This is a genomic window from Xenophilus sp. Marseille-Q4582, from assembly GCF_916700565.1.
Classification (GTDB): domain Bacteria; phylum Pseudomonadota; class Gammaproteobacteria; order Burkholderiales; family Burkholderiaceae_C; genus Xenophilus.
On sequence record NZ_CAKAKO010000004.1, the window covers coordinates 109,809 to 334,830 of the forward strand.

At 69.7% G+C, this 225,022-nt stretch carries 204 protein-coding genes, 1 tRNA gene and 2 pseudogenes (2 of these 207 only partly in view); 112 read left to right on the top strand and 95 right to left on the bottom strand.

Annotated elements, in window-relative coordinates; translation table 11 throughout:
- The 3 genes in view from LG388_RS15885 to LG388_RS15895 are tightly spaced (each overlapping or abutting the next) and all read right to left on the bottom strand, a layout consistent with a single transcriptional unit that may run on beyond the window.
- On the bottom strand, window positions 1–84 hold the 5' portion of the coding sequence (locus LG388_RS15885) for a DUF2474 family protein (RefSeq protein ID WP_225783717.1). Its footprint begins 66 nt before the window's first position; the window shows 84 of its 150 coding nt (coding positions 1–84); it begins with the start codon at window positions 82–84; the stop codon falls past the left edge of the window.
- Window positions 65–1,072: a cytochrome d ubiquinol oxidase subunit II gene (cydB, locus tag LG388_RS15890; protein ID WP_225783718.1), complete on the bottom strand. Its 1,008-nt coding sequence runs from the start codon at window positions 1,070–1,072 to the stop codon at window positions 65–67. Before cydB ends, LG388_RS15885 begins: the two co-directional genes overlap by 20 nt.
- Window positions 1,062–2,507, bottom strand: coding sequence for a cytochrome ubiquinol oxidase subunit I (locus LG388_RS15895; RefSeq protein ID WP_225783719.1), 1,446 nt, complete (start codon window positions 2,505–2,507; stop codon window positions 1,062–1,064). Before LG388_RS15895 ends, cydB begins: the two co-directional genes overlap by 11 nt.
- A 522-nt stretch (window positions 2,508–3,029) precedes the next feature.
- On the opposite strand from LG388_RS15895, the gene LG388_RS15900 reads away from it, so the two are divergent.
- A complete protein-coding gene (locus LG388_RS15900; RefSeq protein WP_225783720.1) occupies window positions 3,030–4,664 on the top strand; it encodes a histidine kinase famiy protein in 1,635 nt (544 codons plus the stop codon).
- A 79-nt stretch (window positions 4,665–4,743) separates the two neighbouring features.
- Here LG388_RS15900 and LG388_RS15905 read toward each other — a convergent pair whose 3' ends face one another.
- Window positions 4,744–5,067 carry a DUF2917 domain-containing protein gene (locus tag LG388_RS15905; RefSeq protein WP_225783721.1) on the bottom strand — a complete coding sequence of 108 codons (324 nt, stop codon included), beginning with the start codon at window positions 5,065–5,067 and terminating at the stop codon, window positions 4,744–4,746.
- Window positions 5,068–5,150: 83 nt separating this feature from the next.
- On the opposite strand from LG388_RS15905, the gene LG388_RS15910 reads away from it, so the two are divergent.
- On the top strand, window positions 5,151–6,080 hold the full coding sequence (locus LG388_RS15910; protein ID WP_225783722.1) for a LysR substrate-binding domain-containing protein: 930 nt from the start codon (window positions 5,151–5,153) through the stop codon (window positions 6,078–6,080).
- Window positions 6,081–6,417: 337 nt separating this feature from the next.
- On the top strand, window positions 6,418–6,645 hold the full coding sequence (locus LG388_RS15915) for a hypothetical protein (protein WP_225783723.1): 228 nt from the start codon (window positions 6,418–6,420) through the stop codon (window positions 6,643–6,645).
- 68 nt (window positions 6,646–6,713) lie between these two features.
- Here the strand turns inward: LG388_RS15915 and LG388_RS15920 are convergent, their stop codons facing one another.
- From LG388_RS15920 to LG388_RS15940, 5 genes are all read right to left on the bottom strand, one after another.
- Window positions 6,714–7,124 carry an Hsp20/alpha crystallin family protein gene (locus LG388_RS15920; RefSeq protein WP_225783724.1) on the bottom strand — a complete coding sequence of 137 codons (411 nt, stop codon included), beginning with the start codon at window positions 7,122–7,124 and terminating at the stop codon, window positions 6,714–6,716.
- A 29-nt stretch (window positions 7,125–7,153) separates the two neighbouring features.
- Window positions 7,154–7,591 (bottom strand): Hsp20/alpha crystallin family protein, encoded by a 438-nt coding sequence (locus LG388_RS15925; protein WP_225784398.1) that lies wholly within the window; start codon window positions 7,589–7,591, stop codon window positions 7,154–7,156.
- Window positions 7,592–7,623: 32 nt separating this feature from the next.
- The gene (locus tag LG388_RS15930; protein ID WP_225783725.1) at window positions 7,624–7,953 is read right to left on the bottom strand and encodes a hypothetical protein; all 330 of its coding nucleotides are present in this window, start codon (window positions 7,951–7,953) and stop codon (window positions 7,624–7,626) included.
- 850 nt (window positions 7,954–8,803) lie between these two features.
- Window positions 8,804–10,000, bottom strand: a complete 1,197-nt coding sequence (locus tag LG388_RS15935) for an acyl-CoA dehydrogenase family protein (RefSeq protein WP_225783726.1) — start codon at window positions 9,998–10,000, stop codon at window positions 8,804–8,806.
- Window positions 10,001–10,043: 43 nt separating this feature from the next.
- A complete protein-coding gene (locus LG388_RS15940) occupies window positions 10,044–10,871 on the bottom strand; it encodes a VOC family protein (RefSeq protein ID WP_225783727.1) in 828 nt (275 codons plus the stop codon).
- A gap of 93 nt (window positions 10,872–10,964) precedes the next feature.
- Here LG388_RS15940 and LG388_RS15945 point away from each other — a divergent pair, with 93 nt between their 5' ends.
- The 6 genes from LG388_RS15945 (at window position 10,965) to LG388_RS15970 (ending at window position 17,297) form a co-directional block, all read left to right on the top strand.
- The gene (locus LG388_RS15945; RefSeq protein ID WP_225783728.1) at window positions 10,965–12,149 is read left to right on the top strand and encodes a CaiB/BaiF CoA-transferase family protein; all 1,185 of its coding nucleotides are present in this window, start codon (window positions 10,965–10,967) and stop codon (window positions 12,147–12,149) included.
- Between the two features lie 20 nt (window positions 12,150–12,169).
- Complete coding sequence (locus tag LG388_RS15950) at window positions 12,170–12,961, top strand: enoyl-CoA hydratase-related protein (protein WP_225783729.1); 792 nt, start codon at window positions 12,170–12,172, stop codon at window positions 12,959–12,961.
- 28 nt (window positions 12,962–12,989) lie between these two features.
- The gene (locus LG388_RS15955) at window positions 12,990–13,757 is read left to right on the top strand and encodes an SDR family NAD(P)-dependent oxidoreductase (RefSeq protein WP_225783730.1); all 768 of its coding nucleotides are present in this window, start codon (window positions 12,990–12,992) and stop codon (window positions 13,755–13,757) included.
- The gene (locus LG388_RS15960; RefSeq protein WP_225783731.1) at window positions 13,757–14,578 is read left to right on the top strand and encodes an enoyl-CoA hydratase-related protein; all 822 of its coding nucleotides are present in this window, start codon (window positions 13,757–13,759) and stop codon (window positions 14,576–14,578) included. Before LG388_RS15955 ends, LG388_RS15960 begins: the two co-directional genes overlap by 1 nt.
- Window positions 14,579–14,653: 75 nt before the next feature.
- Window positions 14,654–15,364 (top strand): GntR family transcriptional regulator, encoded by a 711-nt coding sequence (locus tag LG388_RS15965; protein ID WP_225783732.1) that lies wholly within the window; start codon window positions 14,654–14,656, stop codon window positions 15,362–15,364.
- A gap of 223 nt (window positions 15,365–15,587) precedes the next feature.
- The gene (locus LG388_RS15970; protein ID WP_225783733.1) at window positions 15,588–17,297 is read left to right on the top strand and encodes an AMP-binding protein; all 1,710 of its coding nucleotides are present in this window, start codon (window positions 15,588–15,590) and stop codon (window positions 17,295–17,297) included.
- A 9-nt stretch (window positions 17,298–17,306) separates the two neighbouring features.
- On the opposite strand, the gene LG388_RS15975 is transcribed toward LG388_RS15970, so the two are convergent.
- Both LG388_RS15975 and LG388_RS15980 read right to left on the bottom strand, forming a co-directional pair.
- Entirely contained in the window at window positions 17,307–17,726 is a 420-nt protein-coding gene (locus tag LG388_RS15975) for a DUF1330 domain-containing protein (RefSeq protein ID WP_225783734.1), read from the bottom strand.
- Window positions 17,727–17,849: 123 nt separating this feature from the next.
- Window positions 17,850–18,107, bottom strand: coding sequence for a hypothetical protein (locus tag LG388_RS15980; protein ID WP_225783735.1), 258 nt, complete (start codon window positions 18,105–18,107; stop codon window positions 17,850–17,852).
- A gap of 273 nt (window positions 18,108–18,380) precedes the next feature.
- Between LG388_RS15980 and LG388_RS15985 the strand changes: the two genes are divergently transcribed.
- Window positions 18,381–18,710, top strand: coding sequence for a GlpM family protein (locus LG388_RS15985; protein WP_225783736.1), 330 nt, complete (start codon window positions 18,381–18,383; stop codon window positions 18,708–18,710).
- A 19-nt stretch (window positions 18,711–18,729) separates the two neighbouring features.
- Here LG388_RS15985 and LG388_RS15990 read toward each other — a convergent pair whose 3' ends face one another.
- Complete coding sequence (locus LG388_RS15990; RefSeq protein ID WP_225783737.1) at window positions 18,730–19,977, bottom strand: acyl-CoA dehydrogenase family protein; 1,248 nt, start codon at window positions 19,975–19,977, stop codon at window positions 18,730–18,732.
- A gap of 46 nt (window positions 19,978–20,023) precedes the next feature.
- Window positions 20,024–20,482, bottom strand: a complete 459-nt coding sequence (locus LG388_RS15995) for a MaoC family dehydratase (RefSeq protein ID WP_225783738.1) — start codon at window positions 20,480–20,482, stop codon at window positions 20,024–20,026.
- A 171-nt stretch (window positions 20,483–20,653) separates the two neighbouring features.
- Here LG388_RS15995 and LG388_RS16000 point away from each other — a divergent pair, with 171 nt between their 5' ends.
- The gene (locus tag LG388_RS16000) at window positions 20,654–22,747 is read left to right on the top strand and encodes a 3-hydroxyacyl-CoA dehydrogenase NAD-binding domain-containing protein (protein WP_225783739.1); all 2,094 of its coding nucleotides are present in this window, start codon (window positions 20,654–20,656) and stop codon (window positions 22,745–22,747) included.
- Between the two features lie 25 nt (window positions 22,748–22,772).
- On the opposite strand, the gene LG388_RS16005 is transcribed toward LG388_RS16000, so the two are convergent.
- Window positions 22,773–23,516 (bottom strand): hypothetical protein, encoded by a 744-nt coding sequence (locus tag LG388_RS16005; protein WP_225783740.1) that lies wholly within the window; start codon window positions 23,514–23,516, stop codon window positions 22,773–22,775.
- A 14-nt stretch (window positions 23,517–23,530) separates the two neighbouring features.
- Window positions 23,531–24,598 (bottom strand): phosphotransferase, encoded by a 1,068-nt coding sequence (locus LG388_RS16010; protein ID WP_225783741.1) that lies wholly within the window; start codon window positions 24,596–24,598, stop codon window positions 23,531–23,533.
- A gap of 160 nt (window positions 24,599–24,758) precedes the next feature.
- Between LG388_RS16010 and LG388_RS16015 the strand changes: the two genes are divergently transcribed.
- A complete protein-coding gene (locus tag LG388_RS16015) occupies window positions 24,759–25,661 on the top strand; it encodes a LysR family transcriptional regulator (RefSeq protein WP_225783742.1) in 903 nt (300 codons plus the stop codon).
- Window positions 25,662–25,719: 58 nt separating this feature from the next.
- On the opposite strand, the gene LG388_RS16020 is transcribed toward LG388_RS16015, so the two are convergent.
- The 4 genes from LG388_RS16020 to LG388_RS16035 form a co-directional block, all read right to left on the bottom strand.
- Window positions 25,720–26,088 carry a hypothetical protein gene (locus tag LG388_RS16020; RefSeq protein WP_225783743.1) on the bottom strand — a complete coding sequence of 123 codons (369 nt, stop codon included), beginning with the start codon at window positions 26,086–26,088 and terminating at the stop codon, window positions 25,720–25,722.
- On the bottom strand, window positions 26,075–27,745 hold the full coding sequence (ctaD, locus tag LG388_RS16025) for a cytochrome c oxidase subunit I (RefSeq protein WP_225783744.1): 1,671 nt from the start codon (window positions 27,743–27,745) through the stop codon (window positions 26,075–26,077). Before ctaD ends, LG388_RS16020 begins: the two co-directional genes overlap by 14 nt.
- Window positions 27,742–28,230: a DUF2244 domain-containing protein gene (locus tag LG388_RS16030; RefSeq protein ID WP_370630206.1), complete on the bottom strand. Its 489-nt coding sequence runs from the start codon at window positions 28,228–28,230 to the stop codon at window positions 27,742–27,744. The genes ctaD and LG388_RS16030 overlap by 4 nt, the downstream gene beginning before the upstream one ends.
- Before the next feature lie 195 nt (window positions 28,231–28,425).
- A complete protein-coding gene (locus LG388_RS16035) occupies window positions 28,426–29,040 on the bottom strand; it encodes a hemerythrin domain-containing protein (RefSeq protein ID WP_225783745.1) in 615 nt (204 codons plus the stop codon).
- Between the two features lie 210 nt (window positions 29,041–29,250).
- On the opposite strand from LG388_RS16035, the pseudogene LG388_RS16040 reads away from it, so the two are divergent.
- The 4 genes and pseudogenes from LG388_RS16040 to LG388_RS16055 all read left to right on the top strand — a co-directional run.
- Window positions 29,251–29,771: pseudogene (locus LG388_RS16040) on the top strand (iron-containing redox enzyme family protein); the annotation flags it as partial.
- Window positions 29,772–30,248: 477 nt separating this feature from the next.
- The gene (locus LG388_RS16045) at window positions 30,249–30,500 is read left to right on the top strand and encodes a GlsB/YeaQ/YmgE family stress response membrane protein (RefSeq protein ID WP_225783746.1); all 252 of its coding nucleotides are present in this window, start codon (window positions 30,249–30,251) and stop codon (window positions 30,498–30,500) included.
- A gap of 93 nt (window positions 30,501–30,593) precedes the next feature.
- Complete coding sequence (locus LG388_RS16050; protein ID WP_225783747.1) at window positions 30,594–30,818, top strand: phosphoglycerate mutase family protein; 225 nt, start codon at window positions 30,594–30,596, stop codon at window positions 30,816–30,818.
- A gap of 116 nt (window positions 30,819–30,934) precedes the next feature.
- The gene (locus LG388_RS16055; RefSeq protein WP_225783748.1) at window positions 30,935–31,432 is read left to right on the top strand and encodes a GNAT family N-acetyltransferase; all 498 of its coding nucleotides are present in this window, start codon (window positions 30,935–30,937) and stop codon (window positions 31,430–31,432) included.
- A gap of 129 nt (window positions 31,433–31,561) precedes the next feature.
- Here the strand turns inward: LG388_RS16055 and LG388_RS16060 are convergent, their stop codons facing one another.
- The gene (locus tag LG388_RS16060) at window positions 31,562–31,876 is read right to left on the bottom strand and encodes an alpha/beta hydrolase (protein ID WP_225783749.1); all 315 of its coding nucleotides are present in this window, start codon (window positions 31,874–31,876) and stop codon (window positions 31,562–31,564) included.
- Window positions 31,877–32,119: 243 nt separating this feature from the next.
- Window positions 32,120–32,968, bottom strand: coding sequence for an IclR family transcriptional regulator (locus tag LG388_RS16065; RefSeq protein WP_225783750.1), 849 nt, complete (start codon window positions 32,966–32,968; stop codon window positions 32,120–32,122).
- Between the two features lie 107 nt (window positions 32,969–33,075).
- On the opposite strand from LG388_RS16065, the gene LG388_RS16070 reads away from it, so the two are divergent.
- The 4 genes from LG388_RS16070 to LG388_RS16095 all read left to right on the top strand — a co-directional run bounded on the left by LG388_RS16070 (window position 33,076) and on the right by LG388_RS16095 (window position 38,562).
- On the top strand, window positions 33,076–34,044 hold the full coding sequence (locus tag LG388_RS16070; RefSeq protein ID WP_225783751.1) for a tripartite tricarboxylate transporter substrate binding protein: 969 nt from the start codon (window positions 33,076–33,078) through the stop codon (window positions 34,042–34,044).
- 91 nt (window positions 34,045–34,135) lie between these two features.
- Entirely contained in the window at window positions 34,136–36,514 is a 2,379-nt protein-coding gene (locus tag LG388_RS16075; protein ID WP_225783752.1) for a cytochrome P450/oxidoreductase, read from the top strand.
- A 310-nt stretch (window positions 36,515–36,824) separates the two neighbouring features.
- Window positions 36,825–38,081 (top strand): YadA-like family protein, encoded by a 1,257-nt coding sequence (locus LG388_RS26700; RefSeq protein ID WP_255632179.1) that lies wholly within the window; start codon window positions 36,825–36,827, stop codon window positions 38,079–38,081.
- 22 nt (window positions 38,082–38,103) lie between these two features.
- Window positions 38,104–38,562, top strand: a complete 459-nt coding sequence (locus tag LG388_RS16095) for an outer membrane protein assembly factor BamE (RefSeq protein ID WP_225783753.1) — start codon at window positions 38,104–38,106, stop codon at window positions 38,560–38,562.
- A 74-nt stretch (window positions 38,563–38,636) separates the two neighbouring features.
- Here LG388_RS16095 and LG388_RS16100 read toward each other — a convergent pair whose 3' ends face one another.
- Window positions 38,637–39,371: an alpha/beta fold hydrolase gene (locus tag LG388_RS16100; protein ID WP_225783754.1), complete on the bottom strand. Its 735-nt coding sequence runs from the start codon at window positions 39,369–39,371 to the stop codon at window positions 38,637–38,639.
- A 97-nt stretch (window positions 39,372–39,468) separates the two neighbouring features.
- Here LG388_RS16100 and LG388_RS16105 point away from each other — a divergent pair, with 97 nt between their 5' ends.
- Window positions 39,469–40,170, top strand: coding sequence for a histidine phosphatase family protein (locus LG388_RS16105; protein ID WP_225783755.1), 702 nt, complete (start codon window positions 39,469–39,471; stop codon window positions 40,168–40,170).
- A 28-nt stretch (window positions 40,171–40,198) separates the two neighbouring features.
- Here LG388_RS16105 and LG388_RS16110 read toward each other — a convergent pair whose 3' ends face one another.
- The 4 genes from LG388_RS16110 to LG388_RS16125 form a co-directional block, all read right to left on the bottom strand.
- Window positions 40,199–40,432 (bottom strand): oxidoreductase-like domain-containing protein, encoded by a 234-nt coding sequence (locus tag LG388_RS16110; protein WP_225783756.1) that lies wholly within the window; start codon window positions 40,430–40,432, stop codon window positions 40,199–40,201.
- The gene (locus LG388_RS16115; protein WP_225783757.1) at window positions 40,416–41,057 is read right to left on the bottom strand and encodes a GDSL-type esterase/lipase family protein; all 642 of its coding nucleotides are present in this window, start codon (window positions 41,055–41,057) and stop codon (window positions 40,416–40,418) included. Before LG388_RS16115 ends, LG388_RS16110 begins: the two co-directional genes overlap by 17 nt.
- Before the next feature lie 125 nt (window positions 41,058–41,182).
- Window positions 41,183–42,088: an alpha/beta fold hydrolase gene (locus tag LG388_RS16120; protein WP_225783758.1), complete on the bottom strand. Its 906-nt coding sequence runs from the start codon at window positions 42,086–42,088 to the stop codon at window positions 41,183–41,185.
- 67 nt (window positions 42,089–42,155) lie between these two features.
- Window positions 42,156–43,535, bottom strand: a complete 1,380-nt coding sequence (locus LG388_RS16125; protein ID WP_370630180.1) for a tetratricopeptide repeat protein — start codon at window positions 43,533–43,535, stop codon at window positions 42,156–42,158.
- A gap of 346 nt (window positions 43,536–43,881) precedes the next feature.
- On the opposite strand from LG388_RS16125, the gene LG388_RS16130 reads away from it, so the two are divergent.
- The 5 genes from LG388_RS16130 to bamE all read left to right on the top strand — a co-directional run bounded on the left by LG388_RS16130 (window position 43,882) and on the right by bamE (window position 60,783).
- Entirely contained in the window at window positions 43,882–55,158 is an 11,277-nt protein-coding gene (locus tag LG388_RS16130) for a DUF5801 repeats-in-toxin domain-containing protein (RefSeq protein WP_225783760.1), read from the top strand.
- A gap of 141 nt (window positions 55,159–55,299) precedes the next feature.
- Window positions 55,300–56,733, top strand: coding sequence for a TolC family outer membrane protein (locus LG388_RS16135; RefSeq protein WP_225783761.1), 1,434 nt, complete (start codon window positions 55,300–55,302; stop codon window positions 56,731–56,733).
- Window positions 56,730–59,042, top strand: a complete 2,313-nt coding sequence (locus tag LG388_RS16140) for a type I secretion system permease/ATPase (RefSeq protein ID WP_225783762.1) — start codon at window positions 56,730–56,732, stop codon at window positions 59,040–59,042. Before LG388_RS16135 ends, LG388_RS16140 begins: the two co-directional genes overlap by 4 nt.
- Before the next feature lie 11 nt (window positions 59,043–59,053).
- A complete protein-coding gene (locus tag LG388_RS16145) occupies window positions 59,054–60,271 on the top strand; it encodes an HlyD family efflux transporter periplasmic adaptor subunit (protein WP_370630207.1) in 1,218 nt (405 codons plus the stop codon).
- A gap of 59 nt (window positions 60,272–60,330) precedes the next feature.
- On the top strand, window positions 60,331–60,783 hold the full coding sequence (gene bamE / locus LG388_RS16150; RefSeq protein WP_225783764.1) for an outer membrane protein assembly factor BamE: 453 nt from the start codon (window positions 60,331–60,333) through the stop codon (window positions 60,781–60,783).
- A gap of 55 nt (window positions 60,784–60,838) precedes the next feature.
- On the opposite strand, the gene LG388_RS16155 is transcribed toward bamE, so the two are convergent.
- The 4 genes from LG388_RS16155 to cphA (LG388_RS16175) form a co-directional block, all read right to left on the bottom strand.
- Entirely contained in the window at window positions 60,839–61,066 is a 228-nt protein-coding gene (locus tag LG388_RS16155; RefSeq protein WP_225783765.1) for a hypothetical protein, read from the bottom strand.
- 161 nt (window positions 61,067–61,227) lie between these two features.
- Window positions 61,228–62,214, bottom strand: a complete 987-nt coding sequence (locus LG388_RS26835) for a hypothetical protein (RefSeq protein ID WP_370630181.1) — start codon at window positions 62,212–62,214, stop codon at window positions 61,228–61,230.
- Between the two features lie 235 nt (window positions 62,215–62,449).
- On the bottom strand, window positions 62,450–65,035 hold the full coding sequence (gene cphA / locus LG388_RS16170) for a cyanophycin synthetase (protein WP_225783767.1): 2,586 nt from the start codon (window positions 65,033–65,035) through the stop codon (window positions 62,450–62,452).
- 16 nt (window positions 65,036–65,051) lie between these two features.
- The gene (gene cphA, locus LG388_RS16175) at window positions 65,052–67,268 is read right to left on the bottom strand and encodes a cyanophycin synthetase (protein ID WP_225783768.1); all 2,217 of its coding nucleotides are present in this window, start codon (window positions 67,266–67,268) and stop codon (window positions 65,052–65,054) included.
- Window positions 67,269–67,439: 171 nt separating this feature from the next.
- On the opposite strand from cphA (LG388_RS16175), the gene LG388_RS16180 reads away from it, so the two are divergent.
- From LG388_RS16180 to queC, 7 genes are all read left to right on the top strand, one after another.
- Complete coding sequence (locus tag LG388_RS16180) at window positions 67,440–69,746, top strand: ABC transporter ATP-binding protein (RefSeq protein ID WP_225783769.1); 2,307 nt, start codon at window positions 67,440–67,442, stop codon at window positions 69,744–69,746.
- Window positions 69,746–70,240: a DUF1854 domain-containing protein gene (locus tag LG388_RS16185; protein WP_370630182.1), complete on the top strand. Its 495-nt coding sequence runs from the start codon at window positions 69,746–69,748 to the stop codon at window positions 70,238–70,240. Before LG388_RS16180 ends, LG388_RS16185 begins: the two co-directional genes overlap by 1 nt.
- A 225-nt stretch (window positions 70,241–70,465) precedes the next feature.
- Window positions 70,466–71,182: a hypothetical protein gene (locus tag LG388_RS16190; RefSeq protein ID WP_225783770.1), complete on the top strand. Its 717-nt coding sequence runs from the start codon at window positions 70,466–70,468 to the stop codon at window positions 71,180–71,182.
- 84 nt (window positions 71,183–71,266) lie between these two features.
- Window positions 71,267–71,815, top strand: coding sequence for an ATP/GTP-binding protein (locus LG388_RS16195; RefSeq protein ID WP_225783771.1), 549 nt, complete (start codon window positions 71,267–71,269; stop codon window positions 71,813–71,815).
- The gene (locus LG388_RS16200; protein WP_225783772.1) at window positions 71,812–72,198 is read left to right on the top strand and encodes a roadblock/LC7 domain-containing protein; all 387 of its coding nucleotides are present in this window, start codon (window positions 71,812–71,814) and stop codon (window positions 72,196–72,198) included. The genes LG388_RS16195 and LG388_RS16200 overlap by 4 nt, the downstream gene beginning before the upstream one ends.
- A gap of 253 nt (window positions 72,199–72,451) precedes the next feature.
- Window positions 72,452–72,811 carry a hypothetical protein gene (locus LG388_RS16205; RefSeq protein ID WP_225783773.1) on the top strand — a complete coding sequence of 120 codons (360 nt, stop codon included), beginning with the start codon at window positions 72,452–72,454 and terminating at the stop codon, window positions 72,809–72,811.
- A gap of 146 nt (window positions 72,812–72,957) precedes the next feature.
- Window positions 72,958–73,692 (top strand): 7-cyano-7-deazaguanine synthase QueC, encoded by a 735-nt coding sequence (gene queC / locus LG388_RS16210; protein WP_225783774.1) that lies wholly within the window; start codon window positions 72,958–72,960, stop codon window positions 73,690–73,692.
- A 24-nt stretch (window positions 73,693–73,716) separates the two neighbouring features.
- Here queC and LG388_RS16215 read toward each other — a convergent pair whose 3' ends face one another.
- The 11 genes from LG388_RS16215 to LG388_RS16265 all read right to left on the bottom strand — a co-directional run bounded on the left by LG388_RS16215 (window position 73,717) and on the right by LG388_RS16265 (window position 87,280).
- Window positions 73,717–74,067 carry an antibiotic biosynthesis monooxygenase gene (locus tag LG388_RS16215; protein WP_225783775.1) on the bottom strand — a complete coding sequence of 117 codons (351 nt, stop codon included), beginning with the start codon at window positions 74,065–74,067 and terminating at the stop codon, window positions 73,717–73,719.
- Window positions 74,064–75,878, bottom strand: a complete 1,815-nt coding sequence (locus LG388_RS16220; protein WP_225783776.1) for an ABC transporter ATP-binding protein/permease — start codon at window positions 75,876–75,878, stop codon at window positions 74,064–74,066. Before LG388_RS16220 ends, LG388_RS16215 begins: the two co-directional genes overlap by 4 nt.
- A 241-nt stretch (window positions 75,879–76,119) precedes the next feature.
- Window positions 76,120–77,208, bottom strand: coding sequence for an IS5 family transposase (locus LG388_RS16225; protein ID WP_225783777.1), 1,089 nt, complete (start codon window positions 77,206–77,208; stop codon window positions 76,120–76,122).
- Window positions 77,209–77,400: 192 nt separating this feature from the next.
- Window positions 77,401–78,303, bottom strand: a complete 903-nt coding sequence (locus LG388_RS16230) for a 5'-nucleotidase (protein ID WP_225783778.1) — start codon at window positions 78,301–78,303, stop codon at window positions 77,401–77,403.
- A 79-nt stretch (window positions 78,304–78,382) separates the two neighbouring features.
- The gene (gspF, locus tag LG388_RS16235) at window positions 78,383–79,609 is read right to left on the bottom strand and encodes a type II secretion system inner membrane protein GspF (protein ID WP_225783779.1); all 1,227 of its coding nucleotides are present in this window, start codon (window positions 79,607–79,609) and stop codon (window positions 78,383–78,385) included.
- Window positions 79,610–79,616: 7 nt separating this feature from the next.
- Window positions 79,617–81,077: a type II secretion system ATPase GspE gene (gene gspE, locus LG388_RS16240; protein WP_225783780.1), complete on the bottom strand. Its 1,461-nt coding sequence runs from the start codon at window positions 81,075–81,077 to the stop codon at window positions 79,617–79,619.
- 87 nt (window positions 81,078–81,164) lie between these two features.
- A complete protein-coding gene (gene gspD, locus LG388_RS16245) occupies window positions 81,165–83,486 on the bottom strand; it encodes a type II secretion system secretin GspD (protein ID WP_225783781.1) in 2,322 nt (773 codons plus the stop codon).
- 7 nt (window positions 83,487–83,493) lie between these two features.
- On the bottom strand, window positions 83,494–84,327 hold the full coding sequence (gspN, locus tag LG388_RS16250) for a type II secretion system protein N (protein ID WP_225783782.1): 834 nt from the start codon (window positions 84,325–84,327) through the stop codon (window positions 83,494–83,496).
- On the bottom strand, window positions 84,324–84,986 hold the full coding sequence (gene gspM, locus LG388_RS16255; RefSeq protein WP_225783783.1) for a type II secretion system protein GspM: 663 nt from the start codon (window positions 84,984–84,986) through the stop codon (window positions 84,324–84,326). Before gspM ends, gspN begins: the two co-directional genes overlap by 4 nt.
- A complete protein-coding gene (gspL, locus tag LG388_RS16260) occupies window positions 84,983–86,197 on the bottom strand; it encodes a type II secretion system protein GspL (protein ID WP_225783784.1) in 1,215 nt (404 codons plus the stop codon). Before gspL ends, gspM begins: the two co-directional genes overlap by 4 nt.
- Before the next feature lie 300 nt (window positions 86,198–86,497).
- Window positions 86,498–87,280, bottom strand: coding sequence for an IclR family transcriptional regulator (locus tag LG388_RS16265; protein ID WP_225783785.1), 783 nt, complete (start codon window positions 87,278–87,280; stop codon window positions 86,498–86,500).
- Between the two features lie 253 nt (window positions 87,281–87,533).
- Here LG388_RS16265 and LG388_RS16270 point away from each other — a divergent pair, with 253 nt between their 5' ends.
- The 5 genes from LG388_RS16270 (at window position 87,534) to LG388_RS16290 (ending at window position 92,432) form a co-directional block, all read left to right on the top strand.
- Complete coding sequence (locus LG388_RS16270) at window positions 87,534–88,535, top strand: TRAP transporter substrate-binding protein (protein WP_225783786.1); 1,002 nt, start codon at window positions 87,534–87,536, stop codon at window positions 88,533–88,535.
- A gap of 41 nt (window positions 88,536–88,576) precedes the next feature.
- Window positions 88,577–89,020, top strand: coding sequence for a type II 3-dehydroquinate dehydratase (locus LG388_RS16275; protein ID WP_225783787.1), 444 nt, complete (start codon window positions 88,577–88,579; stop codon window positions 89,018–89,020).
- 128 nt (window positions 89,021–89,148) lie between these two features.
- Window positions 89,149–89,739, top strand: a complete 591-nt coding sequence (locus LG388_RS16280) for a TRAP transporter small permease (protein WP_225783788.1) — start codon at window positions 89,149–89,151, stop codon at window positions 89,737–89,739.
- The gene (locus tag LG388_RS16285; RefSeq protein WP_225783789.1) at window positions 89,736–91,016 is read left to right on the top strand and encodes a TRAP transporter large permease subunit; all 1,281 of its coding nucleotides are present in this window, start codon (window positions 89,736–89,738) and stop codon (window positions 91,014–91,016) included. The genes LG388_RS16280 and LG388_RS16285 overlap by 4 nt, the downstream gene beginning before the upstream one ends.
- 18 nt (window positions 91,017–91,034) lie before the next feature.
- Entirely contained in the window at window positions 91,035–92,432 is a 1,398-nt protein-coding gene (locus tag LG388_RS16290) for an ELWxxDGT repeat protein (protein ID WP_225783790.1), read from the top strand.
- Between the two features lie 77 nt (window positions 92,433–92,509).
- Here LG388_RS16290 and LG388_RS16295 read toward each other — a convergent pair whose 3' ends face one another.
- The 7 genes from LG388_RS16295 to gspG form a co-directional block, all read right to left on the bottom strand.
- Window positions 92,510–94,705, bottom strand: coding sequence for a PQQ-binding-like beta-propeller repeat protein (locus tag LG388_RS16295; protein WP_225783791.1), 2,196 nt, complete (start codon window positions 94,703–94,705; stop codon window positions 92,510–92,512).
- A gap of 58 nt (window positions 94,706–94,763) precedes the next feature.
- Complete coding sequence (locus tag LG388_RS16300) at window positions 94,764–95,804, bottom strand: ThuA domain-containing protein (protein WP_225783792.1); 1,041 nt, start codon at window positions 95,802–95,804, stop codon at window positions 94,764–94,766.
- A 465-nt stretch (window positions 95,805–96,269) separates the two neighbouring features.
- A complete protein-coding gene (gene gspK, locus LG388_RS16305) occupies window positions 96,270–97,376 on the bottom strand; it encodes a type II secretion system minor pseudopilin GspK (RefSeq protein WP_225783793.1) in 1,107 nt (368 codons plus the stop codon).
- Between the two features lie 3 nt (window positions 97,377–97,379).
- Window positions 97,380–98,090, bottom strand: a complete 711-nt coding sequence (locus LG388_RS16310; protein ID WP_225783794.1) for a type II secretion system protein J — start codon at window positions 98,088–98,090, stop codon at window positions 97,380–97,382.
- A gap of 6 nt (window positions 98,091–98,096) precedes the next feature.
- Window positions 98,097–98,498, bottom strand: coding sequence for a type II secretion system minor pseudopilin GspI (gspI, locus tag LG388_RS16315; protein WP_225783795.1), 402 nt, complete (start codon window positions 98,496–98,498; stop codon window positions 98,097–98,099).
- The gene (locus LG388_RS16320) at window positions 98,495–98,986 is read right to left on the bottom strand and encodes a Tfp pilus assembly protein FimT/FimU (protein WP_225783796.1); all 492 of its coding nucleotides are present in this window, start codon (window positions 98,984–98,986) and stop codon (window positions 98,495–98,497) included. Before LG388_RS16320 ends, gspI begins: the two co-directional genes overlap by 4 nt.
- Window positions 98,961–99,401 carry a type II secretion system major pseudopilin GspG gene (gene gspG, locus LG388_RS16325; RefSeq protein ID WP_225783797.1) on the bottom strand — a complete coding sequence of 147 codons (441 nt, stop codon included), beginning with the start codon at window positions 99,399–99,401 and terminating at the stop codon, window positions 98,961–98,963. Before gspG ends, LG388_RS16320 begins: the two co-directional genes overlap by 26 nt.
- Before the next feature lie 111 nt (window positions 99,402–99,512).
- On the opposite strand from gspG, the gene LG388_RS16330 reads away from it, so the two are divergent.
- Window positions 99,513–100,010, top strand: a complete 498-nt coding sequence (locus tag LG388_RS16330) for a type II secretion system protein N (RefSeq protein WP_225783798.1) — start codon at window positions 99,513–99,515, stop codon at window positions 100,008–100,010.
- A gap of 71 nt (window positions 100,011–100,081) precedes the next feature.
- Here the strand turns inward: LG388_RS16330 and ilvA are convergent, their stop codons facing one another.
- Window positions 100,082–101,629: a threonine ammonia-lyase, biosynthetic gene (ilvA, locus tag LG388_RS16335; protein WP_225783799.1), complete on the bottom strand. Its 1,548-nt coding sequence runs from the start codon at window positions 101,627–101,629 to the stop codon at window positions 100,082–100,084.
- Between the two features lie 281 nt (window positions 101,630–101,910).
- Between ilvA and LG388_RS16340 the strand changes: the two genes are divergently transcribed.
- On the top strand, window positions 101,911–102,360 hold the full coding sequence (locus LG388_RS16340; RefSeq protein ID WP_225784402.1) for an OsmC family protein: 450 nt from the start codon (window positions 101,911–101,913) through the stop codon (window positions 102,358–102,360).
- A 27-nt stretch (window positions 102,361–102,387) separates the two neighbouring features.
- Here the strand turns inward: LG388_RS16340 and coq7 are convergent, their stop codons facing one another.
- A complete protein-coding gene (gene coq7, locus LG388_RS16345) occupies window positions 102,388–103,017 on the bottom strand; it encodes a 2-polyprenyl-3-methyl-6-methoxy-1,4-benzoquinone monooxygenase (protein ID WP_225783800.1) in 630 nt (209 codons plus the stop codon).
- Between the two features lie 265 nt (window positions 103,018–103,282).
- On the opposite strand from coq7, the gene LG388_RS16350 reads away from it, so the two are divergent.
- The 8 genes and pseudogenes from LG388_RS16350 to LG388_RS16385 all read left to right on the top strand — a co-directional run bounded on the left by LG388_RS16350 (window position 103,283) and on the right by LG388_RS16385 (window position 113,673).
- Window positions 103,283–104,518: a porin gene (locus tag LG388_RS16350; protein ID WP_225783801.1), complete on the top strand. Its 1,236-nt coding sequence runs from the start codon at window positions 103,283–103,285 to the stop codon at window positions 104,516–104,518.
- Window positions 104,519–104,810: 292 nt separating this feature from the next.
- Window positions 104,811–106,391 carry an ABC transporter substrate-binding protein gene (locus LG388_RS16355; protein WP_225783802.1) on the top strand — a complete coding sequence of 527 codons (1,581 nt, stop codon included), beginning with the start codon at window positions 104,811–104,813 and terminating at the stop codon, window positions 106,389–106,391.
- 214 nt (window positions 106,392–106,605) lie between these two features.
- A pseudogene (locus LG388_RS16360) lies at window positions 106,606–107,580 on the top strand (ABC transporter permease); the annotation flags it as partial.
- Between the two features lie 12 nt (window positions 107,581–107,592).
- Window positions 107,593–108,873: a M20 aminoacylase family protein gene (locus LG388_RS16365; protein ID WP_225784403.1), complete on the top strand. Its 1,281-nt coding sequence runs from the start codon at window positions 107,593–107,595 to the stop codon at window positions 108,871–108,873.
- A gap of 42 nt (window positions 108,874–108,915) precedes the next feature.
- On the top strand, window positions 108,916–110,511 hold the full coding sequence (locus LG388_RS16370; RefSeq protein ID WP_225783803.1) for an ABC transporter substrate-binding protein: 1,596 nt from the start codon (window positions 108,916–108,918) through the stop codon (window positions 110,509–110,511).
- A 103-nt stretch (window positions 110,512–110,614) separates the two neighbouring features.
- Window positions 110,615–111,526 (top strand): ABC transporter permease, encoded by a 912-nt coding sequence (locus LG388_RS16375; RefSeq protein ID WP_225783804.1) that lies wholly within the window; start codon window positions 110,615–110,617, stop codon window positions 111,524–111,526.
- A 15-nt stretch (window positions 111,527–111,541) separates the two neighbouring features.
- Window positions 111,542–112,627 (top strand): ABC transporter ATP-binding protein, encoded by a 1,086-nt coding sequence (locus LG388_RS16380; protein ID WP_225783805.1) that lies wholly within the window; start codon window positions 111,542–111,544, stop codon window positions 112,625–112,627.
- Window positions 112,624–113,673: an ABC transporter ATP-binding protein gene (locus LG388_RS16385; protein ID WP_225783806.1), complete on the top strand. Its 1,050-nt coding sequence runs from the start codon at window positions 112,624–112,626 to the stop codon at window positions 113,671–113,673. The genes LG388_RS16380 and LG388_RS16385 overlap by 4 nt, the downstream gene beginning before the upstream one ends.
- A 58-nt stretch (window positions 113,674–113,731) precedes the next feature.
- On the opposite strand, the gene zwf is transcribed toward LG388_RS16385, so the two are convergent.
- Window positions 113,732–115,207 (bottom strand): glucose-6-phosphate dehydrogenase, encoded by a 1,476-nt coding sequence (zwf, locus tag LG388_RS16390; protein ID WP_225783807.1) that lies wholly within the window; start codon window positions 115,205–115,207, stop codon window positions 113,732–113,734.
- Between the two features lie 178 nt (window positions 115,208–115,385).
- Between zwf and LG388_RS16395 the strand changes: the two genes are divergently transcribed.
- The 4 genes from LG388_RS16395 to LG388_RS16410 all read left to right on the top strand — a co-directional run bounded on the left by LG388_RS16395 (window position 115,386) and on the right by LG388_RS16410 (window position 120,499).
- Window positions 115,386–116,405 carry an ABC transporter substrate-binding protein gene (locus LG388_RS16395; protein WP_225784404.1) on the top strand — a complete coding sequence of 340 codons (1,020 nt, stop codon included), beginning with the start codon at window positions 115,386–115,388 and terminating at the stop codon, window positions 116,403–116,405.
- A gap of 118 nt (window positions 116,406–116,523) precedes the next feature.
- Window positions 116,524–118,725, top strand: coding sequence for an iron ABC transporter permease (locus tag LG388_RS16400; RefSeq protein ID WP_225783808.1), 2,202 nt, complete (start codon window positions 116,524–116,526; stop codon window positions 118,723–118,725).
- A 13-nt stretch (window positions 118,726–118,738) separates the two neighbouring features.
- Window positions 118,739–119,785, top strand: a complete 1,047-nt coding sequence (locus LG388_RS16405) for an ABC transporter ATP-binding protein (protein ID WP_225783809.1) — start codon at window positions 118,739–118,741, stop codon at window positions 119,783–119,785.
- A 72-nt stretch (window positions 119,786–119,857) separates the two neighbouring features.
- On the top strand, window positions 119,858–120,499 hold the full coding sequence (locus LG388_RS16410) for an HAD family phosphatase (RefSeq protein WP_225783810.1): 642 nt from the start codon (window positions 119,858–119,860) through the stop codon (window positions 120,497–120,499).
- Window positions 120,500–120,511: 12 nt separating this feature from the next.
- On the opposite strand, the gene LG388_RS16415 is transcribed toward LG388_RS16410, so the two are convergent.
- Complete coding sequence (locus LG388_RS16415; RefSeq protein ID WP_225783811.1) at window positions 120,512–121,153, bottom strand: lipocalin family protein; 642 nt, start codon at window positions 121,151–121,153, stop codon at window positions 120,512–120,514.
- Between the two features lie 258 nt (window positions 121,154–121,411).
- On the opposite strand from LG388_RS16415, the gene tal reads away from it, so the two are divergent.
- From tal to LG388_RS16430, 3 genes are all read left to right on the top strand, one after another.
- Window positions 121,412–122,362: a transaldolase gene (gene tal, locus LG388_RS16420; protein ID WP_225783812.1), complete on the top strand. Its 951-nt coding sequence runs from the start codon at window positions 121,412–121,414 to the stop codon at window positions 122,360–122,362.
- A 19-nt stretch (window positions 122,363–122,381) separates the two neighbouring features.
- On the top strand, window positions 122,382–123,941 hold the full coding sequence (gene pgi / locus LG388_RS16425) for a glucose-6-phosphate isomerase (RefSeq protein ID WP_225783813.1): 1,560 nt from the start codon (window positions 122,382–122,384) through the stop codon (window positions 123,939–123,941).
- A gap of 89 nt (window positions 123,942–124,030) precedes the next feature.
- Window positions 124,031–124,363 carry a DUF805 domain-containing protein gene (locus LG388_RS16430; RefSeq protein WP_225783814.1) on the top strand — a complete coding sequence of 111 codons (333 nt, stop codon included), beginning with the start codon at window positions 124,031–124,033 and terminating at the stop codon, window positions 124,361–124,363.
- 103 nt (window positions 124,364–124,466) lie between these two features.
- Here LG388_RS16430 and LG388_RS16435 read toward each other — a convergent pair whose 3' ends face one another.
- Window positions 124,467–125,390, bottom strand: a complete 924-nt coding sequence (locus tag LG388_RS16435) for a LysR family transcriptional regulator (protein ID WP_225783815.1) — start codon at window positions 125,388–125,390, stop codon at window positions 124,467–124,469.
- A 98-nt stretch (window positions 125,391–125,488) separates the two neighbouring features.
- On the opposite strand from LG388_RS16435, the gene LG388_RS16440 reads away from it, so the two are divergent.
- The 4 genes from LG388_RS16440 to LG388_RS16455 all read left to right on the top strand — a co-directional run bounded on the left by LG388_RS16440 (window position 125,489) and on the right by LG388_RS16455 (window position 130,191).
- Window positions 125,489–126,472 carry a tripartite tricarboxylate transporter substrate binding protein gene (locus LG388_RS16440; protein WP_225783816.1) on the top strand — a complete coding sequence of 328 codons (984 nt, stop codon included), beginning with the start codon at window positions 125,489–125,491 and terminating at the stop codon, window positions 126,470–126,472.
- 61 nt (window positions 126,473–126,533) lie between these two features.
- On the top strand, window positions 126,534–128,147 hold the full coding sequence (locus LG388_RS16445) for a gamma-glutamyltransferase family protein (protein WP_225783817.1): 1,614 nt from the start codon (window positions 126,534–126,536) through the stop codon (window positions 128,145–128,147).
- A 261-nt stretch (window positions 128,148–128,408) separates the two neighbouring features.
- Complete coding sequence (locus LG388_RS16450; RefSeq protein WP_225783818.1) at window positions 128,409–129,362, top strand: DMT family transporter; 954 nt, start codon at window positions 128,409–128,411, stop codon at window positions 129,360–129,362.
- Window positions 129,363–129,402: 40 nt separating this feature from the next.
- Window positions 129,403–130,191, top strand: coding sequence for an SDR family oxidoreductase (locus LG388_RS16455; protein WP_225783819.1), 789 nt, complete (start codon window positions 129,403–129,405; stop codon window positions 130,189–130,191).
- Window positions 130,192–130,214: 23 nt separating this feature from the next.
- Here LG388_RS16455 and LG388_RS16460 read toward each other — a convergent pair whose 3' ends face one another.
- Complete coding sequence (locus tag LG388_RS16460) at window positions 130,215–131,129, bottom strand: DMT family transporter (RefSeq protein ID WP_225783820.1); 915 nt, start codon at window positions 131,127–131,129, stop codon at window positions 130,215–130,217.
- 90 nt (window positions 131,130–131,219) lie between these two features.
- Here LG388_RS16460 and LG388_RS16465 point away from each other — a divergent pair, with 90 nt between their 5' ends.
- Window positions 131,220–132,212, top strand: a complete 993-nt coding sequence (locus LG388_RS16465; protein ID WP_225783821.1) for a quinone oxidoreductase — start codon at window positions 131,220–131,222, stop codon at window positions 132,210–132,212.
- Window positions 132,213–132,327: 115 nt separating this feature from the next.
- Here LG388_RS16465 and LG388_RS16470 read toward each other — a convergent pair whose 3' ends face one another.
- Window positions 132,328–132,639, bottom strand: a complete 312-nt coding sequence (locus tag LG388_RS16470) for a DciA family protein (RefSeq protein ID WP_225783822.1) — start codon at window positions 132,637–132,639, stop codon at window positions 132,328–132,330.
- Window positions 132,640–132,840: 201 nt separating this feature from the next.
- Between LG388_RS16470 and secA the strand changes: the two genes are divergently transcribed.
- The 4 genes from secA to LG388_RS16490 all read left to right on the top strand — a co-directional run bounded on the left by secA (window position 132,841) and on the right by LG388_RS16490 (window position 138,358).
- On the top strand, window positions 132,841–135,606 hold the full coding sequence (gene secA, locus LG388_RS16475; protein ID WP_225783823.1) for a preprotein translocase subunit SecA: 2,766 nt from the start codon (window positions 132,841–132,843) through the stop codon (window positions 135,604–135,606).
- Window positions 135,607–135,675: 69 nt separating this feature from the next.
- Complete coding sequence (gene argJ, locus LG388_RS16480; protein ID WP_225783824.1) at window positions 135,676–136,905, top strand: bifunctional glutamate N-acetyltransferase/amino-acid acetyltransferase ArgJ; 1,230 nt, start codon at window positions 135,676–135,678, stop codon at window positions 136,903–136,905.
- Between the two features lie 86 nt (window positions 136,906–136,991).
- Window positions 136,992–137,870 (top strand): ATP-binding protein, encoded by an 879-nt coding sequence (locus LG388_RS16485; protein ID WP_225783825.1) that lies wholly within the window; start codon window positions 136,992–136,994, stop codon window positions 137,868–137,870.
- Window positions 137,867–138,358 carry a (deoxy)nucleoside triphosphate pyrophosphohydrolase gene (locus tag LG388_RS16490; protein WP_225783826.1) on the top strand — a complete coding sequence of 164 codons (492 nt, stop codon included), beginning with the start codon at window positions 137,867–137,869 and terminating at the stop codon, window positions 138,356–138,358. The genes LG388_RS16485 and LG388_RS16490 overlap by 4 nt, the downstream gene beginning before the upstream one ends.
- Before the next feature lie 52 nt (window positions 138,359–138,410).
- On the opposite strand, the gene LG388_RS16495 is transcribed toward LG388_RS16490, so the two are convergent.
- The 11 genes from LG388_RS16495 to LG388_RS16545 form a co-directional block, all read right to left on the bottom strand.
- Window positions 138,411–138,638, bottom strand: a complete 228-nt coding sequence (locus LG388_RS16495) for a DNA gyrase inhibitor YacG (protein ID WP_225783827.1) — start codon at window positions 138,636–138,638, stop codon at window positions 138,411–138,413.
- On the bottom strand, window positions 138,635–139,390 hold the full coding sequence (zapD, locus tag LG388_RS16500) for a cell division protein ZapD (protein WP_225783828.1): 756 nt from the start codon (window positions 139,388–139,390) through the stop codon (window positions 138,635–138,637). Before zapD ends, LG388_RS16495 begins: the two co-directional genes overlap by 4 nt.
- A gap of 53 nt (window positions 139,391–139,443) precedes the next feature.
- Complete coding sequence (locus tag LG388_RS16505; RefSeq protein ID WP_225783829.1) at window positions 139,444–140,466, bottom strand: hypothetical protein; 1,023 nt, start codon at window positions 140,464–140,466, stop codon at window positions 139,444–139,446.
- Between the two features lie 11 nt (window positions 140,467–140,477).
- Window positions 140,478–141,500, bottom strand: a complete 1,023-nt coding sequence (locus tag LG388_RS16510; RefSeq protein WP_225783830.1) for a hypothetical protein — start codon at window positions 141,498–141,500, stop codon at window positions 140,478–140,480.
- Window position 141,501: 1 nt separating this feature from the next.
- The gene (locus LG388_RS16515; protein WP_225783831.1) at window positions 141,502–142,992 is read right to left on the bottom strand and encodes an MBOAT family protein; all 1,491 of its coding nucleotides are present in this window, start codon (window positions 142,990–142,992) and stop codon (window positions 141,502–141,504) included.
- 90 nt (window positions 142,993–143,082) lie between these two features.
- Window positions 143,083–143,685: a dephospho-CoA kinase gene (gene coaE, locus LG388_RS16520; RefSeq protein ID WP_225783832.1), complete on the bottom strand. Its 603-nt coding sequence runs from the start codon at window positions 143,683–143,685 to the stop codon at window positions 143,083–143,085.
- A gap of 1 nt (window position 143,686) precedes the next feature.
- Window positions 143,687–144,652, bottom strand: coding sequence for an A24 family peptidase (locus LG388_RS16525; protein ID WP_370630208.1), 966 nt, complete (start codon window positions 144,650–144,652; stop codon window positions 143,687–143,689).
- A complete protein-coding gene (locus tag LG388_RS16530) occupies window positions 144,649–145,899 on the bottom strand; it encodes a type II secretion system F family protein (RefSeq protein WP_225783834.1) in 1,251 nt (416 codons plus the stop codon). The genes LG388_RS16525 and LG388_RS16530 overlap by 4 nt, the downstream gene beginning before the upstream one ends.
- 23 nt (window positions 145,900–145,922) lie before the next feature.
- On the bottom strand, window positions 145,923–147,656 hold the full coding sequence (pilB, locus tag LG388_RS16535) for a type IV-A pilus assembly ATPase PilB (RefSeq protein ID WP_225783835.1): 1,734 nt from the start codon (window positions 147,654–147,656) through the stop codon (window positions 145,923–145,925).
- 135 nt (window positions 147,657–147,791) lie between these two features.
- Window positions 147,792–147,868 (bottom strand) — tRNA-Pro (locus LG388_RS16540).
- Window positions 147,869–147,916: 48 nt separating this feature from the next.
- Complete coding sequence (locus tag LG388_RS16545) at window positions 147,917–148,909, bottom strand: polyprenyl synthetase family protein (RefSeq protein ID WP_225783836.1); 993 nt, start codon at window positions 148,907–148,909, stop codon at window positions 147,917–147,919.
- 164 nt (window positions 148,910–149,073) lie between these two features.
- Here LG388_RS16545 and rplU point away from each other — a divergent pair, with 164 nt between their 5' ends.
- From rplU to proB, 4 genes are all read left to right on the top strand, one after another.
- Entirely contained in the window at window positions 149,074–149,385 is a 312-nt protein-coding gene (gene rplU, locus LG388_RS16550; RefSeq protein WP_225783837.1) for a 50S ribosomal protein L21, read from the top strand.
- 15 nt (window positions 149,386–149,400) lie between these two features.
- A complete protein-coding gene (gene rpmA, locus LG388_RS16555; RefSeq protein WP_225783838.1) occupies window positions 149,401–149,658 on the top strand; it encodes a 50S ribosomal protein L27 in 258 nt (85 codons plus the stop codon).
- 98 nt (window positions 149,659–149,756) lie between these two features.
- Window positions 149,757–150,821 carry an Obg family GTPase CgtA gene (gene obgE / locus LG388_RS16560; protein ID WP_225783839.1) on the top strand — a complete coding sequence of 355 codons (1,065 nt, stop codon included), beginning with the start codon at window positions 149,757–149,759 and terminating at the stop codon, window positions 150,819–150,821.
- A gap of 64 nt (window positions 150,822–150,885) precedes the next feature.
- Window positions 150,886–152,022: a glutamate 5-kinase gene (gene proB / locus LG388_RS16565; protein WP_225783840.1), complete on the top strand. Its 1,137-nt coding sequence runs from the start codon at window positions 150,886–150,888 to the stop codon at window positions 152,020–152,022.
- Between the two features lie 53 nt (window positions 152,023–152,075).
- Here proB and LG388_RS16570 read toward each other — a convergent pair whose 3' ends face one another.
- A complete protein-coding gene (locus tag LG388_RS16570) occupies window positions 152,076–152,660 on the bottom strand; it encodes a CNP1-like family protein (protein ID WP_225783841.1) in 585 nt (194 codons plus the stop codon).
- The gene (locus LG388_RS16575; RefSeq protein WP_225784405.1) at window positions 152,608–153,288 is read right to left on the bottom strand and encodes an RNA pyrophosphohydrolase; all 681 of its coding nucleotides are present in this window, start codon (window positions 153,286–153,288) and stop codon (window positions 152,608–152,610) included. Before LG388_RS16575 ends, LG388_RS16570 begins: the two co-directional genes overlap by 53 nt.
- Window positions 153,289–153,418: 130 nt before the next feature.
- On the opposite strand from LG388_RS16575, the gene LG388_RS16580 reads away from it, so the two are divergent.
- Together LG388_RS16580 and LG388_RS16585 are read left to right on the top strand one after the other, a co-directional pair.
- A complete protein-coding gene (locus LG388_RS16580) occupies window positions 153,419–155,164 on the top strand; it encodes a proline--tRNA ligase (protein WP_225783842.1) in 1,746 nt (581 codons plus the stop codon).
- Complete coding sequence (locus tag LG388_RS16585) at window positions 155,161–155,823, top strand: lytic transglycosylase domain-containing protein (protein ID WP_225783843.1); 663 nt, start codon at window positions 155,161–155,163, stop codon at window positions 155,821–155,823. The genes LG388_RS16580 and LG388_RS16585 overlap by 4 nt, the downstream gene beginning before the upstream one ends.
- A 29-nt stretch (window positions 155,824–155,852) precedes the next feature.
- Here the strand turns inward: LG388_RS16585 and LG388_RS16590 are convergent, their stop codons facing one another.
- The 8 genes from LG388_RS16590 to hemA form a co-directional block, all read right to left on the bottom strand.
- Window positions 155,853–157,175, bottom strand: coding sequence for a hemolysin family protein (locus LG388_RS16590; RefSeq protein ID WP_225783844.1), 1,323 nt, complete (start codon window positions 157,173–157,175; stop codon window positions 155,853–155,855).
- A 68-nt stretch (window positions 157,176–157,243) separates the two neighbouring features.
- Window positions 157,244–158,242 (bottom strand): AAA family ATPase, encoded by a 999-nt coding sequence (locus LG388_RS16595; RefSeq protein ID WP_225783845.1) that lies wholly within the window; start codon window positions 158,240–158,242, stop codon window positions 157,244–157,246.
- A 103-nt stretch (window positions 158,243–158,345) separates the two neighbouring features.
- Entirely contained in the window at window positions 158,346–158,846 is a 501-nt protein-coding gene (locus tag LG388_RS16600) for a cupin domain-containing protein (RefSeq protein ID WP_225783846.1), read from the bottom strand.
- A gap of 14 nt (window positions 158,847–158,860) precedes the next feature.
- Entirely contained in the window at window positions 158,861–159,184 is a 324-nt protein-coding gene (gene grxD, locus LG388_RS16605; protein WP_225783847.1) for a Grx4 family monothiol glutaredoxin, read from the bottom strand.
- Window positions 159,185–159,355: 171 nt separating this feature from the next.
- A complete protein-coding gene (gene prmC / locus LG388_RS16610) occupies window positions 159,356–160,213 on the bottom strand; it encodes a peptide chain release factor N(5)-glutamine methyltransferase (protein ID WP_225783848.1) in 858 nt (285 codons plus the stop codon).
- Entirely contained in the window at window positions 160,210–161,292 is a 1,083-nt protein-coding gene (gene prfA / locus LG388_RS16615) for a peptide chain release factor 1 (RefSeq protein WP_225783849.1), read from the bottom strand. The genes prmC and prfA overlap by 4 nt, the downstream gene beginning before the upstream one ends.
- A gap of 128 nt (window positions 161,293–161,420) precedes the next feature.
- The gene (locus LG388_RS16620; RefSeq protein ID WP_225783850.1) at window positions 161,421–161,807 is read right to left on the bottom strand and encodes a hypothetical protein; all 387 of its coding nucleotides are present in this window, start codon (window positions 161,805–161,807) and stop codon (window positions 161,421–161,423) included.
- Window positions 161,808–161,812: 5 nt separating this feature from the next.
- A complete protein-coding gene (hemA, locus tag LG388_RS16625) occupies window positions 161,813–163,099 on the bottom strand; it encodes a glutamyl-tRNA reductase (protein WP_225783851.1) in 1,287 nt (428 codons plus the stop codon).
- A 110-nt stretch (window positions 163,100–163,209) separates the two neighbouring features.
- Here hemA and LG388_RS16630 point away from each other — a divergent pair, with 110 nt between their 5' ends.
- Window positions 163,210–163,488 (top strand): hypothetical protein, encoded by a 279-nt coding sequence (locus tag LG388_RS16630; RefSeq protein WP_225783852.1) that lies wholly within the window; start codon window positions 163,210–163,212, stop codon window positions 163,486–163,488.
- 38 nt (window positions 163,489–163,526) lie between these two features.
- Here LG388_RS16630 and LG388_RS16635 read toward each other — a convergent pair whose 3' ends face one another.
- Genes LG388_RS16635 through LG388_RS16650 form a run of 4 tightly spaced genes read right to left on the bottom strand, consistent with a single transcriptional unit; the run spans window position 163,527 to window position 166,794 of the window.
- Complete coding sequence (locus LG388_RS16635; RefSeq protein WP_225783853.1) at window positions 163,527–164,054, bottom strand: GNAT family N-acetyltransferase; 528 nt, start codon at window positions 164,052–164,054, stop codon at window positions 163,527–163,529.
- Window positions 164,051–164,845 (bottom strand): ABC transporter ATP-binding protein, encoded by a 795-nt coding sequence (locus tag LG388_RS16640; RefSeq protein WP_225783854.1) that lies wholly within the window; start codon window positions 164,843–164,845, stop codon window positions 164,051–164,053. The genes LG388_RS16635 and LG388_RS16640 overlap by 4 nt, the downstream gene beginning before the upstream one ends.
- A complete protein-coding gene (locus tag LG388_RS16645; protein ID WP_225783855.1) occupies window positions 164,845–165,768 on the bottom strand; it encodes an ABC transporter permease in 924 nt (307 codons plus the stop codon). Before LG388_RS16645 ends, LG388_RS16640 begins: the two co-directional genes overlap by 1 nt.
- 48 nt (window positions 165,769–165,816) lie before the next feature.
- Entirely contained in the window at window positions 165,817–166,794 is a 978-nt protein-coding gene (locus LG388_RS16650; protein WP_225783856.1) for an ABC transporter substrate-binding protein, read from the bottom strand.
- 227 nt (window positions 166,795–167,021) lie between these two features.
- On the opposite strand from LG388_RS16650, the gene LG388_RS16655 reads away from it, so the two are divergent.
- Window positions 167,022–167,492 (top strand): Lrp/AsnC family transcriptional regulator, encoded by a 471-nt coding sequence (locus tag LG388_RS16655; RefSeq protein ID WP_225783857.1) that lies wholly within the window; start codon window positions 167,022–167,024, stop codon window positions 167,490–167,492.
- 20 nt (window positions 167,493–167,512) lie between these two features.
- On the opposite strand, the gene LG388_RS16660 is transcribed toward LG388_RS16655, so the two are convergent.
- The 3 genes from LG388_RS16660 to ugpC form a co-directional block, all read right to left on the bottom strand.
- A complete protein-coding gene (locus LG388_RS16660; protein ID WP_225783858.1) occupies window positions 167,513–169,945 on the bottom strand; it encodes a DUF3772 domain-containing protein in 2,433 nt (810 codons plus the stop codon).
- Window positions 169,946–170,029: 84 nt separating this feature from the next.
- Complete coding sequence (gene ugpQ / locus LG388_RS16665; protein WP_225783859.1) at window positions 170,030–170,767, bottom strand: glycerophosphodiester phosphodiesterase; 738 nt, start codon at window positions 170,765–170,767, stop codon at window positions 170,030–170,032.
- A 13-nt stretch (window positions 170,768–170,780) separates the two neighbouring features.
- Complete coding sequence (ugpC, locus tag LG388_RS16670; RefSeq protein ID WP_225783860.1) at window positions 170,781–171,788, bottom strand: sn-glycerol-3-phosphate ABC transporter ATP-binding protein UgpC; 1,008 nt, start codon at window positions 171,786–171,788, stop codon at window positions 170,781–170,783.
- 107 nt (window positions 171,789–171,895) lie between these two features.
- Between ugpC and LG388_RS16675 the strand changes: the two genes are divergently transcribed.
- Window positions 171,896–172,707 (top strand): IS5 family transposase gene (locus LG388_RS16675; RefSeq protein WP_225781274.1). Its coding sequence is split into 2 segments (ribosomal slippage): window positions 171,896–172,232 and window positions 172,232–172,707, totalling 813 coding nucleotides; the frame shifts between segments, so codons are not numbered across the junction.
- 64 nt (window positions 172,708–172,771) lie between these two features.
- Window positions 172,772–173,583, top strand: a protein-coding gene (locus tag LG388_RS16680) for an IS5 family transposase (RefSeq protein ID WP_225781274.1) whose coding sequence is annotated in 2 segments (ribosomal slippage) — window positions 172,772–173,108 and window positions 173,108–173,583 — 813 coding nt in all. Because the reading frame shifts where the segments join, the coding sequence is not laid out codon by codon here.
- 6 nt (window positions 173,584–173,589) lie between these two features.
- Here LG388_RS16680 and ugpE read toward each other — a convergent pair.
- The 3 genes from ugpE to ugpB form a co-directional block, all read right to left on the bottom strand.
- The gene (gene ugpE, locus LG388_RS16685; protein ID WP_225783861.1) at window positions 173,590–174,438 is read right to left on the bottom strand and encodes a sn-glycerol-3-phosphate ABC transporter permease UgpE; all 849 of its coding nucleotides are present in this window, start codon (window positions 174,436–174,438) and stop codon (window positions 173,590–173,592) included.
- 168 nt (window positions 174,439–174,606) lie between these two features.
- Window positions 174,607–175,488 (bottom strand): sn-glycerol-3-phosphate ABC transporter permease UgpA, encoded by an 882-nt coding sequence (ugpA, locus tag LG388_RS16690; RefSeq protein ID WP_225783862.1) that lies wholly within the window; start codon window positions 175,486–175,488, stop codon window positions 174,607–174,609.
- Between the two features lie 175 nt (window positions 175,489–175,663).
- Entirely contained in the window at window positions 175,664–176,986 is a 1,323-nt protein-coding gene (gene ugpB, locus LG388_RS16695) for a sn-glycerol-3-phosphate ABC transporter substrate-binding protein UgpB (protein WP_225783863.1), read from the bottom strand.
- A 257-nt stretch (window positions 176,987–177,243) separates the two neighbouring features.
- Between ugpB and serA the strand changes: the two genes are divergently transcribed.
- The 25 genes from serA (at window position 177,244) to LG388_RS16820 (ending at window position 204,656) form a co-directional block, all read left to right on the top strand.
- Window positions 177,244–178,473, top strand: coding sequence for a phosphoglycerate dehydrogenase (gene serA, locus LG388_RS16700; protein ID WP_225783864.1), 1,230 nt, complete (start codon window positions 177,244–177,246; stop codon window positions 178,471–178,473).
- Window positions 178,474–178,876: 403 nt separating this feature from the next.
- Window positions 178,877–179,686: a MurR/RpiR family transcriptional regulator gene (locus LG388_RS16705; protein WP_225783865.1), complete on the top strand. Its 810-nt coding sequence runs from the start codon at window positions 178,877–178,879 to the stop codon at window positions 179,684–179,686.
- A 38-nt stretch (window positions 179,687–179,724) separates the two neighbouring features.
- Window positions 179,725–181,290: an ABC transporter substrate-binding protein gene (locus tag LG388_RS16710; protein ID WP_225783866.1), complete on the top strand. Its 1,566-nt coding sequence runs from the start codon at window positions 179,725–179,727 to the stop codon at window positions 181,288–181,290.
- A gap of 27 nt (window positions 181,291–181,317) precedes the next feature.
- Window positions 181,318–182,334 carry an ABC transporter permease gene (locus LG388_RS16715; RefSeq protein ID WP_225783867.1) on the top strand — a complete coding sequence of 339 codons (1,017 nt, stop codon included), beginning with the start codon at window positions 181,318–181,320 and terminating at the stop codon, window positions 182,332–182,334.
- Window positions 182,335–182,470: 136 nt separating this feature from the next.
- Window positions 182,471–183,358 (top strand): D,D-dipeptide ABC transporter permease, encoded by an 888-nt coding sequence (ddpC, locus tag LG388_RS16720; protein ID WP_225783868.1) that lies wholly within the window; start codon window positions 182,471–182,473, stop codon window positions 183,356–183,358.
- A gap of 152 nt (window positions 183,359–183,510) precedes the next feature.
- Complete coding sequence (locus tag LG388_RS16725; RefSeq protein ID WP_225783869.1) at window positions 183,511–184,611, top strand: ABC transporter ATP-binding protein; 1,101 nt, start codon at window positions 183,511–183,513, stop codon at window positions 184,609–184,611.
- Window positions 184,608–185,609, top strand: coding sequence for an oligopeptide/dipeptide ABC transporter ATP-binding protein (locus LG388_RS16730; RefSeq protein ID WP_225783870.1), 1,002 nt, complete (start codon window positions 184,608–184,610; stop codon window positions 185,607–185,609). Before LG388_RS16725 ends, LG388_RS16730 begins: the two co-directional genes overlap by 4 nt.
- 16 nt (window positions 185,610–185,625) lie before the next feature.
- Entirely contained in the window at window positions 185,626–186,165 is a 540-nt protein-coding gene (ddpX, locus tag LG388_RS16735; protein WP_225783871.1) for a D-alanyl-D-alanine dipeptidase, read from the top strand.
- Between the two features lie 316 nt (window positions 186,166–186,481).
- Window positions 186,482–190,354 (top strand): DUF3683 domain-containing protein, encoded by a 3,873-nt coding sequence (locus LG388_RS16740; protein WP_225783872.1) that lies wholly within the window; start codon window positions 186,482–186,484, stop codon window positions 190,352–190,354.
- The gene (locus LG388_RS16745) at window positions 190,351–190,785 is read left to right on the top strand and encodes an HIT family protein (RefSeq protein ID WP_225783873.1); all 435 of its coding nucleotides are present in this window, start codon (window positions 190,351–190,353) and stop codon (window positions 190,783–190,785) included. The genes LG388_RS16740 and LG388_RS16745 overlap by 4 nt, the downstream gene beginning before the upstream one ends.
- Complete coding sequence (locus LG388_RS16750; protein WP_225783874.1) at window positions 190,785–191,210, top strand: gamma-butyrobetaine hydroxylase-like domain-containing protein; 426 nt, start codon at window positions 190,785–190,787, stop codon at window positions 191,208–191,210. Before LG388_RS16745 ends, LG388_RS16750 begins: the two co-directional genes overlap by 1 nt.
- 185 nt (window positions 191,211–191,395) lie before the next feature.
- Window positions 191,396–192,127 (top strand): bifunctional demethylmenaquinone methyltransferase/2-methoxy-6-polyprenyl-1,4-benzoquinol methylase UbiE, encoded by a 732-nt coding sequence (gene ubiE / locus LG388_RS16755; RefSeq protein WP_225783875.1) that lies wholly within the window; start codon window positions 191,396–191,398, stop codon window positions 192,125–192,127.
- Between the two features lie 70 nt (window positions 192,128–192,197).
- Window positions 192,198–193,211 carry a Tim44 domain-containing protein gene (locus tag LG388_RS16760; RefSeq protein ID WP_225783876.1) on the top strand — a complete coding sequence of 338 codons (1,014 nt, stop codon included), beginning with the start codon at window positions 192,198–192,200 and terminating at the stop codon, window positions 193,209–193,211.
- Between the two features lie 85 nt (window positions 193,212–193,296).
- Window positions 193,297–193,848, top strand: a complete 552-nt coding sequence (locus tag LG388_RS16765) for an SCP2 domain-containing protein (protein WP_225783877.1) — start codon at window positions 193,297–193,299, stop codon at window positions 193,846–193,848.
- Window positions 193,845–195,410 carry a ubiquinone biosynthesis regulatory protein kinase UbiB gene (ubiB, locus tag LG388_RS16770; RefSeq protein ID WP_225783878.1) on the top strand — a complete coding sequence of 522 codons (1,566 nt, stop codon included), beginning with the start codon at window positions 193,845–193,847 and terminating at the stop codon, window positions 195,408–195,410. The genes LG388_RS16765 and ubiB overlap by 4 nt, the downstream gene beginning before the upstream one ends.
- Window positions 195,411–195,443: 33 nt before the next feature.
- Complete coding sequence (locus LG388_RS16775) at window positions 195,444–196,895, top strand: sodium:solute symporter family protein (RefSeq protein ID WP_225783879.1); 1,452 nt, start codon at window positions 195,444–195,446, stop codon at window positions 196,893–196,895.
- Between the two features lie 222 nt (window positions 196,896–197,117).
- Window positions 197,118–197,462 (top strand): FmdB family zinc ribbon protein, encoded by a 345-nt coding sequence (locus LG388_RS16780; RefSeq protein ID WP_225783880.1) that lies wholly within the window; start codon window positions 197,118–197,120, stop codon window positions 197,460–197,462.
- A 16-nt stretch (window positions 197,463–197,478) separates the two neighbouring features.
- The gene (locus tag LG388_RS16785) at window positions 197,479–198,132 is read left to right on the top strand and encodes a DUF502 domain-containing protein (protein WP_225783881.1); all 654 of its coding nucleotides are present in this window, start codon (window positions 197,479–197,481) and stop codon (window positions 198,130–198,132) included.
- A 49-nt stretch (window positions 198,133–198,181) separates the two neighbouring features.
- The gene (gene aspS, locus LG388_RS16790; protein ID WP_225783882.1) at window positions 198,182–199,978 is read left to right on the top strand and encodes an aspartate--tRNA ligase; all 1,797 of its coding nucleotides are present in this window, start codon (window positions 198,182–198,184) and stop codon (window positions 199,976–199,978) included.
- A gap of 250 nt (window positions 199,979–200,228) precedes the next feature.
- Window positions 200,229–200,711, top strand: coding sequence for a dihydroneopterin triphosphate diphosphatase (gene nudB / locus LG388_RS16795; protein WP_225783883.1), 483 nt, complete (start codon window positions 200,229–200,231; stop codon window positions 200,709–200,711).
- Window positions 200,708–201,514 carry an endonuclease/exonuclease/phosphatase family protein gene (locus LG388_RS16800; RefSeq protein ID WP_225783884.1) on the top strand — a complete coding sequence of 269 codons (807 nt, stop codon included), beginning with the start codon at window positions 200,708–200,710 and terminating at the stop codon, window positions 201,512–201,514. Before nudB ends, LG388_RS16800 begins: the two co-directional genes overlap by 4 nt.
- Before the next feature lie 61 nt (window positions 201,515–201,575).
- Window positions 201,576–202,316: a GTP cyclohydrolase I gene (gene folE, locus LG388_RS16805; protein ID WP_225783885.1), complete on the top strand. Its 741-nt coding sequence runs from the start codon at window positions 201,576–201,578 to the stop codon at window positions 202,314–202,316.
- Between the two features lie 25 nt (window positions 202,317–202,341).
- Window positions 202,342–202,764, top strand: a complete 423-nt coding sequence (locus LG388_RS16810) for a BLUF domain-containing protein (RefSeq protein ID WP_225783886.1) — start codon at window positions 202,342–202,344, stop codon at window positions 202,762–202,764.
- Window positions 202,765–202,833: 69 nt separating this feature from the next.
- Complete coding sequence (locus LG388_RS16815) at window positions 202,834–203,715, top strand: DMT family transporter (protein WP_225783887.1); 882 nt, start codon at window positions 202,834–202,836, stop codon at window positions 203,713–203,715.
- Window positions 203,712–204,656: a DUF429 domain-containing protein gene (locus tag LG388_RS16820; protein WP_225783888.1), complete on the top strand. Its 945-nt coding sequence runs from the start codon at window positions 203,712–203,714 to the stop codon at window positions 204,654–204,656. The genes LG388_RS16815 and LG388_RS16820 overlap by 4 nt, the downstream gene beginning before the upstream one ends.
- Before the next feature lie 279 nt (window positions 204,657–204,935).
- On the opposite strand, the gene LG388_RS16825 is transcribed toward LG388_RS16820, so the two are convergent.
- From LG388_RS16825 to LG388_RS16835, 3 genes are all read right to left on the bottom strand, one after another.
- Window positions 204,936–205,310, bottom strand: coding sequence for a hypothetical protein (locus LG388_RS16825; protein ID WP_225783889.1), 375 nt, complete (start codon window positions 205,308–205,310; stop codon window positions 204,936–204,938).
- A 122-nt stretch (window positions 205,311–205,432) separates the two neighbouring features.
- Window positions 205,433–205,600: a DUF1328 family protein gene (locus LG388_RS16830; RefSeq protein ID WP_225783890.1), complete on the bottom strand. Its 168-nt coding sequence runs from the start codon at window positions 205,598–205,600 to the stop codon at window positions 205,433–205,435.
- A 144-nt stretch (window positions 205,601–205,744) separates the two neighbouring features.
- Window positions 205,745–207,106, bottom strand: coding sequence for a CHASE3 domain-containing protein (locus LG388_RS16835; RefSeq protein ID WP_225783891.1), 1,362 nt, complete (start codon window positions 207,104–207,106; stop codon window positions 205,745–205,747).
- Window positions 207,107–207,279: 173 nt separating this feature from the next.
- On the opposite strand from LG388_RS16835, the gene LG388_RS16840 reads away from it, so the two are divergent.
- The gene (locus LG388_RS16840; protein WP_225783892.1) at window positions 207,280–207,912 is read left to right on the top strand and encodes a response regulator transcription factor; all 633 of its coding nucleotides are present in this window, start codon (window positions 207,280–207,282) and stop codon (window positions 207,910–207,912) included.
- Window positions 207,913–207,935: 23 nt separating this feature from the next.
- On the opposite strand, the gene LG388_RS16845 is transcribed toward LG388_RS16840, so the two are convergent.
- Window positions 207,936–208,382 carry a response regulator gene (locus LG388_RS16845; protein ID WP_225783893.1) on the bottom strand — a complete coding sequence of 149 codons (447 nt, stop codon included), beginning with the start codon at window positions 208,380–208,382 and terminating at the stop codon, window positions 207,936–207,938.
- A gap of 369 nt (window positions 208,383–208,751) precedes the next feature.
- Here LG388_RS16845 and LG388_RS16850 point away from each other — a divergent pair, with 369 nt between their 5' ends.
- Entirely contained in the window at window positions 208,752–208,940 is a 189-nt protein-coding gene (locus LG388_RS16850) for a hypothetical protein (protein ID WP_225783894.1), read from the top strand.
- 34 nt (window positions 208,941–208,974) lie between these two features.
- Here LG388_RS16850 and LG388_RS16855 read toward each other — a convergent pair whose 3' ends face one another.
- From LG388_RS16855 to gpmA, 3 genes are all read right to left on the bottom strand, one after another.
- The gene (locus LG388_RS16855) at window positions 208,975–209,733 is read right to left on the bottom strand and encodes a molybdopterin-synthase adenylyltransferase MoeB (protein ID WP_225784406.1); all 759 of its coding nucleotides are present in this window, start codon (window positions 209,731–209,733) and stop codon (window positions 208,975–208,977) included.
- A 102-nt stretch (window positions 209,734–209,835) separates the two neighbouring features.
- The gene (locus LG388_RS16860) at window positions 209,836–211,284 is read right to left on the bottom strand and encodes a S41 family peptidase (protein ID WP_225783895.1); all 1,449 of its coding nucleotides are present in this window, start codon (window positions 211,282–211,284) and stop codon (window positions 209,836–209,838) included.
- A gap of 142 nt (window positions 211,285–211,426) precedes the next feature.
- Window positions 211,427–212,170, bottom strand: a complete 744-nt coding sequence (gene gpmA, locus LG388_RS16865) for a 2,3-diphosphoglycerate-dependent phosphoglycerate mutase (RefSeq protein WP_225783896.1) — start codon at window positions 212,168–212,170, stop codon at window positions 211,427–211,429.
- A gap of 69 nt (window positions 212,171–212,239) precedes the next feature.
- Here gpmA and LG388_RS16870 point away from each other — a divergent pair, with 69 nt between their 5' ends.
- The 4 genes from LG388_RS16870 (at window position 212,240) to LG388_RS16885 (ending at window position 214,614) form a co-directional block, all read left to right on the top strand.
- Complete coding sequence (locus LG388_RS16870; protein WP_225783897.1) at window positions 212,240–212,647, top strand: rhodanese-like domain-containing protein; 408 nt, start codon at window positions 212,240–212,242, stop codon at window positions 212,645–212,647.
- A gap of 46 nt (window positions 212,648–212,693) precedes the next feature.
- The gene (gene grxC / locus LG388_RS16875; RefSeq protein ID WP_225783898.1) at window positions 212,694–212,954 is read left to right on the top strand and encodes a glutaredoxin 3; all 261 of its coding nucleotides are present in this window, start codon (window positions 212,694–212,696) and stop codon (window positions 212,952–212,954) included.
- 120 nt (window positions 212,955–213,074) lie between these two features.
- The gene (gene secB, locus LG388_RS16880; RefSeq protein WP_225783899.1) at window positions 213,075–213,536 is read left to right on the top strand and encodes a protein-export chaperone SecB; all 462 of its coding nucleotides are present in this window, start codon (window positions 213,075–213,077) and stop codon (window positions 213,534–213,536) included.
- A 70-nt stretch (window positions 213,537–213,606) separates the two neighbouring features.
- Entirely contained in the window at window positions 213,607–214,614 is a 1,008-nt protein-coding gene (locus tag LG388_RS16885; protein WP_225783900.1) for an NAD(P)H-dependent glycerol-3-phosphate dehydrogenase, read from the top strand.
- 9 nt (window positions 214,615–214,623) lie between these two features.
- Here LG388_RS16885 and LG388_RS16890 read toward each other — a convergent pair whose 3' ends face one another.
- Both LG388_RS16890 and LG388_RS16895 read right to left on the bottom strand, forming a co-directional pair.
- Window positions 214,624–215,421 carry a ScpA family protein gene (locus tag LG388_RS16890; RefSeq protein ID WP_225784407.1) on the bottom strand — a complete coding sequence of 266 codons (798 nt, stop codon included), beginning with the start codon at window positions 215,419–215,421 and terminating at the stop codon, window positions 214,624–214,626.
- An 85-nt stretch (window positions 215,422–215,506) separates the two neighbouring features.
- The gene (locus tag LG388_RS16895) at window positions 215,507–215,710 is read right to left on the bottom strand and encodes a DUF3460 family protein (protein WP_225783901.1); all 204 of its coding nucleotides are present in this window, start codon (window positions 215,708–215,710) and stop codon (window positions 215,507–215,509) included.
- Between the two features lie 78 nt (window positions 215,711–215,788).
- On the opposite strand from LG388_RS16895, the gene LG388_RS16900 reads away from it, so the two are divergent.
- The 7 genes from LG388_RS16900 to selA form a co-directional block, all read left to right on the top strand.
- Entirely contained in the window at window positions 215,789–216,280 is a 492-nt protein-coding gene (locus LG388_RS16900; protein WP_225783902.1) for an outer membrane protein assembly factor BamE, read from the top strand.
- Between the two features lie 145 nt (window positions 216,281–216,425).
- Window positions 216,426–217,514: an IS5-like element ISCte5 family transposase gene (locus tag LG388_RS16905; RefSeq protein WP_225781276.1), complete on the top strand. Its 1,089-nt coding sequence runs from the start codon at window positions 216,426–216,428 to the stop codon at window positions 217,512–217,514.
- Between the two features lie 228 nt (window positions 217,515–217,742).
- On the top strand, window positions 217,743–220,808 hold the full coding sequence (fdnG, locus tag LG388_RS16910) for a formate dehydrogenase-N subunit alpha (RefSeq protein ID WP_225783903.1): 3,066 nt from the start codon (window positions 217,743–217,745) through the stop codon (window positions 220,806–220,808).
- 10 nt (window positions 220,809–220,818) lie between these two features.
- Entirely contained in the window at window positions 220,819–221,796 is a 978-nt protein-coding gene (gene fdxH / locus LG388_RS16915; RefSeq protein WP_225783904.1) for a formate dehydrogenase subunit beta, read from the top strand.
- Window positions 221,783–222,517: a formate dehydrogenase subunit gamma gene (locus tag LG388_RS16920; RefSeq protein ID WP_225783905.1), complete on the top strand. Its 735-nt coding sequence runs from the start codon at window positions 221,783–221,785 to the stop codon at window positions 222,515–222,517. Before fdxH ends, LG388_RS16920 begins: the two co-directional genes overlap by 14 nt.
- Before the next feature lie 150 nt (window positions 222,518–222,667).
- Window positions 222,668–223,609, top strand: coding sequence for a formate dehydrogenase accessory protein FdhE (fdhE, locus tag LG388_RS16925; RefSeq protein ID WP_225783906.1), 942 nt, complete (start codon window positions 222,668–222,670; stop codon window positions 223,607–223,609).
- A 61-nt stretch (window positions 223,610–223,670) separates the two neighbouring features.
- On the top strand, window positions 223,671–225,022 hold the 5' portion of the coding sequence (selA, locus tag LG388_RS16930; protein ID WP_225783907.1) for an L-seryl-tRNA(Sec) selenium transferase. 79 nt of this gene lie beyond the right edge of the window; the window shows 1,352 of its 1,431 coding nt (coding positions 1–1,352); it begins with the start codon at window positions 223,671–223,673; its stop codon lies off the right edge, out of view.

A 225,022-nucleotide genomic window follows, 5' to 3' on the forward strand; every position in this document is an offset into this window, starting at 1 on the left:
GACGCTGGCCACCCACAGCAGCACCAGCCAGCCCAGGCGCGGGCCCCATTTGCGCCAGCCGCGTTCAGTGGTACCCGTCGCCATGGCGCACCTTGCCGCGGAACACCCAGTAGCTCCATGCCGTGTACATCAGGATGATGGGAATGATCAACAGCGCGCCCACCAGCGCGAAGCCCAGGCTCTGCGGTGGGCCGGCCGCCTGCCAGATCGAGATGGAGGGCGGGATGACGTTCGGCCACAGGCTGATGCCCAGCCCGCTGTAGCCCAGGAAGAGCAGGGCCAGCGTCAGCAGGAAAGGCGAGGCGTGCGCGCCGCGGCGCAGCTCGGCCAGCAGCCGCCACACCGCCACGCCCACCAGCAGCGGCACGGGCGCCAGGTAGAGCAGGTTGGGCAGGCTGAACCAGCGCTGCGCGATGGCCGGGTGAGACAGCGGCGTCCACGCACTCAGGGCCGCGATCACGCCCAGCATGGCCCAGGCCAGCGGCACGCTCAGCGCGCGCATGCGCGCCTGCAGCGGGCCCTCGGTCTTCATCACCAGCCAGGTGCCGCCCAGCAGGGCATAGGCGGTCACCAGCGCGCAGCCCGTGAACAGCGAGAAGGCCGAGATCCAGTCGAAGGGCCGGCCGGCGTAGTGGCCGTCGGCCACGGGAAGGCCCGACAGGAAGGCGCCCAGCGTCACGCCCTGGAAGAAAGTGGCGGTGTAGGAGCCGCCGATGAAGGCCAGGTCCCACCAGCGCCGCTTGCCTTCGCGGGCCTTGAAGCGGAACTCGAAGGCCACGCCGCGGAACACCAGGCCGATAAGCATCAGGATCAGCGGCAGGTAGAAGGCGCTCAGGATCACGCCGTAGGCCACCGGAAAGGCCGCCAGCAGGCCCGCGCCGCCCAGCACCAGCCAGGTCTCGTTGCCGTCCCACACGGGCGCGACGGTGTTCATCATCACGTCGCGGTCCGCCTTGGCCGGCACGAAGGGAAAGAGGATGCCGATGCCCAGGTCGAAGCCGTCCATGACCACGTACATCATGATCCCGAAGAGGATGATGACGGCCCAGATCAGCGGCAGGTCAATGCCCATGGCGGTGCTCCGGTGCGGCGCGGTCGCCCTGGGCGTCCACGCGTTCGTGCGCGGCCGACAGCGGCCGCATGGGGGTGCGCGGCTCGCCGGGGCCGCCCTGCACGGGCAGATCGCCTTCGCCGGTCGCGGGGCCCTTGGCGATCAGCCGCAGGCCGTAGGCCGTGCCGGCGCCGAACACCACGAGGTAGACGACGACGAACATCGCCAGCGTGAAGCCCACGTGCCCGGCCGTGTGCTGCGGCGACACGGCATCGGCCGTGCGCATGAGGCCCTGCACGATCCAGGGCTGCCGGCCGATCTCGGTCGTGTACCAGCCGGCCAGGATGGCGACCAGCCCGGCCGGCGACAGCGCCAGCGCGAAGCGCAGGAACGCGCGCTGCGTGAACAGCCGCCCGCCGCGCCGCAGCCACAGGCCCCAGAAGGCCAGCGCGATCATCAGCAGGCCCAGGCCGACCATCACGCGGAAGGTCCAGAACACGACCGTGGCGTTGGGGCGGTCTTCGGGCGCGAAGTCCTTCAGCGCCGGGATCTGGCCGTCCCAGCTGTGGGTGAGCAGCAGGCTGCCCGCGCGCGGGATCTCCAGCGCATGGCGCGTGGTCTCGGCCTGCATGTCGGGCCAGCCGAACAGGATCAGCGGCACGCCTTCGCCCTCGGGCGTGCGTTCCCAGTGCCCTTCGATCGCGGCCAGCTTGGCCGGCTGGTGCGCCAGCGTGTTCAGGCCGTGCTGGTCGCCGATGAAGGCCTGCAGCGGCGCGGCCGCCAGCAGCATCCACAGCGCCATCGACAGCATGGTGCGGTTGCGCGGGTTGTCGTTGCCGCGCAGCAGGTGCCAGGCCGCCGCGCCCGCCACCATCAGCGCGGTGGCGATGTACGAGGCCACCACGGTGTGCGTCAGGCGGTAGGGGAAGGAGGGATTGAAGATCACGCGCAGCCAGTCCACCGGCACCACGCGGCCATCGACGATCTCGTGGCCCTGGGGCGTGTGCATCCAGCTGTTGGAGGCCAGGATCCAGGTGGCCGAGATCAGCGTGCCGACGGCCACCGCCAGCGTGGCGACAAAGTGCAGCGCCGGCCCCACGCGCTCGCGGCCGAAGAGCATCACGCCCAGGAAGCCCGCCTCGAGGAAGAAGGCCGTCAGCACCTCATATGCCAACAGCGGGCCGGTGACGCCGCCGGCGAAGCGCGAGAAGTTGCTCCAGTTGGTGCCGAACTGGTAGGCCATGACCAGGCCCGACACCACGCCCATGCCGAAGGCCACCGCGAACACCTTGATCCAGAACTGGTAGAGGTCCAGGTAGACCGAGCGCCGGGTGCGCAGCCACAGCCCTTCCAGCACCGCCAGGTAGCTCGCCAGGCCGATGGTCAGGGCCGGGAAGATGATGTGGAACGAGATCGTGAATCCGAACTGGATCCGCGCGAGAAGAAGGGCGTCCATCGGAGGAGGGGCTCAACGGCAGGGCATCAGCACAGCCTGCATTCGACTGCAGAAGCCCGGACCTGCAAAGAGGACAGGTTGACCCATCCCGTGGCGCTGGCGCCGCGCCGCCGGCATGCCGCGCCGCGCTGGAGGCGCGGCGGGCCTGCCCCCTGAAGACCAAAGCATTCGCCCGCGTGGACGAATGCGCGGTGCGCTTGCGGCGCGCGCCGGCCGGCGCCTGCCGATCCGGCGGCGCCGTCCTACGCGCGAACGGCCTGCGCGCCGCAGGCCGGGCCGGGCGCGGCGCCGCGCGCCGGCCCATTCACACCGTCGGTACCGTGCCGCCATCGATCCGGTGATCCGAGCCGACGAGGTGGGGCGAGCGGCGGACGATGCAAAAGGCCGACGCTTGCGCAGGCTTCATGTCTTTTGACATTTTTCCGCGTAGGACGGTGCCTTGTTCGGATGTCGGCCGCCTGAGGCGCCCACCACAATGCCGCAGGCCGGACGCCGCGTCCGGCTCCTTCGCACAGGCCCTCCGTGAGTTCTACGCCCGAAAAGCGCCCCAACCAGCCCGCCCGCCGTCCTGTCCATGCCGAGGGCTCGTCCCATGAGCTGCGCGACCACAAGGACGACATCTTCTTCGCCGCGATCGAGACGACGCGCATGCCCATGCTGATCACGGACCCGCGGCAGGAAGACAATCCCATCGTGTTCGCGAACCGCGCCTTCGTCTCGATGACGGGCTACGCGGCAGAAGAGATCCTGGGCACCAACTGCCGCTTCCTGCAGGGCCCCGCGACCGACCGCGCCGCCGTGGCCGTGATCCGCGAGGCCGTGGCGGCGCGCACCGAAGTGCAGATCGAGCTGCTCAACTACCGCAAGGACGGCAGCACCTTCTGGAATGCGCTGTTCATCTCGCCGGTCTACAACCCGGCCGGCGAGCTGGTGTATTTCTTTGCCTCCCAGCTGGACGTGAGCCGCCGGCGCGACGCGGAGGACGGCCTGGCGCAGGCGCAGAAGATGGAGGCGCTGGGCCAGCTGACGGGCGGCATCTCGCACGACTTCAACAACCTGCTGCAGGTCATGTCGGGCCACCTGGACCTGCTGGAAGCGCGCGGGCGCATGGGCAAGCTGGAGGGCAGCCATGTCGAGCGGGGCGTGCAGAACATCCGCGCGGCCGTCAGCAAGGCGTCCACCCTCACCGGCCAGTTGCTCGCCTTCTCGCGCAAGCAGCGCCTGCGCGGGCGCGTGGTCAACCTCAATGCCGTGACGCGCGACATGGCCGACCTGGTGAGCCGCACGCTGGGCGAGCAGATCCGCACCGTGTTCAGGCTGGAGGAGAATGTGGGCAACTGCCAGCTGGACCCAACGCAGCTGGAAGTGGCCCTGCTCAACGTGCTGGTGAATGCGCGCGACGCCATGCCCGACGGCGGCACGCTGACCATCCAGACGGGCAGCGTGGACGTGGGCGAGGAGGACGCCACCGCCTTCGCCGGCCTGCCGCGCGGGCGCTACTGCAGCCTTTCGGTGTCGGACACCGGCCACGGCATCGACCAGGCGCTGATGGCCCGCGTCATGGAGCCCTTTTTCACCACCAAGGAAGAAGGCAAGGGCACGGGGCTGGGCCTGTCGATGGTGTACGGCTTCGTCAAGCAGTCGGGCGGCACCGTGTCCATGTACTCGGAAGTGGGCATCGGCACCACGGTGCGCATGTATTTCCCCTGCGTGGACCTGATGCCCGATGCGGCGGCGCAGCCCGCGCGCGGCCACGACCGCGGCGGCACCGAGGCCATCCTGCTCGTGGAGGACCGCGAGGAAGTGGGCGAGCTGTCCAAGGAGATGCTGCAGGGCCTGGGCTATACCGTGCACATGGCGCTCGATGCGCACAGGGCGCTGCGGCTCATGCGCTCGCTGCCGCCCGACGAGCAGCCTGCGCTGCTCTTTTCCGACATCGTGATGCCCGGCGGCATGAACGGCTACCTGCTGGCCCGCGAGATGCAGAAGATCAAGCCGTCCCTGCGCGTGCTGCTGACCACGGGCTTCGACCGGGACCTCGGCGGCCTCGACAGCGGGGCCCCGGCCGAGTTCGAGATCCTCAAGAAGCCCTACCGCCTGGCCGACCTGGCCCGCAAGGTCCGCGAAGTGCTCGACGGACCCACCGGGGCGAGCTGAGGCCCGTCCCACGCACACGCGGCGCGGGGGCCGATCGGCAGCGCCCGGCAGCTTCGCGCCTTCCCGCCGGAGGCAAGGTTCAAGCCGGCGCCCACCCGCGCGGGATGCGCCAGGGCCGCCGCGCCAGGGCAGCCGGCCGCCCGCATGGCGGCCAGGCGGCAGGCCGCGCCTGCGACACGGTGAGCGATGCAGGCTCGAGCGCCGACACCAGCGCGCGCCGGTGGGCATCACCCACGAAGCGCTCGCCCGGCGCCAGCACGATGTCGCGCGGGTCGTGGTCCAGCGTCACCCACACGCTGCCGTGGCGGCATTCGATGCCGATGCCCGCCACGTCGGGCAGCGTGAGCAGGCCCTGTCGTGGCAGTTCGAGGTGGAAATCCGCGAGGGCGGGGCGATTGGCCATGGTGCAGGCTCCTTCGCATTCAGTGATGGAATGACTATAGTGAGACGCTCCCCGGATTGGATGGGTGATTCGGAACTCGTTGCATGCACCGACAGAATGCGAAAGCGCCGCCGCCGCCGCCGGCCGGGGACCTGCCCCCGCTGGACTTGCTGGGCACCTTCGAGGCCGCGGCGCGCACTCTGAGCTTCACGCGTGCGGCCGACGAGCTGGCCCTCACGCAGTCGGCCGTGAGCCGCCAGATCCAGCAGCTCGAAGGCCGCCTGGGCGTGTTGCTCTTCGAGCGCCGCCATCGCGCACTGGCGCTGACCGAGGCCGGCAGCGTGATGCAGCGCGCCGTGACCGACAGCCTGGAGCGGCTGCGCGACGCCACCGCGCGCGTGCGGGCCGCGCCCGGTGTGCGGCAGGTGGCGCTGACCTGCACGCCCGGCTTCGCCTCGCTGTGGCTCATCCCGCGCCTGACCCGCTTCACGGCCGCGCACCCGCAGGTGGACGTGCGCGTGTCCGCCACGCTCGAGGTGCTGGACATGGACCGCGCGCGGCTGGACCTGGCGGTGCGCTTCCTGCCCATCGCGCGCGGCACCGGGCCGGCGCTGTTCGAGGAAACGGTCATGCCGCTGTGCGCGCCCGCGATCGCGCAGGCGCTGCGCACGCCGGCCGACCTGGCCGACCAGACCCTGCTCACCATCGACAACCTCAAGCATGGCGAGGCCACCACCATCGACTGGGAGCCCTGGCTGGCGCTGATGGGCCTGCGCGAGGTGCACATGAAGAGCACGCTGCGCTTTTCCCACTACACCGATGCCGTGGCCGCCGCGCTGGCCGGGCAGGGCGTGGTGATCGGCCGGCTGCCGCTGCTGCGCGACCTGGTGCGCGAGGGGCGGCTGGTCGCACCCTTCGGCGACGGCGCGGCGTCGCAGCGCGGCCAGTTCGTCGAACTGTCGCGCCGCGGCGAGCGCAACCCCGACGCGCAGGACTTCGTGCGCTGGCTGCGCGCGGAGGCCGCGCGGGGTTGAGGCGGGGCTCGGCCCAGGGATGAAATGCTGCCTCGCCTTCGGCGCAGCCGGGTTGGGGCGGGGCGACCAGGGGCAGGCGGATGGAGTGCTTCCACCGTCGCTCGCCCTGCACGATGGACACGCGCGGGCTGTGACAGGCCGGCACCGGCAAGTTCTGCAGGTAAATCTGACCACCCGGCGCTAGGCGCGGCGCACGCGGGGTCGCACTCGGGGTCGCATTCGGGGTCGCATTCGGGGTCGCGTTCGAGGCCCTCGCGGCAGGCCGGCCTGTTGCCGGCTCAGCGGCGCGGCGGCCGCCGCGCTTGTCTCTCTGTCCGGAACCGCCGAGGACTGTGCCATGCCCGTGCACCTGACGACCACGCCTGTGCTGACCCCCCAGGGACGGATCCGCACCCTGCAGATCTACCGCCGCACCTACCCCCGCCTGCGACCGCGGCACTGTGCGGTGGACGAGGAACTCGTGCTCGATGGAGCGCGTGTGGAACCGCTGGGCGGCAATGGCTTTCGCGTGGTGGCGACGGGCGAAGTGCTGCGCCGCCTGGCGCCCGGCCCCGCGGCCCGCTGACGGCCCCCTCCGGGGCCGCGTGGGGCGCAGGCCTCGCACCCGGGCGCGGGCGGGCGCGATTGGGCGCTTCAGGCCGCTTCGACCTGGATGCGGCGCGGCTGCGCGTGGGCGGCCTTGGGAATGCGCAGCTTGAGCACGCCCTGGTTCAGCACGGCGGAGATGTTCGCCGTGTCCAGCTCCTTGCTCAGCGTGAACACGCGGTGGTAGCGCGCCTGGCTCACTTCCGAATGGTGCGAGTTCAGGCCCGCCGGCAGGTCCAGTTCGGCCACGCCTTCGAGCGTCAGGGTGTCCGATTCGATCTGCAGGTTCAGGCGATCGCGGTTCACGCCCGGCATGTCGGCGTACAGCGTGATGCCGCCCGCGTCCTCGACCACGTCCACGGGGGGCGTGAGGGCCGCTTCATGGCGGGGCTGGGCCGGCGTACGCGTGTCGCGCGGCGCTTCGGCCTGGGGGGCGGTGTTCGTGACCTCGTTGTTCATGGCAATCTCCTTGGCAACGATGCGATGACTCACTGGACGGTGATGCGGCGCGGCTGCGCAGAGGCGCGGCGCTGCACGGTGATGTGCAGGATGCCGTCTCGCAGCCTGGCGCTGACCTGCTCGGGGTCGGCGTCGTCGGGCAGCGACAGGGTGCGGCTGAAGCGTCCGCGGAAGCGTTCGTGGATGTGCACGGCCGACTTGGACTGCTCGTCGGGCAGCTCGGTCTGGCGCTCGCCCGCGATGGTGAGCAGGCCGCGCTCCAGGCCCACTTCGAGGGTGGATGCGTCCACGCCGGGCGCGAAGGCATAGATCTCGAGGGTCTGGGGCGTGCCGCCCACGTTCAGCGCGGGAAAGCCGTCGCGCGCGAAGCCGCGGATGGAGGGCGACAGGTCCAGCGCCCGCTGCATGTGGCGCTGCAGGCGGTCCAGCTCGGCGAACAGGTCACGGGGGGAGTAGCTTGCGTACATCATGGTCGTGAACTCCTCTGGAACAAATTCGGTCAGCGGGCCGGGCTTGCGGCGGGTCGCGGCGCGCGGTCGAAGCCCGGGCCGGCACCGCGTGCTAGGGTGGGCATCGCGTCTTCGGGCGCGCTGGATGCGACGGGGATGTGCAGCCCGCCGGATGCGGCGGCGCGGCCTTTCTGGGTGAGTGCGAGCACCTGCGCGGCTTCGGCCGGCCCGGTCATGGACAGCGGATCGGTGGGCGCGGGCACCAGGGCGATGACCAGTCCCTGGGCGCGAAGGGCGCGGACCTGTTCGATGTCCTCGCGGCGATGGAAGGACAGCGGCAGGCGCGAGCTGGCGATGTGTCTGAGCAGTTCGTTGGTCATGGAAATGCCTCCTTTCAGGTTGACCCAACTCTGACGGTGAGCCAGCTAGGGGCACCGTTTCGGGTTTTCAAGGGGGCCTTTTTCGCTGCTTCTTCGGGGTGGGAGCCAGGGTGCGGCGGCACGGCGGTACGGCGGCACGAGGACGGGCAAGGGCAAGGGCAAGGGCAAGCCTGCGCGTGGCAGGCTGGGCAGCAGTGCCGCGCGCCCGGTGGGCCCTGCAGGGGCGCGAGGGGTGGCGCCCCGCGCAGGGCGGCCCCGGGCGGGCGGCGCGGGCTCCTACAGGGACGGTCGGCGCTGCGCGCCGACTTCGCTGCGATGCGCGCGCGGCCGGCGGCATCGCGAACTCACTTCGCGCCGCTGCGCGGCGCTGCGTTCAGACAGGCGCGATGAGTCAGAAGGTGTGAATGAATCCCGCGTGGCCGAGCAGACCGTCCAGGGGTGCGCCATCGAGGCGCAAAGCGCAGCCATAGCTCGGGCTATGGCGAGCATTTGCAACGATGAGGGCGTGCACCTGGGCGGGATGAGCGGGCATGTGGGGTTCGTTCACACCTTCTCAGATCACGAAGCCCGCGCGACTTCGCGCGGGCCCGCCGGCCGCGCTGTGCTTCTCGCCGCCCCTGAAGTCGCCCGCGCCGCCCGCCCGGGGCCGCCATGCGCCTGCAGGTCGGTGGCTCGCAAGGGCACGACGCTGGCGCACTCACTCATGCAAAGAGGCCGTGGCCAGCACCCCCCGGCCGGGCCACGGGGCGCAGGGTTTGCCCGAGGCGACCCTGCCCGGCTCCTTGGGCACGTGCTGGCCGGCCGACGAGGCCTTTTGACCGCCCGCACCCGCAGCGAACCGCGCGGGGCCTCAAAGCCCCAGCACGTGCTTGGCAATGATGTTGCGCTGGATCTCGTTGCTGCCGCCATAGATGGACATGGCGCGGCGCCAGAAGTAGTTGGCCGGCGCCCCGCGCACGCTGGCTTCCAGGCCGTCCAGGTCGCCTTCGCCATGCGCGAGCTGCGGGTCCAGCCGCTGGCCGGCCGCGCCGGCGGCCTCGGCCAGCAGTTCGGTCAGCTGCTGGCCGATCTCGGTGCCGCGGATCTTGAGCGAGGACGCGAGGCCCGCCCCCGGCGAGCTGCCGCTGCCCATGCTCGACAGCGCGCGCAGCGTGTTCATCTCCAGCGCCTTCAGCTGCGCCTCGACCTTGGCGATGCGTGCGCGCAGCAGCGGCTGCTCGATCAGGGGACGGCCGCCCGCGTGCAGTTCGCGCGTCATGCGGCGCAGGCGGCGCAGCGCAAAGGTGGAGAAGCCGATGTTGGAGTTCTCCACGCGCTCGTGTTCCAGCAGGAACTTGGCATAGCGCCAGCCGCGGCCTTCTTCGCCGACGAGGTTGGCCTTGGGCACCTTCACGTCGGTGAAGAACACCGCATTGAAGGAATGCGTGCCTTCCAGCATCGGAATCGGCTGGATCTCGATGCCCGGCGTCTTCATGTCGATCAGCAGGAAGGAAATGCCTTCCTGCTTGCGGCCCTCGCGGCCCGTGCGCACCAGGCAGAACATCCAGTCCGCATGGTGGGCGTAGGAGGTCCAGATCTTCTGGCCGTTGACCACGTAGTGGTCGCCCTGGTCGTCGGCGCGCGTAGCCAGCGACGCGAGGTCCGAGCCCGACTGCGGCTCCGAATAGCCCTGGCACCACCACACGGTCGAATCGCGGATGCCGGGCAGGTGCTGCGCCTTCTGCGCTTCGGTGCCGAAGTTGTAGATCACCGGCCCGACCATGCGCGGCCCGAAGGGCTGGATCGTGGGGCAGTTCATCTCGCCGCTGATCACCTCGAACAGGTAGCGCTGGGTGGCGCTCCAGCCCGGTCCGCCCTGCGACACGGGCCAGGTGTAGGCATGCCAGCCGCGCCGGCCCAGGATCTGCTGCCAGCGCATGAAATCCTCGCGCTCCAGATGCAGGTCGTGCTCGACGCGCCGCGCGATGTCCTGCGGCAGGTTCTGGGCGATGAAGGTGCGCACCTCGTCGGCGAAGGCGCGTTCCTCGGCGGTGAAAGCGAGTTCCATGGGTCTTGTCTCCAGAGGGGCCGGCCCGTGTGGGCGGCGGTGTTCAGTCTTGGGCCAGTTCGAAGCGCACGCCGCACACCGTGACGGCATCGCCGTCGACGGGCAGGCCGCGCGCCTGCGCCGCAGCGCGGATGGCGGCCGCGTCGCGCGTGCGCAGCACCACGCCGGCCAGCCCTTCGCCACGGCCGTCCAGGGCCTGCTGCACGCGCAGGCGGGCGTTGTCCACCGGCACTTCCCAGTGGCCGCCGGCCGCCTGCGCGGGGCGCTGCAGGATGCGGCCCCAGCGTTCGGCCAGCGCCTGCGGCTCGGCCGACTGCAGCACCGCGCCCGCGAAGCCGGCCACGCGCGTGGTGTTCACGTGCTGCTGCCAGTGCGGGCCGGCGGGCCAGTAGGGACCGTCGAGGTCGCGGCCGTTCAGGGTGGTGTTGATCTCCAGCAGCGCGCCGCCCGTGTCGCGCGGATGCAGCTGCATGCCCTCGTAGTCGCCCAGGGCCAGCGGCGCGGCGATGCGCACACCGATCTCGGCCACGTGGGCGCGCCAGCGCGGCAGGGCTTCGCTGTCCAGGATCACCATGTAGCCGCCGTCCCCGCCGCGGCGCTCCAGGTAGCGGCCCGCGGTGGTGCCGTCGCGCACGGGCGCCACCACCTCCAGGAACTGCCGGCCGAAGGGCATCAGCGCGTTGTGCAGGCCGAACTGGCCCACCTCCGGATCGCGGTGGCACACCTGCACGCCGAACACGGCGCACAGGTCCTCCACGACGGGGGCCAGGTCGCGCGCCACCAGGCAGATCTGGCGCAGGCGCAGGAAGGGCGCGTTCGCGGCGCCCGTGGTGGGGCGCTCGGCGGCCCCGTCTTCGGGATTGGGTGTCATCGGCGGTCTCCTGAAAATATGATATAACAAATTAACAAAACCAGGTGCAGGCCGCAGCGGGCGCCGGCGCCGCAGACCAGGAGACCCGGTCCGATGACATCCCTCGAAGGCGTGCGCGTGCTCGATCTGTCGCGCTTCATTGCCGGCCCCTACTGCGCCATGATGCTCGGCGACATGGGCGCCGAAGTGGTGAAGATCGAACCGCCTGGGGAGGGCGAGTACGCGCGCCGCGCGCTGCCCGCGGTGGATGGCCAGAGCCTCTACACCTTCATCGTCAACCGCAACAAGAAGAGCCTCGCCCTCGACCTGCGCCACCCCGAGGGGCTGGCCACGCTCAAGGCGCTGATCCGCGAGGCGGATGTGCTGGTGGAGAACTTCCGCGCCGGCACCATGGAGCAGATGGGCCTGGGCTGGGAGGCGGTGCACACGCTGAACCCGCGGCTCGTCATGGCGCGCATCAGCGGCTTCGGCCAGGACGGGCCGCTGGCCCAGAAGCAGTGCTTCGACGGCGTGGCGCAGGCCATGAGCGGCCTGATGGACATGACCGGCCAGCCCGACGGGCCGCCGACCATGATCGGCTCCTTCATGTGCGACTACACCACCGGCATGTACGCCGCGCTGGGCATCCTGGCCGCGCTCCACGCACGCCACACGAGCGGGGTCGGCCAGCTGGTGGACGTGTCGCTGCTGGAGAGCGCGCTGTCCATGCTCATGACCGCGATCCCGCAGCAGCAGCTCTTCGGCCAGACCATGACGCGCGTGGGCAGCCGCGACCGCTACGTGGCGCCGTCCAACACCTTCGAGGCCGGCGACGGCCGCCACGTGCTGATGGTGGGCGGCGACGACAACATGTTCCCGCGCGTGCTGCGCGCCATGAAGCGACCGCAGCTCATCGAAGACCCGCGCTTCGCCACCATGGCCAGCCGGCTGGCGCACCGCGAGGCCGTCGAAGGCATCGTGGCGGACTGGATGCGCGGGCACACCGCGGACCAGATCGTGGCCTGCCTGGAAGCCGAGGGCGTGCCCTGCGCCAAGGTCGCGCGCATCGACGAGGTGGTCGACAACCCGCAGCTGCGGCACCGCGGCGCCATCTGCGAGGTCGAGTTCGGCGGCATCAAGGTGCCGATGCAGGGCGTGACCATCCACCTCTCGGGCACGCCGCTGGAGATCCGCCGCCCGCTGCCGCGCGTGGGCGAGCACAACGCCGAGGTGCTGCAGCAGTGGCTGGGCTTCGGCCCCGAACGCATGGCCGCGCTGCAGGGCGCGGGCGCCCTGTGATTCCATCGAGGAGACTTTCCATGACCGCAGAACTCATCGAGCACCAGGCCGACGGCGTGCTCACGCTCACGCTGAACCGGCCCGACCGGCTCAACGCGCTCAACCCGTCGATGACCGACGCGCTGCTGGCCGCGCTGCGGCGTGCGGCCCACGACAACGCCGTGCGCGCCGTGCTGCTCACGGGCGCCGGGCGCGGCTTCTGCGCGGGCGGCGACGTCAAGGCCATGGCCGAGGAGGAGGGCGCCGCGCAGACGCTGGAGGCGCGCACCCAGCAGTTGCGCGAGCACATGGAATGCGCGCGCCTGCTGCACGAGATGCCCAAGCCCACGCTGGCCGTGGCGCGCGGCGCCTGCGCGGGGGCGGGCCTGTCGCTCGCGCTCGCCTGCGACTTGCTGCTGGCCAGCGACACGCTCAAGCTCACCTCGGCCTTCGCCAAGGTCGGCCTGTCGGGCGACTTCGGCAGCACCTACTTCCTCACGCAGCTGCTGGGGCCGCGCGCGCGGGCCTTCGCGCTGCTGTCGCCCGTGCTCAAGGCCGACGAGGCCTTGCAGATGGGGCTGGTGACGCGCGTGGTGCCCGATGCGCAGCTCGACGAGGCGGGCGCGGCGCTCGCGCGCCAGCTCGCGGCCGGCCCGACGATCACGCTCGGCCACATCAAGGCCAACCTGAACGTGGCGGAGCAGGGCGCCACCCTGTCGCAGGCGCTGGACCACGAGGCCATCCGCCACATCCGCTGCAGCATGACCGAAGACCACCTCGAAGCGGCGCGCGCCTTCGTCGAGAAGCGCGCCCCCGTGTTCGCCAACCGCTGACCCCCCAAACCCGGAGAGAGACATCCCCATGGACAGCCTGTCACTGAAGAACAAGACCGCCATCGTCACCGGCTCCTCGCGCGGCATCGGCCGCGCGATCGCGGTGGCCTATGCGCGCGCCGGCGCGCGCGTGGTCATCACCAGCCGCAAGGCCGAGGCCTGCGCCGCCGTGGTCGACCAGCTGCGGTCCGAAGGGCTGGAAGCCACGGCCATCGCCTGCAACATCTCGCGCAAGGAGGAGGTGCTGAGCCTGGTGGACCAGACCGAGAAGATCTACGGCAGCGTGGACGTGCTGGTGTGCAACGCGGCCGTCAATCCCTACTACGGGCCCCTGTCCGGCATCAGCGACGAGGCCTTCTCCAAGGTGATGGACGTCAACATCCGCTCGAACCTGTGGCTCGTCAATCGCACCGCGCCGGGCATGGCGGCCAAGGGGGGCGGCGCGGTCGTCATCATCAGTTCCGTCGCGGGCCTGACGGGCTCGCGCGTGCTGGGCGCCTATGGCATTTCCAAGGCGGCCGACATGTCGCTGGCGCGCAGCCTGGCGCTGGAGTGGGGCAAGCAGGGCATCCGCGTCAACTGCATCGCGCCCGGCCTGATCAAGACCGACTTCGCCAAGGCGCTGTGGGACAACCCCGACACCCTGGCGTACGCGCTCAAGGCCAGTCCGCTGAACCGCATCGGCGAGCCCGAGGACATCGCGGGCGCGGCGCTGCTGCTGGGCTCCGACGCGGGGCGTTTCATCACCGGCACGAGCATCGTCATCGACGGCGGCGCCACCATCGGAGGCGAATGATGGCTTACCAGGACATCACCGTCGGCGTCGACCAGCGCGTCTGCACGATCACATTGAACCGCCCGGACCGGCTCAACGCCTGGACCGAACGCATGGAGCGCGAGATGCGCGAAGCCGTGCTCGCGGCCGAGGCCGACGAGCAGGTGCGCGCGATCGTCGTCACGGGGGCGGGCCGCGGCTTTTGCGCCGGGGCCGACATGGACATCCTCGAGGCCGGCGTGGCCGCGGGCGGCGCCGAGCCCGAAGCCGCGCCGCCACCCGCCGCCGACGCGCTGCAGGGCCTGGCGCGCAACTACGCCTGGCGCTTCAGCTACCTGCTGCAGGTGCAAAAGCCGGTCTTCGCGGCCATCAACGGGCCCATCGCGGGCATCGGCCTGTGCATGGCGCTGTTCTGCGACTTCCGCTACATGGCCGAAGGCCAGAAGATGACCACGGCTTTTGCCAAGCGCGGCCTGATCGCCGAGCACGGCGCCTCGTGGATGCTGCCGCGCCTGGTGGGCGTGACGCATGCGCTGGACCTGCTGATGTCCGCCCGCACGCTGGTCACGGCCGAGGCGGCGCAGATCGGGCTGGTCAAGGCGCTGCCGGTCGACGGCTTCCTGGCCGCCGTGCAGACCGTGGCGCGCGAGCTGGTGCACAGCGCCTCGCCGCGCTCCATCGGCGTCATCAAGCGGCAGGTCTACGATGGCCTGTTCCAGGACCTGGACCAGGCCTGGCGGCGCGCCGACGCGGACATGGCCGCTTCCTTCGCCAGCGAGGACTTCAAGGAAGGCGTGGCGCACTTCCTGGAAAAGCGCCCGCCGAACTTCAGCGGCCGCTGACGGGCTGCCGCGCGGCCATACGATATAACCGATTGCAGATGAAAGGCCGCGGCAGCAGCCGCCAACGGACCCGCCATGGAAGACGCGCCCCTGAACCGAGAAAGCCTCAACGGCCAGGCCTACGCACGCCTGTGCCGTGACCTCAAGGCCGGGCGCTTCGCCCCGGGCGAGAAACTCAAGCTGCGCGACCTCGCGGCCGAGATGGGCATCAGTCCCACGCCCGTGCGCGAGGCGCTGGCGCGGCTGATTTCCGAACAGGCGCTGGAGCAGGTGGGCCACCATTCGGTGCGCGTGCCCGTGATGGACGAGGCGCGTTTCGCCGAAGTGCGCGAGCTGCGCCTGGTGCTGGAAGGCCGCGCCGCCGAACGCGCTGCCGCCCACGCCACGGCCGCGGACGTGCGCCGCCTGGAAGCCCTGCACGAGGAGATGGCGGCGCAGCACGATGCCGGCGACATCGCCGCCGAACTGCTGGCGGCCGAGCGCTTCCACCGCGAGCTGTGCGCACTGGCGCGCATGCCGGTGCTGCAGCGCATGGTTGAAGGCCTGTGGCTGCAATGCGGGCCGCTGATGCGCGCCCTGCACACGCATGCGCTGGCCCAGCCGCGCAGGCAGCATCCGCACCATGCGGTGCTGCGCGGGCTGCGCAAGAACGACGGCGAGCTCGCGCGCAAGGGCGTGGAAGAAGAGATCGAGCGCACCACGGCGCCCATCCTCGCCTACCTGCGCGAGCAAGCCGGCGAAGGCGCCGCTCCCGCCGTGCGCCGCCGCGCGGGCGCCACGGCCTGAGCCTGCCGGGCGGCGGGCGCCGCCGCGCGCGCGGGGGGCGCGCATGCGCGGCCTGCGCATGCAGCCGCCACATGGCCGGCCATGCCCAATATTCATCCCCGACGCCTTGCCCTCGCGCGGGGGCTGGCCGATCATGCCGGAAAAAACGGGACCGCAGGCACGACGCGCAGACGTCGGCATCGGCACCCGCGGGCCCCGCCCGACGATCCGGAGACACATCAGCATGATCGACTACCGCCATGGCCGCCGGCCGCTGCACGAGTACCTGCGTCTGCATGCCCGCGCCACGCCCGACAAGACGGCCATCGTCTGGTACGGCCGGCGCATCAGTTATGCCGAACTGGACACGCTCAGCGACCGCTTCGCGCAGAGCCTGCGCGCGCACGGGCTGGCCCAGGGCGACGTGGTGGCGCTCTTCCTGCACAACTGCCCCGACTACCTGATCGCCCATTTCGGCGCCCAGAAGCTGGGCGCCGTGGTGAGCCCGTGCAACCCGCATGCGCATGCGCTGGAACTGAGACGCCAGCTGAGCGAGCTGGGCGCGCGCGCCGTGGTGGCGGGCGAGGAACTGCTCGACGTGGCCCGCGAGGCCGGCGCGCTGGACGGCGGCGGCCTGCTCTATGCGGTGCGCTACAGCGATCGTCTGCCCGGCGTGCTGGCCATGGACCTGCCCGACGGCCTGCCGCTGCCCGGCGACCGGCATCCCGAGTGGCCGGCGGGCACGCTGAGCTTGCGCGAGGCGCTGGCGCAGGCCGGGCCCTTCGAGCCGGTGGACGACTTGGCGCTCGATGAGGTGGCCCTGATGGCCTACACCACCGGCACCACGGGCCTGCCCAAGGCCGCCCTGCTCAGCTACGAATGCGCGCTCTACAAGACCGCGGTGAGTGCGGAGGGCTTCCGCCTGGGCGCCGACGACGTGATGCTGGCCGACGTGCCGCTGCACCACATTTCGGGAATGATCACCGGGCTGGACCTGCCCATCTACTGCGGCTGCACGGTGGTGCTGCTGCACCGCTTCGACGCCACCGCGGTGCTGCAGGCCATCGAGGCCTGCCACGTCACCTGGTGGTACACCATGGCCCCTTCGCTGCTGTCGGTGATGGCCTGCGAGGACGCGTCCAGCTACGACCTGCGTTCGCTGCGCGCCACCATCAGCACCAGCTTCGGCGTCAAGCTGAGCGAGTCGCTGGCCCGGCGCTGGAGCCGCTTCGCCAACGGCTGCCTGGTGCACGAGGCCGGCTACGGACTGAGCGAAACCCACACCTGCGACACGCTCATGCCCCCCGATGCCATCCGCTGGGGCACCAACGGCCGGCCGGTGCCCGGCGTGCGCATCCACATCATCGACCCCGACACCGGCGTGGAGCTTCCCGTCGGTTCGCCCGGCGAGATCGTGGTGTGCAGCCCGGTGCCCTTCAAGGGCTACTGGCTGCGCCCCGAGGCCACGCGCGCCGTGGCCTGGGGCGGGGGCGTGCGCACGGGGGACATCGGCGTGCTCGACGCCGACGGCTACCTCACCTTCCTGGGCCGCTGCAAGGAGATGATCAAGGTCTGGAGCTACAGCGTGTTCCCGGAAGAGGTGGAAGCCATCCTGGCCACGCACCCCGACGTGCGGCAGGCTGCGGTGGTCGGCCTGCCCGACCCGGACCGCGGCGAGGCGCTGCAGGCCTACGTGGTGCTCAAGGACGCGGCGGCGGCGCGGGTGTGCCTGGACGGCGCGGGCCGCCCGCGCGACCGCGCGGACCAGAAGATGATCGAGTGGTGCCTGCGCCGGATGTCGCACTACAAGGTGCCGCGCTCCATCATCTTCCGCGAGGGCCTGCCCTCGGCGGACAACGGCAAGCTCATGCGGCGCATGCTGCGCGAGCCCGTCGGCGTGCCCATGGCGGGCGCGGCCGCACCGCCCGGCGCCCGGCCGGGCAAGCTCATGTGAGCGGCGCGCCTAGTTGCGAACGGTGGTGGCGACCAGCCGCGCATCGCGCAGCGCGGCCGTGCGATGGTGCACGATGGCCTGGTACTCGGGCGACTGGATCATCGCGACGAAGGCATCGCGCGAGGGATAGGTCACCATCAGCACTTCGTCCCACTGCTCGCCGGGCGGCGCGATGAGCGCATGGTGCGCATCGCCCTGCCATTGCACCGAGGCCCCCACGCGCGCCAGCAGCGGTGCCACCGCTTCGCTGTAGGCCGCATAGGCCTCGCGGCCGGTGCGTGCGGGCGCCTGCGCGCCGTCGGCCGCCTGCTCGCGGAAGGCCAGCAGGTTGAGCATGACGATCGGGCCCTGCGGCGGCACGCAGCTGAACAGGGCCTTGAAGGTCTCGCGTGTGGGGTCGATGGCGGCGCGTTCGAGGGGCAGGTCCATGGCAAGTCTCCTTGGCGCCGCACTCTAGGGGGCCTGCGGCCGGGGTCCTGTTGCGCGGGCGACAAAGGAACGAAAGCGCCGTCGCGCGTGCGCGCTGCTCCCGCCGGGCCGTGCGCGAAGCGGCTAGCCGTCGCACTTGCGGCGCACGCCGCACAGCGCGTCCCGCGCCCGGAGCGCCGAGGCGATCTGCTTCATGTCCGCGAGCATGCGGCCGAGCAGCCGCCGGGCCTGCGCCCGCAGCAGGCGCGCATTCTCGATCTCCGCGGGCGTGGGCTCGCGCGCGTGCCAGTTGCAGCCGGTGCGGAAGATGCGGCGCTCGGCCGCCTCGGCCTGTTCTTCGGCCGCGCGCCAGGCGAGGAAAGGTGTAGGGTCGTAATGCATGCGCACTCCCGTCCGGGGTGCACAAACAAGCCTGCTCGAGCGTGGCTCTGCGGCTAAGAGGCACTAGAGGAAGCCGCGCAGTACGTGTCCGATGCCAAATGCAGGCAGAGGCCCTGGGGGCGTTCTCCCTGCTGCCGTTGCAGGTTTGGGCGCGCGCAGCCCCGGGCGCCCGCCGGGGCCGGGGCGCTGCAGCGGCAGGCGGCTTGCGCGCGGCCCGCCCGCACGCACGCGGGCGCTGCGCGAGAATCGCCCGCTTTTGCCGCAGGCCGCGCCGTGTCTCTTCTTCTCAAATGCCTGCTGGGCGCTGCTGCCGTGCTGGTCATCGCCCTGCTGTCCAAAACCCGCAACTTCTACATCGCGGGCCTGGTGCCGCTGTTTCCCACCTTCGCGCTGATCGCGCACTACATCGTGGGCACCGAGCGCAGCGCGGCCGACCTGCGCACCACCGCGCTGTTCGGCCTCGCCTCGCTGCTGCCCTACGCGGTGTACCTGCTGGCAGTGTATGGGCTGGCCTTGCGCCTGCCGCTGGGTGCCACGCTGGCCGTGGCGACGCTGGCGTGGTGCGCCGCGGCCGGCGTTCTGCTGCTGGCCTGGAACGCCTGAGCGCCGCCGCGCGCGGGCCTCACGCGCCGCGCTTGGCCGCCAGGTAGCTGCCCAGCTCGTGCTTGGCGATGGCGTTCCGGTGCACCTCGTCCGGGCCGTCGGCCACGCGCAGGTGGCGCGCGTAGGCCCAGAAGTTCACCAGGTGCGTGTCCTGGCTCAGGCCCATCGCACCGAAGGCCTGCATCGCGTCGTCGATGACCTGGATGCAGTTGTTGGGCGCGATGACCTTGATCATCGCGATCTCCTTGGCCGCCACCTTGTTGCCCACCGTGTCCATGCGCCAGGCGGCGTGCAGCACCATCCAGCGCGCCTGGTCGATGAGCATGCGGCCGCGGGCGATGCGCTCGCGCCACACGCCCTGTTCGGCCAGCGGCTTGCCGAAGGCCACGCGCGAAACCACGCGCTCGCACATCATCTCCAGCGCCGACTCGGCCATGCCGATCATGCGCATGCAGTGGTGGATGCGGCCCGGGCCCAGGCGGCCCTGCGCGATCTCGAAGCCGCGGCCCTCGCCCAGCAGGATGTTGGACACCGGCACGCGCACGTTGTCGAAGATCACCTCCGGGTGGCCGAAGGGGGCGTCGTAGTGGTTCACCAGCGCCATGTCGCGCTTGACGGTGATGCCGGGCGTGTCGGCCGGCACGATGATCATCGACTGCTGGCTGTGGCGGTTCGGGTTGTCCGGGTCGGTCTTGCCCATCAGGATGAAGAGCTTGCAGCGCTCGTTCATTGCGCCCGTGATGTACCACTTGCGGCCATTGATCACGTACTCGTCGCCCTGGCGCTCGATGCGCGTGGCGATGTTGGTGGCGTCCGAAGAGGCCACCGCCGGCTCCGTCATCGCGAAGGCGGAGCGGATCTCACCGTCGAGCAGCGGCTGCAGCCAGCGCGCCTTCTGCTCGGCGTTGCCGTAGCGCGCGATGACTTCGGTGTTGCCGGTGTCGGGCGCGCTGCAGTTGAAGGCCTCGGCGCTCCAGTAGCGCCGGCCCATGATCTCGCACAGCGGCGCGTACTCGAGGTTGGTCAGGCCTGGGCCATGTTCGGCTTCGGGCAGGAACAGGTTCCACAGCCCGGCCGCGCGGGCCTTGGGCTTGAGCTCTTCCATCAGCGGCAGGCCGGTGTAGCGGCCGCCGTTCTTCACGGCGTTCAGGTAGGACTGGTGGGCCTCTTCGGCCTGGCGCTGCTCGTTCGGGTAGATGTGTTCGTCCATGAAGGCCAGCAGGCGCTGGCGCAGGTCCTGGACACGGGCGCTGTATTCGAATTGCATGGGAAGGATTCAGGAGGGGAAGGAAAGGAGCGAAGAGGAGCCGGTGTCAGGACCAGGAGAACAGGCCCAGCGTGACCGCGACCAGCGCGGGCTTGTCCTGGCCTTCGATCTCCACGGTGTTCTCGCAGCGCAGCAGCACCCAGCCGTCGTCGCGCGGCTCCACGGCCAGCAGCTTGATGTGGTTGCGCACGCGCGAGCCGGCCGGCACGGGCGACATGAAGCGCAGCTTGTCCATGCCGTAGTTCAGGGACTTGGTGGGCTTCAGGTCCGCCAGCAGTTCGTAGGAAGTGATGGGCAGCATCGACAGCGTGAGGTAGCCGTGCGCGACCGGCGCCTTGAATGGGCTTTCCTTTCTTGCGCGCTCGACGTCGATGTGGATCCACTGGCGGTCCTCGGTGCATTCGGCGAAGGCATCGATGCGCGACTGCGGCATCTGCACCCAGGACGAGGTGCCGATGGACTGGCCGACGAACTGCTGCAGGTTGTCTCGGTTCAGAAGGGGCATGGTTTGCAAAAAAAAGGGGCGGAAGGGGCGATGCACCGATGGTGCCCTGAACGGCGCGCCGCGGCGGAGTCGGGGCATGCAGTCTTTTCATCGGCGGCATGCGGCGCGCTGATGCGAAGCGCGCCGCGCAACGACGAGCATCGGGGCTTCCCCCGTGAAGAAAGGATTTCCGTGAACGCGAGCTTCGACGTGCAGGACGGCATCGCCGTCATCACCATGGACACCCCGCCGGTCAACAGCCTGGGCATCGGCAACCGGCGTTTCATCGCCGATGCGATCCGCCGCGCCGAGAACGACCCGGCCGTGCGCGCCATCGTGCTCACCGGCCGCGGGCGTGCCTTCTGCGGCGGGGCCGACATCCGCGAGTTCAACAAGCCCGAGGCGACGATGGCGCCCGACCTGGTCGACGTGATCCACCGCATCGAAGGGTGCGAGAAGCCGGTGGTTGCTGCCATCCACAGCATTGTGATGGGCGGCGGACTGGAACTGGCGATGGGCTGTCACTATCGCGTCGTGCAGCGCGGCACCCTGGTGTCGCTGCCCGAGGTGCGCATCGGCATCCTGCCCGGCGCCAGCGGCACCCAGCGGCTGCCGCGCCTGATCGGCTTGGAGCCGGCGCTGAACATGATCGTCACCGGCAACACGGTGATGAGCGAAGTGCTGGCCGCGATGCCCGGCCAGAAGCTGTTCGACCAGATCGTGGATGAAGGCGTGGTGCAGGCCGCCGTGGCCCTGGCGCGCGAGAGAGCCGACGTGCGCCCGCTTCCCCGGGTGCGCGAGATGAAGGTGACGCACCCGGCCGCCGAGGCCTACCTGCAGTTCGCGCGCAACAGCGTCGCCGCGATGTCGAAGAACTACCCGGCGCCGCTGCGCTGCCTGGACTGCGTGGCGCAATCGGTGAAACTGCCGTACGAGAAGGCCATGGCCTATGAGCGCGCGGCCGTGACCGAGCTGGTGTGGACGCCGGAGAGCGCCGCGCTGCGCAACGCCTTCTTCGCCGAGCGCGCCGCCAGCAAGATCCCCGACGTTCCGGAAGACACGCCCAAGCGCGAGATCAAGACCGTGGGCGTGATCGGCGCCGGCACCATGGGCGGGGGCATCGCCATGAACTTCCTGAACGCCGGCATTCCCGTCACCATCCTGGAAACCAAGCAGGAAGCCCTGGACCGGGGCGTGGCCACCATCCGCAAGAACTACGAGGCCCAGGTCAAGAAGGGCAAGCTCAAGCAGGACAAGTACGACGAGCGCATGGCGCTGCTCAAAACGACGCTGAGCTACGACGACCTCAAGAGCGCCGACCTCATCATCGAGGCCGTCTTCGAGGAACTGGGCGTCAAGGAAACCGTCTTCAAGAAGCTCGACGAGATCGCCAAGCCCGGCGCCATCCTGGCCTCCAACACCTCCACCCTGGACGTGGACAAGATCGCCGCCTTCACCCAACGCCCGCAGGACGTGGTCGGCATGCACTTCTTCAGCCCGGCCAACGTCATGAAGCTGCTGGAAGTCGTGCGCGGCGCCAAGACCGGCAAGGACGTGCTGGCCACCGTCATGGCCATCGCCAAGAAGATCAAGAAGACCGCCGTCGTCTCCGGCGTGTGCGACGGCTTCATCGGCAACCGCATGATCGAGCAATACAGCCGCCAGGCCGGCTTCCTGCTCGACGAAGGCGCCACCCCGCAGCAGGTGGACAAGGCCATCGAGAAGTTCGGCTTCGCCATGGGCCCGTTCCGCATGGGCGACCTGGCCGGCAACGACATCGGCTGGGCGATCCGCAAGCGCCGCGCCACCGAGCGGGCCGACATGAAGTACAGCAAGACGGCCGACAAGCTGTGCGAGCTGGGCCGCTTCGGCCAGAAGACCGGCGCGGGCTGGTACGACTACCAGCCGGGCAAGCGCGACGCCATCCCCAGCGAGCTCGTGAACAAGATGATCGAGGACCACCGCAAGGAGCTCGGCATCACCCCGCGCAAGATCAGCGACGAGGAGATCGTGCAGCGCCTGGTGTACGCCCTGGTCAACGAAGGCGCGCACATCCTGGAAGACGGCATCGCGAGCAAGTCGGGCGACATCGACATGGTGTACCTCACGGGCTACGGCTTCCCGATGCACCGCGGTGGGCCGATGCACTACGCCAGCCAGGTGGGGCTGTACAACGTGGCCGAGACGATGAAGCGCTTTGCCAAGAACCCGCTGGACGACGCGAAGTTCTGGGAGCCGGCGCCGCTGATCCGCAAGCTGGTGGCCGAGGGCCAGGGCTTCGCCTGAGCCTTGGCGCGCGCCCGCGGCGTGCTCAGAAGGCGGCGGCCGCGCCGCGCACCTGCAGGCCTTCCAGGGCCCAGGACGCGTCGTCGGTCACCTGCAGGCCGCGGGCCGCGGCCCGGCCTGCCAGCGCTTCGGCCTGCGCCTTCGTGAACACCAGCGCATCGATGCCGCTGCCGGCCGCGTCGGCCGCGGGCACGAAGCGCAGCGCGGCCGGGGCCGTGCGCAGCAGGGGCACGCCCCCGGCGTCGCGCGCGAGCGGCAGGTCCAGCAGCTGGGCCCAGTGGCCGGCCACGCGTTCGGGCGCGCGCACGCGCAGGTCGATGGCCAGCAGCGCGGCCTGCGGCGTCGGGGGCAGCGGCGCCCTCGCTTCGGGGGCGGCATGCCATTCCACGGCGCACGCCCCGGTGTCCAGCGTTTCGAGCCGCAGGTAGCTGCCGCAGCCGAAGTCCACGCCGGCGAGCGGCGACAGGCCCAGGCGCTGCAGGTGGTGGCGCCGCGGGCCGAGGTCCTGCGCGTCCTGGTGCCACTGCACCGTGTCGGCCAGGGCGGGGCGCGGCCCGCCGGACACCGGCGAGCTGGCCTGGACGCGCGCCTCCACGCGCAGGCCGGCGAGGGCGTAATGCCGCCGCGGCGCGGCGCCCGGGGCGGCCGGCGGATCGACGCGGATCGACGGCAGCTGCAGCACCGCTTCGAGCGCCTCGGCCGCGGCGCCCAGGTCCGCGAAGCCCAGGCGCAGGCCAAGCAGCATCGGCACGGGGGCGGGCAGGCGCATGGCCGGTGCCTCGCTCAGCGCACAGCCTGGGCGCGGTCCCAGCCCAGCTGGGCCAGCTGGCGCGCCTGGCGCCCGGCCTCCAGCGCATGCGCGTTCGAGGCATTGCCCGCCAGCGCGCGCCCGAGGATGCCCTGCGCGATGGCCGCGGCCCGGAAGAGGTTGAAGGCGGCATAGAAGTGCCACAGCGCCGGATCCAGCGCGGGCAGGCAGCGCCGCTCGCGGTAGCGCTGCAGGTAGTCGGCCTCGGTGGGCAGACCCTGGGTGCGCAGCTGCGCGTCGCCCAGGTCCCCCAGGCCGCGGAAGGGCGGCGGCAACTGCCAGGCCATGCAGTGGTAGGCGAAGTCGGCCAGCGGGTCGCCAAGGGTGGACAGCTCCCAGTCCAGCACCGCGATCACGCGCGGCGCCGCGCGGTCGAACACCAGGTTGTCGAGCCGGAAGTCGCCATGCACCAGGCGCGTGGCGCTGTCGGCCGGCTGGTGCGCGGGCAGCCAGGCCATCAGCTGTTCCATGGCCTCGATGCGCTCGGTCTCGCTGGCGCGGTACTGGCGGCTCCAGCGGTCGATCTGGCGCGCGACGTAATGCCCGCTGCGGCCGTAGTCGCCCAGGCCCGCGGCCTGCACGTCCACTTCGTGCAGGGCGGCGATCACGCGGTTCATGTCGTCGCAGACCGCGGCGCGCTCGGCGGCCGGCAGCTCGGGCAGTTTCGGGTCCCAGAGGATGCGGCCTTCGACGAAGTCCATGACGTAGAAGGCCGAGCCGATGACGGCCGGGTCCTCGCACAGCGCATGCATGCGCGGCACCGGCACGCCGGTGCCGGCCAGCGCGCGCATCACGCGGTACTCGCGCTCCACGGCATGGGCCGAAGGCAGCAAGGGGCCCGCCGGCTTGCGCCGCAGCACGTAGCGGCGCTCGGCGCTCTCGACCAGGAAGGTGGGGTTGGACTGGCCGCCCTTGAATTGCGAGACCGCCAGGCGCTGCCGTGCGCTGCGGTCGACCTGGTCGGCGAACCATTCGCGCAGCCGGTCCTCGTCGAAGCGGTGGCCCTCGCGCACGGCCGTGGTGCCGGTGAAGAATTCGGACATCGGGTCTTTCGCCCCCTGCGGGGCATGTCTCCTCGGAGAATGCGCAGGGCGCCCCCTGCGCGCATGATCGAACGGTCTGATTTGTTCCAACTCCGGGCAAGGCTACGGGCGGCGGGGCGTCCTTGCCAATGAATGCTCGGAATGCGCCCGGATACAGCCCATGCATATCTCGAGGGTCGATCTCAACCTGCTGGTCGTGCTGGACACGATCTACACCGAAGGCGGCATCACCAAGGCCGCGGAGAAGCTGCACCTGACGCAGCCTGCGATCAGCCATGCGCTGGGGCGCCTGCGCGACCTGTTCAACGACCCGCTGTTCGAGCGCCAGGGCCACAAGATGGTGCCCACGGCGCTGACCAAGCGCATGATCGATCCGCTGCGCGGCTCGCTGCAATCGCTGGGCTCGCTGCTCAACGAGACGCAGAGCTTCGAGCCCGCCAGCTCCCGGAAACGCTTCGTGGTGGGCCTGCGCGACTTCATGGAGTCGACCGTGATGCCGCCGCTCATGCGCACGCTGGCGCAGGAGGCGCCCGAGGTGGAGATCGCGAGCGTGCGCGCCAACCGCCGCAGCCTCGAAGGCGAGCTGGCCGCCGGCACGCTGGACCTGGCGGTGGACGTGCTGCTGCCGCTGTCGGACGCAGTGAAGTTCACGCGCATCAGCGTGGACGGCGTGGCCGTGGTGGTGCGCAAGGACCACCCGGTGATCCGCGGCAGCCTCGACCTCGACACCTACCTCGCGCAGCGCCACATCCTCGTCACCACGCGGCGGCAGGGTCCGGGTTTCGAGGACATCGAGCTGCGCCGCCTGGGCGTGCAGCGGCAGGTGGCGCTGCGCTGCCAGTACTATTTCGCGGCCTGCCGCACGGTGTCGCAGACCGACCTGGTGCTGACCATGCCCGAAAGCTATGCGCACATGGCGAACCGCCAGTTCGGCAACCAGGTGCTGCCCATGCCGGCGCCGCTGTCCTCGCTGGATGCGTACATGTACTGGCATGCGAGCACCGACAACGACGCGGCCAACCGGTGGCTGCGGTCGGTGATGATGAGCTGCTACACGCGCTGATGCCGGACCGCGGGAGCGCCCCGCGGACCGGGGCGCGCGCCCGAGGCCGCGGTGCTCCTCATTCCGCGCGGTCGGCCTTGAAGTAGGGCTGCGAAGACTCCATGAACGCATGGTGCAGACCGGCCAGTTCCACGGCCGCCTGCTGCGCGCGGCCGCGCGCCTCGGTGTCGCCGCCGCGCATGGCGCGCACCGCGGCCTCGAAGCGCTGCGTGGCGGCCTTCCAGGCGTCGTAGCGCTGGCAGAAGACCTCGAAGTCCAGCGCGTCATCGGCGCGCGGGCCTTCCAGCGGCACTTCGCCGCGCGCGGCCTTCACTTCGTCGGGGCTGTACTCCACGTTAGGGCCTTCGATGAAGGTCTCGGCCGTGCGGCGCAACTCGGCGGCCGTGGGCGCAGGGCGCGCGAGGAAGGATTCGTCAGGCAGGCTCATGGGGGGCTCCGGTGGGGGCATCGGTCACGATGCGGGTGGCCGTCGCGTCCAGGCGCGGCGGCGTCTCGAAGGTGTGGAAGGGCGCGGGCGAGGGCACTTCCCATTCCAGGCCCTCGGCGCCTTCCCAGGGGCGCGCCGGGGCCGGCCGGCCCCGGCCGCGCAGCGCGGGCCAGAGGACGAAGAGCGCGAACCAGGCCTGCGCCAGGCCGAATGCAAAGGCGCCCAGCGAGGCGACGAGGTTGAAGTCGGCGAACTGCATCGGGTAGTCGGCATAGCGCCGCGGCATGCCGGCCAGGCCCAGGAAATGCAGCGGGAAGAAGCCGACGTTGAAGCTCAGGATCGACACCCAGAAGTGGATCTGCCCGCGCCGCTCGGCGTACATCACGCCCGTCCACTTGGGCGACCAGTAGTAGTAGCCCGCGAACATTGCGAACAGCGAGCCGGCCACCAGCACGTAGTGGAAGTGCGCCACCACGTAATGCGTGTCGTGCACCTGGATGTCCACCGGCGAGACCGACAGGATCACGCCGCTGAGCCCGCCGATGGAGAACACGAAGATGAAGCCCAGCGCGAACAGCATGGGCGTCTCCAGCGTGATCGAGCCCTGCCACATCGTCGCGATCCAGTTGAACACCTTCACCGCCGTCGGCACGGCCACCAGCATGGTGGCGTACATGAAAAAGAGCTGCCCCGTGACCGGCATGCCCGTGGTGAACATGTGGTGGGCCCAGACGATGAAGCTCAGGATGGCGATGGACGCCGTGGCGTACACCATCGATGAATAGCCGAACAGCTTCTTGCGCGAGAAGGCCGGCACCACCTGGCTGATGATGCCGAAGGCCGGCAGGATCATGATGTAGACCTCGGGGTGGCCGAAGAACCAGAAGATGTGCTGGAAGAGCACCGGGTCGCCGCCGCCGGACGGGTTGAAGAAGCTGGTGCCGAAATGCCGCTCGGTCAGCAGCATGGTCACCGCGCCGGCCAGCACCGGCATCACGGCGATCAGCAGGTAGGCGGTGATCAGCCAGGTCCAGCAGAACAGCGGCATCTTCATCAGCGTCATGCCCGGGGCGCGCATGTTCAGCACGGTGACGATGATGTTGATGGCGCCCATGATCGAGCTGGCGCCCATGATGTGGATGGCGAAGATGCCGAAGTCCATGGCCGGACCCATCTGCAGGCTCAGCGGCGGGTACAGCGTCCAGCCCGAGGCGGCGGCGCCGCCGCTCATGAAGAAGGGCACGATCAGCAGCACGGCCGCGGGCGGCAGCAGCCAGAAGCTGAAGTTGTTCATGCGCGCGAAGGCCATGTCGGACGCGCCCACCTGCAGCGGGATCATCCAGTTTGCGAAGCCCACGAAGGCCGGCATGATGGCGCCGAAGACCATCACCAGGCCGTGGATGGTGACGAACTGGTTGTACAGCTCGGGGTTGAAGAACTGCAGCCCGGGCTGGAACAGCTCGGCGCGGATGGCCAGTGCCAGCACGCCGCCCACCAGCAGCATGCCGAAGCTGAACAGCAGGTAAAGCGTGCCGATGTCCTTGTGGTTCGTGCCCATCAGCCAGCGCCGCCAGCCGTGCGGCAGCGCGTGGTGTTCGTCAGGGGCGGCGCCGGCATCGGCAGGCGCGGCGGTGGTGGGCGGGGCGAGGGTGCTCATGCGCGGGCTCCGTCAGGTCGGATAGGGATGCGGGCATCGGGCCAGGGGTCGCCGCTGCGGCGCCGGGCCAGCCCGTGTGCGAACTCGGCCGCGAAGCGTTCGCGCTGCGGGCCGTTCAGCTGCGCGGCCAGCGCAATGCGCAGGGCGCCGCTGCACAGCACGGGCGCCTGGCCCGCGCGCGGGCGTTCGAGCCGCGCCCAGGCCGGGTTCAGCCGCAGCGTGCGGGTGTGCAAGCCGTGCTGCGTCTGGACGATCAGGGCCTGCGGGTCCAGCTCCAACGTTTCGCCGTCGAGCGCATGCACCGCATGGCACAGCGCCGCCGCCGCCAGCGCCAGGCCCTGCAGCAGGCAGAAGGCCAGCACCAGCGGGTAGCCGGCCATGCAGAAACCCAGGCCGATGGCGCCCGGCACGGCGCAGGCGGCGCCCACGTGCAGCGCAAACACCTCCGGCGGCAGGGCGCAGCGGCGATGCAGCCGCCATCGCAGGGGCCAGCATGGCGCCCGCTGGGGTGGCGGCGCAGGGCCGCCCGGGCAGGGGGCGGCGCAGGGGCGGGGACGCGGTGTTCATGGGCACGGCGGCGCGGCAATCGCCATGCCCGGGCCCGTCGGCGCTGCAGGCGGCACGGGGCACCCGCGTGCGCCGCGCGGCTGGGCGCGCAGCCCCCGGCGCGCCCGCGGCCGTCAATGCAGCCGCGTGGCGGGCAGCCGGGGCATCGCGCGGGCGCCCCGGCCGCCGCGCGACGCGGCCAGCGCCAGCGCGAGCCCCAGCACGCCGCCCAGCGCGAGCGCGACCTTGTTGCCGCTGAGCGCCCGCGCCGCGCTGGACGCGATGGCCGGCGCGCGGCCGGCCACCAGCCGCGTGCGCAGCTTGGTCATCTCCCAGCCGAGCTCGCCCAGCCGCTCGGGCATGCGCGCTTCGGCCGCGGGCAGCACCTGCGTTTCTTCGTCCGCCACGTGGTGCATCACCACGCGCATCAGCGCCTGCACGGCCTCGTCCAGGGCGGGCGTGTGTTCGTCAGCGTTGCGCACGCGCGCGATCAGCTCGCGGATCTCCTGATGATCCTGCACGCTGTGCTGGGCGTCGAAGTCGGGATCGGCGGCGCGCAGCGCGGGATAGAAGACCTGCTCTTCCAGCTCGGCATGGATTTCCAGCGCCAGGCACAGGTGGTCCGCCAGGCCGCGCTTGGCGCGCGGCGGCGTGTCGCGCTTGTACTGGTGGAAGGTCGACATCGCATGGGTGTGGTCCAGGCGGATCATGTTGGTGACGCTGGGCATCAGGGCTTGGGGCGTGTTCATCGAGGGGCCTTTGGGGATGAAGAAGGAGGGAGATCGCCCATGCTGTGGCCCGCGCCTTTCGCACCCTGTAGGACGGCGCACCGTGGGCGGGGAAGCGGCGCCGCGCCGGGCATGCAGGCCGGCCGGGCGCGCGGCATGGATGCGCCGGCCGCCGCTGCCGGCCAGGCGCGCGGGCCGCGTAGGACGGCACGGCGCCGGGCGCCGCCGCTTCTGGGTGACGGCAATCCGGGCAAGAACCACGTGCTGCTCTACCGGCGCCTGCTGAAGTGGCTGGGCCTGAACACCGGCGCGCACCTGGGCGCACCCTTGTTCGAACAGGGGGCGATCCAGCTGGCGCCGGGCCTTTCGGGGCGCGAGATGCTGCCCGAGGTGATCGGCTTCAACCTGGGCTACGAGCAGTTGCCGCTGCACCTGCTGATCACTGCCTGCGAGCTCAACGAACTGGGCATCGACCCGTACTACTTCACCTTGCACGTGACGGTGGACAACACGGCCAGCGGCCATGCGGTCAAGGCCGTGGACGCGGTGATCGACAACAGCCGGCGCGACGCCGACCCGCGCGAATTCCTGCGGCGCGTGCGCCAGGGCAACCTGCTCAACGACCTGGGCGTGGGGGTGCCACAGGTGCTGCTGGCGATCCCGAAGGCAGCCGGTTCTGGCGGTTGCCGCGCGGCGAGCGGGACGAGATGTTCGGCGTCGTCGATGGCGACGAACTGCAGGTGCTGCACGACTGATCATGCAGGCGTGAGCACGAGCCACCGGCGTGCAGGCGCATGGCGGCCCCGGGCGGGCGGCGCGGGCGACTTCAGGGGCGGCGAGAAGCACAGCGCGGCCGGCGGGCCCGCGCGAAGTCGCGCGGGCTTCGTGATCTGACTCATCGCGCTTGTTTGAACGCAGCGCCGCGCAGCGGCGCGAAGTGAGTTCGCGATGCCGCCGGCCGCGCGCGCATCGCAGCGAAGTCGGCGCGCAGCGCCGACCGTCCCTGCAGGAGCCCGTGCCGCCCGCCCGGAGCCGCCATGCGCGGGGCGCCCCCTTCGCGCCGCCAGCCTCGGCGCCGCCATGGCCAGGCGCAACACGGCCCCGCCCAGCGAGCAGATGCCGTCGCGCATGCGGCCGGCACTGAACCCCGGGAATTTCCCCGTCCTACACGCCCGCGCCCGGGCGGCACCCATCATGGGCGCTTCTGCATTCCACCCCGCACAAACACCATGAGCATCATCGGCGCCATCATCATCGGCTTCCTCGTCGGCCTCATCGCGCGGGCCCTGCTGCCCGGCAAGCAGGCCATGGGCTTCATCCTCACCACGGTGCTGGGCATCGTCGGCGCGCTGCTGGCCACCTGGGTCGGCCGCGCCATGGGCTGGTACGCCGACGGCGCGGCAGCCGGCTTCATCGCGTCCACCCTGGGGGCCATCGTCGTGCTGCTGATCTACGGTGCCATTGCAGGGCGTTCGCGTTGAGACGCTGCACCTCGAGCTGGCACGGCGCGTCGGCCAGGCCGACACGGCCGCCCCCCGAAGCCTGAGCATTCCTCGCCCGCCCGGCTCTGGATCGTGCGGCACGGCCAGAGCGCAGGCAAGGTCGCGCGCGAGGCGGCCGACGCCGGCGGCCTGGCCGTCATCGACATCGCCATGCGCGACATCGACGTGCCGCTGTCGGAGCTCGGGCGCCAGCAATCGCTGGCCCTGGGCGACGGGTTCGCGCAGATGCCCATCGGACAGGGGCCGGAAGTCGTCCTGTGCTCGCCCTGCGTGCGTGCGCGCCAGGGAAACCGCTGAACTCATCGCCCGCCGGGCGCGCTGGGCCGGCGATGCGGTGATCACCCGCCTGCGCAAGCGTGCGCGCGGCACCCTAAGATCGCGCCTCCTTCCCTCGCTCATCGTTCATCGCGCCCGTGACCTGTTCGTGGCCCACCTTCCGCCAGGCCCGCCCTGCCGACGCAGGCCGCTGCTTCGAGATCGAAAGCGCCGCCTACGAAGGCGACGAGGCCGCCACGCTGGCGAAGATCCGCACGCGCATCCTGCAATACCCGCAGGGCTTCCTGGTCATGGAGCTGCAGGGCGAGGTGATCGGCTTCATCAACAGCGGATGTGCGCACGCAGTCGCCATGGCCGACGAGGCCTTCAAGGAACTGATCGGGCATGACCCTGCCGCGCCCCATGTGGTCATCATGTCGGTCGCCATCGACCCGCGTCACCAGGGTCGCGGCCATGCCTCGCGGATGATGCGCACCTTCGTCGCGCAGATGCGGCAGGCAGGAAAACGCGACATCCACCTCATGTGCAAGGAGCGGCATGTGGCGCTGTATGCGCGGCTGGGCTACCGCTATGTGCAGCCGTCGGCCTCGAAGCACGGCGGCATGGCGTGGCACGAGATGGTGATGGCGCTCTGAACGGGCCAGGTTCCTCACCGAGAACCCGGGACGCGGATGCGTGAACGCAAAAAAACCCGGCCGCCCATGGAGCGGCCGGGTTCGCGGGGCGACTGCAGCGCGGGCCGTGCCGGCCCGTCTGCACGCGGATCACAGCTGCGTGGGCAGCTGGCTGTTGGCGAAGGCGCCTCGCTCCAGGTTCTGCGTGCCGTCATGGGCCGCGGCGATGGCTTCGGCCTGCACGGCGGCGCGGTCGCGGCCGTTGCGCAGGGCGGCCATCGGGATGGCCGACGAGGGCACGTTCTGGTTGGCGGCATGGGCGGCCGTCACGGCCTGCTGCTGCACGTCGGCGCGGCTCAGGGCCGAGACGGGGGCTTGCACGCCCTGGTATTCCTCGGCCTGGGCCACACCGGCAACGGCGGCGAAGGAGAGGGCGGCAACGGCAAAAATCTTCGAGGTCTTCATGGTTCTGACTCCTGGCTTCTTGATAGCGGTTTGAACTGAGAGCGGGGCCGGCGGAATTGCCTGGCACTTCGCTTCGGGTCGGCGTTCAAGGTATCGCTGGCCCGTGAGATGAATTGTGGGCCGGGGCGTTGGGTAGAAACCCGCAGGTTTTCAAACGGGGCGTTTCAGTTCCGGAAACAATGAACCCGGCCGATGGGCCGGCGCCGTGGCATCCGCACGCGGGGCGGCCGCAGGCCCGCGGCCTCATTCGGCGCTGTCTTGTGCGTGCGCATGGCCCAGCAGACGGCTGAGCGCGCGGGCTTCGTGCTGCACGGCGCGTGCGATGGGGCCTGCGGGGGTGGCGTCGAAGCCGCCCGTCGCGCCGAGGGCCGTGAGCACGGCGCACACGCGTCCCGAATGGTCGTGGATGGGGGCCGACACGGCGCTGATGCCGCGCAGGTTGGTGCCGACCACGCTGGCGCAGCCGGCCGCGCGCACGGATTCGCGCAAGCGCTCGATGGGCGACTGCGCATCCAGTTGCTGGCGCAGCGTTTCGGGGGCCGCGGCCAGTTCCTCCTCGGCCAGGGCGCGCACGGCCCGCTCGTCCAGAAAGCCCAGGAAGGCGCGGCCGGTGGCCGACCACAGCAAAGGCAGCACGGAGCCCGGCCGCACGTTCACCGTCACGGGCAGGCCCGGCTCCTCGATGCGCAGCACCGTGGGCCCCTTGTTGCCCAGCACGGCGATGAAGCTCGTCACCTCCAGCTGTTCGCGCAGGCGCACCAGCGCCGGCTCGGCCACGCGGATCGGATCGGCCTGCCGCATGGCGGCCAGGCCGATGCGGATGGCTTCGGCGCCCAGGTGGTACTGCTGCGAGCCGCTGTCCTGCGCCACCAGCCCTTCCTCCTGCAGGCTGGCCAGGTAGCGGTGCACCTTGGCCGGGCTTTCGCCGATGTGCGCGGCCAGGGCCGTGAGGCTGGCCCGCCCGCCCAGCCGGGCCAGGCCCTTGAGCACGGCCATGCCGGTTTCGGCCGACTGCACGCGCTGGCGGCGCGCCCGCGGGCGCCCGGTGTCGGCGCTGGATTCAGAAGGGAGGTGGGCGGAAGCGCGCGGCATGGGAAGGGGGTGGATCCTGGGGAAACTCCGAGGGCGGAATTTACGCATATCGAATCAAAATTACGCAATACGTGATTCCCCACGGTCCTATCCCAGGAGACGATTTCATGAAGAAGCTCATCGCCGGCTGCCTGCTGGCCCTGCCGCTGCTGGCGCCCGCGCTGGCCCAGGCGCAGGCCTATCCGTCCAAGCCCATCCGCTGGGTGGTGCCCTATCCGGCCGGCGGCGGGTCGGACTTCCTGGCCCGCACCATCGGCCAGACCCTGTCCACGCAGGCCGGCCAGCCGGTGCTGGTCGACAACAAGCCCGGCGGCAACACGGCCATCGGCGCGGCCGACGTGGCGCGCTCGCCGGCCGACGGCTACACCGTGCTGTCGGCCGACAACGGCACCATGATCTTCAACAGCGCGCTGTACAAGTCGCTGAGCTACAGCCCCACCAAGGACCTGGCGCCCGTCACGCTGATGGGCCGCTTCCCGATGATCCTGGTGGTGGGCCCGGCCGTGACGGCCAAGGACGCCAAGGAGTTCATCGCCCAGATCAAGGCCAGCCCCGACGGCGTGAACTACGGCTCGGCCGGTGCCGGCAGCCCGCACCACCTGGCGATGGAACTGCTGAAGGTCGAAGCCGGCCTGAAGATGACGCACGCCCCGTACCGCGGCGCCGCGCCTGCGCTGGCCGACGTGGCCGGCAACCAGATCCCGGCCATGATGGTCGACCTGGCCGCGGGCGCCGGCTTCATCAAGGGCGGCAAGGTGCGCCCGCTGGCCGTGGCCAATGCCAAGCGCCTGCCGCAGCTGCCCGACGTGCCCACCTTCGCCGAGCTGGGCTACAAGAACGTGGAAGCCGCCGCGCTGGTCGGCATGGTGGTGCCCGCCGCCACGCCCCAGGCCACCGTCGATGCGCTGAACAAGCGCGTGGTGGCCGCCATCCACGAACCGGCCGTCAAGCAGAAGCTGATCGACTTCGGCGTGGAGCCCGTGGGCAGCACGCAGGCCGAGTTCGCCGCGCTGATCCAGAGCGAAACCACGCGCTGGCACAAGCTGATCAAGGACCTGCACATCACGCTGGACTGATCGGTTCCCGGCCCCGGGTGCGCGGCCTGCGCATCCGGGGCTTTTTGCTTTTGTTTTCTGCCGTTCGTGATGTCCTGCGCCGGAGCCCCCGATGAACACCGCTGCCCCTGAAACCGTCGCCCCTGCACCTGTCACCGCCGCCCGGGGTGGCTGCCCCATCGACCACGCCGCGCTGTCGGCGCACAAGGCGCCCAACGGCTGCCCCGTGAGCGCGCGCGCCGCCGACTTCGACCCCTTCAGCGACGGCTACCAGCAGGACCCGCCCGAGTACGTGCGCTGGGCGCGCGAGCAGGAGCCCGTGTTCTACAGCCCGCAACTGGGCTACTGGGTGGTCACGCGCTACGAGGACATCAAAGCCGTCTTCCGCGACAACATCACCTTCAGCCCGTCCATCGCGCTCGAGAAGATCACGCCCACCGGGCCCGAGGCCAACGCGGTGCTGGCGCAGTACGGCTTCGCGCTCAACCGCACGCTGGTCAACGAGGACGAACCGGCCCACATGCCGCGCCGCCGCGCGCTGATGGACCCCTTCACGCCCGAGCACCTGGCGCACCACGAGCCGCTGGTGCGCCGGCTGGCGCGCGAGTACGTGGACCGCTTCATCGACGACGGCCGCGCTGACCTGGTGGACCAGATGCTGTGGGAAGTGCCGCTCACGGTGGCGCTGCACTTCCTGGGCGTGCCCGAGGAAGACATGGACAAGCTGCGCGAATACTCGATCGCGCACACCGTCAACACCTGGGGCCGGCCCAAGCCCGAGGAGCAGGTGGCTGTGGCGCATGCCGTGGGCAACTTCTGGCAGCTGGCCGGCAAGGTGCTGGCCAAGATGCGCGAGAACCCCGACGCCGACGGCTGGATGCAGTACGGCATCCGCAAGCAAAAGGAGATGCCGGAGGTCGTCACCGACTCGTACCTGCACTCGATGATGATGGCCGGCATCGTGGCCGCGCACGAGACCACGGCCAATGCCACGGCCAACGCGGTGAAGCTGCTGCTGCAGCATCCGCACGTGTGGCGCGAGATCTGCGAAGACCCCTCGCTCATTCCCAATGCGGTGGAAGAGTGCCTGCGCCACAACGGCTCGGTGGCCGCCTGGCGCCGGCTGGCCACGGCCGATTGCGAAGTGGGCGGCGTGCGCATCCCCGCCGGCAGCAAGCTGCTGATCGTCACCTCGTCGGCCAACCACGACGAAGGCCATTTCGCCGATGCCGACCTGCTGGACATCCGCCGCGACAACGCGAGCGACCACCTGACCTTCGGCTACGGCTCGCACCAGTGCATGGGCAAGAACCTGGCGCGCATGGAAATGCAGGTCTTCCTGGAAGAGTTCACGCGCCGCCTGCCGCACATGAAACTGGCCGCGCAGACCTTCAGCTACGTGCCCAACACATCGTTCCGCGGCCCCGAGCACCTGTGGGTGGAATGGGACCCGGCGCACAACCCCGAGCGCCGCGACCCGGCCGTGCGCACTGGCGAGCGCTCGCCCGTGCGCATCGGCGAGCCCTCGGCGCATGCGATCACGCGGCCCGTGGTGGTGCAGCAGGCACGCGCCGCGGCCGAGGGCGTGCTGCACCTGCGCCTGGCCGCCGCCGATGGCGGCAGCCTGCCGCGCTGGGCGCCGGGTTCGCACATCGACGTCGAGTGTGGGGACACCGGCCTGTCGCGCCAGTATTCGCTGTGCGGCGACCCGGCCGACACCGGCGCCTTCGAGATCGCCGTGCTGCGCGACCCCGGGAGCCGCGGCGGCTCGGCCTGGGTGCACACGCAGGTGAAAGCAGGCGACCGGCTGCGCATCCGCGGCCCGCGCAACCACTTCCGGCTGGACGAAGGTGCGCAGCGCTTCATCTTCGTGGCCGGTGGCATCGGCATCACGCCCGTGATGGCCATGGCGCGCCGCGCGCGCGAACTGGGCAGGCCCTACGAACTGCACTACTGCGGGCGCCGGCGCGAAGGCATGGCCTTCATCGCCGAACTGCAGGCGCTGCACGGCGATGCGCTGCACCTGCACGTGAGCGGCGAAGGCTCGCGCCTTCGGCTCGATGCGCTGCTCGCCACGCCCGAGGCCGGCACGCAGGTCTATGCCTGCGGCCCGCTGCGCATGCTCGAAGCGCTGGAAAGCGCCTGCGCCCACTGGCCCGAGGACACGCTGCGCGTGGAGCACTTCGAGTCCACCCTGGGCACGCTGGACCCGTCGAAGGAACAGGCCTTCGAGGTCGAGCTCAAGGATTCGGGCCTGACCTTGCCCGTGCGCGCCGACCAGACCCTGCTGGCCGCGCTGCGCGCCGCCAACATCGACGTGCAGAGCGACTGCGAGGAGGGCCTGTGCGGTTCCTGCGAGGTGCGCGTGCTGCAGGGCCCCATCGACCACCGCGACCTGGTGCTCACGCGCAGCGAGCGCGAAGCCGGCCAGCGCATGATGAGCTGCTGCTCGCGCGCCTGCGGGGGCGGAAAGCTGGTGCTGGCCCTTTAGCCGCGCGCGGCCTTTACGCGGCCCGGCGAGCTGGGTATGGCCGCTGCGTTCTCTGTGCGGTGATGCCGGCGCAACTTCTGACCGCATCGACATGAGCTGCACCAGAACGGAGCGGACCGCATGCCGCAATCCCTGCGCCTTTTCCCACGCCCGGATTCGTATCAGCCAAGTCGTTGCGAAAACGTGACATTTGTCTCTGGAAACGCGGAAAGAGCCGTGGGAAATCCAACGGCCCCGTGGCCATCTCTCCAACAATTCGGTCGTCAGCAGTGTTCTTTGCCGGGCAGTGCCCGCTTGAGGAGAAGGCTTCATGAACCGAATTCCTGCCGCGACGGGTGCCGAAATGGGCGCTGCGCCGCGTCCCCGTGCCGACCTTCCGCCATTGCCGGGCAGAGCCGAGTGGGCCCGCAAGGGCATGTTTGCGGCAGCGACTGTCGCGCTGGTGATGGCGAGCGGTGGCGCAATGGCGCAGGCGGGGCCCCCCGGGCCGCCCGGGCCGTCCGGGCCGCCCGGGCCGAGAGGTGAGCAGGGGCTGCCAGGCGAACCGGGTTATCCTGGCAGCCCCGGTGCCGATGGCGCTCCGGGAGCGCCAGGCACACCCGGTACCGACGGCGCTCCGGGAGCGCCAGGCGAACCGGGTGCTCCGGGCGCACCGGGTGCACCGGGTGCACCGGGTGCTCCGGGCGCTACCGGCGCCACAGGTGCGCCGGGTACTGCAGGGACCCCAGGTGCCACCGGCGCGAAAGGCGACAAGGGCGACAAGGGCGACAAGGGCGACACGGGTGCAACGGGCGCCACCGGAGCCAAGGGCGACAAGGGAGATAAAGGCGACAAGGGCGACACCGGCCCCGCTGGCAAGGACGCCGACGTGGCAGGCGTGGTGCAGTACCACCAGAATCCCGATGGCAGCTTCGACAAGAACAAGCTCGACCTCAACGCCTCCGGCAATGGGCCGACCACGATCTCCAATCTGGCGGACGGTGTGAATGGCAACGATGCGGTGAATGTGAACCAGCTGAACCAGTCGGCCAACAAATGGGTGACGGGCAACGTCCTGGACTACAAGGCGCCCACCGCGATTGGCGTGAACGCCACCGCCATTGGCAGCGGAGCCATCGCGATCGGCAACAACTCGGTGGCGTTGGGCGCAAATTCCACGGACGAGGGCCGTGCGAACGTGGTGTCGATGGGTGCGCCGGGCGCGGAACGGCAGATCACCAACGTGGCGGCCGGCACCCGCGGCACGGATGCCGTGAACGTGAACCAGCTCAACCAGGGCCTCGGCGTGCTGAACTACCAGCTGACCCGCATGGACAGTCGCATCGACAAGGTGGAGCGCAATGCCTATGCCGGCGTGGCGGCGGCCGTGGCCATGCACATGCCGGCCAGCTACGTGCCGGGCAAGACCGTGATGCGCATCGGCGCGGGGGTGTTTCGGGGTGAGAGTGCCTTGAGTCTGACCTTCCGCCGCACCGCTGAAAACAACGCCTGGAGCCTCACGGGCGGGGTGGGTGTGAGCCGCGGCGGCACGGCGGCCGCGCTGGGCGCGGAATGGGTGTTCGAGTGACCGGCCGCCGAAGGACCTGACCATGAAGATTCAACAGCGAGCTCCTTCGCGTGCAGGCACCCGCCTGCGCGCCGTCACCGTCACCTTGGCCGCACTGCTGGCGCTGGGCGGCTGCGCGGCCCCCGGGCCGCGCATCGATGCCGACGCCCAGGCGCGCGCGGGCGCGAATGCGCCGGCCGCTCCGTCGGCGCAGGACTTTCCGTCGCCAGATTCCGCGAAGTGGAAACAGGGCGCTTTCGCGCCGCTGCAAGGGCTGCGGGCCATGCGCACCGGCATGGGCAAGGACCAGGTGCGCGAGGCCCTGGGCTTTCCGCACTTCAGCGAAGGCCTGTGGGGCGTGCGCGAATGGAACTACCTCTTCCACTTCCGCACGGGCGCCGGGCCGGAGTTCCGGACCTGCCAGTACATGGTCCGCTTCAACGCCGATGCGTTGACCGAGGGCCTGTACTGGAAGGACCCGGCCTGCCCAGGCGCGCTCTGAGCCCCATCGTTCCAGCCGCACCTTCGGGGCGCGGCCATGGCGACGGCGAGGCGCTCAGGGCGACGGCGAGGCGCTCAGGGCGAGGGCGATGCAGGCGGTACGGCGAAGTGCCGCCGCAGCCAGTCGCCCAGCAGCGTGTTCACTTCCTGCGGCTTTTCCATCGTCAGCATGTGGCCGCAGTCGCGCAGCCAATGCAGCTCGGCCTGCGGCAGCAGCGCGGCGATCTCGCGCATGGCGTCGGGCGGCGTGAGCTTGTCGCCGTCGCCGCAGATCAGCAGGGCCGGGCCCTTGTAGCGGCCCAGGTGCTGGCGCGCGTCGGGGCGCTGCATCACGGCGCGGTTCTGGCGGATCAGCTGCTCGGCGCCGGCTTCGACGACCCGGTCCACGTAGCGGCGCGTGAGTTCGCGGTCGGCCGCCTGCGCGGGGTGGAAGGCGAACATCACGTTCAGTTCGATCAGCTCGCGCAAGGGGCCGGGGCCGCGCTCGAAGACCTCGATGGCCTGGCTGCGCAGCTGGTGCGTTTCGGGCGATTCCGGCGCGGCCGTGGTGCCCAGCAGGGCCAGCCCGGCAATGCGATCGGGCGCCTGGCGCGTGCATTCCATGGCCAGCATGCCGCCCATGGAGGCGCCGCACAGCACCAGCGGCCCGTCGTGTTCGCGCAGCACGGCGGCGGCCATGTCTTCAAGCGTCGCATGACGCGTCTGGGCATCGCTGACCACAGGCTGCAGGGCGGCGGGGAGGGCGGGCCATTGCGCTTCCCAGAGGCGGGCATCGCAGGCAAGGCCGGGAAGGAGGACGAGTCGGGGCATGCGCGCATTCTGCACGCGCGGCCGCGGCGGGAGGCTGGCGCGCGGCGGCGGGTGACAGGGCCCGGTCACGCCCATGTGCACAATCGGCGGCACGCCCATGACCACATCCACCCCTTCCTCCACCGACCTCATCCTCATCCGCCACGGCGAAACCGACTGGAACCGCGAACTGCGCTTCCAGGGGCACATCGACGTGCCCCTGAACGACATGGGCCATGAACAGGCGCGCCGCCTGGGGCTGCGCATGAAGGGCGAGTCGGTGCAGCACATCGTCTGCAGCGACTTGCTGCGCACGCAGCAGACCACGGCCCCGTCCGCGCAGCAGCTGGGCCTGCCGGTGCAGACCACCGTGACGCTGCGCGAGCAGAACTTCGGCGTGGCCGAAGGCATGCGCGCCGAGGAGATCCAGGCCCGGCATCCGCGCGCCTGGGAGGACTGGCTGCAGTTCAAGGCCGACCGTGGCATGCCCGGCGGCGAAAGCACGCGCGAGTTCCATGCGCGCGTCATGGCGGCGCTGGCGGCCATCGCGCGCCAGCATCGCGGCCAGACGGTGCTGGTGGTCACGCACGGCGGGGTGCTCGACATGGTGTGGCGCACCGTGCGCGGCCTGGGGCTGGACGGCCCGCGCCAGAGCGACATTCCCAACGCCGGCATCAACCGCGTGCGCATGGCCGACCCGGCACGGCCTGAGGCGCTCGAGATCCTCCAGTGGGCCGACACGGCCCATCTGCAAGGCCTGGGACCCCAGCCCACCTACGACCAGCGGCGCCACCTGGACCGGCCGGCCACCAAGTCCTGAAGCGCGCTGCCCCGGCCCGCGCCGGCCTTCAATCCCCCAGCCGCAGCTGGGCCTCTTCGCACCAGTACTGCGCGGCGGCGTAGAAGCCTTCCCACACGCAGCCGTTGCAGCCGCGGCCGCAGCAGGTCGTGGGCTCGGGCGGCGGTGCGCGCAGCGGCTGCCCGGCCTGCTGGGCCCGGGCCTGCCAATGCGCGAAGCGCGCCCGGGCCTCCCGCAGGGCCGGGCCGGCCGGCTGCGGGTCGGCGTCAGCGCCAGCCGGCATCCTGCAAAGCCTCGGCCAGTTCTTCGGCCACGCGCCGGTAGCCCGCGGCATTGGCGTGGATGGGGTCGGCGCGCAGCGCGCGGTCGGACAGCACCTTGGCATAGATGCCCGGCAGCAGCAGCACCTGCGCGTCTTTTGCCACAGTCTCGTAGAAGGGCGCGTCGCCGAGCCGCCCGGCGGCGGCGCGCAGCGCGTCGGGCGCGGGCGTGGCCAGCAGCGCCACGTGGCTGCAATGCGCGCGCGCCGCGTCGGCCAGCGCGCGCAGGTTGCGCGCGGTCTGGGGGGCGTCCAGGCCGCGCAGCATGTCGTTGCCGCCGATGCCGATCAGGATGGCGTCGAAGGTCTGCGCCTGCAGCAGTGGCCCCAGCCGCTCCAGCGCGCCGGCCGAGGTGTCGCCGTTCACGCCTTCGTTGACCACCTGCCAGCCCGTGAGCGCGGCCAGCTGCTCGGGCCAGCCCTGGCCCGGCGCGCCGCCGTAGCCGGCCGTGAGGCTGTCGCCCAGGGCCAGCACGGCCGCGCCCGCGGGCAGGCGCGCGCTGCCGGCCTTCTTCTTCCCGCAGGCAGCCAGCAGCGCGAGCGCGCAGGTCAGGCCAAGGGTGCGGTGGAGCAGGCGGCGGCGGTGCATGAGGGCGGGCGGAGGGCAAGGCCCGGCAGTTTAGGAGCCCGGGCCGGCGCGCCGCGGGATGCCGCGCGCCTGCGCGGGCTTTGCGCGGCGCGAAGTCCGGTCGGTGCGCCCGCCCGCCGCGCCGGTCAGCGCTCCCCGGCCAGCGCTTCCTGCAGCGCGGCGCGCGCCGTGTCCGCGAACTCCATGGGCAGGAAATGCGTGCTGCCCGGCACGGTCTGCACGCGGGCCTGCGGGGGCCATTGCTGCCAGGTGCAGGTGCTCTCGATCTCGGCGCGCAGCACGCGCAGCGGGGCGGCCAGCGTGGGCAGCGCGCCGGCCAGGCTGCTGCGGTGGGGCCGCATGAAATTGGCGGCTTCCCACGCGGGCGCGCAGCGCAGCCGCCAGCCGCCGTCCTCGGCGGGCTGCAGGCCGTCGCGCAGGTAGTCTTCGATCAGGGTGGGCGGCCAGGTCTTGAAGGCGCCGCGCCCGAGGTAGCTGGCCAGCGCGGCCTCGGGGCTGTCGAAGCGGTCGTTGCGGCGCAGGGCGCCGCGCACCAGGGGCGAATGCGCGGGCGACACGAGGTCCACGTCGCCGCTTTCTTCCGGTCCCACGGGCACCAGCACCGGGTCCAGCAGCACCAGCGCCGGCACCGCGGCCCCGCGCGCCTGCAGCGAGGCCGCGGCCAGCACGCTGGCGGTGCCGCCCATCGAATGCCCGGCCAGCACGCGCGGCGGGCCGCCGAGCGCCTCGAACAGGCCCAGCAGGTCGTCGCGGTAGCGCAGCCAACTGTGGGAGGCCGGATCGGGGTCGGCGGCCAGCTGCGACAGGCCATGGCCGCGCTGGTCGATGGCCAGCACGTGCCAGCCGGCGGTGCCCAGCGGCGCCAGCAGCTGGCGGTAGGTCATGGCGTTGAAGCCGTTCGCGTGCGCGAAGACCAGGTCCACGGGCCGTTCTTCGGGGCCGAAGGCCAGGGCGGCCAGGATGCCGTCGCCGGCGGCGCTGTGCAGGGCGATGGCGCGGCGGCGGGGCGAAATCGGGGCGTCGGAAGGCATGCGCGGCAGTATCGCGCGCAGCCTGCCGGGCGACGGTCACCTGTGTTGGGCGGCGCGCCCGGCCGGTTCAGGCGACGGGATGGGCCAGCGCCTCGGGCAGGCCCAGGCCGCGGTAGACGGTGCGCAGCTGGCGCGCGAGCCGCCGCGATTCGGGCTGGCCGTTGCGCTGCTGCTGCAGCAGATCCTGCGCGGTCGCCAGCGAGGCCCGGCGGCCGCTGCGCACCAGCGCGTCCAGCCAGATCTGGCCGAACAGGTCGCGCTGCGCATGGCTGCCGCCGATCTCGATCAGGCGCGGCAAGGCGGTGCCCAGCGCGTCCGCCGCGGCGGCATGCCGGCCGCGCGCATGGGCCAGCAACCCGTGCGCGGCCGGCACGCACACGCGCTGCCAGGCCGCGCGCGTGGCCTGCGGCGCGTGCGGCGCATGGGCCTCGATGTGGGCCAGCAGCGTGTCCGCCTCCGGGCGGCCGGCGCGCGCCAGGCCATAGAGGTACTGCAGGTCCAGGAAGGGCAGTACATGGTCCTGCGTGCGCGGCGCCAGGTGCGCGCCCACGTCCTGCCAGCGCGCGCCCACGTCCACGCCCGCCAGCTCCAGCCGCGCCAGCAGCGACACGGCGCCGATCTGGTCCTGCGAATACGCCTTGACCACGCCCCAGCAGTGCTGGTCGTAGACGGCCAGCGCTTTGTCGCCACGGTCCAGATCGATGAGGAAGAGCGCCAGATGCCACCAGTTGTGGGTGAGCATGAAGGAGTTGAGGCCCGTCCAGGTCTCGCTCACGTCCTGCATGAAGGCCAGCCCCTCGCGCAGCCGGCCTTCGGTCAGCATCACGTGCGCGAGCGCGTGGTGGGCCCAGGGCTCCCTGCGCGCCATGGCGACGGCCTGCCGCGCGGCGGCCTCGGCCCGGCGCATCAGATGGCATTGCTCATAGCCGAAGGCCAGCATGCCGTGCCATTGCGGCACGTCGGCCGCCTGCGGCTGCGCAGCCAGCGCCAGGCGCAGCATGCCGGCGCAGTCGCCCAGGTTGAAGCAGTGGTATTGGCCCAGCTTGAGCGACAGCAGGTCGCGCGGAAATTCCTGCGCCTGTTCCTCGTGCAGCCGGATGGCGCCGCGCAGGTCGCCGGCCACCCAGGCCGCGACGGCGGCGATGAAGCGCCGTTCGCGGGCGTTGGCCTGCGCTGCCCGGGCCTGGGCACGGGCAATGAAGGGCTGCGCGTTCGAGGCCGCGTCGCGTGACTCGGCAAACATCTGCAGCGCCGCGTGGCAGGCCTGGACGTAGGGATGCTCGTCCTCATGGGCCGCCAGCGCCAGATTGGCCGCCCGTGCCTCGCAGCGGATGAAGCCCAGAACGAGGTCGTCGATGAGGCGCAGGCTGTCGCGGTCCGTCACGCTGAGCGGGTTGCCCAGCGCGTCGGTGGGCGGCAGGGCGGGGGTCGTCAAGGAGGCGGCCATCGGTTGTGACTTTGTTGTGAATTGCACCAATTTCGTGCGAACGTCGAAGATTCCACGCTTGGCGCGAAAAGTTAATAAGTGTGTCCTATGGTTAATGGATTACCATTTTCTTAGTTCGGAAAGACGTTCCTTCGAAGCCCGCTGAAACCGCCTCCGTTCGGGCCAGCGAACGAGGCGGTAATGGCTAATTCGCCGTCGGGGCCTCGAGGCGCTGCATCGTTTGGATGCGCCGGCGAACCGGGTCCCCAGCCGGCCGGCGTCTTTCTGCCGATCCCCGCCCCTGCAGCTGCGTGCTTCGGCACGCAGTCTTGCCACGCGCGGTCCAACTGTTTGGCTAGAGGAAATCATGGAAGTTGTGCACAAAGCTGGCGGTGCCGCCAAGGACGTCAATGCCGAGACCTTCGTCGCGGACCGGCCCTCCATCATTCACCTGAAGATCGCCCCTGAGAAGGTGGCGCGCTTCGAGCGCCAGGGGACCGACCTCGTGCTGGTGCTCAAGGATGGCAGCACGACCACCGTGCGGGGCTTCTTCGCGGCCTATGACGACGATGGGCGCAACGACCTCGTGCTGCAGGACGAGGCGGGGGTGTGGTGGTGGGGCCAGTACACCGCGCCGTGGAGCGAATTCCATTTCACCGAGATCGAATGGGACGATGGCGTGCCGGTGCTCTGGGCCGACAGTGTCCCCGGATGGTTGATCGCCGGCCTGGGCCTGTTGGCCGTGGGAGCCGCCGCAGGCGGCGGTGGTGGTGGCGGCGGTGGCGCCGTGCTGCCCCCGATCCTGCCGCCTGCGCCGCAGCCGCCCGCACCCCAGCCACCGGCTCCGCAGCCGCCGGCACCCGAGCCGCCGGCGCCTCCTCCGCCCGCGCCGGAACCGCCGGCACCGCCGCCGCCCGCACCGGAACCACCGGCCCCGCCGCCGCCCGCGCCCGAACCGCCGGCGCCTCCTCCGCCCGCGCCGGAACCGCCGGCGCCGCCGCCGCCGGCGCCCGAACCGCCGGCGCCTCCTCCACCGAACAAGCCGCCCGTGGCGCAGGAGATCAGCGACCAGACGGGTACGGATGCCCAAAGCGGCATTGATGTCGATGTGAGCCGTTTCTTCGGCGATCCAGATGGGGACCGGCTGAGCTTCACCGCCGCCGGCCTACCGCCCGGTTTGTCGATTCATCCGCAGACCGGCCTCATCACCGGGACGCTGGATCGCTCCGCCAGCCAGGGGGGGCCGGAGGGCGACGGCCGATACACGGTCACCATCACGGCCAGCGACGGCAGGGGCGGTACCGTTTCCCAGACTTTCACCTGGACTGTGGGCAATCCCCCGCCTTCGGCCAACGACGAGCAGACCGCCACCCTGGTCAACAACCCGGTGAGCGGCAACGTCCTGGCCAATGACGTTGACCCGGACGGCGATCCGCTCACGGTCACGACGTTCAGCGTGCCTGGTGTGGGCGAGTTCAATGCCGGAGACACCGCCACCGTGCCCGGGATCGGCACCATCGTCATCGACAGCCAGGGCAACTACACCTTCACGCCGGCAGCCGGGTATGAGGGTGCGGTCCCGCCCGTGACCTACACCGTGTCCGATGGCGAGGGGGGGACGGATACCGCGCAACTCGACATCACCGTCGCTGCGCTCACGATCGATCCCATCGTCGCCCGCAATGGCGCGGATGGCAGCAGCGCTCCCATCCAAGCCTTGTCGGGTACGGGCAAACCCGGCGCGGAACTGGTCATCAAGGTGGACGGCGAAGAAATTGGCCGTGTCACGGTCGATCCTGACACGGGTGGCTGGCTCTACACGTGGAAGCCCGGCGACCTGCCCAACGGGGCCGATCAGGTGATGGTCGAAACCGTCATCAATGGCACGCCCGTCAGTATGACCCGCAACGTCCCCGTCCTGACGGTGACGGACGGCAATGGTGACGATCCGGGCCATCTGACGGTGTACGAGTCCGGCCTGGCGGCCGGTTCCGACCCGGACGCGGACACGGAAGTGAGCACAGGCTCTCTTACTTTGGGCCTGCTGGATACGCTGGCCACAGTGCGCATCGGCGCCCAGGACATCGGCCGTGAAGCGCTGGAAGAGAGCGCGACAACCCCGGTGACCGTCAGCACGCCCAATGGCGTCCTGACCATCACCGGCTACGATCCCTCGACCGGCCGGCTGGACTTCACGTACACCCTGACCCGCGCGGTGACGCATGCCGACGCGAACGGCAACAACCCGTTCACCGAGTCGCTGGACATCCGGGTGACCGACACCAGCGGCGACGCGCGCATCGACACCTTGAACATCGTCATCGTGGACGACGTGCCGGTGGCGGCCGATCCCACGGCAGTGAGCGTGGTCGAAGGTGCCACCACGGCGGTGGGCTCGGACAACGGCGGCCAGAACCTGCTGGCCAGTGGCAAGTCCGGCGCCGATGGCGCAGAGGTCCACGACATCAGCTATGTCGACCGCGACGGGGTGGCGCATTCCAACGTGGAAGTTCCGGATGGCGGCCTCAGTGTGGAGACCCTATACGGCACGCTGACCGTCAAGCAGGACGGCTCGTGGACCTACACGCCGGTGGCGGCTGCCGAGCATGTCAAGACGCATGCCGGCGGCACCGAGCTGTCTGATGACTTCAGCTACCGCGTCATCGATGCGGACGGCGACATTTCCACATCGGCAGCCACGCAGAAGATCACGGTGACCGACACCGTGCCGCAGATCGGCACGCCTGAGGGCGCCTCGGTGAGCGAAACCCATCTACCCGGGGGCAGCGATCCGGCACCCGGCGAACTGCAGGTTTCGGGCAGTCTGAGCGTGACGCCTGGGCGCGACGTCTTCGACACCGTCTTCGACGCCAGCCAGGCGGGTCCCTCCGGCCTGACGTCGGGAGGCATCGCGGTGCACTACTTCCTCAGCAGCGACGGCCACACACTCACCGCGCGAAAGGGCGATGCCGAAACCGACCCGGTCGTGTTCACGGTGCAGATCACGGCGCCTGCAACAGGCGGCGCCGGCTACACCTTCACGCTGGTGGGCTCGCTGGACCACTTGGGCGGCCAGGCGACGGGCGCAAGCCTGCCGCTGGACTTTGGCTTCACCGTCACCGACAGCGATGGCGACCGTGCGGACGGCACGTTCGTCGTCACCGTCATCGACGACGCGCCGGTCGCGGCCGACGACACGGCCACGGTCGGCCAGACCATCGGCAGCTCCGTGACGGGCAACGTCATCACCGGTCAGGCAGGCACCGACTCGGAGGGCGCCGATACGGCCCGGGTGACCCAGGTCTCCTTCGGCACGAACGCGCCCGTGACCGTACCCGCGACGGGCAGCATCGACATCCAGGGCACCTACGGGAAGCTGACCCTCCATGCCGATGGCAGCTACACCTACGAGCGCACGGCCGGTGGCATCGCCGGCAACGCGAGCGACGAGTTCACCTACACGCTGACCGATGCCGACGGAGACCAGGACACCGCCACGCTGACCATCGAGACCATCAATGCCGACGTCAGCATCACGGGCCTGACGGCCAAGGATGAAGCCAGTGGTACGGGCGGCGATGCCGTCGTCAACGAGAGCAAGCTGCCCGATGGCACGGGGGCTGGTACGGCAGGTGTGATTGGAACCGGCGAGTTCGACGTCAACGCCGTCTATGGCGTGAAGACGCTGTCGATCACCCAGGGAGCCGCCAGTTACGACATCGTGACCGACGGCGTCGTCAGCAGTACCCTGCCTTCATTCACCAGTGCGCTCGGCAACACCCTGACGATCACCGGCTACGCCGACGGCAAGGTCAGCTACACCTACACCCTGAAGGACCGCGAAGCGCACGCCGACGGCGGCAGCCGCAACGCCCTGTTCGAGGACTTCGGCATTCAACTGGAGGATGTGCCGGGCAATACGGCCAGTGGCACCCTGTCGGTGCGCATCGTCGACGATATTCCGGTCATCGCGGGCGGTACGGGCAATCCCCTGCTGGTGGTCGACGAGTCCGATCTGGACATCAATGCCTCCGGCAGCTTCGCTGAACTCTTCGACGTCACCCTCGGCGCTGATGGCGGCAGCGTCGCCTACGCACTGGGCCTGAATGCCGGGGTGGCCAGCGGCCTCGTGGACACGGCCACCGGCGAGGCCGTGGCGCTCGGCATCAGCGCCGAAGGCACGCTGATCACCGGCACGGCGGGCGGACACACGGTATTCACCATCGCGATCGCCCCGGACACCGGCGCCGTGACGCTGGACCAGCAACGCGCGGTACGCCACCCGAGCGGTGGCGCATCGCACGACGAGCCGGTCAGCATCGCAGGCAACGCCATCCGCATCATCGCCACCGCGACCGACAGCGATGGTGACGTGGTGTCCAGCGTCGTCAACATCGGCAACCGCTTTTCGTTCCTGGACGACGGCCCGCGCGTCAGCACCAGCCCGACGGGGACGCTGCCCACGGCGCTGACCGTCTTCGATGCCGACACGGTCACGGGAACCAGCACCGCCAGCGCAGCGTTCGCGGGCGCGTTCACGCAGACCTCCAGCCACGGCGCCGACGGCGCTGCCGCCGCCAACCCCTTGGTCTGGACCTATGCATTGGGCCTGCGCGGCGGCAGCGGGGCGGCCCTGGATTCGGGGCTGAGCAGCCTCGGGAGCGAGATCACCCTCTACATGGTCAATGGCCAGGTGGTCGGCTCCACGGCGGCTTCTGCGGCTACTGTCAACACCGCGAACACGGTGTTTGCCATTGCAGTGAACGCCACAGGGACCGTCACCCTGACGCAGCACCAGCCGATCGATCATCCGAGCGCCAGCCACACCGAGACGGTGTCGCTGCTCGCCGACCTGGTGACCCTCACGGCCACCGTGACGGTGACCGATCGGGATGGCGACACCGCCAGCAGTTCCAGCCGCATCGATATCGGCGACAAGTTCGTCTTCACGGACACAGGCCCCCGTATCGCGACGCCCGCCGATGCGGCGGTTTACGAAGCCAACTTCAGCAACGGCAGCGCGCCCAATCCTGGCGCGCTGACGAAAACCGGGACGCTGGCGGCCGATTTCGGGGGGGACGACGGCAGCCAGGTGACGGCGAAGTTCACCGCGGCCACCGTGGCGGCGCTTGGAGAAATGGGCCTGGCCTCCAATGGCACGGAACTGGTCTACGTTCTGTCCAACAACGACAGCACCCTGACCGCCACGCGCGGAGCCGGCGGTGCGCCGATCTTCACCATCACGCTGAGCCCCACCGGTGGTGCGGGCGGACAGGGCCAGTACACCTTCGTGCTCCAGGGTCCCCTGGACCACGGCATGCAGGCGCTGATCGACCTGCCTTTCTCGTTCCAGGTGACGGATGCTGACGGTGACACGGCTGACAGCCACTTCAACGTCACCGTACACGACGACAAGCCCGCAGGGGGCGGCGCCACGGACACGCTGGATGTGGTGGAAGACAGCACGGCGGCCACGGCCGCCAACACCTTCAACACCAGTGCGGATGCCAACCCTGCCAACACTGTCTTGATCGACGGGACGGGCAATGCACTGCCGGGCACGCCGGACGGCCAGGGTGGCATCAGCTATGCGGCTGCCAACGGCACGGTCACCGTGAACGCCAACGGCAGCATCACCTACGTGCCCCACCCGAACTACAGCAATGCGGGCGGCCCGGACAGCTTCACCTATCGCACGACCAACGCGGGAGACGTCAACACCGTCACCGTCACGGTGAACGTGAAGCCCGTGGCGGACGCACCGACGCTGCCGCACGGCGGCACGGCGACCGACGTTGACACCGCAACCGTGCCAACTCAGGAAGACACGCCCGTCGCTCTGGGGCTGCGGCAGCCCGTGGTGAGCGATGCGACCGACCAGACCCTGACGCAGGCCGGCGACTATCCGGAGCGCCTGGGCGCCATCACCCTGACGCTGGCGGGCGCCGGTGCGGCGGCGGGCGCCAAGCTGTGGACGTCGGTGGGCGGCGTGGACAAGGAACTCACTCCGGTCGGCGGAAAGATCACGATCGTGCTGACCGCGGCCAGCGGCAGTGAGGTGCCGAGCGACATCCACGTCACGGGCGACGAGATCTTGGTCCCGGCCAAGAATGAAGGCGAGGGGGTGTACTACCTCACGCAGGCGGAGTACGAGGCGATCCGGGCGGAACCCGCCGCGCACCGCCACGAGAACTTCACGGTGCAGGTCGATGTCACCAGCCATGAGGTGGACCAGGCCGGCCAGAAACTGGCCGATGTGGCGGGTGAGTCCAGCCAGCAGGTGCTGACCGTCGCGGTGCAGGCCGTGACCGACGACGTGGAGCTCGCGTTCGCGACGGGCATTTCCAGCGGCAATGCCTCGGTGCCGGGCGAGACCTACGCCGCCAGCTATGCCGACGACAAGAACGCGACCGTCACCCTGCGCGAGGATTCCACTTTCAACCTGAAGGATCTGCTGGTGGCCTCGTTCGCCGACCTCGACGGCAGCGAAGTGCGCTCGATCACGATCGAGAACACCAGCGGGAGCGCCATCACGGTCAATGGGGCGGTCCTGGCCGCAGGCGCCACGCTGACCACCCCGATCGCCGCGCCGGGCCTCTCGACCAGCACCACGGGTTTCCCGGACATCCGGATCGGGGCCCCGGGCGACTTCAGCGGAAGGATCGACGGCATCAAGGTCACGTTGAACGCGCAGGACAAGGATGACGACGGCTTCCAGGGTTCGCCCGGAAGCCCGGCCAACCCCGCGAACGGAGTGGCCGAGCAGGACGTCGGTAACAACACGGTCACCCTTGGCCTGCACGTGACCCCGCGTGCGGGCGACGTGGCCGCAGGCGACGTCAGCACGCAGGAAGACACGGCTGTGGCCTTCCTGCAGCATGTGCGCGTGACGGATGCTGGCACCGGCAGCGAAGTCATCGACGCGGTGTCCTTCGAGGTCCCGGCCGGCTGGGCGGTTCAGGCCCCCACCGCCGGTGTGCCCGCCACCGGCTGGACGGTCAGCGGCGACGGCACGTCGGGCACCTACACCATCATCTTCGACGCCACGCTGAGCGAGGCCGACCGCGAAACCGTGCTCGACGGCTTCCTGATCACGCCGCCCGCGCACAGCAGCCTGGACGCGACGGTGACCGTGCAGGTCACCACCACCGACACCCAGGGGCCGGACGGCCATACGGCATCCGTCGACCTGCCGATCACCATCGCGGTCACGCCGGTGGCCGAACAGGTCGGCATCGACAGTGACGGCAATGGCAGCGGCGACGTCACCATGACCGCAGGCCACACCTATGCGACGACCGGCCTGGAGGACAGCTGGTTCGAGCTCGGGACCGAGGGCGGCTTCCACCTCGCCTCCGGCTGGAGCAACGAGGACGGCGACGAATTCACCTTTGCGGTGCTGACCCCCGTGCTGGTGCCCGGTTCGTCCGCGCCCGGCGACGAAGTGATCGGTGCGGAGTTCCGCTACTCCACCGACGGCGGAGAAACCTGGGTGACCCAGACCTACACCGACACGGGCCTGTGGGTGCCGACGCAGTACCTCGACACGCTGCAGTTCAAGGCGCCGCTGAACGTGGCCGGCTCCTTCGAGATCCAGGTGCAGACCGCGACGGTGGATTACGACGATGGCGCCGGCACGACGGTGCGGCCGACGGGGCCGGTGACGCCGGTCCCGGGCGTGGTGGACGTCAAGATCTCCGGTTCGGCCAAGCTCGACGGCATCACCATCGAACCGGTGGCCGACGACGTGACCATGTCCGTCACGGGCAAGGCCAAGGGGCTGGAAGACACGGCGATCCCGCTGTCCATCTCGGCGACCAGCTCGGATCCTTCCGAGACCCTCACGGTGGTCATCAAGGGGATTCCTGCCGGCGCCACCGTCCACTACGGCCCGGGTGGCTCAGCGGTGCACACAGGCCCTGGCGATCTGACGATCCCCGATTTCAACGGCGCCAACGCCGGCCCGGTCAGCATCACGCCGCCGGCGAACTGGAGCGGCACGATCCCGCTCGTGGTCGAGGCCCAGTCCGTGGACGGCAGCGCCGAATCCGCGATCTACAGCCGCCCGATCACGGTGCAGGTGGTGGGCGTGGCCGATGACGTGGTCATCGTTCCGCATGCACCCGGCACCGGCACGAACGTGGTCGTCAGCGAAGCCGCGATGGATGCCGGCGGGCGCATCGACCTCGTCAACCTGATCGCCTCGGCCACCACCGCCGACGCCGACGGATCCGAGACCCTCAGCTATCGCGTGACCGGCCTGCCGGACGGCTTTTTGCTGGAGGGGGCCACGCTGATCAGTGGCGGCGCCACCGGCGAGGGCCGCGTCTGGTCGGTCTCGGGGGCCCAGCTGCCGAATGTGAAGATCGCCGTGCCGCCGAACTACAGCGGCGTGCAGACGGTCAAGGTGCAGGGCATCAGCACCGAGCGGGATGGCCACTCCAAGACCATGCCGGCCGTGGACCTGAGCTTCCAGGTCAGCCCGTCGGTGGACGGCATTGCCAACACCGGCAACAGCACGCTGGTCGAAGACGTGCGCAGCGAGCTGCAGCTCGACATCGACTACCAGAACGGCGACACCGACGAAACCCTGGGCGACATCTGGATCCAGGCCGACCAGGCCAGCACACCGGGCTACACGCTCTACCTGGGCGGCAACCCGCTCACCGGCCCGATCGAGAACATCGATGGAGTCGACTACATCCGGGTGAGCGCGGCCGACGTGTCCAGCCTGCAGGTGCAGGGCGGCGCCCATCGGGATGGCAAACTTGGCGAATTCAACTTCCTGTACGAAGTGATCGATGGCCACTACGGCAGCATGGCCACCGGTCCGCAGGACGTGGTGGTCAAGGAGGGCAAGTACGCGATCACCGCTTCGGCGGTGACCGACGAGATCACCCTGGGCCTGGACATCGACGAACGGGCCGGCGAGGTCGAAGTCAGTGGCGATGTTGCCGAAGTCCTGCAACCGGGGGCCGTCGTCACGGTCAACCTGGACGTGGATTCGCTCGACACCGATGGCAGCGAGCACGTGGTGCGCGTGATCGTCGAGAACGTGCCGGTGGGTGTGACCGTGGTCGACGGCGAGCAGATCAGCGCCAATACCTGGGTGCTGGTCAGGAGCGATGCGATTGACGCCGACGGCGCGACGATTCCGGTCCGCTTTGGCGTGTCCATCGATGCGCACGGGCTCGACGCGCACGAGATCACGATGAAGGTGCAGGTCAAGGATCGCGGCGACACGGCGATCTACACGCTCGATGACGCGGACCGCCAGGAAGAAGCGATCACCTGGAAGCTCACGACCGACTTCGCCGAAGGCCCGGGCTTCATCGCACCGGCCATCGCGCAGTGGGACTACAGCGGCGCCCACGTGGCCGAGGACGGCGTGGGTGGCCCGTACACCCTGGCGGACCTGATCGATGCCGAGGTCAGCGTGCATGCCGACAGCCTGGGGCGGACCAACACCTTCACCGTGTCCCTGACCGACGTGCCGACGGGCACCGAGATCAACGGCATGACCTTGACCAATGTCGACGGTGTGCCGACGTGGACCGCCACGCTGATCGTGCCGCCCGGACAGGGCGCGAATGCGAACACGCTGCTGGCGCAGTTCCTGGACGCCATCACGATCACGCCGCCGGTCGACACGAACCAGAACAACACGCCGGGCGGCTTCAACTTCAACGCCACGCTCAGCACGTCGGCGGGCGGCATCACCGAATCGGAGACCATTCCGAAGACGGTGATGGTCGTGCCCGTGGATCCAGTGACCGATGCGGCCGTCGTGACCGTCGTGACCGCCGATCAGGACGAGAACCCGGCAACAGGCAGCAGCATCCCGGTGACCATCACCGTGGATACGCCGGCCGACGGCAGCTTCGGCACCATCGTCGATGACGTCATGTACGTGACCGTGAACGCATCGGGCGGGAACGCCGGCGGCACGCTTGTCAACACCGATCCGCTCGCACCGCAGCCGACGCTGGTGACTTCGGGCCCATTTGCCGGCGCGTACGCCGTGCCGGTGACGGCCGGTGAAGCGGTCTCGCTGGCGTACACGCCGCCTGCGGGCACGCACCCCGGCAGCGTGAGCTTCGACGTGTCGGTCCGGACGTTGGAAGAGAATGCCGTGGATCCCACGCCGGTCAACGGCACGGGCTCCGGCGAACTCGAGGTGCATGTCGCCAACAACGGGGTTGCGGATCCGGGCCTGCCGGGTCCGGGGTCCGACCTGGCCACGGGCAACGAGGCGGACAGCAGCGATGCGGGCGATGCCATCCTGATCCCCGGCATCAGCACTGCGCTGGTGGACAGCGGCGAGCGGATCACGGCCACGATGCTGGAAGGCGTGCCGGTCGGCTTCCTGGTCTATGTCAATGGCGCGCTGGCGACCAATGCCGGCGGCGATGGCACGACCAACGTCTGGGTGCTCGCGAACGGTCCGGTCACGGCGGCCGACGAGGTCAAGGTGCTGCCGCCGCCATACTGGAGCGGCACGGTTACGGGCATGAACCTGCTGGTCGAGTCCGGCGAGACCGTGCTGAGCGAGAAGCGCGTGGACACCGTGCAGCTCGGCACCCTGGTGGTGAACCCGGTGGCCGACGGCCTGAGCATCAACCCGACCCACTCCTTCGGCACCGAAGGCCAGGTCATCGCGCTGCGCCTGAACGCGACGATGGAGGATCCGACCGAGGCCACTGCCGCGGTGCCGGACGGCAGCACGGAAACCACCACCGTGCGCCTGACCGGTCTGGGCGAGCATGCGAGCTTCTATGTGGGCGCGGCGTTGATCGAGGCCGAGCGAATCACCTATGACCCAGCGCAAGGCGGCACCTACACCGTGGCCGGCCTGAGCCAGGACGATGTCGGACAGTTGGGCTTCGTGCAGGCCCTTGGCGCCCTGACCGACCAGAGCAGTGCCACGGCAGGCCTGCAGATCGGCGTGCAAGCGTGGACGGTCGAGAGCGCCAACAGCGCAGCTTCGGCGCCCACGGAGCTCGGGTTCATCACGCTGAATCTGCAGAACCAGCAGGCGAGCGCTGGCAACGACACTCTGCTGTGGACCGGCCAAACGATCGACGGCCAGGCTGGACAGGACACCGTCGTGCTGCGCCAAGGTGAAAACCTCGACGGCCGGACGCTGGCCCTGGGCCTGGACAACATCGAAGTGCTGGATCTCTCCATCGGCGGCGCCAACGCCGTCACCGAACTGCGCCCCGAGGACGTGCTGTCCATCGTCGGCACCGGGGGGGCTCGCACCTTGACCATCCAAGGCAACGAAGAGGACTCCGTCCAGCTGGCGTCTTCGGACGTGGGCTGGAGCGCCTGGAGCGCGGGCAGCTCGTCCGGCGGCTACACGAGCTACGTCAGCACCCAGGGCGGCCAGACTGTGACGGTGCGCGTGGCCGATGCGGTGAATGACGGCCCACCGTCGTTCGCGGCGTCCAGCCTGTCGATGACGGACCTGTTCGGCAGCACCGCTTCGGCACCGCTGTTCAAGTCCCTGCTGCCCCAGGGCAGCACGAGCGCGCTGGGCGGTGTCGATCCCGCGGTCCATGGCGATCCTTTCGCGGCCTATGCGCCGCCCGCGCCCACCGCGCTGGAGGACGAACTGCTCCACGCCACGGGCTCGCACTACTGAGCCCCGGCACCCCGCGCCCGGCGTTCGCCGTGGCCCGGGGCGCCGGTGCGGCGCGGGGCAGGGGCATCGCATGGCGACATGCGCGTTCTCAGGCCCGCGCCCCGGCTTCCTGTTCCGGTTCTTCTCATTGCCTCCCATTCCATGTCTCGTTCCTTGACCCCTGCGCTGTGCCGTGCCGGCGGCGTGGCCCTGGCCTGCACACTGCTGTGGGCAGGCGGCGCCCTGGCCCAGCAGATGCCCGCGCCAGCGCCGACGCCGGCGGCCCCGGGCACGCTCTCGCCCGTGCTGGTGTCCGACGCTTCGGATGCCAGCGCCGGCATCGACCTGGTCCAGGCCGTCCGGGCCGCTGCACAGACCCATCCCGCCGTGCGCGGCGCGGCGCGGCAGATCCTCCAGGCCGATGAGGGCATCGCCGCCGCGCGCGCCGGCTACTACCCGCAGGTGCGCGCCGGGGTGGGCTCGCAGCTGAGCAATCGCACCATCAGCCCCTACGACAGCCGGCGCGTGCACACGGCCTCGGTGTCGGTGTCGCAGATGCTGTACGACTTCGGCAAGGTGGCCAGCGCGGTGCAGGAGGCCGAGGCATCGGTCGCCGCCACCCAGGCGCAGGCCCTGCTGTCGGTGGACGACGTGGCCCGCGAGACGGCGCTGGCCTGGCTGGAGGTCTATCGGCAGCAGGCCATGGGCGAGATCGCGCGCGACCAGGTGCGCGGCGTGCAGGCGCTGGCCGATCTGGTGATGGAGCGCGAGCGCAAGGGCGCGAGTTCGCGCTCCGACGTGGAGCAGGCCCGTTCACGCGTGGAAGCCGCGCGGGCGCAGGTGCTGGACACCGCCGCGCAGGTGCGGCGCTGGCGCATCAGCCTGATGCACCTGACCGGCGCGCGCTCTGTCGGCACCATCGCCGGCACGCCGCCGGCCGTGCTCGAGACGGCCTGCGGGGCCGGGGCCGGGGCCGACGGGGCCGCGCCGCCGGCGGTGCGCCTGGCCCAGGCCCAGCGCGAGCAGGCCGAGGCCGCGCTGCGCGCCGCCGATGCCCAGTTGTTGCCCACGCTCTCCCTCGACGGCTCGGTCAGCCGCGGGCTGGATGCGCGTTCGCGGCTGCCGGGCGACAACGGCCTGTCCACCTCGGTGGGACTGAATTTCTCGGCACCGCTCTACGAAGGCGGCGGCAACCAGGCCCGCCAGCGCGCGGCCGTGCATGCGCTGGGCGCGGCCGATGCCGCGCTGGCGCGGGCCCGGCTGGTGGCGGCGCAGGAACTGGAGGACGCCCGGGCCCAGGCCCAGGGCCATGCGCAGCGCCTGCCCGTGCTGGAGGCGCGCGTCGCCAGCATCCGCGCGACGCGCGACCTGTACCGCCAGCAGTACCTGCAGCTGGGCACGCGCTCGCTGCTCGATCTTCTCAACGCCGAGCAGGAATACCACACGGTGCGTTTCGACCATGCCGCCAGCGTGCACGAGCAGTACCGCCTGGGCCTGCTGTGCCTCTATCACACCGATCGCCTGCGCACGGCCTTCGGCCTGGACGCGCTGCCCGCCGTCGCCGACGGGGGCCTGCGCCCCGGAGGCGCGCGATGAGCGCTTCCTCTTCCAGCGCGGTGCCGGCCGGCGCGGCGGAGGGCCGCCCGGCCCCGGAACTGCCGCCGCCCGCCGGGCGGGCGCGGGCGCAGGAGCGCGACGCGCTGCAGTCGGGCTGGCTCGACGCCGTCCTGGCCGTGGCGGGCCACTACCAGCTCGATGCCTCGCGCGAGCGCATCCGCGTGGCGGCGCAGTGGAACAGCGCCCAGCCCATCGAGGACGGCGCGCGGCACATGGCCCGCCAGGCCGGCCTGGCCTTGCGCTTCGTCAGCCCGCGGCTGGACCAGCTCAACGCCTGGCGGCTGCCGGTGGTGCTGCAGCTGGCCGGCGGCCAGGTGGCCGTCGTCAGCGCGATCACGCAGGACGGCCTGCGCCTGGCCTTCAGCGGCGACCAGGGCACGGAAAGCACGCGCCCGCTGGCCGAACTGCAGCCGCACGTGCAGGCTGTGGCCGTGCTGCGCCCGCTGCAGTCCGCCCCCGACTCGCGCGTGGACGGCTACATCCAGCCGGTGCAGCCGCACTGGCTGCGCAGCCTGGTGCTGGCCGACCTGCGGCCCTATGCCCACATCCTGCTGGCCTCCTTCATCACCAACCTGATGGCGCTGGGCGGGATTCTCTTTTCGATGCAGGTCTACGACCGCGTGGTGCCCGCCCAGTCGCTGCCCACGCTGTACGTGCTGTTCGGCGGCGTGCTGCTGTCGATCGCCTTCGCGTGGGCCATGCGCAGCGCCCGCATGCACATCACCGACGCGCTGGGCAAGCGCGCCGACCTGCGGGTGTCCGACCGCGTGTTCGGCCATGCGCTGCGCGTGCGCAACACGGCGCGGCCACGCTCCACGGGCACCTTCATCTCGCAGGTGCGCGAGCTCGAGCCCGTTCGCGAAATGCTCACCTCCACCACCGTCACGGCGGTGGCCGACCTGCCTTTCTTCCTGCTGTTCTGCGCGGTCTTCTGGTTCATCGCCGGCCCGCTGGTGTGGGTGCCGCTGGCCGCCTTCGTGCTGCTGCTGGTGCCCAGCCTCTTGGCCCAGCGGCGCCTGCGCGGGCTGGCCCAGGCCGGCATGCGTGAATCCTCGCTGCGCAACGCGATGCTGGTGGAGGCCGTGCAGGGCATCGAGGACATCAAGGTGCTGCAGGCCGAGCCGCGCTTCCAGAACCAGTGGAACCACTACAACGCCGTCAACGCCGAGTCGGGCCTGAAGCTGCGCGCGCTGCTCAACGGCCTGAACAACTGGATGCAGACCGTGCAGGGCAGTGCCTTCGCCTTCGTGGTGTTCTTCGGCACGCCGCAGGTGATGGCCGGCGAGATGAGCACCGGCGTGCTGGTGGCCGCCTCCATCCTGGTGAGCCGCATGCTGGCACCGCTCGCGGGCGTGACGCAGGTGCTCAACCGCTGGCAGCAGGCCAAGGTGGCCAGCGAGGCCCTGGACCAGCTCATGAAGCTGCCGGTGGACCATGCGCCCGAGGGCACGCGCATCCACCGGCCTGCGCTGGCGGGCGACTACGAGCTGCGGCAGGCCGTGTTCAGCCATGACGGCACGACCCCGGCGCTGCGCGTGAAGCTGCTGCGCCTGCGGCCGGGCGAGCGCGTGGCCGTGCTCGGGCGCAACGGCGCCGGCAAGTCCACGCTGCTGCAGGCCCTGTCGGGCCTGCTGGAGCCCCAGGCGGGCACCGCGCTGCTCGACGGCGTGGCGCTGGCCCACATCGACCCCGCCGACGTGCGGCGCGACGTGGCCCTGCTGACGCAGAACGCCCGCCTCTTCCACGGCAGCCTGCGCGAGAACCTGCGCCTGGGCGCCCCGCATGCCACCGATGCCGAACTGGTGGCGGCCCTGCAGGACGCGGGCGCCTGGGCCTTCGTGCAGAAGCTGGCCCAGGGGCTGGACCATCCGGTGCTCGAAGGCGGCCTCGGACTGTCGGGCGGCCAGCGTCAGAGCCTGCTGCTGGCGCGGCTGCTGCTGCGCCGCCCGAACGTGCTGCTGCTGGACGAACCCACGGCGGCCCTGGACGAAGTGGCCGAGCGCGAAGTCATCACCCGGCTGCGCGCGCTGGCCCCGGGCCGCACGCTGGTGGTGGCCACCCACCGGCCGGCCGTGCTGGAGGCCGTGGACCGGGTGCTGGTGCTCGACGGCGGCGCCATCGTGATGGACGGCCCGCGCGACGAGGTGCTGGGCCGCCTGCGCCAGGGCCCGTCCGCTGCGCCGCCTGCGCCGGCGGCGCCGTCCGGCCTGCAACGCGTGCAGGCGGTGGTGCGCCCGCGGGTCTCGGTCCAGCCGCAGGCGCCCTCGGGTGAAGGGAGTGCCGCATGAACGCCGTTTCCATGCAACGGGCCGGCGGGCCGGCGTCGACGCAGGCAGCGCAGGCGCGGCCGCTGCCGAACCTGGACGACTTCGACGAAGTGCGCGCCAGCCGCTCCGGCCGCGTGGTGTGGGCGGTGGCGCTGTTCCTGGCCGCCTTCTTCGCCTGGGCCTGGTTCTTCGAGATCGACGAGGTCTCCAGTGGCACCGGCAAGGTGATCCCCACCTCGCGCGAGCAGCGCATCCAGTCGCTGGAAGGCGGCATCCTGGCCGAGCTGCGCGTGCGCGAGGGCCAGATCGTCGAGAAGGGCGAAGTGCTCGCGCAGCTGGACCCGACGCGCGGCGAGTCCAACGTGGAGGAGACGGCCGCCCGCTACCGCGCCGCCCTGGCCAGCAGCGCCCGGCTGCGCGCCGAAGTGGACGGCCGCGCCAGCATCGATTTTCCCGACGAGCTCAAGGACTGGCCGCAGCTGACGGCTTCCGAGGCGGCGCTGTTCCGCTCGCGCCGCGCCAGCCTCAACGAAACCGTGGGCGGCCTGAACCAGGCCCTGGCCCTGGTCCGGCGCGAGCTGGACATCACCCGCTCGCTGGTGGCCAGCGGCGCGGCCAGCAACGTGGAGCTGATCCGGCTGCAGCGCCAGGGGGCGGATCTGGAACTGAAGATCGCCGAAGCGCGGGCCGGCTACATGGTGCGCAGCCGCGAGGAGCTGGCCAAGGCCGATGCCGAAGTGAAGTCGCTGTCGTCCGTGGTGCGCGGGCGGGCCGACACGCTGGAACGGCTGACCCTGCAGTCGCCCGTGCGCGGCGTGGTCAAGCATCTGGAGGTGACAACCATCGGCGGTGTGGTGCCGCCCAACGGCTCGCTGATGACGCTGGTGCCGCTGGACGACCAGTTGCTGGTGGAGGCGCGTATCTCGCCGCGCGACATCGCCTTCATCCACCCGGGGCAGGAGGCGCTGGTCAAGGTCACGGCCTATGACTATGCGGTCTACGGCGGTCTGCCGGGCCAGGTGGTCAACATCGCGCCCGACACGTTGCGCGACGAGGTCAAGCCCGAGATCGTGTACTACCCGGTGATGATCCGCACGCAGGCCGATGCCCTGGTGAACGGGGCCGGCAAGCGCTTTCCCATCGTGCCCGGCATGGTCGCGACGGCCGACATTCGCACGGGCCGCAAGACCGTGTGGGACTACCTGACCAAGCCGCTGAACCGCGCGCGCGAGGCGCTGCGCGAGCGCTGAAGCCGTGGCGGCCCGGTCCGCCCACCCTTTGCAATGAACCGCTGATTGAGGACGACGCCATGACGATGAACCGACGAACCCCTTCCCTGGTGCTGTGGACGGCCATGAGCCTGTGGCTGGCGGGCTGCGCCACGGGGCACCACAACCCGGTCGATGCCACCAGCAACCCCGACAAGCTGAGCTACCAGGACGTCGAAGCCCGCCGCCCGGACTTCAAGGAACCCTTCCTGCGCGACGGCGTGGTCAGCGAGCCCGCACGCTTCGCGGCGCTGACGGCGGGCACGCCCGCGGCACGCGTGCAGGAGCTGCTGGGCCAGCCCTTGCAAAAGAGCGCCGGGCCGCGCGGCCCGGAGTGGGACTACCACTTCAAGTTCCGGATGCCGCAGTCGCAGAACTACCTCGTGTGCCAGTACAAGGTGGTGTTCGACGGCGCGGGCCAGGCCGTGCGCGAGACGGTCTGGCGCCGCCAGCAATGCCTGGACCTGGTGGGCGCCGGCCGCCGGGCCGGCTGACGGGCGGCCCGGCGGGCGCCGCGCCCCGGCGCCCGGGCGTGGCGCCGCGGTGCGGTCAGAGCCGCGCCGTCGACCACGCCATGCGCTGCAGCAGCGCGTGCTGCCGGGCCTCTTCGGCCTGGCGCAGGCTCTGCGCGGCACGCGCGGCGCTGTAGGCCACGAAGCGCTGTTCGATCTCGCGCGCCCAGGCCGTCAGGCTGCGTTCGTCCGCGTCAGGGGCAGGGCGGGGGGGCTCCATCTGCGCCCGGCGCAGGATGTCGGCTTTCTTCTGGAGACTCAGCATGGAAGAAGAGGGTGTGATAGAGATTCGAAGGCGTCCTTGTGCGGCCCGACGCAAGCGCCGTGCCATGCCGTCATGCTGGCAGGCGCCTGTGTCAGGCGCTTGTCATGCCGGGGCCGCAGCGTCGAGCGGCCGGCCCCGGCACATCACTGGCCCGGGCCGCTTCAGCGCATCAGCGGGCGCGGGGGCGCGGGCTGCGGTGCAGGCATGGGCATGGGCGTGACCGCCGGTGCAGGTGGCGCGGTGGCGGGGGCGGGCGTCATGACCGTGGTCACGGTTTCGCGGATCAGGCCGCCGCCCATCACGCTGCCATCCACCGTGGTCTGGCCGGTGCCGGTCACGCGCGCCTCGCAGGCAGTGCGCTCGGCCGGCGGATGCACGGCGCAGCGGGCCAGCGCGTTGGCGCTGTAGTCGGGGGCGCTGGTCAGCTGGCCCTGGCGCGCGGCCTGGCGGGCGGCGCCGGCTTCGCGGGCGCAGGCGGCCGGGTCTTGCGGCAGGTGGGCGCACATGGCGCGCTCTTCCTGGTAGGTGCGCTGGGTGCCGGCGGTCTGGGCCAGCGCGGGCACGGCGATCAGGCTGGCGCCCAGCAGCAGGGCGCAACGCAGGGGGCGGGCGGGGATGGTCATGGTGACAAAGCTCCTCTTGCAGCGGGCGGAATCGGGCCGTGCGGCGTCGCGGGGGAAGCCGCGGTGCGCGTCCGCCGGCTGCGGCGGCGGACGTGTCGGCAGAAGAAGGGTGGGGCGATAGCGCGGGCTCAGCGCGCGGGCGCGGGCTGAGGCGGCAGCGGCGTGACGGTTTCGCGGATCACGCCGCCGCCCATCACGCTGCCGCTGCTGGACGAAGCGCCCGTCCCGCACGCGCGCCTCGCAGGCGGCGCGATCGGCGGCGGGCTGGCTGTCGCAGCGGGCCAGGGCGTTCGCGTCCACCGCGGCGCCGCCGGGCGTGGTCAGCCCGCCGCGCCGGGCCTCCTGGCGCGCCGCGCCGGCTTCGCGCAGGCAGGCGGCACGGTCCTGCTGCACCCCATCGCAATGGGCGGTGGCGGGCGCGGCGGGCTGCGCTTGCGCCCCGGCGCTGCCGGCGCACAGCAGCAGCACCAGCGCACCGGCGTGCGCCCAGGGGCGCAGGGAAGACGACGGTTGGGACAATGGCATGGGCAGGCTCCTTGGCGGGCCGCCGCCGAAGGCGCCGTGCCGGGGCACGGGGCGCCTTCGGGCAGGCCCGCGATCAACGGAACGCCAGTGTCGGGCGGCCCGCCCGGCCGCGATGTGGGAGCGCTGCGCCGCCGCGCGCGCGGCCAGTGAGCCGATCGCCTGTGGGCGCAGTCCGACGCGGTGCAGGCCGCCAGGCGGGTGCCGCGCCGGCACCGCGCCCGCGGCCTGCTGGCCCTCAGCCCGCTTCGATGCGCCGCGCCAGGTGCGCGAGCGCCTCTTCCACCTGGTCCACCAGGATCAGGGACAGGTCGCCCGGCTGCAGGCGGTCCAGCGCGGTGTCGATGGCGATGAACTCGCCGCGGATCTCATGGACCGTCGTGGTGCGGCGCGCACCCACCAGGCCCTGGCGCAGCAGGGCGATCACCTCGCCGTCGGCGCGGCCGCGCTGGGCGGCGTCCTGGTAGAGCACCACCTCGTCGAAGGCCTCGCCGAGGATGGCGGTCTGGTCGCGGATGTCGCAGTCGCGCCGGTCGCCCGCGCCGCTGATGACCACCGAGCGGCGCTTGGCGGGCAGCGTGTCGATGGCGGCCACCAGCGCCTTCATGGCGTCGGTGTTGTGGCCGTAGTCGGCGATCACCGTCGCGCCGCGAAAGCGCATCATGTTGAAGCGGCCGGGCACGCCGGCGGCGTCGTTCTTGAAGCTGGCCAGGCCGCTGCGGATGGTGTCCCAGTCCAGGCCCACGGCCCAGGCCGCGGCCACGGCGGCCATTACGTTCTCGACCTGGAAGGGCAGGGTGCCGCCGCGCGTGATGGGCACGCCCGACAGCGGGACGCGCTCGCGCCAGGCGCCTTCGGCCGCGATCACCTCGCTGCGGTCCACGTACACCGTGCGGTGCCCCTGCGCGCGGTGCGTGGCCATCACGGGGCACTGGCGGTCGGCCGCGAAGTAGATGACATGGGCCGGGCCGCCCGGGGCGACGCCGGCCATGGCGGCCACGTGCGGATCGGCCGCGTTGAGCACGGCATAGCCGCCGGGCGCCACGTTGCGCACGATCACGCGCTTGAGCACCGACAGGTCTTCCACCGAGTTGATGTAATTCAGCCCCAGGTGGTCGCCCGCGCCGATGTTGGTGACCACCGCCACGCTGCACAGGTCGAAGCCCAGGCCTTCGCGCAGGATGCCGCCGCGCGCCACCTCGAACACCGCCGCCTCCACGTCGGGGTGCAGCAGCACGTTGCGCGCGCTTTTGGGGCCGCTGCAGTCGCCGCTGTCGGTCTGGCGCCCGTCGACGTACACGCCGTCGGTGTTGGTCATGCCCGTCACGAGGCCGCTGGCGGCCAGCAGGTGGTTGATCAGGCGCGCCGTGGTGGTCTTGCCATTGGTGCCGGTCACGGCCACGACCGGGATGCGGCCGTCGTCGCCGTCGGCGAAAAGCTGGTCGATCACCGCCTCGCCCACCGGCCGGCCGCGGCCGAAGGAGGGGCTGATGTGCATGCGCAGGCCCGGCGCGGCGTTCACTTCCACGATGCCGCCGTGCTGCTCCTCGAGCGGGCGGATGACGTTCTCGCAGACCATGTCCACCCCGCAGATGTGCAGGCCCACCATCTGCGCGGCGTCCACCGCGCGGGCGGCGATCTCGGGGTGCACGGTGTCGGTCACGTCGGTGGCGGTGCCGCCGGTCGACAGGTTCGCGTTGTTGCGCAGCACCACGCGCTGGCCCAGCGCAGGCACGCTGTCGGGCGTCAGGCCCTGCGCCTCCAGCCGGCCGATGGCGATGTCGTCCAGGCGGATCTTGGTCAGCGAGGTGGCATGGCCTTCGCCGCGGCGCGGGTCCTGGTTCACCTCGTCGACCAGCGCGCGCACGGTGCGTTCGCCGTCGCCGATCACCTGCGGCGGGTCGCGGCGCGCGGCCGCCACCAGCTTGTCGCCCACCACCAGCAGGCGGAAGTCGAAGCCGGGCAGGAACTTCTCGACCATCACCTCGCCGTAGTGGGCGGCCGAGGCGTAGGCGGCCTCGAACTGTTCGCGCGAGCTGATGTTCACCGTCACGCCCTTGCCCTGGTTGCCGTCCTGCGGCTTGGTGACCACGGGCAGGCCGATCTCCAGCGCGGCGGCCCAGCCGTCCTCCAGGTCCTTCACGGGCCGGCCCAGCGGCACGGGCACGCCCGCGGCATTGAGCAGCTGCTTGGTCAGCTCCTTGTCCTGCGCGATGGATTCGGCCACGCCGCTGGTGCTGTCGACCTCGGCCGCCTGGATGCGGCGCTGGCGCGCGCCCCAGCCGAACTGCACCAGGCTGCCGCGCGTCAGGCGGCGGTATGGGATGCCGCGTGCCACCGCGGCTTCGACGATGGCCCCGGTGCTCGGGCCCAGGCGCTCGTCCTCGTCCAGCTCGCGCAGCTCGGCGACCACGGCGGCGGCGTCGAAGCCCGGCGCGCCGCCGGCGTGCTGCGCGGCGGCGATCAGCTCGGCCGCGCGCTTCACGGCCAGGCGGCCCACCGCTTCCTCGGTGTACTGCACCACCACCTGGTACACGCCTTCTTCCAGCGTGGCTGTGGTGTGGCCGAAGATGACCGGGCAGCCGGCCTGCACCTGCAGCGCGATGGCCGCGTTCTCCAGCACATGGGCCAGGGCCAGCGGCTGGCCCAGCACGGTGGGATGCAGCTCGCCGATGAAGGGGAACAGCGCGCGCAGCCGGGTCTCGAAGCCGGGCAGCTGCTCGATCACGTTCTCGTCGCCATGGCAGGCCACGACGGTTTCGATGGCCGTGTGCCGGCTCCACAGGTTGGGGCCGCGCAGGGCGCGGGTGCGGATGATGTCCATGGTGTCGCGGGGCCGCTCAGGCCGGCAGGGCGAAGGAAGGGGCGACGGGAGGCGCGGCATCGAACATCTCGACGCCGGCGCCGATCAGGTTGAGCGGGATGCCCAGCGCCCAGGCCGCGCCTACGGCCGCCAGCAGGCTGTCCACGCGCACGCTCGCATGCCGGGCGCCCCAGGCGGCCAGCGTGCCCATGCCGGGCAGGAAGGCTTCGCTGGTGCCGGTGGCCAGCACCACGCGGTCCTGCCGCACCAGCACGGCCTTGCCGCCGGCGCCCAGGTGCTCGGCCAGCGCAGGCGCGCCGGCGTCGCTGGCATAAAGCACCACGTCGCCGTCACACAGCGGCGCCATGCCGGCCACGCGCGCATCGGCGGCGTTGAGCACGGCCGTGCCGTGCGGCAGCACGACGTCCACCTGGGTGCGCAGCACTTTCACCATCTGGTCGCTGTCCTGGATGTCGTAATGGCCCAGGGCCTCGGCGCCGCCCAGATCGGTCACGATGCCCACCTCGCAGCGGTCGTAGGGCAGGCCGTCGGCCAGCAGGGTCTCGGCGCCGTTCTCGATCACCACGGCTTCCACCTGGCGGTTGACCAGCAGGCGGCGGCCGGCTTCCCAATGGGCGCTGTCGCGCGCATCGACGCGGCGGCGGTCCAGGAACAGGCCCTCGCGGCAGGCCAGCCCGGTGGGCTTGCCCGACAGGCTGACCAGCCAGGCCACCAGGCGCGCGAGCGCGGCCGTGTCCTCGGTGCCGGCCACGCCCACGATGGGGATGCGGCCCGGCAGCTCGCTGTCGTCCTCGGGGAAGAGGTGGTCGCAGATGGCACGGCCGACGGGTCGTGGCGCGCCCACGGCCGGCTTGAGGTGCATCAGCAGGCCGGGGCCGGCGTTCACCTCGACGATGGCGCCGCGCTGCGTCTGCAGCGGGCGGCCGATGTCCTCGCACACGAGGTCGATGCCCGCGATGTCCAGGCCCACGATGCGCGCGGCCAGCGTGGCGGCATGCGCGACCTCGGGATGCACCTGGTCCGTGCAGTCCACGCTCAGGTTGCCGTTGCGCTGGATCACCACCACCTGGTCCACGGCCGGCACCGAATCGGCGCTCAGGTTCTGGCGCTGCAGCTCCAGCTGCAGCTTGGCGTCGGTGTCGGGCAGGATGATGTCCAGCGGGTACTCCTCCTGCGCGCCGCGCCGCGGGTCGCTGTTGAGCTGGCTGTCGATCAGCTGGCGCACGCTGCTGGCGCCGTCGCCGGTCACGGTGATGATCTCACCGCGCGCGGCGGCCACCACCTCACCGCCCACCACCAGCAGGCGGTGTTCCTGGCCGGGCACGAAGCGCTCCACCATCACCTCGCTGCCCTCGGGCTCGGCGACGGCGAAGGCGGCCAGCACCTCTTCACGCGTGCGCAGGTCCAGCGACACGCCACGGCCGTGGTTGGCGTCCTGCGGCTTCACGGCCACCGGCAGGCCGATGTCCTCGGCCGCTTCCCAGGCCTCCTCGGCGCTGGCCACCACGCGGCCTTCGGGCACCGGCACGCCGCAGCTGGCCAGCAGGGACTTGGTCAAGGCCTTGTCGCCGGCGATGGATTCGCCGATGGCGCTGGTGTAGTCGCATTCAGCGGTCCAGATGCGCTGCTGCCTGGCGCCGTAGCCCAGCTGCACCAGGTTGCCTTCGTTCAGGCGGATGGCCGGGATGCCGCGGTCGATGGCGGCGTTGACGATGGCCGCGGTGCTCGGCCCCAGGTAGCAGTCGTCCACCTTGGCCTTGATGGCGTCGATGGCGCGCTGCACGTCGGCCGCGTCGCAGGGGTCGTCGTTGAGCGTCGCCATCAGCAGCCGGTGGCCCTCGGCCAGCGCGGTGCGCGCCACCTGCTCGTCACGCGCGCGAAAGACCATGCGGTACTGGCCGTGCTGCGAGGTGCTGCGCGTCTGGCCGAAACCCGTGGGCATGCCCGCCAGGTTCAGCAGCTCGATCACCACGTGCTCCAGCACATGGCCGGCCCAGGTGCCTTCCTGCAGGCGCTGGATGAAGCCGCCGCGCTCGCCCACGCCGCAGTGGTGCTCGATCAGGGCCGGCAGCAGGTTCGTCAGCCGCTCCGGGAAGCCGGGCACGAGGTTGGAGGGATAGTCTTCCAGCGCGCCCAGGTCCAGCCAGACCTCCAGCACGGGGCGGTAGGTCCAGATGTTCGGGCCGCGCAGGTAGCGCGCGCGCATCAGGCGGATGTCGTCGAAACGGGGCATGTGAACGTTCGTAGGGGAATGCGCGGACGGTGCCGTGGCCAGGGGCCGGGAACCGGCGGGCCCTCGCGGGCCCGGGGGGCTTCTGGCGTCGAGAATGCGCAGCGCCCGACCGGCGCGTCGATCAGGCCTTCATCCGGGGCCCTGGTGATCGAAGACATGAACGAAAGAAGAATGCAAACACCTGATCCAGTCGGTGCCCCGGGGGGCGAATCGGCCCTTGCCGCCGGCTTCGAAGGCCGGCTCCTGGTCTCGGAAAACGTGCTGGCCGTGGCGCCGGTTGACCTGAGTGCCGATCTGCGCTTCGCCGACGGTGCGCTGCTGCTGAGCACGCAGCGCCTACTGGCGCGGGGCGCGGCAGGCGAGCGGAGCGAGTGGCCGCTCACCGCCGCGCTGGAGCTGCGTCTGCACGACCATGCGGGCGTGGGCACGGCCGAACTCATGGACGGCGCCGTGCGCCTGGCGCGCTGGCGCTACACGCTCGCGCACCAGCCGGCCCTGCTGCGGCTGCAGCGGCGCCTGGCGCAGCAGGCCCGGCGCCTGGCCGGCCTGCCCGAGGCCCAGGCCGAGGAGGGCGCGAACGGCGGCGACGGCGAGCCGCTGGACACCGAACTGCAGACGCCGCCCTCCACCTGGGTGCTGCTGCGCCTGGGCCGTTTCGCCCGGCCCTACCGCACGCAGCTGATCTGGGGCTTCGTGCTGACCCTGCTGTCCACGGCCGCCACCCTGGTGCCGCCCTACCTGACCATTCCGCTCATGGACGACATCCTGATCCCGTTCCAGAACGGGCAGGCCATCGACCCCATGCGCGTGGTGCTGTACCTGGGCGGCCTGTTGCTGGCTGCGCTGCTGGGCTGGGGGTTGGGGTGGGCGCGCACCTATCTGCTCGCGCTGGTGTCCGAGCGCATGGGCGCGGACCTGCGCACCACCACCTACGAGCACCTGCTCACGCTGCCGCTCGATTACTTCGGCGGCAAGCGCACGGGCGACCTGATGGCGCGCATCGGCTCCGAGACCGACCGCATCAACGTCTTCCTGTCGCTGCACGCGCTGGACTTCCTGACCGACGTGCTCATGATCGTGATGACGGCCGCGATCCTGGTGTCCATCAACCCGCTGCTGGCCGTGGTCACGCTGGTGCCGCTGCCCTTCATCGCCTGGATGATCCATGTGGTGCGCGACCGGCTGCGCACGGGCTTCGAGAAGATCGACCGCGTGTGGGGCGAAGTGACCAACGTGCTGGCCGACACCATCCCCGGCATCCGCGTGGTCAAGGCTTTCGCGCAGGAAAAGCGCGAGGCCGAGCGCTTCCGCGCCGCCAACCGGTACAACCTGCAGGTCAACGACCGGCTCAACCGCACCTGGAGCCTGTTCACGCCCAGCGTGTCGCTGCTGACCGAGATCGGCCTGCTCGTGGTCTGGGGCTTCGGCATCTGGCAGGTGGCGCGCGGCAGCATCACGGTGGGCGTGCTCACCGCCTTCATCGCCTACATCGGCCGCTTCTACACGCGGCTCGATTCGATGAGCCGCATCGTCTCGGTCACGCAGAAGGCGGCGGCCGGGGCCAAGCGCATCTTCGACATCCTGGACCACGTGAGCAACGTGCCCGAGCCGGCGAACCCGGTGCGCATCGAGGGCACGCTGGCCGGCCGCATCGAACTGCGCCACCTGGGCTTTCGCTACGGCTCGCGCACCGTGATCCGCGACCTGCAGCTGACCATCGAGCCCGGCGAGATGATCGGCCTGGTCGGCCATTCGGGCTCGGGCAAGAGCACGCTGGTCAACCTGATCTGCCGCTTCCACGACGTGAGCGAGGGCGCGATCCTGGTCGACGGCCACGACATCCGCCGCTACGCCGTGGCCGATTTCCGCCGCCACGTCGGCCTGGTGCTGCAGGAGCCCTTCCTCTTCTTCGGCACCATCGCGCAGAACATCGCCTACGGCAAGCCCGAGGCCACGCGCGAGGAGATCGTCGCCGCCGCGCGCGCCGCGCATGCGCACGACTTCATCCTGCGCCTGCCGCACGGCTACGACTCGCTGGTCGGCGAGCGCGGCCAGGGCCTGTCGGGCGGCGAGCGCCAGCGCATCAGCATCGCGCGCGCGCTGCTGATCGACCCGCGCATCCTGATCCTCGACGAGGCCACCTCGGCGGTGGACACCGAGACCGAGAAGGAGATCCAGAAGGCGCTGGACAACCTGGTGCAGGGCCGCACCACGCTGGCCATTGCGCACCGCCTGTCCACGCTGCGCAAGGCCGACCGCCTGGTGGTGATGGACCGCGGGGAGATCGTCGAGGTGGGCCCGCACGACGCGCTGATGGCGCGCGAAGGCGCTTATTGGCGCCTGTACCAGGCCCAGCAGCGCCAGGCCGATGACGACGAGGGTAGCGAGGGCGCCGCGCGCGAGCGCGCCGCCGTCGCCACGCTGGCGGCCCTGCACGCCCACCCCAGCCATGCCGCGCACCCGGCCGGAGACGCCTGATGAGCCACGACACCCCTTGCGCCACGGACCCGGCGGCGCCCCTGCGCCTGGTGCGCGACGCCAGCGGCGCGCTCGTGATGCTGCAGCCGGAAGGCCCGCCCGAGCCCGTGACCCCCGTGCGCGCCTTTGCCCTGAGCGCGCCGGACGCCGGCATCTCGCTGGTGGGCGCCGATGGCCGGGAGCGCCACTGGATCGCGCATCCGGACGAGCTTTCGCCCGAGGCGCGCGCCCTGCTGGCCGAAGAACTGGCGCCGCGCGATTTCGCGCCCGTGCTGCTGCAACTGCGCAGTGTCTCCACCTTCGGCGTGCCCAGCACCTGGGACGTGCGCACCGACCGCGGCGACACGCGCTTCGTGCTCAAGGCCGAAGAGGACATCCGCCGCCTCGAGGGGGGCGCGCTGCTGATCACCAGCGCGCACGGCCTGCAGCTGCGCGTGCCCGATCGGCAGGCGCTGGACCGTGCCTCACGGCGCCTGCTCGAACGATTCCTGTAGGGGTGGGCGGCCCAGCGATGCGGGAACGCAACGCATCCGTCCCGCCATGAAGAAGAATGCGTTAACACCAAAGAACCCAAAAAAGCGCCGATCACGCCTTCAGGTGGGCACTTTGACGCATCCGCGGCAGTAACAGCAGTAACGGCGAGACACAATTGCGCCTCGGCTCCTAAACTGAATCCGATTTCGGGAGCTGTTGCCTTGCAGGGACCTGTGGACGTGCTTATGCCAATACCCCACGCCGCACCGCGCCGCCTGGCGCTGAGTTACTCCGTTGAAGGCTTGTCGGTCCGCGACGACCTGCTGCTGAAGTCGCTGGTGCGCGTGCTCGACCACCGCTCGCACCAGCAGTGGCAGTGCCTGGTCCAGGGCGGCGACCTGCGCGTGAGCGGCGCCCCCTTCGGCAGCTCCGCCGCCGATGGCCAGGGCGGGCTGGTCCTGCGCATGGGCCATCCGCCGGGCGAAGGCGAATTCGCCCTGCCCATGCCGCTGCACGCGGGCCACCTCGAGAACATGTTCAACCGCATCGGCGACCACATCGCGCAGCAGCGTGCGGATGCCGCCGCCAGCGCCGCGCAGCAGCCGGTGCGCGACGACGAGCAGTTCCGCCTGCGGCGCTGGCCGCCGGCCGCGCTGCTGGGCACGCCGGAGCGGCTGAGCCTGGCCGCGCTGATGAGCGCGCGCCCGCAGCCGCTGGCCGTGCTGCAGCGGCAGTCCGGCGTGCCCCTGCCGCTGTGCATCGAGTTCCTGCGCGAACTGCGCCAGGCCGACCTGGTGCTCAGCAGCCCGGTCCCCGCCACGCTGCCCGCAGACGCCGCCCCTGCGGCAGAACCGGACGCGGCCGCCCGCCCGGCGGTGGCCGTCGGTGCCGCGGCGCCCCAGCCCGGCCTGATCGCGCGCATCCGCGCCCGCTTCGGCCTGCAGCCGGCCTGGTCGCGGTGACCGGCGGCGTGGCATTCCCCTTGACCTGCATCCCGGCGGAACTGCGGCGCGCGCCAGCGCGGCGGCCCGCCCGCTGCCCCTGACATGGCCATCGAACACAAGATCCTCTTCACCGGCACCATGGGCGCCGGCAAGACCTCGGCCATCGCGGCCATCAGCGAGGTCATTCCCATGCGCACCGAGGCGCGCAACACCGACCTGAGCGTGGGCAAGGCCACCACCACCGTGGGGCTGGACTATGGCGAAGTCACGCTGGAGAACGGCGAGAAACTGCGCCTGTATGGCACGCCGGGCCAGAAGCGCTTCGAGTTCATGTGGAGCATCCTCGCGCGCGGCGCGCTGGGGCTCATCATCCTCATCGACAACAGCCGCCCCGACCCGCTCGCAGACCTGGACATCTACCTCGAGAATTTCGCCAGGCTGATCGCCGAGACGGGCTGCGTGGTGGCCGTGGGCCGCACCGAAACCCACCCCGCACCCGGCCTGGACGCGTTTGCGCAGCGCATGGAGGCGCGCGGCGTGATCTGCCCCGTGGTGCCCGCCAACGCCACGCGCGCCGAAGACGTGCTCCAGCTCATCCACCTGCTGCTGCTGCAGCTCGAATCCCGAACCGGCCACGAGGCGCTGCGATGAACGTGTCCCCCGCCCTGCAACAGGCCGCCCAGGCGGCCGTCGACCGGCTCATGCGCGAACTCAAGGGCGTGCGCGCCGTGGTCATCGCCAGCGAGGACGGCTTCGAGCTGGCCGGCCGCATGGAAAACAGCGCCCAGGTGGCGCGGCTGTCGGCTCTGGCCAGTTCGCTCGCCGCGCTGGGCGCCCTGGCCGGCGAGGAAAGCAGCCTGGGTGCGTGCGACAACGTGACCATCGAGGCGGCGCATGGCCACCTGGTCATGGTGCGGGCGCGCCATCCCGAGATCGACCTGATCATCAGCGTCGTGACCAGCCGCGAGGCCATCATTGGCCAGGTGCTGTACATGAGCAAGCTGTCGGCCAGGCAGCTCGGGTCGCAGGGCTGAGCCGCGCGCAGCACGGCGTGCGGACCCAGGGCGTCGATGGAATCGGAAAACTTTGTGACATTGTTGACACCCCCCCTGCAACGGCACGTGCAGGACATCGCGTCTCCCCGACACTCCGGCGCAGGGGGGCGCGGTGTGCGCTTGCGCCGGCATGCCATTGCGCCCCTTCTCGACACAGCCTCGCCTTCCTTCTGCGCCCGGGCAACGGCTGACCATCCAGGGCACTGACGACATCGCGAACGAAAGGACACTCATGGCCACCATCAAGCAATCCATGGACGAACTCATGACCACCGACGGCGCCCTGTGCGCAGCGCTGGTCGACTCCGGCAGCGGCATGATCCTCGGCCAGATCGGCACCGGCCTGGACCTGGAAGTGGCGGCCGCCGGCAATACCGAGGTGGTGCGCGCCAAGATGAAGACCATGCGCAGCCTGGGACTGAACGACACCATCGAGGACATCCTCATCACGCTGGGCAAGCAGTACCACATCATCCGCCCCATGGTGAAGCAGGAAGGCCTGTTCATCTACCTGGTGCTGGACAAGGCCCGCTCCAACCTGGCGCTGGCGCGCCGCAAGACGGCCGATGTGGAACAGAGCCTGACCCTCTGAGCCGGCGCGCGCTTCGCCCGCCTCGGACCGCGGCCGCCTTCGGGCGGCTTTTTCTTTTCGCAGGGGGGACCGCCCGCGGCGCACCGCATGCGACGTGCTGCACTGGACAATGACCTGCTCTGTCGCTTCCCGTTCGCGTCTGCCCCATGCACACCACCGCCCTCGTCCTTTTCTCCGGCGGCCAGGACTCCACCACCTGCCTGGCCCATGCGCTGTCGCGCTATGCGCGCGTGGAAACGCTGGGCTTCGACTACGGGCAGCGCCACCGCGTGGAGCTGGAGGCGCGGCTGACGGTGCTGGCGCAGCTGCGCGCGCAGTTTCCGCAATGGGCACCGCGGCTGGGCGAGGACCATGTGCTCGACCTCGACGTGCTGGCGCAGATCGGAGGGTCGTCGCTGACGGAAGACATGGCCTTCCAGATGCAGGCGGACGGCCTGCCCAACACCTTCGTGCCGGCGCGCAACCTGCTCTTTCTCACGCTCGCCGGCGCGCTGGCCTACCGCCGCGGGCTGCAGGTGATCGTCACAGGCGTGTGCGAAACCGACTATTCCGGCTACCCGGACTGCCGCGACGACACCATGAAGGCGATGCAGCTCGCGCTCTCGCTGGGGCTGGAGCGCCGGTTGCTGATCGAGACGCCGCTGATGTGGATCGACAAGGCCGGCACCTGGCACCTGGCGCGGCAATTGGGCGGCACGCCGCTGGTGGATCTGATCGTCGAGCACACGCACACCTGCTACCTGGGCGACCGGGCGCACCGGCATGACTGGGGTTTCGGTTGCGGCAGCTGCCCGGCCTGCGAGCTGCGTGCGCGCGGCTGGGAGGCCTATGCCGGAACGGCCGGCGAAGCGGGGGCCGCCGGCGGTGGACGGCGCGCCTGAGGCGCGCAGGCCAGGCGCGCCGTCTCAGCGCGCCAGGTCGCCTGCTTCGGCCGTGAAGCTGGTTTCGAGGCTGTAGTCGCGTTCCACGCGCGCGATGCGCACCCGGTAGTCGGCGTACCACTGGCTGCGGCCCGTCTGCTGGGCCAGCAGGTGTTCGCTGTGCGCCTTCCAGGCGCGGATGGATTCCAGGTCGCGCCAGTAGCTCACGGTGATCCCCACGCCCTCGCGGGCCGATTCGGCGCCGAGGTAGCCCGGCTGCTGCGCCGCAAGAGCGGCCATGCGCTCGGCCATGGCGGCGTAGCCCTGGTCGCCCTCGGTGCGCAGCGAAGTGAAGATGACGGCGTAGTAGGGCGGCTCGGGCGTGGCGGCGATCATGCGGGGGCTTGCGGGTTCACGTCGCGCTGAACGATGCGAAAGCGCGCGGCGCCGGCATTCTCGGCGTCTTCGGCGGCGCCCGTCGGCTGCAGCGTCCAGCGTCGCCGGTGGTGCGCCAGCAGGGTGGAGCGGTGGGCGATGGACACGATGGCGCCACGCGCCTGCTTCACCTGCGCCACCAGCCGGTCGTAGAGCGTGGCCTCGGCGTCCTCGTCCAGGGCGCTGGTGGCCTCGTCGGCCAACACCCAGGCCGGCTTCTTGAGCAGCACGCGCGCGATCGACAGCCGCTGCTGTTCGCCGCCCGAGAGCTTGTGGCCCCAGGCGTCCTCGCGGTCCAGCTGGTCGGCCAATTGCGGCAGCAGCGCGTCTTCCAGCGCCTGGCGCAGCTGCGCGTCGTCGTAGTTCGCGGCGCTGTCGGGGTAGGCCAGCGCGTCGCGCAGGCGGCCGTCGGGGAAGTAGGGCCGCTGCGGGATGAACATCGTCTGCGGCGGCATCTGCACCTGCCCGCGGGCATGCGGCCAGATGCCTGCCAGGGTGCGCAACAGGCTGGACTTGCCGCTGCCCGAGGGGCCGTGCACGAGCACCGTGTCGCCGGGCGCCACCCGCAGGGCGGTGTCGTCGATCAGCGTGCGGCCATCGGGCAGGCCGATGTGCAGGGCCTGCGCGGCGATGGCATTGTCGGCGGGCGCGCGCACCAGGGCCGGGTTGGGCCGCGAATGCGCGACCACGGCCTGCTCGAAGCCGGTCAGGCGATCGGTGGTGGCCTTCCACACGGCCAAGGTCATGTAGTTGTCGACCAGCCACGACAGCGACTCCTGCACGCGGCCGAAGGCCGAGTTGATCTGCATGAGCTGGCCCAGCTGGATGGCGCCGCTGAAGAAGCGCGGCGCCGCCACGATCAGCGGGAAGATGATGGCGGCCTGGCCGAAGAAGCTGCTGAACCAGGTCAGCTGCTTCTGGTTGCGGATCAGCTTCAGGTAGTTGCTCATCACGTCGGCGAAGCGCAGGTCCAGCTGCCGGCGTTCCACGCGCTCGCCGCCGTCGAGCGCGATGGCCTCGGTGTACTCGCGCACGCGGATCATGTGGTGGCGGAAGTTGGCTTCCAGCATCTGCTGCTGGAAGTTGAGCTGCACCTGCGGCTTGCCGATCCAGTGCGCGATGGCGCTGCCCACCGCGCAGTACAGCACCGCGGCCCAGACCATGTAGCCCACGATGTTCAGCGTGCCGCCGCCCAGCGCCTGCGGCAGCGGCACGGGGAGCGAGCCGCTGAGCGTCCACAGGATGCCGACGAAGCTCAGCAGCGTGACCACCGCGTTGAGCAGGCCCATGGACAGCGTGACGCTGTAGCTGGTGAAGAGGTTCAGGTCCTCCTGGATGCGCTGGTCGGGGTTGTCGGCCACGCCCTCGCTGGCGTCGGTGAAGCGCGCCAGTTCCATGCGGTAGAAGGCCTTGTGCGCCAGCCAGCGCGAGAGGTAGTGGTCGGTCATCCACACGCGCCAGCGCAACTGCAGGATCTGCGTGAGGTAGAACTTGTAGACCGCGATCACGATGTAGATCAGCGCCAGCCAGCAGAACCTGACGATCTGCTGCCAGAACACGGGCTGGTTCTTCTCCTGCAGCGCGTCGTAGAACACGCGGTACCACTCGTTGATCTGAACCAGCATGTACACCGCGCCGAGGTTGAGCAGCACGATGGCCAGCAGCAGGCCGCGGGCGCGCCATTTCTGGTCGGAGTTGAAGTAGGGCGCGGCCAGCGCACCGATGCGGCGCACCGTGGACCAGAGGGAGGGCTTGGAGACGTCGTGGGGCATGGGCTGGCTTGGATCGTGGGAGGGACCGCCTGGCACACGGCTTCGCACCGCGGCCAGGCGATGCTAGCCGCCAGCGAGACCGCGTGCTTAACAGGCCGTTGAAAAAATGCTCATCGAACGCGCCAGGGTCGTGGATTTCGAAGAAACGGATCGCCCAAACTGGCCTGCGCAGCGATTGGAGCGGCCATTTCGGCCTGTTTGCAGGCCGTTTTGCCCGTTCCGGGCGCACGTATCCCATGGTTCACGCATGATGCGCGTCCCACCAGCCGCCCAGACTGCCCATGCGCACCAGGTTGTAGGTGGCAAAGCACAGCAGCGCCTGGCCCGCGAGCTTGGCCTGACCGATCAATTTGGTCTTGGCCAGACCACCCACTGTCTTGATCCAGCCAAAGGCCTCCTCGATGCGCTTGCGCACTTTGAGGCTGGTCTTGTAGCCCTCGTGGCGCCGGATGCGGCCATCGACCGCCGAGTGCTTGTCCTTGGCCGCCACGTGTGGCGTGACTTTGAGCTTTCGGCAGCCCTTGATGAAGGCCTGGCTGTCGTAACCTTTGTCGGCCCCGACCGTGGCCCGCTTGTTCTTGTTTCCCCGGCGTTTGAGCATCGCCAGCGCCGCCTCGCGCTCGGCGGTGCCACTGGCATGTGTGATCTCCACATCCACGATCAGCCCGTTGCGGTTCTCCATGAGGATGTGCCCCATGTGGCACAGGCGAGATTTGTCGCCCGCGCTCTTCTTGAACAGCCGGGCATCGGCATCGGTGGTGCTGGCGTGGGTGTCGTTGCAGCGCTCCTGCCCTTTGAAGTTCACCTCGGGGTTGCGTCCGGGTGGCGTGCCGCTGTCGTCGTCTTTGCGTTTGAAACTCTTGTGCGAGGCCCAGGCCTCAATCAGCGTGCGGTCCACGCTGAAGTGTGCGTCGCGGGCAAGCCGGCCCCACTGGGCGCTGAGCTTGACGCGCTCGAAGAAGGCGCGCGCCAGGTCTTCGTTGAAGAGGCGTTCGCGGTTGGCGCTGAAGGTGGAGTGGTCCCAGACCTTGTCTTCAATGTTCAGGCCCACGAACCAGCGGTACAGCAGGTTGTAGTTGACCGCCTCGACCAGCTGGCGTTCGCTGCGGATGGAGAACAGGATTTGCAGCAGCAAGGCCTTGAGCAGCATCTCCGGCGGCACCGAGGGGCGGCCACGGCGGGCGTACACCGCTTCGAACTCGCTGTTCATGCTCGACAGCAGCGCATCCACCACGGCGCGCAACTTGCGCAGCGGGTGTGCCGCTGGCACTCTTTCTTCAAGGCTGATGTAGCTAAACATCGCCCCCTGGAAGTCTTGGTTGCCTCTCATCTTTCTTGTCGCAGTTGTTCCGGGATGGCTTCAGATCGTAGCGGCCGACGCGGACGCTCGCAGGGGATTTTTCAACGGCCTGTTAAGCGGAACTGAAGAGGTTCATGCAAGGAACGCGCAAGCGGCGTACCGCCACCGGCACGCGCGCCGGGCTCGGTCCGCCAGTGATCTGGCGCCTGCCGGCCCGGCAGGTCAGCGCGCCTCGTTGCTCACGCCGATGGCCACGTGGCCGGCCGGCACGTGCCGCGCCGCCGAGGCCACGTGGCCGGTCTGGTCGTCGAAGAAGAAATCGGGCTCGAATTCGCGCAGGAAGCCGCCCTTGTCCAGCCCGGCCAGGAACATCGCCTCATCGACCCGGATGTTCCAGCTCATCAGGGTCTGGATGGCGCGGCGGTGGGCTGGCGCGCCGCGCGCCGTGACCAGGGCCGTGCGCACCCGCATGCCCGTGCTGGCTGCCTGCTGCAGCCGGTGCAGGGCCATCAGGAAAGGGGCCAGCGGCCCGGCAGCCAGCGGCACGGCCGCCTTGTCCACCTCGTGCGCCTGGAAGGCGGCCAGGCCCTGCGCCTGGTACACGCGCTCGGCCTCGTCGGAGAACAGCACCGCGTCGCCGTCGAAGGCGATGCGCACCTCGTCCGGGTGCTGGTTGCCGGCCAGCGCGGCTTCCACGCTCACGTGCGCGGCCGCAAAGCCGTCGGCCAACGCCTCGCGCACATCCTCTGCGTTGGCCGACAGGAAGATGTCGGCGTTCAGCGGGCGCAGGTAGCGAAAGGGCGGCCGGCCCTGCGTGAACACGCCGCGCTCGATGTGCAGCTCGCCGGCCGCGCCGGAATTGAAGATGCGCATGCCGGAGACCGGATCGTTGCGCGAAAGGATCACCACTTCCACGCGCCGCACGCCGTCCGCGTTGAAGCGCAGCAGCTTGCGCACCAGCGAATAGGCGATGCCCGGGCGCGCCGGCACGTCCAGCCGTTCGAGCTGCAGCCGCATGTAGGCGGCCGGATCGCCGGCGTCGAAGATGCGGTTCTCTTCCTCGAGGTTGAACAGGGCGCGCGAGGAGATCGCGACCACGAGCTTGTCGTCGAGCGTGACGGGCATGGGCGGGCAGGATGAAGGGCCAGCCGGCATTGTGGGCCCGCGCGGCCTGCTGCGCTGAGAAGCGGGTGCGGCCCGCCCGCTACTTCACAAACTGGTTGAGCTGGATGATCGGCAGCAGCACGGCCAGCACGATCATCATCACGATGCCTCCCATGGCCACGATCAGCAATGGCTCCAGGATGGTGGCCATGTGGATGGCGCGGCGCTGCACCTCGGCACCCAGCTGCTGGGCCGCGCGCTGCAGCATGGACGGCAGCTCGCCCGTCTGCTCGCCCAGGCGCGCGAACATGGCGACGATGCCCGGAAAGCGCTTCTTCTGCGCCAGGGCCGAGGCCAGCGGCGCGCCTTCTCGCACCAGCACCAGCGCGTCCAGCGCGTCGGCGCGCATGGCGCGGTTGCTTAGCGTTTCGGCCGCGGCCTGCAGGGCCCGCAGGATGGGCACGCCGGCCGCCGCCAGCATGGCCAGCGTGGCCGCGAAGCGCGCTGCGTTGTAGCCGCGCGAGAGGCGGCCGATCAGCGGCAGGCGCAGCCAGGCGGCGTCGAACTTCTGGCGGAAGGCTTCGCCGGCCAGCAGCATGCGCAGCAGCAGGCTCAGGCCGATCACGCCGCCAAGCAGCAGCCAGCCGTGGTGGCGCACCACGTCGCTGATCGTGAGCATGATCACCGTCAGCATGGGCAGTTCGCGCTTGGTGCCCGCGAACACGTTGGCCACCTGCGGCACCACGTAGCTGACCAGGAAGATCACGATCACGATCGCGATCAGGGTGACGATGGCCGGGTACAGCGTGGCGCCGACCAGCTTCTGCTGCAGCGCCTGGCGCTGCTCCAGGTCATCGGCCAGGCGCTCCAGCACCAGGCCCAGGTTGCCGCCTTGCTCGCCGGCGCCGATCACGGCGGTGTAGATGGCCGAGAACTCGCGCGGGTGCTGGCCCAGCGCGCGCGCGAAGGTGGAGCCGCCATTGACCTCGGCGCGCAGCGCCGCCACCAGCTGGCGCTGGTCCTCGCGCTCGGCCTCCTCGGTCAGGGCCGTCAAGGCGCGCTCCAGCGGCAGGCCGGCACTGACCAGGCCGGCCAACTGCCGCGTCCACACGGCGAGCTCGGTGGCGTTGAACACGCGCCGGCTGAACAGCCCGCGGCGCCGGCCGCCACCGGCCTGGGCCGCGTCGCCGCCGACCGGCTGCACGCTCAGCGGAATCAGCGCCTGCGCACGCAGCAGGCCGCGCGCAGAACGCGCGGTGTCGGCCTCCAGCACGCCCTTGCGGGCGCGGCCTTCGGCGTCCAGCGCCTCGAAGGAATACGCGGGCATCGGGGGCCTACTCGCGCGTCACGCGCAGCAGTTCGGCGCGGGAGGTGATGCCCGCCGCCACCAGCCGCTCGCCGTCCTCGCGCATGGCGCGCAGGCCGCCCTGGCGCGCGGCGGCCAGCAGTTCGCTTTCGGGCGCGCGGTTGTGCACCAGCGCGCGCACGGCGTCGTCGGCGATGAGCATCTCGAAGATGCCGGTGCGGCCCTGGTAGCCGGTCTGGCCGCAGGCCTCGCAGCCCACGGGCGCCACGCCCTGCGCGGTGCCGTGGCTCGTGCCCTGCGGCGAACACACCGGGCACAGCTTGCGCACCAGGCGCTGGGCCAGCACGCCCAGCAGCGAGCTCGACAGCAGGAAGGGCTCCACGCCCATGTCGGTCAGGCGCGTGACGGCGCTCACGGCGTCGTTGGTGTGCAGCGTGGCCAGCACCAAGTGGCCCGTGAGCGAGGCCTGGATGGCGATCTGCGCGGTCTCGTAGTCGCGGATCTCGCCGATCATGATCACGTCCGGGTCCTGGCGCAGGATGGCGCGCAGGGCCTTGGCGAAGGTGAGGTCGATCTTGGCGTTGACCTGCGTCTGGCCCACGCCGTGCAGCTCGTACTCGATGGGGTCTTCCACCGTCATGATGTTGCTGCTGCCGGCGTCCATCTCGCCCAGCGCCGCGTACAGGGTGGTGCTCTTGCCCGAGCCCGTGGGGCCGGTGACCAGGATGATGCCGTGCGGCTGCCCGATCAGGCTGCGAAAGCGCGCCAGCGTGTCGCCGGTCATGCCCACGGCGGGCAGCGTCAGGCGCGTTTCGGACTTGTCCAGCAGGCGCAGCACCGCGCGTTCGCCGTGCGCGCTGGGCAGCGTGGACACGCGCACGTCCACCGCGCGCGTGCCGATGCGCAGGGAGATGCGGCCGTCCTGCGGCAGGCGCTTTTCGGCGATGTCCAGGTCGGCCATGATCTTCAGGCGCGAGATCAGCGCCGCGTGCAGCGCGCGGTTGGGCTGCACCACCTCGCGCAGCGTGCCGTCGACGCGAAAGCGCACGCTGGAAGTGCGCTCGTAGGGCTCGATGTGGATGTCGCTCGCGCCGTCGCGCGCGGCCTGCGTGAGCAGCGCGTTGAGCATGCGGATGATGGGCGCGTCGCCGGCCGATTCCAGCAGGTCTTCCACCGCCGGCAGCTCCTGCATCATGCGCGTGAGGTCGGCGTCGCTCTGCACTTCGCTGACCACGGCGGCGGCGTTCGATTCGCCCTGCGCGTAGGCGGCGCTGATGCGCTGCGCCAGTTCGTGCGCGGGCAGCGTCTGGATCTGCAGCGTGCCTGGGCCCAAGTCGTACTTGCGCAGCACCTCGCTGAGCGCGCTGGCCGCCTGGCGCGCCGCGCCCGCGGGCATCCACAGCGTGGCGCTGCCGTCGTCGCCACGCTCCACCAGCAACTGCTGGCTGCGCGCGAAGGCATAGGGGAGGGGGTGGCGGGCGCTGGACATGTCAGTGCCGCCCGGCCGCCCGAAGGCACTGACGCGCCCCCCCGGGGGGCAGCGATGCGCGAAGCGATGAGCGTGGGGGCTGCATCATCAGGGCAGACGCTGTTGGGTCGACGGGTCGTCGGTCGGCGGCAAGGCGCCGCGCATCGGGTCCCAGTCGCTGGACGGCAGCGCGCGCGCTGCGGGCGCGGGCGGCAGCGGCGGCGGGATCAGGCGCGTGCCTTCGATGCGGCGCGAAGGATCGGGCGTGCGCGTCTCGGGCAGCGCGGGCAGCACGGGGGCGTCGTTGACCGCGCCCAGGATCGCGCTGCTGCGCGGCTGGCTGTTCTGCTGCAGCGCGCGCAGCATGTCGTAGCGGTCGGCCGTGACCGCATCGCCTGAGAGCGAATCGCGCACGATGGTCGGGCGCAGGAAGACCATCAGGTTGTTCTTGCGGCGGCTGCGCGTCTCGCTCTTGAACAGGTTGCCGACCACCGGCACGTCGCCCAGGCCGGGCACCTTCTCCTCGCCGGCCGAATACTCGTCGGTCAGCAGGCCGCCCAGCACGATGAGGCCGCCGTCCTCGACCAGCACGCTCGATTCGATGGCGCGCTTGCTGGTGGTGGGGCCGTTGGGCCGCGTTTCGGTGCCCGGCACCACGGCCGAGACCTCCTGGAACACGGTCATCTTCACGGTGCCGGTCTCGCTGATCTGCGGCCGCACGCGCAGGGTCAGGCCCACGTCCTTGCGCTCCACGGTCTGGAAGGGGTTGACCTGGGCCGTGCCCGCGCCCGTGTTGGTGAACTGGCCGGTCACGAAGGGCACGTTCTGGCCCACGACGATCTTCGCCTCCTCGTTGTCCAGCGTCAGCAGGTTGGGGGTGGAGAGCACGTTGCCCTCGCCGTTGGCGGCCAGGAAGCGGGCGATGAAGCCCAGCCCGTTGCGGCGGTTGCCCGCGGCGATGTTCAAGCCGCTGGACGGCAGCGTGAGGCTCTGCAGGGTGGCGGCCGTCGGGTTGGCGGCCGCGGCCGCGATGCCCAGCGCCAGGTCGAGGATGTTGGCCTGCCCGCCCAGGCTGGAGTTGGTGCCCGCCGCCACTTCGCTGCCCAGCGCGGTCTGCCACTGCACGCCGAACTCGGCGGCCTTGTCGGCGTTCACTTCCACGATCAGGCTTTCGATCAGCACCTGCGCGCGCCGGCTGTCCAGGCGGTCGATCACGGCGCGGATCTGACGGTACTGCGGCTCGGGCGCCGTGATGATCAGCGAGTTGGTGCTCGGGTCGGCCTGGATCTGGCCGCCCACCGAGGGCTGGTTGGCGTTGTTGACCGGCGCCGTGGCGGCGCTGCTCAGACCGCTGGCATTGCTGCCGTTGAACCCCTGCTGTGCCTGCTGCAGGCCCAGGCCCGCCTGCTGCTGGACGTTGCCGAGCGGTGCGCCCGCCGCCGCGCCCGGCTGGCCGCTGGCGTTCAGCGTGCCGGCCGCGATGGCCGCGCGCAGCGTCGCGGCCAGGCGCACGGCGTCGGCGTTCTTCAGGTAGACCACGTAGATGTTGCCCGCCGCGCCGTTGCCGCTGTTGATGGGCGCGCGGTCCAGCTTCTCGATCAGCGAGCGCACCAGCTGCACGCGGGCGGGGTTGGCCGCGCGCACGATGATCGCGTTGCTGCGCGGGTCGGCCAGCAGCGAGGTGCGGAACGACGCGTCGCCGCCCGGGGCCGCGGCCGCGCCGGCCGTCGCGGCGGTTGGCAGGCCGGTGGCGCCGCCGCCTTCCACCAGGCGCTGCACCAGCGGCACCAGGTCGGTCGCTATCGAATGGCGCAGCGGGATCACTTCCACGTCCGACGCATTGGGCACGTCCAGCGCGGCCACGATGCGCGCCAGCCGCCGCAGGTTGTCGGCATAGTCGGTGATCACCAGCGCGTTGTTGCCGGGGCTCACGTTGATGCTGTTGTTGGGCGCGATCAGCGGGCGCAGCACGGGCAGCACGTTGTTGGCCGACTCGTGGTGCAGCTTGAAGACCTGCGTGACGATCTGGTTGCCGCTGGCGGCGCCCGGGCCGGCCGTGGCCGTGGCGACGGTGCCGGTCTGCAGCTTGGCCTCGGCCTCGGGCACGACCTTGTACAGGCCCTCCGACACCACCACCGCGAAGCCCTGCAGCCGCAGGGCGGCGCTGAACTGCTCGAAGGCCACGGCCGGGCTCACCGCGCGTTCGGTGGCCAGGTTGAGGGTGCCTTTGACGCGCGGGTCCACCACCACGTCGCGCCCGGTGATGACGGCCATGGTGCGCGCCACGGCCTCGATGTCGGCATTGGCGAAGTTCAGCGTCACGGGCTCGCCGCGCGCGACCTGGGCCACGCCCGTCGTCGGTGCCGTGAGCAGCAGCAGGGGGGCGACCAAGGCCGCGGCGAGGGCGTTGCGCGAACGCAGGGTTTTCATGACTCAGTCAGCTCAGGTTGATGATCGAGCGCGCACCGTCGCGGCGGCCGATGATGTTCAGGAGATTGGACAGCGCGTCTTCGCTGCCCGCGGCGGCGCTGGCTTCGCCACTGAAACGCATGGAACGGCCGGTCCACAGGCCGCTGCCGGCCAGCTGCAGCGCGCCGCCGGTCGTGGTGAGCAGCAGGCTGGGCGCCGCCCCGCCGGCCAGGGCCAGGCGGTAGCTGCCCATGGGCCGCAGCGTGGACAGGCTGGACGACATGTCGGTGGCGTCCAGCGTGGCCTGGCCCTGGATGGCCAGCCGGTCCGTTTGGAAGCCCAGCACGAAGCCCTGCGTGCGCAGCGTGAGCGTGCCTTCGGGCTTGAGGGTGTTCCAGGGCGCGCCCAGCCCGGTGAGCAGGGTGGCGGGCCATTGCGTGGCGGCATCCTGCCAGGCCAGCTGCATGCCGCCGTCCGCGCCCCGCTGCAGCGCGAAGCCGACCGGCGCCGGTGCGCAGCAGGGCAGGTCGAGCCGGCCCCGCAGGCCATCCAGGCGCGGGCGCAGCTGCCAGCCCAGCCGGCCGGGCAGGGCCATGGCTTCGCCGCCGGGGGCGCCGCTGGCCAGCACCAGGCCCGCGGTGCCCTGCCAGACCGTGCCGCGGGCGTTGATCAGCTGCACCCTGCCGCCGCTGGCCTGCTGCAGGCCCGCGGCCAGCCAGCGGGCCGGTGCCCACAGCAGCGTGGCCAGCAGGATGCCCAGCACGGCGCCGCCCAGGGCCCAGCCCCAGGGCGCGCGCGCAGGGGCCTCTGCGCCGCCGCGCGCTGCGCGCCGGCCCGGCAGGGGCGTGCGGCGCGGCTTCACGGGGCGGGCAGGGCCAGCACCAGGGTGCCGTCCCAGTGGACGAGGGGACTCGCGCCGCCGAGGGCCGGCGCGGCCGCCGGGGCGGCGGGCGCCGCGGGCGTGCCGGGCGCCGCCCCGGCGGCCTCGGGCGTGCGCGGCAGCGTGCGGGAACGGTTGGCCGGCCCGGCGGGAGCGGCGACCGTGGCGGCAGTGGCACCGGCGGGCGCGCCGGCGCTGCGCGTGAGGTGCAGCTCGCGCGGCACCGCGCGCGCATTGGCACGGGCCTGGGCCAGCCAGCCCGCCAGGGCGCCGGCGGGCACGTTGCGCAGCGCCACGCCGACGGCCTCGCCGCCCTGGGCCTGCATCTGGGCCTGGCCGCCCAGGCCGCCCTGGAGGCTGCTTTCGAGTGCGCGCAGGGCCTCCTGCCGCTCGGCGCGCGGCTGCGCCTGCAGCGCGCGCGCCTGGGTCTGCAGGGCGCGCATCTGCTGCAGCTGGGCGTCCAGCCGCGCATGTTCCTGGGGCGCGGCCGCCAGCGTGCGCAGCGCGGGCGCCAGGGCGATCCACCACAGCAGCGCCACGCCCACCACGGCGCCGGCCACGCCCAGCAGCCGCCGCTCCTTCGGCGCCAGGCCGTTCCACCAGCCGCGCAGCCGCGCGGCGCTCGTCGTCGCGAAGCTCATGGTGCGCGGGTCTCCGAGGCTTGCACGAGCAGCAGGTCGCCTTCGCCGCGTGCGTGGTAGCCGCGGGCGGCCAGGGGCGTGGCCAGGGCCGAGAGCTCGCCCGGCGACAGGCCCAGACCGCGCAGCCGCAGCTGGCCGCCGCTGTAGTCGAGGGCCGTGGGCACGCGCCCCGCCGGCAGGCTGCCGGAAAGGGCCGTGAGCATGGGCTCCAGGTCGGCGGCGGTCAGGCCGCCGGTGGCCTGCTGCAGGGCCTGGACTTCGCGCTGCATCTGCAGCGGCGCGTCGATCACCAGCTGCACCTGCGGGAAGGTGGTGCGCAGCGTCTGCGCGACGGCGTCGCGCTTGGCCTGCAGCGACCGGCGCTCCTTCCAGGCCCAGGCGTTCACGCCGATCAGCTGCGTGGCGATGAGCACGCCCGCGCCCCAGCGCGCGGCGCGCCAGCGCGGCGCGCGCCACAGCGTGTGGGCCCAGCCGGCCAGCGTCTTGCCGGCGCGGGCGCGGCCGGTGCGGGCCAGTTCGAACTGCGCCAGGTCCCAGTGCGTGGCCAGCGCCTGCAGCCAGCGCTCGCCCGGCGTCTGCAGCGGCACGGCGCTGCCCAGCAGCTGCTCGGCCCTCTGCGCGACGGCCGGCTCGGCGTGCAAGGTGCTGCCTTCGGGCAGCGGCGGCTGCAGCAGCTCCAGGCCCGCGGCCAGCGGCAGCGTGACCACGCCGCTGGCGTCGCAGCAGGTGATGCGGGCGTCCTCGGGCTGGCCGGTGACATGGAAGGCGGGCGGCGCGTCGGGCGCGCGTGGGGCGAACTCCGGCAGCAGCCGGCCCACGCGGCGGCCGGCGGCTTCCAGCGTCTGGATGGCGTCGCGCAGCCAGGCGAGCTGGCAGGTGGCCACCCAGACGGGCGCGCCCTCGCGCGCGTGCGGCTCCAGCGCGAAGTGCAGCTGGTCGGGCTCGTCGAGCAGCCGCTCCTCCAGCAGGCCGGCCAGCACGCTGCGCAGGCGGGCGCCGGCGTTGAGCGTGCCGCGCGGCAGCGTCACCGTGTGCCACGAGAGCGCCGCGGCCGGCACCACCAGCGTCAGCTCGCCCGGGCCGGGCAGCAGGGCCGGCGCGGCGCGGCCCTGGCCCGTCACCTGCGTGCGTGCGGCATCGCTGCGCGCCCACAGGTGGTCCTCACCCGGCGGCGAGGCGGGAGGGGGCGGCTGGACAAGGATCAGAGACATAGGCAGGGCAGGAAAGGCGCCTGGCCGCGCAGGCCGACGGTCAGCAGGCGCCGAATCCAGGGGGGCGCGCCGAGCGCTTTCCCCTCGACGGGGGCGCCGGGCCGAGGCGATTGTGCGACAGAGTTGTGACAACTGGTCCTGGGCCCGACCCCCGAGGCGTTGCGTGGATCGCACGCAAAGTGGGCGCTGCCACCGGGGCTGCGCGCGCCGGCTGCGCCGCGGGCCACCCAGGGGCGGCGCCTGTGCCCCGTGCCGGCGAGGCCGGCCCCGCCGGGTCGGCGGGAGCGGCCACGGCGCGCCTCAGGCGCGCCGCTTGAACAGCGCCGAGGCGGCACTGGCATGGGCCACGTCGGCCGCGGTCTGGCGCAGCACCGGCCCCAGCGCCTGCATGCGTTCCTCGGTCAGCCGCACGGCGGGCCCGGCGATGGTGATGACGCCGATCGCTGTCCCCTGGGCGCCGATCACCGCGGCGGCCATGGCCGTCATGCCAGGCGCGAACACCTCGTTGATCATGCTGAAGCCGCGCTCGCGCGCCGCCTTCACATAGGCCATCACGCCCTGCAGGGTGGTGGGCGCCCGCGGCCCGAACTGCTCGGGCTTGCCCAGGCCCTTCTTGGCCACCAGGGCCAGAGCGTCGTCCTCGGGCAGCGTCGACAGCCAGGCGTGGCCGGCCGCGCTGCACGACAGCGCCACCGACAGGCCCATGTCCGGGTCGTAGCGCAGGCCGTGCGTGGCGCCCTGCGCCTTGGCAACGAAGATCAGGTCCTCGTCGTCCACCACGGCCAGGCGCACCAGCTCGCCCGAGGCCGCGGCCAGCTGGTCCAGCAGCGGCTGAGAGACGTCCACGACCCCGGAGTTGCTCAGGTAGCTCAGGCCCAGCGACACCAGCTTGATGGTGAGGAAATAGTGGCCGTCGCGGGCGTCCTGGCGCACGTAGCCGCAGCGGATCAGCTCGGTGAGCAGGCGGTGCGTGGCCGACAGCGGAATGTCCAGCTCGGCCGCCAGCGTGGACAGCGGGCGGCCCTGGGGGTGCCGCGCCAGCTCTTCCAGCACCTTGAAGCTGCGCTCCATCACGGCGCTCATGTCAGTGGCGCCCCGCCGTCCGAAGCCGCCGGCGCGCCCCCTCGGGGGGCCGCGAACCGCGCGAGGCGGGAAAGCATGGGGGGTGTTTCATGTCGGACCTCGTGTTCAGCACGGCCCGATCGCGGACCGCCGGCCTCACTGTATCAAATGGAGGAATGAAATTTCAATTTGGAAATTACTTCCAATATGGATACCATTGCCACGTCGGCCGCCGGGCGCGCCGTCGTTCCATTCGTTTCAACGGAGACAAGCCTTGAACATCCTTCGCGCATTGACCGCGGCCAGCCTCTGCCTGGCCCTTGCCGTTCCCGCCCTGGCGCAGCAGGAGCGCCTGATCCGCTTCGGCCACCTGAACAACCCCGACCATCCCGTGAGCTTCGGCGTCAAGCGCTTCGCCGAGATTCTTTCGGCCAAGAGCGGCGGCAAGATGAAGGTGCAGGAGTTCCCGTCCAACCAGCTGGGCAACGAGCAGCAGCAGCAGTCGGCGCTGCAGGGCGGCGTGCAGCAGATGTACTCGCCGGCCACCACTTCGCTGGCCGGCATCGTCAAGGAATTCGGCCTGATCGACTTTCCCTTCGCGGTGGCCGACTTCACGCAGGCCGATGCGCTGCTGGACGGCCCGCTGGGCCAGGCGCTGATCGCCAAGCTGCCCGAGAAGGGCCTGGTGGCGCTGGGCTACTGGGACCTGGGCTTTCGCAACGTCACCAACAGCAAGCACCCGATCACCAGGCCCGAGGACCTGGCCGGCCTGAAGATCCGCGTGATCCCGAACCCGGTGTTCCTCGACACCTTCCGCGCCTTCAAGGCCAACCCGGTGCCGATGCCCTTCGCCGAGCTGTACGGCGCGCTGGAGTCCAAGGCCGTGGACGGCCAGGAAAACCCCTTCGCCGTGATCCTGTCGAACAAGTTCTACGAGGTGCAGAAGTACGTCAGCGCCACCAACCATGTCTATGCCGCCAACATCCTGCTGGTGAGCAAGAAGTTCTGGGACCAGCTCACGCCCACCGAGCAGAAGTGGATGCAGGAAGCGGCCGACGAGTCGCGCGCCTACCAGCGCCAGGTCAGCCGCGCCGCCGCGCAGAAGGCCGTGGGCGACCTGCAGGCCAGGGGCGCACAGTTCAACGTCGTGAGCCCGGCCGAACAGGCCCGCATGCGCCAGATCGCGCAGCCCGCGCTGGAGAAGTTCTCCGCCCAGTACGACCCCGCCATCGTCAAGCTCTACAACGACGAGCTGGCCCGCATCCGCAAGCAATAACGCCGGCCCGACCTGCTTCCTGTCACACCGCTCCTGAGACCATGAAAATCCTCGTCCTCCACGGCCCGAACCTGAACCTGTTCGGGCGCCGCGAGCCGCACATCTACGGCACGACGACGCTGGCCGAAATCAATGCCCGCCTGCAGGCGCTGGCCGGCGAACTGGACGTGCGCCTGGAAACGCTGCAGTCCAACCACGAGGGCGCGCTGATCGACTTCCTGCATGCGCACATCGACGACGCGCAGGGCGCGCTGGTCAACCCGGCGGGCCTCACGCAGCACGGCGTGCCGCTGCACGATGCGATCAAGGCGATGCCCTTCCCGGTGATCGAGGTGCACATGTCCAACATCGCGGCGCGCGAGCCCTGGCGGGCGCACTCGATCATCTCGCCGGCCGTGCGCGGCACGGTGCAGGGGCTGGGGCCGCAGTCCTACCTGGCGGCGCTGCGCGCGCTGGTGCAGCTGGTGAACGACGGGCGCCGGTAGCCCGGGCAGGGCCCTTGCGTGTGCCCATGGCCACACGCGGGTGCGGGCCGGTGTTCTGGCGGGGCACCGGCCCGTTTTCAGAAGTCGATCGGCCGGCCCCCGCCGCCGGCCGGGTGGAGAGACAAGCAATGAATCGATGGATCGACGGCGCCTGCCGCGCGGTGGAGGCGCTGATCGCGCTGATGCTGGCGGTGATGGTGGCGCTGGTGTTCGGCAACGTGGTGCTGCGCTACGGCTTCAACTCGGGCATCACGCTGTCCGAGGAAGTCTCGCGCTGGCTGTTCATCTGGATCACCTTCCTGGGCGCCATCGTGGCCCTGCGCGAGCGCGCGCACCTGGGCGTGGACATGGTGGTGGCGCGCCTGCCGGCCTGGGGCAAGAAGGCCTGCCTGGCGCTCAGCTACCTTCTGATGTTGTACATGCTGGGGCTGCTGTTCCAGGGCAGCGTGGCGCAAACGCGCATCAACTGGGACGTGCAGGCCCCGGTCACCGGCGCCTCCATGGCCATCGTCTACCTCTCGGGCGTCGTGTTCGCCGTCTTCGCGGGGCTGGTGCTGCTGCTGGACCTGGGGCGCCTGCTCACCGGCCGCATGGCCGAGGAGGAGCTGGTCGCCATCCAGGAATCGGAGGAGGCCGGCGCGCTGGCCCAGGTGCTGGGTCCGCAGGGCCCGGCCGGCACGTCCCCCCCGCCATCGCGCACCGAGGAGCGCCAGCCATGACCATCGCCGTGTTCCTGGGCGCCCTGCTGCTGGCCATGGCCATCGGCATGCCCATTTCCTTCGCGCTGCTGGCCAGCGGCGTGGCGCTGATGTGGCAGCTCGACCTGTTCGACGCGCAGATCCTCACGCAGAACCTGATCGGCGGCGCCGACAGCTTCCCGCTGCTGGCCGTGCCCTTCTTCATGCTGGCCGGCGAGATCATGAACGCCGGCGGCCTGTCCCGGCGCATCGTCAACCTCGCGCTGGCGCTGGTGGGCCATGTGCGCGGCGGCCTGGGCTACGTGACCATCATGGCCGGCTGCCTGCTGTCGGCGCTGTCGGGTTCGGCCGTGGCCGACGCGGCGGCGCTCACGGCCCTTTTGCTGCCGATGATGGTGCGCGCCGGCCATGACAAGGCCCGCGCGGGCGGCCTGATCGCCGCCACCGGCATCATCGGCCCGGTCATCCCGCCCAGCATCGGGCTGGTGATCTTCGGCGTGGCGGCCAACGTGTCCATCTCCAAGCTGTTCATGGCGGCCATCGTGCCGGGCCTCCTGATCGGCGGCGCGCTGTGGATCACCTGGGCCTGGCTGGTGCGGCGCGAGAAGATCGAGCCGCCGCCGCGCAAGAGCGCGCGCGAGATCTGGGCTGCCGCGCGCGAGGCGGCCTGGGCGCTGATGCTGCCCGTGATCATCCTGGTGGGCCTGCGCATGGGCGTGTTCACGCCCACCGAGGCGGCCGTGGTGGCGGCGGTGTACGCCTTCTTCGTGGCGGCGTGCATCTACCGCAAGCTGAGCTTCAGGGAGTTGTACGCCGTGTTCGTGGGCGCGGCCAAGACCAGCGCGGTCGTGATGTTCCTGATCGCCGCGGCCATGGTCAGCGCCTGGCTGATCACGGTGGCCGACCTGCCGTCCAAGGTGGTGGGCATGCTCGAGCCCTTCCTGGACAACAAGATCCTGCTGATGATCGCGATCATGCTGCTGGTGATGGCGGTGGGCACGGCGATGGACATGACGCCCACCATCCTGATCCTGACGCCGGTGCTGATGCCGGTGGTCAAGGCCGCGGGGATCGACCCGGTCTACTTCGGCGTGATGTTCATCATCAACAACTCCATCGGCCTGATCACGCCGCCCGTGGGCGTGGTGCTCAACGTGGTGGCGGGGGTGGGAAAGATGAAGATGGACGACGTGACGCGCGGCGTGCTGCCCTTCATGCTGGCCGAGTTCGCGGTCATGTTCCTGATGGTGCTGTTCCCGCAGCTGGTCACCGTGCCGGCGCGCTGGTTCCATGGCTGAGGGCCGCGCGTGACCGCCATGAACCGCCGCCTTCTGGGTACCGTTTCGGCGCTGGCGCTGCTGCTGGGCGCAGCGGCCGCGGCCGGCGGCGACCTGCCCCGGCCCGCCGAACAGATGCGCCCGGGCGCCTTCGTGGCGCCCAGCCAGCTCACGCTGCTGGGGCCTCGCATGCTGTTCACCGCCACGCATGCGCAGTCGGGCCAGGAACTGTGGGTCACCGAGGGCAGCCGCGCCACCACGCGCCTGCTCAAGGACATCCACCCGGGCGCGCGCAGCAGCTTCCCTTCGGGCCTCACGGCGCATGGCCGCCATGTGTATTTCACCGCCACCGATGGCGAGCACGGGCTGGAACTGTGGCGCACCGACGGCACGGCCGCCGGCACCACGCAGGTGGCCGACCTGCGCCCCGGCGCCGAAGGCGCCATGCCGGCCGAACTGACCGTGCACGCCGGCGCGCTGTACTTCGTGGCGGACGACGGCGTATCGGGCCGGCAGCTGTGGCGCCTGCGCGGCCCGGGGGACGCGCCCGAGCGCGTGAGCGACCTGGCGCCGGGCGCCGGACCCCGGCAGCTGACCTCGGCTGGACGCCAGCTTTTCTTTACCGCCACCACGGTGGACCAGGGCCATGAGCTGTGGGTCAGCGATGGCACGCGGGCCGGTACGCGCCTCGTGAAGGACATCCGGCCCGGCCGCGAGGACGCGGACGTCGCCCACCTGCTGGCGCTGGGGCCGGTGCTGTACTTCGCGGCGCGCGACTGCACGCACGGGATGGAGCTCTGGCGCAGCGACGGCACCGAAGCCGGCACGCGCCGGGTGAAGGACATCCGGCCCGGCGACGGTTCCTCCTCGCCGGCCCTGATGGCGGCCATGGGCGGGCAGCTCTATTTCGCGGCCGACGACGGCATTCACGGGCTCGAACTGTGGCGCAGCGACGGCACCGAGGCGGGCACCGTGCTGGTCAGGGACATCCACGAAGGCCGGGCGGGTTCGATCTCGGGCCCGCTGGCCGTGGTGGAAGAGCGCCTGTACTTCGCCGCCACCGATGGCCGCAGCGGCGCCGAACTGTGGCGCAGCGACGGCACGGCCGAGGGCACGCAGCAGGTGCGCGACATCTTCAAGGGCCAGGCCAGCGCGGCGCCCGCGCGGCTGGCGCCGATGGGCAGCGCACTGTGGTTCGCGGCCCACGACGGCACGCATGGCGTCGAGGCGTGGACCACCGACGGCACCGAGAAAGGCACGCGGCGCATGTCCGACCTGGTGCCGGGCGCGGGCCATGCGATGCCGCTCGGCTTCGCGGCGCTGGGCCGGCATATCCTGTTCGTGGCCGAGGACGGCCATGGCAACGAGCGCCTGTGGGCGCACGAGGGCGGGCGCAACCGCCTGCTCGGCGAGCCGCTCGGGAGCCGCGTGCGCTGAGCGCCCGCGCCGGCCGGCGCGGGCTTTTTTTGCCTTGTCCGGGCGCGGCGCCCGGCCCGGGGCGCCGCCCGCGGTCTTCAGTACACCACCACCTTGCCCGTCGGCCGCGGGCTGTGGCAGTCGTTGTAGAAGTACTCGCCCGGCTGGTCGAACTTGTACTGCGCCGACTGGCCCGGCGCCAGGCGGAAGTCGAACTTGCCTTCGAAGAACTGCGTGGCGCAGTGCGTGTGCTGGTTGTCGGCCGGGTTGGTGAAGGTCACGGTGGTGTTCACCGGCACGCGCATCCAGGTGGGCGTCATGGCATTCACGGCGGTGGACTCGGTCGTGCCGGGCTCGTTCGTGCTGGTCTGCACGCGGGCCAGATAGACCGTGTTCGGCTTCGGCAGCGCAGCGCCTTCCACGGCCGAGCCGGAGACCGGCCGGCGCACATCCGGGCCGCCCGGCGTCGCGGCCTGGGGCACCGTGCCGCCGACCTTGAAGGCCCACAGCGCGTCGCCGCGCGGCGCCGAGTTGCCATAGGGGATGCTCGTGCCGCCGGCATACACCGCGATGTACTGCTCGCCGTCGATCTCGTAGGCCACCGGGCTGGCGCTGATGCCGGCGCCGGTCTGGAAGCGCCACAGCTCGGTGCCGTCGCGCGCATCCATGGCGATCAGGTGGCCGTCGGGCTGGCCGATGAACAGCAGGTCGGAGGCCGTGCTCAGGATGCCGTTGCCGTGCGCCAGCGAATAGGGCATCGGCTTCTTCCACTTGACCAGGTTGGTGCTCGGGTCCACCGCCACCACCGCACCGGTCATGTACTCGCCCGGCGGGCGCAGGCCGTTGCTGCTTTCGGTGAGCGAATGGGCGGCGGCCACATAGCCCATGCCGGTGTAGACCAGGCCCGTGCTCTTGCTGAAGGACTGGTGGTTCCAGTTGGCGCCGCCGCCGTGGCCGGGGATAGACAGCACGGGAATGTCCCAGTGCGGGTCGTACAGGCAGCCGGCCACGTAGTGGGGCACGGCGCGGTTCGGATTGCCCGGCACCTCGGTGCCCAGCGGCTGCGGCACCACGCAGGTCTCGGTCCACGCGCCCTGGCGTGGGAAGGGCTGCGTGGGCCAGGTGGCCTGGCGGGCATCCTGCTTGACCGCGACTTCGTCGATGCCCAGCGGGGCGCTGCCGTCCTTGCGGTCGAGGATGTAGTACATCCCGGTCTTGCTGCCGTAGATCACCACCTTGCGGTCGGCGCCGTTGATCTTCACGTCGGCCAGTACGGGGGACATCACGTTGTCCATGTCCCAGATGTCGTGGTGCACCGACTGGAAGTGCCACTTGTACTCGCCGCTCTTGAGGTCCAGCGCGACGATGGAGTTGGCGAACAGGTTGAGGCCCGGCCGCGTGGAGCCGTTCTGCGAGGAGCCGCCGCGCACGTTGCCGAAGGTCCAGTAGACCAGGCCCAGCTCCGGGTCCACGGCCGGGTGGATCCAGGGCGTGGCGCCGGTGCGGTCCGACTCGGGCGCGCCGCCCCAGGTGTCGTAGCCGCGCTCGCCGGCGCGCGGCACGCCCCAGAACACCGTGAGCACCTTGCCGGTGGCGGCATCGGCCGAGAAGGCGGCGCCGCGGTTGCCGTCGTTGGTGCCGATGTACAGGCGCTTGTCGTGGTAGACCAGTGCCACCTTCTGCACCGCGCCCAGGTAATCGGCGTCGGTGTTGGCGGTGGGGTATTGCTTGACCCACCTGAGCTTGCCGGTGTCCTTGTCGAGCGCGATCAGCCGGTTGCCGTTCGCCACCGTGTAGACCAGGCCCAGGTCCTTGGCCACGGCGGCGCCCCGGCGCGTGATGCTGCCGTAGGGCGTGGTCCATTTCCACTTGGTCACGCCGGTCTTGCCGTCCACGGCGATCAGGTTGCCCTGGTCCGATTCGATGTAGATCACGCCGTCCACCACCACCGTGGTGCTCTGGCTGTTGCCGGTGACGGTGCCGCCTTCCACCTTGTTGACCCAGGCGCCGCCCAGTTGGCCGACGCGGCTGCGGTCGATCCGGGCGAGCTTCGTGTAGTTCTGGTTGCCCAGGTTGCCGCCCACCTTGGGGAAGTCCTGGTCGCCGTCGGTGCAGCAGTCCGCCAGCGCGGCGGCGGAAGGTGCGGCGGGCGGCGGCGGGGCCGGCGGCGCGGGTGTGGGAGGCGGCGGCAGCGGAAAGCCGCCGCCCGAGCTGCCACCGCAGGCAGTGAGCAACAAGGGCGTGGCGATGACGCCGCCGGACAGCAGCGCGAGTGCGAGGGAACGGAGTTTCATGGTCGGACGCGGAAAGGGCGGAGGCCGCAGGCCGCCCGGGCCTGCGGGACGGTTTCGTTCAGGGCGTGCAGAAATCGGTCAGGCCCATGGTGGACTTGACGCCCTGGACGACCATCTTCTGGAAGAACTCGGCGCCGGGCCCGGTGTGGGTGGCGGTGAAGGAGTCCGCGTTGTGGCCCAGCGTGGTCAGCCAGGCGCGGCCGCCGTCGTAGTACTGGCACCAGGTGACGGGGTGGAAGTCCGCATGGCCCGGATGCGGGGCCGAAGTGAGCGGCTTGAGGGTGGAGGTGTCCACCTTCATCAGGAACTTCACGTGCGTCGGGAAGGGCTCGAGGTTGTACCACTCGTCCTGGAAGGTGAAGCGCGTGGGCAGCTCCTTCGTGGACGGGTCCTCGGCCACCACCTCCACGTCGCCGGCGCGGTTGGGCCCGTGGTTGTAGAAGTTGGCGTTGCCCAGCAGGCCTTCGTAATAGGGCCAGTTGTACTCGGCGCCGAAGGCGTTGTGCAGGCCGACGAAGCCGCCGCCGCGCCGCATGTAGTTGCGCAGCGCGGTGCGCGCCGCATCCTTGCTGGTCTCCGACGCATCGTTCCACAGCGTGTCGCGGTTGGAGCTGGCGAAGATGACGGTCTTGTAGTTGTTGATGCGGCCCGCCAGCACCGTGACGTCCTCGGTCCAGTCCACGGCGATGCCCTCGGCCTCCAGCATGCGCTTGAGGCCGGCCTGCATCACGTTGTCGGCATTCATCTCGGGGTTCAGCCCGGCGGCCATGGGCGTGCCCAGGTTGGCATGGCGCGGGCCGGCGGTGCGCGAATAGATCAGCACGCGGTTGGGCGTGGAGGCGAAGGCGCCCCAGTCGTTGTAGCACTTGGCATTCGTGCCGCGGCAGACGTTGTAGTACGGGTCGAAGTAGACCTCTTGCTCCTCGGGCTGCGGTTCGGGTTCCGGCGTGGGCGTGGGGGTGGGCGGCGGATTGGTGATCTGCGCGATCAGCTCGGCCGGGATGCCGCCTCCGCCGCCGCCCCCGCCGCAGGCGGTGACCGCCAGGGCCAGCGCGGCCACGGCCGCCAGCTTGAATGTCAATGAATCGGCGTGAGCCATCGGGTGATCTCCTCTACGGGTGGAATGAACAGGGGCGGCGGCGCGGGCGCGCAGCCAGGCGCGCGCGCCGGCAGGGCGCGCGTGGCGGAAGTTCGGGAAGGCAGGGTCGCGCGAGGCCGGTGGCCGGCGCGGGGTGTCAGCGCTGCGGCGGGACGCGCGCGTCCATGCGCTGCCGGAGAGGGGGGCGCGACCGGGGAGCGGGCCCCTGTAGGGCCTGAGAGGCGTGAATCACCGAGGTCTCCTTCTGCGCCCGTTCACGCAGGCGCTGCGGGAATCATATGTCGATGTGGAAAAAAATTCCACATCAGAAATTAATTCTGATCTCAAGCTGAAGCTTGAAGCCCGAGCCTGAAGCGGGCGCGGACAGCGTCAGGCGTGCGGGAGGCGCGGCTCTCAGGGTCACGCGGGAGACGTGCAGTCGGCCAGAAAAGCGGCCGGTCGGGGGGCGGCCCCCGCGGCGCGTTGCTAAGGGCGGCGCGTCTCGGTGCCTGCGCCGCGATCGCGCCACAGCACCTGCAATGTCGCGCCGTTGCGCTGCAGCAGCGAATGCTCCTCCACCCACAGGCGGTCCAGCCGCAGGCGCCCGTGCACCTCGAAATACTGCGTGTCCACGCCATGCAGGGCGCTGGAGAGCGGGGCGTCGAGGTTGGGCAGCAGGGCGTTGGCCATCTCCAGGGTGTCGAAATACTCGCGCTGGCGCTGCTCCACCAGCCGCTGGGCGCCGGCCAGGTCCAGCTTCTCGCTGCTCGCGGCCAGCACTTCGGCGCTGGCGGTGTTGATGTTGACCTTCGTGGGCGCCGCGGCGGGCAGCACCGTGGCGTAGGGCTTGAGCGCCTCGAGGGTGGAAGCCGGCAGGCCCACCCAGACCAGGTCTTCCAGCCGGCTGGGCGTGAGCGGCACGTCGGCGTCGCTGCGCCCGGCCTGCGGGCCGGCCCCCGCATCACCCTCGGTGTCCTTGCCGGGCGCCGCAGGCCAGACGCGCTGCAGGCCCCGGACCAGCGTCGTCACCTGCTCCTGGGGCAGCGAGAGGATCGCGAAAAGCTTCTGGAAGGCCCGCACGGCAGGCTCGGAGGGCTGGCCGTTCGCCACCAGGTTGCGCACGTTGAGCTTGGAGGAGGCGTCCACGATGCGCCCGGAGAGGTAGGCCTGGGGCAGGTCGTCCAGCTGGTCGGCGGCCACGTTCTGCTCGGCGCTCAGGAAGGCGCGCAGCTGCACCTCGGCCAGCGGGATCGCCCAGGGCTCGCCCAAGTGGTCGGCCGGGCGCTTGTGGCTGCTGCCGACGACCCCGGTGGCCGAGGCGCCGGCCTTGAGCCGGGCATCGTTCAGGGCGTCCTCGCGCAGGATCAGGCGTGCCCAGTCCAGCGCGCTGACCAGCACCCAGGCCGATTGCAGGCGCGCGCGCTCGGCCGCCTCGACTTCGGTGGCGCGCCACTGCTGCCACAGGGCCGCGGCGGCGAAGGTGGCGACCAGGGTGACCGTGAGCAGCGCCACCAGCAGGGCCGCGCCGCGCTGGCGCATGGACCGGCGCGCGTGCGGACGCGGCAGGCGCAGGGCTGAAGGAAGGGGGGCCATGCCTCAGCCTCCGCGCGGGATGCCCTGCGTGGGCCGCAGCCAGTCCTGCGTGATCGCGCCCGCGAGGCCGGAGGAAGGGGGCAGCTCCAGCACCAGGCGCACGCCGTCGGCCCCGGGGGCCGCGTTGTCCGCCGCAGCCGGCGGGGCGCTGCTGCCCCAGCCGCCGTTGGCGTAATAGCTCACCGACCAGGCGGCCAGCGGCAGCAGGGGGGTGGCCGCGGCGTCGGCGGGCAGTCCGTCCTGCAGGCCCTGGGCGGCCCGGTCCCAGGCCAAGTCCCATTCCGCGCGCGACCGCAGGGGGGCCGATGGCCAGCGCCACCAGTGCGCGCCGCTGGCGTCGCCGCGCAGCGTCCAGGCCACCACCTGCAGGGCGGGGCCGGCGCCGGTCTGGATGCGCCGCGTGAGGCGGAAGGTGCGGCCGTCCCAGGCCATGGGCGGCGTGCGGGCATCGGGCGGGGCGGCGGCATCGAGGTCGGCGCGCCACTGGGCCAGCACCGTCTGCAGCACCAGCACAGCGTCGTTGCGCGCCTGATGGGCGGACTGGGTGCGGGCCAGGGCGTCCACGCCGCGCCAGCTCATCAGCGCGAGCAGGGCCAGGGCCGCCAGCGCGACCAGCAGTTCGATGAGCGTGAAGCCGGCCACGTGCCGCCGCAGGGCGCGCGGCTCGGGCGGGCCGGGCGGCAGGAGCGGGTCAGGCCGGGCGTTCACGCGCATGCGCACTCAGTACCTGCCGACCACCGTGGACAGCCGCAGGACGGGCCATTGCGCCGCATCGCGCACCTGTACGTCCACGCGCCGGAAGTTCGGATTCAGGGTCTGCAGCGTGGACACCGTGAGGTCGAAGCGCGTGTTCGCCTGCTCGCACACCTGCGTGCTGTCGCCCACCGGGGGCATCTGCGGCGCCAGCCGCACCTGGATCAGCATGTTCTCGGCGCACAGCCGCGCCAGCAGGACGTCGGACTGGCGCTGCGCGTTGCGCGTGAGCGCACTGCTGGCCTGGGCGCCGGCGGCCAGCGCGATGGCGGTGATGGCCAGGGCGACCATCACCTCGATGAGGGTGAAGCCCCGGCCGGGGTGGCGCGCATGCGAAGGGCGCGCGCGCCCGCAAGGGCGGCGGCTCATGGCAGGTGGCGGGCCGCAAAGGGCCGCAGGCCATCGGTGCCCAGCAGCACGCGGCCCATGGCCGGGTCATCGGTGCTCAGCAGCAGTTGCTGCGCACCCACGATGGGGTCCGGCCCCAGTTGCAGGGCGGGGACGGGCGCGCCCCGCGCGTCCAGCGGCTGCGCATGGACCGCCGCCAGGGTCCAATGGGTGGGCAGGGCGTCCACCGGCAGGCCATCGAACGCGAAGCCCTGCGGCGTCGGGTACCAGCGCACGGCCTGCCCACTGGCGCGCGACTGGGCGCGCGCCGCCTCCAGCAAGGCCGTCAGCCGCTGGGCTTCACGTTCCAGCGGGGCCTGGGCGCTGTCGCGCAGGGCGAAGGCCACGCCCGCGGTGGAGAAGGCGATGATCGCCACCACCACCAGCAGCTCCAGCAGCGTGAAGCCGGCGGCGGCGGGGCGGCGCGCGCCCGGGGGCGCGGGCCTATTGCCAGCTGCCGATGTCGGCATTGCCGGATTCGCCGCCGGGCTGGCCGTCCGCGCCGAGGGAGAAGACGTCGATCTCGCCCTTCAGGCCCGGGTTCAGGTACTGGTACGGGCGGCCCCACGGGTCGTTCGGCAGCTTGTCGATGTAGGGCTTCCAGTTCAGCGGCGCGGGCCCGGTGGTGGGACGGGCGACCAGGGCGTTGAGGCCCTGCTCGGCGCTCGGGTAGCGCTGGTTGTCCAGGCGGTACATCTTGAGCGCGTTCATGAGGTTGTTGACGTCGGTGCGGGCGGCCGTGACGCGGGCGTCGTCGGCGCGGCCGATGACGTTGGGCACGATCAGTGCGGCCAGCACGCCGATGATCACGAGCACGACCATCAGTTCGATCAGCGTGAAGCCGCGCGGACGGCGCGGCGAACGGGCAGGCGGGAAAGCGGGCATGGTGGGATGCGTGGAGGCCGGCCGGGCGGTGAGCCTCAGGCCGGAACAGTCGGTGGAACAGCGTGCCGGGTCCGCGGGACAGCGAAGTGCGCTGCATGATAATGCCCGCCCATGGCAGTCCTGAACGCACCCGCCCCGTGGCCGAGCGCCGTCGGCACCGCTTTGCTGTGGGCCGCTGCGGCGGGCAGCGTGGTGTTCTGGGCCTTTCGGTTGTCCGCGCCGGCTGAATCCGCATTGCCGCCCGTGGCCGCCCCGGCCCCGGTGCAGACCGATGCGGCGGGCGTGGCGCGGCTGCTCGGCGCGCCCGCTGCCGCCGCGCCCGCCAGCAGTCCGCAGGCGGACCCGGCGAGCCGTTTCCGCCTGCTGGGCGTGGTGGCCGACGACCTGGGGCGGGGGGCGGCGCTCATCGCCATCGACGGCAAGCCCGCCCGGCCCTACCGTGCCGGCGCTTCCCTGGGCGACGGCCATGTGCTGCAGGCCGTGGAAGGCCGCAGCGCGCGCATCGTGGCCGACAGCGCGCCCACGGCGCCCATCGTGCTGGAACTGCCGGCCCTGGTGCGCGCGCAGAACGCCCCGCCGCGCGCTGCGCCCGTGCTGCCGAACCCCTGATTGCGCCCCTTCAGGCCGCACGCCCCTCGCTGCGGAGAGCCCTCCGCCGCAGGGAGGGCGCACGCGGCGCTTCAACCCTGCTGCAGGAACAGGCGGTAGGCCGGGTTGTGGGTTTCCTCGATCCAGGGATAGCCCAGCTCTTCGAGGAAGGCCTGGAAGGCGCCGTCGTCGGACGCGGGCACCTGCAGGCCGACCAGCGTGCGGCCATAGTCCGCGCCCTGGTTGCGGTAGTGGAACAGGCTGATGTTCCAGTTGGGCTGCATCAGGCTCAGGAACTTGAGCAGCGCGCCGGGCCGCTCCGGGAAGGTGAAGCGCAGCAGCCGCTCGTCATGCGCCAGGCCCGAGCGGCCGCCCACCATGTAGCGCACATGCTCCTTGGCCAGCTCGTCATGCGTGAGATCCACCGCGCCGAAGCCGTGCTGGCGGAAGGTGTCGGCGATGGTGGCCGATTCGCCGCGCGCGATGGTGGTCAGGCCGACGAACACGTGGGCCTTGTTCGCGTCGCTGATGCGGTAGTTGAACTCCGTCACGTTGCGCGAGGCCCCCGGCAGCTGGCCCACCACTTCGCAAAAGCGCCGGAAGCTGCCGCGCTCCTCGGGGATGGTGACGGCGAACAGCGCCTCGCGCTCCTCGCCCACCTCGGCGCGCTCGGCCACGAAGCGCAGCCGGTCGAAGTTCATGTTGGCGCCGCACAGCACGGCGGCGTAGGTCTGCCCGCGCGTGCCGTGCTTTTCCACGTATTGCTTGATGGCGGCCACGGCCAGGGCGCCCGAAGGCTCGACGATGCTGCGCGTGTCGATGAAGATGTCCTTGATGGCGGCGCAGACGGCGTCGGTGTCCACGCTCACGTAGTCGTCCACCAGGTCCTGCGCGACGCGGAAGGTTTCCTCGCCCACCAGCTTGACGGCCGTGCCGTCCGCGAACAGGCCGACGTCGGGCAGCGTGACGCGCGCCTTGGCCCGCACCGACTGCAGCATGGCGTCGGAATCGTCGGTCTGCACGCCGATCACGCGCACGCCTGGCCGCACGGCCTTGATGTAGTTCGCCACGCCCGCGATCAGGCCGCCGCCGCCGATGGCCACGAACACCGCATCGAGCGGCCCCTGGTGCTGGCGCAGGATTTCCATCGCGATGGTGCCCTGGCCGGCGATCACGTCCGGATCGTCGAAAGGGTGGACGAAGGTCAGCCCCTCGGTCTGCTGCAGCGCGAGGGCGTGCTGGTAGGCGTCGGAATAACTGTCGCCGTGCAGGTGCACCTCGCCGCCCAGGCCGCGCACGGCGTTGATCTTGAGCTGCGGCGTGGTCACGGGCATCACGATCACGGCGCGCGTGCCCAGCCTGCGGGCGCCCAGCGCCACGCCCTGTGCATGGTTGCCGGCCGAGGCGCAGATCACGCCGCGCGCCAGCTGCTCCGGGCTGAGGTGGGCCATCTTGTTGTAGGCGCCCCGCAGCTTGAAGCTGAAGACCGGCTGCTGGTCTTCGCGCTTGAGCAAAACGGTGTTGTTCAGCCGTGCGCTCAGCGCGCGCGCGGGCTCCAGCGGCGACTCGATGGCCACGTCGTAGACGCGCGCGTTGAGGATCTTGCGCAGGTAATCGGCCGGGGTGAGAGAAGGAGGCATGGGGCGGCGATGATACGTGGCCCCTGCTGACGGGGCAGCGGCGGCGCGCAGGGCTTGCCGCGCCAAGAAAAAAGCCCCGAGTCTTGCGACTCGGGGCCAAATCCACCAATTGGGAGGGTGGAGGAGACAACCGGTGCACACAACAGGGTGTGTGCGATGGACTAGAGTATAAGCCCTTATTGTTGCAACGCAACAAGTCCATCGCATTTTCGCAACGTCCGGGGCTGGCGCGTGAACTTTGCCCGCCGCCCGCCTTCATTTCATTTCTGCAGATTCTTCCTATGGAATGCACCGTCAGCTGGACCGGCCAAGCCGGCACCCGTTCCGCCATGGGCTTCGTGGCCGAAACCGGCAGCGGCCACCTGATCGCCATGGACGGCGCGCCCGATGCGGCGCGCCCCGAGAACGGTGGCCAGAACCTGGCGCCGCGGCCCATGGAAACCGTCCTTGCCGGGGCCGGCGGATGCACGGCCTATGACGTGGTCATGATCCTCAAGCGGGGGCGCCACGCGGTCGAGCGGTGCAGCGTCAAGCTGACGAGCGAGCGCGCGCAAAAGGACCCCAAGGTGTTCACCAAGATTCATCTGCACTTCACGGTGGCGGGCAAGGGCATCCCAGCTGCCGCGGTCGAACGCGCGATTGCGCTGAGCCACGACACCTACTGTTCGGCCACCATCATGCTGGGCAAGACCGCGGAGATCACGACCAGCTATGAGCTGATCGAGGCTTGATCCTGGGGGGGGCGGCGACGGGCCGCCCTAGACGCGATGCGCCACGGTGGTCATGACCCGTGCCGCCGCGCGCATCAGCCGCTTGGCGGGGGCGGGCAGTTCCGCCGCGCCTTCCTCGAGCGCCCAGCGGGCATGGCGGGCCTCGTCCTCCTTCATCTGGGCCACGATGGCCCTGGAGGCGCCGTCGCCTTCCGGCAGGCGGCTGAGGTGGCTGTCCAGGTGCGCCTCCACCTGGCGTTCGGTCTCGGCCACGAAGCCCAGGCTCAGCGGATCGCCCAGGCGCCCGGCGAGCAGGCCCAGGCCGAAGGCGCCCGCATACCAGAGCGGATTGAGCAGCGAGGGGCGGTCATCCAGCTCTTGCAGGCGCTGGGCCGTCCACGCCAGATGGTCCGTCTCTTCGTGGGCGGCGTGCAGCAGCTGCTCGCGCAGTGCGGGGTCGCGCGTGACGGCCGCCTGGGCGGTGTAGAGCGCCTGGGCGCAGATCTCCCCCACGTGGTTCACCCGCATCAGGGCGGCCGCCTCGCGCCTTTCATCGGCGCCGAGCTCGGCCGGTGGCTCGGTGGCCCGGGGGACGGGCCGGCTCGCATGAGGGCGGGCGAAGAGGGTGCGCAGGGCCGAATCGGCGGCTTCCAGAAGAGGGTCCAGGGATCGGTTCATGGCAGGGATTGGACCGCAAGTGGCCGGCCCCGCGATTTCGCATGAAGAAAAAGCCAGGGAGCGGGCAATGTTGCACATCCACAACGAAACGCCGGACCGGCTGCCCATTTGGTCCGATTTGCTTTGCCCTGCCGGGGCGGCTCTGGTGGAATAGCACCAACTTCCCAAAAGGAGGTTGGCCCGGGGACCGGTGGGTTGCGCAATAGCGCCAGCACGGCGAACCCTTCGAACCGGCGCCCCATGTTTAACCTTGGAGAAACTTGCAATGAAAAAATCCCTCGTTGCTCTGGCTGCCCTGGCTGTTGCTGGCGTTGCCTCGGCTCAATCGTCGGTGACCCTGTTCGGTATCGTCGATGCATCGGTCAGCCACGTGACCAACAAGAGCGACCTGTACGTTGCCAACCCCCTGGCTCCCGCGAACATCTGGCTGCCCGGCTCCCTCAAGTCGAGCAAGACGGGTCTGAATAACTCTGCTTACAACAGCAGTCGAATCGGCTTCCGCGGTGTGGAAGACCTGGGCGGCGGCTTGGCTGCCAGCTTCTGGTTGGAAGCGGGCAATATGTCCAACGACGACGGCTCCAACGGTATCAACAACTTCCAGCGTCGTTCGACCGTCAGCCTGTCTGGCAACTTCGGTGAAGTGCGTCTGGGCCGTGACTACAAGCCAACGTTCTGGAACTTCACCGTGTTCGATCCGTTCGGCACGAATGGTGCAGGCACGGCCCTGATCCAGCGCGCTGTGATCGAGCAAGGCAATGTCCGCGCCAGCAACACCATCGGCTACTTCCTGCCGAAGAACCTGGGCGGCTTCTACGGCCAAGTTCAGTACGCTTTCCACGAGAAGGCCAAGTTCAGCAACGACCTGCAAGGTTCGCTGGGTGACGACAGCCGCGGTGGCCGCTACTGGGGTGGCCGCTTCGGCTACGCCAACGGTCCTCTGGACGTTGCCGTGGCTTATGGCGAAACCAACCAAGGTTCGTCGTGGACGGCCGGTTCCAACCACATCGCCAAGAACTTCAACGTTGGCGCCAGCTATGACTTCGGCGTGGTGAAGCTGTTCGGCCAGTACGCTCGCGTCAAGGCCAAGAACGAGTTCTCGAACGACATGGGCGGCTTCAATCCCGCGCAAAAGGGCGACGGCTACCTGCTGGGCCTGACGGCTCCGGTCGGCGCTGGCCTGATCCGCGCGTCGTACGGCCGCGTGACGATCAAGAACGACGTGGATCCGGCGATCTGGCTGGCCAACCCGTTCTACACCGTGGAGCACCCCAAGGCTGACCAACTGGCTGTGGGTTATGTCCACAACCTGTCCAAGCGCACCGCTCTGTACGCCACTGTGGCTTACATCAAGAACAAGAACGGCGCGAACTACAGTGCGGGTTCGGGCAACATCAAGGCCAACTACGTGACCAGCTACACCAGCTCGCTGGGTGGCGCTGCTGGCGTGTACCAGCCGAAGACCTCGATCGGCTACGATCTGGGCATTCGCCACTCCTTCTGATCCGAGGCTGGCTTGACCAGCATCTGATCCCAGAAGATCGAAAGCCACCCGGCGCGAGCCGGGTGGCTTTTTTCATGCTTGGCTCGGGGGCCTGCACGAATGGGCAGGCATTCAGGGCAGCGATGCGCGCACAGCGGTGGGTGGCCGCTGCCGTGTCTTTTGGCCATTGGCGCAAAGCTTGCGTGCCCGCTGTGCCATCACTCGGGAAAGTCCCCGGAGTGATGTCCGTCATCGTGTTTCACATTCACGGGTCGCGGCAAGTTGCCGCCCCCAACCCTCGAGGAGAAACTTTGTGAAGTTCCAACCCGCGTACCTGGCCGCCGTGGCAGCCGCGCTTGCACTGGCAGCGCCAGTGCTGCATGCCAAGACCTTCAAGTGGTCCAGTGCCAGCGACATTCCGACCCTGGACATCCACTCGCAGAACAATGCGCTGGGCAACGGGGTGCACGCGGCCATCTACGACGCGCTGGTCTACTACAACAGCAAGACCTTCAAGCCCGAGCCGCAACTGGCCACGGCCTGGCAGCAGGTGTCGCCCACGCAGATGCGATTCACGCTGCGCACCGGCGTGAAGTTCAGCGACGGCTCGCCGCTGACGGCCGACGACGTGGTGTATTCGCTCACCCGCGCGATGGCCAAGACCTCGAACTACGCGGTGTTCGCGCAGGGCATCGACAAGGTGGTCAAGGTCAACGACAACACCATCGACATCCTGCTCAAGGCGCCCACGCCCACGCTGGTGAACCAGTTGACCGAACTGCGCATCATGAGCCGCGCCTGGGCCGAGAAGAACAAGTCCCTGGAGCCCAAGGACATCAAGACGCAGGAAGAGACCTTCGCGCACCGCAACGCGATGGGCTCCGGTCCCTACATGGTCAAGGAATGGCTGCCCGACCAGCGCCTCGTGCTGGTGGCCAATCCGCATTACTGGGGCAAGAACCCGACGAACGTGACCGAGATCGTGTACCAGCCGATCAAGTCGCAGGCCACGCGCCTGGCCGCGCTGCTGTCCGGCGAAACCGACTTCGTGCTCGACCCGAGTCCGCAGGATCTGGGCCGCCTGCGCAGCAACGCCAACATCAAGGTGCTGGACGGTGCCGAGAACCGCACCATCTTCCTGGGCATGGACCAGCACCGCGACGAACTCGTGGGCTCCAGCGTCAAGGGCAAGAATCCGCTCAAGGACGTGCGCGTGCGCAAGGCGCTGTACCAGGCCATCGACATCAATGCCATCCAGCGCGTGACCCTGCGCGGCCTGGGCGAAGCGACGGGCACGCTGATCTCGCCGCAGGTCAACGGCTGGACCAAGAAGGCCGACGCGCGCTGGCCCTACGACGTGAACGCGGCGCAGAAGCTGCTGGCCGATGCGGGCTATCCGCAGGGCTTCGAAGTCGATTTCGCCTGCCCCAACAACCGCTACATCAACGACGAAGCGGTGTGCCAGGCCATCACGGCCATGTGGGCGCGCGTGGGCGTGAAGGCCAAGCTGCGCACGCTGCCGCTGGTGACCTATTTCCCGATGATCCAGCGCTACGAGGCCAGCATCTACATGCTGGGCTGGGGCGTGCCCACCTTCGACGCGCTGTACAGCCTGCAATCGCTGGTGCGCTCGGTGGGGGCGGGCGGCGATGGCAACTACAACGTGGGCCGCTATTCCAACCCGCAGATGGACGCGTTGATCGAGCGCGTGAAGGTCGAGACCGACCTGAAGAACCGCAACGAACTCATCGAGAAGGCGCTGGTGCTGTCGCATGACGACGTCGCCTACCTGCCGCTGTACAACCAGGTGATCCCCTGGGCCATGAAGAAGAACATCGAGGTGGTGCACCGGGCCGACAACCGGCTCGACTGGCGCCTGATCAAGGTCAACTGACCGGCCGCGTCTGCATTCGGCGGCGCGAAAGAAGGGCTCTGCGGAGCCCTTTCTTGTGCGCGGTCTGCGTGCACCGGCGGGCGCGCGCGAGGGTCTCGAGCGCGCTTGCCCAAAGCCCTTTTCCCGCGCCCTGTTTAGGTGCAAACCCCGGTCTGGAGCGGGGCTGGGCACGGCTATTGCTCTGCTAGCATGCCCCCGAAAACAGCCTCACTGAATGATTGCTTTCATCCTGCGCCGCCTCATCCAGGCCGTGGTCGTCATGGTCGCGGTGGCGTTCATCGCCTTCCTGCTTTTTCAGTACGTCGGGGACCCGGTGACCTTCCTGCTCGGCCAGGACGCGACGCCGGCGCAGATCGCTGAGCTGCGTGCCGCGCTGGGGCTGGACAAGCCTTTCTTCGTGCAGTTCTGGCACTTCCTCGTCAACGCCGCGCAGGGTGAATTCGGGTTGAGCCTGCGCCAGGGCGCGAAAGTCTCCACGCTCATCGCGGAGCGTTTCCCGGCCACGCTGGAGCTGGCGCTGGTGGCCGCCGTGCTGGCGCTGCTGGTGGGCATTCCCATGGGCGTCTATGCGGCCCTGCGCCGCGGCAGCTTCATGAGCCAGGTCTTCATGACCCTCTCGCTGCTCGGCGTGTCGCTGCCCACCTTCCTGATCGGCATCCTGCTGATCCTGGTGTTCGCCGTGCACCTGGGCTGGTTCCCGAGCTTCGGCCGTGGCGACGTGACGCGCCTGGGCTGGTGGAGCACCGGCCTGCTCACGCCCAAGGGCTGGCACCACATCGTGCTGCCGGCCGTGACCCTGGCCATCTTCCAGCTCACGCTGATCATGCGGCTGGTGCGCGCCGAAATGCTGGAAGTGCTGCGCACCGACTACATCAAGTTCGCGCGCGCGCGGGGCCTGTCCAACCGCGCCATCCACTTCGGCCATGCGCTCAAGAACACGCTGGTGCCGGTGATGACCATCACGGGTCTGCAGCTGGGCGGCCTGATCGCCTTCGCCATCATCACCGAGACGGTGTTCCAGTGGCCGGGCATGGGGCTGCTGTTCATCCAGGCCGTGACCTTCGCCGACATCCCGGTCATGGCCGCCTACCTGTGCCTGATCGCGTTGATCTTCGTGGTCATCAACCTGGTCGTGGACCTGCTGTACTTCGCCGTCGACCCGCGCCTGCGCGTGGGCAGGCGGGAGGGCACTGAGATGACGATGGCCTTCGTCACGCCGCGGGCGGAACCCGCCGCACCGCGCCTGCGCGCCGAAGGGCGCGCCTTCGCGCAGATCGCGCGCATGCACCCCGAGCTCACGGCCTTCCGGCGCGACCTGCACGCGCATCCCGAACTGGGTTTCGAAGAGGTCTACACCGCCGGCCGCGTGCGCGAGGCGCTGCGGGCCTGCGGCGTGGACGAGATCCACGAGGGCATCGGCCGCACGGGCGTGGTGGGCGTCATCCGCGGCCGTTCGACGGCCAGTGGCCGCATGCTGGGCCTGCGCGCCGACATGGATGCGCTGCCCATGCAGGAGCAGAACGAATTCGGCTGGTGCTCGGCCAAGTCGGGCCTGATGCACGGCTGCGGCCATGATGGCCACACGGCGATGCTGGTGGGCGCCGCCCGCTACCTGGCCGAGACGCGCCACTTCGACGGCACGGCCGTGCTCATCTTCCAGCCCGGCGAGGAAGGCCACGCCGGCGCACGCGTGATGATCGAGGACGGCCTGTTCGAGCGCTTCCCGGTGAATGCGGTCTACGCGATGCACAACTGGCCCGCCATGCCGGTAGGCACGGTGGGCATCAACCGCGGCGCGATGATGGCCGCCGCCGACCGCATCACCATCGACATCACGGGCAAGGGCGGCCACGGCGCCCACGCCTACCAGACGGTGGACCCGGTGCTGGTTTCGGCCCACATCATCACGGCCGCGCAGAGCATCGTCTCGCGCAACGTGCGGCCCATCGACGCGGCCGTCATCAGCCTGTGCGCGATGCAGGCGGGCGACGTGGACGCATTCAGCGTGATTCCCGGTTCGGCGCGGCTGGTGGGCACGGTGCGCACCTTCAACCTGCGCGTGCAGAACCAGGTCGAGCATCGGCTCAAGGAACTGTGCACGTCCGTGGCCGCGGCCTTCGGCGCCACGGCCAGCGTCAAGTACGAGCGCATCTATCCCGCCACCATCAACACGGCGCCCGAAGCCATGTTCGCGGCCGACGTGGCCGAATCGCTGGTGGGCGCGCACAACGTGGACCGGCACCTGGAGCCGAGCATGGGCGCGGAAGACTTCTCCTTCATGCTGCAGCACAAGGCCGGCGCCTACCTGCGCATCGGCCAGGACGTGCGCGACGGGGCGTACCTGCACAACCCGCGCTACGACTTCAATGACGAGATCCTGCCACTCGGGGCGGCGCTGCATGCCAGCCTGATCGAGCAGGGCATGCCGCTGGCGGGTACCTCCGGCGCGGCGCAAGAGAACGCTGCCACCGCGGCGAATTGACCGGCGTCATTGCACGCTTCGCAACCCGAGGAGTCTCCTTCCATGATCTTCAAGAAGTCCCTGGCCGCCACGGCGGCGATGTCGGCCCTCGCCTCCACCCTGGTGCTGGCCAGCTTCGGCGCGCAAGCGCAGACGGTGCGCATCGCCAACCAGGGTGACGCGCTGTCGCTCGATCCGCATTCGCTCAACGAATCGCTGCAGTTGAGCATCGCCTCGAACGTCTACGAAGGGCTGACGGACCGCAACAAGGACCTGAGCCTGGCGCCGGGCCTGGCTACGAGCTGGAAGCAGACCTCGCCCTCGGTCTGGCGCTTCGAGCTGCGCAAGAACGTGCAGTTCCACGACGGCACGCCCTTCACGGCCGACGACGTGATCTTCAGCTTCGCGCGCGCGGCCGGCGATGGCTCGGACGTGAAGGCCAAGGTCAACGACATCAAGGAAGTGCGCAAGGTCGACAGCCACACGGTGGACATCGAGACCAAGGGCCCGTTCCCCATCCTGCCCGAGGTGCTCGCCGACATGTTCATCATGAGCAAGAAGTGGAGCGAGGACAACAAGGCCGAGCGCCCGGTGGACCGCCGCAAGGGCATCGAGAACGCGGCTTCCTTCAAGGCCAACGGCACCGGCCCGTACCGCGTGCGCGAGCGCCAGCCCGACGTGCGCACGGTCTTCGTGCGCAACGGCACCTACTGGGGCAAGATCGAGGGCAACGTGCAGGAGGTGGTGTTCCAGCCCATCGCCAACCCGGCCACGCGCGTGGCCGCGCTGATCTCGGGACAGGTCGACGTGATGGAACCGATCCCGGTGCAGGACATCCCGCGCGTGAACGGCAACGCCAGCACGCGCGCCATCGTCGGGCCCGAGATGCGCACCATCTTCCTGGGCATGGACCAAAAGCGCGACGAGCTGCTGTATTCCAGCGTGAAGGGCAAGAACCCCTTCAAGGACAAGCGCGTGCGCCAGGCCTTCTACCAGGCCATCGACATCAACGCGATCCAGAAGACGGTGATGCGCGGCGCCTCCAAGCCCACGGCATTGATGGTCGGCCCCGGCATCAACGGCTGGACCGAAGCGCAGGACAAGCGCCTGCCCTACGACCCGGAAGCCTCCAAGAAGCTGCTGGCTGACGCCGGCTATCCGCAGGGCTTCGAGGTGACCATGAACTGCCCGAACGACCGCTACGTGAATGACGCGCAGGTCTGCCAGGCGGTGGCGGCCAACCTGGCGCGCGTGGGCATCAAGATCAACCTGGCGGCCGAGACCAAGGGCACCTACTTCCCCAAGATCCTGCGCCGCGACACCAGCTTCTATCTGCTGGGCTGGACGCCTTCGACCTACGATTCGCACAATGCGCTCAATGCCCTGATGCGCACTCCCGACGACAAGACGGGCGACGGCCAGTTCAACCTGGGCTCGTACAGCAACCCGAAGGTGGACGAACTGACGGTGAAGGTGCAATCCGAAGGCGACATGGCCAAGCGCACGGCCATGATCAAGGAGGCCTTCCAGCTGCATGCGGACGACATCGGCCACCTGCCGCTGCACCAGCAGTCGCTGGCCTGGGGCGTGAGCAAGAAGGTCGAGCTGACGCAGCGCGCCGACAACTTCATGACCTTCAAGTGGATGAGCGTCAAGTAAGCCACGCGTAATGGCGCGCCGGGCGGGCGGCAGGGCCGCCGCCCGGCTGCGCCTGCAGCGCATTGCCGTGTGCCCAGGGACGGCACGGCCACAGAAACCCCCGATGAAAAAAACGCTTGCCCGCTGGCTCGACAGCGATGTCGGCTACAGCTTCCGCACCTCGCCCGTGGCCATCACGGCGGCGCTCATCGCGTTCGTGTGCATCTTCTGTTCGGTGTTCGCCAACTGGGTGGCACCGCACAACCCCTTCGACCTGGCCTCGCTGGAACTGGGCGATGCGCGCCTGCCGCCCATGTGGTCGGAGGGCGGCAGCGCCAAGTACGTGTTCGGCACCGACGACCAGGGCCGCGACATCCTCTCGGCGCTGATCTACGGCGCGCGCATCTCGCTCGTGGTGGGCGTGGTGTCGGTGCTGCTGTCGGTCTTCGTGGGGGTGCTGCTGGGCCTGCTGGCCGGCTTCGTCGGCGGCTGGCTCGACGCCTTCCTCATGCGCGTGTGCGACGTGATGCTGTCTTTTCCGCCCATCCTGGTGGCGCTGCTCATCGCCGGCGTGGGCCGCGCGCTGTTTCCGAACGCGCACGAGTCCCTGGCCTTCGGCGTGCTGATCATCTCGATCTCGCTCACGGGCTGGGTGCAGTACGCGCGCACGGTGCGCGGCTCCACGATGGTGGAGCGCAACAAGGAATATGTGCAGGCCGCGCGCGTGACGGGCGTCTCGCCGCTGCGCATCATGCTGCGCCATGTGCTGCCCAACGTGACCGGGCCGGTGCTCGTGCTGGCCACCATCCAGGTGGCCACGGCCATCATCACCGAGGCCACGCTGTCCTTCCTGGGCGTGGGTGTGCCGCCCACCTCGCCCTCGCTGGGCACGCTGATCCGCGTGGGCAACGACTACCTGTTCTCGGGCGAATGGTGGATCACTGTCTTCCCGGGCGTGATGCTGGTGCTGATCGCGCTGAGCGTGAACCTGCTGGGCGACTGGCTGCGCGACGCGCTCAACCCCCGCCTGCGCTGAAGAAGGAACCCCGCCATGAGCCTTCTTCAAGTCAAGAACCTGGTCGTCGAGTTCCCCAACCGCCGCGGCACGCTGCGCGCGCTCGACGACATTTCCTTCGAGATCGCGCCGGGCGAGATCCTCGGCGTGGTGGGCGAATCGGGGGCCGGCAAGTCGCTCACGGGCGCGGCCATCATCGGCCTGCTGGAGCCGCCGGGCCGCGTCGCCGGCGGGCAGATCCTGCTCGAAGGCCAGCGCATCGACAACCTCGGCTACGAGCCGATGCGCCACATCCGCGGGCGCAAGATCGGGGCGATCTTCCAGGACCCGCTGACCTCGCTGAACCCGCTGTATACCGTGGGCCGGCAATTGATCGAGACCATCCGCACGCACCTGGACGTGAGCGAGGCCCAGGCGCGCCAGCGCGCCATCGAGCTGCTCAAGGACACCGGCATCCCGGCCGCCGAGCAGCGCATCGACCACTACCCGCACCAGTTCTCGGGCGGCATGCGCCAGCGCGTGGTGATCGCGCTGGCCTTGGCGGCCGAGCCCAAGCTGATCGTGGCCGACGAGCCGACCACGGCGCTGGACGTGTCGATCCAGGCGCAGATCATCCAGTTGCTCAAGAAGCTGTGCCGCGAGCGCGGCGCGGCCGTGATGCTGATCACCCACGACATGGGCGTGATCGCCGAGACCTGCGACCGCGTGGCCGTGATGTACGCGGGCCGCATCGCCGAGATCGGCCCGGTGCACGAGGTCATCCACCAGCCCGCACACCCCTACACGGGCGGGCTCATGGCCTCCATTCCCGACATGGACAGCGACCGCGAGCGCCTGAACCAGATCGATGGCGCGATGCCGCGCCTCAATGCGATTCCCAAGGGCTGCGCCTACAACCCGCGCTGCCCGCGCGTGTTCGACCGCTGCCTGCAGGAGCGGCCCGAGCTGATCCATGCCGGCGTGACGCGTGCCGCCTGCTGGCTGCACGACGCCACCGACCCGCACCACGGCCATGCGGCGCTGTTGCAGGAACATGAACGGCAGCAGGCGCAGGGCGAGCGCGCCGCGCCGGACCCGGCCGCGCCGCTGGCGGCGGCCGTTGCCCAGGAGGTCGCACGATGAGCGCCGTGATGGAACCCAGCCAGACCCGCGGGGCAGCCCGGACGCCTTCGGCGGGCAAGCCCCTGGTGGTCGCCCATGACCTGGCCAAGACCTTCGACGTTTCGGCGCCCTGGCTCAACCGCGTGCTCGAGCGCAAGCCGCGCACCCTGCTGCATGCCGTCGACGGCGTAAGCTTCGAGATCGAGCGCGGCAAGACGCTGGCGCTGGTGGGCGAATCCGGCTGTGGCAAGAGCACGGTGGCGCGCCTGCTGGTGGGCCTGTACGAGCCCACGCGCGGCGGCATGCACTTCGACGGGCAGGATGCGCACGCGGCTTTTAAAACGGCCGAAGGCCGCAAGCTGCGCAAGCGCATCCAGATGATCTTCCAGGACCCGTACGCGAGCCTGAACCCGCGCTGGATCGTGGAGGACATCATCGCCGAGCCGATGCGCGAGCACGGCCTCCTGAGTGGCAAGGAGGCTGTCAAGGCCCGCGTCGGCGAGCTGCTGCAGTCGGTGGGCCTGTCGCCGCTGGACATGGTCAAGTACCCGCACCAGTTCTCGGGCGGGCAGCGCCAGCGCATTTCCATCGCGCGCGCGCTGGCCACGGCGCCCGAGTTCCTGGTCTGCGACGAGCCGACCTCGGCGCTGGACGTGAGCGTGCAGGCGCAGGTGCTCAACATCATGAAGGACCTGCAGCGCGAGCGCGGGCTGACCTACCTGTTCATCTCGCACAACCTCGCGGTGGTGCGCCATGTGAGCGACCAGGTGGGCGTGATGTACCTGGGCCGGCTGGTGGAGCTGGCCGACAAGGCCGAGCTGTTCGCGCGCCCGCGCCACCCCTACACGCGCATGCTGCTGGACGCGATCCCGCAGATGCACGCCACGGGCCGTTCGCGCACGCCGGTGCAGGGCGAGGTGCCCAACCCGCTGAACCCGCCCACGGGCTGCGCCTTCCACCCGCGCTGCCCGCACGCCAATGCGCGCTGCTCGGCCGAGCGGCCGGCGCTGCTGTCCATCGGCGGCGTGCGCGTGGCCTGCCACGCGGTGGAGGAAGGGCGGATCTGAGCGAGCCACCGCGGCGCGGCCAGGCAGCGCCCTCAGGCGCGCGCGGCCGCCGGCCTCATCACTGCTCCTCGCTCCAGGCGTTGCCGTCGCGCGCGATCATGGCGCTGGACGCGCTCGGCCCCCAGGTGCCGGCCGCATAGGGCCGCGGGCCGTTGTCGGTCTGCCAGGCCTCGAGCAGCGGCTCGACCCAGCGCCACGCCTCTTCCTGCTCGTCGCTGCGCACGAACAGGTTCAGCCGGCCCTCGATCACGTCCAGCAGCAGGCGTTCGTAGGCGCCCACGCGCTCGCTGCCGAAGCGCTGGTCGAAGTCCAGGTTCAGCTGCACCGGCGCCAGCGGCGCCATGCCGCCGCGCACGCCGGCCTGTGTGCTCACGCGCTGGCTCTGGGATTGCGCCACCAGGTGCAGCTCCAGCCCGTCCTTGGGCTGCAGGTTGATCACCAGCTTGTTCGCGAAGCCCGCCGGCGCGCGGAAGATCGCATGCGGCGTCGGGCGGAAGTTGACCTCGATGCGCGCGTCGCGCGAGGCCAGCCGCTTGCCGGTGCGGATGTAGAAGGGCACGCCGGCCCAGCGCCAGTTGGCGATCTCGGCGCGCAGGGCGACGAAGGTCTCGGTGCGGCTGGCCGGGTCGATGCCCGGTTCCTCGCGGTAGCCGGCCACCCGCTCGCCATAGGCCGTGCCCGCCGTGTACTGGCCGCGCACGGCATGCAGGCCCAAGGTCTCGGGTGTCCAGGGCTTGAGCGCGCGCAGCACCTTGAGCTTCTCGTCGCGCAGCGCGTCCGCATGCGCGTTGATGGGCGGCTCCATCGCCACCGCGCATAGCAGCTGCAGCGCGTGGTTCTGCACCATGTCGCGCAGGGCGCCGGTCTGGTCGTAGAAGCTGCCGCGCTTTTCCACGCCCACTTCCTCGGCGATGGTGATCTCGATGCTCGCGATGTATTCGCGCCGCCACAGCGGCTCGAACAGCGCATTGCCGAAGCGCATGGCGAAGAGGTTCTGCACCGAGGGCTTGCCCAGGTAATGGTCGATGCGGAAGATCTGCCGCTCTTCCAGCACCTCGGCCACGGCGCGGTTGATGGCGCGGTTGGAGGCCAGGTCGTGGCCCAGCGGCTTTTCCAGCACGAGCCGGGTGTTCGGCCCGTTCAGGCCGGCCGCGGCGATCTGCTGGGCGGTCTGCGTGAACAGCGAAGGCGCCGTGGCCAGGTACATCACGACGCGCTCGGCGCTGCGCTCGCGCAGCTTGTGCGCGAGGCGTTCGTAGTCCTTCGGCTGCGACAGGTCCATGCGCAGGTAGTCCAGCAGCGAGGCGAAGCGCTTGAACTCCTCGGGCGAAGGCCGCTTGGCGCCTTCCACGGCGCCGAAGCGCGAGCCGATCAGCTCGCGGTACTGGTCGTCGGTCAGCTCGTCGCGGGCCACGCCGATGATGCGCCCGCCTTCGGGCAGGCTGCCATGGCGAAAGGCCTGGAAGAGGGCGGGCATCAGCTTGCGCCAGGCCAGGTCGCCAGTGCCGCCGAACAGAACAAGGTCGAAGCTCATGGAGCAGGGCTTTCGGAGATCGTGAATTTGTGCAGGGGGCGCCGCGCGGAGTTGTCCCCGCGCCGACGCCCGGACACTTTAACGGTACTTCCACGCATGCCCGAGACGCCGTTGCGCCGCTATGCTCCCGCCCCCGGCCCGCGTGGCCATCCAAATACCATGCCAGAGTGAACTCGTGATGACAAAACCTTTGAAAGCACTCGTCGCCGTGGCGGCGCTCGCGGCCAGCCTGGGCGCTTCGGCGCAGCAGGTGAACGTGATCTGCTCCGTGCAGGCCGACTGGTGCAACATGATCGCCACGGTCTACGCCAGGACCACGGGCGTGAAGATCAACCTCGCGCTCAAGGGCTCGGGCGAGGCGCTGGCCCAGCTGATCGCCGAGCGCGACAACCCCAAGACCGACGTCTGGTTCGGCGGCACGGGCGACCCGCACCTGCAGGCCGCCGAGCAGGGCCTGACCCTGGAGTACAAGTCGCCCAGCCTCGCGCAGCTGTACCCGTGGGCGCAGCAGCAGGCGCAGCAGGCCGGCTACAAGACCGTGGGCGTCTACCTGGGACCGTTGGGTTTCGGCTACAACACCGAGCTCTTGGCCAAGAAGAAGATCGCCGCGCCCAAGAGCTGGGCCGACCTGCTCAAGCCCGAGTACAAGGGCGAGGTGCAGGTGGCCAACCCCGCGTCCAGCGGCACGGCCTACACCATGATCGCCACGCTGGTGCAGCTGATGGGCGAGGACAAGGCCTTCGACTACCTGAAGGCCCTGCACAGGAACGTGGGCCAGTACACGCGCTCGGGCACCGGCCCGATCAAGGCCGTGGCGCGCGGCGAGACGGCCGTGTCGATCAGCTTCGTGCATGACGCCCCGCAAGAGAAGATGCAGGGCTTCCCGGTCGAGACCGTGACGCCCAGCGAGGGCACGGGCGCCGAGATCGGCTCCATGAGCATCATCAAGGGCGCGCGCAACCTGGAGCAGGCCAAGAAGTTCTACGAGTGGGCGCTGACGCCTTCCGCACAGGCCTTCGGCGCCGCGACCCGGCAGTACCAGCTGCCGTCGAACAAGGCCACGCCCGTGGACCCGAACGTGCCCGACCTCAAGAAGATCAAGCTGATCGACTACGACTACAAGAAGTACGGCGCCAGCGCCGAGCGCCGCCGCCTGATCGCGCGCTGGGAGAAGGAAGTCAATTCGCTGCCGCGCTGATGGCACGCATGGCGCCTGTGGCGCTGTCGGCACCGCCGGTGCCTGCCCGCCCGCGCTCCGCGCGGGGCGGGCGCCGCCGCTTCGCCCCGCGGGAAGCGGCCTGCCTGGAATCCTGTTCATGACGCATCGCCCCAACGGCGCGGTCTGGCTGTGCATTGCGGCTGGCTTGCTCGCCTATCTCGTGCTGCCCTGGTATGCCATCCAGGACACCAGCTGGTTCCAGGCCTGGCCTGGCGTGTTCTCCGCAGGGGATGCGGCCAATGGCCTGTTGCAGGCCTTCCGGCAGGGCCGCAGCTGGCTGCTCGTGGGGCTGCTGGGCCTGGGCCTGGCCACCGTCGGTGCGCTGCAGCGGCCGGGCCGCGCGCAGGGCCGCTGGCTGCTGGCCGGCGGTGCGATCGGTGCAGTGGGGCTGGCGGTGGCAGGCTTCGCTATCGGCGCACGCGGCTGGAGCTTCGAGGCGCTGAACGCCGCCTTCGGCGAGCTGGCCGTGAACCAGTTCGGCATCGGGATCGGCGGCTTCATCGTGCTCACGGCGCTGATCTTCCTGGCCGCCTTCGGCCTCGCGCGCCTGGGCTTCTTCCGCGGCGACCTCTTCGTGTCGGCGGCCGTGATCGGCTGCGCGGTGCTGCTGCTGCTCTTCATCGCCTACCCGGTGGGCAAGGCGCTGTCGGCGGCCTTTCTGACCGAGGAGCGCGAATGGTCGCTGGCCGCCTTCTTCGCGCGCGTGTTCACCGAGCGCATCTGGGGCCTGTCCTGCCTGTCGGGCGGCTCGGCCTGCGGCGTGGCCTGGAACACGCTGCTGCTGGCGCTGCTCACGGCCACGGGCACGACGGTGCTTGGCACCCTGATGGCGCTGATGGCCGAGCGCGGCAGCCGGCGCATGCAGGGGCCGCTGCGCGTGATCGCGCTGCTGCCCATCATCACGCCGCCCTTCGTGGTCGGCCTGGGGCTGATCCTGCTTTTCGGCCGCGCGGGCGTGGTCAACCAGGTGCTGGAGAACTGGTTCGGCCTGCCGCCCACGCGCTGGTTCTACGGCCTGCCGGGCATCCTCACGGCGCAGCTCTTCGCCTTCACGCCCATCGCCTTCATGATCATGCGCGGGGTGGTGCAGGGCATTGCGCCCAGCCTGGAAGAAGCGGCGCTGATGCTGCGCGCCGACCGCTGGCGCACCTTCAAGACGGTGACGCTGCCGCTGCTCAAGCCGGGCCTGGCCAACGCCTTCCTGGTCGGCTTCATCGAGAGCATCGCCGACTTCGGCAACCCGGTGGTGGTGGGCGGCCAGTACAGCGTGCTGTCCACCGACATCTTCTTCGCCATCGTCGGCGCGCAGTACGACCAGGGCCGTGCGGCCTCGTTGGCCTGGGTGCTGACGATCTTCGCGCTGGGCGTGTTCGCGCTGCAGCGCGGCGTGCTGGGCAAGCGCAGCTACACCACCGTGAGCGGCAAGGGCGATGCCGGCATCGCCATGCCGCTGCCGGACGGCGTGCGCCGCGCCTGCCAGGGCATCGCGCTGCCCTGGATCGCCTTCACCGTCGTCGTCTACCTGTTCGCCTTCGCGGGCGGCTTCGTCCAGACCTGGGGCCGCGACTACACGCCCACGCTCAAGCATTTCGCGACCGCCTTCTCGCTCGAATGGGGCGAATTCGGCCTGGTGTGGGCCGGCACGGCGTGGAACTCGCTGATCACCACCGTCAAGCTGGCCGGTATCTCGGCGCCCATCACGGCGGCCGTGGGCCTCTTGATCGCCTGGCTGCTGGCGCGCAACGAGTTCAAAGGGCAGGGCGCCTTCGAGTTCGCCGCGCTGCTGGCCTTCGCCATTCCGGGCACGGTGCTGGGCGTGAGCTACATCCTGGCCTTCAACGTGCCGCCGCTGGAGTTGACGGGTACCGGGCTGGTCATCATCCTGTGCTTCATGTTCCGCAACCTGCCGGTGGGCGTGCGCGCGGGCACGGCCGCCTTCAAGCAGCTGGACCGTTCGCTCGACGAGGCCTCGCTGATGCTGCGCGCCTCCACCGCGCAGACGCTGTTCCGCGTGGTGCTGCCGCTGCTCAAGCCGGCCCTGGTGGCCGCGCTGGTCTACAGCTTCGTGCGCGCCATGACCACCGTGAGCGCCGTGATCTTCCTGGTCACGGCCGAGAACGAGCTGGCCACCACCTACATCATCGGCCGCGTGGGCAACGGCGACTACGGCGTGGCGCTGGCCTATTGCACGGTGCTGATCGTGCTGATGTCGCTGGCCATCGCGCTGATCCAGCTCCTGGTCGGGGAACGCAAGCTGGGCCGGCGCAAGGCGGGCGCGGCCCCCGTCGCCGCGCATTGAAGGAAAGAACACCATGAGCAACGGCATCGAATTCCGCAACATCACCAAGCGCTACGGCAGCGACCGGAACGCGCCGCTGGCCGTCAAGGGCATCAGCTTCGAGGTGCCGCAGGGCACGCTGACGACCATCCTCGGCCCCTCGGGCTGCGGCAAGACCACCACCTTGCGCATGATCGCGGGGCTGGAGTCGCCGACCTCGGGGCAAATCCTCATGGGCGGGCGCGACGTGACCACGCTCGGCCCGGCCGAGCGCAACGTGTCGATGATGTTCCAGAGCTACGCGCTCTTCCCGCACATGAGCGTGGTCGAGAACGTGGCCTACGGCCTGCGCATGAGCGGCCAGAAGAAGGCCGAGGCGCGGGCCCGCGCCACCGAGGCGCTCAAGGGCGTCGGCCTGGTCGGCTTCGACGAGCGCCTGCCCAGCGAACTCTCGGGCGGGCAGCAGCAGCGCGTGGCGCTGGCGCGCGCGCTGGTGCTCGAGCCGGCCGTGCTGCTCTTCGACGAGCCGCTCTCGAACCTGGACGCGCGCCTGCGCCGCGAGATGCGCGAGGAGATCCGCGCGATCCAGCAGCGCCTGCAGCTCACGGTGGCCTACGTCACGCACGACCAGAGCGAGGCGCTGGCCGTGTCGGACCAGATCATCGTGATGGACCACGGCGTGATCGCCCAGCGTGGCACGCCCGAAGAGCTGTACAGCCGGCCGCAGAGCGAGTTCGTGGCCGGCTTCATGGGCGAGGCCATGGTCTTCCCCGGCCAGGCCCAGGCCGACGGCCGCGTGCTGCTGGGGCCGCTGGCGATCGTGCCGCGGCATGCGGTGCCGGCCGGCCCGGTCAAGGTCGCGGTGCGGCCCGAAGCCTGGCAGATCGGCGAGGCCGGCGGGGTGCCCGCGACGCTGAAGAAGGCGTCCTACCTGGGCAGCTTCTACGAATACGGCTTCGACACGCCGCTGGGTGCGGTGTTCGTGGTCTCCTCCGACCTCGCGCGGCCGCTGGCGCCGGGCGCACAGACCACGCTGGCGCTGGGCACGCACGGCGTGTCGGTGGTGCCGCAGGCGGCCTGACCCGCAGCCGCCGCGCCGCGCCAAGACCCGGCATGCCGCTCAGGCACGCGCGCGGACGGACAATGCGGTGCCATGAATGTGGTGTTCGACTTGGGCGCGGTGCTGATCGGCTGGGAGCCGGCGCGCTTGGTGCAGGCGCATTTTCCGCAGCGGGCGCCCACGGAAGCTGCGGCCATGCAATTGGCGCGGGCGCTGTTCCAGCACGAGGACTGGCTGAACTTCGACGCCGGGCTGCGCAGCCTCGACGACGTGGTGGCGCGCAGCGCGCAGCGGCTGGAATTGCCGGCGCACCAGTTGCAGGACCTGCTGGGCCCGCTGGGCGAGCGTCTGCAGCCCATTCCCGAAACCGAGGCGCTGCTGCGCGCGCTGCACGCCCACCGGGCCAGGCAGCCCGGCCTGCGCCTCTTTTACCTGTCGAACATGCCGCAGCCCTACGCGCGGGCACTGGAGCGCCGCCTGGGCTTGTTCGAATGCTTCGACGGCGGTGTGTTCTCGGGCGACGTAAAGCGCATCAAGCCGCACGAGGAGATCTACCAATTGCTGGCCTGGCGGCACCAGTTGGAAGCCGAGCGCACGCTGTTCATCGACGACACCGCCGCCAACGTGGAGATGGCGCGGGCCCTGGGCTGGAGCGCCATCCATTGCACGGCGCCGGCCGCGCTGCCGGCGCAGGTGTGGAAGCGTCTGGCCGAGCAGGCCGGCTCCCCTCGCTGAACGGTGGAAGGATCAGCCGCCCGCCCCAGGTGCACTGCGCACCACGCGGTCCACGTCGAAGCCCAGGGTGCGCGCGTACTCCAGCTCGGCCTGCAGCGCGCCTTCGCTCAGGTGCGGCACGCGCGACAGCACCCACAGGAACTTCCGGTCCGGCGTGCCGACCAGCGCGACCTGGTACTCGCGGTCCAGCTTGAGCACCCAGTAATCGCCCCAGACCAGCGGCAGCCAGCCCAGCCAGGACGGCGCGAAGCGCACTTCCAGGCGCCCGGCGCCCGGCAGGCCCGGTACAGGCACCGGGCGGGCTTCGCCCACGACCTCGTCGATGCGGCCGTCTTCCAACACGCAGCGGTTGCGCACCTGGATGTGGCCGTTGGGCAGCGGCGTGTATTCCGCCGTCACAGGGCCCGCGCATTCCTTCTGGAAGCGGTTGGGCAGGCGGGCCTGCTCGTGCCACAGCCCGGCGTAGCGCTTGAAATCCACCGGCGCCACGACCTGCAGCGGTGCGCGCATCAACGGTGCGCCGTCGGCCGGCCCGGCCGGCTGGGCGCGGGCCCGGGTCGCGTGCATGGCCATCAGGGCCGCTGCACTGCCCACGCAGAAGGCCAGCGCCAGCGTGCCGATGCGGTGGCTGGTGGCTTCGTCGTCGAAGGGCATGGGCGGGGGAGGCGGGCGACGTGACATGCAGGAATCTCCAGGGGCGACGGACCGGGCGACGGGGCAGCGGCGCATCGACCTGCCCGGTCAAAAGATGGCTTCTTGCAGCCTAGGGGAGCGGCGGCCCCGCCCCTGTCAGCCGGCAGCGCGCAGTGCCGTGCGCCGCGGGCGCGGCGCCGGGCCCGATGCCGGCGCCACTGTGCGGCCCGCGCCCCGCTGCGCGGCCAGCCGATCGACGGGGCGCTGGATAATGAAGCGATGAACCAACTCGACGCCCTCCGCCAATGGACCACCGTGGTCGCCGACACCGGTGACTTCCGCCAGCTCGCCCAGTTCAAGCCCCAGGACGCGACCACCAACCCGTCGCTGATCCTCAAGGCGGTGCAGAAGCCCGAGTACCGCCCGCTGCTGGACCAGGCGCTGGCGCAGCATGCGGGCAAGGCGCTGGACGAGATCATCGATCGCCTGCTGGTGCGCTTCGGCGCCGAAATTCTGTCGGTGGTGCCGGGCCGCGTCTCCACCGAAGTGGACGCGCGCCTGAGCTTCGACACCGCGGCCACCGTCGCGCGGGCCGAACGCATCGTGGCGCTGTACCGCGCCGAGGGCATCGACGTGGAAAAGCGCCTGCTGATCAAGATCGCCTCCACCTGGGAAGGCATCGAGGCCGCGCGCCGGCTGGAAGCGCAGGGCATCCACACCAACCTGACGCTGCTGTTCTCCTTCGCGCAGGCCGTGGCCTGCGGCGCGGCGCGCGTGCAGCTGATCTCGCCTTTCGTGGGCCGCATCTACGACTGGTACAAGAAGTCGGCCGGCAGCGCCTGGGACGAGGCCGCGAACGCGGGCGCCAACGACCCCGGCGTGAAGTCGGTGCGCCAGATCTTCAACTACTACAAGCGCCACGGCATCGCCACCGAGGTGATGGGCGCGAGCTTCCGCAACACCGGCCAGATCGCCGCGCTGGCCGGCTGCGACCTGCTGACCATCAGCCCCGAACTGCTGGCCGAGCTGGCGGCCAGCGAGGCGCCGCTGGCCCATGCGCTGGACGCGCAGGCGGCCCGTGCGCTCGACATCCCCGCGGTCGAACTGAACGAGGCGGCCTTCCGCTACGCCCTCAACGAGGACGCGATGGCGACCGAGAAGCTGGCCGAGGGCATCCGCGCCTTCGCGGCCGATGCCGTGAAGCTCGAAAAGCTGATGCAGTCCGCCTGAGCGCGCAGGCGAGGCTGCCATGACGGACCCCCTGATCCGATGCGACGAAACGGCGGCCTGGGCTGCCCTTCGTGACCACCAGCAGACGGCCGGCGCGGCCTTCGACCTGCGCCAGGCCTTCGCCGCGGATGCGGGCCGCGCGCAGGCGCTGAGCCTGCAGGCGCCCCATGTGTTCGCCGACCTGTCGAAGAACCTCTGGGACGCGCGCACGCAGGCGCTGCTGCTGCAGCTGGCCGCCGAGTGCGGGCTGCAGGCGCACCGCGACGCCCTGTTCGCGGGCGAGCCCGTCAACGCGACGGAAGGCCGTGCGGCCATGCACTGGCTGCTGCGCGCGCCGGCCGCGGGCCCCGGCGCCTCGGCCCGGCCCGAGGCCGCCGAGGTGCAGGCCACGCTGCAGGCCATGCTGGCCTATGCCGAGCAGGTGCGCGCCGACCACACCATCACCGACGTGGTGAACATCGGCATCGGGGGCTCCGACCTGGGGCCGCAGATGGCGGTGAAGGCGCTGGCCGAGCATGTGGCGCCGGGCAAGCACTTCCATTTCGTCTCCAACGTCGACGGGCATGAACTGGACGCCGTGCTCAAGGCCCTGGCGCCCGAGCACACGCTCTTTCTCATCGCCTCCAAGACCTTCACCACCGCCGAGACCATGGCCAACGCGCAGTCGGCCAAGCGCTGGTACCAGCAGTCGGGCGGCAACGACATCGCGGGGCATTTCGCGGCGCTGACCACCAACGTGGCGGCGGCGCGCAGCTTCGGCATCGAAACGACCTTCGGCTTCTGGGACTGGGTGGGCGGACGCTACTCCATGTGGTCGGCCATCGGCCTGCCCATCGCGCTGGCCATCGGCGCCGAGAACTTCCGCGCCTTCCTGGCCGGGGCGCATGCGATGGACGAGCATTTCCGCACCGAGCCGCTGGCGCGCAACCTGCCGGTGCAGCTCGGCCTGCTCGACGTCTGGTACCGCAACTTCAAGGGCTTCGGCAGCCGCAGCATCGCGCCCTACCATGCCGCGCTGAACCGGCTGCCGGCCTACCTGCAGCAACTGGAGATGGAAAGCAACGGCAAGCGCGTGGACCGTGCGGGCCGGCCGCTGGCCGTGGCCAGCTCCCCGGTGCTGTGGGGCGAGCCCGGCACCAACGGGCAGCATGCCTATTTCCAGATGCTGCACCAGGGCACGGAGGGGGTGCCGCTCGAGTTCATCGCCGTGCGCGAGGCGGCCCACGGCCTGCCGGGCCACCAGCCCAAGCTGCTGGCCAATGCCATCGCGCAGGCCCAGGCGCTGATGGTGGGGCAGCCGGATCCGGGGGGGCACAAGGACTTCCCGGGCAATCGGCCGAGCAGCTTCTTCGTGCTGGAGCGGCTGACGCCCGAGACGCTGGGCGCCTTCATCGCCATGTACGAGCATCGCGTGTTCACCAGCGGCGCGATCTGTGGCATCAACAGCTTCGACCAGTGGGGCGTGGAACTGGGCAAGGTGCTGGCCCGGGACATCGAGCCGCGCCTCGCAACGGGCGACGTGGCGGGCCTCGACGCCTCCACCGCGGCGCTGGTGCAGCGGCTCGGCCACAAGGCCTAGTCCTTCCGCCGTCATGAAGGGGCCGCATGCTGCCCCTATGATCCACCCGGGATTTCCCCGGGGACCGATCCAACAAGAGGAGTTGTCACATGGATTTCATGACGGCCGTCAAGACCTGCTTCGCCAAGTTCGCCGATTTCTCGGGCCGCGCCACGCGCTCGGAATACTGGTGGTTCGTGCTGGCCTATTTCATCCTGGCGCTCGTGACGGGCTTCATCCACGAGTACCTCTACTTCCTGGTGGTGCTGGTGTTCCTGGTGCCCATGATCTCGGCGGGCGTGCGCCGCCTGCACGACATTGGCAAGACCGGCTGGCTGCTGCTCATCGGCCTGATTCCGATCGTCGGCCTGGTGCTGATCTATTTCATGGTGCAGCCCACGCAGCCTGAGTCGAATCAGTACGGCGCGCCGCCGGTGGCCTGAGTCGGCCGCCCTCCGCTTGGCAGGGCCGCCTTCGGGCGGCCTTTTTCGCGGGTGGCTCGGGAGCGGCTGGCGGGCCTGGGCGGCGGCCCGGCCGGGCCGTGCTTCAGCGCGGTGCCGTGCGCGGCTTCAGCTGCTGCCGCGCCAGGTCGAGGAAGGCCAGGGCCGCCGGGCTCAGCGGGTGCTTGGCCAGCCGCACCGCCATCACGGGGTATTCGAGCACCGGCCGCGTGACGGCGAGCGCCCGCAGGTCGGGCGGCATCAGCACCTCAACGTAGCGCGGCAGCAGCGCCACGCCGGCGCCGGCCTGGATCAGCCCGAAGGCGGTGGACAGCATCGACACATGGTGCGCCACCTGCGGATACACGTTGGCCCCGCTCGCGAGCTGACGGCTCACCGCGCGCCAGACGTTGGCGTCGGGGTTCACGTGGATGAAGGGCAGGGCGTCCAGCTGCCGCGCCTCGAGGCTGCTGCGGGCGGCCAGCGGATGGTCGGCGCGCACGAACAGCGCCATGCGCTCGGTGAACAGGGGCTCGGTCGCCAGTTCCGAGTGGGTCTGGCCGATGTCGGAGCCGAAGCCCAGGTCGGCCTCCTGCGAGAGGATGCGCGAGATCATCTGCTCGGCCGTGCTGTCCAGCAGCGTGGTGGCGAGCGTGGGATGCTGGCGCGCGAAGCGGCCGAGCAGCGGCGGCATCAGCGCACCGGCCGTCAGGTGGCCCACGGCCAGCACCACGCGGCCTTCGCGCAACTGCGCCTGCGAGCGGCAGGCGCTCACCGATTCGTCGATCAGCCGCAGCGCGCGCACCGCGGTGTCGACCATCATCTGGCCTGCGGCGGTCATGCGGATGCGGCGCCCGCGCACCACCAGCGGCTGGCCCAGGTCTTCCTCCATGCGCCGGATCAGGTGGCTGATGGCCGGCTGCGTGAGCTGCAGGCTCTCGGCCGCCAGCGTGAAGCTGCCGGTGCCGGCGACCGCCGCGAGGGCGCGCAACTGCTGCAGCGACAGGGTCTCGGCGGTGGTCCGTGCCATGAGTTCACGTCATAGTGGAATAAGCCGGATTATCTGGTTTGATGCTCCCGGGCTGCTTAGCATTGCCGGCTCGCCATCCGCGCCAGGGAATTCGCACCATGCAACGCCACCGCTTCCTCCAGGGCCTCGCCGCCGCCTTCGCTGCCTCGTGTCTGGCAGTGCCAGGCCTCGCGTGGGCGCAGGGCTACCCGAACAAGCCGATCCGGCTGGTCGTGCCCTTCCCGGCGGCCGGCGCCACCGACCTGTTCGCGCGCACCCTGGGCCAGAAGATGGGCGAGCGGCTGGGCACCACGCTGGTGATCGACAACAAGCCCGGCGCCGGCGGCGCCATCGGTTCCGACATTGCGGCCAAGGCCGCGCCCGACGGCTACACGCTGCTGCTGGCCACCACCAGCACCCACTCCATCGGCCCAGCCATCACGCCCCGGCTGCCCTACGACACGGTGCGCGACTTCACGCCCATCGCCCATGTGGGCGACGCACCCAGCATCATGCTGGTGCCGAACGATTCGCCCGCCAAGACGGTGGCCGAGTGGATCGCGCATGCGAAGAAGAACCCGGGCCGGCTGAACTACGCGTCCAGCGGCAACGGCACCATCGTGCAGCTCACGGCCGAGCTGTTCAAGGCGCAGGCCGGCGTGTTCGTCACGCACATCCCGTACAAGGGCACGGCGCTGGCCATCCCGGATCTGATCACCGGCAAGGTGGACGTGCTCTTCGACTCGCTGCCCACCGGCATGCCGCATGTGCGCGATGGCCGGCTGCGCGCCCTGGGCGTGACCAGCCTCACGCGCAGCCCGCTGGCGCCCGAGCTGCCGCCCATCGCCGACACGCTGCCGGGTTATGAATCGAACACCTGGTTCGGCTTCTACGGTCCCAAGGGCCTGCCGCCCGAGCTGGTGGCGCGCCTGAACAAGGCCGCCAATGAAGCGCTGGCCGACCCCGAGGTCAAGGACAAGCTCGCGCGCCTGGGCATCGCGCCGGCCGCAGCCGGCACGCCCGAGCAGTTCGCGAAGATGGTGGCGGTCGATGCCGCCAAGTGGAAGAAGATCGTGGTCGAGCGCAAGATCACGAACGAATGAGCCGGGCCTGCGTCCGTTCCCTGTCATCCAAGCCCCCACGCCATTGACCGCCATGTCCGCCATGAACTTCGATTTCAGCAATCCCTATCCCTCCACCCGCATTCCGGTGTTCGCGCGCAACGTGGTGGCGACCTCGCACCCCCTGGCCGCGCAGGCCGGGCTGCGCATCCTGCAACAGGGCGGCAACGCGGTCGATGCGGCGGTGGCCACGGCCGCCGTGATGACGCTGGTCGAACCGGTGAGCAACGGCCTGGGCAGCGATGCCTTCTGCATCCTGTGGGACGGCCAGCAACTGCACGGCCTCAACGCCTCGGGCCCCGCGCCTCAGGCCTGGACGCCCGAGTACTTCCAGGCCAGGTACGGCGCCGACGCCGCCACGCCGCCGATGCGCGGCATCGATTCGGTCACCGTGCCTGGCGCGGTGCGCGGCTGGGTGGCGCTGAGCGATCGCTTCGGCAAACTGCCCTTCGCCGACCTGATGGCGCCGGCCATCGCCATCGCCGAGCGCGGCTACCTGGTGCCGCCCGTGGTGCAGGGCAAGTGGCTCGCGGCCACGCCGCTGCTGCAGTCGCAGCCGGGCTTTGCGCAGGCCTTCCTGCCCTGGGGCCGCGCGCCCGAGGTGGGCGAGCTGTTCCGCTTCGCCGCCGCCGCGCGTGCGCTCAAGGCCATCGCCCGCACCAAAGGCGAGGCCTGCTACACGGGCGAGATCGCCGAGGCCATCGCCAGGTTCTCGAAGGAACACGGCGGTGCGCTCACGGTGGCCGACATGGCGGCCTACCAGCCCGAGTGGGTCACACCCATCTCGCGCGACTACCGCGGCCACACGCTGCACGAGATCCCGCCCAACGGCCAGGGCATCGCGGCGCTGATCGCGCTGGGCATCCTGGAGAAGTTCGACATCGCGGCGCTGCCCGCCGATTCTGTCCTGTCGCAGCACCTGCAGATCGAAGCCATGAAGCTGGCCTTCGCCGACGTCTACCGCTACGTGTCGGAGCGCCGCACCATGGAGGTGACGACCGAACAGATGCTTGACGACGCGTACCTGGCTTCGCGCGCGCGCCTGATCGACCCCAGCAAGGCCCAGGACTTCCAGGCCGGCAATCCGGTCAAGGGCGGCACCATCTACCTCACGGCCGCCGACGAGAGCGGCATGATGGTGAGCTTCATCCAGAGCAACTTCATGGGCTTCGGCTCGGGCTGCGTGGAGCCCGACTACGGCATCAGCCTGCAGAACCGCGGCCACGGCTTCAGCCTGAAGGCGGGCAGCCCCAACGTGGTGGCGCCGGGCAAGCGGCCCTTCCACACCATCATTCCGGCCTTTCTGACGAAGGATGGCCAGCCGGTGATGAGCTTCGGCGTGATGGGCGGCAACATGCAGCCGCAGGGCCACATGCAGACCCTGGTGCGCATGCTGGACTACGGCCAGAACCCGCAGGCCGCCTGCGATGCGCCGCGCTGGCGCTTCAATGCGGGCCTGGCGCTGAACGTGGAGGCCACGATGGACCCCGCCACGGTGCAGGGCCTGCGCGAGCGGGGCCACCAGCTGGAGGTGATCAACGACTCGTACCAGGACTTCGGCGCCGGCCAGTTCATCTGGCGCGCGGGTGACCCGGCGGTCGAGGGCTACGTGGCCGCCAGCGACCCGCGCCGTGACGGCCTGGCTGCAGGGTATTGAACCTGGAACGGCAGTTGGGTGCGTGCGCCAGTGCCGTGATCGGCGTGCCAGGCAAGGCGAGACGACGCCGCGGGCTCGTGCCCGCAAGGAGGAACAACGCCGCATGGTGCGTCGAGCGCGGTGCGGGCGCATGCACAGCAGGGTTCATCTCGAAGCGGAGCCACAGCGAAGCCAACGCACTACTATCATGACAAGCTGTTTCTCAAGGGCGCGAGCGGCCAATTGCCGTTTCCAGGTTCAAGTTCACGCGATGATCGGGGGATGACCCAGACGGCCGACGCCCCCGGCACCTCCCACTCCCCCGTCGTCCCCGTTCCCGGCGCGCCGCGCTCCATGGCCGTCGGCCTGGCCTTCGCCTTCGTCGGCGCCATTGCCTTCAGCGGCAAGGCCATCATCATCAAGCTCGCGTACCGGCATCCGGTCGATGCCGTGACGCTGATCATGCTGCGCATGCTGTTCGCGCTGCCGCTCTTCCTGCTCATGGCCTGGTGGGCCGGGCGCGGCAAGCCGGCGCTCACGCGCCGGGACTGGCTGGGCGTGCTGGGCCTGGGCTTCACGGGCTACTACCTCGCGAGCTTCCTGGACTTCGCCGGCCTGGCCTACATCACGGCCAGCCTGGAGCGGCTGATCCTGTACCTCAACCCCACGCTGGTGATGCTCTTCGGCTGGCTGGCGTACCGCAAGCGCATCACGTGGCGGCAGATGGCGGGCATGGCCGTGAGCTATGCCGGCGTGCTGCTGGTCTTCGGCCATGAAGTGCAGATAGGCGCAGGCGGTGCCACCGCCTGGGGCGCGCTGCTGGTCTTCCTGAGCGCCGTGAGCTATGCCGTCTACCTGGTGTGGAGCGGCGAGTTCGTGCGCCGGCTGGGTTCGCTGCGCCTGGTCGGGTTGGCGACCAGCGTGGCCTGTTTTCTGTGCATCGCGCAGTTCCTGCTGCTCAAGCCGCTGGACAGCGCCTTCGCCGTCGCGCCCGAGGTGATCTGGCTGTCGGTGCTCAACGCCACGCTGTGCACGGCGGTGCCGGTGCTCTTGGTGATGATGGCCGTCGAGCGCATCGGCGCCGCGGCCACCGCGCAGACCGGCATGATCGGTCCGTTGTCCACCATTCTCATGGGCGTGGTGCTGCTGGGCGAGCCCTTCACGCTGTGGACGGCCGCCGGCACGGCGCTGGTGCTGACGGGCATCTATGTGTTCACGCGCGGCGGCCGTCGCTGACCCGCGTGTTCTCTTCACTTTTCCAACAAGGAGCAAATCAATGGATCTGGGGATCGCAGGCAAGACCGCGCTGGTGTGCGGCGCAAGCAAGGGCTTGGGTTACGGCAGCGCGCTGGCGCTGGCGCAGGAAGGCGTGAACGTGGTCATCGTCGCGCGCGGTGCCGAGGCGCTGCAGGAAGCGGCCGCGAGGCTGGAAGCTGCGCGCAGCGGCAACGCCTTCGTGAAGGCCGTGGCGGCCGACATCACCACCGAGGAAGGCCGCGCGGCCGTCTTCGCCGTGCACAAGGACTACGACATCGTCGTCACCAACGCCGGCGGCCCGCCACCCGGCGACTTCCGCGACTGGGACCGCGAAGCCTGGATCCGGGCCGTGGACGCCAACATGCTCACGCCCATCGCGCTCATCCAGGCCACGGTGGACGGCATGGCGGCGCGCGGCTTCGGTCGCATCGTCAACATCACCAGCAGCGCGGTGAAGGCCCCGATCGACATCCTGGGCCTGTCCAACGGCGCGCGCAGCGGCCTGACCGGCTTCGTGGCCGGCGTGGCCCGCAGCGGCCTCGCGGCGCAGGGCGTGACCATCAACAACCTGCTGCCCGGCGCCTTCGACACCGACCGCCTGCGCAACACCGCCCTGGGCACCGCCAAGAAGACCGGCCAGAGCGTCGAAGCCATCCAGGAAGCGCGCAAGAAGAACATCCCCGCGCGCCGCTTCGGCACCGCCGAGGAGTTCGGCGCCATCTGCGCCTTCCTGTGCAGCGTGCACGCGGGCTACATGACGGGCCAGAACGTGCTGGCGGACGGCGGCGCCTACCCGGGCACCTACTGAGTGCGGGCCGCGGCGCGGCCGGGTCAGCGCCGCGACGACACCACGATGCCGCCCACGATCAGCGCGAAGGCCACCGCGTGGTAGGGCTGCGGTGATTCGCCGAGGAAGAGCGCCGACAGCAGCGCCGCGAACAGCGGCGTGAGGTTGACGAAGAAGGCGGCGGTATTCGGTCCTGCGCGCTGCACGCCTTCGCCCCAGCAGCGGAAGGCCAGCAGGGCCGGGCCGAGCACGATGAAGACCATGGCTGCGGCCAGCGGCCAGCTCCAGACGAAGCGCGCAGGGGTCAGCAGCCATTCGCCGGCCGAAAAGAGCGCCGACCAGGCCGTGCCGAACACCAGCTGTGCCATCAGGAAGGCGGCCCAGTCGCGGCGTACCGAGGCGGGCTCGTGCGTGCGCGTGAGCAGCCAGCTGTAGAAGGCCCAGGCGATGGTGGCCAGCATCATGTAGAGGTCGCCGGGCAGCAGGTGCAGCTCGGCCAGCACCTGCCACCGGCCGCGGCTCAGCACCACGGCCACGCCCGCCATCGACAGCAGGGCGCCCGCGAGCGCCCGGCGCGTGATGCGCTGGCCGAAGAACAGCGCGCCCGTGGCCATCATCCACAGCGGCATGCTGGCGCCGACCAGCGTCACGTTCATGGGCGTGGAGGTCTGCAGCGCCAGGTATTGCAGCGCGTTGTAGCAGCCGATGCCCAGCAGGCCCAGCCAGGCATAGCGGCGCCAGTGCGGCCACAGCGGGCTGCCCTTGCGCAGCACGGCAAAAGCCAGCGGCGCCAGCAGCAGCAGCGCGAACAGCCAGCGCACGAAGTTCAGCGTCATCGGCGAGGCCACGTCGCGCAGCAGGCGCCCGACCACCGCATTGCCGGCCCAGAGGGCGGGGGGAACGGTGAGCAGGAGGGCGGTGCGCAAATCGAGGCCGGCGGGCCGCACGAGGGCTGTCATGGCGGGCACTGTAGTGGCAAGCCCCCGCGGCTGCGCGCGCGGGGGCATTCATGGCAGGATGGCGCCCTTCCAACCGAGGACGCATTCGCCATGAGCCACACCAGCCGCGCCATCCGCATCGACCGCCCCGGCGGCCCCGAGGAACTGAAGATCGTCGACATCGAGGTGGGTGAGCCGGGGCCGGGGCAGATCCGCATCCGCCACCATGCGGTGGGCCTGAACTTCATCGACACCTACCAGCGCAGCGGCCTTTACTCGCTGCCCATGCCGCTGCAGCTGGGCATGGAAGCGGCGGGCGTGGTCGAGGCCGTGGGCGAGGGCGTCACGCACCTGAAGGTGGGCGACCGCGCGGCCTACGCCAGCCAGCCGCCCGGTGCGTACTGCGAGTTGCGCGTGATGCCGGCCACCTGTGTGTGCAAGCTGCCCGACGCCATTTCCTTCGAGACCGGCGCGGCCATGATGCTCAAGGGCCTGACCACGCAGTACCTCCTGAAGAAGACGCTGCCGGCCGAGGGCCTGCAGCCGGGCGATTTCGTGCTCTTCCATGCGGCCGCGGGCGGCGTGGGCCTGATCGCTTGCCAGTGGGCCAAGGCGCTGGGGCTGCGGCTGATCGGCACGGCCGGCTCCGACGCCAAGTGCCAGCTGGCCCTGGAGCACGGTGCCGCGCATGCCATCAACTACAGCACGGAAGACTTCGCCGCGCGCGTGAAGGAGATCACCGGTGGTGCGGGCGTGAAGGTGGTGTACGACTCGGTGGGCAAGGACACCTTCGAAGGCTCGCTCGCCTGCCTGCGCCCCTTCGGCCTGCTCGCCAGCTTCGGCAACGGCTCGGGGCCGGTGCCGCCGTTCAGCACGGCGGTGCTGGCCAAGGGCTCGTTCTACCTCACGCGCCCCACGCTGTTCACGCACATCGCCACGCGCGAAAGCACGCAGGCCATGGCCGACGACCTGTTCGCGGTGGTGAGCAGCGGCGCGGTGCGCATTCCGGTCGCGCAGCGCTACCCACTGGCCGACGTGCAGCAGGCGCACCGCGACCTGGAAGCGCGCAAGACCACCGGCTGCACGGTGCTGACGCTGGATTGAAGAGGCCCGCTGCCCCGCCGGTGCGCGCAGGAGGCTCTGGGCGCCCGTCGAGAACCGGCCCGGCTGGTTGCGTCGCGTGGCGAAAGAGAGCGCCGCGACGGGCCCAGGGCGCGCCTCAGCCTCCAGTCCTCGTGCGCACCTTGATGCGGATGCTCTGCGCGTCCCAGCCCTGCACGCGCAGCCGCGCCAGCAGCATGGGCACCATCTGGCGCAGCTTGGCGGCCACGGCGTTGCCCTCCACCAGCAGGCACCATTCGCCGTCCTCCGTGGGGCCGGCCGCCACGGCGGCGCGCAGGGCGGGCGGCAGCAGCGGCGTGATCGCCTGCAGGCGCGCCTGGCTGTCGCGGGCACGCGCCATCAGCCCGGCCAGCGTGGGAGATTCCTCGCTGGCCTGCAGCAGGGTGAAGGCCTGGGATCGGCGGCTCATGGGGCGTCTGTGCGTGAAACTCTTGGTGACTAAAATGGCCCGTTTGCCGGCTTCGGCTGGCGGGCTGGCGCCCGAAAAGGACCGATGCTCTTGCATTCGGCGCCCGCAAGGCCCATCTCATCCACTTTATCTTAGGCTTTTGGACCGGCCGGCCGGCCGTCCCCGCGGGGACGCATGGCGGGTCCGTGTCGAACCCCATTCATGGCCACCAATTTCCTGACGCGCCTGTTCGGCAGCCGCAACGACCGACTTCTCAAGCAGTACCGCAAGACCGTCGAGCGCATCAACGCGCTGGAGCCGCAGCTGGAGAAGCTCAGCGACGAGGCCCTGCAGGCGAAGACGCAGGAGTTCCGCGACCGGCTGGCCCGGGGCGAGACGCTGGACCAGCTGCTGCCCGAAGCCTTCGCCGTGGTGCGCGAGGCGTCCAAGCGCGTCATGAAAATGCGCCACTTCGACGTGCAGCTGCTGGGCGGCATGGCCCTGCACCAGGGCAAGATCGCCGAGATGCGCACCGGCGAAGGCAAGACGCTCACGGGCACGCTGCCGGTGTACCTGAACGCGCTGACCGGCAAGGGCGTTCACGTGGTGACGGTGAACGACTACCTGGCCAGCCGCGATGCGACCTGGATGGGGCGCCTGTACAACTTCCTGGGCCTGTCGGTGGGCATCAACCTGCCCAACATGCCGCGTGAGGAGAAGCAGCAGGCCTACGGCTGCGACATCACCTACGGCACCAACAACGAATACGGCTTCGACTACCTGCGCGACAACATGGTCTACGAGACCGCGGACCGCGTGCAGCGCGGCCTGAACTTCGCGATCGTGGACGAGGTGGACTCGATCCTGATCGACGAGGCGCGCACGCCGCTGATCATCAGCGGCCAGGCCGAGGACCACACCGACCTGTACCTGGCCATCAACAAGGTGGTGCCGCTGCTCACCCGCCAGGAAGGCGAGGCCGATCCGCGCACCGGCGAGGGCGTGACCAAGCCCGGCGACTTCACGGTGGACGAGAAGACGCACCAGGTCTTCCTGACCGAGGACGGCCACGAGAAGGCCGAGCAGCTGCTGTCCGAGTTCAAGCTGCTGCCCGAAGGCGCGTCGCTGTACGACCCGGCCAATATCACGCTGATGCACCACCTCAACGCCGGCCTGCGCGCGCGGCACCTGTACCACCGCGACCAGCATTACGTGGTGCAGAACGGCGAAGTGGTGATCGTGGACGAGTTCACGGGCCGCCTGATGAGCGGGCGCCGCTGGAGCGACGGCCTGCACCAGGCCGTGGAAGCCAAGGAAGGCGTGCAGATCCAGGCGGAGAACCAGACCCTGGCGTCGATCACCTTCCAGAACTACTTCCGCCTGTACAGCAAGCTGGCGGGCATGACCGGCACGGCCGACACCGAAGCCTTCGAGTTCCAGTCCATCTACGGCCTGGAAACCGTGCTGATCCCGCCGAACCGCCCGAACCGCCGCGAGGACCAGCTGGACCGCGTCTACAAGACCACCCAGGAAAAGTACAACGCGGCCATCGAGGACATCCGCGAATGCCACGAGCGCGGCCAGCCCGTGCTGGTGGGCACGTCCTCGATCGAGAACTCCGAGATCATCGACGGCCTGCTGACCCAGGCCGGGCTGCCGCACCAGGTGCTCAATGCCAAGCAGCATGCGCGCGAAGCCGAGATCGTGGCCCAGGCCGGCCGGCCCAAGATGATCACCATCGCCACCAACATGGCGGGCCGCGGCACCGACATCGTGCTGGGCGGCAACTTCGAGAAGATGGTCGAGGCCGCGCAGGCGCAGGGCGAGGTGTCCGAGGAACAGATCGCGCAGCTGCGTGCGCAGTGGGAGAAGGACCATGAGCTGGTCACCTCGCTGGGCGGCCTGCGCATCATCGCCACCGAACGGCACGAGTCGCGGCGCATCGACAACCAGCTGCGCGGCCGCTCGGGCCGCCAGGGCGACCCGGGCTCCTCGCGTTTCTACCTGAGCCTGGACGATCCGCTGATGCGCATCTTCGCGGGCGACCGCGTGCGCGCCATCATGGACCGCCTGAAGATGCCCGAGGGCGAGGCCATCGAGGCCGGCATCGTCACGCGCAGCATCGAGAGCGCGCAGCGCAAGGTGGAGGCGCGCAACTTTGACATCCGCAAGCAGTTGCTGGAATACGACGACGTCGCCAACGACCAGCGCAAGGTCATCTACCAGCAGCGCAACGAGATCCTGGACGCGCCCGAGTTGCAGGCGCAGATCGCGGGCCTGCGCGAGGGCTGCTTCACCGAACTGGTGCGCCAGTACGTGCCCGCCGAATCGGTGGAGGAGCAGTGGGACCTGCCGGGCCTGGAGAAGGTGCTGGCCACCGACTGGGGCATCGAGCTGCCGCTGGTCCAGGACGTGGAAGCGGCCTCGGCGGTGTCCGACGAGGACATCGTGGAGAAGGTGGTGGCCGCCGCGAACGAGGCGTACGCCGCCAAGGTGGCGCTGGTGGGTGCCGAGCACTTCACGCAGTTCGAGCGCATGGTGCTGCTGCAGAGCCTGGATTCGCATTGGCGCGAGCACCTGGCCGCGCTCGACTACCTGCGCCAGGGCATCCACCTGCGCGGCTATGCGCAGAAGCAGCCCAAGCAGGAATACAAGCGCGAGGCTTTCGAACTCTTCGGCCAGTTGCTCGATTCGGTGAAGAACGAGGTGACACGCCAGCTCATGAACGTGCGCGTGCAGTCCAGCGAGCAGCTGGAGCAGGCCGCGGGCGACATGGAAAGCCGTGGCGAGAACATCGCCAACATCACCTACACGGCACCCACCGAGACCGGTGAGCCGGAAGTGCGTGCCGACGAGGACAGCACGCGCCGCGCGCCCGCCTCCGGCCTGTCGGCCGGCGCCGCGGCCTTCGCCCACGTGAGCCGCAACGATCCCTGCCCCTGCGGCAGCGGCAAGAAGTACAAGCACTGCCACGGCAAGCTGACCTGACCGGCTGCCGCCCCGGTCGAGCGCTTGCGGCGCGAACCCTTCTTCTCATTTTTTTCCTGCAGCTTCGCCATGCCCGTCAACTTCACCGCCTCTGATCCCTCCAGCCTGTGGCCCGTGGCCGGCCTGCGCATCGGCGTGGCCGAAGCCGGCGTGCGCAAGGCTCACCGCAAGGACCTGACCGTGGTGCTGCTGGACGAAGGGGCCGCCGTGGCCGGTGTGTTCACGCAGAACCGCTTCTGCGCGGCGCCGGTGCAGATCTGCCGCCGGCATCTCGCGGCCGGCCATGGCATCCGTGCGATCGTCGTGAACACCGGCAATGCCAACGCGGGCACCGGCGACGATGGCCTCGCGCGCGCCCAGGCCACCTGCGTGGCGCTGGCGCAGCACCTGAACGTCGCGCCCGAACAGATCCTGCCCTTCTCCACCGGCGTCATCATGGAGCCGCTGCCCAGCGATCGCATCATCGCGGGCCTGCCGGCGGCACTGGCCGACGCCAGGCCCGACAACTGGGCGCGCGCGGCCGAAGGCATCATGACCACGGACACCGTGCCCAAGGCCTTCAGCACGCAGGTGACCCTGTCGGGCGTGAAGGTGGCGATCACCGGCATCAGCAAGGGGGCCGGCATGATCCGCCCGAACATGGCGACCATGCTGGGCTACCTGGCGACCGACGCGAAGATCGCGCCGGCCCTCATGCAGCAGCTGGCCAAGGACCTGGCCGACGCGTCCTTCAACCGCGTGACCATCGACGGCGACACCTCGACCAACGACTCCTTCGTCGTGATCGCGACCCAGAAGGCCGCGCACCCGGTCGTCGAATCCTGGGACACGCCCGACGGCCGCGCGCTGAAGGCCGGCCTGCTCGAGGTGGCGCAGAAGCTGGCCCAGGCCATCGTGCGCGACGGCGAGGGCGCGACCAAGTTCATCACCATCCGCGTCGAAGGCGGCCAGACGGCCGAGGAATGCCGGCTCGCGGCCTATGCGATCGCCCATTCGCCGCTGGTCAAGACGGCCTTCTTCGCCAGCGACCCGAACCTGGGCCGCATCCTGGCGGCGGTGGGCTACGCCGGCATCACCGACCTGGACCAGACGAAGATCGAACTGCACCTGGACGACGTGCATGTGGTCACGCGCGGCGGCCGCCGGCCCGAGTACCGCGAGGAGGACGGCCAGCGCGTCATGAAGCAGAGCGAGATCACCATCCGCGTGGGCCTGGGCCGCGGCGAGGCCGCGGACACGGTCTGGACCTGCGACCTCTCGCACGACTACGTGAGCATCAACGCCGACTACCGGTCCTGATTTCCCCCGGACCGCGCGGCGCGGGGCCGGCGCGGCAGTCGGGACGCCGGCAGTCCGGCCGGCACGTGCAGCAAAGAAGCATTGCCATGAACGACAAGTTCGAACGACTCATCGAGCGCGCCGAAGCGCTGATCCAACGCATCGAATCCGTGCTGCCGCAGCCGCTCACGGCGCCGGCCGACTGGAATGCCTCCATCGCCTGGCGCTACCGCCGGCGCAGTTCGGGCCACGGCACGCTGGAGCCGGTGCGCCACGTGGCGCAGATGTCGCTGGACGCGCTCAAGGAAATCGAGGTCCAGAAGGAGAAGATCGAACGCAACACGCGCCAGTTCGTGGAAGGCAAGCCGGCCAACAACGTGCTGCTCACGGGCGCGCGCGGCACGGGCAAGTCCTCGCTGGTGCGCGCCTGCCTGCACGCCTTCGCCGACCAGGGCCTGCGCCTGATCGAGGTCGACAAGGCCGACCTCACGGACTTGCCGGACATCGTGGAAGTGGTGTCGGGCCGGCCCGAGAAGTTCATCGTCTTCAGCGACGACCTGAGCTTCGATGAAGGCGAGCCAGGCTACAAGGCGCTCAAGTCCATCCTCGACGGTTCGGTGGCCGCGTCCACGCCCAACGTGCTGATCTACGCGACCAGCAACCGGCGCCACCTGCTGCCCGAGTACATGAAGGAAAACCTCACGTACACGCACACCGAGGATGGCGAAGTGCACCCCGGCGAGGTGATCGAGGAGAAGATCTCGCTGTCCGAGCGCTTCGGCCTGTGGGTGAGCTTCTACCCCTTCAGCCAGGCCGAGTACCTGACCATCGTGGGCCAGTGGCTGTCGTCCTTCGGCCTGGATGCGAAGGCCATCGAGGCGGCGCGGCCCGAGGCGCTGGTGTGGGCCCTGGAGCGCGGCTCGCGCAGCGGCCGGGTGGCCTACCAGTTCGCGCGCGACTACGCGGGCCGGGGCCAGGCGGCATGAGCGCCGCGCGGCCGGCCGAAGGCAGTGCTGCAGGCACGCCCGCGCAGCCTGCAGCGGCCCGCAAGCACACGGAGGTGGCCGTCGGCATCCTGATCGATGCGCAGGGCCGGCTGCTGCTGAGCACGCGGCCCGAAGGCAAGCCCTATGCGGGGTTCTGGGAGTTCCCCGGCGGCAAGATCGAGGCCGGTGAATCGGTCGAGGAGGCCTTGCGCCGCGAACTGCAGGAAGAGCTGGGCATCACCATCGACGCTGCGCAGGTCTGGCGCGTGACCGAGCACGACTACCCGCATGCGCTGGTGCGCCTGCACTGGTGCAAGGTCTTCGCCTGGCAGGGCGACTTCGAGATGCGCGAGGGCCAGGCCATGCGCTGGCAGCAATTGCCGCTGGACGTGGCGCCGGTGCTGCCGGGCGCGCTGCCGGTGCTCGAATGGATGGCCGAAGAGCGAGGCCTGGGCGCCGAGGCGGCGGCTGCGCGCACGAGTTTCTGAGCATCGTGGTGCGTCGGCCGCGGCGGCACGACGCCGAGGCGTGGACGAAGCGCTACTGCAGCGGGCGCTGCAGCTTGGGGTCGCCGAACAGTTCGTCCTCGGGCGGCGCTTCGGCCGGCACGCGGAACTCCTCGCTGGCCCAGGCGCCCAGGTCCATGCCCTTGCAGCGCGCGCTGCAGAAGGGGCGGTAGGGATTGCGCGGCGCGTAGAGGCTGGGCTGGCCGCAGTTCGGGCAGGGCACGGTGCGCTCGGCCTGCGACGAAGATGGCGTCTTCTTCATGCGCACAAGGTGAGTTCGAAGGCCGCGTCTTCAAGGCTGGGCTGCAGGCGGCCCTCGGCGTCTTCGCGCATGAGGCGCACCGACACCATCAATCGGTTGCCGCTGATCTCGGGCACCAGGCCGCTGTTCGGGTCGATGCGCAGGCGCAGCAGCTGGAAGCTGCGGCCTTGGGGCAGCGTCTGCTGGAACTGGCCGTTGGGCGCCACCACGCGGTAGGGCACGTCCGTGTCGCGCAGCAGCTGCAACAGCAGCAGCACCCCCTCGGCCAGCGGCGCGAGCGTGCCCACCCAGCGTTCGAGGTCCTGCCGGCGGCGCTTCACGGGGTGGTGCTGCCAAGCATAGTAGGCCGGCAGATCGAAGCCGCAGGTGCCGGCCGGGATGCCCGCCCGGCTGCGGATCGCCATGAGCCATTCGTTGTCGGTCAGCGACTGACCGGCCTTGCCGGGCATGGCGTTGAGGGCGGCGAAGTTGCTGTCGAGCCGCGCGATGATGCGCTCCAGCGCGGCTTCCTGGATGGCCGGGTTGCCGCGGTAGCCCGCCAGCGTGGCCTTGTGCTTGTCGAGGTCGCGCAGCACGTCGGACTTCAGGTCCGCCCGGGCGGCCACGTCCATCACTTCGAAGAGCGTCACCAGCGCGTAGTGGTGCGACAGCGGCGATTCGCCGGTCATCAGTTCGCCGAGGCGCTGGAACAGGTGCTCCAGCCGCAGGTAGGTGCGGATGCGCTCGTTGAAGGGATATTCGTAGAGGATCACGTCACGCGAAGGCAGGGGGGCGGGCAGGACAAAGGCTGCGTTTCATCATAGCGTCAAGTGCCGGAGGCCGATGTAGTCGGCAGCCGCTTGCGAACCTCTTGCAACATCACGGCGCCCATCGCCAGCTGGCCGTGCATGGACATGTGCGTGTCGTTGGGGAAGTAGAAGTCCCTCACCTCGCGCCGCGCCCGTTGCGCGAAGTCGAACAGGTTCGGGCCCAGCTCCGGATGGGCGCGCAGGCCCTGCACGAAGCCTTCCGAATGCTGCGGGTCCAGGTAGACGGTGGTCTTGTTGGGGATGACCATCCAGAGCAGTTGCAGATCGGGCTGTCCCTGCGTGAGCCGCTGCATGCGTTCGAAGGTCTGCACCGTGAGCGGGCCCTTGTCGATGTCTTCCTTGAAGAAGGGGACCTTGTTGCAGAAGGCGTGCGAGAACTGCTGGCAGCCGTCGGGCACCACGCGCACGAGCGTCTCGTCGCCGTGCTGCGTGTCGCCCGGCTCGCGCAGCGTGCGCCGCGTGTTGGACCAGGTGATGGGGCCGGTGGTGAGCTTGGCGCTCCAGTTGAGCGTGCCCGCGGGCTTTTGCGTGAGCGGGCCCAGGAACGGGTCGGGCTTGATGGTGAGCTTGCGGCCCTGCGCGATGGCGGGGCAGGCTTCGCTGCGCTGCAGGCGCTCGTCGAAGGCGCGTTCGATGCTTTCGACGATGACCAGCTTGCCCTTGTAGCCCTGGCTGCGCAGCCAGCTGCCGAAGTCGCCGCACAGGTAGCCGATCTCGCCCCAATAGGTGGTCGCGACCTTGTAGCCTGCGCGCACCAGGTCGGCCTGCCAGTACAGCGTCATCGAGAAACTGTCGCCCACCACGAGCACGTCGGCCTGGTCCAGCGGTGCGGAATGCAGCAGCTTCTCGTCCATGGCCGGCGCGGGCTGCGTCCAGCCGAACTGCGTTTCCGACAGCCGGCCGATGCGTGTGAGATCGCCGTAGGGCGCGGGCGTGAACAGCGTCCAGACCAGCAGGGCCGAGATGAACGCGAAGCCCACGGCGAAGGTCTTGAGCCAGAGGGAGGCGGGTGTCTTCATGTCTTGGCGGGTCAGCGCGGCGCGGGTGCCCCGAGGATGCTGCGCACGTAGTCCAGCATGTGGCGGCCGAAGTAGAGCTGGCCCTTCATGGACCAGTGGTTGTCGTTGGGCCAGTAGAGGTCGCGCATCTCGTGCCGGCCTTTCTGGGCCAGCGCGAAGAGGTCGGGACCGATGGCCAGTTCGCGCGCGCGCTGCGCGAAGCCCTGTGCGCGCTGCGTGTCCAGATAGACCGTGGTCTTGTTGGGGATCATCATCCATCCCACCTGGATCGGCGCGGAGCGCTCGGCGAAGCGGTACATGAACTCCGCGTCGGCCGGCTGCAGTTCGGGGCTGGTGCGGTCCATGACGAGGAAGAGGTTCTTCTCGCACAGCCGATGGCTGAACTGCTCGCAGCCCTTGTCGAGCGGGCTCATGAACACCGAGGCGCCGAGGCGGCCCGCGTCGAAGACGAGCACGTCGTGTGCGGCCTCGATGCGGCGCGTGTGGCGCCAGGTCGTTACGCCATTCATCAGGCGCGCCTGGGTGTTGAGCGCGGGCACGGGCGGCGGGGGCGAGGGGCTCACGTGCGGCGGCGGCGAAAGCTTGAGCGGGCGCGTACCCATCGAGGTGCAGCCGCGCATGGCGTCCAGCCGCTCGGGCATGAGGTATTCGATGCTTTCGAGGATCACCAGCCGGCCGCGAAAGCCCTGGGCCTGCAGCCAGGGCGCGAAGTCTTCGCAGACCGGGCCGACCCAGTCCCAGTGCGTGGTGGCCACGCGGTAGCCCGCGGCCACGAGTTCGGTCTGCCACGCGAAATAGTTGCTGAAGCTGTCGCCCACGACCAGGATGTCGGCCTCTTCGATGGGCGATTGCCGGATCAGCGACAGCGCAATGTCCGGCTCGGGCGCGCGGCCCTGGAACTGGTGCTCGGAAATCTGCGCGATGCGCGTGAGTGCGCCCGTGGGCACGGGCGTGAACAGCGTGACGATGAGCAGCGCCGTGATGACCACGGCGCCGGCGCAGAAGATGCTGAGCCAGAGCTTGGCAGGACGCATCTCAGAACTGGAAATAGAGGAAGGGGCTGTAGGTGCCCAGCTTCGAGATCGACAGGCCCATCAGCACGACGGTGAAGACCGCCATGCCGATGGTCGCGGCCGCGCTCAGATGCGGACGGGCGGCCAGGCGCGGGATGGCGGGCACCCAGCGCTGCAGCGAGATGGTGGGCGGCAGGGCCAGCACGATCACCATCGCCAGCAGCGCGGTCTGGAAGAACTCGGGCTTGCGGTAGGGGATGGCGAATTCGGAGAAGGCCGACAGCGAGACGCCGTTCAGGCCCAGCATGCCCTTGTAGATGTGCAGCGCTGTGGCCATGCTGTCGGCGCGGAAGACCACCCAGGCGATCATCACGCACAGGAAGGTGAGCGCCCAGCGCAGCGGCACCGTCCAGCGGCTGGGCTTCCTGCCCTTGCGCACGAACTGGTTCCAGAGGTGGTTGATGGTCAGGTAGAAGCCGTGCAATGCGCCCCAGACCACGAAGGTCCAGGCGGCGCCGTGCCAGAGGCCACCGAGCAGCATGGTCAGGAACAGGTTGATGTAGCGCCGCGCTTCGCCCTTGCGGTTGCCGCCCAGCGGGATGTAGAGGTAGTCGCGCAGGAAGGTCGACAGCGAGATGTGCCAGCGGCGCCAGAAGTCGATGATGCTGGTGGACTTGTAGGGCGAATTGAAGTTCAACGGCAACCAGATGCCGAAGCACAGCGACAGGCCCACGGCCATGTCGGAATAGCCCGAGAAGTCGAAATAGATCTGCAGCGTGTAGGCCAGCACGCCCAGCCACGAACTGATGACGGTGGGGAGGGTGCCGCCGGCCACGCCGTTGAAGAACATGTCGGCGTACTCGCCCATCTTGTCGGCGATGAGCAGCTTCTTGGCCAGGCCGAAGCTGAAGATCGCCAGACCCAGCGCCACCTTGTCGGGGTTGATGCGGTAGGTGGCCGGATTGGCGAACTGGGGCATCATCTGCGCGTGGTGCAGCACGGGGCCCGCGATCAGGTGCGGGAAGTAGGTGACGAAGAGCACGTAGTGCACGAAGCTGCGCTCGCGCACCTTGCCCTGCCAGCAGTCCACCAGGAAGGCGATCTGCGTGAAGGTGTAGAAGGAGATGCCGATCGGCAGGATCAGGTGCAGCAGCGGCAGCGGCTCGATGCGCGCCGCGGTGAGCCCGGCATTGACGCTGCTGATGAAGAAGTCGGCGTACTTGAAGATGCCCAGCACGCTCAGGTTCAGCACGAGCGCGGCGATCAGCAGGCGCTTGCGGCCCTTGTCGGTGCGTCCTTCCTGCGGCGTCAGCCGCAGGCCGAACCAGTAGTTCCAGCAGATCGAGGCCAGCAGCAGCGGCAGGGCTTCGAGGCTCCAGTAACCGTAGAAGAAGAGGGAGGCCAGGCCCAGGAATCCAGCGGCTGCCCGCGTGTTGCGCCATCCGATCAGGAAGAAACCGAACAGGACGATCGGAAAGAAGGCGAAGATGAACGCGTAGGAATTGAACAGCATCGTGGATGAGACGAGGCGCGTGGCAGGCACGCGGTGGGAACGAGTCTCTGAGCCGCCAGAGCAGGCGGCACGCGCGGGGGCAGCGGCGGATTATCGCGCGCCCACCCAGCGCGCCCACAACAGCGCCACTTCCCCGTCAAGGGTTGCCAGCGACTTGCCCTCGTTGTGGATGATGCCGTCGGCGGCGCCGCGGCGCGCGGCACGCGTGGCCTGTTGGGCCACGACCTGCTCCACCGTCTCGCGCGGCCAGCCGGAGCGTGCCATCACGCGCTGGATCTGCGTCTGCGCCTCGGCTTCGACCACCAGGATCCGGTGCAGCCGCGGCCGCCAGCGGCCGGACTCCACCAGCAGCGGAATGTCGAACAGCACCGGGCCGGTGGCCTGGCGCGCCTGCGCTTCGCACGCTTCGCCGATCAAGGGGTGCAGGATGCTTTCGAGCTGGCGCTTGGCCTCGGGGTCGCGGAAAACCTTCTCGCGCATGGCCTGGCGGTCCATGGCGCCGGTGGCATCGACGACGGCCGGGCCGAAGGCCCGGGTCAGCGGGGCGATGGCGGCGCCGCCAGGCAGGGTGATGCGGCGTGCGATGGCGTCGGTGTCGACCAGGGTCGCTCCGCGCTGCACCCACAGCGCGGCCACGGTGCTCTTGCCGCTGCCGATGCCGCCGGTGAGCCCGATGCGTGGCGCCGCCGGCATGTCAGTGGCCCAGCGCGACCAGCGGAAAGGCGAAGGGAACCGAAGCGCGCAGCGTGTCCGGCCCCACGACCAGGCACAGCAGGCCGGCCCCGGCCAGGAAAGGGCCGAAGGAGATCGGGATGTCCTTGTGTGCCAGCCGGCCTGCCAGCAGCAGGGCGCCGCCCAGGATCGCGCCGACCAGCGACGAGGCGAGCACGATGGCGACCAGGAAATCGGCGCCGAACCAGGCGCCGAGCGCCGCCAGCAGCTTGAAGTCGCCATAGCCCATGCCTTCCTTGCCGGTCGCCAGGCGATAGAGGTGGAAGATGCTCCACAGGCTCAGGTAGCCCAGCGCCGCGCCCCAGAGGGCCGAGGAAACCGGCACACCGGTCCAGCCCAGGGCCGATCCGAGCAGGCCGAGCCACAACAGCAGGTAATTGAGCGAGTCGGGCAGCAGCTGCGTGTCCAGGTCGATCATGAACTGGCAGACCAGGAGGGCACAGAAGGCTGCCCAGAGCGCGGCCGGCGGGGTCAGGCCCCAGCGCCAGGCGCACAGGGCGAAAAGCAGGCCCGCTGCGAGTTCGACCGCCGGGTAGCGCCAGCCGATGCCTTGGCTGCAACTGCCGCAACGGCCGCGCAGCAGGGCAAAGCTCAGCAGCGGCACGTTCTGGTACCAGCGGATCGGCGTGCCGCATTGGCCACAGCGGGAGGCTGGGCGCGACAGCGTCAGCGGCTCGAGCCTGTCGACGGCGGCCAGCGCCTCGGCGGCCGCCGTTTCCAGCCCCTGCGGGGCGGGGGCGGATGGGCCCATCACCAGGCGCCACAGGCTCGGCACATCGGGTATCGGCGCCAGGTTGCCTGCGGCATCGCGCAGCCAGTCGCGATACATCATGCGCGGCAGCCGGTGAATGACGACGTTGAGAAAACTGCCGACCAGCAGGCCGAGCACGCCGCCCACGGCGGCGTCGAGCCAAGCCTGCATCATCAGACGACCTGGCCGAGCTTGAAGATGGGCAGGTACATGGACACCACGATGCCGCCGATCAAGGTGCCCAGGAACACGATGATGATGGGCTCCATCAGGCTGGAAAGGCCCGCGACCATGTCGTCGACTTCCTGCTCGTAGAAGTCGGCGGCCTTGCCCAGCATGTGGTCGATGGAACCGGACTCCTCGCCGATGGCGGTCATCTGCAGCACCATGGACGGGAACAGTTGGGCATTGGTCATGGCCGTGGTGAGGCTGGTGCCGGTGGACACTTCCTGCTGCACCTTGATGGTGGCGTCGGCGTAGACCGTGTTGCCCGAAGCGCCTCCCACCGAGTCCAATGCTTCGACCAGCGGGACGCCGGCCGCGAACATGGTCGACAGCGTGCGCGTCCAGCGCGCGATGCAGGACTTGTTGATCAGATCACCGAAGATCGGCATGCGCAGCAACAGCCGGTCCATGACACGCTGAACCTTCTCGCTGCGCTTCCAGGCCTGAAGGAAAAAATACAGGCCTCCACCGATCACGCCGAAGATCAGCCACCAATAGGAAACGAAGAACTCGCTGACGGCCATCACGAAAAGGGTCGGCGCCGGCAGATCCGCCCCAAAGGACGTGAACACTTCCTTGAAGGCCGGGATCACGAAGATCATGATGATCGCGACCACCACGAAAGCAACCACGACCACCGAGGTCGGATACATCAGCGCCGACTTGATCTTGGACTTGATGGCCTCGGTCTTCTCCATGTAGGTCGCCAGGCGGTCCAGCAGGTCTTCCAGGATACCGGCGGCCTCGCCGGCCTCGATCAGGTTGCAGTACAGGCTGTCGAAATACTTGGGGAACTTCCGGAAGGCTGCCGAGAGGGAAGTGCCGGTCTCCACGTCCGAGCGGATGTCGTTCAGCAAGCGCGTGACGTTGGCGTTCGCGTTGCCGCGACCCACGATGTCGAAGGCCTGCAGCAGAGGCACGCCGGCTTTCATCATGGTGGCCAGCTGGCGCGTGAAGATCGCGATGTCCTTGGGCTTGATCGCCTTGCCCGAGCGCATGCGGCGCTTCTTGATCTTGGTGACCAGAATCCCCTGGCGGCGCAGGCTGGCCTGGATCTGGTTCTCGCCGGCGGCGCGCATCTCGCCGCGCACGACCTTGCCGTTGCGGTCGCGCCCTTCCCATTCGTAGATGGTTTCCTTGCTGCTGGCGCTGTTGCTCCTGCTGGTGCGCGTGCTGCTGGTGCGTGCGGCGGTGGCCATGGCGATCTCTTCTCCGATGCGCGTTATTCGTTGGTGACGCCCAGCACTTCCTCGAGCGAGGTCACGCCTTGCATGACCTTCTGCAGGCCGGACTGCCGCAGGGAGCGCACGCCTTCCTTCTCGGCTTGCGCCGCGATTTCGAGCGCACTCCCATCGCGAAGGATGATCTTCTGGATCTCCTCGCTGATGGGCATCACCTGGTAGATGCCGACCCGGCCCTTGTAGCCGTTGTTGCAGGCCGGGCAGCCGACGGCCTTGTAGGGCTTCCACTTGCCGTCCAGCTCCGTGTCCTTGAAGCCGGCGTCCAGCAGGGCCTGCTGCGGGATGTCGGTGGGCACTTTGCATTGCGCGCACAGGCGGCGCGCCAGGCGTTGCGCGGTGATGAGGATGACGCTGGACGCGATGTTGAAGGGGGCAATGCCCATGTTGCGCATCCGCGTCAACGTCGTCGGGGCATCGTTGGTGTGCAGCGTGGACAGCACCAGGTGCCCGGTCTGGGCCGCCTTGATCGAAATGTCCGCCGTCTCCAGGTCGCGGATTTCGCCCACCATGATGATGTCGGGATCCTGGCGAAGGAAGGACCTGAGCGCCACGGCGAAGGTCAAGCCGGCCTTCTCGTTGACGTTGACCTGGTTGACGCCCGGCAGGTTGATTTCGGAAGGGTCTTCCGCGGTCGCGATGTTCACGCCCGCCTTGTTGAGCAGGTTCAGGCAGGTGTACAGCGACACCGTCTTTCCCGAACCGGTGGGGCCCGTCACCAGGATCATGCCGTAGGGCCGCCCGATGGCGGTCATCAGCCGTTCCTTCTCGTCCGCGTCATAGCCCAGTGCGTCGATCCCCAGCTTGGCGCTGCTGGGGTCCAGAATCCGGATCACGATCTTCTCGCCGAAGAGCGTGGGCAGCGTGCTGACGCGGAAGTCGATCACGCGCTCGGGGCCGATCTTGAGCTTCATGCGCCCGTCCTGGGGCACACGCTTCTCCGAGATGTCCAGTTTCGAGATGACCTTGATGCGCGAGGCCAGCTTGTCCTTGATGGCCACCGGCGGACTGGCAATTTCCCGCAATTCCCCGTCGACGCGAAATCGCACGCGGTAGTTGTGCTCGTAGGGCTCGAAGTGGATGTCCGATGCCTTCATGTTGAAGGCGTCGATCAGCATCTTGTGCAGGAAGCGCACGATGGGTGCGTCCTCCACTTCCGCGACGGCCTGCTCGCTGACTTCGTTGGTCTCCCCCGAAGCCAGGTCGTCGAACTCGAAGTCGGTGCCGACCATGCTGTCGACGGCTTCGCTGGTACTGGTCGCAGCCGCTTCCACCAGGCGCGACAGCTTGTCGTACTCGGCGATCACCCAGTCCACGCCCATCTGCGAGGTGAACTTGATCTTGTCGCTGGCCTGCTGGTCCGTCGGATCCGCCGTGGCCACGATCAGCCGGTTGCTGCGCTTGCCCAGCACCACGATGCGGTAGGCCAGGCACAGCTTGGCGTCGAGCAGGTCCTTGGGCAGGCGCTGGGGGTCGACCGCATCCAGGTCCAGCAGCGGCGCGCCGAACGCACTGGACAGCGTGTGGGCCAGATCGGCTGCCGAGACCGCGCCCGTGCCCGTCAGCTCGGCGATGAAACTCGTGCGCGCCGTGCGCGACTTCTGGTAGATCTCTTCGGCCGCCCTGACCTGGAGCTTGCCCGCAGAAATCAGCGCGCGTGCCAAGCCTGGCAGAGCGACGGCGGTGTTTTCTTTGGTAATGGGGTCGGCGGCTGCCATGCGGCGCTTGTAACTAGACGTGAAAAGTGATTCACGATCATCGCCGAAGCAGGGGGGGCTGTAAATGCCGCGTCAGCAACAGTTTGCGAAGCAGTTGGCATTCACTGATCACAAACTAAACCATGCGTGTTCACATGGTCGGGGTGAGAGGATTCGAACCTCCGGCCTCTACGTCCCGAACGTAGCGCTCTACCAGGCTAAGCTACACCCCGATTGCTTTGCCGCTTGCAAGCGGCCACGAATGTCACGCCGTGATGGCGTCAAGCGCGGCGCTGAAGCAGCTGAGCCGCTAATTGTAGCAAACCTTCGGCGTGCCTGTTGCGCGGCAGTGCGTTCAAGGCCTCGATCGCGCGCTGAGCCTCTGCGGCGGCGGCCTCCCGCGTGGCTTGCAGGGCGCCACTGCGGCGCACGATCTCCACGATCCGCGGCAGCTGTCCGACGTCCCCCTGCTCGATCGCATGCCGGACCACCGCGGCTTCGTCCGGCTGGGCGCGCCGCATAGCCAGGATGAGCGGGAGCGTGGTCTTGCCTTCGCGCAGATCGTCCCCCACGTTCTTGCCGGTTTCGGCGGCGTCGCCTTCGTAGTCCAGCAGGTCGTCGATCACCTGGAAGGCCGTTCCGATGGCCTGGCCGTAGGTGGCGCACGCCTCCTCGACATCGCGGGAGCTGCCTGCCAGCACCGCGGCCAGGCGCGTGCTGGCCTCGAAGAGCTTGGCCGTCTTGGATCGGATGACCTGCAGGTAGGCCGTCTCGTCCAGCGAGGCGTCGCCCATGTTCATGAGCTGCAGCACCTCGCCTTCGGCGATGACGTTGGTGGCTTCGGCCAGGATCTCCATCACGCGCATGTCCTGCGCCTCCAGCATCATCTGGAACGCGCGCGAATAGAGGAAGTCGCCGACCAGCACGCTGGCGGCATTGCCAAAGGATTCGTTGGCCGTCGGGCGGCCGCGCCGCAGGGTGGACTCGTCCACGACGTCGTCGTGCAGCAGCGTGGCGGTGTGGATGAACTCGACCACTGCCGCCAGGTTGAAATGCTGGCGCCCCCGGTAGCCCAGTGCGCCGCTCATCAGCAGCAAAAGGGTGGGGCGCAGGCGCTTGCCGCCGGCGGCAATGATGTAGCGCGAGACCTGGCTCACCAGCGGCACCCCGGTGGACAGCCGGGCCGAGATCACCTGATCGACTTCGGCCATGTCGTCGGCGACGAGCCGCAGGACGGCAGCGGTGGTGGACAGGTCTTCTTGGGGGGCTGGCAAGGGTAGGAGCGCGCAGGGGCGCGAGTGCGGACAATCGCGCGCAATTATAGGGAGCGGTGTTCTCGCGGCAGGCCGCACGTGCACGGCCGGGCGAGCCGTGCTAACATGGAGGGCTTCGCGGAATTCGCCGCGAGGACTATCTTCGAGAGATCCGAAAGGTATCTATGTACGCGGTCATAAAAACCGGCGGCAAGCAGTATCGCGTTGCTTCCGGCGAAAAAATCAAAGTAGAACAGATTGCTGCGGACGTTGGCCAGGAGATCGTGATCGACCAGGTTCTGGCCGTCGGCAACGGCGCTGAGATCAAGGTCGGTACGCCCCTGGTGTCCGGCGCCACCGTCACGGCCACGGTCGTGGCGCACGGCAAGCACGACAAGGTGCGCATCTTCAAGCTGCGTCGTCGCAAGCACTATCAGAAACGTCAAGGCCATCGCCAGCAGTTCACCGAACTGCAGATCGGTGCGATCGCCGGCTAACTGGAGCAAGACACCATGGCACAGAAAAAAGGCGGCGGCTCTACGCGAAACGGGCGCGATTCGAAGCCCAAGATGCTCGGCGTGAAGGCCTTCGGCGGTCAGGTGGTGAGCGCAGGCTCCATCATCGTGCGCCAGCGCGGCACCCGCATGCACGCCGGCGTGAACGTCGGCGTGGGCAAGGACCACACGCTGTTCGCGCTGGTCGACGGCCGCATCTCCTTCGGCTCGAAGGGCGCGCTGAACAAGCACACGGTCAGTGTGACGCCGGTCTGAGCGTTCCACGCTCGGATGCACGCGAAGCCCCGCTCGTCGGGGCTTTTCTGCTTTCAGGCGCTCGGCACCGCGCGCCGTCTTTGTAAACTGGGTTTCCCATGAAGTTCGTCGACGAAGCCTTCATCGATGTCGCCGCCGGCGACGGCGGCAACGGCTGCGTGTCGTTCCGCCATGAGAAGTTCAAGGAGTTCGGCGGTCCCGACGGCGGTGACGGCGGGCGTGGCGGCCATGTGCTGGCCGTGGCCGATCCCAACCTCAACACGCTGGTCGATTTCCGCTTCGCCCGCCGCCACGAAGCCAAGCGCGGCCAGCACGGCATGGGCTCCGACATGTTCGGCGCCGCCGGGCAGGACGTGACTCTGCGCATGCCCGTCGGCACCGTCATCACCGACGCCGAGACGGGCGAGGTGCTGTTCGAACTGCTGACCCCGGGCGAGACCATCACCATCGCCAAGGGCGGTGACGGGGGTTTCGGCAACCTGCGCTTCAAGTCCTCGATCAACCGCGCGCCGCGGCAGAAGACCCCCGGCTGGCCCGGCGAGCGCAAAAGCCTGAAGCTCGAGCTCAAGGTGCTGGCCGACGTCGGCCTGTTGGGCATGCCCAATGCGGGCAAGTCCACGCTCATCAGTGCCGTGTCCAATGCACGGCCGCGCATCGCCGACTATCCCTTCACCACGCTGCACCCCAACCTGGGCGTCGTGCGCGTCGGCCCGGAACAAAGCTTCGTGGTGGCCGACCTGCCCGGCCTGATCGAAGGCGCGTCCGAAGGCGCGGGCCTGGGCCATCTGTTCCTGCGCCACTTGCAGCGCACGCGGCTGCTGCTGCACGTGGTCGACCTGGCGCCGTTCGATGACAACGTCGATCCGGTCGCCCAGGCCAGGGCCATCGTGGCCGAGCTCAAGAAGTACGACGAGGCGCTGTACAAGAAGCCGCGCTGGCTGGTGCTCAACAAGCTGGACATGGTGCCTGCGGAAGAGCGCGAGGCGCGGGTGGCGGATTTCGTCAGGCGCCTGCGCTTCAAGGGGCCGGTGTTCCGGATCTCCGCGCTGACCCGCGAGGGCTGCGAGCCGCTCGTGCAGGCCGTCTACCAGCACGTGAAGGCCGAACAGGTGGCCGCCCAGCCGCCGGCCGAGCGCGACCCCCGTTTCTCCGACCCTCTTTGATGCATTCGCGGCGCGCCCCTGCGGGCGCTGGCCGCGTGCAGCACCCCGCCCTCGTTTTCCGCTCATGACTCAGACAGTTGCTTCCCCCGTGCTGCGCGACGCCCGGCGCATCGTGGTCAAGGTGGGCTCCAGCCTCGTGACCAACGAAGGGCGCGGGCTCGACGAGCGCGCCATCGGTGAATGGTGCCGCCAGCTGGCGGCGCTGGTGGGCGAGGGGCGCGAAGTGGTGATGGTGTCCAGCGGCGCCGTGGCCGAAGGCATGAAGCGTCTGGGCTGGTCGGCGCGGCCGAAGGAAATCCATGAGCTGCAGGCCGCCGCCGCCGTGGGCCAGATGGGCCTGGCGCAGATGTACGAAAGCCAGCTGCGCCAGCAGGGCATGGGCAGCGCGCAGGTGCTGCTCACGCATGCCGACCTGGCGGACCGCGAGCGCTACCTCAACGCCCGCTCGACCCTGCTGACGCTGCTCGCGCTGGGTGTGGTGCCGGTGATCAACGAGAACGACACGGTCGTCAACGACGAGATCAAGTTCGGCGACAACGACACGCTGGGCGCGCTGGTCGCGAACCTGGTCGAAGCCGATGCGCTGGTCATCCTCACGGACCAGAAGGGCCTGTACACGGCCGACCCGCGCAGCAACCCCGAGGCGCAATTCGTGCACGAAGGACGGGCGGGCGATCCGGCACTGGAAGCGATGGCCGGCGGCGCCGGCTCCAGCATCGGGCGCGGGGGCATGCTGACCAAGATCCTGGCTGCGCGGCGCGCCGCAGGCTCGGGTGCTTCCACGGTCATTGCCTGGGGCCGCGAGCCCGATGTGCTGCTGCGGCTCATGCGCGGCGAGCCCATCGGCACGCTGCTGGTGGCCCAGACCGCCAAGCATCATGCGCGCAAGCGCTGGATGGCGGACCATCTGCAGCTGCGCGGCGCCGTGCGGGTGGATGCGGGGGCCGCGGCCAAGGTACGCGGCGAAGGCAAGAGCCTGCTGCCCATCGGCATGACCGGCGTGGAAGGCGAGTTCTCGCGCGGCGACGTGATCGCCGTACGCGACGAGGCCGGCTTGGAGCTGGCCCGTGGGCTGGCCAACTACGCGAGCAGCGAGGCGCGGCTGCTGTGCCGCCGCGCCTCGTCGGAGATCGAAGGGCTGCTGGGCTATGTCGCGGAGCCCGAGATGGTCCACCGCGACAACATGGTGCTGATGGGCTGAAGGGCGTCGATGCCCTCGGCCTGGCGACCGCGCTGGCGCGGCCGCCCTCGGTTTCAGTAGCGCAGGATCTCCGGCTGCTTCAGCTCGCGGATCATGTCCGCCACCGTGCCGCGCGGCGCGCGCCCGCCCGCGCAGAGGCTCTGTTTGGCCAGCTGGTAGGTGTAGATCGAGTTGCGGTCGTCGATGCGCTTCCACTCGGGCGCCGTGACCGTGTTCCATTGGCCGCCGCTGTAGCGTGCGTAAGTCTTGTACTCATCGGTGGCGCAGCGCACGCCCTCGTAGAACGCGTTCACGGTGTCCGTGCCCTCGCGGTGGGCGACCACCACATAGCGCACCACGCCGTCGCCCGTCACGCTCATGGTCTTCGGGTCCACGCCGAAGCGCAGCGACATGTAGGGGGGCATCTCCAGCGGCACCAGCCGGCGCAGGTCGAAGTCGGGCGGCGGAGGCGCCTCTTCCTCCTTCCACTCCTTGGGCTCGAAATGGCTGTGGTCCAGTCCGCCATCGCGCTCGATGCGCCGGCGCGCATCTTCCTGCGGCTGGGCCGTGGCCTGCAGGGCGCACAGCGCCAGGCAGGCGGCAGCGCTAGCGCGCAGGAAATCGGTGGCCCTGGGCCGGCGGATCGAGGTCAGAAACATGGGGGTTTGCCAGCGGCGCAGCGGCCGCGCTGGGGTCCGGGTCGAAGCTCGCGCCCGGAGGAAGTTCGAAGGGAGGGCCGGCCTGCAGGCCGGGCGCCGGACGTTCGGTGTCCCGTTGGCGCGTGCCGCCCCGCAGGAAGCGATTGCGTGCGTCGTGGCGCGGCAGGAAGCGTGCGAGCTCGGTCAGCGCCATCTCGTAGACGCCGCGCTTGAATTCCACCACCACATCCAGCGGCACCCAGTAGTCGTTCCAGCGCCAGGCGTCGAACTCGGGGTGATTGGTGGCGCGCAGGTTCAGGTCCCAGTCATGGCCCATCAGCTGCAGCAGGTACCAGATCTGCTTCTGGCCCTTGTAGTGCCCGCGCGCGTCGCGGCGGATGAAACGGTCCGGCACCTCGTAGCGCAGCCAGTCGCGCGTGCGTGCGACGATGCGCACATGCTCGGGTCGCAAGCCCACTTCTTCGTGCAGCTCGCGGAACATCGCCTGCTCGGGGGTCTCGCCCCGGTCGATTCCGCCTTGCGGAAACTGCCAGGAGTGGGTGCGGATGCGCTTGCCCCAAAAAACCTGGTTCCTCTGGTTGAGCAGGATGATGCCGACGTTGGGCCTGAAGCCGTCCCGGTCAAGCATAATCAAACCCCAATTTTTGAACTGGTTCGATTATGCATAGATGCGCCCCCCGGCGCACCCGCACGAGCCAGAGAGGGCCGTGCACATGCGGCCCTTTGTTTTTCAGCCCCTGCACGCGAGCCTTGCGCCCATGAAAGCGTCCCGATTCCTCGTCTCCACCCTCAAGGAAGCCCCGGCCGATGCCGAGGTGGCCAGCCACCGGTTGATGACCCGCGCCGGCATGATCAAGAAGCTGGGCGCCGGCATCTATACCTACATGCCCATGGGCCTGCGCGTCATTCGCAAGGTGGAGGCCATCGTGCGCGAGGAAATGAACCGGGCCGGCGCCATCGAGCTGACCATGCCCGTGGTGCAGCCCGCCGAGCTGTGGCAGGAGACGGGCCGCTTCGACAAGATGGGCCCCGAGCTGCTGCGCATCCAGGACCGCCATGACCGCGACTTCGTGGTGCAGCCCACCAGCGAAGAGGTGGTGACGGACATCGCGCGCCAGGAGATCAAGAGCTACAAGCAGCTGCCGCGGAATTTCTACCAGATCCAGACCAAGTTCCGGGACGAGCGCCGTCCGCGCTTCGGCCTGATGCGCGGGCGCGAGTTCATCATGAAGGATGCCTACAGCTTCGACCGCAATGCCGAAGCGGCCAAGGCCAGCTACCAGGTGATGGCGCAGGCCTACCGCGCCGCCTTCGACCGCTTCGGCCTGCGCTACCGCGCCGTGGCCGCCGACAGCGGCGCGATCGGCGGCGACCTGAGCGAGGAGTTCCAGGTGATCGCGGCCACGGGTGAAGACGCCATCGTCTACTGCCCGGACAGCGACTACGCGGCCAACATGGAGAAGGCCGAGGCGCTCGCGCCGGCCGGTCCGCGCCCGGCCGCCACCCAGGCCCTGGCCCGGACACCCACGCCCGGCAAGGCCACCTGCGCCGAAGTGGCCGAACTGCTGGGCGTGCCGCTGTCGACCACCGTCAAGTCCCTGGTGCTGGCCACCGACCGCGTGGACGACGCGGGCCGGGCGCTGCCGGCCCAGGTCTGGCTGCTGCTGCTGCGCGGCGACCACGACCTGAATGAAGTCAAGGCCGGCAAGCTGCCGGGCTTCGAGGGCGGCTTCCGCTTCGCCACGCTGGCCGAGATCGAAGACCACTTCGGCTGCAAGCCCGGCTACCTGGGCCCGCTGTCGCTCAAGCAGCCGGTCAAGGTGGTGGCCGACCGCGAAGTGGCCGTGATGGCCGACTGGATTTGCGGCGCCAACGAGCCCGACTTCCACATCACCGGTGTCAACTGGGGCCGCGACCTGGCCGAACCCGACCTGGTGGCCGACATCCGCAATGTCGTGGCGGGCGACGCCTCGCCCGACGGCAAGGGCGTGCTGGCGATCGAGCGGGGCATCGAGGTGGGCCATGTGTTCTACCTGGGCACCAAGTACAGCAAGGCCATGAATGCCACCTTCCTGGAGGAAGACGGCAAGCCGCGCCTGCTGGAAATGGGCTGCTACGGCATCGGCATCACGCGCCTGCCCGCCGCGGCCGTCGAGCAGAACCATGACGAGCGCGGCATCATCTGGCCCGACGCCATCGCGCCCTTCACCGTGGTCGTGTGCCCCATTGGCATGGACCGCAGCGAGGCCGTGAAGGCCGAGGCCGAGCGCCTGTATGCCGAACTGCTGGCCGCAGGCGTGGACGTGATCCTGGACGACCGCAACGAACGCCCCGGCGCCATGTTTGCCGATTGGGAACTGATCGGCGTGCCGCACCGCATCACCATCGGCGACAAGGGCCTCAAGGAAGGCCTGGTCGAGTACCAGCACCGCCGCGACACGGCTGCGACCAAGCTGCCGGCGGCCGAAGCGGGCGCCTTCGTGAAGGCGCGCCTGCAGGCATGAACCGGGGCGCGGGTGCGCAGCGGCTGTCGCGGCGGCGCTGGCTGGCGACGGGCGCGGCCCTGCCGCTGGCTGCGCTGCCCGGACTGGCGCAGGCCGGCTCGCAACTCGAGGAGCCGCTGGCCGACGCGGTGCGCGCCGCGCTCTCGGCGGCCATCCGCAATGCCGCGCCGCCCATTCCGGAATTCAACGACACCGAGTCGCGGCTGCGCTACCTGCGCTGGCTGGGCGCCATGGGCGACCGCCTGTACCGCCGCATTCCGGACCGGCGCGAGCGCCTGGAGCTGCTGCAGACCATCTGGTACGAATGCCGCCGCGCGGGGCTGGAAGTGAGCCTGGTGCTGGGCCTGATCCAGGTCGAGAGCAACTTCCGCCGCTTCGCCATCTCCAGCGCGGGCGCGCGCGGCCTGATGCAGGTCATGCCTTTCTGGACCCGCGTGATCGGCGATGGCGACCCGGCGCGGCTGTTCCACATGCAGACCAACCTGCGCTTCGGCTGCCAGATCCTGCGCCACTACCTCGACCGCGAGCGCGGCGACCTGTTCATGGCGCTGGGCCGCTACAACGGCAGCCGCGGCCGCGCGCCCTACCCGAACGCGGTGTTCGCCAACCAGCGCCACTACGTCTTCGACGACCGCGCGCCTGCGGGCCTCGCGGGCTGAGGGCTTCGGCCGCGCGCCGCGCCTTCGGCTCAGCCGGCCGGCGGCGTGCCCGGCGCCGCGGCCGGTCCGCCGCGCGTGATCATCACCTGGTCGATGCGGTGGCTGTCCACGTCCATCACCTCGAAGGTGAAGCCGCCCCAGCTCACGCTGTCGGTGCGGCGCGGCACGCGGCGCAGCATCACCATCAGGAAGCCGGCCAGCGTCTCGTACTCCTCGGCATGCGGCAGCTCGTCGATGTCCAGGGCGCGCTGCACGTCGCCGATCGGCGTCACGCCATCCACCAGCCAGGAGTTCTCGTCCCGGCGCATGATCTGCGGCTCGTCGTCGGGCGTCTGCACCAGCTCGCCCATCACCGTGCTCATCACGTCGTTGAGCGTGATCACGCCCACCACCAGGCTGTATTCGTTCACCACGATGGCGAAGTCCTCGCTGGCCAGGCGGAACTGCTCCAGCACCTCGGTCAGCGTGAGCCGGTCCGGGATCACCAGCGCCTTGTGCAGCGGCAGGCCTTTGTCGAACTGCAGCGGCTGGCCCGAGAGCACGCGGTGGAACATGTCCTTGGCGTCCACGTAGCCCAGGACGTGGTCGATGTCTCCTTCACACACCGGGTAGGCCGAGAAGGGCTCGGCCACGATCCGTGCGCGCAGCACCGATTCGGGGTCGTCCTTGTGCAGCCAGGCGATGCGGTCGCGGCTGGTCATCACGCTGCTGACCAGACGCGTGTCCAGTTCGAACACGTTGGCGATCACCTGCTGCTCGCGCGCGGCCAGCACGCCGGCCTGGGCGCCGGCCTCGGTCATGGCCAGGATGTCGGCCGAGGTGATGGTGTCCTCGCGCTGCGTGGGCAGGCCCAGCAGCCTGAACAGCATGTCCGTGCCGCGCATGAACAGCCACACCAGCGGCTTGAGCAGCGTGATGCACACCTGCATCGGCCCGACCAGGCGCATGGCCACCTGCTCGGGCGCGTTCATGCCCAGCCGCTTGGGGAACAGGTCGGCAAAGACCAGGAACAACGACACCACGCACACGAAGGACGCGCCGAAGGCCAGCCGCTGCGCCAGCACGGGCTCCATCCACCACTCGAACACCTGCGCGAAGTAGGGCGTGAGCGCGCCTTCGCCCACCACGCCGCCCAGGATGGCGATGGCGTTGAGGCCGATCTGCACCACCGTGAAGTAGTGGCCCGGCTGCTCCTGGATCTGCATCACCTTCTGCGCCCGCGCGTCCCCGTCGTCGGCCAGCTGGCGCAGCCGCAGGCGGCGCGCGGCGGCCAGGGTGATCTCGGCGAGCGAGAAGAAGGCGCTGGCGGCGATGAGGACGGCGATGAGGAGCAGGCTTTGCGTCAGGGACATCGTGCGGGCGGCAGCGGCCTGGAGGGCCGTGCGCGCCCGGAAGGATAGCGCCCTCTGGACAGCGCCCTCTATTGCACGAAACCGATGCGGCTGCGAGCGCCGGTGGAGCTGCGCGGCAGGTCTTCGATCAGGACGGTGTCGCGTTTGGCCAGGCGGGCGTTGCCGAAGCCCGTCATCAGCGCCCGCCGCATCTCGCGCGGCGCGAGGGCTGCCAGCGCGTCGAGCACGTCGTCGGTCGGCTCCGGTGCCAGGTGGCGGCCCCAGTCGTGCTCGCCGCGGATCGAGCGGTAGAGCTTGCCCGCGATGCGGCGCGCCTGCTCGGGCGAGGGGGCGTCGATCTCGAACACGTTCATGCGGTTGAGGATCGGCTCGGGCACGGAGCGCTCGTCGTTGGCGGTGCTCACCCAGATCACCTGGCTGGCGTCGATCGCCACCTCGGCGAACTCGTCCACGAAGCTGTGCGCCGTGTCGTGCTCGAGCAGCGAATACAGGGCGCCCAGCGGGTCGTACTGCGCGTCGGCGCTGGCCTTGTCGATCTCGTCCACCACGATCACCGGGTTGGCGTACTGGCCGTCCACCAGCGTCTCGAAGACCTTGCCCGGACGCGAGCCCTTCCATTGCGAGGACGCGCCCGAGAGCAGCCACCCGGCCGTCATCGAACTCATCGGCACCAGCGACATGCCGGTGCCCAGCAGCTCCGCCAGCCGGCGTGCGAAGTGCGTCTTGCCGATGCCCGGCGGGCCCAGCAGCAGCATGGGCGTCACCTCCAGGCCGTCGCGGCAGTCCTGGGCCAGGGCGACGTGGCGGCGCACGTCGTCCAGCGCATCGGTGAAATTGGGGAGCTCGTCGTACAGCGAAGCCATGTCCGGCACGCCGCTGGGCTTGACCTGGAAGCGCTCGGGGCCGCGTTCGAGCATGCGCTCGTAGGTGGTGCGCAGGTGCTCGTGTTCGCGCTCGGGCAGCTTGGCCAGCTTGCGCTCCACCTCGTGGGTCTGGTAGACGCTGCGCAGCTGCGCGACGGGCAGCTGGAAGGCAACATCGGCCGGGACGAGACTGCGGGAATCCATGGACACCTCCGAATCGAACACGGGAGGATCACAGCACAAGCCGTGCCCGGTGGTCAATCGGTGGGTGCCGCCCGGGGCTTGGCGGAAAGAACCGCCCGGCGCCTCAGACGCCGCCGGTCGGGTGCGTGGGGTCGACCCACAGCACCGTCTCGGGCTTCTCGACCGGTTCGATGTCGATGTTCACCGCCACGGCCTCGCCATCGCTGCGGCACAGCACGCACTCGAGCGGCTCGGTGGCGCTGGCATTGATTTCCTGGTGCGGGACATAGGGTGGCACGTAGATGAAGTCGCCCGGGCCCGCCTCGGCCGTGAACTCCAACTGCTCGCCCCAGCGCATGCGGGCACGCCCGCGCACCACGTAGATCACCGACTCCAGATGCCCGTGATGATGCGCGCCCGTCTTGGCGTTGGCATGGATGGTCACGGTGCCGGCCCAGAGCTTCTGGGCGCCCACGCGGGCGAAGTTGATCGCCGCGGCCCGGTTCATGCCGGGCGTCTGGGCCGTGTTCGTATCGAGTTGATGGCCGGGAATCACACGCACGCCGTCGTGCTTCCACGCCGGCTCGGCAGGGTCGCCGTGATCGTGGGGATGATCGTGCGCCATGCCGGCAGCCCTGCTCAGGCGGGTTGGGCCAGCACCTGCTGCAGCTCGCCCGACTCGTACATCTCCATCATGATGTCGGAGCCGCCGATGAATTCGCCCTTCACGTAGAGCTGCGGGATCGTGGGCCAGTGGCTGAATTCCTTGATGCCCTGGCGGATCTCGGCGTCGTCGAGCACGTTCACGGTCTTGATGGCCTTGGTGTCCACGCCGCAGGCCTTGAGGATCTGGATGGCGCGGCCGGAGAAGCCGCACATGGGGAAGCTGGCGCTGCCCTTCATGAACAGCAGGATGTCGTGGGTCTGGACGAGTTCGGCGATGCGTTGCTGGACGTCGGTCATGGGATTTCCTTCGCGGGAGGGCGTGGGGCGTTGGGCCGGATTATTTCACCGACGGCGCGGCCTGGCGCGTGGCAGGCCTTCTGCCGAGGGTGTCAGACAGCGGCGGGCGGACGGGCCTGCGCCAGCGCCGCCGGGGCACCGCGCAGGCGCGGCCGCGTCCCCGGGCGCATGTCATGGTGCGGCCTCTTCCGGCCAGCGCCCGCCGCTGCAGCGCGCGATGCCGGCCAAGTCCGGCCTGGATTGCACCTCGCCGAAGCCGCGCGCGCGCAGCAGCGCACAGACGGCTTCGGCCTGTTCATGGCCGTGTTCCAGCAGCAGCCAGCCGCCGGGCGCCAGGTGGGCCGGCGCATGCCGCACCAAGTGGCGCAGGTCGTCCAGGCCGTCGACGCCGCTGGCCAGCGCGCCCAGGGGCTCGTGGCGCAGGGCAGCCAGGTGCGTGTCGCCCTCGGCGATGTAGGGCGGGTTGCTGACCACCGCGTCGTAGCCGGTGGCCGCGCCGTCCAGCCAGTTCGCCTGGCGAAAGCGCACGGCCAGGCCCAGCCGCCGCGCGTTGGCCTGCGCGACGGCGAGCGCGTCGGGGCTGGCGTCGCTGGCCTCGACTTGCGCATCGGGCCGTGCCTGCTGCAAGGCCAGGGCGATGGCGCCGCTGCCCGTGCCCAGGTCGATCACGCGCGGCGTGCGGCGAGGCGCCAGCACCTCCAGCGCCCATTCCACCAGGGTTTCCGTGTCGGGCCGAGGCACCAGCACGCGCGCGTCCACCTGCAGCGCGAGGCCGTGGAATTCCTTCTCGCCGACCAGGTAGGCCAGCGGCTCGCCGGCCGCACGGCGCGTGCACAGCGCGCGGTAGCGGCCGGCGGCATCGGGGCCGAGCCGGTCGTCGTCATGGATCAGCAGCCAGGCGCGGTCGTGCGGGGCGCGGCCCAGCGCATGCAGCAGCAGCATCTGGGCGTCGAGCCGTTCCAGCCCCAGCGCGCCGGCGCCGGCCAGGGCCTGCGCCAGCGTGGGCGCCATGGCCGCCTCGCCGGTCATGCGTCGCCTTCCAGCTCGGCCAGCAGCTCGGCTTCGCGCGCGGCGCGCAGGGCGGCCAGCACTTCGCCCAGGTCGCCTTCCATGATGGCCGGCAGCTTGTAGAGCGTGAGGTTGATGCGGTGGTCGGTCAGGCGCCCCTGCGGGAAGTTGTAGGTGCGGATGCGGTCACTGCGGTCGCCGCTGCCGATCAGCCCCTTGCGCAGCGCCGCTTCCTTGGCCGCGCGCTCGCTGCGTTCCTTTTCCTGGATGCGCGCCTGCAGCACCTGCAGCGCCTTGGCCTTGTTGGCATGCTGGCTGCGCCCGTCCTGGCATTCGGCCACGATGCCGGTGGGCAGGTGCACCACGCGCACGGCCGAGTCGGTCTTGTTGATGTGCTGGCCGCCCGCGCCGCTGGCACGGAAGGTGTCGATGCGCAGATCGGCCGGGTTCAGCGTGATGGCCTGCGCGGCGTCGGGTTCGGGCATCACGGCCACGGTGCAAGCGCTGGTGTGGATGCGGCCCTGCGTCTCGGTGGCCGGCACGCGCTGCACGCGGTGGCCGCCCGATTCGAAGCGCAGCGCGCCATACACGTCGTCGCCCTCGATGCGCAGCACGATTTCCTTGTAGCCACCGATCTCGTTCTCGCTGGCGCTCATCACCTCCACCTTCCAGCCCGTGCTGGCAGCGTAGCGGGTGTACATGCGCACCAGGTCGCCGGCGAACAGGGCCGACTCGTCCCCGCCCGTGCCGGCGCGGATCTCGACGAAGGCGGGGCGTGCGTCGTCGGGGTCCCTGGGCAGCAAGAGGCGCTGCACCTCGTCTTCCAGCTGCTGCAGTTCGGCCTCGGCGCTGGCGATTTCTTCCTGCGCCATCGCGGCCATGTCCGGGTCGTCGAGCATTTCGCGCGCGCCGGCCAGGTCCGCCTCGCGCTGCCGGTAGCGCGCCCAGCGCCCGGCCACGGCCGTCACCTCCGCATGCTCCTTGGAGATCGTGCGGTACTGCGCCATGTCGGCCATGATGTCCTCGCGCGAGAGCAGGAAGTCCAGCTCCTTCAGGCGTTCGGCGTGGCGTTCGAGTTGGTGGCGGAGGAAGTCTTTCAAGGGCGAGCCGTTTTCGATGGGGGCGTGGCGTGCGCAGCGGCGGCGGGTGCGCAAAGAGCGAGGGCAGAGGGGGGCGGCGCAGGGGGGGGCGCCGGCCTCCACCCGGCGGGCGGCGGGTGCAGGGGGCGCTAGGACTCGCGCAGCGCCGCGCGGTCCGCGCTGGCCAGAGCCTGGTCACGCTGCCAGGCCAGCCACGCGATGGCGCCGCCGAGGGCAGCCAGCCCACCCCAGACGATTGCGATGCCGTAGGCGCCCAGCGTGTCATGCACGCGCTGCAGCCAATGGCCCAGCGGGCCGTCGAAGGGCGGCATGCGCGGATGTACCAGTTCCACCAGCGCCAGCAGCACGAACATCATGGCCAGCGCGAACAGGGGCGGTCCGAACTGGATGCGCCCACGCGCTTGCGGCAGGCGCCGTGCACGTGCGGCGGCTTCGGCCCGGTTGCGCCGGCGCACGTCCCACACCATGAACGCGCCGCAGGCGAACAGCGCGAAGAAGAGGGCCTTCACCCACATGCGGCTCAGCGCTCCTTGCGCAGGAACAGCCGCGACACAGCCTGCGCGGTCTGCTCGCGCGCCTGGGCGTCGCCGGCGTGCAGCTCGGCCAGCGCGCCGTGCATCATCTTCTGCGTGAGGCCGCGCGACAGGGCTTCCATCACGGCTTCCACGTCGTCGCCGCGCGCCAGCAGCTTGCGCGCGCGCGCCAGTTCGGCCTGGCGCCAGACATCGGTCTGCGCCTGCAGTTGCTGGATCAGCGGCACGATGCCGCCCGTGGGGCTGCGCTGGTCCAGCCAGTGCATGAAGCTCTGCACGCCGGCATCGATGATGGTCTCGGCCTCGGCCACGGCGGCCTGGCGGCTGGCCTCGCCCTGGCGCACCACGTGGGCCAGGTCGTCCACGGTGTAGAGGTACACGTCTTCCAGCTGCTTGACTTCGGGCTCGATGTCGCGCGGCACGGCCAGGTCGACCATGAACATGGGCCGGTGCTTGCGCGCCTTGAGCGCGCGTTCGACGGCGCCCAGGCCGATCAGCGGCAGCGTGCTGGCGGTGCAGCTGACGACGATGTCGAATTCGTGCAGCCGGCCCGGCAGGTCGGCCAGGCGCATCACCTCGGCGCCGAAGCGCGCGGCCAGCTTCTCGCCGCGGTCCAGCGAGCGGTTGGCAATGGCGATCTTGGCCGGCTGCCTGGCGGCGAAATGCGTGGCCGCCAGGTCGATCATCTCGCCCGCGCCGACGAAGAGCACGCGCGTTTCGTTCAGCCGCTCGAAGAGCTGGCCGGCCAGGCGCACGGCGGCGGCGGCCATGCTGATGGAATGCGCGCCGATCTCGGTGGAGCTGCGCACTTCCTTGGCGACCGCGAAGGAGCGCTGGAACAGCTGGTTCAGCGTGCTCCCCAGGGCGCCGGCCGTTTCGGCGGCGCGCACGGCGTCCTTCATCTGGCCCAGGATCTGCGCCTCGCCGAGCACCATGGAGTCGAGCCCGCTGGCCACCCGGAAGGCATGGCGCGCGGCCTGGTCGTCGGTCAGCGCGTAGGTGTGAGCGCGCAGCAGGGCGGGCGAGACCCCGCCGCTTTCGGCCAGCCAGCCCACCGTGTGGTCCAGCGCCGGCTGCGCGGCGGCGCAGTAGATTTCGGTGCGGTTGCAGGTCGAGAGGATGGCCGCTTCCACCTCCGGGTGGCCGCCGCCGCGGCCCACGCTGCGGCGCAGGCTTTGCAGCGTGGGCGCGATCTGGTCGAGGGCGAACGCAAAACGACCGCGCAGATCGAGCGGCGCGGTCGTGTGGTTCAAGCCGAGGGCCCAGACTGCCATGGACCCGGATTATAAAATTCGCCGCGCTGGCGGGGCCGGGCCCAGGCGATTCGTCCTTGCCGGCCGCGGGCTCGTCCTGGCGACGCGCCACGGGCGCCGGCCGCTTCCCCATGTCCTTCCTCGACCTGATCAACCACCTGATGAACTTTCTGGCGCCGGCCTTCGCCGTGGCGCTCGGGCTGGTGGCGGGCGCGCGCGGCTGGATCCGGCGCGCGCCGGGCCAGCCGGCCTGGTGGAAGCAGTGGATCGTGCTGAGCGCGACCGGCGCCCTGGTGCTGGTGCTGGGCCTGGTGCTGCTGGGGCGCGACGGGCGCATGGCCACCTACCTCGCCCTGGTGCTGGCCTGCGGCAGTGTGCAGTGGCTGCTGCTGCAGGGCTGGCGCCGCTGAGCGGCGAGGCGCCCCTGCCCGGTTTACGGCGCGGTCACTCAGGCCGTGGCCCGCGCGTCGCGCACCATGTAGACCGCCGTGCCCGGGTAGCTGGCCAGGCGCGCCTGCTGCGCGGCATCGGCCAGCGCCGCGCGCACGAAGCCGTGCCGCGCCCAGAAGCCCCGCGAGTCCTGCACCGCCACCAGCGCCGCGTAGCGCCAGCCCTGGCGGCGCCCATGCGCCAGCGCATGCGCGACCAGCGACGGGCCCAGGCGCAGCCCGTGGGCCGAGGGGTGCACGGCCAGGTCATGCAGGTAGAGCGTGTCGGCGTCGGCCGCCGCGGGCTCGAAGTCGCCATGCAGCGCCGTGAGCTTGCCGCGCCGTGACGGGTAGCCCGTGAGGTAGGCATGCACCTGGCCTTCGTGTTCGGCCACCCAGGCGGTGGCCGGCGCACAGGCCAGGCGGCGCAGGATCAGCGGGCCGGCCTCGACGAAATCGGCACCGTAGCAGGCCAGCTGGATGGCCAGCACCTGCGGCAGGTCGCAGGCGTCCATCGCCCGCAACCGCGGTGCCGGCGCGGCGTTCATGCCAGCAGCAGCTTGTCGTCGTCCAGTTTCTCGCCGCGCGTCTGCTCGAACATGCGCAGCAGGTCCGGCACGTCCAGGCCCGCGCGTTGGTCCCCGGCCACATCCAGGATCACCTGGCCCTCGTGCAGCATCACCGTGCGGCTGCCGTAGTCCAGCGCCTGGCGCATGCTGTGCGTGACCATCATGGCCGTGAGCTTCGCTTCCTCGACGATGCGCGCCGTCAGCTCCAGCACGAAGGCGGCGGTCTTCGGGTCCAGCGCGGCCGTGTGCTCGTCCAGCAGCAGGATGCGCGAGGGCTGCAGCGAGGCCATCAGCAGGCTCACGGCCTGGCGCTGGCCGCCCGAGAGCAGGCCGATGCGGTCGGCCAGGCGGTTCTCCAGCCCCAGCTGGAGGATGGCCAGCTTCTCGCGGAACAGCTCGCGCAACTGGCGGTTGAGCGCGAAGCCGAAGCCACGGCCCTGGCCGCGCTTGTAGGCCAGCGCCATGTTCTCCTCGATGGTCAGCGCCTCGCAGGTGCCCGCCATCGGGTCCTGGAACACGCGCGCCACCATGCCGGCGCGCTGCCAGGCACTGAGCCGGGTCACGTCCTGGCCGTCGATGTCGATGCGGCCGCTGTCCACCGGCAGGTCGCCGCTCACGGCATTGAGGAAGGTGGACTTGCCCGCGCCGTTGGAGCCGATCACGGTGACGAACTGGCCCGAGGGAATCTCCAGGCTCAGGCCGCGCAGCACGTGGTTCTCGATCGGCGTGCCGGGGTTGAAGGTGATGTGGAGGTCTTGTGCGCGCAGCATCAGCGGGCTCCCTTGGCGTGGCCGCTGGCCGACTTGCCGGGCACGAGCCGTCCCAGCTTGCGTTTGTAGGTCGGCACCATCAGCGCCAGCGCGACCAGCACGGCCGTGACCAGGTTCAGGTCCTGCGCCTGCAGGCCCATGAATTCGGTGTTCAGCGCCAGCGCGATGAAGAAGCGGTAGAGCACGGCGCCCAGCACGCAGGCCAGCGTGGTGACGACCAGGCTGCGCGAGGGCATCAGCGTCTCGCCGATGATCACGGCCGCCAGGCCGATCACGATCGTGCCCACGCCCATGGAGATGTCGGCCGCACCCTGCGTCTGTGCGAACAGCGCGCCGGCCAGCGCCACCAGCGCGTTCGACAGCGCCAGGCCCAGCAGCGTGTGCCGGTCGGTGGAAATGCCCTGCGCGCGCGCCATGCGGGCGTTGCCGCCGGTGGCGCGCATGGCCAGGCCGGCCTCGGAGTTGAAGAACCAGTCGACCACCAGCTTGGCCACGATCACGATGATCAGCAGCAGCAGCGGCTTGGACCAGTACTCGGCCATGTCGCCGAAAGGCACCAGCGAGAAGACCGTGGGCTCGGTGATCAGCGCGACGTTGGGCTTGCCCATGATGCGCAGGTTGATCGAGTAGAGCGCGATCATCACCAGGATGCTCGCGAGCAGCTGCATGATCTTGAGCCGCACGTTGAGCCAGGCCGTGACCCAGCCCGACGCGGCGCCGGCCACGCAGGCCACGGCCGAGGCCGCGAACGGATTCCAGCCCGCGACGATCAGCGTCGCGGCCACGGCGGCGCCCAGCGGGAAGCTGCCGTCCACCGTGAGGTCGGGGAAGTTGATGATCCGGAAGGAAATCCAGACGCCCAGCGCGACCAGCCCGAAGATCAGGCCGATCTCGATGGCGCCCAGCGACGCGATCAGAGACATGGGAAAGCTTTCGCCGTTCTGCGGGGAGGTGACCGGGCGGCCGGCGGCTTACTTGGCGCCGACGATCTTGGCCGTCTTCAGCAGCGCTTCGGGCAGCGTCACGCCCTGGGCCTGGGCGGCGGCGGGGTTCACGTGCAGTTCGAACTTGTTGCTGGTCTCGGAGGCGATGGCGCCCGGCTTCTCGCCCTTGAGCACGCGCACCACCATCTTGCCGGTCTGGCGGCCGATGTCGTAGTAGTTCAGGCCCAGCGCGGCCACGGCGCCGCGCTCCACGGTGGCGGTGTCGGCGGCCAGCACGGGCAGCTTGGCCTGCTGCGCGACCTTGACGATGCCCTCGAAGGCCGAGACCACGTTGTTGTCGGTGGGGGTGTACATCACGTCGGCCTTGCCGACCAGGCTCTGCGCGGCCGTGGGCACGTCCACCGTACGGGCGGCGGCGGCCTCGACGATGGTGATGCCCATCGGCTGGGCGGCCTTCTTCAGTGCCTCCACGATGGCCACCGAGTTGGCTTCGCCAGGGCTGTAGATCACGCCCACGCGCTTGGCGGTGGGCACCACCTGCTGAATCAGCGCCAGGTGCTTGTCCAGCGGCGACAGGTCGGACACGCCGGTCACGTTGGTGCCCGAGGGCTTCCAGTCCTTGACCAGCTTGGCAGCCACCGGGTCGGTCACAGCCGAGTAGATCACCGGGATCTGCTTGGTGGCGGCCACCGCGGCCTGGGCCGACGGCGTGGCGATGGCGACGATCGCGCTCGGGCGGTCGCCGGCGAACTTGCGCGCGATCTGCGCGGCCGTGCCCACATTGCCCTGCGCGCTCTGGTAGCTGAACTTGAAGCCCTTGCCATCCACGTAGCCGGCGTCCTTCAGTTCGTCGCGCACGCCGTCGCGCACGGCGTCCAGCGCCGGGTGTTCCACGATCGCGGTGACGGCGACGGACGGGTCGGCGGCCAGGGCCGGGCCGGCGGCCAGAACACCCAGGGCCAGGGTCAGGGTGGACAGGGGCGAGCGCAGGATCGAGGAAGTCATGGAATTTCCGGGAAAGAAGAGAAGGGAAAGCGGCGAAGAAACCCGGGCGCAGCGGGACGGCCCTTGGGGCCGGGGTCCAGGCGCGGGGCGCGCTGGCGCGGGATCTGTCTCCATCGAAAGGCCGGCAGTCTAGGCGCAGTCGGCCGCAATAGCTTTGCGGCAAAAGATCGGGCTAACCCCGAAAGAGGAAATAATCTTCGGTCAGGACGGTGAACGAGGAGACGATTTTGCATCTTCCGGCTTTGGACCGCATCGATCGCCAGCTTCTGGAACACCTGCAGACGCACGGGCGGGCGTCCAACCTGGAACTGGCCGAACTCGTGAGCCTGTCGCCCGCGCAGGTGCACCGCCGCCATCGCCGGCTGGAGGAGCGCGGCTACATCAGCGGCTACATGGCCCGCGTGCCGCCGGTGCCGCTGGGCCTGGGGGTGGTCGCCTTCATCCACCTGACGATGGCCCGCGGCCATGCCGACGAGCTGCCGCGCTTCAACGACCGCGTGGCCGAACTGCCGCAGGTGCTGGAGTGCTATTCGGTGACGGGCGACTTCGACTACGTGCTCAAGGTGGTGGCGCGCGACCTGCCCTCGCTGTCGCGCTTTCTCATGAATACGCTGATGCACATGCCGGGCGTGAGCGCGGTGCGCTCCAGCGTGTGCCTCGAAGAGATCAAGAGCACGACAGCGCTGCCGCTCGAGTGACGCGGCGTGGCGGCCTGCGCTCAGCCGCCGGCGGCAGGGGGCGCGGGCGGCTGGGCCGGCACCGCCGCGACCAGCGGTGTGGCCAGCGGCAGGCCGGCCTTCTTGAATTCGTCGAGCATGGTGAACAGCAGGTCGCTGCGCACGCCGCCGGCCACGCGCGGGCTGCTCACGTAGGCGATGGCCTGGAAGATCAGCATGCCGTTCTCGATGCCTTCCAGCGTGAGCGAGGGCGCGGGCGCCTGCAGCACGCCCGGGTGGCCGGTGCAGGCGGCCAGCATCAGCTCGCGCACGCGGTGCGCGTCGGTGTTCAGCGGCAGGGGCAGGCGGATCAGCACGCGACCTTCGGCGTTGGTCAGCGTCATGTTGCGCACGGACTTGGTGATGAACTCCGAATTGGGCACGATCAGCGTGGAGCGGTCGCCCAGCTGGATCTCGGTGGCCCGCACGTTGATGCGCTTGACGTCGCCCTCGGTCGTGCCCAGCACCACCCAGTCGCCCACCTTCACCGGCCGCTCGGCCAAGAGGATCAGGCCCGAGATGAAGTTCTGCACGATGGCCTGCAGCCCGAAGCCGATGCCCACCGACAGCGCGCTGGCGATCCAGGCGATGCGGTTGATGCCGATGCCCAGCGCCGACAGCGCCAGCGCCACCACCACGATCACGCCCACGTAGCCCAGCAGCGTGGACAGCGAGGTCTGCATGCCCGCTTCCAGCGTTGTCGTGGGCAGGTAGCTGTCGCGCAGCCAGCGCTTGAACACGCGCAGCGCGACGAAGCCCGCCACCAGCACGCCGATGGCCGTGAACAGGGCCGCCGGCACGATCTGGAATTCGCCGATGGTCAGGCCGGTGCCGAACTGGCCCGCGCGCTCCAGCACCTCCCCCGGGCCCGAGCCCAGCGGCGCGATGAGCGCGATCACCATGTAGAAGAACAGCGCCACGCGCGCCAGGGCCGACAGCACCACGGCCGCCTGGTCCAGCGTGGCCGGCGCGAAGTCGAAGCTGGCCTGCAGGCGCTGGCCCAGGCTGCTGCGCGCCGACACCAGCGCCATGAACAGGTCGTCGGCGCCCTTGAACAGCACATAGAAGGCGGCCGTGACCACGCCGGTCCAGGTCAGCTGCCCGGCCGCCAGGCTGGCCAGCGCCACGTAGCCCAGCGCGACCAGCACGAGGATCAGCACCAGCGCCACCGACACGCCGCCCACCAGCAGCGCGATCCACAGCGGCCGCTCGGGGGGCGCCGGCGCCGGCGCTGGCGGGCTGCCGTCGGCCGCGAGCGCCGGCGCCGGCGGCGCGGCCGGTGCGCGCAGGCACAGCAGCATGGCGCCGATCAGCAGCACCAGGGCCACGGCCGTGAACGCATGGGTGGTCAGGACGGCGGCGAAACTCGCATCCACCAGGGCATTGACCTGCGCCGGCAGCCACACCAGCGCGCTGACCAGCGCCGTGAGCCAGGGAAAGGGCGCCAGCCGCCGCGCCAGCGCGTCCGGGATGGGCGGCAAGCGCCAGGACGGCCGCGCGTTGGCCAGCAGGGCGCGGCCCAGGCTGGCGACGAAGACCATGAACAGCAGCGATTCGTCGGCCATGCGCAGCAGCTTCTGGCTCAGCGGGCCCAGCAATTCGCGCGTTTCCAGCTGCTGGACGAGCGCCCACAGCACCAGGGCGACGATGAACACGTTGGCCGTGACGATGGCCACGATGAGCAGCGAGCGCCGCAGCCGTCCGCCCGGCAGCAGACGCTGGGCCAGCGCCACCAGCGCGCGCTCGGCCAGCAGGTTGCCGGCCGTGACGGCCAGCAGCGCCAGCAGCAGCGCCCCCATCAGTGGCGCTCGGTGCGCGGGGCTTGTGGCCTGCGTCCAGGCGCTGCGGATCTCGTCCGCCAGGGGCTGCAGGCGCTGCAGGTCGGCGTCCCAGGCCAGCGAAAGATCGCGCCAGAACACGCGGCCCAGCGGCGAGGGCGCGCGCTCGGCCAGCCGCGCCTCGAACAGCGCCCGCTGCTGCGCGCGGATGTCGGTGCTGCGCTGCTGCGCGTCCACCACCACCAGGCGCGCGAGGCGGATGTCGGCGTCCACCGCATTGCGCTCGCGCGTGAGGGCGGCGCGCTGGCGCGTGATGTCCGGGTCTTCGGTGCTGCCGGCCGGCGGGCCGTTGCCTAGCTCGCCCAGGCGCGCGTTCAGGTCGTTGAGCTGGGTGGTGCGCGCGGCGATCAGCGACTGCGCCTGCTGGCCGATCTGTGCGAGCGCGGCGATCAGCGTGCGCGCGTCCTCGCCGGTTTCGGCGGTGGCCGGCAGCTTGTCCAGCGACTGGCGCAGCGCAGCCAGCTCCACCTCGGGCTCGGCGGTGCGCGGCGCGGTGCTGTCCTGCGCCCGGGCGGCGAAGCCGCCGCCGGGCGGCCCGAGGCCGAGCAGCAGCCACAGGCCCAGCAAGGCCGCGAAGGCGATTCGGGGAAAACGCATGCGGCGGATCATAGGCAGCGCCCGCATCGCGCCGGCGCAGGAAAAGCGCGCATCCGCGCCCGCACAGGCCAGGGCTGCGGCCGCTCAGCCCACCGGGCTGAACAGGTCGACGCGGTCGGTGATGATGCCGTCGGTGCCCAGATCGATCAGGCGCTGCGCGGCCCACTCGTCATTGACGGTGTAGCTCAGCTGGCGCAGGCCGGCCTGGCGCACGCGCGCCACGGTGGCAGCGTCCCACAGCGCATGGTTGCAGACGATGGCCACGCAGTCCAGGCGCAGCGCTTCTTCCAGCCAGCCTTCGCGCAGGCGATCCAGCAGCAACGCGCGCGGCAGTTGTGGTGCGGCGGCGCGGGCCGCGGCCAGCGCTTCGGGCTTGAAGGATGAGAGCAGCGGCGGCACGGCGGCGCCGGCCCACAGCTGCGCCGCTTGGCGCGCCACCGCCTCGCCGGTCACGCGCTCGGTGCCCGGCGTGGGCTTGATCTCGATGTTCAGCAGGTGGCCGTTGGCCCGGCACCAGCGTGCCAGGGCCGCCAGCGGGGGCAGCGGCTCGCCGGCCCAGCGGCGCGAATGCCAGCTGCCGGCGTCGAGCTGCGACAGCGCGTGCCAGTCCTGCTCGCCGCCGATGCCGCGGCCGCTGGTGGTGCGCTCCAGCGTCGCGTCGTGCATCAGGAAGGCCACGCCGTCGCGGCTGAGCTTGGCGTCGCATTCGAACATGCGGTAGCCGTGTTGCGCGCCCAGGCGGAAGGCGGCCAGGGTGTTCTCGGGCGCCAGCCTGCCGGCGCCGCGGTGCGCGATCCAGCGCGGATAGGGCCAGGGCGTCATCGGCGGCGGCCCGTCATTCCACGCGCTTGCCGGAGCCGGCGTCGAACCAGTGCAGGCGGTCGGGGCGGGCGCCCACGCGCACCGTCTCGCCCACGGCCGGCGAGCGCTGCGATTCGTCGATGCGCACGATGAGCTGCTCGTCGCCGACGCGGCCGTAGACCAGCCGTTCGGCCCCCAGCAGTTCGACCTGCTCCACGTTCACGCTCCAGCCTTCGTCGTCCAGCACCAGGTGCTCGGGGCGGATGCCCAGGATCTTGCCGGCACGCACGCCCGGCGCGTCCTTGAGCAGGTTCATGGGCGGCGAGCCGATGAAGCTGGCCACGAAGGTGGTGGCGGGGCGGTTGTAGACCTCCTCGGGCGTGCCGAACTGGTCCATCACGCCGGCGTTCATCACGATGATGCGCTGCGCCAGCGTCATGGCCTCGACCTGGTCGTGGGTGACGAACAGGCTGGTGATGCCCAGCTCGCGGTGCAGCTTCTGGATTTCCAGCCGGGTCTGGGCGCGCAGCTTGGCGTCCAGGTTGGACAGCGGCTCGTCGAACAGGAAGACCTGCGGCTGGCGCACGATGGCGCGGCCCATGGCCACGCGCTGGCGCTGCCCGCCCGAGAGTTCGCGCGGCTTGCGCTCCAGCAGGTGGCCCAGTTCCAGGATCTTCGCGGCCTTGTCGACGCGCGCCTTGATCTCGTCCTTGGGCACGCCCTGGATCCGCAGGCCGTAGGCCATGTTGTCGAAGTTCGACATGTGCGGATAGAGCGCGTAGTTCTGGAACACCATCGCGATGTCGCGCCGGGCGGGCTCCACATCGTTGACCACGCGTGCGCCGATGGCGATCTCGCCGGCGCTGATCTCTTCGAGGCCGGCGACCATGCGCAGGAGCGTGGACTTGCCGCAGCCGGAAGGGCCGACGATGACCACGAATTCGCCGTCCTTGATCTCGGCGCTGACGCCGTGGATCACCTGGTTGGCCTTCGGGCCTTTGCCGTAGCGCTTGATGACGTTGCGGAAGGAAAGAGCTGCCATGAGAGATGTCTTCTTGTGCGGGAGGGGCGCGGCGGGGTGTTGCGCCGGCTTAGAGCTACTAACAAAACCATGTCATCATCGAGCGCTTGATTGGTGTTTGATGAGGCATGGGTCGAAACAGGAATAGAGAAATCAGCGCCGCGCTGTTCAAGAAGGTTGCCCCGCTGTTGCCGGTAGTCGTTGCCTCGGCCAAAGGCGGTCGCCCACGAGTGAGCGACGAGATGGCCCTGAACGGCATTCTGTTCGTGCTGCGCACCGGCATTCCCTGGGAGGAGTTGCCCCAGGAACTGGGCTTTGGCAGTGGCATGACCTGTTGGCGGCGTCTGCGTGATTGGCAGGCTGCGGGCGTGTGGCATCGCCTGCATCTGTTGTTGCTCGGTGAATTGCGCGGCGCCGGCAAACTGGACTTCAGCCGTGCGAGCATGGACGCGGCCAGTGTGGCCAGCCCCCGGGGGGCCACTACACCGGCCCCAACCCCACGGACAGGGGCAAACTCGCAAGCAAGCGCCACATCATCACGGACCGCCAAGGCATCCCACTGATCTTCTGCGTCACGGGCGCCAACCGGCATGACTCGGTGGTTTTCGAGCAACTGGTCGACGCGTTGCCAGCGGTACGTGGCTGTCGCGGTCGGCCCAGGCGCTGGCCGCACAAACTGCATGCCGACAAGGGCTATGACTATGCTCGCTGCCGCTTTCACCTGCGCAAGCTGGGGATCACCGCGCGTATTGCCCGGCGCGGCATCGAACGCAACGACCGGCTCGGGCGTCATCGCTGGGTGGTCGAGCGCACGCACGCCTGGCTGGCCGCCTTCGGCAAGCTGCGTACTCGTTTCGAGCGCCGCATCGACATTCATGTCGCGTTGCTCTCGCTGGCCTGCTGCGTTATCTGCATTCGCCATCTCCCACCGTTTTGTTAGCCGCTCTTAGAGCTACTAACAAAACCATGTCATCATCGAGCGCTTGATTGGTGTTTGATGAGGCATGGGTCGAAACAGGAATAGAGAAATCAGCGCCGCGCTGTTCAAGAAGGTTGCCCCGCTGTTGCCGGTAGTCGTTGCCTCGGCCAAAGGCGGTCGCCCACGAGTGAGCGACGAGATGGCCCTGAACGGCATTCTGTTCGTGCTGCGCACCGGCATTCCCTGGGAGGAGTTGCCCCAGGAACTGGGCTTTGGCAGTGGCATGACCTGTTGGCGGCGTCTGCGTGATTGGCAGGCTGCGGGCGTGTGGCATCGCCTGCATCTGTTGTTGCTCGGTGAATTGCGCGGCGCCGGCAAACTGGACTTCAGCCGTGCGAGCATGGACGCGGCCAGTGTGGCCAGCCCCCGGGGGGCCACTACACCGGCCCCAACCCCACGGACAGGGGCAAACTCGCAAGCAAGCGCCACATCATCACGGACCGCCAAGGCATCCCACTGATCTTCTGCGTCACGGGCGCCAACCGGCATGACTCGGTGGTTTTCGAGCAACTGGTCGACGCGTTGCCAGCGGTACGTGGCTGTCGCGGTCGGCCCAGGCGCTGGCCGCACAAACTGCATGCCGACAAGGGCTATGACTATGCTCGCTGCCGCTTTCACCTGCGCAAGCTGGGGATCACCGCGCGTATTGCCCGGCGCGGCATCGAACGCAACGACCGGCTCGGGCGTCATCGCTGGGTGGTCGAGCGCACGCACGCCTGGCTGGCCGCCTTCGGCAAGCTGCGTACTCGTTTCGAGCGCCGCATCGACATTCATGTCGCGTTGCTCTCGCTGGCCTGCTGCGTTATCTGCATTCGCCATCTCCCACCGTTTTGTTAGCCGCTCTTACTTTTCGGTGTCCACGAGGCCCTTGACGAACCACTTCTGCATCAGCATCACGACCAGCGCGGGCGGCAGCATGGCCATCAGGGCCGTGGCCATGATGATGTTCCAGTCGTTGGCGGCCTCGCCGCCGGCGAGCATGCGCTTGATGCCGATCACCACCGGGTACATGTCCTCCGACGTGGTCATCAAGAGAGGCCATAGGTATTGGTTCCATCCGTAGATGAACTGGATCACGAACAGCGCGGCGATGGAGGTGCGCGACAGGGGCACCAGCACGTCCTTGAAGAAGCGCATCGGGCCGGCGCCGTCCACGCGCGCGGCTTCCACCAGCTCGTCGGGCACGGTGAGGAAGAACTGGCGGAACAGGAAAGTGGCCGTGGCCGAGGCGATCAGCGGCAGCGTGAGGCCGGCGTAGCTGTTGAGCAGGCCAAGGTCGGCCACCACCTTGTAGGTGGGCAGGATGCGCACTTCCACCGGCAGCATCAGCGTCACGAAGATGGCCCAGAAGCACAGCATCTTGAACGGGAAGCGGAAGTACACGATGGCGAAGGCCGACAGCAGCGAGATGGCGATCTTGCCGATGCTGATGACCATGGCCGTCACGAAGCTGATCCACATCATGCGCGCGACAGAGGTGTTGAAGCCCTCCTTGCTGCCCCCGAAGAGCGCGGCGCTGTAGGTGTTCCAGAAGTTGTCGCCGGGCAGCAGCGGCATGGGCGCCTGCACGATGGCGTCGGGCTGGTGCGTGGAGGCCACGAAGGCCAGGTAGATCGGGAAGGCCACGATCAGCACGCCGAGCACCATGACCAGGTGCGAGAGAACGGTGAGCCAGGGGCGGCGGTCGATCATGCGGGTTCTCCGTGCACCAGGGTGTGTGTTCCGTGGATGATTTCCCGCGGGGCGAGCGCGATGAAGTCCTCCGGGCATCCGGGGAACTGGCTCAGCCAGGCCCCGGGAAGCGCCTCCTTCGCGCAGCAGATGGGGGAGCGGCGAAGCGCCTTGGGGGTTGCCTTCATGTCAGTACTGGACCTTCTTCTCGACGTAGCGGAACTGCACCACCGTGAGGGCGATGACGATCATCATCAGCACCACGGACTGCGCGGCAGAGCCGCCCAGGTCCAGGCCCTTGAAGCCGTCCTGGTAGACCTTGTAGACCAGGATCGAGGTGGACTGGCCGGGGCCGCCTGCGGTCATCGCGTCGATGATGCCGAAGGTGTCGAAGAAGGCGTACACCACGTTGATCACCAGCAGGAAGAAGGTGGTGGGCGACAGCAGCGGCAGCTGGATGCTCCAGAAGCGGCGCCACGGGCCGGCCCCATCGATGGAGGCGGCCTCGATCAGCGCCTTGGGGATCGACTGCAGCCCCGCCAGGAAGAACAGGAAGTTGTACGAGATCTGCTTCCACACCGAGGCGATGACGATCAGCGCCATGGCCTGGTTCTCGTTCATGAGGTGGTTCCAGGTATAGCCCCACTTGGCCAGGTACCAGGTCGCGATGCCGATGGAGGGCGAGAAGATGAACACCCACAGCACGCCCGCGATGGCCGGCGCCACCGCGTAGGGCAGGATCAGCATCGTCTTGTAGAACATCGCGCCGCGCACGATGCGGTCGGCAAAGATGGCCAGCGCCAGGGCCAGGCAGATGCCGCTGACGGCCACCAGCACCGAGAACAGGGCTGTCGTCTTGAAGGACGCCAGGTAGCCCGGGTCCTGGAAGATGCGCTCGAAGTTCGCCAGCCCCACCCACTCGGTGCTCATGCCGAAGGCGTCTTCCAGTTGCAGAGACTGCAGCAGGGCCTGGCCGGCGGGCAGGAAGAAGAAGATGCTGATGATGGCCAGCTGCGGCAGCAGCAGGGCCCAGGGCAGCCATCTGGAACGGAAGAGGACGCGTTTTTCCATCGTCGGTCAGTTTGTCGGCGCTGTGGAGCTTCGGGGTCGCCCGGCGCCGGGGCGGCCGGCAGCCAAACGGCAGGCGGCGCCGAAGCGCCGCCCTGGTGGGGGTGGCGCATTGTCTTCGATGCGCATCCCCCGTTGGCCGATGCAGCGCGCGGAACCTGCGCGCCGCGCATTGGCCTTACTTCTTGCCGCCGTTGGCCGCTTCGAAGCGGGCCAGCAGGTCGTTGCCGCGCGCGACGATGCTGTCCAGCGCCTCCTTGGCCGTTTTCTTGCCGGCCCAGACCTGTTCGAGCTCTTCGTCCTCGATGGTGCGGATCTGCACGTAGTTGCCCAGGCGGATGCCGCGCGACTTGTCGGTGGTCTTGCGGATCATCTGCGTCACGGCGACGTCGGTGCCGGGGTTCTTCTGATAGAAGCCGGACTTGTCGGTCAGGTCGTAGGCGGCCAGCGTGATGGGCAGGTAGCCCGTGCGCTGGTGGCTGGCGGCCTGCACCTTGGTCTGCGACAGGAAGTCGAAGAACTCGGCCACGCCCTTGTATTCGGCGGGCTTCTTGCCGGCCATGACCCACAGCGAGGCGCCACCGATCACGGTGTTCTGCGGTGCGCCCTTCACGTCGGGGTAGTAGGGCAGGGCGGCCAGGGCGTACTTGAACTTGGCGTTCTTCGCCACGTCGCCGTAGAAGCCCGAGGAGGTCTGGATCATGGCGCATTCGCCCGAGGTGAACGAGGCCTGGGCGTCCGAGCCGCGGCCCTTGTAGACGAACTCGCCGGCCTTGGCGGCGGCCGCCAGGTTCTCGATGTGCTTGACGTGCAGCGGCGAGTTGATCTTCATGCGCGCCTTGTAGCCGTCCTTGGACAGGCCGTTCTGCTCGGTCGCGAACTCGACGTTGTGCCAGGTCGAGAAGCTTTCCAGCTGTGTCCAGCCCTGCCAGGCCAGCGTCATCGGGCAGCTGTGGCCGCTGGCCTTGAGCTTCTTGGCCGCCTCGAAGACTTCGGGCCAGGTGGCCGGGGCCTTGTCGGCGTTCAGGCCGGCCTTCGCGAAGGCATCCTTGTTGATGTAGAAAATGGTGGTCGAGCTGTTGAAGGGAAAGCTCAGCATCTGGCCGTTGGGCGCCGTGTAGTAGCCGGCGACGGCGGGGATGTAGCTGGACGGATCGAAGGTCTTGCCGGCATCGGTCATCACCTTGGCCACGGGCACGGTGGCCCCCTTGCTGGCCATCATGGTGGCGGTACCGACTTCGAACACCTGCAGGATGTGGGGCGCGTTGCCGGCGCGGAAGGCGGCAATGGCGGCCGTCATGCCTTCGGTGTAGTTGCCCTTGAAAGTGGGCACGACCTTGTATTCCTTCTGGCTCTCGTTGAACTGCTTGGCCAGGTCGTTGACCCACTCGTTGTTCACGGCGGTCATGGAATGCCACCATTGGATTTCGGTCTGGGCTTGGGCCGGAACGGCCATCGTGGCGGCCATGGCGGCGGCCAGGGCGAGCAGGGGGGTTCGCATCGGGGACTCCTCAGCAGGAAAAACAAAAGCGCGGATGCTAAGTCGGTTTTGTGACAGAGCAGCGGCGCTTTTTCGCACGGTCGTTCGCGCGGCCCAACGGGGGAAACCCCATCGGACACCGGCCTGCGGCACCGGCAGCGGGCATGACCGCACCGGCCTTGCGCCCACTGCCCCATGCTAGGATCAATTTCCATTCGCATTTGCCCTGAATCCGTCGCGCATTCCGGGCTGCCGTCCGCTTCTTCCAAGGTGTTCCGGTGAGCAAGACCTCTCTCGACAAAAGCAAGATCAAGTTCCTGTTGCTGGAGAACATCCACCCCTCCGCCGAGGCCTTGATCCGCGCCGCGGGCTATTCGCAGATCGAGACCCTGCCGCGCGCGCTGCAGGGCGAGGAATTCAAGGCCAGGTTGGCCGACGTGCATTTCCTGGGCATCCGCTCGCAGAGCAAGCTGACGGCCGACGTGCTGGCCGCCGCACCCAAATTGGTGGCTGCCGGATGCTTTTGCATCGGCACCAACCAGGTGGACCTGGATGCGGCGCGCGAGCGCGGCGTGGCGATCTTCAACGCCCCCTACTCCAACACGCGCTCGGTGGCCGAGCTGGTGCTGGCCGAAGCCATCCTGCTGCTGCGCGGTATCCCGGCCAAGAATGCGCTGGTGCACCGCGGCGGCTGGATGAAGTCGGCCGCCAATTCGCACGAGATCCGCGGCAAGACGCTGGGCATCGTGGGCTACGGCTCCATCGGCACGCAGCTGTCGGTGCTGGCCGAGGCGATGGGCATGCACGTGGCCTTCTACGACGTGGTCACCAAGCTGCCCATCGGCAACGCGCGCCAGGTGCCCGCGTTGCACGACCTGCTGGCGCAGAGCGACATCGTGAGCCTGCACGTGCCCGAGAACGACTCGACGAAATGGATGATCGGCCCCGCCGAGTTCGCGGCCATGAAGCCCGGCGGCATCCTGATCAATGCGGCGCGCGGCACGGTGGTCGACATCGATGCGCTGACCGAGGCCGTCAAGTCCGGCAAGCTGTGGGGCGCGGCCATCGACGTGTTCCCGGTCGAGCCCGGCAGCAACCACGAGGAATTCCAGTCGCCGCTGCGCGGCCTGGACAACGTGATCCTGACGCCGCACATCGGCGGCTCGACGATGGAGGCGCAGGCCAACATCGGCACCGAGGTGGCCGAGAAGCTGGTCAAGTACAGCGACAACGGCACCACCCTCAGCAGCGTCAATTTCCCCGAAGTGGCGCTGCCCGCGCACCCGGGCCGCCACCGCCTGCTGCACATCCACCGCAACGTGCCGGGCGTGCTGTCGGCCATCAACCAGGTCTTTGCCGACAACCACATCAACATCCTCGGCCAGTTCCTGCAGACCCATGGCGACGTGGGCTACGTGGTGGTCGATGTCGACGCTGCCTCGTCCCAACTGGCGCTGGAGAAGGTGGCGCAGGTGCCGGGCACCATCCGCACCCGCGTGCTGTTCTAAGTCGACGCAGCCGCGCACGTCGGCGCTGCGGCCCTCCGGGGCGACTGAGCCGCATGGTCTGAGCGACCGTGCGGCTTCTTTCATGGGCGCGGCGTTTTGCGCCAACGCAAGCCGAATTTTGTGATGGACGGGGGGGCCGTCAATCGGCTATTGGCGGCCCAACAACGGTGCATGCAGGCCCATGGGCCGCAGTGGTACTTTGCGTTGATCTCTGGTACGTTTTGGTATTTTTTGGTGCGGCTCTGTCGCACGCCTGTCGCCCCCGTGTGGGGCTTTTTTTGTGATGGACCGGTGGCGCCGTATCGCATCGAATTGCATCCGACGCCGCATCACGCCCAGAGATGGATCCTGAATCGCCATGAAGCCTGACTTCAGAACCCTCGTGATCGAGCGGACGTCCTTGATGACCCAACTCGAAAAGCGCGTGGCCCACTACCTGCTGTCCAACCCGGACGCCATCCTGACGCAGACCTCGAACACGATCGCCAAGCAGGCGTTCGTGAGCCCGATGACGGTGTCGCGCTTCTTTCGCAAGTTGGGCTTTCACAGCGGGCCGGCCGCCCGCCAGGCGGTGGCGCAGCAACTGGCCAGCCGGATGCCGGCGGCCATCGACAGCCGTTTCGACCGCTACCAGCGCCATCGCGGCCAGCTGGAGAGCGAAAGCGACGTGAAGATGGCGGTGGGCTGCGTGCAGCGCGCAGCCGAGTTCCGGCGCTCGCCCCAATGGGCCGAGATCGTGCAACTGGCCGCCCACGCCGACAGTGTGTTCGCCGTTGGCCTGCAGAGCATGGGTTACCTCGCCACCGGCCTGGTCGGCCGCCTGGGCTACATCCGGCCGAACGTGCACGACCTGGATGGCGCCGACGGTGTCTACGCCCCCTTCTTTGCCGACACCTCGGCCAAGCGGCTGCTGATCGTCATCGACATCTTCCGCTACGGCCGCAACGGGCCGGTGCTGTGCCAGGCGGCGCGCGACAGCGGTGCCGACGTGGTCGTGTTCTGCGACGAACACGGCAGCTGGGCCCGCGACATCACGCCACATGTGGTGAGCCTGCCGTCCGAGAGCGGCTACTTCTTTCGCTCCACCGTCGCCATCCACCTGTGCCTGCACATGCTGGTGCAGGACGTGATCGATGTGCTGGGCGAGCCCGTGCGTCAGCAGCTCGAACGCATGTCCGAAGCGCAGGCGCTATTTGGCCAGTACCTCGACTGAATTCATTTCTCTCCCTCCACCTGCCCCAGGAACACCCCATGAAGCTGAAGTTGTTGACGCTCCCTGCACTGCTTGCTGCCGCAGCGTTGAGCGTGCCCGTCGCGCTGGCCAAGACGCCGCAGGACACGCTGGTGATTGGCAAGTCGGCCGACCCGCAGAACCTCGATCCGGCCGTGACCATGGACAACAACGACTGGACCGTCACCTACCCGGCCTACCAGCGTCTGGTGCGCTACAAGGTGGTCGACGGCAAGAGCAGCAGCGAGCTGGAAGGCGACTTGGCGCTGGGCTGGACGGCCTCGGCCGATGGCCTGAACTGGGAGTTCAAACTCAAGCCCGGCCAACGCTTTGCCGATGGCTCACCGGTCGATGCGGCGGCCGTGAAGTTCTCCTTCGACCGGCTGCTGGCGCTCAAGAAAGGCCCGTCGGAGCCCATTCCCGAGGGCACGCAGATCACGGTGGTCGACCCCGCCACCGTGCGCTTCACGCTCAAGAGCAGCTTCGCGCCCTTCCTGTCGGTGCTGGCCATCAATGGCGGCGCCATCGTCAACCCCAAGGTGATGCAGCACGAGAAGAACGGCGACAAGGCGCAGGGCTGGCTGGCCGCCAACACCATGGGCAGCGGTGCCTACCAACTGACCAGTTGGCAGAAGGGCCAGAGCCTGGTGCTCGACAAGAGCCCGCAGGTCAACGGGGCAGCACCGGCCTTCAACAAATTCATCGTCAAGATCGTGCCCGAGGCGTCGGCGCGGCGCCTGCAGCTGCAGGCCGGCGACCTGGACATCGCCGAGCACCTGCCGACCGACCAGGTCGAAGGCCTGAAGAAGCAGAACGGCGCGCAGGGCGTGGTGGTGGGCGAGTACCCCAGCCTGTCGGTGACCTACCTCTACCTCAACAACAAGAAGGCGCCGCTGGACAAGCCCGAGGTGCGCCGCGCCATCGTCTCGGCCATCGACGTGGGCGGCATCATCGACGGCATCCTGTCGGGCAAGGCCAAGGCCATGAACGGCCCGATTCCCGAAGGCATGTGGGGCCACGACGCGCAACTCAAGCCCGCTGCCTATGCGCCCGCCGCCGCCAAGGAGGCGCTGGCCAAGGCCGGCGTGCGCAACCTCAAGCTGACCTTCTCGCTGTCCGAGCGCGACCCGGCCTGGAACCCGATTGCACTGGCCACGCAGGCCAACCTGGCCGCCATCGGCGTCGACATCAAGCTCGAAAGCATGGCCAACGCCACCTACCGCGAGCGCTTCGGCAAGGGCGACTTCGACATCGCCATCGGCAACTGGGCGCCCGACTTCTCTGACCCCTACATGTTCATGAACTACTGGTTCCAGTCGGACAAGCAGGGCGCCGCCGGCAACCGCTCCTTCTACGGCAACCCGCAGGTCGATGCGCTGCTGACTCAGGCCGCCAACTCCACCTCGCAGCCCGAGCGCCTCAAGCTCTACCAGGAGGCGCAGCGCATCGTGGTGGGCGACGCCGCCTACGTCTACCTGTTCCAGAAGAACATCCAGATCGCCCAGCGTGCCAACCTGAAGGGCCTGCAGTTCAACCCGATGCTCGAGCAGATCTACAACGTGCAGACCATGTCCAAGTCCAACTGAGGACGGGGCTGAGACGGATTCGCCGCCATGTTGTTCCTGAGCGTGCTGCGCCGCCGGCTGGGCTTTCTGGTCCTGGTCGTGCTCGGTGTGTCGGTCATCACCTTCGCCATTTCGCACCTGATCCCGGGCGACCCGGCGCGGCTGCTGGCCGGTGACCGTGCCTCCGAAGAGATGGTGGCGGCCATGCGCCAGAGCCTGGGGCTGGACCAGCCTGTGTGGCAGCAGTACCTGCGCTACATGGGCGGCCTGCTGCAGGGCGACCTGGGCACCTCCATCCGCACCGGCCGCCCGGTGGCGCAGGACATCGCGGCCTTCTTCCCGGCCACACTGGAACTGGTGGTGGTGGCCATGCTGCTGTCCATCGTCATCGGCGTGCCGCTGGGCGTGGTGTCGGCCGTCTGGCGCGACCGGCCGGTCGACCAGCTGGTGCGCATGTTCTCGGTCTCGGGCGTCTCCACGCCGGCCTTCTGGCTGGCGCTGATGCTGATCTATTTGTTCTACGGCCAGTTGGGCTGGCTGCCGGGCGGCGGGCGCATCGACGCGGGGCTGACGCCGCCGCCGAGCGTGACGGGCTTCTATGTGCCCGATGCACTGCTGGCGGGTGATGGGGCGGCGCTGCGCAGCGCGCTGGCGCACCTGCTGCTGCCGGCGCTGACGCTGGGCTTTGTGCACGTGGGGGTGGTGGCGCGGCAGATCCGCTCGGCCATGCTGGAGCAGATGCAGGAAGACTATGTGCGCACCGCGCGCGCCGGCGGCCTGTCGGAAGCCGTGGTGGTGCTGCGCCATGCGCTGCCCAACGCGCTGATGCCCTCGGTGACGGTGCTGGGCCTGGCCTTCGGCGACCTGCTGTATGGCGCGGTGCTGACCGAAACCGTCTTCGCCTGGCCCGGCATGGGTGCTTATGTGGTGGCCTCGATCCAGGCGCTGGACTTCCCGGCCGTGATGGGCTTCACCGTGGTGGTGTCCTTTGCCTATGTGCTGGTCAATTTGGCGGTGGACTTGATCTACCTCGCGCTGGATCCGCGCATCACCGAGGTCGGGTAATGAACTCGCCCCGTTTGAACGGCGCACTGCGTGTCGCCGTTCCATCCCCCCGCCGGGGCGCCGCCAGCGGCCGGGCAGAGCCCGTTCCGCGGCGGCTGCTGGTGGGTGCGGTTGCAGCGCATGACGCAGGACTGACATGAGCACACTGAATCCAAGTGCGCCGGCTCAAGGCTGGCTGCGATCCTTCGACTGGGGCCGGCTGGCCTACCAGATGCGGCGCAATCCGATGATGGTCGTCGGGCTCTCCATGGTGGGCTTCATCCTGCTGGCGGTGATCGTCGGGCCCTGGCTGCTGTCCATCGACCCGAACCAGATCAACTTGCGCCAGCGCTTGGCGGCGCCTTCGGCGCAGCACTGGTTCGGCACCGACGAGGTGGGGCGCGACATCTTTGCGCGCATCCTGCACGGCGGGCGTATCTCCATTGGCGTGGGTGTGTTCGTGGTGCTGGTGTCGGCCACGCTGGGCACGGCCATCGGCGGGCTGTCGGGCGTGATCGGCGGACGCACCGACACGGTGGTCATGCGGCTCATGGACATCGTGCTGGCCGTGCCCTCGCTGGTGCTGACCATGGCGCTGGCGGCCGCGCTGGGCCCCAGCTTGTGGAACGCCATGCTGGCCATCGCGCTGGTGCGCGTGCCGGCCTATGTGCGGCTGGCGCGTGGCCAGACGCTGACCATCCGCGAAAGCGGCTACGTCAAGGCCGCCCGCACTTTTGGCGCCACGCCCTGGCAAATCCTGCGCTGGCACGTGGTGCGCAACGCCATGCCGCCGATCAGCGTGCAGGCCAGCCTAGACCTGGGCTCGGCCATCCTGATGGCGGCGGCGCTGAGCTTCATCGGCCTGGGCGCGCAACCACCGGCGGCAGAGTGGGGCGCCATGATCGCCGTGGGCCGCAACCACGTGCTGGAGCAGTGGTGGTATTCGGCCTTCCCGGGCTTCGCCATTTTGTTCACGGCCGTGGGCTTCAACCTGGTGGGCGATGGGCTGCGCGACATGCTCGATCCCAAGCAGAAGGGGCGTTGAGATGTGTCCACCCCGTTTGGCTGGCGCACTGCGTGTCGCCATCCCATCCCCCTCCAGGGGCGCCGCCGGTGGCCGGGCAAAGCCCGTTCCACGGCGTCTGCTGGTGTGGCCTGCTCCGCGGCCATCGGCTAGCTTTGACAAAGAGGACTGACATGTCATCGGTCTCAACCACTCGCGCAGACACCGTGCTGGACATCCGCGACCTGCGCATCGAATTCCCGGTCTACCAAGGCGCCGTCCGTGCGCTCGACGGCGTCAGCCTGCAGGTCGGGGCGGGCGAGCTGGTGGGCGTGGTCGGCGAATCGGGCTGCGGCAAGTCGGTCACTTCCATGCTGGCGCTGCGGCTGCTGCCCAAGGGCTCCTACCGCGTGGTGTCAGGCCAGGTGGGCCTGCTGGGGCACGACGCGCTGACGGCCAGCGAGGCGACCATGCGCAGCCTGCGCGGCGGCCGGGTGTCGCTGGTGTTCCAGGAGCCGCTGACGGCGCTGAACCCGACGCGCCGCGTCGGCGAGCAGATGCTGGAGGTGATCCGTCGCCACCAGAAGGATCAAACCCCCACGGCTGGGACAAGCCCAGCCGGCCCCCCGAGGGGGCGCATGGGACTTGGGGCGGCCCGGCGTCCCATGGACAAGGCCGCTGCCCTGGCCCATGCCGAGCAACTGCTGACCGACATGCGCGTGGCCGATCCGGCCGAGGTACTGCGCCGCTACCCCTTCGAGCTGTCGGGCGGCATGCGCCAGCGCGTGCTGATCGCGCTGGCCTTCTCGGGCGATCCGGCGCTGATCGTGGCGGACGAGCCCACCACGGCGCTGGACGTGACGGTGCAGCAGCAAGTGCTGGGCCTGCTGCGCGAGCGGGCCCGGCGCTCGGGCACGGCGGTGCTCTTGATCACGCACGACATGGGTGTGATCTCGCAATACACCGACCGCGTCTACGTGATGTACGCCGGCCGCGTGGTCGAAAGCGGCCCGACGGCGCAGGTGTTGGAGCTGCCGGCCCACCCCTACACGCGCGCGCTGCTGCAGGCTTTGCCCGAGCAGGCGCCGCCCAAGTCGCGGCTGCCCGCCATTGCCGGAGGCGTGCCCGACCTGCGTCACCCGCCGGCCGGCTGCGCTTACCAGGCGCGCTGCGGCCAGTCGCTGCTGCGCTGCGACACCCGTCCGGCGATGGCCTCGTTGTCCAGCGTGAGCAGCGAGGCATCCGAGCGTCGGGTGGCCTGCTGGCTCTACACCCGGCAGGAGCAAGCTGCATGACCTCACCCTCTCCGCTGCCGGCGCCCGTGCTGTCGGTGCACGACCTCGAACTGCGCTTTCCGGTCAGCCGCGACTGGCTGGGCCGCGTGACCGGTCACGCCCATGCGCTCAACGGCGTCAGCCTGTCGCTGGCGCGCGGCAGCACGATGTGCATCGTCGGCGAATCGGGCTGCGGCAAGAGCTCGCTGGCCCAGGTGCTGACCGGGCTGGTCCAACCCAGCGCGGGTCGGGTCGACGTCGCCGGTAAGACCGCCGCGCACAACCCGCTGCAGATCGTCTTTCAGGACCCCAGCTCGTCGCTGGACGGCCGCTTGCGGGTTTGGCAGGTGATCACCGAGCCGGTGTTCCTCAAGCGCCGCCTGCCGCGCGCCGAGCTGCGCGCCATGGCGGCGCGGCTGCTGGAGCAGGTGGGTCTGCGGCCCGAGCACATCGACCGCTTCCCGCACGAGTTCTCGGGCGGCCAGCGCCAGCGCATCGCCATCGCGCGGGCGCTGTCGGCCGAACCCTCCATCCTCATCCTCGACGAGCCCACCTCGGCGCTCGACGTGTCGGTACAGGCGCAGATCCTCAACCTGCTGATGGAGCTGCAGCGCGAGCGCGAGCTGAGCTATGTGTTCATCACCCACAACGTCTCGGTGGTGCGCCACATCGCCGACGAGGTGGCCGTGATGTACCTGGGCCAGGTGGTGGAGCAGGGCCCCGCCCGCCAGGTGCTGCATGCGCCGGCGCATCCCTACACCCGCCTCCTGCTGTCGTCGGTGCCGGTGGTGGGCCAGCCCGCGCCTGACACACTGCCGGCCAACACCGAGATCCCCTCCAACCGCCGGCTTCCCAGCGGTTGCTTTTTCCGCGAGCGCTGCGCGCAGGCCGGCATCGGCTGCGACGCGCCGCAAGCGCTGCGCGCCCTGGGCGACGGCCGGCGCGCCGTGCGTTGCCTGCGGGCCGAGTCGACGCTCACGCCCTTGGCTCCAACCGAGCGCGTGGCGCTGGCCGCTTGAGTTTTCTTGCCTTTTCATGCCGCTCTACTCCATTTCCCATCCCCACATCGACATCGACCTGCGCTACGCCACGGCCGACAACCTGACCGGTCAGCCGATCTACCAGCAGGCGCTGGCGGTGCTGCACCCCGACGCGCTGGAAGCGCTGCGCAAGGCCGCCACCCTGGCGGCGGCGCAAGGGCTGCGCCTGCGCGTGTACGACGCCTACCGCCCGGTGGCGGCCCAGTGGCTGCTGTGGAACGTCCTGCCCGACCCGCGCTACGTGGCCGATCCGCGCATCGGCTCCATCCACAACCGCGGCGTGGCGGTCGACCTGACGCTGGCCGCGCCGGACGGCACGCCGCTGGACATGGGCACCGCCTTCGACGACATGACGGCGCGTTCGAGCCACGGCTGCACCGACCTGCCGGTGGCGGCCCAGCGCAACCGCGCCCTGTTGCTGGGCCTGATGGCGCTGGCCGGCTTTGCCCACAACGCCCACGAGTGGTGGCACTACAACCTGCCCGACTGGGACGCCTATCCCGCGTTGGACGAGGCGCTGGTGGTCCTCGACTGAGAAGGTGTGAACGAACCCGACATGCCCGCTCATTCCGCCAAAACACACCCGCTCTGCGTTGCAAATGCTCGCCATAGCCCGAGCTATGGCTGCGCTTTGCGCCTTGATCGGTCGCGTTTTCGCGGCCTGCTCGGCCACGCCGGATTCATTCACACCTTCTGAGTCGGTCTGCGACAACCCCTTGCCCTGTGGCGACAGGGGGCGCGGGGCCGGCGCCCGGCCGCGATACCGCACTGCGGGCAGCGCCGGACGCAGCCGAATAAAATGCCCGGCCCGGTCATGGGCGCGTGGCGCCCTGCCGAGGCCCACGCCCACGATGAATGCCCCGACCCCACTGACGGCGCTGCTGAACCAGGCCGCCGAGCCCGTCCGTCTGCGCGAGATTCCGTACAACTACACCAGCTTTTCCGATCGCGAGATCGTGATCCGCCTGCTGGGCGAGCGCGGCTGGTCGCTGCTGCAGAGTCTGCGCGAGGAGCGTCGCACCGGCCGCTCGGCCCGCATGCTCTACGAGGTGCTGGGCGACATCTGGGTGGTGCAGCGCAACCCCTACCTGGTCGACGACCTGCTGGACAACCCGCGCCGGCGCGGCCAGCTGGTCGATGCGCTGAAGCACCGCCTGGCCGAGGTGCAGAAGCGCCGCACGCCGCAGGACGATGCCCAGCGCGACGCGCTGGTCGGTGAGCTTTGCACGCTGGCGCAGCAGGCCATCGAGGCCTTCGGCCGCTCCTTCGAGGAAGTGGCGGAACTGCGCCGCCGCGCGCGCAAGGTGCTGGGCCGCCTCACGGCCAAGGACAACATCAAGTTCGACGGCCTCTCGCGCGTGGCCCACGTCACCGACGCCACCGACTGGCGCGTCGAGTACCCCTTCGTCGTGCTCACCCCCGACACCGAGGCCGAGATGGCGCGCCTCGTGGCCGGCTGCTTCGAGCTGGGCCTGACCATCATCCCGCGCGGCGGCGGCACCGGCTACACCGGCGGTGCCATCCCGCTGACCTGGAAGAGCGCGGTCATCAACACCGAGAAGCTCGAGGCGATGACCGAGGTCGAGATGAAGGTGCTGCCGGGCCTCGAAGGCCGCGAGGTGCCCACCATCTGGACCGAGGCCGGCGTGGTCACCCAGCGCGTGGCCGATGCGGCCGAGCGCGCGGGCTACGTGTTCGCGGTCGACCCGACCTCGGCCGAGGCCTCCTGCGTGGGCGGCAACGTCGCCATGAACGCGGGCGGAAAAAAGGCCGTGCTGTGGGGCACGGCGCTGGACAACCTCGCGTCGTGGCGCATGGTGACGCCGCAGGCCGAGTGGCTGGAAGTCACGCGTGTCGGCCACAACCTGGGCAAGATCCACGACGCCGAGAGCGCCGTCTTCGAGCTGCAGTACTTCGCCGCCGACGGCAAGACGCCGTTGCGCACCGAGCGCCTGGAGATCGCCGGCAAGACCTTCCGCAAGGAGGGCCTGGGCAAGGACGTGACCGACAAGTTCCTCTCGGGCCTGCCGGGCATCCAGAAGGAAGGCTGCGACGGCCTCATCACCAGCTGCCGCTGGGTGGTGCACCGCATGCCGGCGCACACGCGCACCGTGTGCCTCGAATTCTTCGGCAACGCCAAGGACGCCGTGCCCTCGATCGTCGAGATCAAGGACTTCATGTTCGCGGAACAGAAGCGTTCGGGCGTGCTGCTGGCCGGCCTCGAGCACCTGGACGACCGCTACCTCAAGGCCGTGGGCTACGCCACCAAGAGCAAGAAGCACGGCGGCGGCCTGCCCAAGATGGTGCTCTTCGGCGACATCGCCGGCGACGACGCCGACGCCGTGGCGCGCGTGACCAGCGAGGTGGTGCGCATCGCCAATTCGCGCTCGGGCGAAGGTTTCATCGCCATCAGCCCCGAGGCGCGCAAGAAATTCTGGCTGGACCGCAAGCGCACGGCCGCCATCAGCCGCCACACCAACGCCTTCAAGATCAACGAGGACGTGGTGATCCCGCTGCCGCGCATGGCGGAGTACACCGACGGCATCGAGCGCATCAACATCGAGCTGAGCCTGCGCAACAAGATCGCGCTGGCCGGCGAGCTGGAAGCCTTCCTGGCACGCGGCAACCTGCCGCTGGGCAAGACCGACGACGCGCACGAGATCCCCACGGCCGAGTTGCTCGAGGGCCGCGTGCAGCAGGCCATCGCGCTGGTGCGCGAGGTGCGTGCGCGCTGGATGAGCTGGCTGGGCGACGTCGACGCGCTGTTCCCGCAGCTGCAGGACCATTCGCTGCGCGCCAGCTGGAAGACCGAGCTCAAGGCACCGCTGGCGCAGATCTTCTCGGGCGCCGAGTTCGCGCCCATCCTGGCCGAATGCAACGCCATCCACCAGCGCGTGCTCAAGGGCCGCGTGTGGGTCGCGCTGCACATGCACGCCGGCGACGGCAACGTGCACACCAACATCCCCGTCAACAGCGACAACTACGAGATGCTGCAGACCGCGCACGAGGCGGTCGAGCGCATCATGAAGCTGGCGCGCAGCCTCGACGGCGTGATCTCGGGCGAGCACGGCATCGGCATCACCAAGCTGGAGTTCCTGTCGGACGAGGAGCTGGCGCCCTTCGCGCAGTACAAGCAGCGCGTCGACCCGGAGGGGCGCTTCAACAAGGGCAAGCTGCTGCGCGACGGCTCGCACGCGCTGCATGCCGACCTCACCAGCGCCTACACGCCCAGCTTCGGCCTGATGGGCCACGAGTCGCTCATCATGCAGCAGAGCGACATCGGCGCGATTGCCGATTCGGTCAAGGATTGCCTGCGCTGCGGCAAGTGCAAGCCGGTGTGCGCCACGCACGTGCCGCGCGCCAACCTGCTCTACAGCCCGCGCAACAAGATCCTCGCCACCTCGCTGCTGGTCGAGGCCTTCCTGTACGAGGAGCAGACGCGCCGCGGCGTGTCGATCAAGCATTGGGAGGAGTTCGAGGACGTGGCCGACCACTGCACGGTGTGCCACAAGTGCCTCACGCCCTGCCCGGTGAAGATCGACTTCGGCGACGTGTCGATGAACATGCGCAACCTGCTGCGCAAGATGGGGCAGAAGAGCTTCCGGCCCGGCAACGCGGCGGCGATGTTCTTCCTCAACGCCACCAACCCGACCACGATCAAGGCGGTGCGCACCGGCATGGTGGAAGTGGGCTTCAAGGCCCAGCGCCTGGCCAACGACTTCTTCCGCCTGCCGGCGAAGAAGCAGACCGCGCACCCGCCCGCCACCCTGGGCCCGGCGCCGATCAAGGAACAGGTCATCCACTTCGTCAACAAGAAGATGCCCGGCGGCCTGCCCAAGAAGACGGCGCGTGCGCTGCTGGACATCGAGGATGCGGACTACGTGCCGATCATCCGCAACCCGAAGGCGACCACGGCCGAGACCGAGGCGGTCTTCTACTTCCCGGGCTGCGGGTCGGAACGCCTGTTCTCGCAGGTCGGCCTGGCGACGCAGGCGATGCTGTGGCACGCCGGCGTGCAGACCGTGCTGCCGCCCGGCTACCTGTGCTGCGGCTACCCGCAGCGCGGCTCGGGCCAGTTCGACAAGGCCGAGCAGATGATCACCGACAACCGGGTGCTCTTCCACCGCGTGGCGAACACGCTCAACTACCTCGACATCAAGACGGTGGTGGTGAGCTGCGGCACCTGCTACGACCAGCTGCAGGGCTACCAGTTCGACAAGATCTTCCCCGGCTGCCGGATCATCGACATCCACGAGTACCTGCTGGAAAAGGGCGTGAAGCTCGAGGCCAACGCCTCGGCCTACCTCTACCACGACCCCTGCCACACGCCGATGAAGCTGCAGGACCCGATGAAGACCGTGAAGTCGCTGGTCGGCGAGCAGGTGCTCAAGAGCGACCGCTGCTGCGGCGAGTCGGGCACGCTGGGCGTCTCGCGGCCCGACATCTCCACGCAGATCCGCTTCCGCAAGGAAGAGGAACTGAAGAAGGGCGAGGCCGCCCTGCGCGCGAAGGCGGGGCTGGGCGAGAAGGAGAACGTGAAGATCCTCACCAGCTGCCCGAGCTGCCTGCAGGGCCTCTCCCGCTACGGCAACGACCTGAACAACGGCCTGCTCGAGGCCGACTACGTGGTGGTCGAGATGGCGCGCCAGATCCTCGGCGAGGACTGGATGCCCAAGTACGTGGAAGCGGCCAACCAGGGCGGCATCGAGCGGGTGCTCGTATGACCTGCCCGCTGTGCGACACCCTCGGCGGCAGGCTGGTCTACCAGGGCCAGGCCTTCCGCGTGATCCACGCAGACGAAGCGGGATTCCCCGCCTTCTACCGCGTGATCTGGCAGTCGCATGTGGCCGAGTTCTCCGACCTGTCGGCGGCCGAGCGCGTGCAGTGCATGGACGCGGTGACGGCCGTGGAGCGCGCGCTGCGCCACACGCTGGCGCCGCGCAAGATCAACCTGGCAGCCCTGGGCAACGTGGTGCCGCACCTGCACTGGCATGTGATCGCGCGCTTCGAGGGCGACAGTCACTTCCCCGCGCCGGTCTGGGCCGCCGCGCAGCGCGCGCGCGATGCGGCGCAGGAGGCGCGCGTGGCGGTCGCGCTGCCGGCGGCCGAAGCGGCGATGATCGACGCTCTACGCAAACTTGAGAGCAATTCCTGATGGCAGGCCTGCAAGCCGGCGCACCGACGCCGCAATCCATCACCGTCCACAGCGCCTCGCGCGTGCTCGAAGTCGGCTTCTCCGACGGCGCGGTGTTCCGCATCCCTTTCGAGCTGATGCGCATCTGCTCGCCCTCGGCCGAAGTGCAGGGCCATGGTCCGGGCCAGGAGGTGCTGCAGACCGGCAAGCGCGAGGTGCAGATCGTGGACCTGCAGCCGGTGGGCAACTACGCCGTGCAACCGCTGTTCAGCGACGGGCACGAAAGCGGCATCTATTCCTGGGACCTGCTCTACCAGCTGGGTGCGCGCGAAGCCGAACTCTGGGCCGAATACGAACGCCGCCTGGCCGAGGCCGGCGTCGACCGCGATGCGCCGATGCCGCCCAAGGGCGGCGGCGGTGGCGGCGCCTGCGGCCACCCGCACTGACCGGCCCCTTCGGCCTGCGCGCATTGGCAGGCGCCTTTCTGTGCCCACATGCAGCGTCGGCGGCGGGGCTGCCAGCCCTGTCGCGCCACCGCGGCGGCGGCGCTCTTCCCCTTTTTCAAAAGCCTTGACACGGGGCGGATATGCGCTTGAGAAGCGCGGTTCCGGCCTAACATCCTCTTCACACCATGAGCAGCACCCATTTCGGATTCGAGACCGTCGACGAGCAGGACAAGGCACGCCGCGTGCGCGGTGTGTTCGATTCCGTGGCCTCGCGCTACGACCTCATGAACGACCTGATGTCGGGTGGGCTGCACCGCGCCTGGAAGGCCTACACCGTGATGGTGGCCAACGTGCGCGAAGGCTCCAAGGTGCTCGACATCGCCGGCGGCACGGGCGACCTCGCACTGGCCTTCTCGAAGAAGGTCGGCGCCACGGGCCAGGTGGTGCACACCGACATCAATGAAGCCATGCTGCGCACGGGCCGCGACCGCCTGCTCGACGCCGGCGTGGTGCTGCCCACGCTGGTGTGCGATGCCGAGAAGCTGCCTTTCCCGGACAACCATTTCGATGTCGTGACCGTCGCCTTCGGCCTGCGCAACATGACGCACAAGGACGTGGCGCTCCAGGAAATGAACCGCGTGCTCAAGCCCCGCGGCAAGCTGCTGGTGCTGGAGTTCTCGCAGGTCGCGCAGCCGCTGCGCAAGGCCTACGACTGGTATTCCTTCAAGGTGCTGCCGCGGCTGGGCCGGGCCGTGGCCGGCGACGCCGACAGCTACCGCTACCTGGCCGAATCGATCCGCATGCACCCCGACCAGGAGGGCCTCAAGGCCCTCATGAAAGAGGGCGGTTTCGGCCACGTGGACTATCACAACATGACGGGCGGCGTGGTGGCCCTCCATGTTGGAATCAAGTGCTGACACGGTGCGGCCTGCGGGCACGTGCCGCTGACCGTTCAATGACGATTCATACGCCAGAGGAGACAGGACGATGAAAAGGAATTTCTGGGCCGTGATGCTCGTGTGCGCCGCCGTCGGCCTCACGGCGCTCGACGCCGACGCGCGCCGCATGGGGGGTGGCAAGAGCATGGGCCGCCAGTCCAGCAACGTGACGCAGCGCGAGGCCAATCCGCCCGCCGCGCCCACGAACCCGGGCGCGACGCAGAACGCCGCCAGCAACAGCGCGGCGCGTCCGGGCGCGCCGGCCGCCGCGGCGGCGCCCAAGCGCCCCTGGGCCGGCATCCTGGGTGGCATCGCCGCCGGCCTCGGCCTGGCCTGGCTGGCCAATGCGCTCGGTCTGGGGGCCGGCTTCGCCAACATGCTGCTGATCCTGCTGGTGGCGCTGGCCGGTTTCGCTGCCTGGCGCTATTTCAGCGCGCGCTCGCGCCCCTCGCAGGCCGGCAACGGCGGCCTGGCCTTCCAAGGCGCCGGCGCGGGCCGCATGCCCACGCAATACAGCCCCAACAACGTGGGCAACGACGCGTCCGCCCGCCCCTTCGAGCGCTCGCCGCAACTGAGCTCGTTCGACAGCACGCCCGCGGCCGGCGGCGGGGCCCACTCGGCGCTGGGCGGCACGGGCGTGTCCATCGGCTCCGCCCTGAGCGGCGCGCAGGGCTGGGGCGTGCCCGCGGGCTTCGACACCGAAGGCTTCCTCAAGGCCGCGAAACGCAACTTCGTGACCCTGCAGGACGCCTGGGACCGTGCCGACATCACGGCGCTGCGCACCATGATGACCGACGGCATGGTCGAGGAACTGCAGGCGCAGCTCGCCGAGCGCGAAGCGGCCTCGGGCGGCCAGCCCAACAAGACCGAAGTGGTCATGCTCGATGCCCAGCTGCTGGGCATCGAGGAACTGCCCGACGCCTACCTGGCGAGCGTGGAGTTCTCCGGCATGATCCGCGAGGACGACTCGGCCGGTCCGAGCCCCTTCCGCGAGGTGTGGAACATGAGCAAGCCGCTGCACGGCGGCGGCTGGCTGGTGGCCGGGGTGCAGGCGCTGCAATGAGCGCCCCGGCGGCGGGCGTCGCGAGAGACCCCGTCCGCTGCCGGCCGACCCGGATGGGGCCGGCCTCAGGCTGGATAATGGGGACATGGCTGCACCATCGTCCCCATTTGCTTTTCTGGAAGACCTGATCGGTCGTGTCGGCGAGCGGCTGCAGCCGCCTGCCTGGGCCGTGCACGAGGTGCAGCACCGCCTGGTGCTCTTTCTCAACCACGTGCTGCAGCAGGAGCCCGAGGCGCAGGACCGCCTGGCCCGCCAGAAGGGCCGTGTGGCCCTGTTCCAGTGGCGCGGCTTCACGCTGCGCCTGCAGGCCACGCCCGCCGGGTTGCTGGACCTCGCGCCCGAAGCGGCGGCGCCCGACCTGACCCTCACCGTGACCGAGAACTCGCCCTTCGCGCTGGCCGGTGCCACGCTGCGCGGCGACAAGCCGCCGGTGCAGATCGAAGGCGACGTGCAACTGGCGGCCGAGGTCAACTGGCTCGCGGACCATGTGCGCTGGGACGTGGAGGACGACCTGGCGCGCGTGGTCGGCGACGCGCCCGCCCATGCCATCGGCAACGCGGCCCGCAAGGTGGGCGGCGCGCTGCGCCAGTTCATCGACAAGGCCGCCACCGTCAAGCCCGCGAGCCGACCGGAATGACGCGCTTCACGCGCGGCGCCTTCATCGTCTGGGTCGCGCTGCGCTACGGCCTGGACGAACTCGTCCTCAACAGCTTCGAGCGGCCCTGGCTGAGCGCGCTCGCGCGCATCGTCTCGTTGGGCCGCCGGCTGGATGCGCCGCGCGGGCAGCGCCTGCGCGAGGCGCTGGAACGGCTGGGCCCCATCTTCGTGAAGTTCGGCCAGGTGCTGTCGACACGGCGCGACCTGCTGCCCACCGACATCGCCGACGAACTGGCGCTGCTGCAGGACCGCGTGCCACCGTTCGATTCGGCCATCGCCGTGGCCACCATCGAGCGCGCCTTCCGCCGCCCCGTGGGCCAGATCTTCGAGCAGTTCGACACCAAGCCGGTGGCCAGCGCGTCCATCGCGCAGGTGCATTTCGCGACGCTGCGCGACCCCAAGGGCGGCGTGCGCGAGGTGGCGGTGAAGGTGCTGCGCCCGGGCATGCGCGGGGTGATCGACAAGGACCTCGCGCTCATGGGCCTGATGGCCGGCTGGGTGGAGCGCCTGTCGGCCGACGGCAAGCGACTGAAGCCGCGCGAGGTGGTCGCCGAGTTCGACAAGTACCTGCACGACGAGCTGGACCTGGTGCGCGAGGCGGCCAACGCCGCGCAGTTGCGCCGCAACATGGAAAGCCTGCAGCTCGTGATGATCCCGGAGATGTTCTGGGACCTCTGCCACGAGGAAGTGATCGTGATGGAGCGCATGAAGGGCGTGCCCATCGCGCAGCTGGACCGCCTGCGCGCGGCCGGCGTGGACATCCCCAAGCTGGCGCGCGACGGCGTGACCATCTTCTTCACGCAGGTCTTCCGCGACGGCTTCTTCCACGCCGACATGCATCCGGGCAACATCCAGGTGAGCGTGGAGCCGGCCACCTTCGGCCGCTATGTCTCGCTGGACTTCGGCATCGTGGGCACGCTCACCGAGTCCGACAAGGAGTACCTGGCGCAGAACTTCGCGGCCTTCTTCCGGCGCGACTACAAGCGCGTGGCCGAACTGCACCTGGAAAGCGGCTGGGTCCCGCCCGGCACGCGGGTGGACGAGCTCGAGGCCGCGATCCGCACGGTCTGCGAGCCGTACTTCGACCGCCCGCTCAAGGAGCTGTCGCTGGGCATGGTGCTGATGCGCCTGTTCCAGACCTCGCGCCGCTTCCAGGTGGAGATCCAGCCGCAACTGGTGCTGCTGCAAAAGACACTGCTCAACATCGAGGGGCTGGGCCGGCAGCTCGACCCCGACCTGGACCTGTGGCACACGGCCAAGCCCTTCCTCGAGAAATGGATGGCCGACCAGGTGGGCCCGCGCAAGCTCCTCGAGCAACTGCGCGCCGAGGCGCCGCGCTACGCCAAGCTGCTGCCCGCGCTGCCGCGCCTCTTGCATGACGCGCTGGCCCAGCGCCCGCGCGACCACCGGCAGGAGCTGCTGGAGCTGCTGGCGGCGCAGAAACGCACCAACCGGCTGCTGCAGGCCATCGTCTGGGCTGGCATGGGATTTGTATTGGGGCTGATCGTGATGCAGGCGATCGTCCGCGTGCGCATCTTCTGAACAAGAACAACCGCCTTCGAGGAGAACACCACCGTGCTGCTGACCCTGGTCATCTTCTACCTGCTGATCACCATCGTCATCGGGCTGATCGCCGCGCGCCGCGTGAAGAACACGACCGACTTCGCGATCGCCGGGCGCCACCTGCCCATGTACATGATCATCACGACCACCTTTGCCACGTGGTTCGGCTCCGAGATCGTGCTCGGCGTGCCGGCCAAGTTCATCGAAGGCGGGCTGCACAACGTGGTGGAGGACCCCTTCGGCGCCGGCATGTGCCTGATCCTGGTGGGCCTGTTCTTCGCGGGCAAGCTCTACCGCATGACGCTGCTGACCATCAGCGACTATTACCGCGAACGCTACGGCCGCACCATCGAAATTGCCTGCTCGCTGATCATCATGCTGAGCTACCTGGGCTGGGTGTCGGCGCAGGTCACGGCGCTGGGGCTGGTGTTCAACCTGCTGTCGGGCGGCGCGATCAGCATCCCCTGGGGCATGACCATCGGCGTGGTGTCCATCCTGGCCTACACGCTGTTCGGCGGCATGTGGTCGGTGGCGGTGACCGACTTCCTGCAGATGATCATCCTGGTCGTCGGCCTGGTGGTGCTGGCGGTGTTCGCTGGGAACATGGCCGGCGGGGCTGGACAGGTGATCGACCTGGCGACCAGCCGCGACCTGTTCCGCTTCTGGCCCGAGCCCAGCTGGCACGAGATCGTGTTCTTCTTCGCTGCCGCCATCACCATGATGCTGGGCTCCATCCCGCAGCAGGACGTGTTCCAGCGCGTGATGTCGGCCAACAGCCTCCAGGCGGCCACGCGCGGCACCGTCATCGGGGGCAGCGCCTACATCCTGTTCGCCTTCGTGCCCATGTTCCTGGTGGTCAGCGCGCTGCTCATCATGCCCGAGCGCGCGCAGGCGCTGCTGGCCGACGATCCGCAGAAGGTGCTGCCCACGCTGGTGATGGAGAAGATGCCCTTCGTCATGCAGATCCTGTTCTTCGGCGCGCTGCTGTCGGCCATCAAGTCCTGCGCCTCGGCCACGCTGCTGGCGCCCAGCGTCACCTTCACCGAGAACATCTGGCGCCAGTTCCGCCCCCATGGCAGCGACCGCGAGAACCTGCTGACCATGCGCATCAGCGTGCTGGTCTTCGCCGTCTGCGTGCTGGTCTATTCGATCCAGATGGAAGGCACCCCGATCTACGAACTGGTGTCGGGGGCCTACCAGGTGCCGCTGGTGGGCGCCTTCGTGCCGCTGGTCTTCGGCCTGTACTGGAACCGCGCCAGCACGCAAGGCGCGGTGTGCGCCGTGGTGCTGGGCATCGGGGTGTGGATCGCCGGGCATGCCATGGGCTGGGGCGAGGCCTTCCCGGCCCAGCTGGCCGGTGTGCTGGCGGCCATGGCCGGCATGGTCCTGGGCTCGCTGCTGCCGCAGTGGGTGGCCAACACGCGCACTCCGCACCGCCCGGTGCCGGTGGGCTCCGGCGGCTGAGCCGCCCGCCCCTCGCCTGGGGGCGTAGCCGCCCGGGCAGGAGTGCCGGGTGAGGGATCGGCAGGCCTCGCCCATGCCGCCTGAAACGGCTGTAGGCGCAGCGCCTGCTGCCTATAATCGAGGGTTTTTGCGAGCGGGCCTGCGGCCGGTTCGCGTTCCTTGATTTTCACGCCGGAAGCCGGTTCCTGGCCGCGCCGCCGGCACCTCAGCACCTCGACGACGATGCCCATCTACGCCTACAAGTGCAGCGCCTGTGGCCATGCCAAGGACGTGCTGCAGAAAATTTCCGACGCACCGCTGACCGTGTGCCCCGCCTGCGGGGCCGAGCAGTTCAGCAAGCAGGTGACGGCCGCCGGTTTCCAGCTCAAGGGTTCGGGCTGGTACGTGACCGACTTCCGCGACGGCGGCGCCAACAAGGGCGGTGCCGGTACGTCCGACAAGAAGTCCGAAGGCGCGTCTGCGCCGGCCGCCTCTGCCTCCGCCGCCGAGGGGGGCTCGTCGGCCCCCGCGCCTGCGCCCGCTCCGGCCGCCGCGCCCGCTGCCGCCGCCCCGTCGGCGGCCGGCTGAGGACGCGCCGCGCACCATGAACGCCCTTCGACGCTGGCTGCTGTCGGGCCTGCTGGTCATCGTGCCGCTGGCCGTCACGGCGGGCGTGCTCAACTGGGTCATCGGCCTGCTGGACCAGACGCTGTGGCTGCTGCCGCAGCACTGGCAGGACTGGCTCATGGCCGAGGGGCAGTTCAGCGGCTCCAACCGCATCCGCGGCGTGGGGGTGCTGCTCACGCTGGCCATCCTGCTGACCGTCGGTGCCATCGCCAGCAACTTCGTCGGCAAGCGCCTGCTGGGCTGGGGCGATGCGCTGGTGCGCCGCATTCCGGTGGTGCGCTCCATCTACACCAGCGTCAAGCAGGTGTCGGACACCGTGTTCTCGGAAAGCGGCAACGCCTTCCGCACGGCGGTGCTGGTGCAATGGCCCCAGCCGGGCATGTGGACCATCGCTTTCGTGACCGGCGCGCCCGGCGGCGAAGTGGCGCAGCACCTGGGCGGGGACGCCTTCGTGGGCGTTTACGTGCCCACCACGCCCAACCCCACGGGCGGCTATTTCGTGATGCTTCGCCGCAGCGACTGCATCGAGCTCCAGATGAGTGTGGATGCCGCACTCAAATACATCGTCTCGATGGGCGTGGTGGTGCCGGGCGGACCGGCCAGCCTGCCCGTGCGGGGCGCGAATCCTTAAACCCGTAGCAGGGCGCCTTTTCCCTCCCTGGCGCCGCAGGAACCCAACCATGGCCATGCGCTCCCACTATTGCGGTCTCGTGACCGAAGCCCAGCTGGGCGAAACCGTCACCCTGTGTGGCTGGGTCAACCGCCGACGCGACCATGGCGGCGTGATCTTCGTCGACCTGCGCGACCGCGAAGGCTATGTGCAGGTGGTGTGCGACCCCGACCGCGCCGACATGTTCAAGACTGCCGAAGGCCTGCGCAACGAGTTCTGCGTCCAGGTCAAGGGCCTGGTGCGTGCGCGCCCCGAAGGCACGGTGAACGAGCAGCTCAAGAGCGGCCGCATCGAGGTGCTGGCCCATGAACTGACGGTGCTCAACCCGTCAGTCACGCCGCCCTTCCTGCTGGACGACGACAACCTGAGCGAAACCACGCGCCTCACGCACCGCGTGCTGGACCTGCGCCGCCCCTACATGCAGAAGAACCTGATGCTGCGCTACAAGGTGGCCATGCAGGTGCGCAACTTCCTCGACGCCGAAGGCTTCGTGGACATCGAGACGCCCATGCTGGGCAAGAGCACGCCCGAAGGCGCGCGCGACTACCTGGTGCCCAGCCGCGTGCACGACGGCCAGTTCTTCGCGCTGCCGCAGTCGCCCCAGCTGTACAAGCAGATGCTGATGGTGGCCGGCTACGACCGCTACTACCAGATCACCAAGTGCTTCCGCGACGAGGACCTGCGCGCCGACCGCCAGCCCGAGTTCACGCAGATCGACTGCGAGACATCCTTCCTGGGTGAGGAGGAGATCCGCGCGCTGTTCCAGCGCATGGTCACCGAGGTCTTCAAGACCCAGCTGAACGTGGACTTGGGCGAGTTCCCAGTCATGAGCTACCAGGAAGCGGCGCGCCGCTTCGGCTCCGACAAGCCGGACCTGCGCGTGAAGCTGGAGTTCACCGAACTGACCGACGTCATGAAGACCGTGGACTTCAAGGTCTTCTCGGGCCCGGCCAATGCGGAGGGCGGCCGCGTGGTGGCGCTGCGCGTGCCGGGCGGCGGCGAGATGAGCCGCGGCGAGATCGACGGCTACACCGAATTCGTCAAGATCTACGGAGCCAAGGGGCTGGCCTGGATCAAGGTCAACGAAGCCGCCAAGGGCCGCGAAGGCCTGCAGTCGCCGATCGTGAAGAACCTGCACGACGAGGCGCTGGCCGAGATCCTCAAGCGCACGGGGGCCGAGGACGGCGACCTGCTCTTCTTCGGCGCCGACAAGCTCAAGATCGTGAACGATTCCATCGGGGCGCTGCGCCTGAAGGTGGGCCACAGCGAGTTCGGCAAGAAGAACGGCCTGTTCGAGAACCGCTGGGCGCCGCTGTGGATCGTCGACTTCCCGATGTTCGAGTTCGACGAGGACGAGCAGCGCTGGAACGCCGTGCACCACCCCTTCACCGCGCCCAAGGACGGCCACGAGGACCTGATGGACACCGATCCGGGCGCCTGCCTGGCCAAGGCCTACGACATGGTGCTCAACGGCTGGGAACTGGGCGGCGGCTCGGTGCGTATCCACCGCGCCGACGTGCAACAGAAGGCCTTCGATGCGCTGAAGATCACGCCCGAAGCCGCGCAGGCCAAGTTTGGCTACCTGCTGGACGCGCTGCAGTACGGCGCCCCGCCGCACGGCGGCCTGGCCTTTGGCCTGGACCGCCTGATCACGCTGATGACCGGCGCCGAGTCGATCCGCGACGTGATCGCCTTCCCCAAGACCCAGCGCGCGCAGGACCTGCTGACGCAGGCGCCGTCGCCGGTGGACGAGAAGCAGCTGCGCGAGCTGCACATCAAGCTGCGCAATCCGGCCCCGGCGGCCTGAGCGGCAGGGCCCGGCCGCATCCCAGGCACCCACTGCAGGGCCATGGCATGCTGAGCCGCCATCGCCGCCTGGCAGGCGCTGCGCGCGTGCTCGCCGCAGCTGCGCAAGGCGGGGCCGCGCCTCGCGCCGGCAGCGTCTGGCCGGTCCTCGCGCCATCCGCCGACCTTGCACCTGCGAGAGCGGGGCCGGCGGCGGCGCGGTCATGGCGCTTCGGCCGCAACGCAGTCTGAAGCGAGGGAGGCGTCCCGCCATGTCCGAGCCCGCGCCCTCCCGGCCCTGGAAGATCCCCGAGTCGGTGCTGGTGGTGATCCACACCCCTGCGCTGGACGTGCTGCTGATGCGCCGTGCCGACACGCAGGCCGATTTCTGGCAGTCGGTGACCGGCAGCAAGGATCGGCCGGAAGAGCCCTTCTTCGACACCGCGGTGCGCGAGGTGGGCGAGGAGACAGGCTTCGACTGCGGTGCCGACGGCGCGCTGGCGGGGGCGCTCCGGGACTGGGGCCTGGAGAACGTCTACGAGATCTACCCGCGCTGGCGCGCGCGCTACGCGCCCGGCGTGACGCACAACACCGAACACCTGTTCGGCCTGTGCCTGCCGGAGCGCTGGACACCCGCGCTGCAGCCGCGCGAGCACACGCATTTCCGGTGGCTGCCGTGGCGCGAGGCGGCCGCCGCGTGCTTTTCTCCCTCGAATGCCGAAGCCATCCTCTTGCTGCCACAATTTGTGCGATGAGCCTCAGCGACGCCTCCACGTCCTCGGTGATCCTGCCGGGCAGCGATGCCTCGGAGCCGGGCTTCGCCGCGCTCGACACGCTGCGGGTGGCCACCTACAACATCCACAAAGGGGTGCAGGGCCTGGGGCCGGCGCGGCGGCTTGAAATCCACAACCTCGGCCACGCGGTCGAACAGCTGGACGCCGACCTCGTCTGCCTGCAGGAGGTGCGCAAGGTGAACCGGCTGGGCGAGCGCCGCTTCGCGCGCTGGCCCGAGGTGGGGCAGGCCGATTTCCTGTGCCCCGAAGGCTACACGGCGGTCTACGAGACCAACGCCTACACGCGCCATGGCGAGCATGGCAATGCGCTGCTCTCGCGCTGGCCCGTGGTGCGGCACCGGCACGAAGACATGTCCGACCACCGCTTCGAGCAGCGCGGCCTGCTGCACGTCGAGCTGATGATCGCTGGCCGGCCGGTGCACGTGATCGTCGTGCACCTGGGCCTCATCAAGGGCAGCCGCGTGCGCCAGGTGGCGCAGCTGGGCGCCTTCATCGAGCGCGAAGTGCCGCCGTTCGAACCCGTGGTGGTGGCGGGCGACTTCAACGACTGGGGCGCCCGCATGCGCGCGGCCATGAATGCCATGGGCCTGCAGGATCTGGCGGGCCAGCGCAGCTTCACCTACCCGTCGCGGCTGCCGCTCACGCAGCTCGACTTCGTCTATGCGCGCCACCTGCGCCCCGTGTCGCTGCACGTGCCGCGCGGCCGCATCTGGGCGCGCATGTCGGACCACCTGCCGCTGGTGGCCGAATTCGCCCTCGACTGACGCCTCCCCTTCGCCGGGCCCTGCGCCGGCCGTCCCGGAACTCCACTGCTACGATCCCGCCATGCTCAAGAATGCCGACGCCGACCGGCTGCCCGCCGCTTCCCTGACCGAAGCGGACGAGGGCACGCCCGTGTCGCAGAAGATCCGTGAACGCCTGAAAGCGGCCCGCCAGCGCTTCAATGCCAACGACAACATCGCGGATTTCATCCGGCCCGGCGAGCTCGAAGCGCTGCTGGACGAAGTGGAAGTCAAGATGCGCGGCGTGCTCGACAGCCTCGTGATCGACATCGACAACGACCACAACACCGGCAACACCGCGCGCCGGGTGGCCAAGATGTACCTCAACGAGGTGTTCCGCGGCCGCTACGTGCACGGCCCCTCGCTCACCGAGTTCCCCAACGCCGAGCGGCTAAACGAGCTGATGATCGTGGGACCGATCACCGTGCGCAGCGCGTGCTCGCACCATTTCTGCCCCATCATGGGCCGGCTGTGGATCGGCGTGATGCCCAACGAGCACACCAACGTCATCGGCCTGTCCAAATACGCGCGGCTGGCCGAATGGGTGATGGGCCGGCCGCAGATCCAGGAAGAGGCCGTGGTGCAGCTGGCCGACCTGATCCAGGAGAAGACGCAGCCCGACGGCCTGGCCCTGGTGATGGAGGCCGAGCATTTCTGCATGCAGTGGCGCGGCGTGAAGGAGACCGACAGCAAGATGATCAACTCGGTCATGCGCGGCGTCTTCCTCAAGGACCCGAACCTGCGCCGCGAATTCCTGTCCCTGCTGCCGCGCCGCAACGGCTGAGCGGCCGCCGTTCCCGGAGACACCCATGCTTGTCCGCCTGCTTTACGCCAGCCGCGCCACCGATGCCAGCCCGAAGACCATCGAGGCGATCCTCGCGCAGTCCCGCACCCACAACACGGCCAACGGGATCACGGGCATCCTGTGCTACGGGGCGGGCACCTTCCTGCAGGCCATCGAAGGCGGCCGACGGGCCGTGAACGAACTCTACGGCCACATCCTGCGCGATGCGCGCCACCAGGACGTGGTGCTGCTGCATTACGAAGAGATCCTGGAGCGCCGCTTCGGCAGCTGGACCATGGGCCAGGTCAATCTGGGCAAGCTCAACGCCTCCACGCTGCTCAAGTACTCCGAAAAGCCTGTGCTGGACCCGCATGCCGTCTCGGGCAAGGTCTCGCTGGCCCTGCTCGAGGAGCTGATGGCCACGGCCGCCATCGCGGGCCGCACCTGATCGGGCGGACCGACCGAGGGACCGAGGTCCGCGCCCGCGCCGGGTGAGGGCCCCGACGCCGCCTGCTGCATGCCGATGTCCGCCTTCATCCTCGTCGTGCTGGCGGGGCTCATCCACGCGAGCTGGAACATCGCGGCCAAGAAGGCCGATGGCGATGCGCGCTTCGCCTTCCAGAGCAGCGCTTTCCTGTCGCTGGTCTGGGCGCCGCTGGGCCTGTGGCTGGCCTGGCGCCACGTGCCCGGCTGGGGCGCGCGCGAATGGGCGTTCGTCGCCCTGAGCGGCCTGCTGCACGTGCTCTATTACGTGGTGCTGCTGCGCGGCTACCGGCGTTCGGACCTCACGGTGGTGTACCCGCTCGCGCGCGGCACCGGCCCGCTGCTGTCGTCGATGGCGGCCGTGCTGCTGCTGGGCGAGCGCCTCAGCCCCGTCGGCGTGGCCGGCATCGCCGGCGTGGTGCTGGGCGTCTTCCTGATCGCAGGCGGGCCGCGCCTGGCGCGCCGCGGGGGCGATGCGCAGCAGCAGGCGCGCGTGCGCAAGGGCATCCAGTACGGCGTGCTCACGGGCCTGTTCATCGCCTGCTACACGGTGGTCGACGGCTATGCCGTCAAGGTGCTGCTGATGTCGCCCATCCTGGTCGACTACATGGGCAACTTCGTGCGCATGGCCCTGCTCGCGCCGGCGGTGCTGCGCGACCGCGCGCAGGCCGCCCGCCTGTGGCGCCTGCAATGGAAGCATGCGCTGCTGGTGGGCGCCATCAGCCCCATCTCCTATGTGCTGGTGCTCTACGCGATGCAGCAGGCGCCGCTGTCGCACGTGGCGCCGGCGCGGGAGGTGTCCATGCTCTTCGCGGCCCTGATCGGCGGCCATCTGCTGCGCGAAGGCGACCGGCTCCTGCGGCTGGCGGGCGCGGTCTTCATCGCGTTGGGCGTGGCGGGGCTCGCGCTGGGATGAACGCCGCCTGCGACGCGCCGCCGCTGCTGCTGGGCTGCGACTTCACCTGCGCGCCCTCTCGCCGCAAGCCCGTGACGCTGGCGGTCGGGGCGCGGCAGGGCAATGCGGTGCATCTGCACCGGCTTTTGGACTTCGCCACGCTCGACGCCTGGCAGGGCTGGCTGCAGTCGCAACCGGCCTGGGTCGGCGCTTTCGACCTGCCTTTCGGCCTGCCGCGCGAGCTGCTGCAAGCCTGGCGCTGGACCGGCCCCTGGGAAGCGGGCATGCGGCGCTATGCCGCCCTGGAGCGCAGCGAGCTGCGCGAGCGCTTCAAGGCCTTTTGTGCGGCGCGCCCGGTGGGCGCCAAGTTCGCGCACCGCGCCACCGACGGGCCGGCCGGCTCGAGTTCATCGATGAAATGGGTCAATCCGCCGGTGGCCTGGATGATGCACGCCGCGGTGCCCCGATTGCTCGCAGTGGACGCCTTCTTCCCCGGCCTGGGCGGGCGGGCCGGGTCTCCGCGCGTGGCGCTCGAAGGCTACCCCGGTCTGCTGGCGCGCGATCTGATCGGCCGGCGCAGCTATAAGTCCGATGCCATGGCCAAGCAGACGGCCGACCGGCGTGCGGCGCGCGACGAACTGCTGCGGCGGCTGGAAGACGAGGGCAGCGCCCGTCTGGGGCTGCGCCTGGCCCTGGATGCCGCGCAGCGCGAACGGCTGGCGGCCGATGCCAGCGGCGATGCGCTGGATGCCGTGCTGTGCCTGTTGCTGGCCGCCTGGGGCGAGGCGCGGCGCAGCAGCCCGGGGCCGGGCTATGGGCTGCCTCCAGAGTCGGATCCACTCGAAGGCTGGATCATCGCCGCCGAACCAGCGCGGCCGGTGTTCAGCGGCGCGGGGGCGGGCGATGCGCGGCCGGGCGCGGCGCGGTCGTCAGCAGCAGACCCGCCGCCGCGCCGTGGCTGAGCACGGTGCGCCACCACCAGCCGCGCGGCGCCCAGCGCCAGGGTCGCGCCAGGGCGATCAGCGAGCCGGCCGCCGCCGCGCCGAGCACCAGCCGCCACGGGTGCCGTTGTGCAGCGTGGTGAAGTGCCGGCCCGCTGGCCGCAGCCGCCGCCTGGAGCGGGTGCCGCTGCCACCAGCGCAAGGCAACGAAGCGCGCCATGCCGCGCCATGGCGTGGCGCGGGACATGGCGCGCGGCGTGGCGGGACGCAGGGGAGAAGGGGCCTGCAAGGCGGCGGCGATCAGTAGTCGTCGCGGCGGCGCGTGGCCAGCACCAGCAGGGCGGTGATGGCGGCCCCGGCGGCAGCGGCGATCAGCACCGAGCGCACGGGCTGGTCGGCGATGTAGCGCGTCGTGACCTGCGCCGCGTCGGAGAAGCGCTCCTGGGCGCGCACACCGCTCTTCGAGGCGGCTTCGAGGCCGCGCTGCACGGCCTGCTGCACGCGCGAGGCGATCTGCTCCACGGCCGGTTCCACGTCATGGCGCAGGTTGCGCACCTTCTGCCCGGCCGCGTCGACGGCGTTCTGCGCATAGGCGCGCGTCGTCTCCACGGCATCCTGAGCGGTGCCGCGCAGGTCGTCGGCCAGTTGCGAGGGAGATTTGGCGGTCGAGTTCATGGATACCTTCCTTTTTTGCTCAAAACTCAAGTGATCGGCAGGGCCTTACTCTAGCGCAGGGCCCTCCCGGAATGGGGGTCTGAAGCGCTCCCTTCGTGAAGGGATCGGGCTTTTCGGCGGTTTCAGGAACTGCGCCGCATCAGGCTGCCGATGAAGCTCGCGATGGTCAGGATCGCGAAGATGACGAACAGCAGCTTGGCGATGCCCGCGGCACCGGCGGCCAGGCCACCGAAGCCGAGCAGGGCGGCCACCAGGGCGATGACCAGGAACACGACGGTGTAGTACAGCATGGGCAAACGCTCCTCGAAGGACTGCCCCCGCGGCGCAAGGGATCGGTCCGTGCAAGCACTGTAGGCAGCGCGGCGGGCCCGAGGTGTCAGCAGGCTCGGGCCACCCCCGTAGGAAAGCGGCCCGCAGCCGCCGAGGGCCGGCGCTCACGCGGGGCGGCCGAGCTCGGACGTGCGCGTGGGGAGCATCGCGTGCAGGCGCGTGCCGCGGTTCTCCACCGAGCTCACGCTGAGCTTGCCGCCGCTGGCTTCGACGCGGTGGCGCATGCCGGCCAGCCCATGCGTGGAGGGGCGCACGTGCAGCGGGTCGAAGCCCTTGCCGTTGTCGCTGACTTCGACGATCACATGGTTGTCGTAGTTCTTGAGCACCACGGTCGCCTCGGTAGCCTGCGCGTACTTGCCGATGTTGGTCAGGCTTTCCTGCACCATGCGGTAGATGGTGAGCTGACGCCCCTCGTCGAGGTTCACCGTTTCCAGGGCCATGTCCACGCGCACGCCGGAGCGCTCGCTGAACTCGCGGCCCAGGATCTCCAGCGAAGCCACTAGGCCCAGGTTGCTCAGCGACGAGGGGCGCAGGTCCTCGATGATGCGGCGCTTGAGCGCGATGCCCGAGTTGAGCAGATCCGTCAGGTGCTGCAGCCGCTGCACGGCATCGGGCGCGTCGGCCAGCCGCGACTTGAGGCGGGCCACGTCGAGCTTGGCGGCCGTGAGCAGCGCGCCCAGCTCGTCATGCAGTTCGCGCGCGAGGAAGCCGCGCTCCGTCTCGCGCACGTCCTGCAGGTGGGTCGCCAGCTCGGCCAGCGAGGCGGTGCGGTCGCGCACCTCCTGCTCCAGCAGGTTGCGCTCGCGCTGCAGGGCCTGCTGCTGGCGTTCGTTGGCCGAGCGCAGCGCCTCGCCCTGGCGCAGGTAGAGCACGAAGGCCAGCAGCCCCGCCGCCACGACCAGCGCGATGCCGATGCGCGAGAGCAGCAGCGAGTTGGCGATCTGCACCTGGGCCTGGGTCAGCGAGGCGTTGCTCAGCGCCACCAGCTTGGCGGTTTCCTCGCGGATGCGCGCCATTTCCTCCCGCCCCACGTCGGTGGTCAGGACGAAGCGCGAGGCATCCTCGTTGCCGGTGCGCACCAGGCGCAGGCTCATGTCCATCTCGGCCAGCTTGCGCGACAGGTGGTTCGACAGGCGCGCCAGCCCCTGCTGCTCGGCGGGGCGGTCCGCGTACAGCTCGTGCAGGCGCGCCAGGTGCAGGTCGATCTGTTGCAGCGCGTTGTCGTAGGGCTCGCGGTAGGTGTCCTCGCCGGTCAGCATGTAGCCGCGCTGGCCGGTCTCGGCGTCCAGCACGTTCTGCAGCAGCATGGTCACCGCGAAGCGCGCCTGCTGCGCCCGGCTGATCTCGGCCAGGGCGCGGCTCGACTGCCGGTAGCCCGTTTCGTTGATGGCCAGCAGCGCCGCCGCAGCCAGCAGCGCCAGCGCCAGGCTCCAGGCCGGTTTGGAAGACAGCCAGCGTCTCAGCATCGCGTGGCTTTCATGAATAATGCTTGCCGTGCCATGCCCAGGATCTTTGGAACGCAGCGGCGCGCGGTCCAGCCCCGCAGGCGGACCGGCGCACGCGGGGCGGTCCGGAGATGTCTTGAATGCGTCCTGCGGCCGGCTGCACGACCTTGGGCCACAGAGGGAGAGTACCCATCATGATCAGAGTCGGCATTGTGGATGACCACGCCATTGTGCGTTCCGGGCTGCGGCAGTTCTTCTCGGAACACGTCGACCTGCGCGTGGCCGGCGAAGCCAGCACGGGGCGCGAGGCCATCGAGCTGGTGCGCACCACCGAGCTCGACGTGCTCGTGATGGACCTGTCCATGCCCGGGCAGAGCGGCATCGACGCGCTCGCGATGATCCGCGCCAAGGCCCCGGACGTCGGCATCCTCATCCTGAGCGCCTACCCCGAAGAGCATTACGCGATGAGCCTGCTGCGCCAGGGCGCGAGCGGCTATCTCAACAAGGACTGCGAGCCCATCGAGATCGTGAATGCGATCCGCACGATCGCCCTGGGGCGCCGGCACATCACGCCGGCCGTGGCCGAACTGCTGGCCCGCCAGCTGGACCGCAAGGACGATGCCGCGCCGCATGAGCAGTTGTCCGAGCGGGAGTTCCAGGTCTTCCTGAAGCTGGCGCGCGGCGAGACGGCTGGAGAGATCGCGCAGACGCTGTCGCTGTCCGTGAAAACGGTGAGCACCTACCGCACGCGGCTGATGGAGAAGATGAATCTTTCCTCCAACAGCGACCTGACCTACTACGCGCTCAAGAACAAGCTGATCGACTGATTCGGGCCGCTGCCCGGGCGCATTCATGGGTTGGTCGGCGGCTCGCCTGCAAGCTGGGGTTGAGCGGCTGCCGCAGGCGGGCTGGCCTGGCTCAGGCAGAAATCCAACAGGCCGTCGATCTCGTTGGATTTGTCGAACACCGCGTCGGCGCCCAGCTCCAGGCAGCGCTTGCGGATGTCGGGCGTGGCGTAGTTGGTCAGCACCACCACCTTCTGCTGCGGGCTGCGGCTCAGGCAGGCCTGCAGCACGCCCAGGCCGCTGCCCTGCTTGAGGAACAGATCGACGATGGCCAGGTTCCAGGCCGAGCCGTGGTCGCCGAGCCACGCGCGGGCCTCGTCCTCGCCTTCGGCGAAACCCACCACGTTCATGGCGGTCAACTCCTCCAGCGTGCCCACGAGGTTCTCCCGGATGGTCCGGTTGTCTTCGACAAGATAGGTGTTGAGGCCCGCCTGCTCCACCGCGATCACCATGGTTGTGTTGCTCCCGTTGCACGCCCGCTGGGGGCGCGCCGGTGTCCGGGCGAACCTTGAGCAGACGCCAGCATCGTACGCGCCGGGGTGAGCAGGCGCTTGCAAGCCCTTGAGGCCTGTTGGTGTAGGTGCCGACCTACGCCTCCTCACGCATTTCACATTCGGCAGCAGGAACAGCCGCCTTCCCGCCACAGCCTCGGTGAACACCTCTGGCGTAGGCGGCTTCGCACCCTGGATGCGGCCGCGGGACGACGGGCTGGCGCCCCGCCGCTTCCTAGACTTCGTGCCATTGCTCCCGCGTCGCGGCACCCTGCGCCTTCCAAGGGCACCCGGCGCTGTCCGGGGGTGTTCCGTACAAGGACCGAAGCCATGAAGAAGGGGCTGGCGCAATACCTGATCGTGGGCCTGTTGGCCCTCCTGGCCGCCTTGGCCGTGGCGCAGGGGGATGTCGCGCTGGCCGGGCTGGGCTGGGTCCGCGCCTCCACCGAGGCGGCGACACCCGCGGGAGGCCCGGCGAAGGTCCTGCCAGCGGCCCTGTCGAACGCGCCGGCCCATTGAGGGGACAGCGCGCACCGGCCGTCCGGAGTGCCGGTCAGGCCGCGGGCCGATGGCCGCAGACGCGGCAGTGCGGATCGCGGGCCACGCCCACGCTGTCGAAGCGGCTGGCGCGTCCATCGAACATCAGCAGCCGCCCCGTCAACCCGCCGCCCATGCCGGCGAGCAATTTCAGCGCCTCGTGCGCCTGCAGCACGCCGATCGTGCCCACCACGGGCGCGAACACGCCCAGCACCGCGCAGCGGGTTTCCTCGAACTGCGCATCAGGCGGGAACAGGCAGGCGTAGCAGGGCGACGCGGCATCCCGCAGGTCGTAGACGCTGATCTGGCCGTCGAAGCGAATGGCGGCGCCGGCCACCAGCGGCCGGGCATGCGCCACGCAGGCCGCATTGACGGCCTGGCGCGTGCGGAAGTTGTCGCTGCAGTCCAGCACCACATCGGCATCGGCCACCAGCCGGGCCAGGAGGGCCCCTTCGGCGCGCGCCTGCACGGTGCGCACGTCGAGCTGCGGATTGATCTCGCGCATCGCCTGCGCCGCCGAAGCCACCTTCGGCGCGCCCACGCGGGCATGCGTGTGCGCGATCTGCCGCTGCAGGTTCGTCAGATCCACCGTGTCGTCATCGACCAGCGTCAGGCGCCCCACGCCTGCGGCCGCGAGGTACAGCGCTGCCGGCGAGCCCAGGCCGCCCGCGCCGACGAGCAGTGCATGGGCGGCCGACACGCGGGCCTGGCCGTCGATGCCGAATTCCTCCAGCAGGATGTGGCGCGAATAGCGCAGCAGGTCGTCGTCGTCCAGATCGTCCATGGCAGGGGTGGGGCGAGGCGGCGCGGCGGCGCGGCGCGAAAGCGACATCGGCCTGCACAGGCAGGCCGATGCGGAGCAGGCGCCGGGCGGGCCTCAGTTCTCGCTTTTCTCTTTCTCTTCCTTGTTCTCGACGATCACCTGCGTCTTGCTGGCGATCACCGGCTGGCCCTTGAGCTGGTTCAGGGCCTGGATCAGCGGGAAGTCCTTGTCGGAGCCGAACTCGGGCACCTTGCGGTCCTGCGGCGGCTTCTTGGCTTCCTCCTCGAGGCGCTTGCGGGCCTCGTCACGCGCCTTCTCGCGTTCCGGGTCCTTCACCTCGGGCCCCTGGCCGCTGGACAGGTGCTTTTCCAGGTCGGCTTCGCGCATGCGCAGCGCGGCGTACGGGCTGCCCTCGGCCGTCTCGTCGATCAGCACGTTCGGCACGATGCCGCGCGCCTGGATCGAGGTGCCGCTGGGCGTGTAGTAGCGCGCCGTCGTGATCTTGAGGCCCGTGTCCGGACCCAGCGGGCGCACGGTCTGCACCGAGCCCTTGCCGAAGGTCTGGCTGCCCATGATGGTGGCACGCTTGTGGTCCTGCAGCGCGCCGGCCACGATCTCGCTGGCCGAGGCCGAGCCTTCGTTGACCAGCACCACCAGCGGCACCGTCTTGAGCGCCGCCGGCAGGCCGCGCAGCGGGTCGGAACCCGAGCGGCGCTGGTAGTCGGCCGGCGTCGCCTTGTAGACCTGCTTGCTCTCGGCCAGCTGGCCGTCGGTGCTGACCACCGTCACGTTGGCCGGCAGGAAGGCCGCCGACACGGCCACGGCCGCGTCGAGCAGGCCGCCCGGGTCGTTGCGCAGGTCCAGCACCAGGCCCTTGAGGTTGGGTTCCTGCTTGTAGATTTCCTCGAGCTTCTTGACGAAGTCGGCGACCGTGCGCTCCTGGAACTGCGACAGGCGGATCCACGCATAGCCCGGCTCGATGACCTTGCCGCGCACGGACTGCGTGCGGATCTCCTCGCGCGTGATGGTCACGGGGAAGGTGCGGCTCTCGTCCTTGCGGAAGATGGTCAGCAGCACCTTGGTGCCGGCCTCGCCGCGCATGCGCTTGACGGCGTCGTTGAGCGTGAGCCCCTTGACGGCCGTGTCGTCGATCTTGGTGATCAGGTCGCCCGGTTTGAGGCCGGCGCGGAAGGCGGGCGAGCCCTCGATAGGCGAGACCACCTTGACCAGGCCGTCCTCCTGCGAGATCTCGATGCCCACACCCACGAAGCGGCCCGAGGTGCCTTCGCGGAATTCCTTGAAGGCCTTCTTGTCGAAGTACTGCGAGTGCGGATCCAGCCCGGCCACCATGCCGCTGATGGCGTCGGTGATGAGTTTCTTCTCGTCGACCGGCTCGACGTAGTCGCTCTTGACCATCCCGAACACGGCGGCGAGCTGCTGCAGCTCCTCGAGCGGCAGCGGCGCCAGCGCACCGCGCGCCACCGTCTGCAGCGACACGGTGGTCAGCGCGCCGGCCACGGCGCCGGCGGCGACCCAGCCTGTGATCTTGAGTTTCTGACCCATGAAAGTCCTTCCGGGGAGCGCCCTACGCACCCATGTTTGCGCCAATATACGCCGCTTGGAACCTCGAATCGGCCCCAGGTTCCGTGTCCCGGCGAGGCCAGCGGCTTTTTGCCGCCGGCCGCTTCGCCGGCCCGCAGACGTCTCAGGCCTTGCCTTGCGAGGCCACGGCCGCCGCTGCCTTGGCGGCGGCCTCGGCGTCGCCCAGGTAGTAGTGGCGCAGGGGCTTGAGGTCGTCGTCCAGTTCGTAGACCAGCGGGATGCCGTTGGGAATGTTCAGGCCCACGATGTCGCTGTCGGAGATGCCGTCCAGGTACTTGACCAGCGCCCGGATCGAGTTGCCGTGCGCCGCCACCACGATGCGGCGGCCGGCGCGGATGGCCGGCGCCATCGACTCGTTCCAGAAGGGCAGCACGCGCGCCACGGTGTCCTTCAGGCATTCGGTCAGCGGGATCTGCTCCGGCGCCAGCTTGGCGTAGCGCAGGTCGCCGCGCTCGCTGCGCGGATCGGTGGGCTCCAGCGCCGGCGGCGGGGTGTCGTAGCTGCGGCGCCAGATCAGCACCTGCTCGTCGCCGTACTGCTTGGCCATGTCGGCCTTGTTCAGGCCCTGCAGGGCGCCATAGTGGCGCTCGTTCAGGCGCCAGCTGTGCACCACGGGCAGCCAGGTGCGGTCGAGCTCGTCGAGCGTGTGCCACAGCGTGCGCGTGGCGCGCTTGAGCACGCTGGTGTAGGCCACGTCGAAGTCATACCCCTCGGCCTTGAGCAGGCGCCCCGCCTGCTTGGCCTGTTCCACACCCGTGGGCGTCAGGTCCACGTCGGTCCAGCCGGTGAAGCGGTTTTCGAGGTTCCAGGTCGATTCACCATGGCGGATCAGCACCAACTTATGCATGGAAGCCTTTGTGTGTCTTTGGGTAAAGCCGACATTCTAGAATTCCCGGTTTTCGCCACTGACTTCGCCGTGAAATTCATCCTCGACAACTGGGTCCTGATCCTGATCGCCTTGAGCTCGGGCACCATGCTGGCGCTGCCCATGCTGCGCGGGGCCGGGCAGGGCACGCTCACGGCCCAGGGCGCGGTGCAGCTGATCAACCGCGAAAAGGCCGTGCTGATCGACGTGCGCGACGCCCAGGAGTACGCCGCCGGCCACCCGGTGGGCGCGCGCAGCGTGCCGCTGGCCGAACTGGAGGCCAAGCTGCCTTCGGTGGTGAAGAACAAGAACCTGCCGGTGCTGCTGCTGTGCGGCACGGGCACGCGGGCCCGCCGCGCCGTGGACGCGGCCAAGAAGCTCGGTTACGAGAACGCCCAGGTCATCGCCGGCGGCATGCGCGGCTGGAGCGACGCCAACCTGCCGGTGGAAAAGGCGTGAAGCGCCCCCATCTGGGTTGATCCGACCTTTCCCCCAGGAGTCCCGCATGCAAGCCGTCAAGATGTACACCACCGCCGTGTGCCCCTACTGCATCCGCGCCAAGCAGATCCTCAAGTCCAAGGGTGTGGAGCAGATCGAGGAGATCCGCATCGACACCGACCCGCAGGCGCGCGCGCACATGATGGAAATCACCCAGCGCCGCACGGTGCCGCAGATCTTCATCGGCGACACGCATGTGGGCGGCTGCGACGACCTGATCGCCCTGGACGGGCGCGGCGGCCTGGTGCCGCTGCTCAACGCCGCCTGAGGGCGTGGCGGCGTCGGCCGGGCTGTCACCGGCCGGGGCCATAATGTCCAGTTCCTTTTTCCGCAGACCCGCCGCGGGGGTGCCTTCCGCGGCGGCGTCGTCCTGACCTGAAAGAAAACCATGGCCGACCAACAAGCCGCAGACCCCGTGTTCCAGATCCAGCGCGTCTACCTGAAGGACCTGTCCCTGGAGCAGCCCAACTCGCCGGCCATCCTGCTCGAGCAGACCCAGCCCACCGTGGACATCCAGCTCGGCGTGGAAGCGCAGAACGTGGCCGAAGGCATCTTCGAGATCGTCGTGTCGGCCACCGTGCAGACCAAGATCGAGGACCGCACCGTGTTCCTGGTCGAAGCCAAGCAGGCCGGCATCTTCGAAATCCGCAACCTGCCCGAGGACCAGATGGGTCCGGTGGTGGGCATCGCCTGCCCGCAGATCGTCTACCCCTACCTGCGCGGCAACGTGGCCGACGTGATCCAGCGCGCCGGCTTCCCGCCCGTGCACCTGGCCGAGATCAACTTCCAGGCCATGTACGAGCAGCAGCAGGCGCAGGCCGCCGGCCAGACGCCGGCCAACGCCCAGTAAGCGCCTGCTTTTCTTGCCGCGGGAAAGGGGCGCCTCGCGCCCGCCGTGGCACTGACCGTTCGAGCGCCCGATGCAGATCACCGTCCTTGGCGCTGGCGCCTGGGGCACGGCCCTGGCCATAGCGGCCGCGACCGGGCCCGCGGCCCACGCCGTCCGCCTCTGGGCGCGCAGCGCCACCCAGGCCGCGGCCATGGCCCAGGCGCGCGAGAACGCGCGCTACCTGCCGGGCATCGCCCTGCCGCCTTCTCTGCAGATCGTCTCGGGCGACCCCGCGGCCGCGGTGGCGCAGGCCGACCTGGTCATCCTCGGCACGCCCATGGCCGCGCTGCGCACGCAGCTGCAGGCATTGCGTTCGCTGGCCGTGCCCGTCGCCTGGCTCTGCAAGGGCGTGGAGCCCGCCCATGGCGACGGCGCGCAGGGCCTGCTCGCGCACGAGGTGCAGGCGCAGGCCGCGCCCGAACTGCGGTGCGGCGTGCTCAGCGGCCCCAGCTTCGCGCAGGAAGTGGCGCGCGGCCGGCCTACCGCGCTGGTCGCGGCCAGCCCCGACGCCGCCCTGCGCGCGATGCTGGTCGAGGCCTTCCACGGCCCGGCATTGCGCGTCTATGCCAACGAGGACCTCGTGGGCGTGGAAGTGGGCGGCGCCGTCAAGAACGTGCTGGCCATCGCCACCGGCCTGGCCGATGGCCTGCAGCTGGGGCTGAATGCCCGCGCCGCGCTCATCACGCGCGGCCTGGCCGAGATGACGCGTTTCGGCCTCGCGCTGGGCGCGCGGCCCGAGACCTTCATGGGCCTGTCGGGCCTGGGCGACCTGGTGCTCACGGCCACCGGCGACCTGTCGCGCAACCGGCGCGTGGGCCTGCTGCTGGCCGAAGGCCGCACGCTGGCCCAGGCCGTCGAATCGCTGGGCCATGTGGCCGAAGGCGTGTATTGCGCCCGCACCGTGGTGCAGCGTGCGCGCCATCTGGGCGTGGACATGCCCATCGCCGAGGGCGTGGTGGCGGTGCTGGACGGCCGACTGGCACCGGCCGATGCCGTGCGCCGGCTGATGGAGCGCGAGCCGGGCGCCGAGCTCGGCTGAGCCTCTCGCTCAGGTGGGGCTGTACGCCAGCCGCACGTAGATCGGCGCGAAGGCCTCGGCCTGCGTGATCTCGACCAGCGTTTCCTTGGCCAGCTCCAGCATCGCGATGAAGGTCACGACCAGCACCGGCACGCCGCGCGAGGGGTCGAACAGCGCTTCGAACTCCACGAAGCGCCGCCCCTGCAGCATGCGCAGCACGTAGCTCATGTGCTCGCGCACCGACAGCTCCTCGCGCGAGATCTTGTGGTGCTGCACCAGCTTGGCCCGCTTGAGGATGTCGGCCCAGGCGCTTTGCAGGTCCGCCAGGCTCACATCCGGAAAGCGCGGCTGCAGCGACTGCTCGATGTAGACCTGCGCCTTCCAGAAATCGCGCCCGTAGGTGGGCAGGGCATTGATGGCCGCGGCCTGCAGCTTGGCCTGCTCGTACTCCAGCAGGCGGCGCACCAGCTCGGCGCGCGGGTCCTCGGCCTCTTCGCCCTCGGCCGTCTTCTTGGGCGGCAGCAGCATGCGCGACTTGATCTCGATCAGCATGGCCGCCATCAGCAGGTACTCGGCCGCCAGCTCCAGGTTGCGCGTGCGGATCTCGTCCACGTACGTCAGGTACTGGCGCGTCAGCCCCGCCATCGGGATGTCGAGGATGTTGAAGTTCTGCTTGCGGATCAGGTACAGCAGCAGGTCCAGCGGCCCCTCGAAGGCCTCCAGGAAGACCTCCAGCGCATCGGGCGGGATGTAGAGGTCATTGGGCAGCGCGAACAGCGGCTCGCCGTACAGGCGCGCGAGCGCCACCTGGTCGACGACCTCGGGCATCGGCGCCAGCACGGCGCCGTCGTCTTCGTCGTCCGGGCGGGAGGCGCTCGCCTCGGGGCCGCTCATGAAGAAAGAAGGGCAGGCGTCAGCCGTGGGTCTGGTAGACGTAGGGCTGCTGCGCCACTTCGCCAGCGTTCATCTCGGCCTGCGCCTGGCGGTCGATCTGCTTGTCCCACAGGAGCGCGCGGCCGGCGCGCTGCTCGGCTTCCAGCGTGGGCTTTTGCTTGCGCATCTGCTCGATGAACTGGGTGGCGTCGGAGGTGTAGTGGGGGCGCGCGAAGAAGGACATAGACTTGGCTTTCGTGAGGCGCGGATTTTAGCGACCGCGACATCCATGACATCAGCAGCACAGGGAATGGGGCGACGCATGGCCCTCTGGACGGCGATCGGCGCGGCACTGGCCGGCCTCGTAGGCTGCGACCCGCAGCGCATCCGCGAACTGGAGGAGGGCGTGTCGACCGAGGCTGACGTGCGCGCCCGCTTCGGCGAGCCCGAGGCGATCTGGGACGCCGCGCCCGGCAGCCCGCCCGGCCGCGTCTTCGAATACAACCGCCAGCCCGCGGGCCAGAAGAATTACATGATCACCATCGGCCCGGACGGCAAGATGGCCGCGCTGCGCCAGGTGCTCACGCCCGAGAACTTCGCGCGCGTACAGCCCGGCATGGCGATGGAGGACCTGCGCAAGCTGCTCGGCAAGCCGGCCAAGGTCACGCCCTATTCGCTCAAGCGCGAGACCGAATGGGAATGGCGCTGGGTGCAGCCGCCCAACCAGGACATGGTGTTCACGGCCGTGCTCAACGAGCAGCAGTACGTGGTGCGCAGCGGCTCGTCGCCCGACCGGGAGGTCGAGGCGCGGTAGCCGACGGTGGCGCGCTGGCCCCGGCAGGAGCGCGGCAATACCGCAGTAAAGCCCTCTGTCTAACAGGCCGTTGAAAAATCCCCTGCGAGCGTCCGCGTCGGCCGCTACGATCTGAAGCCATCCCGGAACAACTGCGACAAGAAAGATGAGAGGCAACCAAGACTTCCAGGGGGCGATGTTTAGCTACATCAGCCTTGAAGAAAGAGTGCCAGCGGCACACCCGCTGCGCAAGTTGCGCGCCGTGGTGGATGCGCTGCTGTCGAGCATGAACAGCGAGTTCGAAGCGGTGTACGCCCGCCGTGGCCGCCCCTCGGTGCCGCCGGAGATGCTGCTCAAGGCCTTGCTGCTGCAAATCCTGTTCTCCATCCGCAGCGAACGCCAGCTGGTCGAGGCGGTCAACTACAACCTGCTGTACCGCTGGTTCGTGGGCCTGAACATTGAAGACAAGGTCTGGGACCACTCCACCTTCAGCGCCAACCGCGAACGCCTCTTCAACGAAGACCTGGCGCGCGCCTTCTTCGAGCGCGTCAAGCTCAGCGCCCAGTGGGGCCGGCTTGCCAGCGACGAACACTTCAGCGTGGACGGCACGCTGATTGAGGCCTGGGCCTCGCACAAGAGTTTCAAACGCAAAGACGACGACAGCGGCACGCCACCCGGACGCAACCCCGAGGTGAACTTCAAAGGGCAGGAGCGCTGCAACGACACCCACGCCAGCACCACCGATGCCGATGCCCGGCTGTTCAAGAAGAGCGCGGGCGACAAATCTCGCCTGTGCCACATGGGGCACATCCTCATGGAGAACCGCAACGGGCTGATCGTGGATGTGGAGATCACACATGCCAGTGGCACCGCCGAGCGCGAGGCGGCGCTGGCGATGCTCAAACGCCGGGGAAACAAGAACAAGCGGGCCACGGTCGGGGCCGACAAAGGTTACGACAGCCAGGCCTTCATCAAGGGCTGCCGAAAGCTCAAAGTCACGCCACACGTGGCGGCCAAGGACAAGCACTCGGCGGTCGATGGCCGCATCCGGCGCCACGAGGGCTACAAGACCAGCCTCAAAGTGCGCAAGCGCATCGAGGAGGCCTTTGGCTGGATCAAGACAGTGGGTGGTCTGGCCAAGACCAAATTGATCGGTCAGGCCAAGCTCGCGGGCCAGGCGCTGCTGTGCTTTGCCACCTACAACCTGGTGCGCATGGGCAGTCTGGGCGGCTGGTGGGACGCGCATCATGCGTGAACCATGGGATACGTGCGCCCGGAACGGGCAAAACGGCCTGCAAACAGGCCGAAATGGCCGCTCCAATCGCTGCGCAGGCCAGTTTGGGCGATCCGTTTCTTCGAAATCCACGACCCTGGCGCGTTCGATGAGCATTTTTTCAACGGCCTGCTAAGGGGTGACCAGAGGTTCCAGGCATTGACCCGGTTCCTAGAATGGTCTCACCCACCCCATCCAGAGGGAACCACGATGCAACTCTCACGCCGCCAGTTCATGAAAGTGACTGGCTCCACGCTGGCGGGATCCAGCCTGGCGTTGATGGGCTTCTCGCCCGCGACGGCCCTGGCTGAAGTCCGCCAGTTCAAGCTGGCCTCCACCACCGTCACCCGGCAGACCTGCACCTACTGTTCGGTCGGCTGCGGCATCCTCATGTATTCGCTGGGCACGGGCGGCAAGAACGCCAAGTCCTCGGTGATCCACGTCGAGGGCGACCCGGACCATCCGGTCAACCGCGGCACGCTGTGCCCCAAGGGCGCGGGCCTGCTGGACTACATCAACAGCCCCAACCGCCTGCTCTACCCCGAGTACCGCGCACCGGGCTCCAACGAGTGGCAGCGCCTGTCCTGGGACGAGGCGCTGGACCGCATCGCGAAGCTGCTCAAGGCCGACCGCGACGCCAACTTCCAGGCCACCACGCCCGAGGGCCTGAAGGTCAACCGCTGGCTCACCACCGGCATGCTGGCCGCCTCGGCGTCGAGCAACGAAGCCGGCTACATCACCCACAAGGTCGCCCGTTCCTGGGGCCTGCTCGCATTCGACAACCAAGCGCGTGTCTGACACGGCCCGACGGTGGCAGGTCTTGCCCCGACGTTCGGCCGTGGAGCGATGACGAACCATTGGGTCGACATTCGCAACGCAGATGTGATCTTGATCATGGGCGGCAATGCCGCCGAAGCCCACCCGTGCGGCTTCAAGTGGGTGACCGAAGCCAAGGCGCACAACAAGGCGCACTTCATGGTGGTGGACCCGCGCTTCAACCGCTCGGCCTCGGTGGCGGACTTCTACGCGCCCATCCGTTCGGGCAGCGACATCGTCTTTCTCGGCGGGATCATCAACTACCTGCTTACCAACGACAAGATCCACCACGAGTACGTGCACAACTACACGGACTTCAGCTTCATCGTCCGTGACGACTACCAGTTCGTGGACGGCATCTTCTCGGGCTACGACGAGGAAAAGCGCAGCTACGACAAGAAGAGCTGGGACTACGAGCTGGGTGACGACGGGTACGTCAAGACCGACCCGACGCTGCAGCATCCGCGCTGCGTCTACCAGCTGATGAAGCAGCACTACGCGTCGTACACGCCCGAGAAGGTCGAGAGCGCCTGCGGCACGCCCAAGGCCAAGTTCCTGCACGTGTGCGAGAAGTTCGCGTCCACGGCCGTGCCGGGCCGGGCCGCGACCATCATGTATGCGCTGGGCTGGACGCAGCATTCCATCGGCTCGCAGATCCTGCGCTGCGCGGCGATGGTGCAGCTGCTGTGCGGCAACATCGGCGTGGCCGGCGGCGGCATGAACGCACTGCGCGGGCATTCCAACATCCAGGGCCTCACCGACCTGGGCCTGCTGTCGGCCAGCCTGCCGGGCTACCTGACGCTGCCCAACGAGAAGGAGCAGGACTACCAGGCCTACATCGACGCGCGCACCCAGAAGCCGCTGCGGGCCAACCAGATGAGCTACTGGCAGAACTACCCCAAGTTCCACGTCAGCCTCATGAAGTCCTGGTTCGGCGCCAGCGCCACGGCCGAGAACCAGTGGGCCTTCGACTACCTGCCCAAGCTGGACAAGCAGTACGACATGCTGCAGTACTTCCAGCTCATGGCCGAGGGCAAGGTCAACGGCTACATCGCGCAGGGCTTCAACCCCATCGCGGCGCTGTCGGACAGCAACCGCCTGCGCACGGGCCTGGCCAAGCTCAAGTTCCTGGTCATCATGGACCCGCTGGCCACCGAGACCTCCGAGTTCTGGAAGAACTTCGGCGAGTTCAACGACGTGGACACGAAGGCCATCCAGACCGAGGTGTTCCGCCTGCCCACCACCTGCTTCGCGGAGGAGGAGGGGGCGGTGGTCAGCAGCTCGCGCGTGCTGCAGTGGCACTGGAAGGCGGCCGAGCCGCCGGGCGAGGCCAGGACCGACGTGGCCATCATGTCGGCCCTGCACCTGCGCCTGAAGGCCCTGTACCAGAAGGAGGCCGGCGCCTGGGCCGACCCGATCCTGAACCTGGACTGGAAGTACTCGCACCCCGAGCACCCGAGTTCCGAGGAGATCGCCAAGGAATACAACGGCAAGGCGCTGGTGGACCTGGTCGACCCGAAGGACCCGACCAAGGTGCTGCGCCCGGCGGGCCAGCAGGTGTCGGGTTTCGGCGAACTGCGCGACGACGGCACCACGGCTTCGGGCTGCTGGATCTACGCCGGCGCCTGGACGCAGGCGGGCAACCAGATGGGCCGGCGCGACAACTCCGACCCCACGGGCATCGGCAATACGCTGAACTGGGCCTGGGCCTGGCCGGCCAACCGGCGCGTGCTCTACAACCGCGCCTCGGCCGACCTGCAGGGCAAGCCCTTCAACCCGCACCGCAAGCTGGTCGAGTGGAACGGCAAGGCCTGGACGGGCGCCGACGTGCCCGACACGGGCGCGGCCATCGGCCCGGAGACGGGCAACGGCCCCTTCATCATGAACCCCGAAGGCGTGGCGCGCTTCTTCGCCCGCAAGGGGCTCAACGAAGGGCCCTTCCCCACGCACTACGAGCCCTTCGACACGCCGCTGGGCTTCAACCCGGTCTACCCGAACAACCCCAAGGCCACGAACTCGCCCGCGGCCCGGGTGTTCAAGAACGTCTGGGACACCTTCGGCAAGGCGGCGGACTTCCCGCACGTGGGCACCACCTACCGCCTGACCGAGCACTTCCACTACTGGACCAAGCACTCGCTGGTCAACGCCATCACGCAGCCCGAGCAGTTCGTCGAGATCGGCGAGGCGCTGGCGCAGGAGCTGGGCATCGTCGCCGGCGACCGCGTGCGCGTGAGCTCCAAGCGCGGCTTCATCAAGGCCGTGGCCGTGGTCACCAAGCGCATGAAGGCCATGAAGATCGAGGGCAGGAACGTGCACCACGTGGGCATCCCGATCCACTGGGGCTTCAAGGGCTTGACCAAACCCGGCTTCCTGGCCAACACGCTGACGCCGTTCGTGGGGGATGGCAACACCAACACCCCCGAATTCAAGACCTTCCTCGTGAAGGTCGAGAAGCTGTAAAGGGGGCACGATGTCTTTGCAATCCCTCGATATCCACCGCCGTTCCGCCACCACCACGCCTTCGCCGCAGGCGCGAGCGCCCCAGTCGGGCGAGGTGGCCAAGCTCATCGACGTGTCCAAGTGCATCGGCTGCAAGGCCTGCCAGACCGCGTGCATGGAATGGAACGACCTGCGCCAGGAGCCCGGCCACACGGTCGGCGTGTACGACAACCCGGCGGACCTGACCGAGAACGCGTGGACGGTGATGAAGTTCACCGAATACGAGAACGAGGAATCCGGCAACCTCGAATGGCTGATCCGCAAGGACGGCTGCATGCACTGCGCCGACCCGGGCTGCCTCAAGGCCTGCCCCTCGCCCGGCGCCATCGTGCAGTACACGAACGGCATCGTGGACTTCCACGAAGAGAACTGCATCGGCTGCGGCTACTGCATCACCGGCTGCCCCTTCAACATCCCGCGCATCTCGCAGAAGGACAAGAAGGCCTACAAGTGCACGCTGTGCTCCGACCGCGTGGCCGTGGGCCGTGAGCCGGCCTGCGTCACCACCTGCCCCACGGGCGCCATCATGTTCGGCACCAAGAAGGCGATGAAGGACCAGGCGGATGAGCGCATCGCCGACCTGAAGGAGCGCGGCTTCCAGAACGCGGGCCTGTACGACCCGGCCGGCGTGGGCGGCACGCACGTCATGTACGTGCTGCACCATGCCGACCAGCCGGCGCTGTATTCGGGCCTGCCCAAGGAGCCGAAGATCAGCTCCATGGTCGCAGTGTGGAAGGGCATGGCCAAGCCGCTGGCGCTGGCGGGCATCGCGCTCACGGCGATCGCCGGCTTCTTCCACTACACGCGCGTGGGCCCCAACGAGACCAGCGACGAGGAAGAAGCCCAGGCCAACGCCGACGCGCTGGCCCGCCGCGAGGCGGCCGGGGTGCCCGCGCGCAGCGCCGATCACGCCGCTTCAGCCCAGGAGGTGCGCCATGAGCAAGGTTGAACGTCCCACCGCGGCGGACTTCGCCGTTGCGCGCGAGGAGCCGGTGATCCAGCGCTACACGCCCAACGAGCGCAGCAACCACTGGGTGACCGCCATCACCTTCGTGTTGCTGGCGCTCTCGGGGCTGGCGCTGTTCCATCCGTCGATGTACTGGCTCACCCACCTCTTCGGCGGCGGGCCGTGGACGCGCATCCTGCATCCCTTCATCGGGATCGTGATGTTCCTGTCCTTCCTCTTCCTGGTCATCCGCTTCTGGCACCACAACATCCTGGAGCCGCGCGATCGCCAATGGATGAAGCAGATGGGCGACGTCGTCAACAACCGCGAAGAGCGCCTGCCGCCGGTCGGCCGCTACAACGCGGGCCAGAAGCTGCTGTTCTGGGTGCTGGTGCTGTCCATGCTGGGCCTGCTCGTCACGGGCCTGATCATGTGGCGCGCCTACTTCAGCCACCTGTTCACGATCGACGTGCTGCGCATCGCCTCGCTGCTGCATGCCTTCTTCGGCTTCGTGATCATCTGCGCGATCATCGTGCACATCTATGCGGCCCTGTGGATCAAGGGCGCCATGCGCGCCATGACCCGCGGCACCGTGAGCTACGCCTGGGCGCGCAAGCACCACGGCGCGTGGTACGACGACGTGGTGGCGCGCGAAGAGCAACTGGCCCGCGACCGCCGCAACGCGCCCGACATGCGCCGCGATCCGCAGGCGCCGCCGGCGTGAGCCCGGCCCTGCATGCCCGTGCGCGGCGCCCTGCCGCTGCTGCGCCACCGCCCGCCCCGCGCGTGGCTGGCATAGACTGAGACGCAAGCGCCGGGTCCGCCCGGCGTTTTGCTTCCTGCCCTTTCTTCCCATCCTCCTTATAGCGCCACCGTGCAACGCATCCTCCAGCCCGGCGAAATCGAAGCCCTCGACCGCGTGAGCTTTCCGCGCGTGCGCCCGCCCCAGGTGGCCGCACTGTTCCAGGAACGCGCCGCGCGACTCGAACAACTGGCCGACGGCAACCCCATCGCCGACTACCTGCGCTTCGCCGCGCGCGTGGTGCGTGCGCAGCACGGCCTGGCCATGCAGGCGCCCGCTGCGCCGCCGCCGTCCGGCGAAGCCGTGCGTCGTGCGGGCGAGAACGGCATGCCGCTCATGCCCGCCTCGGAGCCGCTGCCCGAAAGCTGGCGCGCCACGCTGCGCGCGCTGGTGGCGCAACTGGCCGCCGACGGCGCCATCCCGGCCGTGTTGCAACCCGTGCTGGCGCGCTTGGCCGCCACGCCCGACGATGCGCTCGACACCCTGGCGCGCCAGGCGCTGGCCGACAACCTGGGCCGCGAGGACATCGCCGCCGCGCCGCTGGTCATGGCCGCGCTGCAGGTCGAGTTCGTCTTGCGCGCCGCGGCCGTGGCGCCCACCCAGGTGCCCTACACCGAGCCCGCCACCGTCTGCCCCGTGTGCGGCAGCGCGCCCGTGGCCAGCGTGCTGCGCATCGGCGGCAACATCGCCGGCCACCGCTACCTGCACTGCGGCCTGTGCGCCACCGAATGGCACATGGTGCGCATCAAGTGCAGCCATTGCGAATCGACGAAGGGCGTGCGCTACCAGGGCGCCGAAGACGCGAGCGGCAAGATCGGCGAAGTGGTGCAGGCCGAAACCTGCACGGCCTGTCACACCTACCGCAAGCTCGTGAGCCAGGAGAAAGACCCCTACGCCGAGCCGCTGGCCGACGACCTGGCCAGCCTCACGCTCGACCTGCTGATGGGCGACACCGACTTTTCGCGCGCCAGCGGCAACCCGCTGCTGTTCATCGAAAAGCCGCTGGCGGTATGAGCCCCCGCCCGGCCGTTCCGAAGGGGGCTCGCACCGCAGTGCGAAGCACGGAGGTTACCCAATGAACGCCCGCACGCCGACGTCGCTGCGCCTGCCTTCGGTGGACCGCGCCCTGGCCACCGACGCCATGCGCGCCCTGGCCGCGCAGTACGGCCACAGCGCGCTGGCCGGTGCGTTGCGCGCCGAGTTCGACGCCCTGCGCCCGCAGGCCCTGGCCGGCGAACTGGCGCCCGACGCCATCGCCGACGCGGCCTTGCACGCCGCCTGCGAACGCCGCCTGGCGGCCCGCTTTGCGCCGCGCCTGCGCACGGTGTTCAACCTCACGGGCACCGTGCTGCACACCAACCTGGGCCGCGCACTGCTGCCCGACGAGGCCGTGCAGTCGGTGCTGCGCGCACTCACCGCGCCGGCCAATCTGGAATTCGACCTGGCCACCGGCGGACGCGGCGACCGCGACGATCTGGTCGACGAGGTGCTGTGCGAGCTGACCGGCGCCGAGGCCGCCACCGTGGTCAACAACAACGCCGCAGCCGTGCTGCTCACGCTCAATGCGCTGGCGCAGGACCGGGAAGTGATCGTCTCGCGTGGCGAGCTGGTGGAGATCGGCGGCGCCTTCCGCATCCCCGACATCATGGCCCGCGCGGGCGCCAAGCTGGTCGAGGTGGGCACCACCAACCGCACCCACGCCAAGGACTACGCCGAGTCCATCACCGAGCGCACCGCGCTGCTGATGAAGGTACACACCAGCAACTACGCCGTGAGCGGCTTTACCAAGAGCGTGAGCGAAGCCGAAGTGGCCGCCATCGCCCACGCGAAGCAACTGCCCCTGGCCGTGGACCTGGGCAGCGGCACGCTGGTGGACATGGCGCAATGGGGCCTGCCGCACGAACCCACCGTGCGCGACACCGTGAACGCCGGCGCCGACCTCGTCACCTTCAGCGGCGACAAGCTGCTGGGCGGCCCGCAGGCCGGCCTCATCGTCGGCCGCAAGGACCTGATCGCGAAGATCAAGAAGAACCCGCTCAAGCGCGCGCTGCGCGTGGGCAAGCTCACGCTGGCCGCGCTGGAACCCGTGCTGCGCCTGTACCAGCAGCCCGAGCACCTGGCGCAGCGCCTGACCACCTTGCGCCTGTTCACGCGCCCGCAGGCCGCCATGCAGCAGCAGGCCCAGGCCCTGCTGGCGCCGCTGCAAGCCGCCGTGGGCGTGGCCTTCACTGTCGAGGTGGCCGCCATGAGCAGCCAGATCGGCAGCGGCGCCTTGCCCGTCGACGTGCTGCCCAGCGCCGGCCTGCGCCTGCGCCCCACTGCCGCGCGCCAGACCGGCCGCCAGCTCGCGCGGCTGGAAGAAGCCCTGCGCAGCCTGCCGCGCCCCGTCATCGGCCGCGTGGCCGATCAGGCGCTGTGGCTGGATCT

Excerpts from the sequence above, each read along its gene's own strand:
- LG388_RS16645 (WP_225783855.1), bottom strand. The coding sequence starts at position 165,768 with ATGTCTCTGATCGCGTCGCTGGGCGCCATCGAGATCGGCCTGATCTTC.
- LG388_RS16650 (WP_225783856.1), bottom strand. The coding sequence starts at position 166,794 with ATGACTTCCTCGATCCTGCGCTCGCCCCTGTCCACCCTGACCCTGGCC.
- LG388_RS16370 (WP_225783803.1), top strand. The coding sequence starts at position 108,916 with ATGATCTTCAAGAAGTCCCTGGCCGCCACGGCGGCGATGTCGGCCCTC.
- LG388_RS16015 (WP_225783742.1), top strand. The coding sequence starts at position 24,759 with ATGCATATCTCGAGGGTCGATCTCAACCTGCTGGTCGTGCTGGACACG.
- LG388_RS16405 (WP_225783809.1), top strand. The coding sequence starts at position 118,739 with ATGAGCAACGGCATCGAATTCCGCAACATCACCAAGCGCTACGGCAGC.
- LG388_RS16600 (WP_225783846.1), bottom strand. The coding sequence starts at position 158,846 with ATGGCGCACGATCATCCCCACGATCACGGCGACCCTGCCGAGCCGGCG.
- ugpA (WP_225783862.1), bottom strand. The coding sequence starts at position 175,488 with ATGGAAAAACGCGTCCTCTTCCGTTCCAGATGGCTGCCCTGGGCCCTG.
- LG388_RS15910 (WP_225783722.1), top strand. The coding sequence starts at position 5,151 with ATGCACCGACAGAATGCGAAAGCGCCGCCGCCGCCGCCGGCCGGGGAC.
- LG388_RS16710 (WP_225783866.1), top strand. The coding sequence starts at position 179,725 with ATGAAGCTGAAGTTGTTGACGCTCCCTGCACTGCTTGCTGCCGCAGCG.
- LG388_RS16825 (WP_225783889.1), bottom strand. The coding sequence starts at position 205,310 with ATGAACTCGACCGCCAAATCTCCCTCGCAACTGGCCGACGACCTGCGC.
- LG388_RS16575 (WP_225784405.1), bottom strand. The coding sequence starts at position 153,288 with ATGCTTGACCGGGACGGCTTCAGGCCCAACGTCGGCATCATCCTGCTC.
- ugpB (WP_225783863.1), bottom strand. The coding sequence starts at position 176,986 with ATGCGAACCCCCCTGCTCGCCCTGGCCGCCGCCATGGCCGCCACGATG.
- LG388_RS16180 (WP_225783769.1), top strand. The coding sequence starts at position 67,440 with ATGCAAACACCTGATCCAGTCGGTGCCCCGGGGGGCGAATCGGCCCTT.
- LG388_RS16300 (WP_225783792.1), bottom strand. The coding sequence starts at position 95,804 with ATGGCTCACGCCGATTCATTGACATTCAAGCTGGCGGCCGTGGCCGCG.
- LG388_RS16435 (WP_225783815.1), bottom strand. The coding sequence starts at position 125,390 with ATGGCACGGACCACCGCCGAGACCCTGTCGCTGCAGCAGTTGCGCGCC.
- LG388_RS16295 (WP_225783791.1), bottom strand. The coding sequence starts at position 94,705 with ATGAAACTCCGTTCCCTCGCACTCGCGCTGCTGTCCGGCGGCGTCATC.
- LG388_RS16225 (WP_225783777.1), bottom strand. The coding sequence starts at position 77,208 with ATGAGAGGCAACCAAGACTTCCAGGGGGCGATGTTTAGCTACATCAGC.
- gspD (WP_225783781.1), bottom strand. The coding sequence starts at position 83,486 with ATGAAAACCCTGCGTTCGCGCAACGCCCTCGCCGCGGCCTTGGTCGCC.
- LG388_RS16185 (WP_370630182.1), top strand. The coding sequence starts at position 69,746 with ATGAGCCACGACACCCCTTGCGCCACGGACCCGGCGGCGCCCCTGCGC.
- LG388_RS16640 (WP_225783854.1), bottom strand. The coding sequence starts at position 164,845 with ATGCTGCGCGCACAAGACCTCCACATCACCTTCAACCCCGGCACGCCG.
- proB (WP_225783840.1), top strand. The coding sequence starts at position 150,886 with ATGACTCAGACAGTTGCTTCCCCCGTGCTGCGCGACGCCCGGCGCATC.
- gspI (WP_225783795.1), bottom strand. The coding sequence starts at position 98,498 with ATGAGCCGCCGCCCTTGCGGGCGCGCGCGCCCTTCGCATGCGCGCCAC.
- LG388_RS16135 (WP_225783761.1), top strand. The coding sequence starts at position 55,300 with ATGTCTCGTTCCTTGACCCCTGCGCTGTGCCGTGCCGGCGGCGTGGCC.
- LG388_RS16320 (WP_225783796.1), bottom strand. The coding sequence starts at position 98,986 with ATGCCGACATCGGCAGCTGGCAATAGGCCCGCGCCCCCGGGCGCGCGC.
- LG388_RS16005 (WP_225783740.1), bottom strand. The coding sequence starts at position 23,516 with ATGCGCCTGCCCGCCCCCGTGCCGATGCTGCTTGGCCTGCGCCTGGGC.
- LG388_RS16785 (WP_225783881.1), top strand. The coding sequence starts at position 197,479 with ATGAACGCCCTTCGACGCTGGCTGCTGTCGGGCCTGCTGGTCATCGTG.
- LG388_RS16395 (WP_225784404.1), top strand. The coding sequence starts at position 115,386 with ATGACAAAACCTTTGAAAGCACTCGTCGCCGTGGCGGCGCTCGCGGCC.
- LG388_RS16035 (WP_225783745.1), bottom strand. The coding sequence starts at position 29,040 with ATGAACACGCCCCAAGCCCTGATGCCCAGCGTCACCAACATGATCCGC.
- cphA (WP_225783768.1), bottom strand. The coding sequence starts at position 67,268 with ATGCCCCGTTTCGACGACATCCGCCTGATGCGCGCGCGCTACCTGCGC.
- LG388_RS16145 (WP_370630207.1), top strand. The coding sequence starts at position 59,054 with ATGCAACGGGCCGGCGGGCCGGCGTCGACGCAGGCAGCGCAGGCGCGG.
- ddpC (WP_225783868.1), top strand. The coding sequence starts at position 182,471 with ATGAGCACACTGAATCCAAGTGCGCCGGCTCAAGGCTGGCTGCGATCC.
- LG388_RS16765 (WP_225783877.1), top strand. The coding sequence starts at position 193,297 with ATGGCTGCACCATCGTCCCCATTTGCTTTTCTGGAAGACCTGATCGGT.
- LG388_RS16290 (WP_225783790.1), top strand. The coding sequence starts at position 91,035 with ATGAACCGCCGCCTTCTGGGTACCGTTTCGGCGCTGGCGCTGCTGCTG.
- LG388_RS16585 (WP_225783843.1), top strand. The coding sequence starts at position 155,161 with ATGAACCGGGGCGCGGGTGCGCAGCGGCTGTCGCGGCGGCGCTGGCTG.
- LG388_RS15965 (WP_225783732.1), top strand. The coding sequence starts at position 14,654 with ATGGAAGACGCGCCCCTGAACCGAGAAAGCCTCAACGGCCAGGCCTAC.
- argJ (WP_225783824.1), top strand. The coding sequence starts at position 135,676 with ATGCCCGTCAACTTCACCGCCTCTGATCCCTCCAGCCTGTGGCCCGTG.
- LG388_RS16115 (WP_225783757.1), bottom strand. The coding sequence starts at position 41,057 with ATGCACCGCCGCCGCCTGCTCCACCGCACCCTTGGCCTGACCTGCGCG.
- LG388_RS15950 (WP_225783729.1), top strand. The coding sequence starts at position 12,170 with ATGACCGCAGAACTCATCGAGCACCAGGCCGACGGCGTGCTCACGCTC.
- LG388_RS16365 (WP_225784403.1), top strand. The coding sequence starts at position 107,593 with ATGGCCTTCGTCACGCCGCGGGCGGAACCCGCCGCACCGCGCCTGCGC.
- folE (WP_225783885.1), top strand. The coding sequence starts at position 201,576 with ATGCTCAAGAATGCCGACGCCGACCGGCTGCCCGCCGCTTCCCTGACC.
- LG388_RS16430 (WP_225783814.1), top strand. The coding sequence starts at position 124,031 with ATGGATTTCATGACGGCCGTCAAGACCTGCTTCGCCAAGTTCGCCGAT.
- tal (WP_225783812.1), top strand. The coding sequence starts at position 121,412 with ATGAACCAACTCGACGCCCTCCGCCAATGGACCACCGTGGTCGCCGAC.
- LG388_RS16285 (WP_225783789.1), top strand. The coding sequence starts at position 89,736 with ATGACCATCGCCGTGTTCCTGGGCGCCCTGCTGCTGGCCATGGCCATC.
- LG388_RS16900 (WP_225783902.1), top strand. The coding sequence starts at position 215,789 with ATGGCCCTCTGGACGGCGATCGGCGCGGCACTGGCCGGCCTCGTAGGC.
- LG388_RS16230 (WP_225783778.1), bottom strand. The coding sequence starts at position 78,303 with ATGCCCGTCACGCTCGACGACAAGCTCGTGGTCGCGATCTCCTCGCGC.
- LG388_RS16495 (WP_225783827.1), bottom strand. The coding sequence starts at position 138,638 with ATGAAGAAGACGCCATCTTCGTCGCAGGCCGAGCGCACCGTGCCCTGC.
- LG388_RS16905 (WP_225781276.1), top strand. The coding sequence starts at position 216,426 with ATGAGAGGCAACCAAGACTTCCAGGGGGCGATGTTTAGCTACATCAGC.
- LG388_RS16725 (WP_225783869.1), top strand. The coding sequence starts at position 183,511 with ATGTCATCGGTCTCAACCACTCGCGCAGACACCGTGCTGGACATCCGC.
- LG388_RS15930 (WP_225783725.1), bottom strand. The coding sequence starts at position 7,953 with ATGACCAACGAACTGCTCAGACACATCGCCAGCTCGCGCCTGCCGCTG.
- LG388_RS16595 (WP_225783845.1), bottom strand. The coding sequence starts at position 158,242 with ATGGATTCCCGCAGTCTCGTCCCGGCCGATGTTGCCTTCCAGCTGCCC.
- LG388_RS16070 (WP_225783751.1), top strand. The coding sequence starts at position 33,076 with ATGAAGAAGCTCATCGCCGGCTGCCTGCTGGCCCTGCCGCTGCTGGCG.
- LG388_RS16065 (WP_225783750.1), bottom strand. The coding sequence starts at position 32,968 with ATGCCGCGCGCTTCCGCCCACCTCCCTTCTGAATCCAGCGCCGACACC.
- LG388_RS16415 (WP_225783811.1), bottom strand. The coding sequence starts at position 121,153 with ATGCCCTTCGACGACGAAGCCACCAGCCACCGCATCGGCACGCTGGCG.
- LG388_RS16195 (WP_225783771.1), top strand. The coding sequence starts at position 71,267 with ATGGCCATCGAACACAAGATCCTCTTCACCGGCACCATGGGCGCCGGC.
- gspF (WP_225783779.1), bottom strand. The coding sequence starts at position 79,609 with ATGCCCGCGTATTCCTTCGAGGCGCTGGACGCCGAAGGCCGCGCCCGC.
- ubiB (WP_225783878.1), top strand. The coding sequence starts at position 193,845 with ATGACGCGCTTCACGCGCGGCGCCTTCATCGTCTGGGTCGCGCTGCGC.
- LG388_RS16095 (WP_225783753.1), top strand. The coding sequence starts at position 38,104 with ATGAAGATTCAACAGCGAGCTCCTTCGCGTGCAGGCACCCGCCTGCGC.
- LG388_RS16105 (WP_225783755.1), top strand. The coding sequence starts at position 39,469 with ATGACCACATCCACCCCTTCCTCCACCGACCTCATCCTCATCCGCCAC.
- LG388_RS16130 (WP_225783760.1), top strand. The coding sequence starts at position 43,882 with ATGGAAGTTGTGCACAAAGCTGGCGGTGCCGCCAAGGACGTCAATGCC.
- LG388_RS16730 (WP_225783870.1), top strand. The coding sequence starts at position 184,608 with ATGACCTCACCCTCTCCGCTGCCGGCGCCCGTGCTGTCGGTGCACGAC.
- LG388_RS15945 (WP_225783728.1), top strand. The coding sequence starts at position 10,965 with ATGACATCCCTCGAAGGCGTGCGCGTGCTCGATCTGTCGCGCTTCATT.
- LG388_RS16190 (WP_225783770.1), top strand. The coding sequence starts at position 70,466 with ATGCCAATACCCCACGCCGCACCGCGCCGCCTGGCGCTGAGTTACTCC.
- LG388_RS16060 (WP_225783749.1), bottom strand. The coding sequence starts at position 31,876 with ATGAAGACCTCGAAGATTTTTGCCGTTGCCGCCCTCTCCTTCGCCGCC.
- LG388_RS15955 (WP_225783730.1), top strand. The coding sequence starts at position 12,990 with ATGGACAGCCTGTCACTGAAGAACAAGACCGCCATCGTCACCGGCTCC.
- coq7 (WP_225783800.1), bottom strand. The coding sequence starts at position 103,017 with ATGAACCGATCCCTGGACCCTCTTCTGGAAGCCGCCGATTCGGCCCTG.
- cphA (WP_225783767.1), bottom strand. The coding sequence starts at position 65,035 with ATGGACATCATCCGCACCCGCGCCCTGCGCGGCCCCAACCTGTGGAGC.
- LG388_RS16100 (WP_225783754.1), bottom strand. The coding sequence starts at position 39,371 with ATGCCCCGACTCGTCCTCCTTCCCGGCCTTGCCTGCGATGCCCGCCTC.
- LG388_RS16620 (WP_225783850.1), bottom strand. The coding sequence starts at position 161,807 with ATGTGGGTGAAGGCCCTCTTCTTCGCGCTGTTCGCCTGCGGCGCGTTC.
- LG388_RS16590 (WP_225783844.1), bottom strand. The coding sequence starts at position 157,175 with ATGTCCCTGACGCAAAGCCTGCTCCTCATCGCCGTCCTCATCGCCGCC.
- LG388_RS16740 (WP_225783872.1), top strand. The coding sequence starts at position 186,482 with ATGAATGCCCCGACCCCACTGACGGCGCTGCTGAACCAGGCCGCCGAG.
- LG388_RS16375 (WP_225783804.1), top strand. The coding sequence starts at position 110,615 with ATGAAAAAAACGCTTGCCCGCTGGCTCGACAGCGATGTCGGCTACAGC.
- queC (WP_225783774.1), top strand. The coding sequence starts at position 72,958 with ATGCACACCACCGCCCTCGTCCTTTTCTCCGGCGGCCAGGACTCCACC.
- gspK (WP_225783793.1), bottom strand. The coding sequence starts at position 97,376 with ATGGCCCCCCTTCCTTCAGCCCTGCGCCTGCCGCGTCCGCACGCGCGC.
- secB (WP_225783899.1), top strand. The coding sequence starts at position 213,075 with ATGGCCGACCAACAAGCCGCAGACCCCGTGTTCCAGATCCAGCGCGTC.
- LG388_RS16400 (WP_225783808.1), top strand. The coding sequence starts at position 116,524 with ATGACGCATCGCCCCAACGGCGCGGTCTGGCTGTGCATTGCGGCTGGC.
- LG388_RS16840 (WP_225783892.1), top strand. The coding sequence starts at position 207,280 with ATGATCAGAGTCGGCATTGTGGATGACCACGCCATTGTGCGTTCCGGG.
- grxC (WP_225783898.1), top strand. The coding sequence starts at position 212,694 with ATGCAAGCCGTCAAGATGTACACCACCGCCGTGTGCCCCTACTGCATC.
- gspG (WP_225783797.1), bottom strand. The coding sequence starts at position 99,401 with ATGCCCGCTTTCCCGCCTGCCCGTTCGCCGCGCCGTCCGCGCGGCTTC.
- LG388_RS15980 (WP_225783735.1), bottom strand. The coding sequence starts at position 18,107 with ATGCATTACGACCCTACACCTTTCCTCGCCTGGCGCGCGGCCGAAGAA.
- LG388_RS16155 (WP_225783765.1), bottom strand. The coding sequence starts at position 61,066 with ATGCTGAGTCTCCAGAAGAAAGCCGACATCCTGCGCCGGGCGCAGATG.
- LG388_RS16440 (WP_225783816.1), top strand. The coding sequence starts at position 125,489 with ATGCAACGCCACCGCTTCCTCCAGGGCCTCGCCGCCGCCTTCGCTGCC.
- LG388_RS16570 (WP_225783841.1), bottom strand. The coding sequence starts at position 152,660 with ATGTTTCTGACCTCGATCCGCCGGCCCAGGGCCACCGATTTCCTGCGC.
- LG388_RS16745 (WP_225783873.1), top strand. The coding sequence starts at position 190,351 with ATGACCTGCCCGCTGTGCGACACCCTCGGCGGCAGGCTGGTCTACCAG.
- LG388_RS16140 (WP_225783762.1), top strand. The coding sequence starts at position 56,730 with ATGAGCGCTTCCTCTTCCAGCGCGGTGCCGGCCGGCGCGGCGGAGGGC.
- LG388_RS16635 (WP_225783853.1), bottom strand. The coding sequence starts at position 164,054 with ATGAACGCCGCGCCGGCACCGCGGTTGCGGGCGATGGACGCCTGCGAC.
- LG388_RS16455 (WP_225783819.1), top strand. The coding sequence starts at position 129,403 with ATGGATCTGGGGATCGCAGGCAAGACCGCGCTGGTGTGCGGCGCAAGC.
- LG388_RS16835 (WP_225783891.1), bottom strand. The coding sequence starts at position 207,106 with ATGCTGAGACGCTGGCTGTCTTCCAAACCGGCCTGGAGCCTGGCGCTG.
- nudB (WP_225783883.1), top strand. The coding sequence starts at position 200,229 with ATGTCCGAGCCCGCGCCCTCCCGGCCCTGGAAGATCCCCGAGTCGGTG.
- coaE (WP_225783832.1), bottom strand. The coding sequence starts at position 143,685 with ATGCCGGCGGCGCCACGCATCGGGCTCACCGGCGGCATCGGCAGCGGC.
- LG388_RS16845 (WP_225783893.1), bottom strand. The coding sequence starts at position 208,382 with ATGGTGATCGCGGTGGAGCAGGCGGGCCTCAACACCTATCTTGTCGAA.
- LG388_RS16850 (WP_225783894.1), top strand. The coding sequence starts at position 208,752 with ATGAAGAAGGGGCTGGCGCAATACCTGATCGTGGGCCTGTTGGCCCTC.
- LG388_RS16205 (WP_225783773.1), top strand. The coding sequence starts at position 72,452 with ATGGCCACCATCAAGCAATCCATGGACGAACTCATGACCACCGACGGC.
- LG388_RS15940 (WP_225783727.1), bottom strand. The coding sequence starts at position 10,871 with ATGACACCCAATCCCGAAGACGGGGCCGCCGAGCGCCCCACCACGGGC.
- LG388_RS16340 (WP_225784402.1), top strand. The coding sequence starts at position 101,911 with ATGGAATGCACCGTCAGCTGGACCGGCCAAGCCGGCACCCGTTCCGCC.
- LG388_RS16820 (WP_225783888.1), top strand. The coding sequence starts at position 203,712 with ATGAACGCCGCCTGCGACGCGCCGCCGCTGCTGCTGGGCTGCGACTTC.
- LG388_RS16020 (WP_225783743.1), bottom strand. The coding sequence starts at position 26,088 with ATGAGCCTGCCTGACGAATCCTTCCTCGCGCGCCCTGCGCCCACGGCC.
- LG388_RS16485 (WP_225783825.1), top strand. The coding sequence starts at position 136,992 with ATGAACGACAAGTTCGAACGACTCATCGAGCGCGCCGAAGCGCTGATC.
- LG388_RS16200 (WP_225783772.1), top strand. The coding sequence starts at position 71,812 with ATGAACGTGTCCCCCGCCCTGCAACAGGCCGCCCAGGCGGCCGTCGAC.
- LG388_RS16660 (WP_225783858.1), bottom strand. The coding sequence starts at position 169,945 with ATGCGTTTTCCCCGAATCGCCTTCGCGGCCTTGCTGGGCCTGTGGCTG.
- LG388_RS16275 (WP_225783787.1), top strand. The coding sequence starts at position 88,577 with ATGAAAATCCTCGTCCTCCACGGCCCGAACCTGAACCTGTTCGGGCGC.
- ddpX (WP_225783871.1), top strand. The coding sequence starts at position 185,626 with ATGCCGCTCTACTCCATTTCCCATCCCCACATCGACATCGACCTGCGC.
- LG388_RS16410 (WP_225783810.1), top strand. The coding sequence starts at position 119,858 with ATGAATGTGGTGTTCGACTTGGGCGCGGTGCTGATCGGCTGGGAGCCG.
- LG388_RS16530 (WP_225783834.1), bottom strand. The coding sequence starts at position 145,899 with ATGGCCACCGCCGCACGCACCAGCAGCACGCGCACCAGCAGGAGCAAC.
- LG388_RS16780 (WP_225783880.1), top strand. The coding sequence starts at position 197,118 with ATGCCCATCTACGCCTACAAGTGCAGCGCCTGTGGCCATGCCAAGGAC.
- LG388_RS16890 (WP_225784407.1), bottom strand. The coding sequence starts at position 215,421 with ATGCCCGAGGTCGTCGACCAGGTGGCGCTCGCGCGCCTGTACGGCGAG.
- LG388_RS16010 (WP_225783741.1), bottom strand. The coding sequence starts at position 24,598 with ATGTCCGAATTCTTCACCGGCACCACGGCCGTGCGCGAGGGCCACCGC.
- LG388_RS16630 (WP_225783852.1), top strand. The coding sequence starts at position 163,210 with ATGTCCTTCCTCGACCTGATCAACCACCTGATGAACTTTCTGGCGCCG.
- LG388_RS15895 (WP_225783719.1), bottom strand. The coding sequence starts at position 2,507 with ATGGACGCCCTTCTTCTCGCGCGGATCCAGTTCGGATTCACGATCTCG.
- pilB (WP_225783835.1), bottom strand. The coding sequence starts at position 147,656 with ATGGCAGCCGCCGACCCCATTACCAAAGAAAACACCGCCGTCGCTCTG.
- zwf (WP_225783807.1), bottom strand. The coding sequence starts at position 115,207 with ATGAGCTTCGACCTTGTTCTGTTCGGCGGCACTGGCGACCTGGCCTGG.
- rplU (WP_225783837.1), top strand. The coding sequence starts at position 149,074 with ATGTACGCGGTCATAAAAACCGGCGGCAAGCAGTATCGCGTTGCTTCC.
- LG388_RS16380 (WP_225783805.1), top strand. The coding sequence starts at position 111,542 with ATGAGCCTTCTTCAAGTCAAGAACCTGGTCGTCGAGTTCCCCAACCGC.
- hemA (WP_225783851.1), bottom strand. The coding sequence starts at position 163,099 with ATGGCAGTCTGGGCCCTCGGCTTGAACCACACGACCGCGCCGCTCGAT.
- ubiE (WP_225783875.1), top strand. The coding sequence starts at position 191,396 with ATGAGCAGCACCCATTTCGGATTCGAGACCGTCGACGAGCAGGACAAG.
- obgE (WP_225783839.1), top strand. The coding sequence starts at position 149,757 with ATGAAGTTCGTCGACGAAGCCTTCATCGATGTCGCCGCCGGCGACGGC.
- gspL (WP_225783784.1), bottom strand. The coding sequence starts at position 86,197 with ATGTCTCTGATCCTTGTCCAGCCGCCCCCTCCCGCCTCGCCGCCGGGT.
- secA (WP_225783823.1), top strand. The coding sequence starts at position 132,841 with ATGGCCACCAATTTCCTGACGCGCCTGTTCGGCAGCCGCAACGACCGA.
- grxD (WP_225783847.1), bottom strand. The coding sequence starts at position 159,184 with ATGACCGACGTCCAGCAACGCATCGCCGAACTCGTCCAGACCCACGAC.
- LG388_RS16920 (WP_225783905.1), top strand. The coding sequence starts at position 221,783 with ATGAGCAAGGTTGAACGTCCCACCGCGGCGGACTTCGCCGTTGCGCGC.
- fdxH (WP_225783904.1), top strand. The coding sequence starts at position 220,819 with ATGTCTTTGCAATCCCTCGATATCCACCGCCGTTCCGCCACCACCACG.
- LG388_RS16895 (WP_225783901.1), bottom strand. The coding sequence starts at position 215,710 with ATGTCCTTCTTCGCGCGCCCCCACTACACCTCCGACGCCACCCAGTTC.
- pgi (WP_225783813.1), top strand. The coding sequence starts at position 122,382 with ATGACGGACCCCCTGATCCGATGCGACGAAACGGCGGCCTGGGCTGCC.
- LG388_RS16445 (WP_225783817.1), top strand. The coding sequence starts at position 126,534 with ATGAACTTCGATTTCAGCAATCCCTATCCCTCCACCCGCATTCCGGTG.
- LG388_RS16330 (WP_225783798.1), top strand. The coding sequence starts at position 99,513 with ATGGCAGTCCTGAACGCACCCGCCCCGTGGCCGAGCGCCGTCGGCACC.
- LG388_RS16705 (WP_225783865.1), top strand. The coding sequence starts at position 178,877 with ATGACCCAACTCGAAAAGCGCGTGGCCCACTACCTGCTGTCCAACCCG.
- LG388_RS16110 (WP_225783756.1), bottom strand. The coding sequence starts at position 40,432 with ATGCCGGCTGGCGCTGACGCCGACCCGCAGCCGGCCGGCCCGGCCCTG.
- ilvA (WP_225783799.1), bottom strand. The coding sequence starts at position 101,629 with ATGCCTCCTTCTCTCACCCCGGCCGATTACCTGCGCAAGATCCTCAAC.
- LG388_RS16815 (WP_225783887.1), top strand. The coding sequence starts at position 202,834 with ATGCCGATGTCCGCCTTCATCCTCGTCGTGCTGGCGGGGCTCATCCAC.
- LG388_RS16220 (WP_225783776.1), bottom strand. The coding sequence starts at position 75,878 with ATGCCCCACGACGTCTCCAAGCCCTCCCTCTGGTCCACGGTGCGCCGC.
- LG388_RS16505 (WP_225783829.1), bottom strand. The coding sequence starts at position 140,466 with ATGAAGACACCCGCCTCCCTCTGGCTCAAGACCTTCGCCGTGGGCTTC.
- LG388_RS16470 (WP_225783822.1), bottom strand. The coding sequence starts at position 132,639 with ATGAGCCGCCGATCCCAGGCCTTCACCCTGCTGCAGGCCAGCGAGGAA.
- LG388_RS15915 (WP_225783723.1), top strand. The coding sequence starts at position 6,418 with ATGCCCGTGCACCTGACGACCACGCCTGTGCTGACCCCCCAGGGACGG.
- LG388_RS16465 (WP_225783821.1), top strand. The coding sequence starts at position 131,220 with ATGAGCCACACCAGCCGCGCCATCCGCATCGACCGCCCCGGCGGCCCC.
- ugpC (WP_225783860.1), bottom strand. The coding sequence starts at position 171,788 with ATGGCAGCTCTTTCCTTCCGCAACGTCATCAAGCGCTACGGCAAAGGC.
- LG388_RS15990 (WP_225783737.1), bottom strand. The coding sequence starts at position 19,977 with ATGCAATTCGAATACAGCGCCCGTGTCCAGGACCTGCGCCAGCGCCTG.
- LG388_RS15975 (WP_225783734.1), bottom strand. The coding sequence starts at position 17,726 with ATGGACCTGCCCCTCGAACGCGCCGCCATCGACCCCACACGCGAGACC.
- LG388_RS16310 (WP_225783794.1), bottom strand. The coding sequence starts at position 98,090 with ATGCGCGTGAACGCCCGGCCTGACCCGCTCCTGCCGCCCGGCCCGCCC.
- LG388_RS15960 (WP_225783731.1), top strand. The coding sequence starts at position 13,757 with ATGGCTTACCAGGACATCACCGTCGGCGTCGACCAGCGCGTCTGCACG.
- LG388_RS16265 (WP_225783785.1), bottom strand. The coding sequence starts at position 87,280 with ATGAGCGCCGTGATGGAGCGCAGCTTCAAGGTGCTGGAAGAGCTGGCG.
- cydB (WP_225783718.1), bottom strand. The coding sequence starts at position 1,072 with ATGGGCATTGACCTGCCGCTGATCTGGGCCGTCATCATCCTCTTCGGG.
- LG388_RS16045 (WP_225783746.1), top strand. The coding sequence starts at position 30,249 with ATGAGCATCATCGGCGCCATCATCATCGGCTTCCTCGTCGGCCTCATC.
- prmC (WP_225783848.1), bottom strand. The coding sequence starts at position 160,213 with ATGACCGGCGAGGCGGCCATGGCGCCCACGCTGGCGCAGGCCCTGGCC.
- LG388_RS16515 (WP_225783831.1), bottom strand. The coding sequence starts at position 142,992 with ATGCTGTTCAATTCCTACGCGTTCATCTTCGCCTTCTTTCCGATCGTC.
- LG388_RS16385 (WP_225783806.1), top strand. The coding sequence starts at position 112,624 with ATGAGCGCCGTGATGGAACCCAGCCAGACCCGCGGGGCAGCCCGGACG.
- LG388_RS16830 (WP_225783890.1), bottom strand. The coding sequence starts at position 205,600 with ATGCTGTACTACACCGTCGTGTTCCTGGTCATCGCCCTGGTGGCCGCC.
- LG388_RS15995 (WP_225783738.1), bottom strand. The coding sequence starts at position 20,482 with ATGCCCCTTCTGAACCGAGACAACCTGCAGCAGTTCGTCGGCCAGTCC.
- LG388_RS16450 (WP_225783818.1), top strand. The coding sequence starts at position 128,409 with ATGACCCAGACGGCCGACGCCCCCGGCACCTCCCACTCCCCCGTCGTC.
- LG388_RS16490 (WP_225783826.1), top strand. The coding sequence starts at position 137,867 with ATGAGCGCCGCGCGGCCGGCCGAAGGCAGTGCTGCAGGCACGCCCGCG.
- LG388_RS16120 (WP_225783758.1), bottom strand. The coding sequence starts at position 42,088 with ATGCCTTCCGACGCCCCGATTTCGCCCCGCCGCCGCGCCATCGCCCTG.
- gpmA (WP_225783896.1), bottom strand. The coding sequence starts at position 212,170 with ATGCATAAGTTGGTGCTGATCCGCCATGGTGAATCGACCTGGAACCTC.
- LG388_RS16125 (WP_370630180.1), bottom strand. The coding sequence starts at position 43,535 with ATGGCCGCCTCCTTGACGACCCCCGCCCTGCCGCCCACCGACGCGCTG.
- LG388_RS16215 (WP_225783775.1), bottom strand. The coding sequence starts at position 74,067 with ATGATCGCCGCCACGCCCGAGCCGCCCTACTACGCCGTCATCTTCACT.
- LG388_RS15925 (WP_225784398.1), bottom strand. The coding sequence starts at position 7,591 with ATGTACGCAAGCTACTCCCCCCGTGACCTGTTCGCCGAGCTGGACCGC.
- aspS (WP_225783882.1), top strand. The coding sequence starts at position 198,182 with ATGGCCATGCGCTCCCACTATTGCGGTCTCGTGACCGAAGCCCAGCTG.
- ugpE (WP_225783861.1), bottom strand. The coding sequence starts at position 174,438 with ATGATCGACCGCCGCCCCTGGCTCACCGTTCTCTCGCACCTGGTCATG.
- gspM (WP_225783783.1), bottom strand. The coding sequence starts at position 84,986 with ATGAGCTTCGCGACGACGAGCGCCGCGCGGCTGCGCGGCTGGTGGAAC.
- rpmA (WP_225783838.1), top strand. The coding sequence starts at position 149,401 with ATGGCACAGAAAAAAGGCGGCGGCTCTACGCGAAACGGGCGCGATTCG.
- LG388_RS16760 (WP_225783876.1), top strand. The coding sequence starts at position 192,198 with ATGAAAAGGAATTTCTGGGCCGTGATGCTCGTGTGCGCCGCCGTCGGC.
- LG388_RS16750 (WP_225783874.1), top strand. The coding sequence starts at position 190,785 with ATGGCAGGCCTGCAAGCCGGCGCACCGACGCCGCAATCCATCACCGTC.
- LG388_RS15905 (WP_225783721.1), bottom strand. The coding sequence starts at position 5,067 with ATGGCCAATCGCCCCGCCCTCGCGGATTTCCACCTCGAACTGCCACGA.
- LG388_RS16800 (WP_225783884.1), top strand. The coding sequence starts at position 200,708 with ATGAGCCTCAGCGACGCCTCCACGTCCTCGGTGATCCTGCCGGGCAGC.
- LG388_RS15935 (WP_225783726.1), bottom strand. The coding sequence starts at position 10,000 with ATGGAACTCGCTTTCACCGCCGAGGAACGCGCCTTCGCCGACGAGGTG.
- LG388_RS16510 (WP_225783830.1), bottom strand. The coding sequence starts at position 141,500 with ATGCGTCCTGCCAAGCTCTGGCTCAGCATCTTCTGCGCCGGCGCCGTG.
- LG388_RS16715 (WP_225783867.1), top strand. The coding sequence starts at position 181,318 with ATGTTGTTCCTGAGCGTGCTGCGCCGCCGGCTGGGCTTTCTGGTCCTG.
- LG388_RS15970 (WP_225783733.1), top strand. The coding sequence starts at position 15,588 with ATGATCGACTACCGCCATGGCCGCCGGCCGCTGCACGAGTACCTGCGT.
- gspE (WP_225783780.1), bottom strand. The coding sequence starts at position 81,077 with ATGTCCAGCGCCCGCCACCCCCTCCCCTATGCCTTCGCGCGCAGCCAG.
- LG388_RS16810 (WP_225783886.1), top strand. The coding sequence starts at position 202,342 with ATGCTTGTCCGCCTGCTTTACGCCAGCCGCGCCACCGATGCCAGCCCG.
- LG388_RS16885 (WP_225783900.1), top strand. The coding sequence starts at position 213,607 with ATGCAGATCACCGTCCTTGGCGCTGGCGCCTGGGGCACGGCCCTGGCC.
- LG388_RS26835 (WP_370630181.1), bottom strand. The coding sequence starts at position 62,214 with ATGCCATTGTCCCAACCGTCGTCTTCCCTGCGCCCCTGGGCGCACGCC.
- LG388_RS16280 (WP_225783788.1), top strand. The coding sequence starts at position 89,149 with ATGAATCGATGGATCGACGGCGCCTGCCGCGCGGTGGAGGCGCTGATC.
- ctaD (WP_225783744.1), bottom strand. The coding sequence starts at position 27,745 with ATGAGCACCCTCGCCCCGCCCACCACCGCCGCGCCTGCCGATGCCGGC.
- bamE (WP_225783764.1), top strand. The coding sequence starts at position 60,331 with ATGACGATGAACCGACGAACCCCTTCCCTGGTGCTGTGGACGGCCATG.
- LG388_RS16075 (WP_225783752.1), top strand. The coding sequence starts at position 34,136 with ATGAACACCGCTGCCCCTGAAACCGTCGCCCCTGCACCTGTCACCGCC.
- LG388_RS16460 (WP_225783820.1), bottom strand. The coding sequence starts at position 131,129 with ATGACAGCCCTCGTGCGGCCCGCCGGCCTCGATTTGCGCACCGCCCTC.
- LG388_RS16350 (WP_225783801.1), top strand. The coding sequence starts at position 103,283 with ATGAAAAAATCCCTCGTTGCTCTGGCTGCCCTGGCTGTTGCTGGCGTT.
- LG388_RS16860 (WP_225783895.1), bottom strand. The coding sequence starts at position 211,284 with ATGGGTCAGAAACTCAAGATCACAGGCTGGGTCGCCGCCGGCGCCGTG.
- LG388_RS16580 (WP_225783842.1), top strand. The coding sequence starts at position 153,419 with ATGAAAGCGTCCCGATTCCTCGTCTCCACCCTCAAGGAAGCCCCGGCC.
- LG388_RS15920 (WP_225783724.1), bottom strand. The coding sequence starts at position 7,124 with ATGAACAACGAGGTCACGAACACCGCCCCCCAGGCCGAAGCGCCGCGC.
- ugpQ (WP_225783859.1), bottom strand. The coding sequence starts at position 170,767 with ATGACGCCCTGGCCCTATCCGCGCTGGATCGCGCACCGCGGCGCCGGC.
- LG388_RS26700 (WP_255632179.1), top strand. The coding sequence starts at position 36,825 with ATGAACCGAATTCCTGCCGCGACGGGTGCCGAAATGGGCGCTGCGCCG.